The sequence below is a fragment of the Qipengyuania sp. NPDC077410 genome (genome assembly GCF_044543405.1).
Lineage (GTDB): Bacteria > Pseudomonadota > Alphaproteobacteria > Sphingomonadales > Sphingomonadaceae > Qipengyuania > Qipengyuania pacifica.
The window spans coordinates 676,892-903,443 of the sequence record NZ_JBITWB010000001.1 but is presented as its reverse complement, the minus strand read 5'-3'; the positions used below and the strand labels follow the sequence as shown (position 1 = coordinate 903,443).

217 protein-coding genes, 3 tRNA genes and 1 pseudogene (2 of these 221 cut by a window edge) are annotated in these 226,552 nt (G+C 62.0%); 126 read left to right on the top strand and 95 right to left on the bottom strand.

What is annotated here, in order from left to right:
• On the bottom strand, positions 1 to 823 hold the 5' portion of the coding sequence (locus ACIGGE_RS04430) for a PQQ-dependent sugar dehydrogenase (RefSeq protein WP_397489548.1). Its footprint begins 710 nt before the window's first position; the window shows 823 of its 1,533 coding nt (coding positions 1–823); the start codon lies at positions 821 to 823; its stop codon lies off the left edge, out of view.
• Here ACIGGE_RS04430 and ACIGGE_RS04425 point away from each other — a divergent pair.
• Positions 822 to 1,304: a GAF domain-containing protein gene (locus ACIGGE_RS04425; protein ID WP_397489547.1), complete on the top strand. Its 483-nt coding sequence runs from the start codon at positions 822 to 824 to the stop codon at positions 1,302 to 1,304. The two genes, ACIGGE_RS04430 and ACIGGE_RS04425, sit on opposite strands and share 2 nt — an antisense overlap.
• A gap of 117 nt (positions 1,305 to 1,421) precedes the next feature.
• Positions 1,422 to 2,303 carry a glycine zipper 2TM domain-containing protein gene (locus tag ACIGGE_RS04420; protein ID WP_397489546.1) on the top strand — a complete coding sequence of 294 codons (882 nt, stop codon included), beginning with the start codon at positions 1,422 to 1,424 and terminating at the stop codon, positions 2,301 to 2,303.
• Here ACIGGE_RS04420 and ACIGGE_RS04415 read toward each other — a convergent pair.
• The 10 genes from ACIGGE_RS04415 to ACIGGE_RS04370 all read right to left on the bottom strand — a co-directional run bounded on the left by ACIGGE_RS04415 (position 2,300) and on the right by ACIGGE_RS04370 (position 12,539).
• A complete protein-coding gene (locus ACIGGE_RS04415; RefSeq protein WP_397489545.1) occupies positions 2,300 to 4,642 on the bottom strand; it encodes a fimbria/pilus outer membrane usher protein in 2,343 nt (780 codons plus the stop codon). The genes ACIGGE_RS04420 and ACIGGE_RS04415 overlap by 4 nt on opposite strands.
• Before the next feature lie 40 nt (positions 4,643 to 4,682).
• A complete protein-coding gene (locus tag ACIGGE_RS04410; RefSeq protein ID WP_272020252.1) occupies positions 4,683 to 5,420 on the bottom strand; it encodes a fimbria/pilus periplasmic chaperone in 738 nt (245 codons plus the stop codon).
• 51 nt (positions 5,421 to 5,471) lie between these two features.
• On the bottom strand, positions 5,472 to 5,957 hold the full coding sequence (locus ACIGGE_RS04405) for a spore coat protein U domain-containing protein (protein ID WP_158246662.1): 486 nt from the start codon (positions 5,955 to 5,957) through the stop codon (positions 5,472 to 5,474).
• Between the two features lie 171 nt (positions 5,958 to 6,128).
• Positions 6,129 to 6,626 (bottom strand): spore coat U domain-containing protein, encoded by a 498-nt coding sequence (locus ACIGGE_RS04400; protein ID WP_221596813.1) that lies wholly within the window; start codon positions 6,624 to 6,626, stop codon positions 6,129 to 6,131.
• Positions 6,627 to 6,701: 75 nt separating this feature from the next.
• Positions 6,702 to 7,676, bottom strand: a complete 975-nt coding sequence (locus ACIGGE_RS04395; RefSeq protein WP_397489544.1) for a ParB/RepB/Spo0J family partition protein — start codon at positions 7,674 to 7,676, stop codon at positions 6,702 to 6,704.
• Complete coding sequence (locus ACIGGE_RS04390) at positions 7,673 to 8,464, bottom strand: ParA family protein (RefSeq protein WP_103024727.1); 792 nt, start codon at positions 8,462 to 8,464, stop codon at positions 7,673 to 7,675. Before ACIGGE_RS04390 ends, ACIGGE_RS04395 begins: the two co-directional genes overlap by 4 nt.
• Positions 8,461 to 9,087: a 16S rRNA (guanine(527)-N(7))-methyltransferase RsmG gene (gene rsmG, locus ACIGGE_RS04385; RefSeq protein ID WP_397489543.1), complete on the bottom strand. Its 627-nt coding sequence runs from the start codon at positions 9,085 to 9,087 to the stop codon at positions 8,461 to 8,463. Before rsmG ends, ACIGGE_RS04390 begins: the two co-directional genes overlap by 4 nt.
• A complete protein-coding gene (mnmG, locus tag ACIGGE_RS04380; protein ID WP_397489542.1) occupies positions 9,084 to 10,937 on the bottom strand; it encodes a tRNA uridine-5-carboxymethylaminomethyl(34) synthesis enzyme MnmG in 1,854 nt (617 codons plus the stop codon). The genes rsmG and mnmG overlap by 4 nt, the downstream gene beginning before the upstream one ends.
• Positions 10,938 to 10,995: 58 nt before the next feature.
• On the bottom strand, positions 10,996 to 12,261 hold the full coding sequence (gene mnmE, locus ACIGGE_RS04375) for a tRNA uridine-5-carboxymethylaminomethyl(34) synthesis GTPase MnmE (protein ID WP_397489541.1): 1,266 nt from the start codon (positions 12,259 to 12,261) through the stop codon (positions 10,996 to 10,998).
• A gap of 14 nt (positions 12,262 to 12,275) precedes the next feature.
• Positions 12,276 to 12,539, bottom strand: a complete 264-nt coding sequence (locus tag ACIGGE_RS04370) for a DUF6489 family protein (RefSeq protein WP_196847273.1) — start codon at positions 12,537 to 12,539, stop codon at positions 12,276 to 12,278.
• Between the two features lie 97 nt (positions 12,540 to 12,636).
• On the opposite strand from ACIGGE_RS04370, the gene ACIGGE_RS04365 reads away from it, so the two are divergent.
• Genes ACIGGE_RS04365 through ACIGGE_RS04355 form a run of 3 tightly spaced genes read left to right on the top strand, consistent with a single transcriptional unit; the run spans position 12,637 to position 15,346 of the window.
• Complete coding sequence (locus ACIGGE_RS04365) at positions 12,637 to 13,335, top strand: dienelactone hydrolase family protein (RefSeq protein WP_397489540.1); 699 nt, start codon at positions 12,637 to 12,639, stop codon at positions 13,333 to 13,335.
• Positions 13,335 to 14,951: an FMN-binding glutamate synthase family protein gene (locus tag ACIGGE_RS04360; protein ID WP_397489539.1), complete on the top strand. Its 1,617-nt coding sequence runs from the start codon at positions 13,335 to 13,337 to the stop codon at positions 14,949 to 14,951. The genes ACIGGE_RS04365 and ACIGGE_RS04360 overlap by 1 nt, the downstream gene beginning before the upstream one ends.
• Positions 14,948 to 15,346, top strand: a complete 399-nt coding sequence (locus ACIGGE_RS04355) for a nuclear transport factor 2 family protein (protein ID WP_397489538.1) — start codon at positions 14,948 to 14,950, stop codon at positions 15,344 to 15,346. Before ACIGGE_RS04360 ends, ACIGGE_RS04355 begins: the two co-directional genes overlap by 4 nt.
• Before the next feature lie 12 nt (positions 15,347 to 15,358).
• On the opposite strand, the gene ACIGGE_RS04350 is transcribed toward ACIGGE_RS04355, so the two are convergent.
• The 4 genes from ACIGGE_RS04350 to hemE all read right to left on the bottom strand — a co-directional run bounded on the left by ACIGGE_RS04350 (position 15,359) and on the right by hemE (position 18,753).
• Complete coding sequence (locus ACIGGE_RS04350; protein ID WP_222826896.1) at positions 15,359 to 15,757, bottom strand: BLUF domain-containing protein; 399 nt, start codon at positions 15,755 to 15,757, stop codon at positions 15,359 to 15,361.
• A gap of 67 nt (positions 15,758 to 15,824) precedes the next feature.
• Positions 15,825 to 17,090: a transcription termination factor Rho gene (gene rho, locus ACIGGE_RS04345; RefSeq protein WP_103024735.1), complete on the bottom strand. Its 1,266-nt coding sequence runs from the start codon at positions 17,088 to 17,090 to the stop codon at positions 15,825 to 15,827.
• Between the two features lie 160 nt (positions 17,091 to 17,250).
• Entirely contained in the window at positions 17,251 to 17,694 is a 444-nt protein-coding gene (locus tag ACIGGE_RS04340; protein ID WP_222826897.1) for a CopD family protein, read from the bottom strand.
• Between the two features lie 33 nt (positions 17,695 to 17,727).
• Positions 17,728 to 18,753 (bottom strand): uroporphyrinogen decarboxylase, encoded by a 1,026-nt coding sequence (gene hemE / locus ACIGGE_RS04335; RefSeq protein ID WP_375245664.1) that lies wholly within the window; start codon positions 18,751 to 18,753, stop codon positions 17,728 to 17,730.
• A 379-nt stretch (positions 18,754 to 19,132) separates the two neighbouring features.
• Between hemE and ACIGGE_RS04330 the strand changes: the two genes are divergently transcribed.
• The 9 genes from ACIGGE_RS04330 (at position 19,133) to ACIGGE_RS04290 (ending at position 25,059) form a co-directional block, all read left to right on the top strand.
• Positions 19,133 to 19,918 carry a pyruvate, water dikinase regulatory protein gene (locus tag ACIGGE_RS04330; RefSeq protein ID WP_234003251.1) on the top strand — a complete coding sequence of 262 codons (786 nt, stop codon included), beginning with the start codon at positions 19,133 to 19,135 and terminating at the stop codon, positions 19,916 to 19,918.
• Positions 19,915 to 20,520, top strand: coding sequence for a Maf family protein (locus tag ACIGGE_RS04325; protein ID WP_397489537.1), 606 nt, complete (start codon positions 19,915 to 19,917; stop codon positions 20,518 to 20,520). Before ACIGGE_RS04330 ends, ACIGGE_RS04325 begins: the two co-directional genes overlap by 4 nt.
• The gene (gene aroE, locus ACIGGE_RS04320) at positions 20,517 to 21,371 is read left to right on the top strand and encodes a shikimate dehydrogenase (RefSeq protein ID WP_397489536.1); all 855 of its coding nucleotides are present in this window, start codon (positions 20,517 to 20,519) and stop codon (positions 21,369 to 21,371) included. The genes ACIGGE_RS04325 and aroE overlap by 4 nt, the downstream gene beginning before the upstream one ends.
• Complete coding sequence (gene coaE, locus ACIGGE_RS04315; protein ID WP_397489535.1) at positions 21,368 to 21,982, top strand: dephospho-CoA kinase; 615 nt, start codon at positions 21,368 to 21,370, stop codon at positions 21,980 to 21,982. The genes aroE and coaE overlap by 4 nt, the downstream gene beginning before the upstream one ends.
• Before the next feature lie 41 nt (positions 21,983 to 22,023).
• On the top strand, positions 22,024 to 22,719 hold the full coding sequence (gene dnaQ / locus ACIGGE_RS04310; RefSeq protein WP_103024741.1) for a DNA polymerase III subunit epsilon: 696 nt from the start codon (positions 22,024 to 22,026) through the stop codon (positions 22,717 to 22,719).
• Between the two features lie 78 nt (positions 22,720 to 22,797).
• Positions 22,798 to 23,367 (top strand): ribosome hibernation-promoting factor, HPF/YfiA family, encoded by a 570-nt coding sequence (hpf, locus tag ACIGGE_RS04305; protein WP_103024742.1) that lies wholly within the window; start codon positions 22,798 to 22,800, stop codon positions 23,365 to 23,367.
• 15 nt (positions 23,368 to 23,382) lie between these two features.
• Positions 23,383 to 23,847, top strand: a complete 465-nt coding sequence (locus ACIGGE_RS04300) for a PaaI family thioesterase (protein WP_103024743.1) — start codon at positions 23,383 to 23,385, stop codon at positions 23,845 to 23,847.
• A gap of 5 nt (positions 23,848 to 23,852) precedes the next feature.
• Complete coding sequence (locus ACIGGE_RS04295) at positions 23,853 to 24,191, top strand: DUF1491 family protein (protein WP_397489534.1); 339 nt, start codon at positions 23,853 to 23,855, stop codon at positions 24,189 to 24,191.
• 202 nt (positions 24,192 to 24,393) lie between these two features.
• Positions 24,394 to 25,059, top strand: coding sequence for a cell wall hydrolase (locus ACIGGE_RS04290; protein ID WP_397489533.1), 666 nt, complete (start codon positions 24,394 to 24,396; stop codon positions 25,057 to 25,059).
• A 56-nt stretch (positions 25,060 to 25,115) separates the two neighbouring features.
• Here the strand turns inward: ACIGGE_RS04290 and xth are convergent, their stop codons facing one another.
• The 3 genes from xth to ACIGGE_RS04275 are packed head-to-tail and all read right to left on the bottom strand — an operon-like array spanning position 25,116 to position 26,732.
• The gene (gene xth, locus ACIGGE_RS04285; protein ID WP_397489532.1) at positions 25,116 to 25,901 is read right to left on the bottom strand and encodes an exodeoxyribonuclease III; all 786 of its coding nucleotides are present in this window, start codon (positions 25,899 to 25,901) and stop codon (positions 25,116 to 25,118) included.
• Positions 25,902 to 25,939: 38 nt separating this feature from the next.
• A complete protein-coding gene (locus ACIGGE_RS04280) occupies positions 25,940 to 26,269 on the bottom strand; it encodes an iron-sulfur cluster assembly accessory protein (protein ID WP_103024747.1) in 330 nt (109 codons plus the stop codon).
• A 31-nt stretch (positions 26,270 to 26,300) separates the two neighbouring features.
• Entirely contained in the window at positions 26,301 to 26,732 is a 432-nt protein-coding gene (locus ACIGGE_RS04275; RefSeq protein WP_103024748.1) for a CBS domain-containing protein, read from the bottom strand.
• Positions 26,733 to 26,844: 112 nt separating this feature from the next.
• On the opposite strand from ACIGGE_RS04275, the gene ACIGGE_RS04270 reads away from it, so the two are divergent.
• Positions 26,845 to 27,135, top strand: coding sequence for a hypothetical protein (locus ACIGGE_RS04270; protein WP_103024749.1), 291 nt, complete (start codon positions 26,845 to 26,847; stop codon positions 27,133 to 27,135).
• Here ACIGGE_RS04270 and ACIGGE_RS04265 read toward each other — a convergent pair.
• From ACIGGE_RS04265 to ACIGGE_RS04250, 4 genes are read right to left on the bottom strand one after another with little or no spacing between them, the layout of a single operon-like run.
• Positions 27,132 to 27,506 carry a (2Fe-2S) ferredoxin domain-containing protein gene (locus ACIGGE_RS04265; RefSeq protein ID WP_397489531.1) on the bottom strand — a complete coding sequence of 125 codons (375 nt, stop codon included), beginning with the start codon at positions 27,504 to 27,506 and terminating at the stop codon, positions 27,132 to 27,134. The two genes, ACIGGE_RS04270 and ACIGGE_RS04265, sit on opposite strands and share 4 nt — an antisense overlap.
• 15 nt (positions 27,507 to 27,521) lie before the next feature.
• Positions 27,522 to 28,010, bottom strand: coding sequence for a DUF2497 domain-containing protein (locus ACIGGE_RS04260; RefSeq protein WP_397489530.1), 489 nt, complete (start codon positions 28,008 to 28,010; stop codon positions 27,522 to 27,524).
• 17 nt (positions 28,011 to 28,027) lie between these two features.
• Entirely contained in the window at positions 28,028 to 29,545 is a 1,518-nt protein-coding gene (locus ACIGGE_RS04255) for a TolC family outer membrane protein (RefSeq protein ID WP_196847259.1), read from the bottom strand.
• A complete protein-coding gene (locus tag ACIGGE_RS04250; protein ID WP_397489529.1) occupies positions 29,545 to 30,141 on the bottom strand; it encodes a protein-L-isoaspartate O-methyltransferase in 597 nt (198 codons plus the stop codon). The genes ACIGGE_RS04255 and ACIGGE_RS04250 overlap by 1 nt, the downstream gene beginning before the upstream one ends.
• Before the next feature lie 161 nt (positions 30,142 to 30,302).
• Here ACIGGE_RS04250 and ACIGGE_RS04245 point away from each other — a divergent pair, with 161 nt between their 5' ends.
• From ACIGGE_RS04245 to ACIGGE_RS04220, 6 genes are read left to right on the top strand one after another with little or no spacing between them, the layout of a single operon-like run.
• A complete protein-coding gene (locus ACIGGE_RS04245; RefSeq protein ID WP_397489926.1) occupies positions 30,303 to 31,820 on the top strand; it encodes a fumarate hydratase in 1,518 nt (505 codons plus the stop codon).
• Positions 31,821 to 31,880: 60 nt separating this feature from the next.
• Positions 31,881 to 33,116, top strand: a complete 1,236-nt coding sequence (locus tag ACIGGE_RS04240) for a sensor histidine kinase (RefSeq protein ID WP_397489528.1) — start codon at positions 31,881 to 31,883, stop codon at positions 33,114 to 33,116.
• Complete coding sequence (locus tag ACIGGE_RS04235; protein WP_103024754.1) at positions 33,109 to 33,858, top strand: LytTR family DNA-binding domain-containing protein; 750 nt, start codon at positions 33,109 to 33,111, stop codon at positions 33,856 to 33,858. Before ACIGGE_RS04240 ends, ACIGGE_RS04235 begins: the two co-directional genes overlap by 8 nt.
• A 57-nt stretch (positions 33,859 to 33,915) precedes the next feature.
• On the top strand, positions 33,916 to 34,182 hold the full coding sequence (locus ACIGGE_RS04230) for a hypothetical protein (protein WP_221596770.1): 267 nt from the start codon (positions 33,916 to 33,918) through the stop codon (positions 34,180 to 34,182).
• Between the two features lie 39 nt (positions 34,183 to 34,221).
• A complete protein-coding gene (locus tag ACIGGE_RS04225; RefSeq protein ID WP_221596768.1) occupies positions 34,222 to 35,076 on the top strand; it encodes a diacylglycerol kinase family protein in 855 nt (284 codons plus the stop codon).
• Positions 35,066 to 35,926, top strand: a complete 861-nt coding sequence (locus ACIGGE_RS04220) for a metallophosphoesterase (protein WP_301642011.1) — start codon at positions 35,066 to 35,068, stop codon at positions 35,924 to 35,926. Before ACIGGE_RS04225 ends, ACIGGE_RS04220 begins: the two co-directional genes overlap by 11 nt.
• 75 nt (positions 35,927 to 36,001) lie before the next feature.
• Here ACIGGE_RS04220 and rpsI read toward each other — a convergent pair whose 3' ends face one another.
• From rpsI to ACIGGE_RS04205, 3 genes are all read right to left on the bottom strand, one after another.
• On the bottom strand, positions 36,002 to 36,526 hold the full coding sequence (gene rpsI, locus ACIGGE_RS04215; RefSeq protein ID WP_247714192.1) for a 30S ribosomal protein S9: 525 nt from the start codon (positions 36,524 to 36,526) through the stop codon (positions 36,002 to 36,004).
• Positions 36,526 to 37,005, bottom strand: a complete 480-nt coding sequence (rplM, locus tag ACIGGE_RS04210; RefSeq protein WP_103024759.1) for a 50S ribosomal protein L13 — start codon at positions 37,003 to 37,005, stop codon at positions 36,526 to 36,528. The genes rpsI and rplM overlap by 1 nt, the downstream gene beginning before the upstream one ends.
• 286 nt (positions 37,006 to 37,291) lie before the next feature.
• On the bottom strand, positions 37,292 to 38,317 hold the full coding sequence (locus ACIGGE_RS04205; RefSeq protein WP_397489527.1) for a COX15/CtaA family protein: 1,026 nt from the start codon (positions 38,315 to 38,317) through the stop codon (positions 37,292 to 37,294).
• A 144-nt stretch (positions 38,318 to 38,461) separates the two neighbouring features.
• On the opposite strand from ACIGGE_RS04205, the gene ACIGGE_RS04200 reads away from it, so the two are divergent.
• The 3 genes from ACIGGE_RS04200 (at position 38,462) to ACIGGE_RS04190 (ending at position 40,560) form a co-directional block, all read left to right on the top strand.
• Positions 38,462 to 38,866: a MerC domain-containing protein gene (locus tag ACIGGE_RS04200; protein WP_103024761.1), complete on the top strand. Its 405-nt coding sequence runs from the start codon at positions 38,462 to 38,464 to the stop codon at positions 38,864 to 38,866.
• A 10-nt stretch (positions 38,867 to 38,876) separates the two neighbouring features.
• On the top strand, positions 38,877 to 39,860 hold the full coding sequence (thiS, locus tag ACIGGE_RS04195) for a sulfur carrier protein ThiS (protein ID WP_375245650.1): 984 nt from the start codon (positions 38,877 to 38,879) through the stop codon (positions 39,858 to 39,860).
• A 175-nt stretch (positions 39,861 to 40,035) separates the two neighbouring features.
• Complete coding sequence (locus tag ACIGGE_RS04190; RefSeq protein ID WP_103024763.1) at positions 40,036 to 40,560, top strand: hypothetical protein; 525 nt, start codon at positions 40,036 to 40,038, stop codon at positions 40,558 to 40,560.
• An 80-nt stretch (positions 40,561 to 40,640) separates the two neighbouring features.
• Here ACIGGE_RS04190 and ACIGGE_RS04185 read toward each other — a convergent pair whose 3' ends face one another.
• The 3 genes from ACIGGE_RS04185 to ACIGGE_RS04175 form a co-directional block, all read right to left on the bottom strand.
• Positions 40,641 to 42,443 (bottom strand): long-chain fatty acid--CoA ligase, encoded by a 1,803-nt coding sequence (locus ACIGGE_RS04185; protein WP_196847251.1) that lies wholly within the window; start codon positions 42,441 to 42,443, stop codon positions 40,641 to 40,643.
• Between the two features lie 87 nt (positions 42,444 to 42,530).
• Positions 42,531 to 44,246, bottom strand: a complete 1,716-nt coding sequence (gene ggt / locus ACIGGE_RS04180; RefSeq protein WP_397489526.1) for a gamma-glutamyltransferase — start codon at positions 44,244 to 44,246, stop codon at positions 42,531 to 42,533.
• Positions 44,247 to 44,256: 10 nt separating this feature from the next.
• Positions 44,257 to 45,285, bottom strand: a complete 1,029-nt coding sequence (locus tag ACIGGE_RS04175; RefSeq protein ID WP_397489525.1) for a quinone-dependent dihydroorotate dehydrogenase — start codon at positions 45,283 to 45,285, stop codon at positions 44,257 to 44,259.
• Positions 45,286 to 45,626: 341 nt separating this feature from the next.
• Here ACIGGE_RS04175 and ACIGGE_RS04170 point away from each other — a divergent pair, with 341 nt between their 5' ends.
• The 10 genes from ACIGGE_RS04170 to ACIGGE_RS04125 are packed head-to-tail and all read left to right on the top strand — an operon-like array spanning position 45,627 to position 53,028.
• Positions 45,627 to 46,580: a helix-turn-helix domain-containing protein gene (locus ACIGGE_RS04170; protein ID WP_397489524.1), complete on the top strand. Its 954-nt coding sequence runs from the start codon at positions 45,627 to 45,629 to the stop codon at positions 46,578 to 46,580.
• A gap of 55 nt (positions 46,581 to 46,635) precedes the next feature.
• Positions 46,636 to 47,046, top strand: a complete 411-nt coding sequence (locus ACIGGE_RS04165; protein ID WP_196847973.1) for an SUF system Fe-S cluster assembly regulator — start codon at positions 46,636 to 46,638, stop codon at positions 47,044 to 47,046.
• Positions 47,043 to 48,524, top strand: a complete 1,482-nt coding sequence (gene sufB, locus ACIGGE_RS04160; protein ID WP_103024768.1) for a Fe-S cluster assembly protein SufB — start codon at positions 47,043 to 47,045, stop codon at positions 48,522 to 48,524. Before ACIGGE_RS04165 ends, sufB begins: the two co-directional genes overlap by 4 nt.
• Positions 48,521 to 49,051, top strand: a complete 531-nt coding sequence (locus ACIGGE_RS04155; protein ID WP_397489523.1) for a DUF559 domain-containing protein — start codon at positions 48,521 to 48,523, stop codon at positions 49,049 to 49,051. Before sufB ends, ACIGGE_RS04155 begins: the two co-directional genes overlap by 4 nt.
• A gap of 1 nt (position 49,052) precedes the next feature.
• Positions 49,053 to 49,796, top strand: coding sequence for a Fe-S cluster assembly ATPase SufC (gene sufC / locus ACIGGE_RS04150; protein ID WP_397489522.1), 744 nt, complete (start codon positions 49,053 to 49,055; stop codon positions 49,794 to 49,796).
• Complete coding sequence (locus tag ACIGGE_RS04145; protein WP_397489521.1) at positions 49,793 to 50,185, top strand: hypothetical protein; 393 nt, start codon at positions 49,793 to 49,795, stop codon at positions 50,183 to 50,185. The genes sufC and ACIGGE_RS04145 overlap by 4 nt, the downstream gene beginning before the upstream one ends.
• Positions 50,182 to 50,934, top strand: a complete 753-nt coding sequence (locus ACIGGE_RS04140; protein WP_397489520.1) for a SufD family Fe-S cluster assembly protein — start codon at positions 50,182 to 50,184, stop codon at positions 50,932 to 50,934. Before ACIGGE_RS04145 ends, ACIGGE_RS04140 begins: the two co-directional genes overlap by 4 nt.
• Positions 50,931 to 52,148 (top strand): cysteine desulfurase, encoded by a 1,218-nt coding sequence (locus ACIGGE_RS04135; protein WP_397489519.1) that lies wholly within the window; start codon positions 50,931 to 50,933, stop codon positions 52,146 to 52,148. Before ACIGGE_RS04140 ends, ACIGGE_RS04135 begins: the two co-directional genes overlap by 4 nt.
• Entirely contained in the window at positions 52,145 to 52,666 is a 522-nt protein-coding gene (locus ACIGGE_RS04130; RefSeq protein ID WP_196847243.1) for an SUF system Fe-S cluster assembly protein, read from the top strand. Before ACIGGE_RS04135 ends, ACIGGE_RS04130 begins: the two co-directional genes overlap by 4 nt.
• Positions 52,663 to 53,028 carry a HesB/IscA family protein gene (locus tag ACIGGE_RS04125; RefSeq protein WP_397489518.1) on the top strand — a complete coding sequence of 122 codons (366 nt, stop codon included), beginning with the start codon at positions 52,663 to 52,665 and terminating at the stop codon, positions 53,026 to 53,028. The genes ACIGGE_RS04130 and ACIGGE_RS04125 overlap by 4 nt, the downstream gene beginning before the upstream one ends.
• 68 nt (positions 53,029 to 53,096) lie before the next feature.
• On the opposite strand, the gene ACIGGE_RS04120 is transcribed toward ACIGGE_RS04125, so the two are convergent.
• Entirely contained in the window at positions 53,097 to 53,510 is a 414-nt protein-coding gene (locus ACIGGE_RS04120) for a hypothetical protein (RefSeq protein WP_397489517.1), read from the bottom strand.
• Complete coding sequence (locus tag ACIGGE_RS04115; protein ID WP_397489516.1) at positions 53,503 to 54,228, bottom strand: EI24 domain-containing protein; 726 nt, start codon at positions 54,226 to 54,228, stop codon at positions 53,503 to 53,505. The genes ACIGGE_RS04120 and ACIGGE_RS04115 overlap by 8 nt, the downstream gene beginning before the upstream one ends.
• Before the next feature lie 76 nt (positions 54,229 to 54,304).
• Here ACIGGE_RS04115 and ACIGGE_RS04110 point away from each other — a divergent pair, with 76 nt between their 5' ends.
• Positions 54,305 to 55,300, top strand: a complete 996-nt coding sequence (locus tag ACIGGE_RS04110; RefSeq protein WP_222826921.1) for an adenosine kinase — start codon at positions 54,305 to 54,307, stop codon at positions 55,298 to 55,300.
• 93 nt (positions 55,301 to 55,393) lie between these two features.
• Here the strand turns inward: ACIGGE_RS04110 and ACIGGE_RS04105 are convergent, their stop codons facing one another.
• Together ACIGGE_RS04105 and purD are read right to left on the bottom strand one after the other, a co-directional pair.
• Positions 55,394 to 55,678, bottom strand: coding sequence for a GIY-YIG nuclease family protein (locus ACIGGE_RS04105; protein WP_375245640.1), 285 nt, complete (start codon positions 55,676 to 55,678; stop codon positions 55,394 to 55,396).
• Positions 55,679 to 55,786: 108 nt separating this feature from the next.
• Positions 55,787 to 57,061, bottom strand: coding sequence for a phosphoribosylamine--glycine ligase (purD, locus tag ACIGGE_RS04100; protein ID WP_397489515.1), 1,275 nt, complete (start codon positions 57,059 to 57,061; stop codon positions 55,787 to 55,789).
• On the opposite strand from purD, the gene xseA reads away from it, so the two are divergent.
• Genes xseA through ACIGGE_RS04080 form a run of 4 tightly spaced genes read left to right on the top strand, consistent with a single transcriptional unit; the run spans position 57,060 to position 60,696 of the window.
• Positions 57,060 to 58,517, top strand: a complete 1,458-nt coding sequence (gene xseA, locus ACIGGE_RS04095; RefSeq protein WP_397489514.1) for an exodeoxyribonuclease VII large subunit — start codon at positions 57,060 to 57,062, stop codon at positions 58,515 to 58,517. The genes purD and xseA overlap by 2 nt on opposite strands.
• Positions 58,518 to 58,541: 24 nt before the next feature.
• Positions 58,542 to 58,751 carry a DUF2093 domain-containing protein gene (locus ACIGGE_RS04090; protein WP_196847237.1) on the top strand — a complete coding sequence of 70 codons (210 nt, stop codon included), beginning with the start codon at positions 58,542 to 58,544 and terminating at the stop codon, positions 58,749 to 58,751.
• Positions 58,748 to 59,671: a M23 family metallopeptidase gene (locus ACIGGE_RS04085; protein WP_397489513.1), complete on the top strand. Its 924-nt coding sequence runs from the start codon at positions 58,748 to 58,750 to the stop codon at positions 59,669 to 59,671. Before ACIGGE_RS04090 ends, ACIGGE_RS04085 begins: the two co-directional genes overlap by 4 nt.
• A 44-nt stretch (positions 59,672 to 59,715) precedes the next feature.
• Positions 59,716 to 60,696, top strand: a complete 981-nt coding sequence (locus ACIGGE_RS04080) for an esterase-like activity of phytase family protein (RefSeq protein ID WP_397489512.1) — start codon at positions 59,716 to 59,718, stop codon at positions 60,694 to 60,696.
• A 54-nt stretch (positions 60,697 to 60,750) separates the two neighbouring features.
• On the opposite strand, the gene rpmB is transcribed toward ACIGGE_RS04080, so the two are convergent.
• Positions 60,751 to 61,038 (bottom strand): 50S ribosomal protein L28, encoded by a 288-nt coding sequence (gene rpmB / locus ACIGGE_RS04075; protein ID WP_103025201.1) that lies wholly within the window; start codon positions 61,036 to 61,038, stop codon positions 60,751 to 60,753.
• A gap of 157 nt (positions 61,039 to 61,195) precedes the next feature.
• Here rpmB and ACIGGE_RS04070 point away from each other — a divergent pair, with 157 nt between their 5' ends.
• Positions 61,196 to 61,651, top strand: coding sequence for a nucleoside deaminase (locus ACIGGE_RS04070; RefSeq protein WP_397489511.1), 456 nt, complete (start codon positions 61,196 to 61,198; stop codon positions 61,649 to 61,651).
• 59 nt (positions 61,652 to 61,710) lie between these two features.
• On the opposite strand, the gene ACIGGE_RS04065 is transcribed toward ACIGGE_RS04070, so the two are convergent.
• From ACIGGE_RS04065 to ACIGGE_RS04045, 5 genes are all read right to left on the bottom strand, one after another.
• Positions 61,711 to 62,409: a ribonuclease T gene (locus ACIGGE_RS04065; protein ID WP_397489510.1), complete on the bottom strand. Its 699-nt coding sequence runs from the start codon at positions 62,407 to 62,409 to the stop codon at positions 61,711 to 61,713.
• Positions 62,410 to 62,472: 63 nt separating this feature from the next.
• On the bottom strand, positions 62,473 to 62,898 hold the full coding sequence (locus tag ACIGGE_RS04060) for a hypothetical protein (protein ID WP_103025198.1): 426 nt from the start codon (positions 62,896 to 62,898) through the stop codon (positions 62,473 to 62,475).
• A gap of 42 nt (positions 62,899 to 62,940) precedes the next feature.
• Positions 62,941 to 63,801, bottom strand: coding sequence for a carboxylating nicotinate-nucleotide diphosphorylase (gene nadC / locus ACIGGE_RS04055; protein WP_397489509.1), 861 nt, complete (start codon positions 63,799 to 63,801; stop codon positions 62,941 to 62,943).
• Entirely contained in the window at positions 63,801 to 64,598 is a 798-nt protein-coding gene (locus ACIGGE_RS04050; RefSeq protein WP_103025196.1) for a LytTR family DNA-binding domain-containing protein, read from the bottom strand. The genes nadC and ACIGGE_RS04050 overlap by 1 nt, the downstream gene beginning before the upstream one ends.
• Positions 64,595 to 65,830 (bottom strand): sensor histidine kinase, encoded by a 1,236-nt coding sequence (locus tag ACIGGE_RS04045; protein WP_221596706.1) that lies wholly within the window; start codon positions 65,828 to 65,830, stop codon positions 64,595 to 64,597. Before ACIGGE_RS04045 ends, ACIGGE_RS04050 begins: the two co-directional genes overlap by 4 nt.
• Positions 65,831 to 65,912: 82 nt before the next feature.
• Between ACIGGE_RS04045 and ACIGGE_RS04040 the strand changes: the two genes are divergently transcribed.
• Positions 65,913 to 66,527: an HD domain-containing protein gene (locus ACIGGE_RS04040; RefSeq protein WP_222826928.1), complete on the top strand. Its 615-nt coding sequence runs from the start codon at positions 65,913 to 65,915 to the stop codon at positions 66,525 to 66,527.
• Between the two features lie 4 nt (positions 66,528 to 66,531).
• On the opposite strand, the gene ACIGGE_RS04035 is transcribed toward ACIGGE_RS04040, so the two are convergent.
• The 8 genes from ACIGGE_RS04035 to ACIGGE_RS04000 form a co-directional block, all read right to left on the bottom strand.
• On the bottom strand, positions 66,532 to 67,221 hold the full coding sequence (locus ACIGGE_RS04035) for a DsbA family protein (RefSeq protein WP_103025193.1): 690 nt from the start codon (positions 67,219 to 67,221) through the stop codon (positions 66,532 to 66,534).
• Between the two features lie 17 nt (positions 67,222 to 67,238).
• On the bottom strand, positions 67,239 to 68,618 hold the full coding sequence (locus ACIGGE_RS04030) for a M48 family metalloprotease (protein WP_397489508.1): 1,380 nt from the start codon (positions 68,616 to 68,618) through the stop codon (positions 67,239 to 67,241).
• Positions 68,619 to 68,629: 11 nt separating this feature from the next.
• Entirely contained in the window at positions 68,630 to 69,550 is a 921-nt protein-coding gene (locus ACIGGE_RS04025; RefSeq protein WP_397489507.1) for an alpha/beta hydrolase, read from the bottom strand.
• Entirely contained in the window at positions 69,547 to 70,650 is a 1,104-nt protein-coding gene (locus ACIGGE_RS04020) for an App1 family protein (RefSeq protein ID WP_397489506.1), read from the bottom strand. Before ACIGGE_RS04020 ends, ACIGGE_RS04025 begins: the two co-directional genes overlap by 4 nt.
• Before the next feature lie 58 nt (positions 70,651 to 70,708).
• A complete protein-coding gene (locus ACIGGE_RS04015) occupies positions 70,709 to 72,559 on the bottom strand; it encodes a hypothetical protein (protein WP_397489925.1) in 1,851 nt (616 codons plus the stop codon).
• A gap of 107 nt (positions 72,560 to 72,666) precedes the next feature.
• Positions 72,667 to 73,119 (bottom strand): DUF2141 domain-containing protein, encoded by a 453-nt coding sequence (locus tag ACIGGE_RS04010; protein WP_397489505.1) that lies wholly within the window; start codon positions 73,117 to 73,119, stop codon positions 72,667 to 72,669.
• Entirely contained in the window at positions 73,116 to 73,832 is a 717-nt protein-coding gene (locus ACIGGE_RS04005; protein WP_397489504.1) for a sterol desaturase family protein, read from the bottom strand. Before ACIGGE_RS04005 ends, ACIGGE_RS04010 begins: the two co-directional genes overlap by 4 nt.
• A 48-nt stretch (positions 73,833 to 73,880) precedes the next feature.
• Positions 73,881 to 74,345 (bottom strand): MmcB family DNA repair protein, encoded by a 465-nt coding sequence (locus ACIGGE_RS04000; protein ID WP_234003291.1) that lies wholly within the window; start codon positions 74,343 to 74,345, stop codon positions 73,881 to 73,883.
• A 185-nt stretch (positions 74,346 to 74,530) separates the two neighbouring features.
• On the opposite strand from ACIGGE_RS04000, the gene ACIGGE_RS03995 reads away from it, so the two are divergent.
• Entirely contained in the window at positions 74,531 to 75,013 is a 483-nt protein-coding gene (locus ACIGGE_RS03995; RefSeq protein ID WP_397489503.1) for a spore coat U domain-containing protein, read from the top strand.
• Positions 75,014 to 75,016: 3 nt separating this feature from the next.
• Here the strand turns inward: ACIGGE_RS03995 and ACIGGE_RS03990 are convergent, their stop codons facing one another.
• Positions 75,017 to 75,415, bottom strand: a complete 399-nt coding sequence (locus tag ACIGGE_RS03990; protein WP_397489502.1) for a hypothetical protein — start codon at positions 75,413 to 75,415, stop codon at positions 75,017 to 75,019.
• 133 nt (positions 75,416 to 75,548) lie between these two features.
• On the opposite strand from ACIGGE_RS03990, the gene ACIGGE_RS03985 reads away from it, so the two are divergent.
• From ACIGGE_RS03985 to ACIGGE_RS03970, 4 genes are all read left to right on the top strand, one after another.
• Positions 75,549 to 75,692, top strand: a tRNA-Arg gene (locus tag ACIGGE_RS03985).
• A gap of 227 nt (positions 75,693 to 75,919) precedes the next feature.
• A tRNA-Arg gene (locus ACIGGE_RS03980) sits at positions 75,920 to 75,996 on the top strand.
• Positions 75,997 to 76,394: 398 nt separating this feature from the next.
• Positions 76,395 to 77,378, top strand: a complete 984-nt coding sequence (locus ACIGGE_RS03975) for an AAA family ATPase (protein ID WP_017500486.1) — start codon at positions 76,395 to 76,397, stop codon at positions 77,376 to 77,378.
• A 13-nt stretch (positions 77,379 to 77,391) separates the two neighbouring features.
• Positions 77,392 to 79,854 (top strand): S8 family peptidase, encoded by a 2,463-nt coding sequence (locus ACIGGE_RS03970; protein WP_026109029.1) that lies wholly within the window; start codon positions 77,392 to 77,394, stop codon positions 79,852 to 79,854.
• 3 nt (positions 79,855 to 79,857) lie between these two features.
• Here the strand turns inward: ACIGGE_RS03970 and ACIGGE_RS03965 are convergent, their stop codons facing one another.
• A complete protein-coding gene (locus ACIGGE_RS03965; RefSeq protein WP_017500488.1) occupies positions 79,858 to 80,577 on the bottom strand; it encodes a DUF6602 domain-containing protein in 720 nt (239 codons plus the stop codon).
• Positions 80,574 to 81,329: a nucleotidyltransferase domain-containing protein gene (locus ACIGGE_RS03960; RefSeq protein WP_026109030.1), complete on the bottom strand. Its 756-nt coding sequence runs from the start codon at positions 81,327 to 81,329 to the stop codon at positions 80,574 to 80,576. The genes ACIGGE_RS03965 and ACIGGE_RS03960 overlap by 4 nt, the downstream gene beginning before the upstream one ends.
• Positions 81,330 to 82,080: 751 nt before the next feature.
• On the opposite strand from ACIGGE_RS03960, the gene ACIGGE_RS03955 reads away from it, so the two are divergent.
• From ACIGGE_RS03955 to ACIGGE_RS03885, 15 genes are all read left to right on the top strand, one after another.
• Positions 82,081 to 84,210: a ParB/RepB/Spo0J family partition protein gene (locus tag ACIGGE_RS03955; RefSeq protein ID WP_043090875.1), complete on the top strand. Its 2,130-nt coding sequence runs from the start codon at positions 82,081 to 82,083 to the stop codon at positions 84,208 to 84,210.
• A gap of 179 nt (positions 84,211 to 84,389) precedes the next feature.
• The gene (locus ACIGGE_RS03950; RefSeq protein ID WP_017502723.1) at positions 84,390 to 84,869 is read left to right on the top strand and encodes an SRPBCC family protein; all 480 of its coding nucleotides are present in this window, start codon (positions 84,390 to 84,392) and stop codon (positions 84,867 to 84,869) included.
• A gap of 38 nt (positions 84,870 to 84,907) precedes the next feature.
• Positions 84,908 to 85,039 (top strand): magnesium transporter, encoded by a 132-nt coding sequence (locus tag ACIGGE_RS03945; RefSeq protein WP_017502722.1) that lies wholly within the window; start codon positions 84,908 to 84,910, stop codon positions 85,037 to 85,039.
• 321 nt (positions 85,040 to 85,360) lie between these two features.
• Entirely contained in the window at positions 85,361 to 85,660 is a 300-nt protein-coding gene (locus tag ACIGGE_RS03940; RefSeq protein WP_017502721.1) for a DUF736 domain-containing protein, read from the top strand.
• Between the two features lie 411 nt (positions 85,661 to 86,071).
• On the top strand, positions 86,072 to 86,917 hold the full coding sequence (locus ACIGGE_RS03935; RefSeq protein WP_017502719.1) for a DUF932 domain-containing protein: 846 nt from the start codon (positions 86,072 to 86,074) through the stop codon (positions 86,915 to 86,917).
• Between the two features lie 245 nt (positions 86,918 to 87,162).
• The gene (locus tag ACIGGE_RS03930; RefSeq protein ID WP_017502718.1) at positions 87,163 to 87,414 is read left to right on the top strand and encodes a hypothetical protein; all 252 of its coding nucleotides are present in this window, start codon (positions 87,163 to 87,165) and stop codon (positions 87,412 to 87,414) included.
• A 139-nt stretch (positions 87,415 to 87,553) separates the two neighbouring features.
• Positions 87,554 to 87,817: a hypothetical protein gene (locus tag ACIGGE_RS03925; protein ID WP_017502717.1), complete on the top strand. Its 264-nt coding sequence runs from the start codon at positions 87,554 to 87,556 to the stop codon at positions 87,815 to 87,817.
• Between the two features lie 158 nt (positions 87,818 to 87,975).
• On the top strand, positions 87,976 to 88,752 hold the full coding sequence (locus tag ACIGGE_RS03920; protein ID WP_017502716.1) for a DUF2285 domain-containing protein: 777 nt from the start codon (positions 87,976 to 87,978) through the stop codon (positions 88,750 to 88,752).
• A gap of 120 nt (positions 88,753 to 88,872) precedes the next feature.
• A complete protein-coding gene (locus ACIGGE_RS03915; RefSeq protein WP_017502715.1) occupies positions 88,873 to 89,139 on the top strand; it encodes an AlpA family transcriptional regulator in 267 nt (88 codons plus the stop codon).
• A 6-nt stretch (positions 89,140 to 89,145) separates the two neighbouring features.
• Positions 89,146 to 90,039: a replication initiator protein A gene (locus tag ACIGGE_RS03910; RefSeq protein WP_017502714.1), complete on the top strand. Its 894-nt coding sequence runs from the start codon at positions 89,146 to 89,148 to the stop codon at positions 90,037 to 90,039.
• Positions 90,040 to 90,310: 271 nt separating this feature from the next.
• On the top strand, positions 90,311 to 90,832 hold the full coding sequence (locus ACIGGE_RS03905) for a DUF2840 domain-containing protein (RefSeq protein WP_017502713.1): 522 nt from the start codon (positions 90,311 to 90,313) through the stop codon (positions 90,830 to 90,832).
• Complete coding sequence (locus ACIGGE_RS03900) at positions 90,829 to 91,407, top strand: S26 family signal peptidase (protein WP_017502712.1); 579 nt, start codon at positions 90,829 to 90,831, stop codon at positions 91,405 to 91,407. The genes ACIGGE_RS03905 and ACIGGE_RS03900 overlap by 4 nt, the downstream gene beginning before the upstream one ends.
• Positions 91,388 to 91,720: a DUF736 domain-containing protein gene (locus ACIGGE_RS03895; protein WP_017502711.1), complete on the top strand. Its 333-nt coding sequence runs from the start codon at positions 91,388 to 91,390 to the stop codon at positions 91,718 to 91,720. Before ACIGGE_RS03900 ends, ACIGGE_RS03895 begins: the two co-directional genes overlap by 20 nt.
• A 3-nt stretch (positions 91,721 to 91,723) precedes the next feature.
• Positions 91,724 to 92,626: a lytic transglycosylase domain-containing protein gene (locus tag ACIGGE_RS03890; RefSeq protein ID WP_026109513.1), complete on the top strand. Its 903-nt coding sequence runs from the start codon at positions 91,724 to 91,726 to the stop codon at positions 92,624 to 92,626.
• Positions 92,627 to 92,885: 259 nt separating this feature from the next.
• Entirely contained in the window at positions 92,886 to 94,616 is a 1,731-nt protein-coding gene (locus ACIGGE_RS03885) for a VirD2 family relaxase/mobilization nuclease (RefSeq protein WP_026109512.1), read from the top strand.
• A gap of 48 nt (positions 94,617 to 94,664) precedes the next feature.
• Here the strand turns inward: ACIGGE_RS03885 and ACIGGE_RS03880 are convergent, their stop codons facing one another.
• From ACIGGE_RS03880 to ACIGGE_RS03870, 3 genes are read right to left on the bottom strand one after another with little or no spacing between them, the layout of a single operon-like run.
• On the bottom strand, positions 94,665 to 95,162 hold the full coding sequence (locus ACIGGE_RS03880) for a PIN domain-containing protein (RefSeq protein WP_017502708.1): 498 nt from the start codon (positions 95,160 to 95,162) through the stop codon (positions 94,665 to 94,667).
• Between the two features lie 3 nt (positions 95,163 to 95,165).
• A complete protein-coding gene (locus ACIGGE_RS03875) occupies positions 95,166 to 97,673 on the bottom strand; it encodes an N-6 DNA methylase (RefSeq protein WP_282499693.1) in 2,508 nt (835 codons plus the stop codon).
• Positions 97,670 to 98,194, bottom strand: coding sequence for a hypothetical protein (locus tag ACIGGE_RS03870; protein ID WP_017502706.1), 525 nt, complete (start codon positions 98,192 to 98,194; stop codon positions 97,670 to 97,672). Before ACIGGE_RS03870 ends, ACIGGE_RS03875 begins: the two co-directional genes overlap by 4 nt.
• A gap of 241 nt (positions 98,195 to 98,435) precedes the next feature.
• Between ACIGGE_RS03870 and ACIGGE_RS03865 the strand changes: the two genes are divergently transcribed.
• The 13 genes from ACIGGE_RS03865 (at position 98,436) to ACIGGE_RS03805 (ending at position 110,640) form a co-directional block, all read left to right on the top strand.
• Positions 98,436 to 100,466, top strand: coding sequence for a conjugal transfer protein TraG (locus ACIGGE_RS03865; RefSeq protein ID WP_017502705.1), 2,031 nt, complete (start codon positions 98,436 to 98,438; stop codon positions 100,464 to 100,466).
• Positions 100,463 to 100,882, top strand: coding sequence for a CopG family ribbon-helix-helix protein (locus ACIGGE_RS03860; protein ID WP_017502704.1), 420 nt, complete (start codon positions 100,463 to 100,465; stop codon positions 100,880 to 100,882). Before ACIGGE_RS03865 ends, ACIGGE_RS03860 begins: the two co-directional genes overlap by 4 nt.
• Positions 100,883 to 101,022: 140 nt before the next feature.
• Positions 101,023 to 102,009 carry a P-type conjugative transfer ATPase TrbB gene (trbB, locus tag ACIGGE_RS03855; protein ID WP_048938180.1) on the top strand — a complete coding sequence of 329 codons (987 nt, stop codon included), beginning with the start codon at positions 101,023 to 101,025 and terminating at the stop codon, positions 102,007 to 102,009.
• Positions 102,006 to 102,341, top strand: coding sequence for a TrbC/VirB2 family protein (locus tag ACIGGE_RS03850; protein WP_007406001.1), 336 nt, complete (start codon positions 102,006 to 102,008; stop codon positions 102,339 to 102,341). Before trbB ends, ACIGGE_RS03850 begins: the two co-directional genes overlap by 4 nt.
• Positions 102,338 to 102,619 carry a VirB3 family type IV secretion system protein gene (locus ACIGGE_RS03845; RefSeq protein WP_017503596.1) on the top strand — a complete coding sequence of 94 codons (282 nt, stop codon included), beginning with the start codon at positions 102,338 to 102,340 and terminating at the stop codon, positions 102,617 to 102,619. Before ACIGGE_RS03850 ends, ACIGGE_RS03845 begins: the two co-directional genes overlap by 4 nt.
• Complete coding sequence (gene trbE / locus ACIGGE_RS03840; RefSeq protein WP_282499692.1) at positions 102,616 to 105,105, top strand: conjugal transfer protein TrbE; 2,490 nt, start codon at positions 102,616 to 102,618, stop codon at positions 105,103 to 105,105. Before ACIGGE_RS03845 ends, trbE begins: the two co-directional genes overlap by 4 nt.
• Complete coding sequence (trbJ, locus tag ACIGGE_RS03835) at positions 105,102 to 105,818, top strand: P-type conjugative transfer protein TrbJ (protein ID WP_017503598.1); 717 nt, start codon at positions 105,102 to 105,104, stop codon at positions 105,816 to 105,818. The genes trbE and trbJ overlap by 4 nt, the downstream gene beginning before the upstream one ends.
• 8 nt (positions 105,819 to 105,826) lie before the next feature.
• The gene (trbK-alt, locus tag ACIGGE_RS03830) at positions 105,827 to 106,129 is read left to right on the top strand and encodes a putative entry exclusion protein TrbK-alt (protein WP_017503599.1); all 303 of its coding nucleotides are present in this window, start codon (positions 105,827 to 105,829) and stop codon (positions 106,127 to 106,129) included.
• Complete coding sequence (trbL, locus tag ACIGGE_RS03825; protein WP_048938181.1) at positions 106,126 to 107,511, top strand: P-type conjugative transfer protein TrbL; 1,386 nt, start codon at positions 106,126 to 106,128, stop codon at positions 107,509 to 107,511. Before trbK-alt ends, trbL begins: the two co-directional genes overlap by 4 nt.
• Before the next feature lie 6 nt (positions 107,512 to 107,517).
• Positions 107,518 to 108,201, top strand: a complete 684-nt coding sequence (gene trbF, locus ACIGGE_RS03820) for a conjugal transfer protein TrbF (RefSeq protein ID WP_012049883.1) — start codon at positions 107,518 to 107,520, stop codon at positions 108,199 to 108,201.
• Entirely contained in the window at positions 108,198 to 109,205 is a 1,008-nt protein-coding gene (gene trbG, locus ACIGGE_RS03815; protein WP_017502077.1) for a P-type conjugative transfer protein TrbG, read from the top strand. Before trbF ends, trbG begins: the two co-directional genes overlap by 4 nt.
• Complete coding sequence (locus ACIGGE_RS03810) at positions 109,202 to 110,422, top strand: TrbI/VirB10 family protein (protein WP_017502076.1); 1,221 nt, start codon at positions 109,202 to 109,204, stop codon at positions 110,420 to 110,422. The genes trbG and ACIGGE_RS03810 overlap by 4 nt, the downstream gene beginning before the upstream one ends.
• A complete protein-coding gene (locus ACIGGE_RS03805; protein ID WP_017502075.1) occupies positions 110,419 to 110,640 on the top strand; it encodes a DUF2274 domain-containing protein in 222 nt (73 codons plus the stop codon). The genes ACIGGE_RS03810 and ACIGGE_RS03805 overlap by 4 nt, the downstream gene beginning before the upstream one ends.
• Positions 110,641 to 110,657: 17 nt before the next feature.
• Here ACIGGE_RS03805 and ACIGGE_RS03800 read toward each other — a convergent pair whose 3' ends face one another.
• The 4 genes and pseudogenes from ACIGGE_RS03800 to ACIGGE_RS03785 all read right to left on the bottom strand — a co-directional run.
• Positions 110,658 to 110,966, bottom strand: a complete 309-nt coding sequence (locus ACIGGE_RS03800) for a hypothetical protein (protein WP_017502074.1) — start codon at positions 110,964 to 110,966, stop codon at positions 110,658 to 110,660.
• Between the two features lie 2 nt (positions 110,967 to 110,968).
• Positions 110,969 to 111,910, bottom strand: a complete 942-nt coding sequence (locus ACIGGE_RS03795; protein WP_282499690.1) for a LysR family transcriptional regulator — start codon at positions 111,908 to 111,910, stop codon at positions 110,969 to 110,971.
• The gene (locus ACIGGE_RS03790) at positions 111,907 to 113,070 is read right to left on the bottom strand and encodes an efflux RND transporter periplasmic adaptor subunit (protein WP_282499694.1); all 1,164 of its coding nucleotides are present in this window, start codon (positions 113,068 to 113,070) and stop codon (positions 111,907 to 111,909) included. The genes ACIGGE_RS03795 and ACIGGE_RS03790 overlap by 4 nt, the downstream gene beginning before the upstream one ends.
• A 185-nt stretch (positions 113,071 to 113,255) precedes the next feature.
• Positions 113,256 to 113,450: pseudogene (locus ACIGGE_RS03785) on the bottom strand (P-type conjugative transfer ATPase TrbB); the annotation flags it as partial.
• A 402-nt stretch (positions 113,451 to 113,852) separates the two neighbouring features.
• Between ACIGGE_RS03785 and ACIGGE_RS03780 the strand changes: the two are divergent.
• Genes ACIGGE_RS03780 through ACIGGE_RS03770 form a run of 3 tightly spaced genes read left to right on the top strand, consistent with a single transcriptional unit; the run spans position 113,853 to position 119,581 of the window.
• Positions 113,853 to 117,035, top strand: a complete 3,183-nt coding sequence (locus ACIGGE_RS03780; protein WP_397489501.1) for an efflux RND transporter permease subunit — start codon at positions 113,853 to 113,855, stop codon at positions 117,033 to 117,035.
• The gene (locus ACIGGE_RS03775) at positions 117,028 to 118,191 is read left to right on the top strand and encodes an efflux RND transporter periplasmic adaptor subunit (protein WP_397489500.1); all 1,164 of its coding nucleotides are present in this window, start codon (positions 117,028 to 117,030) and stop codon (positions 118,189 to 118,191) included. The genes ACIGGE_RS03780 and ACIGGE_RS03775 overlap by 8 nt, the downstream gene beginning before the upstream one ends.
• Entirely contained in the window at positions 118,178 to 119,581 is a 1,404-nt protein-coding gene (locus ACIGGE_RS03770; RefSeq protein WP_017502068.1) for an efflux transporter outer membrane subunit, read from the top strand. Before ACIGGE_RS03775 ends, ACIGGE_RS03770 begins: the two co-directional genes overlap by 14 nt.
• Positions 119,582 to 119,775: 194 nt before the next feature.
• Here the strand turns inward: ACIGGE_RS03770 and cueR are convergent, their stop codons facing one another.
• Complete coding sequence (gene cueR / locus ACIGGE_RS03765; protein ID WP_017502067.1) at positions 119,776 to 120,219, bottom strand: Cu(I)-responsive transcriptional regulator; 444 nt, start codon at positions 120,217 to 120,219, stop codon at positions 119,776 to 119,778.
• A complete protein-coding gene (locus ACIGGE_RS03760; RefSeq protein WP_282499687.1) occupies positions 120,216 to 122,717 on the bottom strand; it encodes a heavy metal translocating P-type ATPase in 2,502 nt (833 codons plus the stop codon). Before ACIGGE_RS03760 ends, cueR begins: the two co-directional genes overlap by 4 nt.
• Before the next feature lie 238 nt (positions 122,718 to 122,955).
• Here ACIGGE_RS03760 and ACIGGE_RS03755 point away from each other — a divergent pair, with 238 nt between their 5' ends.
• The 3 genes from ACIGGE_RS03755 to ACIGGE_RS03745 all read left to right on the top strand — a co-directional run bounded on the left by ACIGGE_RS03755 (position 122,956) and on the right by ACIGGE_RS03745 (position 126,125).
• Positions 122,956 to 123,159: a heavy-metal-associated domain-containing protein gene (locus ACIGGE_RS03755; protein ID WP_017502065.1), complete on the top strand. Its 204-nt coding sequence runs from the start codon at positions 122,956 to 122,958 to the stop codon at positions 123,157 to 123,159.
• Between the two features lie 114 nt (positions 123,160 to 123,273).
• A complete protein-coding gene (locus tag ACIGGE_RS03750) occupies positions 123,274 to 125,103 on the top strand; it encodes a copper resistance system multicopper oxidase (RefSeq protein ID WP_026109362.1) in 1,830 nt (609 codons plus the stop codon).
• Entirely contained in the window at positions 125,100 to 126,125 is a 1,026-nt protein-coding gene (locus ACIGGE_RS03745; protein ID WP_151885000.1) for a copper resistance protein B, read from the top strand. The genes ACIGGE_RS03750 and ACIGGE_RS03745 overlap by 4 nt, the downstream gene beginning before the upstream one ends.
• Before the next feature lie 83 nt (positions 126,126 to 126,208).
• On the opposite strand, the gene ACIGGE_RS03740 is transcribed toward ACIGGE_RS03745, so the two are convergent.
• From ACIGGE_RS03740 to ACIGGE_RS03695, 10 genes are all read right to left on the bottom strand, one after another.
• Positions 126,209 to 126,559 carry a metalloregulator ArsR/SmtB family transcription factor gene (locus ACIGGE_RS03740; protein WP_017502062.1) on the bottom strand — a complete coding sequence of 117 codons (351 nt, stop codon included), beginning with the start codon at positions 126,557 to 126,559 and terminating at the stop codon, positions 126,209 to 126,211.
• Between the two features lie 74 nt (positions 126,560 to 126,633).
• Positions 126,634 to 126,996 carry a hypothetical protein gene (locus tag ACIGGE_RS03735; protein ID WP_228220262.1) on the bottom strand — a complete coding sequence of 121 codons (363 nt, stop codon included), beginning with the start codon at positions 126,994 to 126,996 and terminating at the stop codon, positions 126,634 to 126,636.
• A 62-nt stretch (positions 126,997 to 127,058) separates the two neighbouring features.
• A complete protein-coding gene (locus ACIGGE_RS03730) occupies positions 127,059 to 128,084 on the bottom strand; it encodes a cation diffusion facilitator family transporter (protein WP_017502060.1) in 1,026 nt (341 codons plus the stop codon).
• Positions 128,085 to 128,264: 180 nt separating this feature from the next.
• Positions 128,265 to 129,629, bottom strand: coding sequence for a site-specific integrase (locus ACIGGE_RS03725; protein ID WP_017502059.1), 1,365 nt, complete (start codon positions 129,627 to 129,629; stop codon positions 128,265 to 128,267).
• Between the two features lie 316 nt (positions 129,630 to 129,945).
• Complete coding sequence (locus ACIGGE_RS03720; RefSeq protein WP_397489499.1) at positions 129,946 to 131,586, bottom strand: hypothetical protein; 1,641 nt, start codon at positions 131,584 to 131,586, stop codon at positions 129,946 to 129,948.
• 178 nt (positions 131,587 to 131,764) lie between these two features.
• Entirely contained in the window at positions 131,765 to 131,971 is a 207-nt protein-coding gene (locus tag ACIGGE_RS03715; RefSeq protein WP_397489498.1) for a hypothetical protein, read from the bottom strand.
• Positions 131,972 to 132,148: 177 nt separating this feature from the next.
• Positions 132,149 to 136,141, bottom strand: a complete 3,993-nt coding sequence (locus ACIGGE_RS03710) for an NACHT domain-containing protein (protein ID WP_397489497.1) — start codon at positions 136,139 to 136,141, stop codon at positions 132,149 to 132,151.
• Complete coding sequence (locus ACIGGE_RS03705; protein WP_397489496.1) at positions 136,123 to 137,181, bottom strand: Fic family protein; 1,059 nt, start codon at positions 137,179 to 137,181, stop codon at positions 136,123 to 136,125. The genes ACIGGE_RS03710 and ACIGGE_RS03705 overlap by 19 nt, the downstream gene beginning before the upstream one ends.
• A gap of 300 nt (positions 137,182 to 137,481) precedes the next feature.
• A complete protein-coding gene (locus ACIGGE_RS03700; RefSeq protein WP_397489495.1) occupies positions 137,482 to 137,736 on the bottom strand; it encodes a helix-turn-helix domain-containing protein in 255 nt (84 codons plus the stop codon).
• A 473-nt stretch (positions 137,737 to 138,209) separates the two neighbouring features.
• Positions 138,210 to 139,088 (bottom strand): hypothetical protein, encoded by an 879-nt coding sequence (locus ACIGGE_RS03695; protein WP_397489494.1) that lies wholly within the window; start codon positions 139,086 to 139,088, stop codon positions 138,210 to 138,212.
• A gap of 106 nt (positions 139,089 to 139,194) precedes the next feature.
• Here ACIGGE_RS03695 and ACIGGE_RS03690 point away from each other — a divergent pair, with 106 nt between their 5' ends.
• A complete protein-coding gene (locus ACIGGE_RS03690; RefSeq protein WP_397489492.1) occupies positions 139,195 to 140,097 on the top strand; it encodes a hypothetical protein in 903 nt (300 codons plus the stop codon).
• A 51-nt stretch (positions 140,098 to 140,148) separates the two neighbouring features.
• Here ACIGGE_RS03690 and ACIGGE_RS03685 read toward each other — a convergent pair whose 3' ends face one another.
• The 4 genes from ACIGGE_RS03685 to ACIGGE_RS03670 form a co-directional block, all read right to left on the bottom strand.
• A complete protein-coding gene (locus ACIGGE_RS03685) occupies positions 140,149 to 140,631 on the bottom strand; it encodes a hypothetical protein (protein ID WP_397489491.1) in 483 nt (160 codons plus the stop codon).
• A 69-nt stretch (positions 140,632 to 140,700) separates the two neighbouring features.
• Positions 140,701 to 141,219, bottom strand: a complete 519-nt coding sequence (locus tag ACIGGE_RS03680) for a hypothetical protein (protein ID WP_397489490.1) — start codon at positions 141,217 to 141,219, stop codon at positions 140,701 to 140,703.
• A 214-nt stretch (positions 141,220 to 141,433) separates the two neighbouring features.
• A complete protein-coding gene (locus tag ACIGGE_RS03675; protein WP_397489489.1) occupies positions 141,434 to 142,363 on the bottom strand; it encodes a HEPN domain-containing protein in 930 nt (309 codons plus the stop codon).
• 362 nt (positions 142,364 to 142,725) lie between these two features.
• Positions 142,726 to 144,141, bottom strand: a complete 1,416-nt coding sequence (locus tag ACIGGE_RS03670) for a tyrosine-type recombinase/integrase (RefSeq protein ID WP_397489488.1) — start codon at positions 144,139 to 144,141, stop codon at positions 142,726 to 142,728.
• An 881-nt stretch (positions 144,142 to 145,022) separates the two neighbouring features.
• Between ACIGGE_RS03670 and ACIGGE_RS03665 the strand changes: the two genes are divergently transcribed.
• From ACIGGE_RS03665 to ACIGGE_RS03630, 8 genes are all read left to right on the top strand, one after another.
• On the top strand, positions 145,023 to 146,417 hold the full coding sequence (locus ACIGGE_RS03665; protein ID WP_397489487.1) for a sulfatase-like hydrolase/transferase: 1,395 nt from the start codon (positions 145,023 to 145,025) through the stop codon (positions 146,415 to 146,417).
• 64 nt (positions 146,418 to 146,481) lie between these two features.
• Entirely contained in the window at positions 146,482 to 148,194 is a 1,713-nt protein-coding gene (locus ACIGGE_RS03660) for a sulfatase (RefSeq protein ID WP_397489486.1), read from the top strand.
• Between the two features lie 326 nt (positions 148,195 to 148,520).
• Positions 148,521 to 150,929: a TonB-dependent receptor gene (locus ACIGGE_RS03655; protein ID WP_397489485.1), complete on the top strand. Its 2,409-nt coding sequence runs from the start codon at positions 148,521 to 148,523 to the stop codon at positions 150,927 to 150,929.
• A gap of 87 nt (positions 150,930 to 151,016) precedes the next feature.
• Positions 151,017 to 152,387 (top strand): spinster family MFS transporter, encoded by a 1,371-nt coding sequence (locus tag ACIGGE_RS03650; protein WP_397489484.1) that lies wholly within the window; start codon positions 151,017 to 151,019, stop codon positions 152,385 to 152,387.
• Entirely contained in the window at positions 152,371 to 153,420 is a 1,050-nt protein-coding gene (gene gtdA, locus ACIGGE_RS03645; protein ID WP_397489483.1) for a gentisate 1,2-dioxygenase, read from the top strand. The genes ACIGGE_RS03650 and gtdA overlap by 17 nt, the downstream gene beginning before the upstream one ends.
• Positions 153,417 to 154,112 carry a fumarylacetoacetate hydrolase family protein gene (locus ACIGGE_RS03640; protein WP_397489482.1) on the top strand — a complete coding sequence of 232 codons (696 nt, stop codon included), beginning with the start codon at positions 153,417 to 153,419 and terminating at the stop codon, positions 154,110 to 154,112. Before gtdA ends, ACIGGE_RS03640 begins: the two co-directional genes overlap by 4 nt.
• Positions 154,113 to 154,120: 8 nt before the next feature.
• Positions 154,121 to 154,750, top strand: a complete 630-nt coding sequence (gene maiA / locus ACIGGE_RS03635) for a maleylacetoacetate isomerase (protein WP_397489481.1) — start codon at positions 154,121 to 154,123, stop codon at positions 154,748 to 154,750.
• A 29-nt stretch (positions 154,751 to 154,779) separates the two neighbouring features.
• Positions 154,780 to 156,942, top strand: a complete 2,163-nt coding sequence (locus ACIGGE_RS03630) for a beta-glucosidase (protein WP_397489480.1) — start codon at positions 154,780 to 154,782, stop codon at positions 156,940 to 156,942.
• A 1-nt stretch (position 156,943) separates the two neighbouring features.
• On the opposite strand, the gene ACIGGE_RS03625 is transcribed toward ACIGGE_RS03630, so the two are convergent.
• Positions 156,944 to 158,011 (bottom strand): LacI family DNA-binding transcriptional regulator, encoded by a 1,068-nt coding sequence (locus ACIGGE_RS03625; RefSeq protein ID WP_397489479.1) that lies wholly within the window; start codon positions 158,009 to 158,011, stop codon positions 156,944 to 156,946.
• Positions 158,012 to 158,443: 432 nt separating this feature from the next.
• On the opposite strand from ACIGGE_RS03625, the gene ACIGGE_RS03620 reads away from it, so the two are divergent.
• From ACIGGE_RS03620 to ACIGGE_RS03605, 4 genes are read left to right on the top strand one after another with little or no spacing between them, the layout of a single operon-like run.
• Positions 158,444 to 160,246, top strand: coding sequence for a sulfatase-like hydrolase/transferase (locus ACIGGE_RS03620; protein ID WP_397489478.1), 1,803 nt, complete (start codon positions 158,444 to 158,446; stop codon positions 160,244 to 160,246).
• 2 nt (positions 160,247 to 160,248) lie between these two features.
• Positions 160,249 to 161,829 (top strand): sulfatase, encoded by a 1,581-nt coding sequence (locus ACIGGE_RS03615; protein ID WP_397489477.1) that lies wholly within the window; start codon positions 160,249 to 160,251, stop codon positions 161,827 to 161,829.
• Entirely contained in the window at positions 161,829 to 163,613 is a 1,785-nt protein-coding gene (locus ACIGGE_RS03610; RefSeq protein WP_397489476.1) for an arylsulfatase, read from the top strand. Before ACIGGE_RS03615 ends, ACIGGE_RS03610 begins: the two co-directional genes overlap by 1 nt.
• Positions 163,613 to 164,569, top strand: a complete 957-nt coding sequence (locus tag ACIGGE_RS03605) for a formylglycine-generating enzyme family protein (RefSeq protein WP_397489475.1) — start codon at positions 163,613 to 163,615, stop codon at positions 164,567 to 164,569. Before ACIGGE_RS03610 ends, ACIGGE_RS03605 begins: the two co-directional genes overlap by 1 nt.
• A 711-nt stretch (positions 164,570 to 165,280) precedes the next feature.
• On the opposite strand, the gene ACIGGE_RS03600 is transcribed toward ACIGGE_RS03605, so the two are convergent.
• Genes ACIGGE_RS03600 through ACIGGE_RS03575 form a run of 6 tightly spaced genes read right to left on the bottom strand, consistent with a single transcriptional unit; the run spans position 165,281 to position 169,522 of the window.
• The gene (locus ACIGGE_RS03600) at positions 165,281 to 166,057 is read right to left on the bottom strand and encodes a sulfite exporter TauE/SafE family protein (RefSeq protein ID WP_397489474.1); all 777 of its coding nucleotides are present in this window, start codon (positions 166,055 to 166,057) and stop codon (positions 165,281 to 165,283) included.
• A gap of 6 nt (positions 166,058 to 166,063) precedes the next feature.
• Positions 166,064 to 167,296: an FAD-dependent oxidoreductase gene (locus ACIGGE_RS03595; protein WP_397489473.1), complete on the bottom strand. Its 1,233-nt coding sequence runs from the start codon at positions 167,294 to 167,296 to the stop codon at positions 166,064 to 166,066.
• A gap of 24 nt (positions 167,297 to 167,320) precedes the next feature.
• Positions 167,321 to 167,734, bottom strand: coding sequence for a TIGR01244 family sulfur transferase (locus ACIGGE_RS03590; protein WP_196847205.1), 414 nt, complete (start codon positions 167,732 to 167,734; stop codon positions 167,321 to 167,323).
• Positions 167,731 to 168,150 (bottom strand): DUF6691 family protein, encoded by a 420-nt coding sequence (locus ACIGGE_RS03585; protein ID WP_397489472.1) that lies wholly within the window; start codon positions 168,148 to 168,150, stop codon positions 167,731 to 167,733. Before ACIGGE_RS03585 ends, ACIGGE_RS03590 begins: the two co-directional genes overlap by 4 nt.
• Positions 168,150 to 168,596 carry a YeeE/YedE family protein gene (locus ACIGGE_RS03580; RefSeq protein WP_397489471.1) on the bottom strand — a complete coding sequence of 149 codons (447 nt, stop codon included), beginning with the start codon at positions 168,594 to 168,596 and terminating at the stop codon, positions 168,150 to 168,152. The genes ACIGGE_RS03585 and ACIGGE_RS03580 overlap by 1 nt, the downstream gene beginning before the upstream one ends.
• Positions 168,593 to 169,522, bottom strand: a complete 930-nt coding sequence (locus ACIGGE_RS03575) for an MBL fold metallo-hydrolase (RefSeq protein ID WP_397489469.1) — start codon at positions 169,520 to 169,522, stop codon at positions 168,593 to 168,595. The genes ACIGGE_RS03580 and ACIGGE_RS03575 overlap by 4 nt, the downstream gene beginning before the upstream one ends.
• 74 nt (positions 169,523 to 169,596) lie before the next feature.
• Between ACIGGE_RS03575 and ACIGGE_RS03570 the strand changes: the two genes are divergently transcribed.
• Together ACIGGE_RS03570 and ACIGGE_RS03565 are read left to right on the top strand one after the other, a co-directional pair.
• On the top strand, positions 169,597 to 170,265 hold the full coding sequence (locus ACIGGE_RS03570; RefSeq protein ID WP_397489467.1) for a peroxiredoxin: 669 nt from the start codon (positions 169,597 to 169,599) through the stop codon (positions 170,263 to 170,265).
• Positions 170,262 to 170,600 (top strand): ArsR/SmtB family transcription factor, encoded by a 339-nt coding sequence (locus ACIGGE_RS03565; protein WP_397489466.1) that lies wholly within the window; start codon positions 170,262 to 170,264, stop codon positions 170,598 to 170,600. Before ACIGGE_RS03570 ends, ACIGGE_RS03565 begins: the two co-directional genes overlap by 4 nt.
• A gap of 324 nt (positions 170,601 to 170,924) precedes the next feature.
• On the opposite strand, the gene ACIGGE_RS03560 is transcribed toward ACIGGE_RS03565, so the two are convergent.
• From ACIGGE_RS03560 to ACIGGE_RS03550, 3 genes are all read right to left on the bottom strand, one after another.
• Positions 170,925 to 172,316, bottom strand: a complete 1,392-nt coding sequence (locus ACIGGE_RS03560) for an alpha-amylase family glycosyl hydrolase (RefSeq protein WP_397489465.1) — start codon at positions 172,314 to 172,316, stop codon at positions 170,925 to 170,927.
• Entirely contained in the window at positions 172,309 to 173,841 is a 1,533-nt protein-coding gene (locus ACIGGE_RS03555; RefSeq protein WP_397489924.1) for an MFS transporter, read from the bottom strand. The genes ACIGGE_RS03560 and ACIGGE_RS03555 overlap by 8 nt, the downstream gene beginning before the upstream one ends.
• Positions 173,842 to 173,957: 116 nt before the next feature.
• Positions 173,958 to 174,995, bottom strand: a complete 1,038-nt coding sequence (locus tag ACIGGE_RS03550) for a LacI family DNA-binding transcriptional regulator (RefSeq protein ID WP_103023861.1) — start codon at positions 174,993 to 174,995, stop codon at positions 173,958 to 173,960.
• Between the two features lie 304 nt (positions 174,996 to 175,299).
• On the opposite strand from ACIGGE_RS03550, the gene ACIGGE_RS03545 reads away from it, so the two are divergent.
• From ACIGGE_RS03545 to ACIGGE_RS03475, 15 genes are all read left to right on the top strand, one after another.
• Positions 175,300 to 178,056, top strand: a complete 2,757-nt coding sequence (locus ACIGGE_RS03545) for a TonB-dependent receptor (protein WP_397489464.1) — start codon at positions 175,300 to 175,302, stop codon at positions 178,054 to 178,056.
• Positions 178,057 to 178,172: 116 nt separating this feature from the next.
• Positions 178,173 to 179,678: a tryptophan halogenase family protein gene (locus ACIGGE_RS03540; protein WP_397489463.1), complete on the top strand. Its 1,506-nt coding sequence runs from the start codon at positions 178,173 to 178,175 to the stop codon at positions 179,676 to 179,678.
• Positions 179,675 to 181,504, top strand: coding sequence for an alpha-amylase family glycosyl hydrolase (locus tag ACIGGE_RS03535; RefSeq protein ID WP_196846416.1), 1,830 nt, complete (start codon positions 179,675 to 179,677; stop codon positions 181,502 to 181,504). Before ACIGGE_RS03540 ends, ACIGGE_RS03535 begins: the two co-directional genes overlap by 4 nt.
• Positions 181,501 to 183,126: an alpha-amylase family glycosyl hydrolase gene (locus ACIGGE_RS03530; RefSeq protein WP_397489462.1), complete on the top strand. Its 1,626-nt coding sequence runs from the start codon at positions 181,501 to 181,503 to the stop codon at positions 183,124 to 183,126. The genes ACIGGE_RS03535 and ACIGGE_RS03530 overlap by 4 nt, the downstream gene beginning before the upstream one ends.
• The gene (locus tag ACIGGE_RS03525) at positions 183,123 to 185,150 is read left to right on the top strand and encodes a glycoside hydrolase family 97 protein (RefSeq protein WP_397489461.1); all 2,028 of its coding nucleotides are present in this window, start codon (positions 183,123 to 183,125) and stop codon (positions 185,148 to 185,150) included. The genes ACIGGE_RS03530 and ACIGGE_RS03525 overlap by 4 nt, the downstream gene beginning before the upstream one ends.
• Entirely contained in the window at positions 185,147 to 186,646 is a 1,500-nt protein-coding gene (locus ACIGGE_RS03520; protein ID WP_397489460.1) for a tryptophan halogenase family protein, read from the top strand. Before ACIGGE_RS03525 ends, ACIGGE_RS03520 begins: the two co-directional genes overlap by 4 nt.
• 370 nt (positions 186,647 to 187,016) lie before the next feature.
• Positions 187,017 to 188,642, top strand: coding sequence for an FMN-binding glutamate synthase family protein (locus ACIGGE_RS03515; RefSeq protein WP_397489459.1), 1,626 nt, complete (start codon positions 187,017 to 187,019; stop codon positions 188,640 to 188,642).
• Positions 188,639 to 189,613 carry a mechanosensitive ion channel family protein gene (locus ACIGGE_RS03510; protein ID WP_397489458.1) on the top strand — a complete coding sequence of 325 codons (975 nt, stop codon included), beginning with the start codon at positions 188,639 to 188,641 and terminating at the stop codon, positions 189,611 to 189,613. The genes ACIGGE_RS03515 and ACIGGE_RS03510 overlap by 4 nt, the downstream gene beginning before the upstream one ends.
• A gap of 63 nt (positions 189,614 to 189,676) precedes the next feature.
• Positions 189,677 to 190,483 carry a class II glutamine amidotransferase gene (locus tag ACIGGE_RS03505; protein ID WP_397489457.1) on the top strand — a complete coding sequence of 269 codons (807 nt, stop codon included), beginning with the start codon at positions 189,677 to 189,679 and terminating at the stop codon, positions 190,481 to 190,483.
• Between the two features lie 50 nt (positions 190,484 to 190,533).
• Positions 190,534 to 192,249 (top strand): thiamine pyrophosphate-dependent enzyme, encoded by a 1,716-nt coding sequence (locus tag ACIGGE_RS03500; RefSeq protein WP_397489456.1) that lies wholly within the window; start codon positions 190,534 to 190,536, stop codon positions 192,247 to 192,249.
• A gap of 67 nt (positions 192,250 to 192,316) precedes the next feature.
• Positions 192,317 to 192,718, top strand: a complete 402-nt coding sequence (locus tag ACIGGE_RS03495; RefSeq protein ID WP_397489455.1) for a hypothetical protein — start codon at positions 192,317 to 192,319, stop codon at positions 192,716 to 192,718.
• A gap of 175 nt (positions 192,719 to 192,893) precedes the next feature.
• Positions 192,894 to 193,784, top strand: coding sequence for a cytochrome ubiquinol oxidase subunit II (locus ACIGGE_RS03490; protein ID WP_397489454.1), 891 nt, complete (start codon positions 192,894 to 192,896; stop codon positions 193,782 to 193,784).
• Complete coding sequence (locus tag ACIGGE_RS03485; protein ID WP_397489453.1) at positions 193,781 to 195,886, top strand: cbb3-type cytochrome c oxidase subunit I; 2,106 nt, start codon at positions 193,781 to 193,783, stop codon at positions 195,884 to 195,886. Before ACIGGE_RS03490 ends, ACIGGE_RS03485 begins: the two co-directional genes overlap by 4 nt.
• Positions 195,883 to 196,509, top strand: a complete 627-nt coding sequence (locus tag ACIGGE_RS03480; RefSeq protein ID WP_397489452.1) for a cytochrome c oxidase subunit 3 — start codon at positions 195,883 to 195,885, stop codon at positions 196,507 to 196,509. Before ACIGGE_RS03485 ends, ACIGGE_RS03480 begins: the two co-directional genes overlap by 4 nt.
• Positions 196,506 to 196,877: a cytochrome o ubiquinol/quinol oxidase subunit IV gene (locus tag ACIGGE_RS03475; RefSeq protein ID WP_397489451.1), complete on the top strand. Its 372-nt coding sequence runs from the start codon at positions 196,506 to 196,508 to the stop codon at positions 196,875 to 196,877. The genes ACIGGE_RS03480 and ACIGGE_RS03475 overlap by 4 nt, the downstream gene beginning before the upstream one ends.
• A 55-nt stretch (positions 196,878 to 196,932) precedes the next feature.
• On the opposite strand, the gene ACIGGE_RS03470 is transcribed toward ACIGGE_RS03475, so the two are convergent.
• Both ACIGGE_RS03470 and ACIGGE_RS03465 read right to left on the bottom strand, forming a co-directional pair.
• Positions 196,933 to 197,616: a DUF4396 domain-containing protein gene (locus ACIGGE_RS03470; RefSeq protein ID WP_397489450.1), complete on the bottom strand. Its 684-nt coding sequence runs from the start codon at positions 197,614 to 197,616 to the stop codon at positions 196,933 to 196,935.
• A 41-nt stretch (positions 197,617 to 197,657) separates the two neighbouring features.
• On the bottom strand, positions 197,658 to 199,961 hold the full coding sequence (locus ACIGGE_RS03465) for an FdhF/YdeP family oxidoreductase (RefSeq protein ID WP_397489449.1): 2,304 nt from the start codon (positions 199,959 to 199,961) through the stop codon (positions 197,658 to 197,660).
• Positions 199,962 to 200,164: 203 nt separating this feature from the next.
• Here ACIGGE_RS03465 and fdhD point away from each other — a divergent pair, with 203 nt between their 5' ends.
• Positions 200,165 to 201,520: a formate dehydrogenase accessory sulfurtransferase FdhD gene (fdhD, locus tag ACIGGE_RS03460; RefSeq protein WP_397489448.1), complete on the top strand. Its 1,356-nt coding sequence runs from the start codon at positions 200,165 to 200,167 to the stop codon at positions 201,518 to 201,520.
• Between the two features lie 32 nt (positions 201,521 to 201,552).
• Here the strand turns inward: fdhD and ACIGGE_RS03455 are convergent, their stop codons facing one another.
• Complete coding sequence (locus ACIGGE_RS03455) at positions 201,553 to 202,776, bottom strand: molybdopterin molybdotransferase MoeA (RefSeq protein ID WP_397489447.1); 1,224 nt, start codon at positions 202,774 to 202,776, stop codon at positions 201,553 to 201,555.
• 242 nt (positions 202,777 to 203,018) lie between these two features.
• On the opposite strand from ACIGGE_RS03455, the gene ACIGGE_RS03450 reads away from it, so the two are divergent.
• Positions 203,019 to 204,005: a diacylglycerol/lipid kinase family protein gene (locus ACIGGE_RS03450; RefSeq protein ID WP_397489446.1), complete on the top strand. Its 987-nt coding sequence runs from the start codon at positions 203,019 to 203,021 to the stop codon at positions 204,003 to 204,005.
• Complete coding sequence (locus tag ACIGGE_RS03445; protein ID WP_397489445.1) at positions 204,002 to 204,892, top strand: hypothetical protein; 891 nt, start codon at positions 204,002 to 204,004, stop codon at positions 204,890 to 204,892. The genes ACIGGE_RS03450 and ACIGGE_RS03445 overlap by 4 nt, the downstream gene beginning before the upstream one ends.
• Here ACIGGE_RS03445 and ACIGGE_RS03440 read toward each other — a convergent pair.
• On the bottom strand, positions 204,889 to 205,386 hold the full coding sequence (locus ACIGGE_RS03440; RefSeq protein WP_103023905.1) for a DUF2141 domain-containing protein: 498 nt from the start codon (positions 205,384 to 205,386) through the stop codon (positions 204,889 to 204,891). The genes ACIGGE_RS03445 and ACIGGE_RS03440 overlap by 4 nt on opposite strands.
• Before the next feature lie 279 nt (positions 205,387 to 205,665).
• Here ACIGGE_RS03440 and rpe point away from each other — a divergent pair, with 279 nt between their 5' ends.
• The 9 genes from rpe (at position 205,666) to ACIGGE_RS03395 (ending at position 214,397) form a co-directional block, all read left to right on the top strand.
• Positions 205,666 to 206,328 (top strand): ribulose-phosphate 3-epimerase, encoded by a 663-nt coding sequence (gene rpe, locus ACIGGE_RS03435; RefSeq protein ID WP_397489444.1) that lies wholly within the window; start codon positions 205,666 to 205,668, stop codon positions 206,326 to 206,328.
• Positions 206,325 to 208,187 (top strand): heparinase II/III family protein, encoded by a 1,863-nt coding sequence (locus ACIGGE_RS03430; protein ID WP_103023907.1) that lies wholly within the window; start codon positions 206,325 to 206,327, stop codon positions 208,185 to 208,187. Before rpe ends, ACIGGE_RS03430 begins: the two co-directional genes overlap by 4 nt.
• A gap of 6 nt (positions 208,188 to 208,193) precedes the next feature.
• Positions 208,194 to 209,780, top strand: a complete 1,587-nt coding sequence (gene purH / locus ACIGGE_RS03425) for a bifunctional phosphoribosylaminoimidazolecarboxamide formyltransferase/IMP cyclohydrolase (protein ID WP_397489443.1) — start codon at positions 208,194 to 208,196, stop codon at positions 209,778 to 209,780.
• 108 nt (positions 209,781 to 209,888) lie between these two features.
• Positions 209,889 to 210,020: a hypothetical protein gene (locus ACIGGE_RS03420; protein WP_255407940.1), complete on the top strand. Its 132-nt coding sequence runs from the start codon at positions 209,889 to 209,891 to the stop codon at positions 210,018 to 210,020.
• Complete coding sequence (gene msrA, locus ACIGGE_RS03415) at positions 210,020 to 210,697, top strand: peptide-methionine (S)-S-oxide reductase MsrA (protein WP_103023909.1); 678 nt, start codon at positions 210,020 to 210,022, stop codon at positions 210,695 to 210,697. Before ACIGGE_RS03420 ends, msrA begins: the two co-directional genes overlap by 1 nt.
• A 37-nt stretch (positions 210,698 to 210,734) precedes the next feature.
• On the top strand, positions 210,735 to 211,202 hold the full coding sequence (locus tag ACIGGE_RS03410; protein WP_103023910.1) for a Fur family transcriptional regulator: 468 nt from the start codon (positions 210,735 to 210,737) through the stop codon (positions 211,200 to 211,202).
• 79 nt (positions 211,203 to 211,281) lie between these two features.
• Positions 211,282 to 213,204, top strand: a complete 1,923-nt coding sequence (gene dxs / locus ACIGGE_RS03405) for a 1-deoxy-D-xylulose-5-phosphate synthase (RefSeq protein ID WP_397489442.1) — start codon at positions 211,282 to 211,284, stop codon at positions 213,202 to 213,204.
• 79 nt (positions 213,205 to 213,283) lie between these two features.
• Positions 213,284 to 213,514: a hypothetical protein gene (locus ACIGGE_RS03400; RefSeq protein WP_397489441.1), complete on the top strand. Its 231-nt coding sequence runs from the start codon at positions 213,284 to 213,286 to the stop codon at positions 213,512 to 213,514.
• Between the two features lie 85 nt (positions 213,515 to 213,599).
• On the top strand, positions 213,600 to 214,397 hold the full coding sequence (locus tag ACIGGE_RS03395) for a crotonase/enoyl-CoA hydratase family protein (protein ID WP_397489440.1): 798 nt from the start codon (positions 213,600 to 213,602) through the stop codon (positions 214,395 to 214,397).
• On the opposite strand, the gene ACIGGE_RS03390 is transcribed toward ACIGGE_RS03395, so the two are convergent.
• From ACIGGE_RS03390 to ACIGGE_RS03370, 5 genes are all read right to left on the bottom strand, one after another.
• Complete coding sequence (locus ACIGGE_RS03390) at positions 214,398 to 215,084, bottom strand: NnrU family protein (RefSeq protein WP_397489439.1); 687 nt, start codon at positions 215,082 to 215,084, stop codon at positions 214,398 to 214,400.
• 78 nt (positions 215,085 to 215,162) lie between these two features.
• On the bottom strand, positions 215,163 to 215,660 hold the full coding sequence (locus tag ACIGGE_RS03385; RefSeq protein ID WP_301643187.1) for an FKBP-type peptidyl-prolyl cis-trans isomerase: 498 nt from the start codon (positions 215,658 to 215,660) through the stop codon (positions 215,163 to 215,165).
• Between the two features lie 13 nt (positions 215,661 to 215,673).
• Entirely contained in the window at positions 215,674 to 217,083 is a 1,410-nt protein-coding gene (locus tag ACIGGE_RS03380) for an amidohydrolase family protein (protein WP_397489438.1), read from the bottom strand.
• On the bottom strand, positions 217,080 to 218,459 hold the full coding sequence (locus ACIGGE_RS03375) for an amidohydrolase (RefSeq protein ID WP_222826993.1): 1,380 nt from the start codon (positions 218,457 to 218,459) through the stop codon (positions 217,080 to 217,082). The genes ACIGGE_RS03380 and ACIGGE_RS03375 overlap by 4 nt, the downstream gene beginning before the upstream one ends.
• A gap of 104 nt (positions 218,460 to 218,563) precedes the next feature.
• Positions 218,564 to 220,411, bottom strand: coding sequence for a peptide MFS transporter (locus ACIGGE_RS03370; RefSeq protein ID WP_397489437.1), 1,848 nt, complete (start codon positions 220,409 to 220,411; stop codon positions 218,564 to 218,566).
• 208 nt (positions 220,412 to 220,619) lie between these two features.
• Here ACIGGE_RS03370 and ACIGGE_RS03365 point away from each other — a divergent pair, with 208 nt between their 5' ends.
• The 4 genes from ACIGGE_RS03365 to ACIGGE_RS03350 all read left to right on the top strand — a co-directional run bounded on the left by ACIGGE_RS03365 (position 220,620) and on the right by ACIGGE_RS03350 (position 222,322).
• Complete coding sequence (locus ACIGGE_RS03365) at positions 220,620 to 220,961, top strand: GntR family transcriptional regulator (RefSeq protein WP_196847175.1); 342 nt, start codon at positions 220,620 to 220,622, stop codon at positions 220,959 to 220,961.
• 147 nt (positions 220,962 to 221,108) lie between these two features.
• The gene (locus ACIGGE_RS03360) at positions 221,109 to 221,390 is read left to right on the top strand and encodes an integration host factor subunit beta (protein ID WP_103023920.1); all 282 of its coding nucleotides are present in this window, start codon (positions 221,109 to 221,111) and stop codon (positions 221,388 to 221,390) included.
• A gap of 67 nt (positions 221,391 to 221,457) precedes the next feature.
• Positions 221,458 to 221,542 (top strand) — tRNA-Leu (locus ACIGGE_RS03355).
• Between the two features lie 147 nt (positions 221,543 to 221,689).
• Complete coding sequence (locus tag ACIGGE_RS03350; RefSeq protein ID WP_103023921.1) at positions 221,690 to 222,322, top strand: PilZ domain-containing protein; 633 nt, start codon at positions 221,690 to 221,692, stop codon at positions 222,320 to 222,322.
• A 21-nt stretch (positions 222,323 to 222,343) separates the two neighbouring features.
• On the opposite strand, the gene msrB is transcribed toward ACIGGE_RS03350, so the two are convergent.
• From msrB to ACIGGE_RS03330, 4 genes are all read right to left on the bottom strand, one after another.
• Positions 222,344 to 222,841 (bottom strand): peptide-methionine (R)-S-oxide reductase MsrB, encoded by a 498-nt coding sequence (gene msrB / locus ACIGGE_RS03345; RefSeq protein WP_103024104.1) that lies wholly within the window; start codon positions 222,839 to 222,841, stop codon positions 222,344 to 222,346.
• 78 nt (positions 222,842 to 222,919) lie between these two features.
• Positions 222,920 to 224,260, bottom strand: coding sequence for a cytochrome P450 (locus tag ACIGGE_RS03340; RefSeq protein ID WP_103023922.1), 1,341 nt, complete (start codon positions 224,258 to 224,260; stop codon positions 222,920 to 222,922).
• A 153-nt stretch (positions 224,261 to 224,413) separates the two neighbouring features.
• Complete coding sequence (locus tag ACIGGE_RS03335) at positions 224,414 to 225,625, bottom strand: ABC transporter permease (RefSeq protein WP_397489436.1); 1,212 nt, start codon at positions 225,623 to 225,625, stop codon at positions 224,414 to 224,416.
• Positions 225,622 to 226,552, bottom strand: the 3' portion of a protein-coding gene (locus ACIGGE_RS03330) for an ABC transporter ATP-binding protein (protein WP_397489435.1). 71 nt of this gene lie beyond the right edge of the window; only the last 931 of its 1,002 coding nucleotides appear in the window; its start codon lies off the right edge, out of view — the gene reads right to left on this strand; it ends in the stop codon at positions 225,622 to 225,624. The genes ACIGGE_RS03335 and ACIGGE_RS03330 overlap by 4 nt, the downstream gene beginning before the upstream one ends.

Genomic DNA, 226,552 nt, shown 5'->3' with positions numbered 1-226,552 from the left:
TTTCCCAGATCAACGCACGGCCTTCTTCGGCTTCGAGACCCTTGTCGGCAATGTTCGTATCCGACCCGACAGCCGCGTAGAGGCGGTTGCCGTCGGGATGCAGCGCCAGGTTGCGCATCCAGTGTCCGCCCCCGGGCGCAAGACCGGCAATCTTTCGTGGTTGGCCCGATACACGAGTGGCCCCCAGCTCGTAAGGATAGGCAAGCACAGCGTCGTTGTTCGCGACGTAGAGCGTGCCATCACCCCAGGCCAGACCGGATGGAGAGTTGAGGCCATCCAGCAGTACCTGGCGAATCTCGGCTTTGCCATCGCCGTCTGCATCGCGAAGCAGAACGACCTGGTTCGGCGATTCTCCGGTGGCACCTGCGCGCGACATCAGCAGATTGGCAATCCATCCGGTGATACCGCCACTCTCTTCGCTCTTCGGGGCGCGCGTCAGCGAAACGAGGATGTCGCCATTTGGCAGTGCCTGCAGGGTACGCGGATGATCCAGCCCTTCCGCAAACCGGTTGACTGCAAGCCCTTCTGCAGCGGCGGGAACTTCGTTGGCAGCCCATCCCACCGGCTTGGCGACCGCGACAGTGGGAATGCTTTCCGCATTCGCTTCCTGCAATGTCGGGTCGGTCCCGACGACATCATCGAACGGAACATCGGCCGTATCACCGCGTGTGAGGAAATAACCCGCGACGGCAACGACCAGCAGGATGACAACGAGCGCGATGCCCAGTTTCTTGAGAATACTCATGCGCACCGGATAAGCGACCGCGCGCCGCGGAGCAATGGGGCTTGCGAGCCGCCAGTTCGCCGCTACATCGCCCGGCATGTACGATTTTCGCCCTGCTCCCGATACGCCCAAGCCCGAAACCTACCGCCAGCTGCTCGATGCAGCCGATGCGCTGACCGCGGGCGAACCGGACGCGGTGGCCAATATGGCGAATATCGCGGCCTTGTTGTGGGATTTCCTGCCGGATCTGAACTGGTCGGGCTTTTACAGGGTCGTGGACGGGCAATTGGTGCTTGGCCCCTTCATGGGTCGCCCGGCCTGTATCCGCATTCCGCTCGGTCAGGGTGTCTGCGGCATAGCTGCGAGCGAAGGCAAGACTCAGCTCGTAGAAGATGTGCACGCCTTCCCCGGCCACATCGCCTGCGATGCGGTAACCAATTCCGAGCTCGTTGTGCCCGTTGCGCGCGATGGCCATGTCATTGCGGTGATCGATCTCGACAGTCCGAAACCGGCCCGCTTCGACTCTGAAGACGCCGCGGGCATCGAGGCCGTCGCAGCCATGTTATCTACGCGGATCTGACAACCCCTGCCCCATCACGGCACACCCGCGAGCGCGCTTTTGCGCGCGGGTTGGCGGCTGCTAACGAATGGCGATCACGAACGGGCTCGAGTCGAGTCGCCCGAAGGAGCACGCATCATGAACGCCCGCGCCGCCATTGTTCTTACTGTCTCCAGTCTGGCGTTGATTCCGTTCGGCGCCTTGGCACAGAGCACCATACCCTATGAGGTCGGGCATTATGAATTCGCACAGCCCTTGCCGGAACTCGATGATGATGTCGTCACGGAAACGGTGACAGAGGACGCAGCGGAAGCCGAACAAGCTGTGCAGAGCAACGCAGCCCCCGTCTTCGTGAGCAATCCGACGATCCAGACGATCGATCCGTCGGATTTAGCATATGCTGGCAATGAAACCGTGCCGGCGGCTCGCTCCATCCCTGCCCGCGCAGGTGCCGATTTCGTTACCACGTCAACACCGGAAGCAGGGCCCGCTCCCGTGATCTATCGCGATGCGTCCCGTAGCGCGCCGACGCTTGGTACCAGTCGGACGGAAAATGTCCCGGGGACGACCACTTACAATGCCGCGACCTATCTGCCGGCGGGTGGTCAGGTTGTTGCCTTCGATCGGTTAGCCTGGCTGGATGAATGCCGCGCTCGCCTGGACACGTATGACAATGAAAGCGAGCGCGGAAAGGTTATGGGTGCCTTGATCGGGGGTGTCGCCGGAGGCGTTCTGGGCAACCGCATCGCCGGCGCGGGCAATCGCACCCCAGGTACTCTCATCGGTGCAGGCGCAGGCGTTGCCGCAGGCATGGCCGTTGGCGATGCCATCGACGATCGCAACCGATCGCGCAGCGACAGCTACGGGCAATGTGAAGCCTATCTCGACGATTACATGCGCAGTGTAACCGCCGAAGCGGGAAGCGTTCAGTACGTTCAGCCCGGGCAGTACATGCTGGTGCCGGTTACCGTTTCGGTGCCTCAACGAGTAATTTACCGCGAGCGTACATCGGGCAACTAATCCTTGAGCGCGATGGCGCGTGATGTGCAATGCGCCACAAGTTCGGGCATTTCGAAGCTGTCGGGATCGAATTTCGGCAAGCCAGTCCGGCAGTTGTCGCGCACATCTGCCCCAGGGGCGATCCAGTCATCGGTGGACAGGCCGTTAAAATCCACCAGGCCATCAAACGCGACCATGTATTCACGGCCCGATGGCAAGGCCACGATGGTGCTGCCGACCGGTAAAGGTTCGCCGCGTTCATCGATTACTCGCAGCAGCACGGACCGATACGCCTCTATATCCATATCGACCAGAACCACGCCACCGCGCGATGCCTGCATCCTGCGGAATGTGGACCTTGCTACGGCGGCCGAAGGAAGCTTGTCGGGGGCGATATCGAACTGCATCGGTACGAGAGGGGTGATGCGCGTAACCAGCAGCCGCCCGCTGTCGTCCGAACGGCCGACTTCCCGATGCTCATGGGTCACCGTAACGCCCCCCACGTTGCCGGTGCGCACCAGCGCATAGGCATCCGATGCCCTGTCCCTGGCAAAGATCCGCTTGTCGGCGATGACCAGCGATCCTTCCGCGCGCACGCGCGCCGCAACATTCCCCGCCGCATATTCGGCATCCGCTGCCACGCGCGCAAACGGCGCGCGATAAGCAACCGTCCCCGCATACCGCGAACGCTCGCCGACCCTCGCATGTGCGGCATAGCCGAACTCGCCAATTTCGGTATCTGGCCGGAAATAGCTGAGCTGCGCGGCCACAGTCTCCGCCGCCGTGTGCTGCAACGATGCGCTGGCGCTCGTGCGCGGCCCGAACCTCATGTTGAGATTGAGCCCCGCCACAAGTTCACTACGACCCGCGGACTTGCGAAAGCTGACATCGGCTGCGAGCGTCACCCGGTCGGTCAGTTCATGACGCGCCGCCGCGCGCAGAACGGTTGTTTTCTCCGCCGAAATCAGTTGCGACGGATCGAAAGGCCTCGACAGGCGAGCTAGAGAGAACTGAAATCGTGTTGAATCGGCAAGGTCAAAATCCAAAGACCCTATGAATTGTCTGGGGACCGGGCCGTCGCCGGACTGGGCCGCAATGTCGCGATATCCTTTGGTCGGCAGCACTGCCTCTACACGGCCGGAGACACCCCTCCCGACCGATTCGGCACCGAGCTTCAACAGAGCTCCCATTTCACGAGAAGTGCGGCTGTACCGCGCCTCGCCGTAAAGCATGGCCACCGCGCCAATTGTGCCTTGCGCCTGAGCGCCCACATTCCACAGTCCGACGCCCGCTTCGCCGGACATGCCGATGGTGAGTGACCTTGTCAGTCCTCTTCGGACGTAGAACGTTCCGACAAGGTCTCGATAGTCATTGCTACGTGTACCGAATCTTCGTCGGATCCAGCCGGTGGCCGCCCCCCACTGGCTGAGGCCTTTGTCCAGCATTTCCGGGGCGGTATAAATTCGCGCTGTCTGGACCGTCTCCTGCCCAAGTTCATCGCGCAAGACGACGGACACTTCGCCACGCCCCGCGGCCATCGGGATGTTGTGGACGCGAAACTCGCCCGCCTCGATCTCCGAAGACTGGAAGCGGCGGTCGTTGACGATTAGATCGACGGATGTCGGTACTGCCACCTGCCCTCGAAATTGTGGCAGCGGATTGGTGATGAGATCTAGCCTGAGCGCGAAATCTGAGCCGATTTGTATGCCGCCAACCCGGAGCGGGCGCTGCACTTCGCTACCTAGGGTGATCACGTCGCCAGCACTGATCAGAAGAGCCTTTTCGGGCAGGGCAAGTGTCGCCGTTGTGTTGAGGCGAACCAATTTGTCCTCCGAAGCGTCTACGTTCGTGCGATAGGTGAAGGCACTGCCAAGGATGAGATTTCCGTAAGTCACCCGTGGCGCGACATATGCGCCCAAATCGCTTTTGCCACCGGATCGGGTGGCGGTCAGGCTGTAATCGACGATCCCGGCGAGGAGAGGCGACATCTCTCCGGGGTCATAGTTGCGCCGCGCAACATTTACGTCGTTGGGCCCATCGCCTTTTCGATATCTCTTTACCGTGAGCTGCTGGGTGATCCGGTCGAATTCGAACCGGGCTATCTGCATTGTCTTGAGTTTGAGATATCCGCTACTTTCCTCTTCTATAGGTAGGCCAGCAGCCACCGCGGATTCGGCCAGAATGGCAAGCTCACCATCGATCCACTTGAGGTCGACCATGCGTTTTTGCTCAACGCCGTCGACGAAGATCGCACTCAGCCCGGGCCCATCTTTTTCGGCCTCCACGGCACTCTTTAGAGTGAGATCCCTTTCGATCGCAAACGGATCGTTCGCTTGGGCGAACAGGCTGACGGGCGCCATGAAGACGCCCGTCGCAACCAGCCAAGCCGCAGCGAATGATTTAGCTGCAGATAACAGGGACCTGGACACGCTGCGTGTCACCCTCGATACGCGCCTGAAGGGTTAGCGGTCCTGTGGGACACCCTGCTGGCAGCTTCCATTCGAGCCATGAGCCGCCGTGGACATAATGGAGCGATGCACCATCGATTTCGACCGGTGAATTAACCGTGTTGGTAAGGGCCAAACTAACCATACGAGCGGATTGTTGACCGCGATTTGCGACGCGCAACGTGTCGCCATTAACGGTCCATGCTAGATCGGCGGGGCTTGCCGCCGCTCGGTCCACGAACATCGGAATAGTAAAGCGGATGCGCGTCATCGCGGTACCGCTTTGCGCCTGCTCGGGATCAGGTAGCTGATCAATCGCCACTCGATAACGGCGTTCACCCTCAGGCGGGAGCGCGCGGCGTTGTACGCGAAAGAATTGCGTATCGCCGGGCTGAATGACCACGATCGCCGGTGAAACGAGTACATCCGTCGTAGGGGCATAGACATCTTCGCCATCGGATTGTGTCCAGTCGAATGCCCTGACCTGGATACCGATCGGTCGATCCGAAGGATTGATAACCCGGAGCGTCTCCTGCATTTTCTCACCATCCATCTCGAGGCGGAGCGGCGCTACCGTTACGCGCGCCGACGGAGCCGATGAGGTAGCGTTGGCCGGCGCCTCCTGGGCAAGCACTCCGCTAGACGGTATGAGGGAAGCAGTAGCCAGTATGGCTGCGAGACATGTTTTCATGATTGGCTATCCGGAGTGGCGACCGGCGGGCCGAAGCCCGCCGGACGAGGATCAGAAGGTAACCGTGACGGCAACCGAGTCCGAATAAGTGTCGGCCGCTACGTTGCCTGCAGTCGAAGGAATGCGACCGCCGATAGTGAGCGTCTGCGCACTGCCAGTCCCGGTCCCAGCCGCGATGGCATTGTTGACCGCGAGAAGCGTCCCCGAAGCAGGAACACCGAGATAGAGGCTGTACGGAATCTTGTCCGTGCCCGAGCCGGCCATGTAGCGCTGGCCCGAAACGGCGTTCCCGCCTGCACCCATAGTTACGTTGAAGTCGGAACCGTCAGTGCAGGTGAGCGACATCGAGGTGCTGGTATCGTGGTTGGCGCCGTTGAGCACGCCAAGTCCAGTCCAAGCCAGTGTAGCGTCGCTTACCTCGCATGATTCGAGGACTTCGGCGGTGACGGTCAGAGTGGCCGAGTTGGTACCAGCAACGGCGGGCGTTGCAGCGACCACACCGGCAGCACTGGCGGCGACCAGAATAATCTTACGCATTTGTTGATCTCCTAAACCCTGTTCCAAGCGGGTGATTCGGAAAATACTTACCGGCGGTATAGATTCCGTTAAGCAGCCCGCGGGGGTTCGGATTGACAGCGCGTCCGAGCGGATCTCACCACTAAAGTATTGATTCTACGAGTGGCAAAAAGGTGTGGTGGGAGAGATGCGCTAGAATTCGACGGTTACTGTGACGCTGTCTTCATAGCGTCCGGTCACAGCAGACCCGTCGAAGGTCAGTTCGCCATAGACGGGAAAAGCGATCGATCCGGTCGAGCCTGAATTGCCGCGAACCTGCCCTGCACGTTGATCGGTCCAGCGGCGGGAATAGGCTGGATCGGAGTAGAGATTGTATCGCATATACGCACCGCTCGTCGCATTGCGCATTCGGCGGTTGATGCCTTGGCTGTGCTGGCCACGGTCCATGGAGATCGCAAAATCGAGATTGGCGGTACACTGAACATCGACCGCACCTGTGGAGCGCAGGGTTCCTCTCGTTCCGATGATCAAGCCAAATGCGACGTCTGTAGTCGTGACGGTGCACCCGTCGACGATTGCCACATTGACCTGGAGATCGGCCGCATTTTCCCGCGCCTCAGCGGGAGTGTGAGCAGCGCCAAGAGCTGCCGCGCCGATCAATATCGGACAAAGGCGAATGGGAAGTGCCATAGCAGGTCAGTAGTGACCCGTATTGCACCATTAGGGTAAACAAAGGGTTTGAGGGCACGTTGGCGCGCAGGCCTGCTAAATGTCTCCGCCCGTAAGTCTCTGACAGATAAGATCTAATTGATCTAGCGTGCGATACCGGATTGTCACGCTTCCGGTGTTTGGTGTGGCATCCGTGGTAATCTTTACCGGCATGCCGAGGAATTCTTCGAGATGCCCCTGCACGGCCGAGATATCCGCATTTCCCTCCGTTGTCTGCTCCGGTCGCGCCTTTTCGCCACTGCCATTCTTACGCGGTTTTCGCGTCAGGGCTTCCATCTGACGGACGGACAGGCCTTCCGAAACGGCCTTTTGAGCCATCTCCGGCGCATCGTCACGTCCGATAAGTGCGCGCGCGTGGCCCATGGAGAGTGAACCTTCTGCCAGAAAGGCGAGCACAGTATCCGGGAGAGCCAGAAGACGTTGAAAGTTTGCGACGTGGCTGCGCGACTTGTCGACCAGCTTGGCAATTTCAGCCTGGGTCATGTCCTCGTCTTCCGCGAGCTTCTGATAGGCTCGCGCTTCTTCGACAGGGTTGAGGTCCTCGCGCTGAAGGTTCTCGATGAGGGCGAGAGCCATGACCTCGCGTTGGTCGAGTTCACGGACGAGTGCCGGGATCTGATGCAACCGCGCTCTTTGCGCAGCGCGCCAGCGGCGTTCGCCGGCGACGATACGATAACGCCCCCTGCCCAGCGGCGATACGATGATCGGCTGGATGACACCGCGCTCGGCGATGGACGACGCGAGCGAATCTAGCGCTTCTTCATCGAAGCGGGTTCTGGGCTGTCCGGGTAGCGGTTCGATGTCGGCCACCGGGATCGATGCCAAGCCTTCCGACATGGTTGCGCGCCCGGAATTTTGCGGCGTTGACGACTGATTACTGCCGTTACTTGATTCCCGCGCCACCAGCGGTTCCTCGCGACGAGTTTCCCCGAGCAGGGCGCCAAGACCTTTGCCGAGCTTCTTCTTGCGGTCGATGGGATGCGCTCCTCGTTCAGCGTGTGTCTGGCTCATGCGGCTTTCCGGTTTTCAGGCAACCGCCCGATAAGCTCACGAGCGAGGCCGATATAAGCACGGCTGCCCGGGCAGTTGTGGTCGTAGACGAGAGCCGGCATGCCGTGGCTCGGCGCCTCCGACAGGCGGACATTGCGCGGGATCACGCTCTCGAACACGAGGTTACCAAGGCAATCGCGCACATCGTCGGCAACTTGGTCAGTCAGGCGATTACGTCGATCGAACATCGTCAGGACGACACCGACGATGCCCAGCGAGGAGTTGAAACCCTGTTGAACCCGCTCGACCGTCTGAAGGAGCTGGCTGAGCCCCTCCAAGGCGAAGAATTCGCACTGCAGGGGTACGAGCAGGGTGTCGGCAGCACACAGGGCGTTGAGTGTCAAAAGCCCCAGCGACGGCGGGCAATCGATAAAACAAACGTCGTAACCGGTGAAACCACCGGGAGTTTGTTGATGAAGTGCATGCGTAAGGCGAGCGGTTCGATCGTCGACGGAAACCAGTTCGACTTCGGCGCCGGAAAGGTCCTGGGTGGCCGGGACGATGTCGAGACCGGGAATTTCGGTGGGTTGGGCGCATTCGGACAATGTCGCCTGCTGAAGGAGAAGATCGTAGCTGGTGTTTTCACGTGCGGAACTGGCAACCCCGAGGCCCGTCGAAGCATTGCCCTGAGGATCGAGATCGATCAGCAGCGTTTTCCACCCGGTTGCCGCCATCGCCGTGGCGATATTGATCGCGGTGGTTGTCTTGCCCACCCCGCCCTTCTGGTTGGCTATGGCGATGGTGATCATTGATTCTTGCTCCATTGTCCGCGGCCGACGACAATTCCCGCGTCCTGATCGGTGAGAGATTGTTCCACGTGAAACATCTTACCGTGATTCTTCGGCAGGTCCTTTACTTCTTGCGATGCAGACCGCCCCTTCGGCAACACCCAAAAGGTATCCTTTGTGGAGAAGCGTGCGGATAACGCGAGCAACCGATCCAAAGGCGCAAAAGCGCGCGCAGAGATTGTGCCGGCAGGAAAGGTCTCAATACTCTCGAGACGCGCACCTTCTACACGACAGTTCTGCAGGTCGAGCTCGGAGATCATGCGCTCAAGCCATTCCACCCTTCGCTTCCGCGATTCGACGAGTACAACCGAAAGATGAGGGCGCATGACGGCGATAACGAGACCGGGGAAGCCGGCCCCACTGCCAAGGTCGAGCCATGCTGGGCCCTCCCAGCCCCATTTCAGGAGTTGGGCCGAGTCCGCAATATGCCGCTGCCACACTGTCTGTAGTGTTGCACGTGCAACAAGGTTCTGTCGCTCGTTCTCATGAACCAGCTCGGCCGTTAGCCTTTCGAGCTTATCCATAGCAGCGGCGTCACACAGATCGGACACGTAGTGCTTTGCCTGATCTTCGTCGGTGATCATGCCGCTCTGCTTTCCAGCTTGCGCGCATGAACGAGCAAAGCCGCCATGGCTGCGGGCGTTACGCCGCGAATCCTACCGGCTGCTGCGAGGGATTCCGGCTTCGCCCGTGAGAGCCGCTCTATCATTTCATTCGACAGGCCAGGAACCTGGTGGAAGGGAAAGTCGCTGGCCAGAAATTGCGCTTCATTCGCGCGCAAATCGGCCAACTCTGCATCCTGCCGCGAAAGGTACGGAGCATAGAAAGCGTCTTCCGCCATCTCGACGGCGAGCGGATCCGACGCATCAACCTCGCCGATCCATGGGCGCAGTTGATCCAGAGTAGCGTGACCGCCGCTGATCCATTCCGAAACCGGACGGGGGCCAGCATCACGTTTCACGTGAAACCCCGCATCTGCCAGTGTTTTCGAATGAAGCGGAGCCTCGAACTGGCGGGAATAGCGCGCCCTGCGCTCTTCGCGTCGTTCATACCACTCCGCCCGCTCTGCGCCAACGATGCCACTGGCAATACCCAAGGGGGTCAGCCGCGTATCCGCGTTGCTCGCACGGAGCCGCAAGCGATATTCCGCCCTCGACGTCAGCATACGATATGGCTCGGTAATGCCCTGCAGTGTCAAATCATCCAGCATAACCGCGATGTAAGAATTGGACCGATCCATCTGGACGGCTTCGCCGCCAGTGACACGCGCGGCGGCGTGCATTCCGGCGACTAGCCCCTGCGCGGCAGCCTCTTCATAACCGGTCGTCCCGTTAATCTGGCCCGCACAATACAAACCGGGGATCGCGTGTAACTCAAGCGATGACGAGAGCGCGCGCGGATCGATGTGATCGTATTCAACGGCGTAGCCTGGAACCGCCATCTTAACACTTCCCAGACCATCCATCTCCCTCAACATAGCCAACTGCACGTCCGCAGGCAGCGAGGTAGAGATACCGTTGGGGTAAACGAGACTGGTATTGAGCCCCTCCGGTTCGAGGAAAACCTGGTGACCATCCCGATCGGCAAAGCGGTGAATCTTGTCTTCGATCGATGGACAATAACGGGGGCCCGCAGCGCCGATAGCCCCAGAGAAAAGGGGCGACCGATCGAGATTGGCGCGAATAATATCATGGGCGCGTTCGTTGGTGCGCGTGATAGCGCAGAAAATCTGCGGATTGACGCGCCGGGTAGAAAGCGCACTCATCGTCCAGACTTCCTCGTCCGAAGCTTGCTCTTCCAGACGCGCCCAGTCGATGGTCCGACCATCCAGCCGGGGCGGTGTGCCGGTCTTTAGCCGGCCCATCGGAAGCGCTGCATCGCGCATCTGGGAAGCGAGCCGGTGCGCTGCGCCCTCCCCGATACGGCCGCCTTCGAACCGCTCTTCCCCTCGATAAAGAACGCCGCCGAGGAACGTGCCCGTGCACAATATTACCGCGGAAGCCTCGAGACTGTCGCCATTCGCCAGCTCAATCCCGGCAACACGATCTCCCTCCAACCGGAGTGCGGCTACCTCCCCCTCTACCAGTTCGAGCAACGAGTCCTTGCGAACCACCTGCTGGACAGCCTGGTGAAACAGATGCCGATCCGCCTGTACACGGGGGCCCCATACCGCACTGCCCTTGGATCGATTGAGCATGCGATAATGAATCGCCGCAGCATCCGCGGCCCGTCCAATGACTCCGTCAAGAGCATCCACCTCCCGAACCAGATGACCTTTGCCCAAGCCGCCGATAGCCGGGTTACAACTCATCGATCCGACCTTGCCGATATCAAGCGAGACAAGCGCAACGCGCGCACCCATGCGCGTAGCAGCGCAGGCTGCTTCGACGCCGGCGTGACCGCCACCGACTACAACTACATCGAACTGGTGCATGCAGGCGCTTTACTGAAGGCACGCTTGCGCGTCAAAGGCCCATGTTTCACGTGAAACACTATTTACCGATGCAAAACCGACCAAACAACGCGTCGAGCATCTCTTCCGTAGAATCCCGACCAACCAGACGATCAAGCGCCCTACGCGCGGCCCTAAGATTCTCGGCAGCGATCAACAAATCCGAATGTGTATCTACAGCCTCCAGGCTCTGCGCCGCGGTTTGGGCCCATTCCCGCTGCCTGCGATTGAAGGCGATCTGATCGACCGGAGGTAAAATTTCCCGCGCCTTCTCAACCAGCATGTCCGTCAATTCAGACAAGCCAAATCCAGTTACAGCCGAAACTTCCAAGCCTTCCGATTGCCCTGCCCCAAGGTCGGATTTCGCGCTGATCTGGATCGCGCCAACGGGCAGCTCATCCGGAGCGCCGAGCCACAGAACAATGTGCCCATTCGCAACCTCTTTGCGCGCGCGTTCGATGCCCATCTCTTCGATCGCACCTGCGCCGCTATCGCGCATACCGGCTGTATCGACCAGAACGAGGGGTACGCCGCCGATGGAAACCGGGCGTTCAAGGACATCCCTCGTGGTCCCGGCCTCACTCGTCACGATGGCCGCATCGTCGGACAGCAATGCGTTGAATAGCGACGATTTTCCGGCGTTTGGCGGGCCAGCAAGCACGACGCGAATGCCGTCCCTCAACCTCTCGGTCGCCGGTCGCTGCGATGTCGCCCGGATTTCGCCAATCAGTTCGTCGAGTTCACGTGAAAAGGATGCAGGAAGCGATACATCATCCTCATCCGCGAAATCGATCACCGCTTCGATTGACGCGGCGAGGCCAAGTACACGGTCGCGCCATCCCTCAATCCGGCGGGACAAATCTCCCCCAGCTGCGAGCAGCGCACCGCGGCGCTGCAATTCGGTTTCAGCTGAAAGTAAATCGGCCAGACCCTCGGCTTCAGCCAGATCGATACGGCCATTGCTGAAGGCGCGGCGGGTGAATTCACCCGGTTCCGCTTCCCGTAACCCGTCCATACTGGACAATGCCGCAAGAAGGGCCGCAACCACCGCCCGCCCCCCGTGGCAATGAATTTCCGCAAGATCCTCACCCGTGGCCGTGTTCGGTCCCTCGAACCACATCACCAGCGCCTGATCCAGCGCTGCACCTTCGCCATTCCGCACTATCCGCAACCGGGGCGAGCGGGCTGGCGGAAGACCATTTGCCATTCGCGACAGAGCTTCCCCTGCCCGAGGACCGCTGATCCGTATTACGCCGATGCCTGCAGGTGGCGCGCCGCTGGACAGCGCGTAAATGGTGTCAGCCATCGGGCGAGTTTACCTCAGTCGCTATCTGAAGGCTTGCTCTGCGACGAAGATCGACCGGCGTTGGCCCCTTCCATGAAACTCTGGAACAGTTTGAAGCCGGCCTGCCCCATCGGGGCGAGCTGCTTGGCATATTCCTGCAGCTGATCGGTGCTGCTCACGCCCTTCATCGCTTTCGACATCATGTCGACATAAACGGCGTTCGCCTTGCCCACATCGGGAAGACCCATGAAAGTCCGCGCCTCTTCAGGCGTGCAATCGATTTCGACATGGACCTTCATCGCGTTTCCTCCGTTATGGTATGCGAGATCCTATTTGGGTCCGCACACCGCGTCACGCAAGCACAGACACCAATCAAATCGAGGGAGCCCTCCGCCCATGAGCGAAACCGTCATCGTAACGAGCCTGACCGACAATGAAGAATTCGACGCCTATGTCGCGCGTCCTGCGGACACGCCGAAGGCGGCCATCGTCGTGATCCAGGAGATCTTCGGGGTGAACGCCGGCATCCGGCGCAAGTGCGACAAACTGGCGGAAGACGGCTATCTTGCCGTTGCGCCGGATCTGTTCTGGAGGCTCGAGCCGGGCATCGAACTCGACCCCGATGTCGAACCGGAATTCCAGCGCGCGCTCGACCTGATGGGCAAGTTCAACCAGGATCAGGGCATTCGCGATATAGAGGCAACCATTCATCACATCCGCGAACGCGAAGGTGTGAAGAAGGTCGGTGCCGTCGGCTACTGCCTTGGCGGCCGCCTGGCCTATATGACCGCAGCGCGAACCGATGCGGACGCCACAGTCGGCTATTACGGGGTTGGTATCGACGAATTGCTGCGCGAGAAGAATGCCATCGCCAATCCGCTGATGCTGCATATTCCGACCGAAGACGGCTTTGTCGACAAGGACACGCAAAAAGCGATGCATGACGGTCTGGACGATCATCCCAAGGTGACGCTCTACGACTATGAAGGGCTGGACCACGGCTTTGCTACCGAATTCGGCAAGCGGCGTAGCGAAGATGCTGCCCAGCTGGCCGACAAGCGTACGGCAGAGTTCTTCGCCGAACACCTCGGCTGATGCGCAATCTCGCGCATATGCGCGAATCGTCCGAACTGTTCATGCGGTTTGGCCCGACGTTGGTCGTCGTGCTGCTGACCGCCCTGTTCGGTATGGTCGGATCGCTGCGCTGGGGCCTGGTCTTCACGATCCCGTTACTGGTCGTGGCCGTGTATGACTTCTGTCAGCGCCGCCATACCTTGTGGCGGAATTATCCGCTGCTCGCCCATGTGCGCTGGATGATGGAAGACCTGCGCCCCTATGCGCGGGCCTATCTGGTAGAGGGTGACCTCGAAGGGCGGCCCTTTAACCATCAGCAGCGTGCGCTGGTCTATGCGCGATCGAAGGGTCAGCTCGACAGCCACCCGTTCGGCACGGAACTGGACGTATATTCGGACGAATATGAGTGGCTTGCCCATTCGATGACACCGAATGCCGATGTACCCGCGGAATGGCGGGTCGATGTGGGCAGCAGCCAGTGTGCCAAGCCCTACTCCACAGCGCTGCTCAACATCTCTGCGATGAGTTTCGGATCGCTGTCGGCCAACGCGATCATGGCGCTGAACAAAGGCGCAGCGGCGGGCAATTTCTACCACGACACGGGCGAAGGCGGCATTTCGCGCTATCACCGTTCGCATGGCGGGGACCTCGTCTGGGAAATCGGCAGCGGCTATTTCGGATGCCGCAAGGACGACGGATCGTTCGACCCGGACCGGTTTGCCGACAATGCGCGCGACGACCAGGTCAAGATGATCGAAATCAAGATCAGCCAAGGCGCGAAGCCGGGTCACGGCGGTGTATTGCCCGGCACCAAGGTAACGGAAGAAATCGCCGAAGCACGCGGCGTAACCGTGGGTACGGATTGCATCTCGCCCGCGGCGCATTCGACCTTTTCGACACCGATCGGCATGCTGGAATGGGCCGCAAAACTGCGTGACCTTTCCGGAGGCAAGCCGATCGGCATGAAACTGTGTGTCGGCAAGCCGCACGAAGTCTTTGCCGTGATCAAGGCGATGCGGGAAACCGGCATCGTGCTCGATTACATCGTCGTCGATGGCGCAGAAGGCGGCACGGGTGCGGCGCCGGTCGAATTTTCGAACCGGGTGGGCATGCCTTTGCGCGAAGGGTTGATCCTGGTTCGCAACGCTCTGGTCGGGTCTGGGCTAAAGCCCGAGATAAAGCTGGCAGCGGCGGGAAAGGTCCATTCCGGCGCGGGCATGGCGATGAATTTCGGGCTCGGCGCGGATTTCTGCAATGCCGGCCGCGCCTTCATGTTCGCGCTCGGCTGCGTCCAGTCGCTCAAATGCCATACCGATGCCTGCCCTACCGGTGTCGCCACGCAGGACTCGACCCGGCAGCGCGGGCTCGTGCCGATGGAAAAGGCCGAACGCGTAACGCGCTTCCAGCGGCATACGCTGCATTCCTTCCGCGAAATGGTGATCGCCATGGGGCTCGATAATCCCTGGCAGATCGCGCCTCACCTGATGTCGGAGCGGATCAACGGGGTGCAGTCGGACAGTTTCGAGCATCTCTATCGCTTCCTCGAACCCGGCCAGTTGCTCGACTCTCCCGAATCCACCCCCTATGCCAAAGCCTGGGCGGCCGCGCGTGCGGACACGTTCAGGGAGGTAGCATGAGCGCAGAACTTGGCTTGCAAAAGTGGCACAAGGTCATCGAAGAAGGCAGCGCGCCGGACGCGCTGGCAGCGATCATCTGCGACGACGCGGTATTCCATTCGCCGGTCGTGCATACGCCGCAGGAGGGTCGCCAGATCGTGGTCGCCTATCTAGCGGCGGCCGGGCAGACGCTCGGCAACGACAGTTTCCAATATGTGCGCGAGCTCGTCGATGGCGATAACGCGATGCTCGAGTTCACGACCGAGATGGATGGCATCCATGTGAACGGCATCGACCTCATCCGCTTCGACAAGGATGGCATGATCGCCGACTTCAAGGTGATGGTGCGGCCCCTGAAGGCCGTCAACAAGGTCTGGGAACAGATGGCGGCGATGCTGGAGCGTCAGAAAGCCTGAGGGTTCAAGCTCTTACGCAGCCATGCGCGGCGTCATGATGGTTTCGACCAGACGCGCTATCGTCGCCTGCGAAATTTCGGTCTGCCGCAGTTTCTGCTCGAGTATCCGGGCGTCACCGCCAGATACGGCCAGCCGCTCCATCCGCCAGTTCGGGAAACAGCGCCCGCGCCCTTCCCGGCGTTCCAGAACCTCGAGGCGCTCGTGCCTGCTGTCGGCCTTGAGATCGTTAAGCAAAGCGTCGAGCGACGCGGCGGGACCTTCGACGAACTGAACGAATGTGTCGTGGGCGTAGACCAGGAAACCGGTCACATCCCGCGTGGGATTGTTCCGCGCGGACGTCTCGATAATCTTGAAAACATCGCCCGACTGGAAATCGTCGCTCGCGTATGAAACGTAAATCAGTTGCTGCATAAATCTTCCTTGCAGCAACTGATACGTCCGACGTGTCTAACAGGTCGTTAACCGCAAATGGTTGTATTTACTGGTTCATATTGGCGAAGAAATCTTCGTTGGTCTTAGAATCCTTCATCTTGTCGAGAAGGAATTCCATCGCGTCGATCGTGCCCATCTGCATGAGGATACGGCGCAGGACCCACATCTTGGAGAGCTTGTCCTTCTCGACCAGCAGTTCTTCCTTGCGCGTGCCGGACTTGCCGACGTCGAGAGCGGGGAAGATGCGCTTGTCGGCGACCTTGCGATCGAGCACGATTTCGGAGTTACCCGTGCCCTTGAATTCTTCGAAGATGACCTCGTCCATGCGGCTGCCGGTATCGATCAGCGCCGTGGCGATGATGGAAAGCGAGCCGCCCTCCTCGATATTACGCGCCGCACCGAAGAAACGCTTGGGCCGCTGCAGGGCGTTCGCATCGACACCGCCGGTCAGCACCTTGCCCGAGCTGGGAACCACGGTGTTGTAGGCACGGCCGAGACGGGTGATCGAATCGAGCAGGATGACGACATCCTTCTTGTGTTCGACCAGGCGCTTGGCCTTTTCGATGACCATTTCCGCGACCTGGACGTGGCGATTGGCCGGTTCGTCGAAGGTCGAGGAGATGACCTCGCCGTTCACGCTGCGCTGCATGTCGGTGACTTCTTCCGGGCGCTCGTCGACGAGCAGCACCAGCAGGAAGACTTCCGGATGGTTGTCGGTAATCGCCTTGGCGATGTTCTGCAGCAGCACGGTTTTACCGGTACGCGGCGGCGCAACGATCAGCGCGCGCTGGCCCTTGCCCTGCGGCGAGATGATGTCGATCACCCGCGCGCTTTTGTCCTTCACCGTCGGATCGAGCGTATCGAGCGTCAGCTTTTCTTCGGGATAGAGCGGCGTGAGATTGTCGAAGTTGGTGCGTGTGCGCACATTGGCCGGATCTTCGTAATTGACCGAGGTCAGGCCGGTCAGGGCGAAATAGCGCTCGCCTTCCTGAGGTGCGCGGATCTGGCCTTCGACCGTATCGCCGGTGCGCAGGCCCCATTTGCGGATCTGGTTGGGCGAAACGTAGATATCGTCCGGGCCGGCAAGGTAATTCGCTTCGGGCGAACGCAGGAAGCCGAAGCCGTCCTGCAGCACTTCGATCGTGCCGATGCCCATGATTTCTTCATTGTATTCTTCATCGTCCGCCAGTTCGCGCAGAATGCAGAACATGAGATCCTGGCGGCGCATTGTGCCCGCCGCTTCGACGCCCAGTTCTTCGGCCATCGCGACCAGATCTGCCGGAGCTTTTGCTTTGAGGTCTTTAAGATGCATGTGGTTATACTCGGTATTCGGTTGGGATGGCCGGCGGGTCGGTAGGGGCTTGGAGAAAGCAGACCCGGCCTCGTCAGGATGCGAAGCCCGTAGCCGGTTGATGATGCGCAGTTACGCCCGCGTCAGGGGGGCGTCAATTCACAAAGCGACGTACCGAAGCTCAGAACGGTTTGACGACAACCAGCACGACGATGATGGCGAGCGCGATCCCGGGAAATTCACCCCAGATCCGCAATTGTTTTTCCGTCATCGGGCGCTCGCCCGCTGCCATCTTCTTGGATCGTGCGACCATTATGCCGTGGAACGCCGTCAGAAGCACCACAAAGAACAATTTGGCGTGAAACCATCCTTGGTCCCATGCACCGATCGACATCGCCAGAAGCAGGCCCAGAACCCAGACAACGATCAGGCTGGGTGTGAGGATCACCTTGCGCAGCAGACCCATCCTTTTCGCCCACAGAGCCGATTCTTCGGATCCGGGCGCCGCTGCATGCAGATAGATCATCTGGCGGGGCAGCATGAACAGACCTGCCATCCAGAACACCATGAAAATGATGTGGCCGGCCTTCAGCCAGTAGTAGGTCATGGCGAGGACATCCTGCATTGCCTGAACATGTAATGACCGCTCACGCCCTCGTCACCCCTTGAAACTACGAACCGTCGCAATCAGCCGATCGACATGTTCGATCGGGGTGCGCCGGTCTATCCCGTGACCGAGATTGAAGACATGCGGGCGATCTGCAAAGGCTTCGAGGATCAACCGGACGCGTGGCTCCAGCCGATCGCTGCCGGCGAGCAGCAGCAGCGGATCGAAATTGCCCTGCACGGGCATGCCGGCGGGTAATTCGCGGGCCGCCCAGTTCGGGTCGATCGTTTCATCCACTCCCACCGCCTGCACCCCGGTTTCGCGGGCGTAGGCCGGCAATTTCTCCCCTGCCCCCTTCGGGAAACCGATCACCGGTGTATCGGGATGACGTGCACGCAGCGCAGCGACGATCCGCGCATTCGGCGCAATCACCAGCCGCTCGAATTCGTCGGGTGCAAGACTGCCTGCCCAGCTGTCAAATAGCTGGACCGCTTCGGCGCCAGCATCGATCTGTCCCGAAAGATATTCGATCGTTTCGCCCACGATCGCATCCAGGATCGCGTCGAGCTTGGCTGGATCGCGATAAGCCATGGCCCGGGCATCGTGCTGGTCGCGGCTGCCCTCGCCCGCCACCATGTAGGTCGCAACCGTCCAGGGGCTGCCTGCAAAACCAAGCATCGTCACACCATCGGGAAGTCGCTGGCGACAGCGCCGCACGGTTTCGTAGATCGGATCGTAGCGCGAACGGTCGCAGGTCAGGGCATCGAGTGCTGCATCGACCAGCGGCGGCGACAGCTTGGGACCCTCGCCCGCCAGAAATTCCAGATGTTGCCCCAGAGCGTGCGGCACGATCAGGATATCGGAAAACAGGATCGCCCCGTCGAAGCCAAACCGGTCGATCGGCTGCAAGGTGATTTCGCAAGCCGCTTCGCTGTCGTAGGCCATGGCGAGAAAGCCGCCCTTTTCCGCCCGCAGCGCGCGATATTCGGGCAGGTAACGACCAGCCTGGCGCATGAGCCAGAGAGGCACCTGCGCACCGCGTTTGCCGTTTAGCGTATCGAGAAGAAGACCGGGCATCGATGAGTCCAATCCAATAAATAATATTATTTATATAGAGGTTGAAGGAGTCTGTTGGCCCTGTGGATTTCAGGGATAACTGGCCCCTGCCCGATTTCTCCCGCGCTGCAAAGGGCAACCTCTGCAATGCGACTCGCCCGCCGTGTTGAGTCGAGTCAAACTTATCCTCGCTGTCCCCACCCCTGCGCATAAATCGGATTTGCTGTGTGGGAATCGGCCCGTGAAAGACTCGTTTCGTGGAGGGTTTTTCGTCCCGAACTTGTCGCCAGCTTTCTCCCGTGGTTTATGCCACCCGTTCTCCACAGGCTGCAGGACCGCCAAAATCTCCAATCGCGTGCATCTCCATCTGCTGTCAGATTCGACCGGCGAAACGCTCGAAATGCTCGCCAAAGCGGCCCTCGCGCAGTTCGAGGATGCCGATGTCGTACGCCACTTCTGGCCGATGGTCCGCAGCCGGCAGCATCTTGAACGGATCCTGCCCGAGCTCAAGGGCAATCCGGGGCTCGTATTGTTCACGCTCGTCAATCTGGACACTCGCACGCGGCTCGAAGAAGCATGCGGCCAGCTGGGTCTGCCCGCCGTTCCGATCCTCGACCGGGTGACGGAGGCGCTGGAGAAGGCGCTCGGCCAGGAAGCGCATGGACGGCCGGGCCGGCAGCACGCCATGGACCAGGCATATTTCAATCGGGTCGAGGCAATCCAGTTCACCATCGCCCATGATGACGGGATCGGCTGGGAGAACTGGGAGGAAGCGGACATTGTTCTGGCGGGCGTCTCGCGCAGTTCGAAGACTCCGACCAGCATCTACCTCGCCAATCGCGGGTACAAGGTCGCCAACATTCCGCTCGTGGTGGAAAGCCCGCCGCCGCCCAAGCTCTACGAATTGCAGAACCCGATGGTGGTGGGGCTCACGACCGCGCCCGAGCGGCTCATCCAGATCCGCCGCAACCGGCTGCTTACTTTGAACGAGGAACGGGAAACCGACTATGTCGATAACGAGCGCGTGAAGGACGAATTGAAGTTCGCCCGCCGCATGTTTGCCGATAATGGCTGGGCGGTGATCGATGTAACGCGCCGTTCGATCGAGGAAACTGCCGCCGCGATTATTCGGCTCCACAACGAACGAAAGGCGCGGGGAACGCGCCAGGGAGCAAAGCCCATATGACGAAACTCGGCGGAACCGGCATCGTGCTCGCCTCGAACAGCGCGTCGCGCAAGGCGATGCTCGAAGCGGCGGGCGTCTCGTTTACCGCGCAAGCGGCAGATGTGGACGAGCGCGCGCTCGAAGCGGAGATGGACGATGCCGACCCTGCCGAGATTGCACAGGCGCTGGCCGCGGCGAAGGCAGCCTCGGTTTCCGCAAGCCGGCCGGGCGATCTGGTGCTGGGATCGGATTCGCTGGTCGAGTTTGATGGCAAGCGGTTCGACAAACCCACCAGCCGCGAGAACGCGGCAGACCATCTGCGGTCTTTTTCCGGTGGGGTAATGACATTGCACAGCGCTGCAGCGCTGGCGCGTGATGGCCAGATCCTTTGGGTCGGGTCCGACTTTGCAAGGTTGCATGTACGTGAATTGAGCGACGCGTTCATCGAAACCTATCTCGATGCGGAATGGCCCGCAGTAAGCCAGTGCGTTGGCGTATTCCGTATAGAAGGCCCGGGCGCGCAGCTCTTCGACGGTATCATGGGAGACCAGTTCACCGTGCTGGGGATGCCCCTGCTGCAGGTGCTCGATGCCTTGCGGGAAGAAGGCGCCTTGCTGTCGTGACGCGCCATGCCGAGGTGATCGGCGATCCGATCGCGCAATCCAAATCGCCCGCGATTCACGGTTTCTGGATAGAACGGCTGGGGCTGGACGCCGATTATCGCGCGACACAAGTCGATGCGGGTGGACTTGCGGACTATGTTGCAGACAGGCGCAGGGCCTCGGATTGGTGTGGATGCAATGTCACCATGCCGCACAAGCAGACAATCATGCCACTGCTCGACCGCCTCGAACCACTGGCAAAGCAGGTTGGCGCGGTGAACACCGTCGTAAAAGCGGCTGATGGAAAGCTGGTTGGGCGTAATACCGATGTGGCAGGATTTCTCGAACCCTTGACCGATCGACTTCGCCAGCAGCATTATTTCCGCATGGCGCGAGTAATCGGAACCGGCGGCGCTGCACGGGCGATCGTTTCGGGTCTCGCGAGAGAGGGCTTCACTCTCGTCGTCGCGGGACGGGACCGGGCCAAGGCCGACGCCCTGCTGGAGGAACTGGACCCAAGCGGGGAACACCATGCAGCACAGATCGACCACTTTGCTGCGGCCACGGACTTCGACTTCGACGACCGCAAGGGCTGCTGCGATCTGGTCGTCAACGCTTCGCCCCTGGGGATGAATGGCAAGCCACCCCTGCCCTTCGACTGGAGTCATGCTCCGCCGGGTTCGATTGCTTACGATATCGTCACGGACCCCGTGGATACACCATTTTTGAAAGCCGCTCGCGAAGCCGGGTTCGAGACCATCGATGGACTGGCGATGCTGATCGGGCAGGCGGCCGCAGCATTTACGCACTTCTTCGGAATAGAGCCGCCGCGTGAATTCGATGGGGAATTGCGGGAAAGACTTATGGCGTGACCCGCCCCCTCATCATCGGCCTTACCGGCTCAATCGGTATGGGAAAATCGACCGTAGCGGCCATGTTCGAGGCTTCAGGGGTGCCCGTATTCGATGCCGATGCCGAAGTGAGGGCCATGCAGGGACCCGGCGGCGAACTGGTTGCTGCCATTGAGCATGCGTTCCCCAGCACTACGGACGAAAGCGGCGTTTCGCGCGAAACGCTGGGTGCGCTGGTCTTCGGCAATGCCGCAGAATTGGCGCGGCTGGAATCCATCGTCCACCCCGCCGTCGCACAGAAGCGTCAGGCCTTCATGATCGAACATTCGGGAGCGCCGGTCGTCGTCTTCGACATTCCGCTCCTGTTCGAGAAAGGTGGCGCCGCTGCAGTGGACCGGGTGGTGGTCGTTTCGGCATCGGCTGAAAAACAGCGCCAGCGGGTACTCGCCCGGCCCGGCATGACCGAGGAAAAATTTACCCAGATCCTCGCCATCCAGACTCCCGACAGCGAAAAGCGGGAACGGGCGGACCATGTGATCGATACCGGCACCAGCCTTGCCGAGACGGAGGATGCAGTCCGCGTGCTGATCGAGGAATTGAAGTCTGCGCCACGGCAGCAAGGCTCGCTGTAACCCCCTTGTAATCTGCGGCCACGGGGCCGATAGAAGTGTGGATGCGTGAGATCGTATTCGATACCGAGACAACCGGCCTGGATCCCAAGACGGGGGACCGAATGGTGGAGATCGGCTGCATCGAGATGGTCAATCTCGTGCCGACGGGCGCAACATATCACGCCTATTTCAATCCCGAACGCGACATGCCGGCTGGCGCCGAAGCCGTTCATGGTCTTTCGGCGGCATTTCTGTCGGACAAACCCCTGTTTCGCGAAGTGGCGCAGGAATTGCTCGACTTCATCGGGGATTCGCCGCTTGTCGCGCATAATGCCGGCTTCGATTTCGGCTTTCTCAATGCGGAGCTGGCACTGATCGCCATGGAACCGGTGTGTACGACGCGCATGGTCGACACGGTGGCCATTGCACGCAAGCGTCACCCGGGTGCCAAGCTTTCGCTCGATGCGCTGTGCAGCCGCTACGGGATCGATCGCAGCCACCGGGTCAAACACGGCGCGCTGCTGGATGCCGAGCTGCTGGCGCAGGTCTATGTAGAACTGAAGGGCGGCCGTCAGATCGGATTGGAACTGGCAGCAGAGGCGGCGATGGCCGAGATCGCTGGCGAACAAACTATCGTTGCGGTGCGAAAGGCTCCCACGGGGCCGCGGCGCGAACCGCGTCCGCATTTCGCCAGCCAGGCGGAACTTGCACGGCATCGGGAATTCATGGCGGGAATCGAAAACCCTCTCTGGGGCTAGATTTCCGGCAGGTGGAAACCGGCAGACGGGCCGGAGAGTTGGGGTCGCACGGGGGACGATAAAGGAGAAAACGACAAGATGGACATTCGCGTTTCCGGCCACCAGATCGACACTGGCTCCGCCCTGCAGGAACATGTCGACGATCGACTGAACTCCATCGTCGATAAATATTTCAACCGCGCAATTTCATCGCACGTCACCTTCGGCAAGGGGCCGGGTGGCGCCTTCACCTCCGATATCGTGACGCATGTGATGCAGGGCCTCATCCTGAAGGGTCATGCCGAAGCGCATGATGTGCATCAGGCTTTCGATGCCGCCGCAAGCAAGATCGAAAAGCAGTTGCGCCGGTACAAGCGCCGGATAAAGGACCGTCACGAACAGGCCGCTCACGCGGTGCGGGAAACGGAAGCCGCCTATACGATCCTGGCAGCGCCCGAACCGGACAATGACGAGGAAGTCACATCGGACAGCCCACCGATCGTCGCCGAAACCAAGGCCATGATACCCGAATGCAGCGTTGCCGATGCGGTCATGCTGCTGGATCTGCAGAACGCCAATGGCCTGTTGTTCAAAAATGCCGGTAGCGGGGCCCACAATATGGTCTATCGCCGGCACGACGGGTCGATCGGCTGGGTCGAGCCGCGCTAGGGGAGAGAGGGAGCAATGACCGGGGCCGCATCCAGCGGGGCACAGCGCCATCACCGGGCGCTGGAAAGCCTCTACGCTTCGGCGCCGGTCAATGCGCTCTTCGCATCCCGCCTCGAAATCACGGGCGAAGGGGCTGCGCGCATCACCTTCAACGTGACCGAAGACGTCTATCACGCCGCTGGAGCAGCCCACGGCACGATCTATTTCAAGATGCTCGACGATGCCGGCTTCTATGCAGCGAACACCTTCGTTTCCGACCGTTTCCTGCTGACGACATCGTTCAATCTCCATTTCACCAAGCCGGTGCGGATCGGCGAAGTGGTGGCGGAAGGGCGCTGGGTAAGCGGGCGCAAGCGGGTATTCGTCGCGGAATCGCGGCTGGTCGACGCCGAAGGCGACGAGATCGGCCGGGGAACCGGGACATTCATGCGCTCGCACATCCCTTTGTCCAGCCTGCCCGGTTATCTGGCCGAAGGTTGACGGCGATGTCCGATGCCCGCCTGCCCGCGCATCTTGAAGTGTCCGGCCTCGTACGCACCGTGGAATCGGCGGGCGGCTTTGGAATGGTTATCCAGAAGGGGGAAAAAGACGCGGGCGTCATCCTCGTGTTAACCACACATAATGGCGCGAATACAATGCTCTGGGAGCGTATGCCGCAGCATGACGGCTCCCGCGCCTTCATGTGCACCCGTGAGCAAGATGCTGAAAACAAATCAGATTTTGAAGAGTATATTGCCCGCAGACGCGCTTCAGACCCGGATTGCTGGGTGATCGAGCTGGACGTCGAAAACGCAGAACGCTTCATCGCACAGGGCGCGCATTAACTTGACTTGATTGCAATTGAGACTATTTGGCCGCTCAACTTCGATGCGCAGGCGGCGTAGGACGGCAATGGGGTCGGTACGCATGCACGCAGACGGGGGGTGGTCGGCAGGCCAGTAAACGGATCCGCATTTCAGGACGCAACCAACGCGCCAAGGACCCCGACCTGCGACAGACTGCCAACCGCTTAGTTGTCAGTGACAAATGATTCGCAAGACTACCGGTTTCACCGCGATTATCGCGGCAATTACCCTTACTATTCTTGCCGGAGCCGAAGGTTCCGGGGCCAATGCCCAGGTTGCGGCACATGCAACCGATCAGAATGCTACCGAGGCACAGCTTACCGAAGAAGTGGTGCCCGTCTTCGTAGAGAAGGCCGTAGTGCAGGAGCTTCCCGGCGACGCGGAACTCCCAGCTGAAAATTCAACCGATTCCAGCTCCAGCTCCAGCGCCAGCAGTCTGCGCGAACTGGTTTCGACCATACCCACCGCGGGCCAGCTTTCCGACGAGCTGCATTGCCTTGCCGGTGCCGTCTATTTCGAGGCACGCGGCGAACCGCTCGAAGGTCAGCTTGCCGTCGCTCAGGTCATCGTCAACCGCGCCGAAGATCGCCGATTCCCTTCCAGCTATTGCGGCGTGGTCTACCAGCGTTCGCAATTCTCCTTCGTGAAGGGCGGCCGCATGCCCAAGGTCCGCACCGGCTCGGCCGCGTGGAAACGGGCAGAAGCGATCGCTCGCATTGCCCATCGCGGTTTGTGGGACAGCAAGGCGGGCGACGCGCTGTTCTTCCACGCAAATTACGTGCGACCGCGCTGGAGCCACCGCAAGGTCGCCCTCGCCACCATCGACACGCACGTCTTCTATCGCTGAGTGGCTGTAACGTCTGTTGTGCAGGGGCAGCCCATACAGGGCCCCCTCGCGCAGCGTCAGTCTCGCAGGTCCACCCAGACCGGGGTATGGTCGCTCGACTTTTCCCTGCCGCGATAGGCCTTGTCGACACCTGCGGCCGTCATGCGGTCGGCCAGTTCGGGCGACAGCAAGAGATGATCGATGCGGAAGCCGTGGTCACGCTGCCAGGCGCCTGCCTGGTAATCCCAGAAGGTCCACACGCCGCCCCGGGGGTTGAGCGTGTCGATCGCATCGGTCCAGCCATCGGAAAGAAAGCGCGCATAGTGATCGCGTGATTCGGGTTGCATCAGCGCATCGTCCGCCATGGCCCTGACGGACCAGACATCCTTGTCTTCGGGGATGACATTGAAATCGCCGAGGACGACCGCCGGGACTTCCTCGTCCCAGATTTGGCGTGTCCGCTCGCGCAGCTTTTCCATCCAGGCCAGCTTGTAATCGAACTTGGGCCCCGGATGCGGATTGCCATTGGGCAGGTAGAGGTTGCAGATCCGTACGCCGCTCACTTCGGCTTCCAGATAGCGGGCCTGTTCACCCTCCCCTTCTTTCGGGCCGTCGATGCCGAGGCCGCGCTGTATTTCCTTGGGCTCTACACCGTCGGCCAGAATGGCCACGCCGTTGAAGCCCTTCTGGCCATGCCAGATCGCTTTGTAACCGATCGCCTCGAATTCGTCCGCGGGGAAGCCTTCGTCCATCGTCTTGATTTCCTGCAGGCAGGCGACGGTAGGACGGGTTTCCTCAAGCCATTCCTTGAGACGAGGCAGGCGGGCCTTGATACCGTTGATGTTGAAGCTGGCGATACGCATGGCGGACCTGATGCCCGAAACGCCAGCGCGGGTCTAATCTAAATGCCGAAGCTGGAACCGCACCCACAGCCGGCAGCCGCCTGCGGGTTTTCGACCCGGAACGCAGCTCCGCCCAGCGATTCGACGAAATCGACGGTGCTACCCGCCACCAGGTCGAGACTGACGGCATCGACCACCAGTTTCACGCCGGCATTCTCGCTGATCGAATCCTCATCGTCCATGTCTTCGGCGAGCCCGAACCTGTACTGGAAGCCCGAACAGCCGCCCCCTTCGACGGACAGACGCAGAATAGCAGGCTTGGCCTGCTTTTCGGCGATTGCCGCAATACGGGCAGCGGCAGCGTCGGTCAGGGTGGGTGCTGTTGTCATGGCCAGGATGTAGGTTGTCCCGAGCCCGGTCTCAAGCGGTACGGATATATTCGCGCATGGCTTCCGCCTCGTGCTGAATCTCGTCCAGACGCGCCTTGACCAGATCGCCGATCGAAATGAACCCGCACATCGTCTCCCCGTCGACAACAGGCAGATGGCGGATCCGGCGCTTCGTCATGAGCGCCAGCGCATCGAGAACGGTCGCCGATCTTTCGACCGTGATGGCCGGGGCGGTCATTACCTCGCCGATCGGACGCTCCAGGCACGCATCACCTTCGTCGGCCAGACGATAGATCACGTCGCGCTCGGAAAAGATGCCGACGATCCGGCCGCCTTCCATGATGGGGACCGCGCCGATGCGTTTCGATGCAAGGAGCGCGATCGCTTCGCGGACCGGCGCGTCCACAGTCGAGGATATGACGTTCGAACTTGCCCGTCCCTCGATCAGTCGGCTGATTTCCATGCGAGATCTCCTCCGTTGCTGTTCACCTAGAATGCCAGTTTCACAGGCAAAAAGCGAATCGGAAGCAGGCAGGCGTTGAATCGCGGTGCGATGACGGCCATGTGCGGTGGCGATGGTTCAGAAATCTCCCCTCGACGATCCTGAACAGGCTGCGTTTGCCTGGGCGCGTTATCGGCGGATCATGCGGTTCATGTTCCTGCTGACTGTCGGGGTCGTCGCCATCGCCCTGGCCCTGCTGTACAAATATGGACACGAGGAAATCTCGATCCATTATTACATCGCATCTGCCCTGGGGATCGGGTTCACCATGCTGCTGACCAGCGCATTGATGGGCCTGGTTTTCCTGTCGTCCGGGACGGGTCACGACGAATCCATCGAAGACCGTCTTCGCGACGACGATTAATCGGCCGGGCGCAGCCGATATTCTTCGACCGGGACGCCAGCGATCAGATGGCGCTGGATGATCGCCTCGAGCACGTCCGGTCCGCAGGAATGGTACCAGACGTTATCGGGCCAGACGACTGCAATAGGCCCGGCTTCGCAGATCTGCAGGCAATCGGCCTTGGTCCGCTGGACTGTCCCTTCGCGCCCGACAAGGCCAAGATCCTTCAGGCGCTTCTTGAGGTAGTTCCAGGCTTCCTTGCCTTCTTCGCGGCGGCAGCATTTCTGCTTTTCCGAGATGGCGCACAGGAAAATCTGACGCTCTGCTGATGCGCCACCGGTTTTCGCCAGCGCCTTTTCGGCCTTGCGCGTGGATTTGGAACTGGAGGTCAAAGGAGCCTGATGGCCTTAACTGCGCTTGCCGGCGATCCGCGCGATTTCCGCCTTCACCAGGTCTTCGACCATGCCAGGCAAATTGTCGTCCAGCCACTGGGCAAGCATCGGTCGCAGCATTTCCCGCACCAGACCTTCCAGCGACGTTTCGCCGGACCGTACGATCTGCGGCTGCTTGCCGGGCTTGGCCAGCATCGCCAGAGCAGCGAAGTTCTGCCGCATCGCGTCGCGTGTATCGCCGCGAGTCAGCGCGTCCGTATCGGAATCGGCGCTTTCGCCATCATCGCCGGAGGTTGCAGATGCATCGTCGAGAGCGATCTCTTCGGCCAACTCGAGCACTTCGTCCGTTTCGCGTTCGTCAGACGGGGATGCGCTTTCTTCGGTGCTTCCGGGCGAGGAACGCCGACGGCGCTCGAGGATCATGCCTTCGCGATTGTCGCGTGCGATGACCTTCTTGATCGAGTCCAGAATTTCTTCGACCGACGGTTCACCCTGTTGCTGCATTGTCTGTCAGGCCCCTGTTAACGAATCGGTTCTTCCCGATTCGGTACACGAACGCGATAGCCTGATTCCAGAGTGTTTTCACCATCGGTCGGATAGCTTGCGTCCGGCGCAGGCACGTCGACTGTGCGGGTCGCTTCGGCTTCAGGGTCCGGATCGCGGTCCCAATCCCAGATCTTGCCGCGGACGCGTTCGTAGTTGAGCGCAGGATTATACAGCATTCCTTCGCCCATCAGGTTGAGGTCGCGTGCTTCTGCCCGGCCCATGGCGGCAAGCAGTGAAAAGCCCGCAACATAGGCGTTTCGGCGGGCCGTCACGAGCTGCACGCGCGCGTTCAGCAATTCCTGTTCGGCATTCAGCACGTCGAGAATCTGGCGCGTACCGATCGAATTTTCCGCCTGCACGCCTTCCAGGCTGAGCGATGCGGCATCGACGGCCACCTGGCTGCTATCGATCACCGCCAGCGATGCCTGCCAGCTTGCCCACGCGGCGCGGACCTGCGCGATTACGTCGCGCTCGGTAGCGATGACCTGTTCCAGCGCCGCCGACTCGCGAGCCTGCGCCTGCCTTTGGCGCGCCGCGGGCAAACCGCCCTGGAAGATCGGGATGCTGAGGCGTACGCCGGCATTGGATGTTGTTTCGGATTGCGACACGCCAGCCAGATTGCCGCCCAGCGTGCCCAGATAATCGGTGTAATTGCCGCCGGCAAAAACCGACACACGCGGGGTTCGTCCCGATCCCGCCACCTCGCTGTCGAAACCCGCGGCTACGGCGCGTTCCTTGTCGCCGATCAGGTCGGGATTGTTGGCCAGCGCCACATCGACCGCTGTTTCCACGTCAGCGGGGATGCCCGGAAGGTCGGGGGGTGCCTGCAAATCCTGCGGCGCCTCGCCCACCAACCTGATGTATGTTTCGCGGGCGCTGATCAGGTTCGACCGCGCGCTTTCCAGATCGCTCTGCGCCAGCGCGAGCCGGGATTGCGACTGCGCCACGTCGGTGCGCGTGAGATCGCCTATTTCGAACCGGTCGCTCGTGGCCCGAAGATTGACGCCCAAGACTTCGACCTGATTGGCCGACAGCGACACGATCGCTTCGTTGCGCAAGACGTCCATGTAAGCGGCGACGACCTGGCTGAAGACCGAACTTTCGGTTGCACGCAGATCGGCTTGTCCGGCCGAAACGCGCTCCTTCGCTGCCTTCAGGGAGTTCTTGACGGCGCCACCCGAATAGATCGGTACTTCTAACGTGGGGCCAATCTGGACCACTCGATCAGGTGCGGCGAACTGGACGGCGCTCTGCTTGAGAAATTCGGTGTAGGCGCCCGCCACGCTGACGGTGGGCAAGCCTTGGGCGCGCTGGATCGGTACTTCTTCGTCGGTCGCGCGCTGACCTGCTCTTGCTGCCAGCAGGATCGGGTTGTTTTCGTAAGCGCTGGTCAGCGCTTCCTGCAGTGTGTCTGCCTGCGCAGGGTTGGATGCCGCGAGCGCGAAGGCACTCGCCCCGATGCTCAGAACACTGACAAACCCGGCGCGGCGCATCAAAAGCTCCAGCTTTGTGGCCGGTCGAACGCGCCGAGCCGCGGAATTCCCATTTCGGCGAGTGGAAGCAGTGCCAGCGCCTTGCCGGACTTGCGCCCGGTGGCGAGCCGCGTGACGCCCCGTTCGACCATGCCGGTAACGACACGGCCGCCTTCATCGATCATTTTGGCCAGCGCCGCGGGCACATGCTCGATCGCGCCATCGACCAGGATAAGCGTATACTTTCCACGCTTGTCGCCGTTGGCGGCTTCTTCCGGAGTGATCACATCGACTTTGCCGGCGAGAGGTGTGACCAGCGCCGGCAGATATCCGCTGCCGGCGTCCACGATCAGAACCCGGTCGTCCAATGCCGGCCGCGCTTCTGCCAGCATTGCACCATGAAACAGGGGAGCGGGCAGGAAGCCGCCACCTTCAAGGCGGATGGCTCTATCCATATAGGCCGTAGCCTTCGCGCTTTCGGGTACGAAATCTTCGCGCGGAACGGCCTTCATGCGATCGAGCACGAAAGTCTCGTTCACGCCGCTCGTGCGCAGCTGGCTATCGATCATCGCCTTCCGGGCGGCGGCATAATCGGGGCGGGTAGAGGTCAATGTCATGGTCATTCCGCGAACTGTATTACATCAATAATACGCTTGTGCAAGCATCAGATGCCTTTAGGCGCATGGCCGGTTTGGGCCAAGCGCTTTGACCGATGGCCGGTAACGCGCCTATCGGGGAGCGCAAATCTGCAACATGGGAATTTGCGGCGATGAGCGACATGACTGTCATCAGCGAAAACGACCTTATCGAGAGCGTCGCCGACGCCCTCCAGTATATTTCTTACTACCACCCGATGGATTACATCCGCGCCCTGGGCGATGCCTACGAGGCCGAAAAAGGCCCCGCGGCAAAGGATGCAATCGCCCAGATCCTGACGAACAGCCGCATGTGCGCCGAAGGGCACCGGCCGATCTGTCAGGACACCGGTATCGTCAACGTCTTCGTCAAATGGGGCATGAACTGCCGCCTCGACAGCGAACGCTCCCTGCAGGAAGTCGTCGATGAAGGCGTTCGCCGTGCCTACAATCATCCGGACAACAAGCTGCGCGCGTCGATCCTTGCCGATCCGGCGTTCACGCGTCGCAATACACGCGACAATACGCCGTGCGTGCTCTCGGTGGAGATGGTCCCCGGCAATTCGATCGGTATCGACGTGGCTGCCAAGGGCGGCGGCAGCGAGAACAAGTCGAAGTTCAAGATGATGAACCCGTCGGACAATATCGTCGACTGGGTGCTGGAACAGATCCCCTCCATGGGCGCGGGCTGGTGTCCTCCGGGGATGCTGGGCATCGGCATCGGCGGCACCGCGGAACATTGCATGAAGCTTGCCAAGCAGAGCCTGATGGATCCCATCGACATGAGCCAGCTCAAGCAGCGCGGCGCGCAAAGCGATATCGAACAGCTGCGCATCGACATATTCGATGCGGTCAATGCCATGGGTGTGGGCGCGCAGGGGCTCGGCGGTCTCTCGACCGTGCTCGACGTGAAGATCCTGGACGCGCCGTGCCATGCCGCCGGCAAGCCGGTAGCGATGATACCGAACTGTGCCGCCACGCGGCATGCACACTTCACGCTGGATGGTTCGGGGCCGGCCTATCTCGAGCCGCCCAGGCTGGACGAATACCCGCAGGTGACATGGAAGCCTGACGCCGCGGCGAAGCGCGTCGATCTCGACGCCCTGAGCCCGGAAGAAGTCGCCAGCTGGGAGCATGGCGACCGCCTTCTCCTGTCGGGCAAGATGCTCACCGGGCGCGATGCGGCGCACAAGCGGATCAAGGACATGCTCGATGCCGGCGAGCCGCTGCCGGTCGATTTCAAGGGCCGCGCCATCTATTACGTCGGTCCGGTCGACCCCGTCATGGGCGAAGTCGTCGGCCCCGCCGGCCCCACCACCGCCACGCGTATGGACAAATTTACTGAAACGATGCTCGACCTCGGCCTCCTCGCCATGATCGGCAAGGCGGAGCGTGGCCACAACGCAGTCGAGGTGATCAGCAGGTTCAAGGTGGCTTATCTGATGGCAACCGGCGGCGCGGCCTACCTCGTCAGCCGCGCCATCAAGGGCGCCAAGGTCGTCGCCTTCGAAGATCTCGGCATGGAAGCGATCTACGAATTCGAGGTCGAGGACATGCCTGTCACCGTAGCGGTCGATGCTGCGGGCAATAATGTTCACACGCTTGCCCCGGCAGAATGGCGTCGCCGGATCGCCGAAGGGGAATTCGAGCCTGCCGAATAGCAGGCCAGTCGACCAACCACACAGGGCTGTCGACCGCGGCTCTGGCAATTGCGGGAGCGAATGGGCACACGTTCAATCGTGTCGACCAATGAACCCCAGATAAGTCCCGATGACGAGCCGGTACCGGTAAAGGTCGTGTTCGCGTCCATGGTCGGCGTGTGGCTGTGCTATTTCCTGCTCATCACCCTGCGCGGCGCGATCGTCGGCCTCGAATTCCAGGATGAGCTCCTGTGGCGCCGTGCCCTCGTCTGTCTGATCGGGGTAGGCGTCACCGCTTTGCTCTGGCTATGCCTGCGCGTCGTCGAGCAGCGATCACTCGGCATCAAGATCGCGGTGGCGCTAATCGCCTCGATGCCGGGCGCGATCATGATCGCGCAGGCCAACCGCTGGGTCTTCGATTCGATCGAGGAGAAGGTCGAGCAGCAGATGGGCAAGGATCGGGGGATCGCTCTCAGGCGCGACGATGCCGGTAATCTCCTGATCGACCTTCCGCGCACGCAAATGAACGAGGATGTCGAGGACGTGCTGCCCCAGAGCGTGCTGATTGCGCCTGCGCCGACGGCGCTCGACCAATGGAAAATGACCTTCGATCTCGCGATCGGGCGCTACTTCCTGCTGCTGGCATGGGCCGCGCTGTTTCTCGCCTTGCTCGCAGGGGCGCAGGCACGCGCTGCCGAACGCCGGGGCGAGCGCTTCCGCAGCGCGGCAAAGGCGGCCGAACTGCGCTCGTTACGATATCAGGTGAATCCGCATTTTCTCTTCAACACCTTCAATTCGCTGTCCGCACTGGTGATGACCGGCAAGGCCGAACGGGCGGAACAGATGATCCAGACAATCTCCCGTTTCTATCGCCACAGTCTGGCCGACGATTCGACCGGCGATGTGACCCTCGAAGACGAGATCGATCTGCAGGAGCATTACCTCGAAATCGAATCGGTTCGTTTCCCCGAAAGGCTTCGGGTCAGGGTCGATCTTCCCACCGAACTTGCAGGCTACAAGGTGCCAGGCATGATCCTGCAGCCCCTTGTTGAAAATTCGGTCAAATACGGCGTTTCGGTTTCCAGCAAGCCCGTGACGATATCGATTACGGCATGCGAAGAATACGGGCGCCTCGTACTGACGGTGAGCGACGACGGTCCGGGAAGCGCGGGCGATAAACATGGATTCGGTATCGGCCTGGCGAATGTGCGGGATCGGATAGAGGCGCGCTTCGGCAACGCCGCTACGATCGTGTCCGGTGCAACGCTGACCGGCTATGAAACCGAACTGAGACTACCGATGGTGAAGCATGGCTGAAAATCCGGTCGAAACGCTGAAGACGCTAATCGTCGATGACGAACCTCTGGCTGTGGAACGGATGCAGGTCATTTGCGCCAAGATCCCCGCCATTCAGGTCGTCGGCACAGCGAGCGACGGGGCGCAGGCGCTGCGGCTGGTCGATGCCCTCAAGCCCGATCTCATCCTGCTCGACATGACGATGCCTGAAGTGGATGGTATCTCGGTCGCGAAATCATTGGCCAAACAGACGGAGCGTCCGGCCGTGGTTTTCGTGACGGCACATGACAATTACGCAGTCGAAGCCTTCGATCTCGATGCGGTCGATTATGTGCTGAAGCCGGTGAAGCCTGAAAGGCTGGAGCGGGCGGTGTCGCGGGCCGCAGGGCGACGCGGTGAAGGAAGCAGGTCGGAAAGCGCCTGGCTGGATGAGCTATGGATTCCGCATCGTTCCGAACTCATTCGCATCGCGACGTCGGAAGTCGATCGGATCGATGCCGAGCGCGACTACGTCCGCCTGCATGTCGGTAGTGACGACGCTGCCAGGACCTATCTTCTGCTGCAAACCATCGCGGGCCTGGAAAAACGGCTCGATCCTGCAAAGTTCATTCGTATCCATCGGTCCACCATCCTTCGCAAAGATCGCATAACGGGCCTGCGCCACGACGGTCTTGGCGTGTGGTCGGTCGAACTGGACGATGGCGAAACCCTGCGTATCGGGCGGACCTACCTGCCAAAGGTCAAGGCAATGGCCGGGCGCTAAGGCTCGCGAAGAGAAGGGATTTGGCAGCACGGTCCGGAATGGCCTAGAACGTCCGTTATGCTGCTTGGCATCCTATTTGTTCTCGGCACCGTGAACTTCGCGGTTCACAAGGCGGTTCTGGAATCGAACCACCCGATGCTCGATACTCTGCCGCAATCTTTCACTGCGAACGGCGGAAAGCTGTCCCTAGTGATAGAGTTCTGCGTGCTGATTGTCGCAATGGCCCTGAGCGATAACGGCTGGCCCGCTGCAGCATGGGTCTATGGCTGTTATAGCGCGCTCAACGCGGTAACGGCATGGCTGCTACTCAACGGTAGAGTCTGAGCGTCGGGAACTGCGACGTCGGTTCCGCGCTTTCTCGGCATGTCGTCCCATAAAACCTGGCTGGTGGTCAATTCACGCAGTGGCAGCAATGACGATGCTGGCCTGAGGGCTCTCGATCAATCTCTCGCCGCTCACGGTCTTGGCGAAGAAAGAAGGATTGAATTTCCAGCCGATGATCTTCCGACCGCCCGTGAACTCGAAGACGGAAACGTATCGCGTCTGATCGTTTTTACCGGCGATGGCAGTCTCAATGCGGTGATCGAGGCCGCTTCCGGCTGGGATGGGGAAATCCTCGTGTTGCCCGGCGGCACGATGAATCTGCTGAGTGTCAGGCTCCACGGCGAAGAAGCCACCTGCGAAGATGTCCTCGATCGCATTGCGCGGGGTGCTTACCGGGCGATCCGCCCGCTGATGGCATGCTGCGACGCCGGGCGGGCGCATGCCGGGCTGCTTGTCGGGCCGGGCACGGCCTGGGCCGGCGTGCGCGAAGCCATGCGGGATTTCGACGTCGCCAGCCTTGCACAAGGTGCCAGTGATGCCTTGGCCGAAACGACGGGCGGTGCGCGCGTCCGTATGGTCGATCCCGCCATCGGCGATCAGGAAGGCTACCCGCTGATCGAGCTGACCCCCAGCCACCGCGGCATGCAGACCGATGGCTATCCGCTCGAGAACGCAGGCGAATTCCTGCAGCAGAGCTGGGCAGTGTTGCGCCGCCGGTTTCGCGAAGGTCCGCACGAACGCCTTGGCCTGCTCGACCGGCTCGTGATCGAAAATTGTGCCGGCGAACCTTTGAACATCCTTATCGACGGGGAGCCGGCACAGCTGGAATCCCGTGCCGAATTCACGGTGGCTGAATGCCCGGTCGATCTGCTAGCGACTGCGCATGGCTACTGAATTTCGCCGCATATTCCACCTTTCCGATATCCATTTCGGACTTGAGAACAACCGCGCACTCGACTGGGTGAAGCAGGAAATCTCCGATAAATGCCCCGATGCGGTGGCAATAACAGGGGACCTGACGATGCGCGCGCGTCATCGGGAATTTGCTGCGGCAACGCAGTGGATCAATTCATTGGATGCGCCCGTTACCGTCGGCGTGGGCAATCACGACCTGCCTTACTTCAATCTGTTCGAGCGGTTTGCCACACCGTACAAGCGGTTTCGCGGCATGCAGGAAAAGGTCGAGCGAGAGCTGGATCTCGGCTCGCTTGCCATCGTGCCGCTGAAGACTGCGGTTCGCATGCAGCCGCGTCTCAATTGGTCGAAGGGCTGGGTCAGCCCGCGCGCGCTGGAACGGTGCCTGGCAAAGATCGATTCCCTGCCGAAGGGTACGCGGGTTCTGGTTGCCGTCCATCACCCCCTTCGCGAAGTCGGCACGGAGGGGACGGCTCTTACAAAGCATGGTGACCACGCTTTGCGGGAACTGGCGAAGCGTAACGTCGAGGCAGTCCTGTCGGGCCATGTGCATGACGCGTTCGATATTCTGGAAAACACGCAGGAAGGTGCGGTGCGCATGGTCGGGGCAGGTACCCTGTCCAAGCGGACCCGTTCGACACCGCCCAGTTTCAACGAAATCGAATGGGATGGCAGCACGCTGAAAGTCTGCGTGCGCAATCTCGAGCATATCGAAACCCGCGACATGCAAATCGACGACGTCCCCGAAAATGCCATGCCGCCGCGTCACGAGGGCGAGCCGGTGGCACCCGTGCGGCAGGTCCCGCGCGTCGATCCGCCAGTGCACTGACGCGCATTGCGGACAAAGAAGAAGGGCGGCTCCTTGCGGAACCGCCCCCCTGGTGATCCAAAGATCGAATAAAGCTTAGCGCTTCGAGAACTGGAAGCTGCGGCGTGCCTTGGCACGGCCGTACTTCTTACGCTCGACCACACGGCTGTCGCGGGTGAGGAAGCCAGCAGCCTTGACGGTGCTGCGCAGGGCCGGTTCGTACTTGGTCAGAGCCTGGCTGATGCCATGCTTCACGGCGCCTGCCTGTCCCGAAAGTCCGCCGCCCTTGACGGTGGCGACGACATCGTACTGGCCCTGGCGATCGGTGATCGTGAAAGGCTGGTCGATGATCAGGCGCAGCGTCGGACGTGCAAAGTACACTTCCTGGTCCTTGCCATTGACGATGACCTTGCCGCTGCCGGGCTTGAGCCACACGCGGGCAGTCGCATCCTTACGGCGGCCGGTTGCATACGCACGGCCTTCCTTGTCCAGTTCCTGCTCACGCAGCGGAACGTCGGCAGCTGCCGCGATATCGGAAGCGTCGCCTTCAGGCGCGTCACCGGCGATGTCCTTCAGATCGGCGAGATCCGAAACGGTTTCGTTCTTGGTTTCGTCGGCCATTATGCGACAACCTTGTTCTTGCGGTTCATCGAGGCAACGTCGAGCGTTTCGGGCTTCTGGCCGTCATACGGATGCTCGGTGCCGGCGAATACATGCAGCGCACGCATCTGCGCACGGCCAAGCGGGCCGCGCGGAATCATGCGTTCGACAGCCTTTTCAAGCACGCGCTCGGGGAACTTGCCTTCCAGCACCTTGGCCGGAGTAGTTTCCTTGATGCCGCCCGGGTGACCGGTGTGCTTGTAGTAAACCTTGTCGTTCATTTTCTTGCCGGTGAACTTCACCTTGCCAGCGTTGATGACGACAACATGGTCACCGCAATCGACGTGCGGAGTGTAGCTCGGCTTGTGCTTGCCGCGCAGGTGGTTGGCGATGATCGCCGCGACACGACCGACGACGAGACCTTCGGCGTCGATGATGTGCCACTTCTTTTCGACCTCGGCCGGCTTGATCGACCGGGTGGCCTTCGTAAGAGCCTTCATGGCTGGTTTCCGTTCCTAGTGTTCGTGCCCCACCCCAAAAAGGCGGTGGCGCCAATCGGCGAATCCCCAGTTGTGGACCCGCGAAGCGCGCGCCAAATGGCTGGAGATCGCTCGTTAGTCAAGCAATTCCGCGGTTCTCGAGTGAGGTAAAATAAAACCACAAGTGGAATTAAGGGCTCGCGAGTCCGGAATTCAACCTTGGAACTATGCCGCCCCGAGCCACATCCGCGTTGTCCTGGCTACAGCAGAGCAGCGCCCAGCCATTATTGGCGGGCATAATTCGCCGTCAGGTGCGTCTGCCCAACGCATGAACGCCCCATGCGAAGCTCGCCACTAGCAAGGCGCCCACTACCTGATGTGCCACCGCAACCCAGAGGGCGACGCCAGTGATAACCGTGATGATCCCGAGAATGATCTGCGTTCCCACGACCGCCTGTATCGCGACGGAAGCCTTCCGCTCCACCGGCTTCACTTTTCTCGCCAGGACGATCAGTGCGACAAGCGCGATCCAGGCCCACCAGCGGTGGAGAAAGTGGAGCAGGAAGGGGTCATGCGTGACTGCCCAGAGCGCTCCGTGAGAACTGTCGAATTCTGGAACGAGGCGACCTTGCATCAGCGGCCAGGTGTCCGATGCCAGTCCGGCATTGAGACCGGCGACCCAGGCGCCGAGAAGTAACTGGACGAACAGGATGGCGCCGACGACGCTGGCCATGCCAGTCCACCGGGATGGTTTCCTCTGGCTGTGAGCGAGTCGTTTGAGGTCGAGCGCAGTCCAGACCAGACCGCCAAGCGTGAAGAATGCAGTCAGCAAATGGATCGAAAGCCAGAAGTGGCTCACATCGGTCATCGTGCCGGCAAGGCCGCTGCGCACCATGAACCAGCCGAACACACCCTGCAGACCGCCCAGGGCCAGCAAAGCAACGAGGCGCCACTTATATCCCGAGGGAATCGCTTGCTTGACCCAGAACCAAGCAAGCGGGACCGCGAACGCGAGACCGATCAGGCGGCCCAGAAGACGATGGAACCATTCCCAGAAGAATATGAACTTGAATGCCTCCAGATCCATTCCCGCTGGCCCGGTCACGTTCTTGTATTCGCCCGTCGCCTTGTAGAGGTCGAATTCCGTCTGCCACGCGGTTTCCGAAAGCGGCGGGATCGCACCGGTGATCGGCTTCCACTGCGTGATCGACAGCCCGCTTTCGGTCAGGCGCGTAATGCCGCCCACCGCAACCATCAAAACCACCATGGCTGCGACGATGAAGAGCCAGGTGGCCAACGCATTCGGGCGCGCATGCTTGCTAATCTTGGACATGGCTAGCGTCTCTGGTTCCGCCATTCGCGCAGTGCAAGCGCAAATAGGGAAAGTGTTCGCTCGGTTCGCGCAAACGACAGGAAAGATGCCGGGCCGGGACGGTTTCCCTTGAAATAGGATACACCATAACATAACTGCAATGTCATGTTGCAACGCGCAATCTCGCCGATTCGTCGGAGGCTTGACCGTGCCGGGATCTTTCTCTCCGCGGCATGTGCGGTGCATTGCGTGCTTTCGATCCTGCTTGTGTCGGCCTTCGGTATCGGGGGCGAGTTATTCTTTGCGCCCGATGTCCATCGGATCGGCCTCGTCGCTGCGACCCTCATTGCCGGTGTTGCCATTGGCTGGGGCGCGGTGCGGCATCGTGTCGCCGCACCCTTTGTGGTCGCGATGACGGGCCTGACCTTCATGGGCGGTGCGCTGGCCGTACCGCATGGCATCAAGGAAGCCGTTTTGACGATCATCGGCGTGGCGCTCGTGTCGCTTGGTCACATACTCAATCTGCGTCATGTTCATTCCGCCGCTTGCAAGGATCGCTGCGGGGACTAAGTCGGGCGGCATGATTGCCCTGACCGTAAATGGCGAAACCCGCCGAACTGCCGCTACTACCATCGCCGAACTCGTGCGTGAGCTCGATCTCGATCCCGCAAAGGTCGCGGTCGAACATAATGGGACGATTGCGCCGCGCAGCGAACTGGGCGGGCACACCATTACCTCAGGCGATAATCTGGAAATCGTGCATTTCGTCGGCGGCGGCCAAGGCGTCGAAGCGCAAAGCGACAGCTGGACCGTCGCGGGGCGAACCTTTACCAGCCGTCTGATCGTCGGAACCGGGAAATACCGCGATTTCGAACAGAACGCCGCCGCGCTTGAAGCCTCGGGCGCCGAAATCGTTACCGTCGCCGTTCGTCGGGTCAATGTCAGCGATCCGAAGGCGCCGATGCTCACGGATTATATCGATCCTAAGAAGGTCACTTATCTCCCCAATACGGCCGGTTGTTTCAACGCCGATGACGCAATCCGTACTCTGCGCCTGGCGCGGGAAGCGGGCGGTTGGGATCTGGTGAAGCTGGAAGTGCTTGGCGAAGCGCGCACCCTTTATCCGAATATGCGCGAAACTCTCACTGCGACCGAAACGCTCGCCAAGGACGGTTTTCTGCCCATGGTCTACTGCGTCGACGATCCTATCGCGGCCAAACAGCTGGAAGATGCCGGTGCAGTTGCGGTCATGCCGCTGGGTGCACCAATCGGATCCGGGCTGGGCATTCAGAACCGCGTGACCATCCGCCTGATCAAGGAAGGCGCAAACGTTCCGGTGCTGGTGGATGCTGGTGTCGGCACTGCCTCTGATGCCGCAGTGGCGATGGAACTTGGCTGTGACGGCGTCCTCATGAACACGGCGATTGCCGAAGCCAAGGATCCCATCCGCATGGCCCGTGCCATGAAACTGGCGGTCGAAGCGGGCCGCGATGCCTATCTTGCCGGGCGCATGGGCACCCGCAAATATGCCGATCCGTCGAGCCCGCTCGCGGGCCTTATCTAACACGAGAAGGGCTGCCCTGCGGAACTGACCTTTTCAAAGGTGTAACCCTGCGCCTTCTTCAAAGCGCAGGCCATGCGTCACAACCGTGGGCACGATGCGGTGAAATTTCGACTGCGCAAACCGCTTGTTAACCATCTTGGGTGAAACTCCTCCTTGTAACAGGGGGAACGCCATCATGGCTGTCACGGGAACCGCATCGCTGACCATTGCCGAAATGCGCGAGTTTGCCGGCTTTACCGCCGCCGAACAGCGTTACATCCGCCGCAGCCTCGATATCGGACTGGGTCGCTGCGACGCGTTCCGCATATGGGGTCGCAACGCAGGTGAAAACGCGGCCATTCGCAGCCAGTATGTCGCCTACCAGGAACTCAAAGCCTTACGGCAATCGATTCCGGAACAGTCGGGTTTCGACAGCATCGAAGGGTTTGTCGGCAAACTGACGCGCGTCGCGGCGTTCGATTTAGCGCAGGAGCGCATAGACAGTTTTTCGGCGTTTCGCTTTCTTTACGAACGGCTGATTTCGGCCGATGCGCGGCCGTGGCTGCCAAGTGCGTTTTGTGCCGCTGCCGCGCTGCCGCAAATCCGGCCGGACCGGCGCAAGATGCTGTTGCAAAGTATCAGCGAAGCCGCGGCGACTGCTCCTGGATGGAGCGACCGCGAACCAAGCTTCTACCCGGAGTTTATCGAAGAAGCCGCTTGAGATCCTCAGAAATCAGGGGCGACCGACAGCGTAGATCACTACGCACCGACCGCCTCTTGCTGCCGAACTGGTTTCGCACCTCACGCGCGATACAGGCGATCCATCCGTTCGCCATAACGTTCCTTGATCTTATGGCGACGGATTTTCATCGAGGGTGTCATTTCTTCGTTCTCGATGGTGAAAGGCTCGTCGGCAAAAGCGAATTGGCGCACCTTCTCCACGACCGATAAATCCTTGTTAACACGGTCCACAGCAGCGCGCACAGCATTACGATATTCAGGCAGTTCTTGAAGTTGCTTGCAATCGAACTGCTTGCCTTGGGCCTGGCACCATTCAAGCGTCCACTCCGCGTCGGGCACAATCAGGCCGACAATGTATGGCTTTCTGTCGCCGGCCACCATTGCCTGACCGATTTCGGGCTGCAACGTCAGCATGCCCTCGACCTTTTGCGGCGCGATATTGTCACCCTTGTCGTTGACGATCATGTCTTTCTTGCGGTCGGTAATGACAATCCGGCCTTTGTCGTCGAGGTGTCCGATATCGCCGGTGTGCAGCCAGCCATCCTGGATCGTCCGCGCAGTTTCGCCTTCGTTCTGCCAGTATCCATGCATGACGAGTTCGCCGCGGCAAAGGATTTCTCCATCCTCTGCGATCTTGATCTCTACTCCGCGCAGAGCCGGGCCGACGGAATGCATGGCAATGCCGGCGGCGGGCCGGTTGCAGCTTATGACAGGCCCTGCTTCGGTTTGCCCATAGCCCTGAAGCATGGTCAGCCCCATCGATTCGAAGAATATCCCGACGTCGGGGTTGAGCGGCGCGCCACCGGACACCATCGCTTTCATGCGACCCCCGAAACGCTTGCGGATTTTGGGTTTCAACAAACGGGCGACCGCGAAATCCTTCAATTGGTCGCCGAATTTCGGATTACCCGCAGCGCGGCGTTCGCCGACCTCGAGAGCTGTATTCATGAGCTTTTCGGCAAGGCCACCCTGCTTCTGAACCTGCTTGAGTATTCGGGTGCGCAAGACCTCGAACAGGCGCGGAACGACAACCATGATGGTCGGGCGCGTTTCCTCGATATTGCTGGCGAGCTTTTCCAGTCCTTCGGAATAATAAATCTGGGCGCCGACCGCGATGGGCAAGAACTGGCCGCCAGAATGTTCATAGGCGTGGCTCAGTGGCAGGAAGGATAAGAAGCGCTCGTCTTGCTCGATTCCGAAATCCTCCATGAGAATTTCGGCGGCGCCGGCGACATTGCACAGGATTGCGCCATGGTGCTGCATGACGCCACGCGGCGCTCCGCCCGTGCCGCTCGTATAGATGATACATGCGGTATCACCGCGCCCAATCCGTGAGATCCTCTCATCTACCGCCCGGCGCGCCGCGATTGCATCGCCCTCGAGCATGCGATCCCATTTGTGATAGGCGAAGCTCCCGGACTGCTGACGGTGCAGATCATCTATGCCGATGACGTGTTCAGCGACGCCCGTCGCCTGCAAGGCACCGTGGAGCGGCCTCAGCAGTTTTTCGGTCGAGACGATCACCGCCTTGGCACCTGAATTGTCGAGAATATGAACGTGATCGCGTTCTGTGTTGGTGATGTATGTCGGGACGGTGATGCACCCCGCCGCCATGATGGCCAAGTCTGCGATGCACCATTCGGGCCGGTTCTCGGCGACGAGACAGATGCGGTCGCCATTCTTCAGGCCCAGTTCCCGCAAGCTTTCCGCCAACAGACAAACTTGCTCGGCTGCTGCGCTCCAGCTTGTCGTTTGCCACACCCCGCCCAATTTTGCGCCGAGAAAAGGCAGATCGCCCTTTTCGTCAGCACGTTTCAGGAAAAGTTCGACAAGATTGTTGGCGGAATCGATATCCGACAGCACGGCAGGCTCCTCAACGCACGTTATTATTTAACAATGTGCCGGGCTTAGGCCCCTGCCATGACATCGGCAAGTTGGTCTGCACCAGTGTCAGGGTGCCTCGATCTGCCCGGCAAGACGCGGGTCACGCGCGGACTGCCACCCGGACGCTCCATATAAGACGGCGCCGCCTTTGACTGGCGCTTCTTGAAGAAACACATCCTTGTGGCCCAGTGATCGGAACGCAGCCTGTGCGCCTTCCAGCCAAGTACCCTTTTCGAGCATAACGCGGTCGCCATAGGCCATGATGAACGGCAGGCCGAGCATCTCCTCTGCCGATAAGCCAAAATCGATCGCGCCGATGATGCTACGTGCCGTCTGGACGGGGATGGTACTGCCGCCCGCAGCGCCGATCGCGAGGAATGGCCTGCCTTGCGGATCCCAAACCACTGTCGGCGACATGGAGCTGCGCGGGCGTTTGCCGCCTTCCACGCGATTGGCGACCAACTTGCCGTCAATATCGGGCGAACGGCTGAAATCGGTGAGCTCGTTGTTCAGAAAGAATCCGCCCACCATCAGGCCCGATCCGAATGGCCCTTCCACAGTCGATGTATAGCTGACCATGGTATTGTCGGCATCGACCACAGCGAAATGCGTGGTCCCGTGTTCTTCGGGTTCGTCGCCATCCGCCAATGCGGTCGATGCGCCGGCGGGCACGCCCGCGACGGCTTCGGCAAGCGTGCCGCGCTCGTCGATCAGCGCACTGCGCTTGGCGATGTAATCGGGCGCGAGCAGGCCGGACACGGGTACCGACACGTAATCGGTATCGGCAAGATAAAGTTCGCGGTCCGCATAGGCGAGCCGCTGGGATTCCACGAAGAGGTGCCACGTGATAGGATTGCGCGGCCCGAGCGCGGAAAGATCGAAACGCTCAAGCTGACCGAGCATCTGCAGCACGGCCACCCCGCCCGAGGTCGGCGGCCCCATGGTGCAGACGCGGTACTCGCGATAGCTTCCGCACACGGCGTCGCGCGCTTTCGCGTCATAAGAGGTGACATCGCCATAGGTCATCGCATCAGTATGCGGCGTATCGCTGGCGACGGTCGTTGCGATCGCGCGGGCCGTGTCTCCCGAATAAAAGGCTGCACGGCCACCCCTGGCGATCGTCTCAAGCGTCTGCGCAAGCTGTTCGTTTTTCACAACGGTGCCCACCGGCAGCGGCTGGCCTTCGGCATCGAAGAAAATACTGCGCGCCTGTGCCGAGTGTGCGGAGCGGTTCCTCGCTGACTCGAGCATTCCGTTCAGACGCGGATTCATTTCGAAACCCTGGCTCGCGAGCTTGATCGCGGGCTCGAACAGGCTGGCCCAGGGCAGCTTTCCGTAGGCGGCATGTGCTTTGGCGGCCAAAGCGATATTGCCTGGTACCCCGACGGATAATCCGCTGCGTACCGATTCGATGAAGGGCGGCAATTGACCGTTTTCATCCAGAAACCAATCGGGCGTGGCGCTGGCAGGCGCAGTTTCACGGCCATCGAACGTGCCGACCGACCCGTCTGCCGTACCGCGGACCATGAACCCGCCGCCGCCGATGCCCGAACTCTGCGGCTCGACTACGCCCAATGCCAGCATGACCGCGATTGCCGCGTCGGTTGCGCTGCCGCCACGGGCGAGCATCTCTTCACCCGCTGCCTGAGCGCGTGGGTCGGCGGCCGATACGGCGCCAGCCAGACTGCGAGGCGCGTCTGTAGACGTCGAAGAAAGCGGAGTATTCGTCGTGCAGGCGGCAAGCGCCAGCGCGAGTAGCGATGCGGATAGGGTTCTGGACATGCGCATGGTGCTATTCGCTTCCGACCGCTTCGGCAATTGAAGCGAAGCCGTCGCGCTGCATCAATTGCTCCATACCCTTCAGAATTCTGCGCGGTAGCCCCGGCCCCTCGAAGACCATCGCGCTGTAGAGCTGGACGAGACTGGCGCCGGCGCGAATGCGGGCCCAGGCGTCGGCCGCTTCGGCAATGCCGCCGACACCGATGAGCGGCACGGCCCCACCGGTGGCCCGGCGGAAATCGCGCAACCGCTGCTGGGCAAGGTCGCGCAAGGGGGCACCGGACAACCCGCCGGTTTCACCAGCCTGGCGCGACTTGAGGATGGGACGCGAAATGGTTGTGTTGGACACGATCAGAGCGCCCAGCCCCTTGTCGATCGCGATCCGCGAAATAGCGTCGATATCGGCTGGCTCCAGATCCGGCGCCACCTTGAGGAAAATGGGCACGGTGTTCGCGCCGCGCGCATCGATCACGGCGTCCAGCAGGCCGGACAAGGCATTTTCGTCCTGCAGTGCCCTCAGGCCCGGCGTATTTGGGCTCGATATGTTGACCGCGAGATAGGAAGCGTACGGCGCCATTGTTCGCGCCATGACTTCGTAATCGGCGATCCGGTCCTCGCTGTCCTTGTTGGCGCCGATATTCACGCCTACGATGCCAAGGCGTCCCGATCGTCTGGCGAGCCGGGTTTCGGCAGCATCGGCTCCGCGATTGTTGAAGCCCATCCGGTTGATCACTGCCCGATCTTCCACCAGCCGGAACAGCCGCGGCTTGGGGTTGCCCGCTTGCGGACGCGGCGTGATAGAGCCGACTTCGGCAAATCCGAAGCCCAGACCCAAAAGCTGGTCGGGTACCTCCGCATCCTTGTCGAATCCCGCGGCCATTCCGAGCGGATTGGGAAACTGCAGCCCTGCCACCTCGACTGCGAGGGGCCCTGTTTTTGGCGGACCGGCCTGGGGCGAAACGGCAAGCGCCCTCACAGTAAGGCGGTGGGCAAGCTCGGGATCAATCTTGAAGAGCAGTGAGCGGGCCAGATCGAATATCATGCCCTGCGCCATGGCGCGGCGCAGATATCATGTCGAGACGCTTCATGCCCCTTGGCGGGCGCTGAATCCGAGAAAAAGTGGGCCGCTTCGGGCAGGTCTGTCGCTTGCATACAATCAACGCGCGGAGATTCGATCTAACACATCCTTGCGACCCGAAGGGCTCGGAGCATTTCTGCAACGAGTTCTCGACTTCAAAGGGGTAGCCTTAACGGGCTACCCCCTTTTTTTGTCGCCCGCTTCCATATTTGGTGGCGCTTCGCACAGTGGTGTGATTACGAATTGCGGCCCGTCTGCGTAATAATACGAGGGGGCCGCAAAGTTGGGACTTCGGGGGGAAGGTATTGTCGCGACTGCAAAAAGACGACCCTTCGCACTCGCTCGAATATCTCGATCTGCCGACTGATCTCGCGCCTTATCTGAACGGGATATATGTCTGGCGTACCGCGGAAACCGTGATCGACGATCACATACCGGCCTATTCAGGTCAGATGGTTGTGATCGCACAAGGACGCGGACGGATGCAGTTCGGCTCAACGGATCTGGAAGATGCCGGCGTGGCCAGTTTCCTTGCCCCGATGGGCGAGTCGCGGCGAATCGTGGTTGATGGCCCGGCGTTCGTATGCGGGCTTTCGCTGAACCATCTGGGCTGGGCTACGCTGACAGGCCTGGCGGTAGACGAACATCAGGATCGCTTTCTCGAACCCGACTATGTTCTCGGCGAACGACTGGGCGACGAACTGACGGCGCTGATACCGCGTTGGCACGCCGGGACGCTGGACGACGCGGGATTGGCGGGCGCCATGTGCGATGTTGCCAGAAAGGCGCTGACACCCTTGCCGAACAGGCAGATGGCCGTAATTCAAAGAACAGTCGAATGGCTGGCAAGCTCGATCCGTCCGGACATCAATGACCTTTATGCGACGCTGCCCTATTCGAAACGCCAGGCACAACGGCTGGTGGCGCGGTTTTTCGGGCAGTCGCCGGTCCGGCTCGCCCGCCGGTTCCGCGCCATTCGCGCGGCGGCCCATATGCTTCGGCCCGACATTCCCGAACCGATCGAAACGGGTATCCAGGCCGCGTTTTACGATCAGGGTCATATGATCAAGGAAATCCGCTACTTCACCGGGCTCACTCCCAAGGGTCTTCAGCAGAATGCAGGATCGTTTGCCGATTATCTGCTGGGCCCTGATGGTCGGACGCCGCTCGATCCGTTCGCCGCGACCGCGCGCATGGGGAATGCGCCACCTCGCGATGGGAACGTTGATAACGACTCGCAGCAAGGCGTTTTCCGTTGAAATGGCCAGCCAAGCCTCTTAGCTGACCAATCGGAACGATTTGGTCCGATTTGATATGCGCCTTTCTAACCTTGCTGATTATGCCGTGGTCACGATGAGTGCCGCTGCCCGCCATTGCGGCGGTGCACGCACCAGTGCGGCAGAGCTGGCCGCCGAGACCGGATTGCCGGTTCCGACGGTGCAAAAGCTGGTAAGCAAGCTGTCTGCTGCAGGGCTACTGCGATCCACGCGCGGTGCCGGCGGCGGGCTGCAACTGGCACGACCTGCCGCGGCGATTACCGTTGCCGACATCGTCGAGGCGGTCGAAGGACCAATCGCACTGACCGCCTGCGTCGAAGGCACGGACTGTTCTGTCGAACATGACTGCACCGTCAAACCTCACTGGCCGGTCGTCAACGAAGCGTTGCGAGGCGCGCTGGCGGCGATTCCGCTGACCCAGCTGGCCCGCACAAGAGAGATTGCATGAGCGAAAATATCGACATTCAGGATCGAGAAGCGAAGGAAGCTGCCGAAAAGGCCGCCGAATACGAACACGGCTGGTCGGCTGAAATCGACACCGAATTCGCCGAGAAGGGCCTTAGTGAAGACACCGTCCGGTTCATCAGCGCCAAGAAGGGCGAGCCGGAATGGATGCTCGACTGGCGGCTGAAAGCGTTTCGTCTGTGGCAGGAAATGGAAGAGCCGGACTGGGCCAAGCTCGGCTATCCGGCCATCGATTACCAGGACGCCTATTACTACGCGGCACCGAAAAAGAAGGAAAAGCTCGCCTCGCTCGACGAGCTCGATCCGGACATCAAGGCGGTTTACGACAAGCTCGGCATACCTGTGGCAGAGCAGGAAGTGCTTGCCGGTGTCGAGGGCGCGCGCAAGGTCGCGGTCGATGCAGTATTCGACAGCGTGTCTGTCGCCACCACCTTCCGCGAAGAGCTGAAGAAGGCTGGCGTCATCTTCCTGTCGATCAGCGAAGCCATCAAGGAATATCCCGAACTGGTGAAGAAATGGCTGGGCAAGGTCGTGCCTCAGCATGACAATTTCTTCGCGACGCTCAACTGTGCGGTCTTTTCCGACGGCACCTTCGTCTATGTGCCTGAAGGCGTGCGCTGCCCGATGGAACTCAGCACCTATTTCCGGATCAATGCCGAAAATACCGGCCAGTTCGAACGCACGCTGATAATCGCCGAAAAGGGCAGCTACGTGAGCTATCTCGAAGGCTGCACCGCACCGATGCGCGACGAGAACCAGCTGCATGCTGCCGTGGTCGAACTGGTCGCGCTGGAAGATGCCGAGATCAAGTATTCGACCGTCCAGAACTGGTATCCCGGCAATGCCGAGGGCAAGGGCGGGATCTACAATTTCGTCACCAAGCGCGGCCTCTGCCAAGGCGCGCGGTCAAAGATCAGCTGGACACAGGTCGAAACCGGCAGCGCAGTTACGTGGAAATATCCCAGCTGCGTTCTCAACGGGGAAGACAGCGTGGGCGAATTCTACTCGGTCGCGGTGACGAACAATTACCAGCAGGCCGACACCGGCACCAAGATGATCCACAACGGCAAGGGCAGCCGTTCGACGATCATCTCCAAGGGCATTTCGGCGGGCAAGTCGAACAACACATATCGCGGGTTGGTGCGCGTAGCGGCCAATGCCGATGGCGTGCGCAACCGCACCGAATGCGACAGCTTGCTGATCGGCGACCAGTGCGGCGCGCATACCGTTCCCTACATCGAGGTGAAGAACCCCGGCGCGCAGATCGAGCACGAGGCGACCACCAGCAAGATCAGCGACGACCAGCTGTTTTATGCAATGCAGCGCGGCCTGGATGACGAGGAAGCCATGGCGCTGATCGTCAACGGTTTCGCCAAGGACGTGCTGAAAGAACTTCCGATGGAATTTGCAGTCGAAGCGCAAAAGCTGCTGGCGATTTCTCTCGAAGGGAGCGTGGGGTGACCGAACGCAAAACTCTCCAGCTTCGCGATCCCTCAGAGGTCAGCGACGAAGCGCCTGCGATCAAGAAGAAGGGTCGCGGCTGGGAAATCTCCGAAAAGCGGCTCGATGCGCTGCACGACCGCGCCCGCGAAATGCGCCGGCACTCCTCGCCGGCGCACAAGGCGCTGGCGGCCCGTTTCGCAAAGGAAGATTTCGGGAAATACAAGTTTTCGCGCCACACGGTGGTCGGCTCGGCGATCCTCGATTTCGTATCGCATCCACTTGGCCTCGCCATAGCGATCGACGAGGAGGACCAGAACGATGCACTGGCCAAGCGCCGCGACAAGAGCCTTGCCAGCGTCGGCATCGAAGTGCTGCGGATACCAGCAGCAACTATCCTCGGGGACGTGGAAGCTGCGATGCAGCCGATCTTCGGTGCCATGAATGCTCGCTACCGCGACAAGGAAGCCGCGCGCCGCGCCCATCAATCCAAATACGGACCGACGCCCCGGCGCCCCCGCGCCCCGCGTCGAGACGACAGGAAGTAACATGCTGAAAATAGATAATCTTCACGCCGAAATCGACGGCAAGACCATTCTCAACGGCCTTTCGCTGGAAGTGCCCGCGGGCGAAGTCCACGCGATCATGGGCCCTAATGGCGCGGGCAAATCGACGCTGGCGTATGTGCTAGGCGGACGCCCGGGTCACGAGGTTACGCAGGGATCGGTCGAGTTCAACGGTATCGACCTGCTCGATATGGAGCCGCACGAACGCGCCGCAGCCGGCCTGTTTCTGGGCTTTCAGTACCCGGTCGAGATACCCGGCGTCTCCAACCTGCAATTCCTGCGCGAGGCGCTCAATTCGCAGCGCAAGGCGCGGGGCGAAGAGCCGCTTACGGGTGGTGAATTCCTCAAGCTGGCCAAGGACAAGGCCGCGCTGCTCAAGCTCGATCCGGAAATGCTCAAGCGCCATGTGAATGTCGGCTTCTCGGGCGGCGAAAAGAAGCGCGCAGAGATGGTGCAGATGGGCATTCTCGATCCCAGGTTCGCAGTGCTGGACGAAACAGACAGCGGACTGGATATCGATGCGCTGCGCGTTGTCGGGGACGGCATCAACGCGATCATGCGTTCGCCGGAGAAAGCGGTGCTGCTGATCACCCACTATCAGCGCCTGCTCGATTACGTCACACCGGCCAAGGTGCATATTCTCGCAGGCGGCCGGATCGTCACGACTGGCGGACCCGAGCTCGCGCAGAAGCTCGAGGCCGAGGGGTATGAGGCGGTCGCGGCGTGAAAAATATTGCAATCATACTGATGCTGATGGCCGGCGCCGCACATGCCCAGGACGCAGCGCCATCGGCCGACCCTGTCGATGACCAGATCGTTGTCATCGGCGAGAAGCTGAAGACGTGGAAGGGCGGCGTCACGAAAGAGAATGGGCGGCTCATGTGCCGCACGAAGGAAAGCACGGGCGACAAGCAGCTCGATGCAATCCGGTGCGGGGGCATGCTGACCTGCATCGAGCCGCTGGAGCCGCGGATCGACAAGCTGATGTCTTCCGACGTTTCCCGCCTGGAAAAGCGCGATAAGTTCAACGCGATGCTGGCCGGGACCAAGCCTTGTCTCGACGAATACGAAGACGCGGCCATCGCCCGACTGGCCGCGGAAAGGACCAAATCGTGACGACTGCAACCCTTCCTACCCGCAAGGACGAAGCCTGGCGCTATTCCGCGGTCGAGAGGCTGCAGGGCGAGGCACTGGACGACTGGCGCGAGATCAAAATCGAGGCTGGCGATAGCTTTCGCGAGATACTGATGATTGCGGACGGCGCCAGCAACCCGACGGAATTGCATCGTTGGCGCGTGACCGTCGGCGAAGGCGCGACGTGTGAACTGTTCGCCGTGCTTGCCTCGGCCGAATACGCCCGCCTCGAAATCGAAGTGACCTTGAACAAGGGCGCACATTTCGAATTCGGCGGGATTACCGTTGGCGGGCGCGACACGGTGCGCGAATTCGTCACGCGTACCATCCATGCCCAGCCCGAAGCGACCAGCAACCAGACCGTGCGCAGTGTGCACTGGGGGCACGGCACCGGGAATTTCCTTGGCAATATCGATGTGGTTCGCGATGCGCAGAAGACCGATGCGGCGCAGGATTTCAAAGGCTTGCTGCTGGAAAAAGGCGCCAGCGTGAACGCCGTGCCGCAGCTAGAAATCTTTGCCGACGATGTGAAGTGCGCGCATGGCGCCAGTGTCGGCCAGCTCGATGAAACGGCCCGCTTTTATATGGAGGCGCGGGGGCTTTCGCCCGATGTGGCTCGCCGTCTGCTGGTGCAGGCCTTTCTTGGCGATGCGCTGGTGTCGCTGGAGGATGAGGCGAAGCGCGAGGAGTTGATGAAAGTCGCGCTCGACAAGGTGGACAAGTACCTGTGAGCGATACAGCCGTCCTTTCCCGCAAGGCCGATTTCCCAGGACTCGTCACGGCCGATGGCGAGCCTTGGCACTATCTCGATACGGCGGCGTCTGCGCAAAAGCCGCAGGTGGTGGTTGATGCGATGAGCCGCGCGCTCGGCGTAGACTATGCCACGGTGCATCGCGGCGTGTACGGGCGCAGCGCGCAGATGACGCTCGGCTACGAATTCGCCCGGCGGCGGGTTGCGGAGTTCATCGGCGCGAAAAGCGAGAACGAAGTGGTCTTCGTGCGCGGCGCGACAGAAGCGATCAACCTTGTCGCTGCAAGCTGGGGCATGGTGAATATCGGCGAGGGTGACCGGATCGTGTTGTCCACGCTCGAGCATCATTCCAACATCGTACCCTGGCAGATGGTGGCGGAGCGTACGGGGGCGCAGATCGATGTCTGTCCGCTGACGGAAGACGGGCAGATCGACCTCGGTGCGCTCGAGGCGATCCTCACGCCGCGAACCAAGCTGGTTTCGCTGGCGCATGTTTCCAACGTCCTTGGCAGCGTGCTCGATGCGCGGGCGGCTGCGGATCTGGCGCATTCGGTCGGTGCGAAGCTGATGCTGGACGGATGTCAGGCGGCGCCGCGCATGACGCTCGACATGGCCGCAATCGATTGTGATTTCTACGCTTTTTCCGGACACAAAATCTACGGACCCACCGGAATCGGCGTGCTGTGGGCGCGCGAAGAGATCCTGGATGGCATGCCCCCGTGGCAGGGCGGCGGGGCGATGATCGACCGCGTGACCTTCGAAAAGACCACTTACGCCCCGCCTCCGCAGCGGTTCGAGGCCGGCACGCCGATGATCACGGAAGCGATCGCCCTGCATGCGGCGATCGAATACATCGATGATATGGGTGTCGATCAAGCGTATGATCACGAGCGTCAGCTCGCCCGAACACTGCGTGAAGCACTGTCTGCACACAATTCGATCCGTCTGTTCGGGCCGGAAGAGAGCGCCGGCATCGTCAGCTTTGCGATGGAGGGGGTTCACCCGCACGATCTGGGCACCATATTGGACGAAGAACATGTCGCGATCCGGGCCGGACATCACTGTGCGCAGCCGCTGATGGACCATCTCGGCGTCCCCGCCACCGCCCGCGCCAGCTTCGGGCTGTATTCCGACGAAAGCGACATTGCTGCCCTGCTGCGCGGCATCGAACGTACCCAGAGGATCTTCGGATGAGCGAAGAAACGAATACCGATACTGATTTCATCGCAGCCCCCCTGCCGGGTGATGTGGCGCCTGCCGACAATGCAGGTGGCAAGCCCCCGCGTGCGCGGGTGGAGGATGCCGTCGATACGGAAGAATCCCCGCGCGAGACGATGGAGCGCAAGCGCGATTATCTGGAAGGATTCCTCCAGAAAAAGCCGGAGAACGTGCCCGCAGGTGCGCCCGGCGGCGATCTGTACGAGGCCGTGATCTCCGCGCTCAAGGAAATCTACGATCCGGAAATCCCGGTGAACATCTACGATCTGGGGCTGATCTACGGCGTCGAGGTCGATGACGAAAGCGACGTGACCGTCACCATGACGCTGACCACGCCGCACTGCCCGGTGGCCGAAACCATGCCGGGCGAAGTCGAACTGCGCGCTGCCAGCGTGCCGGGCGTCCGCGATGCCGAAGTCAATCTGGTCTGGGATCCGCCCTGGGGTCCGGACAAGATGACCGACGAGGCGCGGCTGGAGTTGGGAATGCTATGAGCGATACCGAAACAAAAACCCGCCCCGCACCGAAGGCCGCCGTGATCCTGACCGCCGCCGCCGAGCAGCGCGTTGCCGATCTGATGGCCAAGGCTCCCGAAGATGCGATCGGCGTAAAGCTGTCGACCCCGCGCCGCGGCTGTTCGGGTCTGGCCTATTCGGTCGACTATGTCAGCGAGGAAACCAAATTCGACGAGAAGATCGAGACCCCAGGCGGTGTGTTCTACATCGACGGCGCCAGCGTCCTCTATCTGATCGGGAGCACGATGGACTGGATGGAAGACGATTTCACCGCCGGCTTCGTGTTCGAAAATCCCAATGCCAAGGGCGCTTGCGGCTGCGGTGAGAGCTTCATGGTCTGATGACCGGGTAAATCGCTACCAGCGTCAGCCGCTGGAGCGCGGCGTCCCGGCCTTGCGCAGTTCGGTCCCTACCGCCTGAGTGCCCGCACACAGGCGGCGCGGTCCACATCGATGCCGTCGCTTGCCCGCCGGGCATCGACATAGGTGGCGCTGGGTTCTCCGCGCGGTTGAAGCGGGTAGAGATAGACGTCGAGCACGCAGGCATCGCCGGCGAACTGCAGTTTCCTCGCGTCGCCTTCCTTCACATTGAGCCGCGGTGCGCCGAACAGATTGGCGAGCGCGGTTTCATTCTTCCCGATGACATTTTCCAGCCCTGGCATGTTCATGATGCGCGGGGCGCGGAAGGCCTGCGTCGTCGGCGCGGGGCGTACCTGCTGCGGCGGTGTGCCGGCGGATGGGCGCGACGGGCTGGGGCCAGAGGGTGAGGGCGTGCTGACGCAGGCACCGAGAAGGGGGAGCAGGAGGAGGGCAGATTTACGCATTCGGAACTCTCTGTCGGGCGCGGTGGACCATGTGGGTCGCGGCGGCAGCGCCTATTATCGGGGCGAGCAGGTTGATGAAAGGGACAGCGAGAAGCGCGACCACGACACCGCCGAGCAGGAAGCGGTTCACGCCGCCCATCGGGGCGCTTTCGGCTGGATCGCTGCGATGCCTGATCCATACCATGTCGCGCAATTCGCGCCCGATCAGGAAGGCGTTCACCGCCCAGAACACGGCGGCGGCGCCGATCCCGGTGAAAAGCAGCAGCGCGGCGACCGGCAAAGCCGCAGCATTGGCCAGCACGGTGCGCACCAGCGAGCGCAGCGCATTGCCGATTTCTTCGGTGAAAGGGATGTCGCGTACGCCATGCGCGGCGTGCGGATAATGTTTCGCCTCTACCGCGCGCACGACGTCTTCGGCGAAAAACTGCAGGACGAACAGAGCGACCACGCGAAACAGGAACCAGCCCGCGATGATCATGCCGGCCGCAGCGACAAGGGCACCGAATGCGGATGTATCGGCCTGGGTGAAACTGTCGATCGCCCGTTCCACACCGACATAAAGCGCCGCGCCGCCGGCAAGAAAAATGCCGAGCGTTATCAAGGCGGTCTTGAACAGGACGCCGAGGATCGCCCGGTCGCCGAGCTGGCGTAGCGACAGGGCGAGGGCGGCAGGCAGCGAATTCATGCGAGGCGGGGGATGCGCGCGCCGCCGTTCCAAGTCAACGCCGCCCTTGGCGCGCGGGCGACGAACCGCTAACGGCGCCCGACATACCGAAATCCCTCCCGGAGTATCCATGACCGAACCCCGCTACGACGTGATCGCCATCGGCAATGCCATCGTCGACGTAATGTCCCCCTGCACCGAAGAACTGATCGACGAGCTCGATCTGAACAAGGGCGGGATGACGCTGGTGGACGAAGACGGCGCGCAGCGGCTTTACGAAGCGATGGGCCCGGCGCGGGAAATTTCGGGCGGTTCGGCAGCGAACACGCTGGCCGGCATGAGCGCTCTGGGTGCGCAGTGCGCCTTCGTGGGCCAGGTAGCCAAGGACCAGCTGGGCGATGTGTTCACGCACGACATCCGTGCCGTCGGTATCGATTTCGACACGCCATCGCGCGACGGCCAGCCCTCGACCGCGCGGTGCCTCATCTTCGTGACGCCCGATGGCGAGCGCACGATGAACACCTTCCTCGGCGCCAGCCAGTTCCTGCCGCCAGCCGCGCTCGACGACGAGCTCATCGCCAGCGCGGGCATTCTCTATCTCGAAGGCTATCTGTGGGATCCGGAAGAGCCGCGCAGCGCCATGCGCCGCGCGATCGAGGTTGCGCGCAAGGCCGGCCGCAAGGTCGCCTTCACCGCTTCGGAAAGCTTCGTGATCGATCGCCATGGCGATGATTTCCGCAAGATGATCGAGGAAGGCCTGATCGACATCATGTTCGTCAACGAAACTGAACTGGCGACGCTGACGGGCGAAAGCGAGTTCGAAGCAGGCCTCGCCGCGCTCGACGGCAAGATCCCGGTGCTGGTCGCGACCCGCAGCGCCAAGGGCGCCGTCGGTATCGCCAATGGCCAGCGCGCCGAAGTGAACGCCGAGCCGGTCGAAAAGGTGATCGACACCACCGGTGCAGGCGACCTTTTTGCGGCAGGCTTCCTGACCGGCCATGCCCGCGGCGAAAACCTAGAGACCTGCCTGCGCATGGGCTCGATCTGCGCCGCCGAAATCATCTCGCATTACGGCGCGCGGCCGGAAGTGGATCTGAAAGCGCTGATGGCCGATAAGCTGGGCTGATGTTTCACGGCGGTTGGACAAGACAAAGCCAATCGCCACCCCGCTCAGCCTGAGCTTGTCGAAGGCCACGCACCACCGCCGCTCTTGGCACCATCAGCACTGCCGGTTACGCGAGAGTGCCGAGATTCTCTGCCAATCTCCGGCGATGAGCGCCTCTTTCTTCGCTCGGCTCCACCCCTTGATCTGTCGCTCGGCATCGAAAGCCTCGTCGCGAGTGGGGAAGTCCTGAGACCATTCGAGCGATACGGGGCGTCGTTTTGCCGTGTAACCGCCCAGCGCGCCGGAGTGATGCTGCGCCATCCGGACTTCAAGGTCTTCGGTGTGCCCCGCGTAATAGCTGCCGTCATTGCAGCGCAGGAGATAGGTGAAGAAGGCCATCCTGTCGCTAACCTCGGTGTATGGCCTTCGACAAGCTCAGGCTGAGCGAAGTTTGGTGCGGGCGGTAAACTGGAAGCGATCTCCACATACCCGGCCCGTCGGCGATAATCACCCTTGCTCCCGCCGCACCTCGCGCTGGCCGATGTCGCGGCGGCAGAAGCCGTCGGCAAAGTCGATGGCGTCTACCGCGGCATAGGCTCTGGCCTGCGCTTCGGTGGCACTGGAGCCGCGGGCGGTTACGTTGAGGACGCGGCCGCCGCTGCTGGTCAGCGTATCGCCATCCAGCTTCGTGCCTGCATGGAAGACCCTGGCGCCATTGGCCTCGGCCTCGCCAAGATCGATCCGGCCGCCCTTCTTCGGCGTATCGGGATAGCCCTCCGCAGCCATGACCACCGTCAGGGCGAAATCATCGGACAGTTTGGGCGCGTCGACCTGGGCCAGCCGCCCTTGCGCACAGGCCTGCATGAGTTCGACGAGATCGCTTTCCAGCCGCATCATCAGCACCTGGCATTCCGGATCGCCGAAGCGGGCGTTGTATTCGATCAGTTGGGGGCCGTCCTTCGTCAGCATCAGGCCGGCGTAGAGCACGCCGGAATAGGGCGTGCCTTCGGCTGCCATGGTGCGCACGGTCGGCTCCACGATCTCGCGCATGACCTGCGCCTGCAGGGCATCGGTCAGGACGGGGGCGGGTGAATAGGCGCCCATGCCGCCGGTATTGGGGCCGGTGTCGCCTTCGCCCACGCGCTTGTGATCCTGCGCAGTGCCGATGGGGACGATGGCCGTGCCGTCGGTCAGCGCGAAGAAGCTGGCTTCCTCGCCGGTAAGAAACTGTTCGATCACGACTTCGCTGCCGGCGCTGCCGAACCTGCCATCGAACATTTCGCCCAGCGCTTCCTGCGCCTGTTCGTATGTTTCGGCGATGACCACGCCCTTGCCTGCGGCGAGACCATCGGCCTTGAGCACGAAGGGCGGCTTGAACCGCTTGAGCGCGCCCCATGCCGCCTCCAGCGAGGTGCAGCGTTCGTACCGCGCGGTGGGTATGCCGGCGCGCTGGCACAATTCCTTAGTGAAGCCCTTGCTGCCTTCGAGCTGGGCGGCCTGTTTCGAGGGGCCGAAGGTATCGATCCCGGCCGCGCGCAGCGAATCGGCCAGCCCGTCGACCAGTGGCGCTTCGGGGCCGATCACGACGAGGCCGATGGCATTGTCCTTCGCGAAGGCGATAACGGCATCGTGATCGGTCGCATCGAGGGATGTGCATTCGGCAAGCTGTGCTATGCCCGGGTTGCCGGGCGCCGCCCACAGCTTGTCGCACAGCGGCGATTGCGCCAGTTTCCAGCCAAGAGCATGTTCGCGCCCGCCACTGCCGAGCAAAAGGATATTCATGACCGCCGATTTCCCGTCAGATTCAGATGATGCGAGCTTGGTAGCGAAGCCCTACGCAGGCGACAACGCCGAGCCGCTGACGGTGAGCGAAATATCGCAGGCGCTCAAGCGAACGGTGGAAGACCGGTTCGGCTTCGTGCGGCTGCGCGGCGAATTGTCGGGCGTGAAGCGGGCCGCGAGCGGTCATATGTACTGCGCGCTCAAGGACGAGAACGCCGTGCTCGACGGGGTGATGTGGCGCGGCAATGCGGGGCGCCTGCCGTTCCGCCCGGAAGACGGGCTGGAAGTCGTGGCAACGGGCAAGATCACGACCTATCCGGGGCGCTCGAAATACCAGATCGTGATCGAACGGATGGAGCTGGCTGGCGAAGGGGCGCTGCTGGCGCTGCTGGAAAAGACCAAGGCAAGGCTCGAAGCGGAAGGGCTGTTCGATCCCGCACGCAAACGGCCGCTGCCCTATCTGCCAAGAACCATCGGGGTGGTTACCTCGCCCACCGGGGCGGTGATCCGCGATATCCTCCACCGGCTGGCAGACCGTTTCCCGAGCCGCGTGATCGTGTGGCCGGTGCTGGTGCAGGGCCAGGGCGCGGCGGAGCAGGTGGCAGGCGCGGTGCGGGGGTTTTCCGCCCTGCCACAGGGTCATGCCGATCGGGCAGACCTCGTCATCGTGGCGCGGGGAGGCGGTTCGATCGAGGATCTGTGGAGCTTCAACGAGGAAGTGGTGGTGCGCGCCATCGCCGATTGCCCGATCCCCACGATAAGCGCGGTGGGGCATGAAACCGACACGACTCTGGCAGACTATGCCGCGGACCGCCGCGCGCCGACGCCCACCGCGGCAGCCGAAATGGCAGTGCCGGTGCGGGCGGAACTGGCTGCGGCGCTGGCGGATTTCGAGGCACGCAAGAAGCGGGCGATCCTGCGCCCGGTGCAGCTTGGCCGGGAGCGGCTGCAAGCACGGGCCGACCGCCTGCCGAAGCGGGAGGCGCTGCTCGAACCGCATGCGCAAAGGCTCGACGATCTGGCCGAGAGGCTGCGGCGGGGCCTGCGCGACCGTGCGGCCCAGGGGCGGGAGAGGCTGTCCAACCTTCGCCTTGCGCCTGCGGTGCTGGAACGCAACCTGCGCGAGGCGCAGCGTGCGCTGGCGGGACAGAAGCTGGCGCCTGCCCTGGTCGAACGTCCGCTGGCCGAACGGCGCGAGCGGCTGGCGGCGCTGGGGCGGCTGGCGGAGCAACTGCATCCCGACCGCCCGCTGGCGCGCGGCTATGTCCGGGTCACCGATGCGGAGGGCCGGACGATCACCGACAGGGCGGGCGCGGCAGGGGAAGCGGCGCTGACGCTGAAGTTCCGCGATGGCGATCTCGACGTGTCGACCGGTGGAGCCGCAGCGCCGACAACGCCGCGCCGCAAGCCGGCGAGGTCCGGAACTGCTCCCAAGCAGGAAGATTTGTTCGGTTAAGGTGGACCTGCTAGGATTCGCGCCATGTTGATGAACAAGAATTCTTCGCCCTCGAATGGCGAGGCCAAGCTGCAGTACGGGCCTTCGGGCTTTCGGGTGCTGCGCCCGGGAAGCCACGTCATCTGCGCGATGAGCGGGGTGCCGATCGCGCTCGACGAATTGCGCTATTGGTCGGTCGAGTATCAGGAGCCCTATGCCAGCGCCCAGCTCGCCACGGAGCGGCTGGCGCCGTGAGTTACACGAGGGTCGCGCCGCTTCTTCTGCTTGCGACCGCCTGTGTGCCATCGGCAGGGCCGGAGCGGGCGGCAGGGCCGGAGCGGGCGGCATCGCCTGAAGTGGTGCAGCCGGTGCGCGCCGCGCCCGCGCCTGCGCCTACCCCGACGCCCACGCCCTCGCGGCCCGCCGTGTTTACCTTCGATGGCGAACTGGAACAGGGCGGCTGGATGCGCGGGACCGTGCCCGGTGGGACCAGGGAAGCCATGCTGGGCGAGGAAAAGCTGACCTTCGACGACGAGGGGCGGTTCTTCGCCGCCTTCGATCGCGATGCGCCGGCAGCGATGACGCTGACAGCGCGGCTGGCCGATGGGCGCATGATCGAAAGCCCCCTTACGATTGCGCCGCGGGCATGGAATATCGAGCACATAAATGCAGCGCGCACGCCCGGCGGCGCGTCGGCCGCGTTCATGAAGATCCGCCAGCCTGAACTGGACGCGATCTGGGATGCGCGACTTAAGGACACGGGCAGCACCGGCTGGACGCAGGATTTCATCTGGCCGGTGACGGGGCGTATTTCGGGCCGGTTCGGCTCGCAGCGCGTGTATCGCGGCGAACCGGGCAGCTATCATTCCGGGATCGATATCGCGCCCGGCAATGGCGTACCTTACGTCGCCCCGGCAGACGGTGTCGTGGTGCTGGCAGTGGAAGGGTACAGCCTGGAAGGCAATCTGCTGATTATCGATCACGGACAGGGGCTCAACAGCGCGTTCCTGCACTCCTCGCGCCTCTATGTGAAGGAAGGCGATCGCGTCAGGCAGGGGCAACATATCGGAGATGTCGGTTCGTCGGGCCGCGCCACCGGGCCGCATCTGCACTGGAGCCTGAAATGGCGCAATGCCCGGCTGGATCCGCTGCTGTTCACCGGACCGATGCGCTGAGCGCGTGACGCGCACAACGGCGCGATCAGGAGAGCACCTTTCCCATGCGCCCGACGCGTCTTGTCCTGGCTGCCCTGCTGACTGCGGCCATCGTGCCCGGAACCTGGCTTCGTACAGCAGAACCCCCACAGGATTTCCAACGGCTCGCCACCATTGAGCCGATCGAAGTTGCGCAATCGCAGCGCGGTCCATTCACTTTGATGGCCGGCTGGGAAATGACGGGCGACAGGGCTCAGTTCGGCGGATTTTCGGCGCTGGTCGTACTGGACAAGGAGCGCTTTCTGGCCGGGAGCGACACCGGCCAGAAGTTGATATTTGGCCGTCCCGACCGCAGCAATCTGCCAGCAGTTCTGAGTTCGTTCGACGATGCGAATGACGGCCCGAAAGAAAGCCGCGATCTGGAATCGCTGGCCATCGATCCGAGCTCTGGCATCCTGTGGGGGGGATACGAGTTCCGCGAAGCCATCGTCCGTTTCGATGCCGACCATCGCCGAGATGCCGAAGTCCGGCCCCCGCAGATGCGCAACTGGGAAAGCAATGGCGGCGCCGAATCGCTTGCGCGCTTGAGCGATGGCCGCTTTCTGGTGATCGAGGAAAGTGCCCAGCGCTGGATGGGGCGTCAGCACGAAGCGCTGATATTTGCGACGGACCCGATCGAGGACAAGCGCCCGCAAAGCGTATTGATCGACATTCCACAAAGTTACAGCCCGGTCGATGCCACCCCGATCGGCGGCGGCCGGGCACTGATTCTGCTGCGCCGTCTTGCCTGGTCCATTCCACCCGGTTTCGAGACGGCGATCGTCGAGATCGATATCGACCGGCGCAACGCCGATGGATCCATCCCCACACGCCTGCTCGCCGAATTCGGGGATGCGATTCCGCGAGACAATTATGAGAGCATTGCCGTCACCACGGACGACGACGGCCAATTCGTCTGGCTGATTTCCGACGACAATTTCATGGCGATCCAGCGCACACTGCTGCTCAAGCTACGCTGGGACAGACGCGAAAAAGCGCGCGAGTAGTCCCGCGCGCCTTTCGTTCTTTCAAGCTGCTACGCCGAGGCGCAACGCCATGCCTTAGGAGGCGGCGGCAGCTTTCTTCAGCTCGCGCTTCACCTTGAGCGCGTTGGCCGAAAGCTTGTCGTCATTGGTCTTGAGCAGCCAATTGTCGAGACCGCCATTATGTTCAACCGAACGCAGGCCCTGTGTCGACACGCGGAACTTGAAACTGCGATCGAGCTTTTCGCTCATCAGCGTCACGTTCTGAAGGTTGGGCAGGAAGACCCGCTTGGTCTTGTTGTTGGCGTGGCTCACATTGTGACCGACCTGGCGGCCCTTGCCGGTGAGTTCGCAAATGCGCGACATGATAAGTCTCTTCGTTCGAATGGACGGGCGAGTTCCCTTGGCCGCTCGGCGCGGTTGCGGGGCTCATTAATCCCGGAAAGCGGCGCGCATAGCTGCGAGGGTGCGAATCGTCAAGCACGTTGCGCCTCAAGTGCACGCGAGCTAGCGCAGTTCCGCTATGGCTTCCTGGACCCTTCCGCAACCCATGCACCGTGCGCTGGCCCTCGCCGAAGAAGCCGCCCGGGTCGGCGAAGTGCCTGTGGGCGCGGTGATCGTGCGCGGCGGGACGATCGTGGCAGAAGCCCATAACGCCCCGCGCGAACACCATGATCCGACAGCCCATGCCGAGATTCAGGCGATTCGCCTCGCGGCCAGGAAGCTTGGGGAAGAGCGTCTCACAGATTGCGAATTGTGGGTCACGCTCGAGCCTTGCGCGATGTGCGCCGGTGCGATTGTCCATGCGCGGATCGGCAAGCTCTATTATGCCGCGAGCGATCCCAAGGGCGGGGCGGTCGAACATGGCGCGCGGGTGTTCGACCAGCCACAATGCCTCCACAAGCCCGAGATATATTCGGGCATGGGGGAGGCAAGGGCGGCACAAATCCTGCGGGAGTTTTTCAGACAGCGACGGTGAGCATCAGTAAATGTTCGCTCGGCCGGTAATTCAGAACGCGCTCTCGATTGTAGTGCGCGTCAAAGCCCTCGCCAGATTTTGGCCGGAGTCTCGTCTCGCGCGCCGAACCTTCGGCGGTCGCAGGCGGTGGGCATGAAGCGTTTGTCATAGCACAGCCGCAATTCTTCCAGCCATCCGCGGCTGTTCAGCAGCACGCCAACTGCGTCTGGTTTCCAGCCATGATTTGCATCGACGAACCGTGTGCGGATTATACCGGCGGTCAGATCATCCTCCCGGCTCACGCGATCGAAGTCGGGAAAGCGCAAGCCCTGCCACAAGATGCGAGTGACCTTGAAATAGGTTGCCGGTCGCTGCGCCATGCAGGAGCCGTGCTTGGCCCATTGACGCGCTATCAACGCGGCTGAGGGCGAAAGGCACATATTGGCGGCTATCTCGCGCGCAAGCGGCTGACGCGGTGCCGTGCACCACTGTGGCCAGCTGCGTCCGCTGTTCGGCCACAATCCATGGACCACGAGGCCGAACAGGCCGTCCCGCCCGTTGCATTGACGCGCTTGTTGCGGGCGCCCCTTACGCAGCTTGCAGAATTCGGGGCTCCAGCTCAGTGCCAGCGTGTATCCCGTTATCGGCAAAGGGCGTGGGCGTGCTTCACGTTCGATACGGGGAACCGCCACTGTGCGTGGCGGGCTGCACTGGTAATGCTGGGCCGCAAGGGGGGCCGCCTGATACGCCAGGCCAGCCATTGCGAAGGCGGCCAGCATCCTTGGACGGGTTGACGAGAGCATGAGTTCGGCGGGGCTCCGCTCGAAGCGTCAGCGGCCAGCTTATGGCTGCCCGTCGCCGCCCTTCTTTTCAGCAAACCATGCTTTGGCGTCCGGCTGAAACAGGAACCAAAGAGCGACGATCGTCATGATCGTGCTGATCAGACCCCAAGCCACGCTGGAATCGAAAACGGATGCGGCCGCAGTGGCGGTTGTCAGGACGGACCAGGCCGTCAGCAGAAGGAGTAGCCATTTGGCCAGTTCGATGCGCAAGATCGAGATCATGAACCATAGCGCCAGACTGATCGCCGTTCCGAACAATAGCCCGCCGATCAGCACTCCGGTGCTCAGGCCCTCGACACCCTGGGCGGCGAGCTCTGCATTGGTCTGGGCGGCGATGGTGTCGTAATTGAAGACAAAACCCAGTAGGCTGACGGCGATCGACCCGAGATAGAGCCAGTCGAATTTTCTGATGGAGCCCGGTTTCATGAATTCCCCTCTAGCGAATGTCGGAGACAGGAATATCCGAAATTACAGCGGCGTAAAGTCGAGGCCGATATCCGCAGCGGGCGCGCTTTGCGTGAGGCGACCGACGGAAACGTAATCGACCCCTGTCGCAGCCTTGGCGTGAATGGTGTCGAGATCGATCCCGCCGCTCGCTTCGGTCGGGACCCGACCGGCCACAAGCGCGACAGCTTCACGCAGTACCGCAGGCCCCATGTTGTCCAGCAGCAGCCGCGTGGCGCCCGCCTGCAGCGCCGGTTCGATCTGGTCGATCCGGTCGACTTCGCAAATGATTTCCTGCACCCCTGCCGCGACCGCACGCTGCACCGCTTCGGCGACCGATCCTGCGACAAGGACGTGGTTGTCCTTGATCATCGCGGCGTCCCACAGACCCATCCGGTGGTTCGACCCGCCGCCCATGCGCACGGCGTATTTCTCGAGCTGGCGCAGACCGGGAATGGTCTTGCGCGTATCCAGCAATGTGCAGCCCGGATTGTCCATCGCGCGAACATATTGGGCAACCATCGTGGCGATGCCGGAAAGGTGCTGAACGGTGTTGAGCGCGCTGCGTTCGGCGGTCAGCATCGCGCGAGCATTGCCTTCGAACCGCATGAGATCGGTGTTCGCAGGTACGCTCGCGCCCTCTTCGACGAGAATCTCGACCGTCATGTCAGGATCGAGAGCGCGAAAAAATGCTTCGGCGATGGGCAGACCGGCCACATGGATGGCATCCCGCGTATCCATCACGCCTGCAAAGCCTGCATCGGCAGGGATTACGCTTTCGCTGGTCACATCGCGCCCACCGCGCGGCAGGCCCGTACCGAGATCCTCGGCAAGGGTGTCGTTCACGAACCTGGTGAGGTCGAAGCCCTCTAGCTCGAATGCCATCAGTGGACGAAACGCGCCACGACGTCGCGGTAGCTACGGCTCACCTTCACCTCCGCCCCGGAGTCCAGGACGAGGAAGCATTCGCCATTGGTGTGCGGCTTTACCTGGCGCACCTGATCGAGATTGACGATGGTCGAACGGTGTACGCGCTGGAACTTGCGCGGGTCGAGCCGGCGTTCGAGATCCTTCATCGTTTCACGCAGGATCAGCGAATTGTCGCCCGTGTAGATGCACATGTAATCGCCGGCGGCTTCGATATGCTCGATCGTGCCGACTTCCACGCGGAATATCTGGCCGCGGTCCTTCACATTGATGAGCTTTTCGAACCGGCTTGCCGCTTCGGTATCCTCGCCAGCGAGATTTTCGGCTGCTTCGGGTGCCACTTCGGACAGAACGTTCTTGAGCTTCTCAGCTTCTTCGGTTGATTTCTTTTCCGCCAGACGCTGGCGCACACGCTCGACCGTATCGGCCAGCTTGTCCTCGTCCACCGGCTTCATCAGGTAGTTGACCGCATTCGCCTCGAAGGCGCGAATGGCATGTTCCTGGAAAGCGGTAACGAACACGAACAGCGGCGGATCGATTTCCATGACGCCCTGCACCACGGAGAATCCGTCGAAACCGGGCATCTGGATATCGAGGAAGACCAGATCGGGCTTCTGCGTCTTGATCGCGCGGATCGCCTCGCGGCCGTTCTGGCAGGTGTCGATGATTTCGACATCTTCAAATGGTTCGAGGCGAAGCTGGAGACCCTGGATGGCGAGCTTCTCGTCGTCGACGAGTATGGTGCGGATGGTCATGTCGTCTGGGGTGCTTTCGGGGGTAGGTGTGGGGGTATAACGGCTGTGGGGGGCGTGGGTTTCTGTGAAAACGCGGCCTGCTGGGCGGCTGCTGATTGCCCTTGGCTTAACGCATCTTCCGAATCGGGCTCGAACGGCAGCTCGACGAGCACGGAAAAGCCGCCGCTTTCCGGTGAGCGGATTTCGAACCTGTGCTCCTCACCGTATGCTTGCGCCAGCCGGTCGCGAATATTGGCAAGTCCCACCCCGGTCGAATCGCGGCGGGCATGGGTGGGCCGGACAGCAGGCAGGCCCTCTTCCGTGCCGTTCATGGTCATGCCGGGACCGGTGTCCGAGACGGTCACACGCAGGCGCGGGCCGACGATCTGCGCAACGATGGCGATCTCTGCGCCTTCTTCTTGTGGGCTGACGCCGTATTTGATCGCATTCTCCACCAGAGGCTGGAGCAGCATGGCGGGCAATTGCGCCCCTGCTGCCTCGGGTTCGATCCGGAAGGTAGAGCGCAGGCGTTCTTCGAACCGCATCTGCTCGATGCCGAGATAAAGCTTCAGCGTTTCCACTTCCTGCGCCACCGAAACCTTGCCGCCGGGCTGAGTGACCAGCGTATGCCGCAGGAAGCTGGAGAGCCGGGTGAGCATGGCGTTGGCGGTCTCGCTCTGCTTGAGAAGCACCAGCGTACTGATCGAATTGAGCGTGTTGAAAAGGAAGTGCGGATTGAGCTGATAGCGCAGCATCGCAAGCTGCGCGCTGGTTGCCTGCGCTTCCAGCCGTTCGAGCCGGTCGGCCTGTTCTTCGATCTGAAGGAAGAAATTGATCGCGAAATACAATGCGGACCAGGCGCCGAGCAGGGTGAGGTCGATGAAGTAGATGCCGACGAACAGGCTGACGAAATTGCCGCTGCCCGTGGCACCGCCCGCCACATTGAGTACCCAGCTGTCGATGAAAGCGTGCAAGGCGACGGCGAAGGCCAGAACGACTGCCGTCGCGCTCCAGGTGATGACCGGCCGCTGTTTTATCAGCTTGCTGTAGATGACCGCCAGGATCAGGCTGATCGAGAACCCGGTAATGCTGGATATCAGGATGATGACCAGACGGTCGGGCGACTGGCCGTTCGCCAGGGTAGACATTGCGCGCAGCATGGCTGCACCGCCCCAGCCGGCCAGCTGGAGGTTCCAGAACGCCTGGTTCTTGTTGGCGAAGAACGGCGTGGGGCGAATGGGCAAGACTGCCATTGGAACGCCCCTCTAGCGCAATTGCGACGAATTGCACCAGCCGCTACACTCACCGTAACAGGCAAAACGAGAGAGAGGCGCGATGGGCATTCAGGAAAACATCGAACATTCGGCCGCCGAACGGGCAAAATTCCGCGAGATGAAGGAAGGTACGGCCGAAGACTGGGCGATCATCGGCGGCGAATACCGCGCTTTTGCCAAGGGACTGCCGGACCGTGTGCTGGACCATCTCAAGCTTCTCGATGGCGATTTCGGCGGCTTTCCCGTCTGCCGGCTCGAGCATTCGCTGCAGACCGCAACGCGCGCGCACCGCGACGGGCGCGACGAACAATATGTAGTGATGGCCCTGCTGCACGACATCGGCGATACGCTCGGCAGCTACAATCATCCCGAAGTCGCTGCTTCCATCATCAAGCCGTTCGTTACTGACGAAATCCACTGGATATGCCAGAACCACGGCGCGTTTCAGGGATATTACTACTTCCATTTCCTCGGGATGGATCAGAACGCGCGGGACAAGTTTGCCGAGCATCCGCATTTCGAAGCGTGCCGTGAATTCTGCGAGAAATACGATCAGGCCGCCTTCGATCCCGATTATGAAAGCGAACCGCTCGAGTTCTTCGAACCTATGGTGCGCCGCGTGATGGAACGCCCCTTGGCTTCCATGTACGCCAAGGCAATGGAGGAAGAGGGCTAAGCCGCTATCCGGCGGCCGATTTCAGCGCTTCCGCCAGCCGTTCGGGCGGCACCAGACCTTCGATCACTTCATCGCCCGCGATCCAGCTGGGCGTGCCGCTGAACTGCATGGACCGGGCAAACGCCATGTTCCGGTCCAGCTCTGCCGTGGCTTCATCGGACTGGGCGAACGCCTTTGCCGCGGCTTGATCCAGTCCGGCAATCTGCGCTGCGCGCGCAATCGTCGCGTCGCTGGGCGGTCCCTGCTCGAACATGGCGTGATAGAATGCGGCGTATTTACCCTGCTTCGCGGCGGCCAGTGCCATGCGCGCAGCCGCTTCACTGCCTTCGAAGATGGGCCATTCGCGCACGACGACCTTCAGTTCCGGATCCGCAGCGATCAGCTCGTCCGTTCCCGCGATCGACTGACGGCAATAGGTGCAGCCGTAATCGGTGAACTTGACCAGGACGTGGGAGCCTTCGGGATTGCCGAGCACCGCGCCAGGGAAGGGCTGCTTGACCCCGTCAGGCGCCTGAGCAAGACGATCTTTCGCCTGTTCGCGCTGGTACGCCTCGGCCATGTCCGGCAGGATCTGAGGGTTAGACAGCAGATAGTTGCGTGTCTGAATGTGACCCAGACCCGATAGCGACCAGAGGCCTGCGCCGGCGAAACCGCACACCAGCGCTATCAGCGCGGTCAGCAGATGATTTTTCATGACGTTCCTTCGTTTCGTCAGCCGGGCGCACAGTTGCGCTTGCGTTGCATTTCGCACTGCCGTTCGAGCAGGGCGCGTGCCTGCATCCCGATATCCTGTGACCGGATCCAGTCCGGGCTGCCGTGGTCCAGTCCGCTTTCCGCTGCCTGCGCGCTGCGTATGGCCAGCCCGTATTCGCCGTTCATCACCTGTTGTTCCGCGGAAGCGAGGCGGGCCCGTGCGGTATCGCCGCGCGCTGCATAGACGACGCCGAGCTGATACCAGGCGAAGGGATTGCGACGATCCCGCCCAACGGCGGCTCGCAACACACGCTCGGCCTCTTCGTAATTGCTCTTGTCTTCGGTAGCGATCAGCGCATGACCGAACAGGCTGGCGATCAGCGGTTCGGAATTGGTCAAATCGGTCGCCCGGCGCAGCGGTTCGAGCGATTCGCGAGGGCGGCCCGATTCAAGCAAGACCTGCCCCTTGAGTTCGAGGAAATATGGGTCGTCGGGATCCTTCGCCAGCAGCTTGTCCGCCGTTTCGAGCGCGAGATCGACGCGGGCATTCTGGTGGTAGGCATAGGCGCGGGCGTAGAGCGCGGGTATCGTCTGGTCGGTTTCGGGATAATCGCGCAGTGTCGCAGACGGCTTCGATATGTAACCGATGAGCTTGGCCTTCACCCGTTCGAAATTCGCCTGGTTGCGGGCGTTGGCGGGGCGCTGCCACGCGGGGTCTTTTTCGTACACGCCGCGCAATGCCGAAATACGGTCACCCGAAAGCGGGTGCGTGCGATAGAAACCTGCCTCATCGCTCTGGCTGTAGCCATAACGGTATTCCTGATTGAGCAGCTTGCCGAAGAAATCGAGCGAACCCTGTCCGGAAATACCCGCCTTTGACAGATATTCAGCTCCGGCAAAATCGGCAGACGATTCCTGGGTCCGGCTGAATGAAAGGAACTTGCCCATCGCCGCCTGCTGCCCGGCCATCATGATGCCCATGGCCGCATCGCCAGCACCTACCAGCGCAGCGCCAAGACCGGCCAGCAGCGAAAGCACCGTGATCTTGGTAGCCGACGCCATACCTTCGCCATAACGGAGGATATGCCCGCCGGTGATATGGCCCAGTTCGTGCGCAATCACGCCCTGAACCTCTTCGGCCGTATCGGCGGCGTCGATCAGACCAGAATGGATATAGACCGCCTGACCACCCGCCACAAAGGCGTTTATCGACGGATCGTTGATTAGAATTATATCGACGTTGTCGGGCTGCAGTCCGGCCGCTTCGATTAGCGGAGCCGATATTTCATCAAGAAATGCTTCGGTTTCTGCATCGCGCAGAATGGACTGGGCAGCAACCGGCTGCGCCGCGAGCACGGCGGCAGCAAGCATGGCGAGCAGGCGGGCAAATAGGCGCATTGGCGGCGAGCCTAAGGGCTTTCGGCCTGAACCGGAACTGAAACCTTGCTTACCCGGCGGGCGAATTCGACCACGGCATCATCCACATCGCGCGAATTGCGCCACGGACCGGCGAGGGAAATGAGCGGGGCATTGTGGTCGAAGCTGTCGTAAAACCGAGTTTCCACAGGCGCTCCCACATCTCTCAGGGCTTTTGCCAGAGCGCGGGTATTGCGCGGTTTTACCAGCGTGTCGCGCTCTCCATGTATAAGCAGCATAGGCGGCGCGTCGGCGCGCGCGTGATTGACCGGCTGGCTCTCGGGTCCGGCGCCTACCGAACCAAATGCGTCCTGACTCGAATCCTTGTCGAATGGGTAAAAATCATAGGGCCCGGCCAGGCCGACCACGCCGCGCGGCATCACTCCGATGCGGGAGAGCCACTTTTCCTCCAAAGCCGCCTGAACCACATTGTACGCGCCTGCCGAATGTCCGGCCAGGATCACGCGGCCCGGATCACCGCCGAATTGCGGCGCGATCCGAACCGTTTGGCCAATGGCGGTTACGGTATCTTCCAGCATGGCGGGATAGCGTCCGTCCTTGCCCAACCGGTAACCGGCCAGCGCAACAACGAAGCCTTCCGGAGCCAGAGCGCGCGCGATGAATGTGTAATCATCCGGATCGCCCCAGCTCCAGCTGCCACCATGAACAAAAATGATGATCGGTAAGGGTTGGTCACGATCGGATTTCGCAGGAGCGTAAATTCGCAACTTCTGGTCTCGGTGCGGGCCATATTGGGTGTTCGAAACAAGCGTGACGCCCCGGCCGCCACCTGTAAGCCCGTCGATGCCATTCAACACTGCGGGACCGTTCGTGCGTATGGCCAACAACAGCAGGCCGCCGGCCAGCAACAGGAACAGAACGATGCCGAGACCGATCTTCATCGCGCGCTTCATGCCTTCCGCTTTTTCGTTGCTTCTACCGTGTCGACGATCGCCTTTGCCTCTCCGTCGCCAAGGAGGCCGATGGAGGCGAGGAATTCGTGACCAGTATCATAGCCATCGCCCAGCCATAACGGTATCCGGGCCGCATCGAGATTTGCCGTAGCCGTCAGTTCCTCCGAGCTCATCGCATCGCCAACCTTTCGGATGAAGATTGCGCGAACCCGCCCGGGATGGTCGACCGCAATCTGGGCAAATGCGGTCAGATCGCCCTGGCTGTCATCCCCGATCAACGCGAATTTTATCTCGGGATAGGTTTTAATAATGGCTTCGATGGCGGCGCGCTTGTGTGCACCGTGGCTGGCAGATCCGAAGGTAGCACGGTTGAGGCCCCAGTCGCGCAGTGCAATAGGGCCCAATGGCAGGCCCCGGCCCCGAATATAGGTCACCAGATAGCTGAACAGGTTCCACGGGCTCGAGGAAACATAGAAGAACGGCCGATGAGTCGCAGGCTGCGTCTCGCCGGCATGACCTTCTCCGCTGGTAAGCGCTTCTCCACCGCCCAGCGCGTTGTAGAATACGTCGGCGCCGGGAACGAGGATGCGTTCTTCCGGCATTTGGATCAGGATCCTGCGCCAGTTGCGCAATACCGCGCGAAAATCGCCGGTGATGCCGGTTTCGACGATCGTGTCGTCTATGTCCGAAATAACTGCCAGACCGGTATCGGCCCCTGGCGCAAGCACATGCGCATCGACGCATTGCTCTTCCTCGCCCGCTCGCCAGTGAAAAACGACCGTTTCCCACACAGGGTGCGTACCGTAATCCCAGCAGGTTTCGAGCGGGATATCGAAATTGACGAAGCCTTCGCTGTCCGTTCGCCCCAGATGGCGTTGGGCCTTTCCGCCGGGAAGGGCGATTTCCAGTTCGACAGGTAGATCGGGGACTTCATGGCTGACGAACTGGCTCAGCATGGTTTTCGCTGCACGCCACTTGCTGCGCTGCTCGAACTTGCCGACGCGCGAACGCAAGGCCCTGGCCGAAATGCGCAGCCGTTCACGGTTTCTATAGCCGAAATAGGGCTGAATGCGGACGGGTGCAGTGGGGAAAAACGGCATCGCCCCCGCGCTAGCCAATCGAGCGCGGGGGCGACAAGCGAATTGTAGCAGCGTTGTCCTAGGCGAGCAGCTTGCGCGCGGCGCGTTCCACCAGCGGCACGTCGTCAGGTATTTCGCCGACGATTTCCAACGTACCGGCAGCGGTGCGCCGGATCATGACCAATGCGAATTCCGCGCCGTCCTCGTCTAGATCGGCGAGGGAAAGCGGTTCCAGGGCGCGAAGCTTCTTCGCAAGGGCAGGGCGAACGGTTTTCTTGTCCGCGACCACTTTGCCCTGCTCTTCCTTACGCGCATCGCGTTCGGCATTGACGATCCCTTTGAGGCCGCCCTCCGCTTCGCGCAGGAACATTGCGAGCTTGCCGCGTTCCACGCCGATACGGTGGGCATGCATCAGCACGGCGGCGTACTCGGTCAGGCGGGTCTTGTCGTAATCGGCACCGAAAACCAGCTTGACGATCGGCGTCATCGGCGCGCGATCCTGGACGGTCAGGCCGTTGTCGATAAGCAGTTCGTTGAAATCTCCGGGAGCGCTCTGCGCTTCAAGGCTGAAGTCGTAAGCCCGTGCGACCGCCGAATAAAGTGTCTTGCGGCTGCGATCCTCGGTGTTCTGCGCAGCCCGTGCCATTTCGCGCGCCGCAGCGAGACAATCGTAGAGGCCCTCAGGCGCAGCGTCCTCCGAGATGGCCTCTGGCGCAGCCGCCACTTCTTCGACGTCCTCTGGTGGAACATCGGTGAGTTGCAGTTCTTCGGCAGGTGCCTTGTAGGGCTCGGGAATGCGTGGCGGAGGGGCGAAGCCTTCACCTTCATAAGCCTGCGGTATGGCCGGCGCGGGTTCCTGATGTGAAAGGTCGACGCTCTTCTTTGTCCGGCCGCCGCGGCTGACCAACGAGATCAGACTGCTCGACGTCTCATCGTCGGCCAGCGGATCGACCACGGCGTCAACGTCCTCGTCGCCCTCTTCCTCGTCGTCCCAGTCCGGCAAGCCATAATCAGCGGCAGTCTTGATAGAATGATCGAATTCGTCTTCGTATTCCGGCTCGCCCATGTCGTCCGGAACGTAGTTGCCGATCGGGTTGCCCAATGCGTCGACACGCGTTGCGGGCTGATCAGCGACGCTCGGTTCTGCGAACCGGTCTTCATCATCATCTGCCGCCCCGAAAGAAGGTTGTGGCAAGGCATTGTGCGCAGGGCTGTCGGTCATGGTGTCGTGTCCGAGTTCAAGTATGCTGTCGGAGTGTTCCGCGTCCATGCCCGCCGTGAGCATTTCGGCCGTCTCGACCATGGTATCAAGATCGCTTTCGCCATCATCTACCGGGCCGAGAGCCTGGTCTATCGCCAGAAGCAGCTCGTCGGCGGTCTGCTGGTCGGCCATTTCCTTCCAGTTAATCACGCCATAGATGAAATCGATCGTCTCGTTATCGCTCGAATAGGGGAGCAAAATACCGCGATAGAGGACGTTCGCGCCCCGTTCGTTGGAGAATTCCGCTTCGAATCCGATCGGTGCCTGATTGGCGATGATCTGCATGTAATGATCGGTAATGCGGCTCAGCACCGATCGACTGGGCACGGCAGACAGACGGGAAAGCGTGCTGTCCTGACCGGACTCGACCGTCAGTTCGGAGCCGACGAACGCAACCTTCGGATCGTCGATATCGTCCGACAGGTCGAGCAGAACCGAATAGGGTCCGAAGTCGTCCAGCGTGTCAGGTTCGAGGTCGGAAATGTGTGGGAAGTTGAGATCGCCGAGAAGCGTCGCCCAGTGATTATAGGCGCGAACCTGCATGCGGCGTTCGTCCTGGCCGACCGGCGATGGCGGCGGATCGAGATCGGTGTCGTCCTCCTCGACGTAGTCGTCGTCGAAGTCCTCCTCTCGATCACGGAAGCCGAAAAAGCCGCCCAGCCTGTCCATCACTGCATTAGCCCCCGAAGAGTTCTGCCCAATCGAAGGCGGTATGAAGCGTGTGCGGTAAAGATCGGGTTAAAGAAATTAACCATGAGGCTGCGCCAAAAGCGGCGTCAGAGCATGTAGCGCATCCGGATGGACAGCTTTCGGTCCTGCGCACCGATATCGATTGCGGCATCGGAAAAGCGCGGCGGACCCATCCGGACCTTGGCATCGCGCGAAAAGCCGAAGCCTTCCTTCGGCATCATCCCCAGGGCGCGATCGGCCTTGCCGTTCGAATTTTCGTCATGGAGCAGGGCTATGGCATACTGCCCTGGTTTCACGCCGGAGAACGTGAAGGTGACGCTGCCCTCTCTTGCTTGCGCCATCGCACCATATGCGCCCGGCACGCCCCGGCAGCGCGGAAACGTCGTTTCATCCGCGGTCATGCAGGCACGGACGACACCTTTGGAATTGCGCAGATCGGTAACCATGACCGTCACGGTGGCCCCTTCCTGCGCTGGCGCGGTTGAAGCGATGAGCAACGGTGCGAAGACCAGTGAAATCAACGCAGGGACAGGATTCACGCGTTCGGACTTAGCCCGCGATCCGTGCCGCAAAGCCGATCCCAGATGCGAAAATAGAGGCCGTAATTGCATTTGTACTCTTCGTGATGACGCTGATGGTGGCTCGCCGTTATCAACCAGCCTCCCAACCTGGAATGAACCAGCCACTTCGGGAACATCTCCCATCCCATGTGATTGGTGACGCCCATTACCGTCATCACGAGCAAAACCACGCCAAGCATGGCCACGTGGATGGGGATCAGGAAGACAAGCGCCGGGATCACCACCGCGCCGGTCAGCGCTTCCCACGGATGGAAGCTCATCGCTGCCCAGGCCGTAGGCGGGCGGCTGGCATGGTGTACGGCGTGCATGGTGCGAAACCACACTGGCCGATGCATCAGGCGATGGGTCCAGTAAAACCAGCTGTCATGAGCCAGTAGGTACAGCATCGGTGCGGCGGGCAAATACCACAGCGGGTAAGCGCCCCAGTCTGTATAGATCCGCGTCCATCCGAGCGCCTGCCAGCCCCAGGCAACCACACCTGCCGGTATCCCGTAGATCGCGGCGGAGGCGAGCGACCAGCCGATCTCCTTGCGAATCTGCGTCCCCAATTTGGCGTGATAGCCGGGCCGGACGCGGTTGGTTACAAAAGCGAATAATCCGCTCGCGGCGAAGTAGCGGACGGCAACGATAGCGGTCATCGCGAGTACCGAAAGGATTATGGCGCCGAGCATCTTACCTTGATGGTAGGCGGCAATGCACCTTCCGGAAACAACGAAAAGCTATTCCGGGGTGCCCCAGGGTGCACATTGTGGGTCGAGTGCAACGGTCGCGCGGCGCAGCGCGGCACGGGCAAGCCGTTCGACCTCGACCTTTCGGCGCGCCGCAGCAAGCGGGTGTAGCGGAGCAGGCCGCAGGATTTCGCCATCGTAACCGTCTGCCACGATGATCCCGCAGCAATCCGGACGGTAGCCTTCGCCCTCCAGAGGACTGCGATCCAAGCCCGGCGGTACCCCCCAATAGAAGCGATCGCAGAAATCGAGATAATCGGGCCATTTCCCGTCGCCCAGCAGATCTGCGCGCTGGACCTTGATCTCGACGATTATGACGCGGCCCTTGGAATCCACGCCCATCAGATCCGCTCTCCGCCCATTTCTGAGCGGCATTTCCGACAGGCACCAGATGTCATTACGCGCAAAGAGCCGCGCAATGCCCCTTGCGACCACTCCCGCCTTTTGCGCTTCCATTATCGAGTCCATCATGCGCCGTGATTGGAACAGATCGCGAACGCGCGCAAGATCGAATTGTTGCGCAAATATCTGGCCGCTTTTCGCACAGCCAGCAGCCCAACGTGGTAAACAAGCTGTTAAACAGACCGGCAGCGTTCTAACCAATGGATGACCAAAGCACGTTTGGGCACAACTGGAATGAGATGAAGCCGATTTTCGCCTTTTCTACCGCCATCACGGCGATCACGCTTTGCACTCCAGCCGAGGCGCGCCAAACCGAAGCCGTGTTGCACGTCAGCGCGGTGGTAGAGGAAAGCTGCAGCGCGAGCGCCGATCCATTGGACTTCGTTCTCGATACCACCGCTGGCGCAAGGGCACATGGGCAAGCATCAATCGACCTGTCGTGTTCGGGACCAACCGCATTCGAAATAGCCTTGGATACGGGGCAAAACGGCGCGCGGCGCATGTTGGATTCAGCGAGCGGGCAGACGCTCGCTTACGAAATCTATTCCGATGCAGCACGCAATGTAAGGTGGGGCAACGCCTCCGGCGTCGATACAGTTGCGGGGGCGGCAGACGCGAATGGCAAAGCCACGCTAACCGCGTATGGCGCAACATTCGCGAATGTGGAACGCGTAGCGTCCGGAACCTATTCCGACGCGGTTGTTGTAAGCGTCAATTTTTGAAAATCAGCGATCGTAGGCCAGATCGACGATCGCTGAACGCGAAGCATGAAATTCGCGCCACAGCGTGAGCGCCGCTGCGGTCGTGTCCTGGCCACGCGCGGTTAATGACAGCAAGGCACGCAGCCCTGGCTGCATGATCGCTGCAAGATCATCGATACCGCGGGCAATCGTCTCGAAGCGCCAGCCGCTCAGTTCGGCAGCGCGAAGCGGCAGCTTGGCGACATGCTCTGATTCGGCTTCGCGACCTAGCTGAGCCAGATTGGCCACTGCCGCGGCGGCCTCGTGCACCGCTTCCCACTGCTCACCAAGCCTGCCCAGTTCCGGCAGTTCATGCGGGCCGCAACTCGCCGGAGGGAGCATCATGGCATGTGCCAGGTCGAATTCGTGGGACAATGCGTTCATGGCTTTGAAGAGTACAAACCCCGTCTTGCCAAATCGCTAACGACGCCGCTGCGAATCCACCTGTCTTTTTAAGACTGGCGAGCCGCCCCGCGCTTTGCTAAGCGCCCCGCTCGCCATAAGGTGAACAAGCACCCGTAGCTCAGCTGGATAGAGCGCTGCCCTCCGAAGGCAGAGGTCAAGGCTTAAAGTATGGCGTCTTTTGAAAGGAATATGTTATTATTCAATAACTTACAGCAGATCAACGGATGGGGTTCACATTGCAATTCTTTCCGCGTAAGCATCGCGTAAGCACAATGCACCCGTAGCTCAGCTGGATAGAGTGTCGCCCTCCGAAGGCTCGCGTCCAACGCGAGAGCAGCGATTTTATACAGTATTTACGAGGGTTTAGGAAGACGGAAGAAAGGACGGACGAAAAAACTCACCAAATTCTCACCGCGCTCGGACTGTCGGATTCGATCGCGGATTGACCTACCCCGGCGCAAATCTTACGGCTCCAAGCCATACGCACCCATAGCTCAGCTGGATAGAGCGTCGCCCTCCGAAGGCGAAGGCCAGAGGTTCGAATCCTCTTGGGTGCGCCAAAACTCCCAATGAAATCAGTGAGTTAAGACTGTCGCAGCAGCCTTGGTGCGCCGCCTCTCGAAGTCCAAAACTCACCACGCTGGCGGCGGCGCGACGCGAAGCCCCTGCATTTCCGCGGAAAACTTGTCGAACCGAACTCACCACGCCCTTTCGCGGCTGTGATGATCCGATGGGGGCGTCCTAATTCCGGGCTGGATGAAACGCATGGTCATCGGCAATCGAGACCCCGCGGATTGCGGCCGGCCAAGCGGACCATCGACGCCGGCTAAATGCTGTGTTGGCGAAGGGCAGAGAGGGCAGTAACGACCCCTTGTACGAATTCGCGTTACACAGCGAATCACCGACGCTAGATTCCCGAAAAGTTCTCCAACCCGAGGCCGGAACATTGAACTGACCTATGACAACCGCGCGCCACATCGTTGCACTGCTGCAAAGCCATATAGACGGGGATGAGGACCGCTTCCTCTCCGTGGCGACGCAACTAGCCGCGCACGAGGCGAGGCAGGGTCATGGGAAGCTCGCGCAGGAACTGCGCGAGTTGGTCGATGCCGCCAAGGGCAAAAGCGCGACGGTGGCGCGGCGCGGAGCCGGCCCCGTGCCGTTGGCGCAGCCGAAGGGCGAACTCGCAGGGCTTCTGGAAGCCCGCTATTCCGATGTCCGGCTGTCCAGCATGGTGCTCAAGCCCGAACTTGATGAGCGGCTTGCGCGCGTCCTTCGGGAACAGCGCCAGCAGGAGCGGCTCCGCGCGCGGGGGCTCGCCCCGCGCCGCAAGCTCTTGCTTGTCGGCCCTCCTGGCGCAGGCAAGACAATGACCGCCGCCGCCTTGGCCGGTGAGTTGAAGCTGCCCCTTTTCACGGTTCTTTACGATGGATTGATCGGCAAGCTCATGGGCGAGACCGCCACACGGCTTCGGCTTGTCTTCGACGCCGTTGCCATGCAGCGCGGTGTATACTTCTTCGACGAGTTCGACGCGATCGGCGCGCAACGGGCCGGGCCGAACGACGTTGGGGAAATTCGCCGGGTGCTCAATTCCTTCCTCCAGTTTCTCGAAAATGACGATGGCCCGAGCCTCATCGTTGCCGCGACCAATCACCCCGAATTGCTCGACAAGGCGCTCTATCGACGGTTCGACGATGTCATCAGCTACGATCTTCCTGATCCCTCGGTTGTGCAGGGCATCCTCGAAGCCCGGCTCGCGACCTTCGATCTCAAGCCGATCGAATGGGCGCCTGTTCTCGAATCCGCCGCCCATCTCTCCCAAGCCGAAGTCGCCAGAGCTGCCGACGAGGCGGCAAAAGTCGCGGTGCTGGATGGCCACGATGGCGTGACGACCGCGACGCTGCTGACCGCTCTGACGGAGCGGCGCGCGGCCATCCTCTAAGCAACGAGGCCCGATGGCTGTACCTCCCCGCGACCGCCCCCATTTCCACGTCGAAGGCGGCGGCCAAAGCGAGGCGTACACGTCACCCCGCCTGGTCATCAGCGGCCTCCCTCCGGCGCGGGCGCGTGCCGCGCACGCTGCACGGTTGGAACAGGCAATCGGAACGGCGCTCGCCGCCGGCCGCCAACGGCTCGCAGAGCGGGAAGACGGCGTCGCCGAGGGCAAGCCAGGCTTCTATCTGGAGTTCGATATCCCCGTAGCCGAGCGCGCCGCAGTCGAAGCCTTGGAGAATAAGCCCAAGGCTATCGAGCTGGTAGCGGTTCGACCTACGGCGGAGGGCGACGAGATGGTCTCGGCCACTGTATTCGTTCCGGAAGCTGCTGCCGATTTCTTCGTCAAGAAGATCGAAGCCTATCGCGATGAGGAGACGCGCACCGGCAAGCCCAAGAACGAGGCCCTGATCGCTCGGATCGACGACATCAGGGTCGCGGTCGCACGCTCGCTATTTACCGATGAAGCGCAGCACTTTCCCGCCGACGGCCGTCAGGTGTGGTGGGAAGTCTGGCTTCGGGATGGCGGTCTCGCGATCTTCCAGTCTGTCGCCGCCAAGCTCGATGTCGCGATCAAGGAGCACGTCATCAGCTTTCCCGAGCGCGATGTCGCGTTGGCGCTCGCCGATGAAGCGACGATGGATCGGCTGATACGCAATTCCGACGCCGTGGCTGAACTGCGTCTCGCCAAGGACACTCCATCCCTCTTTCTCGAAATGCGCACGGTCGATCAGGCCGCTTGGGCGAACGACTTGGCTGATCGGATCGCACCGCCGCCCCCCTTGGCACCGGCAGTCTGCATACTGGACAGCGGAGCGACCCAGGCCCACCCCCTGCTCGCGCCGGGCCTCGATCCTGCCGATCAGCATAGCTACGACGGTGACTGGGGCGTCGGCGACAGCGCCTTCTGGAATGGTCACGGCACGTCGATGGCTGGCGTCGCGCTTTATGGCGATCTCGAAGCGGCGCTTTCCCACGGCGAGCCGGTCGCACTTGGTCATCGCCTCGAAACGGTGAAGATCCTGCCGCCAACCGGGCAGAACGAGCCGCGACTTTACGGAGCGATCACGGCCACCGGTATCGCTCGTGCCGAAGACCATGCTCCCCGTCGCCGGCGCGTGTTCTGCATGGCCGTGACCAGCGACGTCGGCTTGCGCCGGGGCCGGCCGTCCTCCTGGTCCTCGTCAATGGATCAGCTCTGCTATGGCGGCGGTGACAGGCGACGCCTGATGGTCCTAGCGGCGGGCAATCTTCGCGGCGACATCAATCCGGCCGACTATCCTGACCGCAACGACCTCGAAGAGGTCGAAAGCCCGGCGCAGGCTTGGAATCCGCTCGTCGTCGGGGCCAGCACCGACAAGATCACGATCACCCATCCCGACTATGACGGATGGACGCCCGTCGCCCCGGCCGGCGACCTCTCGCCGGCAAGCCGAACGTCGGCCATCTGGGATCGGCAATGGCCGATCCGTCCGGATGTCGTGTTCGAGGGCGGCAACTTCGCGCATGACGGTGCCAACCCGGCCTCGGCGATCGACGACCTCCAACTCCTCACGACCCACTATCGTCCCAACATGCGCCTGTTCGAAGCGTTCGGCGACACTAGCGGCGCTGCCGCGCTCGGCGCGAACCTCGCCGCCGGCGTTATCGCAGCCCGTCCGACACTCTGGCCGGAAACGGTGCGCGCGCTCATTGTCCATTCCGCCGAATGGACGCCGGCGATGCGCCAGCGCTTCGACGCGGCCGGCTCGCAAGCTCAGAAGCTGGCCATGCTACGCCGCTACGGCTGGGGCGTGCCTGACCTTGGCCGGGCGCTGATGAGCGCGTCCAACGACGCGACTTTGATGGTCGAGGACGCCCTGTTGCCATTCCGCAAGGACGGCTCGACGATCAAAACACGCGATATGAATCTGCATCGACTGCCCTGGCCGCGCGCCGAACTGGCTGCGCTTGGCGATCTCGATGTGGAGCTGCGGATCACCCTGTCCTATTTCGTTGAGCCCAATCCCGGTGAACGGGGCTGGACGCGGCGCCACCGCTACGCTTCGCACAATCTCCGCTTTGCGGTGAAGCGGTCGCTCGAAGGCTTGGAAGCGTTCCGGCAGCGGATCAACAAGGCGGCTCAGGACGAAGAGGCTGGCGCTGTCGGCGCTGCCGCGGGCGGTGACTCCTGGGTTCTGGGTACGATCCGTGACCGCGGTTCGATCCATAGCGACATTTGGCGTGGCAGCGCGGCCGCCCTCGCCGAGCGCGACGCGATCGGAGTCTTCCCCGTCAGCGGATGGTGGAAGGAGAAGCCTTCGCTCCAGCGCTGGGATCGTTCCGCCCGCTACGCATTGTGTGTGTCGATCCGCGCGCCCGAGGCCGACATCGACCTCTATACCGCCATCGCCAATCAGATCGCGGTCCCGATCCCGGCGGCTTAGCGGTCAGTCGAGCCAAGCGGCATAAGCGCCCACGTCGATCATCGGGACGGTCGCGCTCGCCTGAAGGCGGGAGATGAGGTCGAGCAGGAACCGCGTCGCCGCTCGCACGCCGACCTGCGCCTGCGAGCAACCGTCTGTGTCGCAGCCGAACACTCCGTGCGCTGCGACGCATCCGATATCGAGGCGGTGCTGCCCATCGAGCGCTGCGAGCGCATCGGTCAGCGGCTGGCCGAGCGGTGGATTCCATTCGCTCTCGAACGTGAGCAGTCCGCCGATAATGGCCGGCAATGGTCGCGGATCGTAGATGCCGCCCGCGTGCGGTATCGGCAGGCTCGTCCGATGGAGTGCGCGAACGCTGGCCACCTTGTCCGCCGCATAGGCGACATGCTGCGCATTGATCGCCTGCTTGGTCTCGAACACAGCATAGACGCTCTCTGCCGGTACGATGAACTGATCTTTGAAATTGAAGATAAAGGGCGAATATTGGCGATCGAAGATGACGATATCGATCTGGTGGCTGAAGGCGCCCTTGCTGTCGACCACATGTGCGCCGGCAGCGCGATACCGTTCGGGCAAATAGCCCTGCAATAGCTCCAGCCACACAGCTTCGCTGGCGTCACCCTTCGTTCCGCCGTGACCGAAGCTGCCGCGCGCGATGCCCAGCTTCGCTTCGATCTCGTCGTGCAGGCTTTGCAGCAAAGTTTTGAGGGACCATTCGGTCATTGCACGAAGCCGCTCCAATTGCCGCCCAGCGCAGCTTCCGCCAACCGCCGCACCGCTTGCTTCTCCGTGCCGGTGAGATCATCCGATATGACATTGTTTCCATTGGCGGGATCGATCACCCGTGCTGCAGTGAACTTGTCCCTGAGATACTCCAGCACCGTCACGACATTCTCCGCCAAGTCAGGCGATGTCCTCCCGCTCAAGGCTGCGATCACGGTCAGCTCAAGATAGAAAGATGGGAATTCGAGCCGCTTCTGGTTGCGCCACAGTTTCAGGAGCCGCGACTCGCGCTGATGGCCCGCCATGACGACGGTGTTGATATGTGTCGTCACATTTGTCTTCGTCCAGGTATCGGCCGTGCGCCGGTAGAGGCTGTGATCCGTCGTCCAGGCGGACTGCCGCTTGCCGGGGACGAGATCGACATCGAAGCCGCCGATCGTCGCGTTGATCGACGCATTCTGCCGCTTTGGCACATAGCCGGCGCCTGCAATGGCGTTGAAGAGCGAGCCGTAAATATCCTTCAAAGTCTCGGGCGTGTCTTCGTGCAGCGAAATGAAAAGGTCGATGTCAGTGCCGCTTCGGTTGGCCGTGCCTTTGGCAAACGAGCCGCTCGGAGAAATCGACAGTAAGAAACGGTTTGCCCATTGCTGAAGCACAGGCGCGATTATTGTCTGGACCTGCCGAACAGGTGAGAACGCGCTGGTATCAACGGCCTCCCTAGCCAGAATCGCGTTTAAGTAGGCGCTGCTCATCACATATGCCTAGCGCTGCAATCTTTCTCCCGGAAGCACCGATGCAACGGCAAGAATAGGTATGGCGTCGCTTGACGGGGTCCGTCGCGGCCAATCGGCTGCAATCCCATGACGCGGGCCGCGTGCTCCTCGATTTTTCCGCCAGGATCGACTACATGGAGCCCGTATCCCCCGGTGGTCCCTGCTTTGCATACCGCCGGGGCACTTTATTTCTAGCCACAGCCTGAAGCCTTCGCAACGCGCTTCCAGCGTGCGGATCGTGCTGTTTCCGTCTTCATCCCAAACGGTTTGAGGGGGAAAGCCTTCCCCTGCCGTCGAGTCCCTGACAGGTCTCGCCGGACCCCTTCGAGCGGGGACACCCCGCAACGCCCCAGATAGCACGCGGGGATCTAGGGAGCGCACACTGGCGGCTGAAGCCGCGCAGGGGTCGCGCGTTTTTATCTGCCCGCGTTTGCACACTTGCTCTGGCCGGAGGGCGCGGCGACGGCTGGCCCCCAGGCCCGCGCGCACGCCGCCGCGCCGGCCGTCCGCCGCAAGGGTGCGTCGTTTGTGGCGCCGCGAGCGGCGCGGAGCTTGGGACTCCGCCCCTGGCGCACTTCGGAACGTCTTCCGCCCAGCTTCCTCCGCTTCGCTCCGTGCAGCCGGTTCCCCGCGAAGCCGTCCCTCCGTTTGCACCCCCGGTCTCGCCGACGGGCAGGGTTTCAGCGCGGCGCTTCCGCTGCGCGGAAACCTAAGCCCAAGGAGTAAGGAAATGACCAATACCATCGAAACCGTGGCGACCGAGCAGAGCGCGCAAGACGGTCAGACCGTGTTCGTCCCCCTGAACAAGCTCAAGAAGTCCCCGAAGAACGTCCGCAAGGTGCCGCATACCGACGAGTTCATTGCAGCGCTCGCCGCGTCCGTCGCGGCCAAGGGGCTTTATCAGAACCTCGTCGTCGAGCCGGAGGTGAAGAACGGCAAGCCGACCGGCTGCTATCTCGTCACCGCTGGCGAAGGGCGCAGGCTCGCCTATCTGCTGCGCGCCAAGCGCAAGGAGATCAGGAAGAACCACCTTGTCCGCTGCTGGCTCGACACCGAGAACGATCCGGCCGAGGTGAGCTTGGATGAGAACTACAATCGGGAGCAGCTTCATCCGGCCGATCAGTTCGAGCGCTTCCACGAGCTTTCCCGCGACAAGGGATGGGGCGCGGAGGAAATCGGCGCGCGGTTCGGCGTGTCGCCCGAGATCGTCAAGCGGCGGCTGCGGCTCGGCGCGGTCAGCCCGAAGCTGATGGACGTCTATCGGCAGGACGGGTTGACGCTCGACCAGTTGGCGGCGTTCGTCATCACCGACGACCATGCCCGTCAGGAGCAGGTTTTCGATAACCTGTCGTGGAACAAGGAGCCGTGGATCATCCGGCGCGACCTCACCGCGAGCAACGTGCCCGCGAGCGACCGGCGGGCCGTGTTCATCGGCGCCGATGCCTACGCCGAGGCCGGGGGCAATGTCATTCGCGACCTGTTCACCGAGGATGACGGCGGTTTCTTCGAGGATGCGGGCTTGCTCGACACGCTTGCCGTGGAGCGGTTGCGCGAGATCGCCGGGGAGATATTGGCCGAGGGCTGGAAATGGGCCGAGGCGAGTATCGACTATCCGCACGGTCATGGGATGCGGCGCTACTATCCGCAACCTGTTGGCCTGTCCGACGAGGACGAGGCGCGGCTGTCCGAGGCGGCGGCGGCACACGACGCCCTGATCGAAGGCTATGACTCCTACGAGGACATGCCCGAGGACGTGGCGGTGAAGGCGCAGGCGTTGAGCAACGAGATCGACGCGATCAGCGCCAAGCGCTCGGCCTACGATCCCGCCATCATCGAGCGTGGCGGCGTGTTCGTCTCCCTCGGCTCCAATGGCGAGGTGAAGATCGAGCGCGGCTATGTCCGCGCCGAGGACGAGCCGCAGCCCGAGGTTGCCACCGAGGACGAGGGCGATGACATCGCGGAGGACGGCGAAGCCGTGGAGGACGACGAGGACGCCGACGAGGAAGAAGAGGTGGACGAGGCCGACGCGGGCAAGCCCATTTCGGACAGCCTCGTTCGTGACCTCACGGCCCACCGGACGCTCGGCCTCCGTCTCGCGTTGGGCGCGCAGCCCGACATGGCGATGGTGGCCCTCACCCACGCGCTGGTGCTGGACCTGTTCTATCATGGGTTCGGCAAGTCCTGCCTCGCCATCACCGCCAAGAGCGAAGACATCGCCAGCCATGCCGAGGGCATCGCGGACAGCGGCGCGGGCGAAGCGCTCGCGGCGCGGCACGATCAATGGGGCGCGCAGCTTCCCGACGATACGGCGGACCTGTGGCCGTTTCTCGCGGCGCTGGACGGCGACAGCCGCACCGAGCTTCTGGCGCATTGCGTGTCGCTCACCGTCAATGCGGTGAAGGTGCCTTGGGAGCGTTCCACCGCCCGCATCGAGGCGGCGGACGGACTGGCCAAGGCCGTTGACCTCGACATGACCGCGACGTGGACCGCGACCGCCCGCAGCTATTTCGGGCGCGTCACCAAGGCCCATATCGGGCAGGCCGTCAGCGAGGCCGTTTCGGTCGAGGCAGCCGAGCGCATCCTGCCGATGAAGAAGGCGGACATGGCCGACGCGGCGGAGCAGCTTGTCGCCGGGACGGGCTGGCTTCCCGTCCTGTTGCGCGCGCCGGAGGGTGAACCCGAGGCGGTGGAGGCGGAGGATTTCGCAGCGGACGCGCAGCCGTCCGAAGCGGAGGCCCCCGACACCGAAGCGCAGGACGGCGCGGACGCCGTGGCGCAGCCGACCGGGATCGAGGCGGACGCCATCGCGCCGGAACCGGAGGACGAGGGTCAGCCGCATTATGCGGTTGCGGCCGAATAGGTGACGGGCCGGGACCGCGCGAGCGGTTCCGGCCTTTCCCTTCGTGAAGGCCGGATAATTCGCGGCCGCGCTCTTGTCCGGGCGCGGCCGCTCTGGCGTTCAGGAAAAATGCGCTCGCCGGGCGTGGCCCGGCTCGCGATGCGTTGGCGGCTGGCCCCGCTTCCCGCTAATCATCCGGCATGGCGATAGCATCGGACAGCGCGCGAATCGACACGGCCTCACGCACGATCCTGGCTCCGCCGCGCGACATCTTCCGGGCCATGACCGACGCCGAATCGGTGGCGTCCTGGCGGCCGCCAAAGGGGATGCACGCGCGCATCGAGTCGTTCGACGCACGCGCTGGCGGCGGCTATCGCATGGCCTTCATCTATGACGATCCCGCGCCCGGCGTGGTCGGAAAGTCCTCCGAACGGGAGGACCGCTTCGCCGGCCAGTTCGTCGAGCTGCTCCCCTACGAGCGCATCGTGGAAGATGTGGTGTTCGCTTCCGACGATCCTGCCTTCGCCGGAACGATGCGGGTGACGACGACGCTGACGCCCGTTGCCGATGGCACCCGCGTCACCATCCTCTGCGCGAACGTGCCGCCGGGTATCAGCGCCGACGACCACCAGGCCGGAATGGCATCGACGCTGCGCAACCTCGCCGCCTTCATCGAATAGCGCTGGCCGAATGGGCCAGTCCGACGGTGGCTGATCGGATGCTCCAGACGCGCTTGGGCTTCGATCCGGCGAGCGCGACCGCGCCGTTCGTCGCCACGCTGGTCGATGTCACCGGGATCGTCATTTATTACTGCGTCGTCCTGCTCATTCTCCAAAGCACGCTTCTCTGATGTGATCGGTTCGCCTTGGCGCGACATGAGGTGGCGTCAGGGATGCCGCAACGTCGTCTTCCCCGCATCTGCTCTCGGCACGCCGCCACACGGCCTCTGAAAAGGCTTGTCTGGCCGAGGTCCGCCTGCCTCCCCGCAACGGCGTCGCACGGCTTTTTTCCGCCGCCGGCCCTGCCGGCTTTGCATCGCGAAGCAAAAAAGCCGTCCGCCACCGCCAGCCACTTCGTTCCGCCCTTCGGGTGCAGGTCAGTCGTCCCCCGTCCGGTCGACAGCCATCGAGGCCGCAATGGCGTGGTCCCGAGGCAAGAAAGGACTGACGATATGATCCGCGGCATCTTCACCACCACCAATCGCGGCTACACCGGCGAAATCCGCTTCTTCGGCACGCGCGAGCAGGTCGAGCTTCGCCCGATCGACGGCAAGGACAATGACAAGGCTCCCGACTTCCGCATCGTGGCGGCCGACGACGAGCGCATCGAGTTCGGCGCCGCCTGGAAGAAGACCAGCAAGGAGCAGCGCGATTACGTCTCGTTCAAGCTGACCCTTCCCGGCGGCACGCCGGTCTATCTCCGGCTGTTCGAGAACGAGACCACTGGCGACTACGAGCTGGTGTCCGACTGATCCCACCGGCGCCCCGCCACACGGCGGGGCGCACCTTCTCCAGCCTCCGAAAAAGCGACCGGGGGCCATGCGTGATCGTATAGCCCGGCCGGCTTCCGGCGGATGGCGCTGAGAACCTCGCAGTCGACGGCTGCCGCCGTTCATTCCTCGGCGCGACGTTGCGCGCTCGCGCCCCCGAACGCCGCGAGCCGCAGGCCCGTCATGCGTCGCCGGGGCGGCGCGGTTGCTTGGGGCTCTGCCCCCAGCGCCCTTCGGAGCGGCTTCCGCCCAGCTTCCTCCACGCTTCGCGTTCCGTGCAGCCGGTTCCCCGCGAAGCCGCCCACTCCGGTTGCACCCCCGGTCTCGCCGACGGGCAGGGTTTCAGCGCGGCGCTCCGCTGCGCGGAAACCCAAGCCCACGGAAGGAAAGACCATGAGCATCCACCACCTCGCCACCCGGTTCGGCCGCAACGCCCATCAGATCAGCGGGCGCGAGCCGCTCGACAACGAGGCGCTCTATCGCCACGTCCCATCCATCTTCGCCAACGAGGCGCACGACAGCCGTTCGGAGCGCTATGTCTATGTCCCGACCATCGACATCGTGGAGGGGCTGCGCCGAGAGGGATGGTTCCCGTTCTTCGCCGTCCAGTCGGTCCCGCGTGACGGCAGCCGCCACGGCCACGCCAAGCATATGCTGCGGCTGCGCCGGGACGGAGGCATCGGCAAGCCCGAGGCCGCCGAGGTCATCATCGTCAACAGCCATGACGGGACTAGCGCCTATCAGATGTTCGCCGGGATGCTGCGGTTTGTCTGCACCAACAGCATGATCGCGGGCGAGCGGTTCGAGGAAGTCCGCGTGCCGCATAAGGGCAATATCCAGCACGACATCATCGAAGGCGTTTACACCGTGGCGGAGGACTTCCCCCGGCTGATCGACGCCAGCGAGACGATGAAGGAGGTTCGGCTTTCCGAAGATGAGCAGCGCTTGCTTGGCGAGGTCAGCCTTGTCGCCCGCTATGGCGATGATGAAAGCCCGCTTACCCCCGAGCAGATCATCGAGCCGCGCCGTCACGAGGATCGGGACAGCAGCCTGTGGACCACCTTCAACGTGATACAGGAGAACATCATTCGGGGCGGGCTGCATGGCAGCAAGCGCAATGCCGAAGGCCATATCCGTCGCAGCCGTTCGCGACCGATCAACGGCATCGACCAGAATGTGACGCTCAACCGCGCGCTCTGGACGCTGGCCGAAGGGATGCAACGCCTCAAGACAGGTTGACGCCCATTGCCGCAGGGCTGGACCGTCCGGCCCTGCGGCTTCGCTTCCTGTCGCCGGCATAACGCCGCCGACTCGGATGCCCGTATCGGCAGCGGCCGCGCGGCCCGATGGTCCGCGCGGCCGCTGGAAAAGGCGCGCTCGCCGGACGTGCGCTCGGCTCGCGTTTGTCGGTTCCCCTTATACCAAGGCGACTATAATAGTCGTTTTCATGGCGCATAGGCCCGGCCTCGTGAACGTGATCGCGTATGATCACTTCCCGCCAGGTGCGGGCCGCTCGCGCGCTTCTCAATTGGACCCAGGAGATGCTTGCCGACGAGGCCCTTGTTGCGTTGACTGCGCTCAAACGTCTCGAATCCGAGAATAACCTGCCCGTGCGCGAAGATACCCGCCATCAGGTGGTCAAGGCGCTGGAGGACGCAGGCATCGTCTTCCTTGATTCGGAACGCGGCGAAGGCGTCATGCTGGTGCGCGGCGCGGCAGAGAAATCGAGGAAGTAATGGGCGTCGATGTTCGCTTTACTATGCTCTCAGCATCGTGCCGCCATAGCGAAGACAGTGTAATTGCTTCGGTCCATTATGGTGTATAGCCTGCCAATCTGCGGGCGCAGGGAGCAATTGCTGAAAGCGAAGCGAGGCAATGGCCATAACTGCTTTCGAGGACAGCGCGCCTGATGCGCCGCACGTCACCGAGTATGACGAACGCCATCACCGCACCTACTGGCGACTGTTAGACGCGGCAGCGGAAAAAGCCGATTGGCGCGAGGCCGTGCGGATCATTTTCGGGATTGACCCGGAGAGGGAACCCGAACGCGCCCAGTTGGTCTACGACTCCCATCTTGCGCGCGCGAGATGGATGTCTGAGACCGGATATCGCCATTATCTACGTCCATCTGGCTCATAACGACCATTCTGTCAGCATCGCAAAAGCGCAGAAATCAGGCCAAATCGCTGACTTGAATCGGCTATGCGCCCACCCATTCGGCAGGGCTTCTCCATGCCCCCGCGACTGAGAAAATCTTCCAACGCGCTCCGCAGAGGGCCATGCTTGGGAGGGTCTCGATGCCGCCTGAGAAGGACTGGCGCGCGCCCCCGGACGAGGCCGGGGACGACGCGCTGCAATATTCGGATATCGCCATCGGCTATCTCAGCCGCAACGTGCGCTATCGCTCCGACTACCGCCGTGCGCTCGGCCGCGTGAAACGCGGCACGATCTCCGCCGACAATGCGACCGCCAACCTCGTGCAGCGCTGGGGCATCAGCTACCACGCCGCCCCCGGCTCGGCCTTCGACCGCAAGCTGGCGGTCGCGCGCCCAGACCTGTCGCCGGCCAGCATCGTCCTCGCGCCCGCGCTTGCCGGAATCGGCGCGCAACCTCTCGACATGCGAGCGCTCGGCGACGTTCGCGCGCGGATCAGGATGGGCGACTTCCTTCATATCATCCTCGCCGATCCCGATGGCGACGAGCATCTTTGCATGTGCGGTCCGTGTCACGGACCGATGGCCGTGATGCTGCCGATCGGACCTAACCCCTTCGCACGCCTCGCGTCGGTCGAGCGCCTGTGCCGCCGCCTCAACGGCATGGCGGCCGGCCCGCCAGCGTGGCGCCCGCCGCCCTTCCGGCGCCTGCACCTCGTCACCTTGCTGCAAGTGCTCGACGGCCACCAGGCAGGCGCCACTCAACGCGAGCTGGCCGCCTCGCTGATCCATCGCAGGGTCCGCCGCTACAGCGCCGCCGAATGGGTTGAAAGCAAGGAGCGCAAGCGCGTCCGCCGCTGGCTGGCCGAAGCCGTCGAGCTGCGGGACGGCGGCTATCTCCGCCTGCTGCGCGGCGGCTGACAGGGGACATTGCCGCTCCCCTCGGCGCTGTCCCTTCTCCGCGCCGGGGTCATTTCGCCAGGATCACCTCCTGTCCGCCGGACCCCTTTTTCGGGGCCGGCCATCATCAGGAGGATCATCATGGCCGAGCCTGTCGCCGCCACAACGCCACGCTATCTCAAGACGCCCGACGCGGCGATCCATCTCGGTCTCTCGGCCCGCACGCTGGAGAAGCACCGCTGCTACGGCACCGGCCCGGTGTTCCGCAGGCTCGGCGGCCGGATCGTCTATGCGATCGACGACCTCGACTCCTGGGCCGCGCTCGGCACCCGCCGCTCGACCTCCGATCCGGGCAACGGCGTCGTCTATCCCGCCAAGCGCCTCCCCACCGATTGCGTGCGCCGCTGAGCGCCGATGCCCACTGCACGCTCCCTCTCCGGCCGGTCCAGCGCCGAGCGCACGCAGCTTGAGCTGTTCCGCTCGGTCCCCGGCGACCTTGCGGCCCGCGACGCGCAGGACTTGATGGCCTGGCCGTTCTTCAGCCTCGCCAAATCCCGCCGCACCGCGCCCATCGACTTCCGCATGGGCGCGACGTGGATCTCGGTCGAGGCCGTGCCCGAGCATGGCATGGCGACTATTTGGGACGCCGACGTGCTGATATGGGCGGCGAGCCAGCTCATCGAGGCGCGCGACGCCGGACGGCCGACCTCGCGCCTTATGGTGACGACGCCGCACGAGATACTGGCGTTCACCCGGCGCGGCACCGGCAAGGCGAGCTACGAGCGGCTGAAGGCCGCGCTCGACCGCCTGCAATCCACCACCGTCGCCACCTCGATCCGGCAGCAGCACCAGCGCCGCCGCCATCGTTTCTCGTGGATCAACGAATGGCGCGAGCTGGCGGACGGCAACGGCCGTGCGCTCGGGATCGAGCTGATCCTGCCCGATTGGTTCTATGCCGGCGTGCTCGACCGCGCGCTCGTGCTGACCATCGACCGCGCCTATTTCGACCTGACGGGCGGCCTCGAACGCTGGCTCTACCGCATCGTGCGCAAGCATGGCGGACGGCAGAGCGGCGGCTGGAGCTTCGACGTTCCGCACCTTTACCTCAAATCCGGCGTGCTCTCGCCGCTGCGCCGGTTCGCGTTCGAGCTGCGCGCCATCGTCGCGCGCCAGCCGCTCCCCGGCTACGTCCTCACGCTCGAACATGCGCTCGGCCGCGACCGGCTGAACTTCGCTCCCGTCCCCGTCGATCCGTTCGACGCCGCCATGCGCCGCGTCGGCCTCAAGCCTGTGGAGAACTGGCCATGAGGTTCGGACTATCGGGAACAGCCGGATTCGGACGATCAAGAACGCCGGACACGGACTTTCGAGAACGCGCGGGCCTCGCAAACCCGCAGAAATCCTCGCGGAATCGCACCACTTCTAACGGTGCTAATAGAAAAGAATCCTTCGGATTCTTGCTAACGGCGCGCGCGGCTGTGGACAGCGCGGCCTTGCTCGCCGGCTCGACGCTCGCGCAGCGGCCAGGTCGCCGCCCTCGCACCGCCCCCGTCGCGAGCCTCATCCCCGGAGACCTCCCATGATCGACGATCAGCCCCCCGCCGTGCGCGGCGGCGGCGCGTTCAGCGCGCTCGCCCGCGACGGCCTCACCCATGTCGAGCTGACCTGGATCGAGAAGAAGCTGGAGCACTGGATACGCTTCGGCCGCGTCGCCCAGGACCGCATCCTGACCCGCCGAACCCGCGTGGTCGGCTTCCGACCGGGCGCCGTCTTCGCCTTCGTCCGCTGGGCGTCGAACGACTTCGGCACGATCGTCTCGCGCATCGACGTGGTGCGCGCGGTCGCGGCCAACGAAGCCTACACGACGTTGCCGTTCGTGCGGCCGGGCGGGGACATCCTGCTCAAGATCGAAGGCTGGCCCAAGGTCCAACAAGTGCTCGCGGCGATCGACGCGGTGGAGGCGGCCGGCGTCGATCCCTGCGACGCGGCGGCCGACCATTGGCGCCACGTCCACAACCGCATCGCCGTCGGCCAGCCGTCGCGCCTCTACACGATCGAGCGCCATCACGCCTGGCTCAAGCGCCGGGAGATCGAGGGATGACACGCCGCCGCTACGTCATGGCGACGGCCATCGCCGCATCCGCCTTCGCCGCGGCGTTCGTCGCTATCGCCGTCGCCAATCCGCTCCCGCGCGCCATCTGGAACGCCAGCGCCAGCGCGCCCATCGGCCTCTACCGCATCCATCCCGACCGCGATCCCGCCATCGGCGCGCTGGTCGCCGTCGCGCCGCCCGAACGGCTGGCGCATTGGCTTTCGACGCGCGGCTATCTGCCCGAGGGTGTGCCGCTCTTGAAGCATGTCGCGGCTAAAGCCGGGCAGCGGACATGCCGGATCGGCGATGCGGTGAGCGTCGATGGCCGGCGCGTCGCCATCGCCCGCGCGCGTGATGGCCAGGGCCGTCCGCTTCCGGTCTGGCAGGGGTGCCGCACGCTGCGATCGGGCGAGCTGCTGCTGCTCAATCCCGCCCATCCCGACAGTCTGGACGGCCGCTACTTCGGCCCGCTGCCGGCTTCCGCCGTCATCGGACGCGCGACGCCGCTCTATCTGCGCGCGCCGTCCCCATCGCCTTCCACCCCCGAAGCCAAGGAGATCGGCCATGCAAACCAATATCTTTGAATCCACCGCCGACGGCTATGCCGGCCGCGTCCGACTATTCGGTATCAACGAGGCGATCGTGCTTGTCGCGCTCGATCCGAGCGACGCCGAAAATGCGCCCGACTACCGCGTCCACCTCGACGACGAGGATGGCCCCGAGGTCGGCGGCGCGTGGAAACGGGTCGGCGAACGTGCCGGCGACTATATCGCGTTGGAGATCGACAGCCCGCTGTTCCCGGCGGCGTTCCGGCCGGTGCTGTTCCGTGCCGATGATGATGGACGGACGTTCAGGCTGTCGTGGAAACGCCCCCGGCCCCGCGACGATCGGAGCTGATCAGTGCCTTCCCCGATCATCCCTCTGTTCGCGGAAAGACCGCCTCATCCCTCCGTCCCGCTCGGTCGCAGGCCGGCCGGCGCGCGCAGCGAAGGTCAAGGGCGGCCCTCGGCCGGCGCTTCGCGCGCACCCTTTACCGGAGCGAGCACGCTGGCAGGCTGGCGGCGGAGCCGGGGCGTGTCGGCCGCCTTGCTCGCGGTCCTGCTGCTGCTCGCACCGAGCGCTGCGCCCGTCGCCGCGCGGGCGCAGGACGCGCCCGCCGAGAGAGCGGCCGCGCGCCATCCCTATGCCGCCCATGTCGCCGACGCAGCCGGGCGCTTCGGAATCCCCGAACGCTGGATATGGGCGGTCATGCGCGTCGAGAGCAACGGCGATGTCCGCGCCGTTTCGTCGGCCGGAGCGATGGGCCTGATGCAGATCATGCCCGCGACATGGGCCAGCCTGCGCGCACGCTATGGGCTTGGGGCTGACCCCTACGACGTGCGCGACAACATCATGGCGGGCGCGGCCTATCTGCGCGCGATGCACGACCGCTACGGCAACGCGACGGCGATGCTGGCAGCCTATAACGCGGGGCCGGGCCGCTACGACGAATATCTGTCGCGCGGTCGTCCGCTGCCCGTCGAGACCCGCGCCTATCTCGCAAAGCTGGCGTCGATCACCGGTGGTTCGGACGACACTCGGCTTGCCGCCGCGCCGCTGCCCGATCCCTTCGCTTGGCGCCGCGCTGCGCTGTTCGCGGTGCGGCCGGGCGCGGTTTCGCCTGCGCCGCGATCCGCCGATCGCACGGTATCCCAGGTGCCGCCGGAAGGGCCGGCCGACGACCGCGCCGGGCTTGTCATGGCCGATGCCGCGTCTCCCTCCAACGGCCTGTTCGTCCCGCTTTCCGGGCGGCCTCCGCCGTGAGCGGCTTTCGCGCGCTCTGGCGGGTTTCGGCGCAGGCTTTCGCAGCGCCGGAAGGGAGCAGGGCTGTCTTTCTGAAGGGGGAAGGTCGAGGGCAAGATAAAGGGCGGCAATGTGCGGAGCACCTGCGCCTCGGTTGTGGCCTTGATTCTCAAGGCTTTCGGGCATTGCTGCGCAATGTGTGCGGAAATCCCGCACTGTGCGGCGCTGGCTGGAAACCAGCAGCGCGCAGGGTTTGCCGCACATTGCGGCCTGTCCCGGCATGAGCCGCGACGACGATTTCCGCCTCCGGCCAGGCCGTATCCGCTCGCGCGGTAGCCAGCGGGCGCTGCCGATCATCGTCCAAGCGCTCGCCGCCGCGCAGCGGGCCGGCGGCCATGTCTCGCGCCGCGGCCAGATCGTCGCGCCGGGCCGCTCGACCTTCGGTCGGGGCCGCGTGGCGAGCGTCCGCGCGACCCATCGGCTCGGCCACCGATCGCGCCAGGTCATCGTCAAGGCGCGCGTGGTCCGGCATGGCGGCCGCGCCTCGCTCGCGGCTCATCTCAACTACCTGCAACGCGATGGCGTCACCCGCGACGGCGAGCGGGGCGTGCTGTTCGGCGCCGACGCAGACGGCCTCGACCGCAACGAGTTCGCCGCCCGCTGCGAGGACGACCGGCATCATTTCCGGTTCATCGTCTCGCCCGAGGATGCCGAGCAGATGCGCGACCTCAAGGGTTTCACCCGCGAGCTGATGACCCGCATGGAAAAGGATCTCGGCACCCGCCTGGACTGGCGGGCCGTCGAGCACTGGAACACCGACAATCCCCACATCCACATCATAGTGCGGGGCGTCGGCGAGGACGGGCAGAACCTCATCATCTCGCGCGACTATATCCGCGAAGGGATGCGGGCGCAGGCGCGCGAGATCGTCACCCAAGAACTCGGCCCGCGCACCGACCTTGAAATCCGGCAATCGCTGGAGCGGCAGATCGAAGCCGAGCGCTGGACCGAGATCGACCGCGACCTGTCGCGGACCATGCAGCGCAACGGCCTGATCGACATGGCGCCCGAGCCCAGCGTCCGGCCGGACGGCGACCATGTGCTGAGGATGGGACGGCTGCGCAAGCTGGAGCGGCTCGGCCTCGCCAGCGAGATCGCGCCCGGCCAGTGGACGTTGGCCGGCGATGCCCAGGCGGCGCTGCGCGAACTCGGCGAGCGCGACGACATCATCAAGCGAATGCACAAGGCGATGAGCGACCGCGGCATCGACCGGGGCGCCGGCAGCTATGTCCTCGACGCCGATCCCGCTCAGCCCGTTATCGGCCGGCTGGTCGATCGCGGCCTGCATGACGAGCTGACCGGCAAAGCCTATGCGATCGTGGACGGGATCGACGGCCGCACCCACCATGTCCAGCTTCCCGACATCGAGGCGACCGGCGATTGCCGGCCCGGCGCGATCGTCGAGCTGCGCCGCTTCGAGGACCGGAAAGGCCGGCAGCGGGTGGCGCTGGCCGTGCGCTCCGACATGGACCTTGAGGCGCAGGTCCGCGCGCCGGGTGCGACCTGGCTCGACCGGCGCAACCTGTCAGGCGACGGCCATGATCTCGGCGGCGGGTTCGGGACCGAAGTGCGCGCCGCGATGGAGGCCCGCGCCGAGCATCTCGCCGACGAGGGGCTCGCGCGGCGGCAGGGACAGCGGATCATCTTCGCGCGCAACCTGCTCGACACGCTCCGCCGCCGCGAGCTGGACGCGGCCGCCAAGGACTTGTCGGCCGAGATCGGCCAGCCGCACGCGCCGTCCAAGGCCGGGGAGTATGTCGCGGGCACGGTGCGCCAGCGGATCACGCTCGCCTCGGGGCGCTTCGCCATGATCGACAATGGCCTGAGCTTCCAGCTCGTGCCCTGGTCGCCCTCGCTCGACCGCCAGATCGGCAAGCACATCTCCGGCGTCATGCGTACGGGCGGCGGGGTAGATTGGTCGTTCGGGCGCGGCCGAGGGCTAGGCCTTTAGCGGAAGGGTTTGGGGCCGAGAGCGAGCTGAAGCAAAAGAAGGAGTCGCTCAGACGAGAAGAACGCGAAGGTCCGGAACCACCGGCGCAATCACTTGAGTGAAATCCCGGTCGGAGGTGACGACGACATAGTTTCGTTCAAGCGCTTGTGCCGCAATCCAGAGATCATTCTCATCGATCTGCAGAAGCTGGCCGCTCACACGATCGGTCCAGGCCTCGACCCAGCGTGGAATACGGCGCCTGATGTCGATCCGCGCCAGCGCGACGCTCGATTTAACGGTCGCGAAGGCATCTGCCGTGTGCCGTGTGACTTCGGCCAACGGGTGTGCCTCGGTGCTGACGAGGCACGCTTCAATGTGCGTGAGCGGCTGGCTTGCGGCGCGCGCGAGCGCTAACCCGAACCTGAGCTCGCCGACCGTTACTACCGATACGAGCTGCGCGGCTTGCGCCGGTAAGTCGGCGACTGCCTGGCGGACGGCGATATGATTGGGCCTCCGCGCGTCATAGAGCACGGACACAAGGTTCGTATCGAGCAGATAGGTGTCCATCCGCTACTGGACGTAGCGCCTGAGCCGCTCAACCTCGTGCTCCGGTGCCGGCGTGAAGACGTCGAGCGCCCAGGCGCCAGTGTTTTCGCGTAGCAGCGGGCCGACATATTCGTGCAGCGGGAGGTAGGCGGTAAAGTCCTCTGGGAACCAGCCCTTGAAGGTATGTGCGACACGCCGTTCAGCTTCATGTCCACGAAACGCTTCGAGCAATCGTCGCTCCAGACGAGGAGGCAGATCGAAGGCCTTCAAGAGCTGCGCGTCGATATCGATCAGCAACCCTTCCAACCGCTCGTCGATCTCGGGCGTGCGTAGCGCATGGGCTGCGGCGGCGCCAAGCGCGTCGCGGTAGCGCCACACTGCGGCGACCACGTCACCAAGCGCGCCCCGCTTTGGCAACGGCAGCTGCTTCATAACAACATTGGTGAGATGCTGGTTCGAGGCCCGCTCGAGGACGAAGGCGCTCGCCAGCGGGCTGTTGATCAGCGCTTCGATCGCTTCCACTGGCAGGTCTGATGTGGTCGGCCAGATGCCAAAGAACGCCTGCGACGGCACGAGCCCGCTCGCGTCTAGCGCGCCATCCAGCCGCCAGGGGCCACGCGACCGGCGCGCCACGTTGACCAGTATTTTGGGTTTGTCCCAGGCGCGCGTGAGTGGACCGAACCGATATGCGGATTCCTCGCGCATATCGACGAAGCCGGTCGTGGTGATACTAAATTGAAGAAGCGAGTCCGCGGGCTTGAAAATTCCTCTGGCAAAGCCCTCCCGAGGAACTGCGCTCCAGCCGGCAGACTGGCTGATCCACTGAAGGCCGCGATGAACTTCGGCTTGACCACCAAGCACGGGATAGTCCGCCAGATATTCCCAGACCTCGTCGAGCGCACCAATCCAAAGGTCCCCCGAACATACCAGCTTGGTGCGGCGGCGCTCGGTGGTGACCTTACCCGTCATGAGAAAATCCGGACGGCCTCGGTCGGTGACTTCGACGGAGCGCAACTGGCTCGGAAGATTCTTCGCATCAGCGTCGCGCTGGCCGGTGGCGATGATCACGGCCGCCTCCAGCCCGGCACGCTGAAAGATGCGGTCAGGAAGCGATGTCAGCTCGATCCGGTCATATGTGTCAGCGAGCAGCTGGCGCAGTTCGCCATATTGCTTCTGGCGGAGAAAGCCTTGCGGCAAAACGAAACCCAGCGCTTGGGGCTTGGCTTCGATGAGCGTCCGCAGCACCGCCATCGGCTTCGAGAACGACTTTGCCGCCATCTCGGGATAGCGCTGGCGCTCTTCGCTGTCGAAGTCCTCCCAGGGTGGGTTGCACAGGACGATGCGCTTGCCAGCGGCATCTGCTCGAAGCGCGTCTTTCTCGAACAAGTCCTTGGATGCGATTTTCCAGCCATTTGCGTTGGGGTAATCAGCAAGGATCAGCGATAGCGTCGCGACTTCACAGGCGAAGCTGTCGAGTTCCGCACCGCTGATCCGCTTGACGAGAAAAGCGTGCCGCTCCTCGCCGGTGAGCGTATCGGGAAGCTGATCGCGCAGGTGCCGCAGTGCCGCGACGAGGAACATACCCGCGCCAGCGAACGGCTCGTAGATCGTTATGTCCTCAAGATCGAAGCGGCCGAGATCGAGTTGGCCAACGACATATTCAGCCACTTGTCTGGGGGTAGAGTGCGTGCCGAAGCGTTTGCGCGTGTCAGCCGTCACCAGCGTGTTTTCGTAAACGAATGCCAAACTGTCCGACGAAATGTTCCGGAAGGTGATGGCGCCGCGAAGCGTCGTCCATGCAGTCTCCACGGCCGACGACGGAAGGGCATCGACCGCGGGCCGCAGCATATGATCGAGATGATAATAGGTCTCGATGCCGGCGAGCACATCGCGCACCGGCGCATGGGTCCATGATGTCGCGTCAGGATGCTGGCGATCGATCAGGATTTTGGCGGCAAGGAGCCTGAAGGTGGTGCGGAAAACCGCTTCTTCGCGTTGCGGATCGTCGATCCCGGACAGCAGTTGGGCAATGACTTCGCCGAGCAGCCGATCGAGCTTCACTTCGATCTCATGTTCGATCGCCGGCATCAGTCCCAGATCGACGAAGTCGAGCTGATAGGCCGTCTGGGTCTGGGCCAGCGACTTGGCGCGGTGAACCGCGTGTGGGTTCCAATTGTCGGCATTGCGCTCGAACAGCGCGTCCAGCTGGTCGAGCGGAACCCGTTCGCTCAGACGTGGCTTGCCTTCCGCGCCGACCCGCCAGACCCCGACATCTTCAGGGCTGATCGAGAACAAGATCGGCGCACCGAGCGCCCGGCGGCGTAGCACGGCGTCCGCATCGTGCGTGCCGGTAATCACGCCAAAGGCGGCCGAGCGATAGGATTCGGGAACTTGTGTGAACGCGGCAAGTGCGACGCACTGTTCCTCGCCCGCCTCCGACAGCACATCGGCGAAGCTATAGTCGTGGATGAGCGATTCCGGTCGATAGCCGATCGCACGCAGTCCCGCTTCGATTCTGGCGAGCGCGGTCACGCCGCGTCACCTTCGGCAGTGCGCAGCATGATGCCGCCCTCTGCGTCAGCCGGCGCTTCGCTTCGGCGCAATCCCACCGCCGGAAAGAGAGGGAGTTGCGCGATCGGCTCGGAGACGCCGAAGCCCTGCGACAGCGCCTCAAGATGGGCGTTGAGCCGAAGCAGGATTGCATCCTGGTCGGCCGGCAACGGATCGCTACCACCGAGCAGCGCACAGCTATCGAGTCCAAAGATAACGAGCCGGTGGTTCCACAGGCCCGGAAAGGACCGGCCGTTCAATAGCTCGCGTGCGCGAAGCAGCAGGTCGCGATGGACTTGGAGTTCGACATGGAACCGGCTGCGCATAACGACGGCGAGCCGGAGCAACAGCACTGTCTGCCAGCCGAATTGAGCCTGCTGACCCTGGCGTGATGCCGGGACGTCCGGATGAATGAGCCTGCGCCGCACGGTCCATTCGCGCAGCTGATCAGCCGAAAGCCCGGTCAGCTTCAGGACATCCCGCGATCCGATTAGACGCACCATTTTTCTCCGGTTCGGGTATGATGCCCGAACTTGGATCGGGTATCATACCCATTCTGGTTGGTAAAGCACCTTGTTCTCGATCTGTCCGCTCTGATAGCGCGCGACATACGGGACCGTTCAATCGATCACCGTCGAAAACATAGCAGACTAAACTACGCTACTCCCTGTATTTCTACGCTAGACTTCCCTCAACAATAACAGTGACTTGATTTGATGTCCGGTACGCATCGACCTCGGTGCCATGTCGGCAACCAAAATCCTTTGGGGTCAGGTCTTCACGGTCTTCCTGATCGTGCTCGCAGCCATTTGGGCCGCGACGCAATGGACGGCCGCAGCGCTCGCCTATCAGCCCCAGCTTGGGGCGCCCTGGTTCATGCTCGGCGACTGGCCGATCTATCCGCCGCCGGCCTTCTTCTGGTGGTGGTTTTCGTTTGACGCCTACGCGCCGGAGATATTCCAGACCGGCGCGTTCATCGCTGTGTCGGGCGGGTTCGCCGCGATCGTCGTCGCCATCGGCATGTCGGTCTGGCGTGCGCGCGAGCTGAAGAACGCCGAGACCTATGGCTCGGCGCGCTGGGCGACGCGCGGGGAGATCGCCGCCGCTGGGCTGCTGGGCGACAGCGGCGTCATGCTCGGTCGGCTCGGGCGCGACTACCTGCGCCACGACGGCCCCGAGCATGTGCTGTGCTTCGCGCCGACCCGGAGCGGCAAGGGCGTCGGCCTGGTCGTGCCGACGCTGCTCACCTGGCCGGGCTCGGCGATCGTGCATGACATCAAGGGCGAGAATTGGCAGCTCACCGCCGGCTTTCGCGCCCGGCACGCGCGGGTGCTGCTGTTCGATCCGACCAACGGCGCGTCGGCCGCCTACAACCCCCTGCTCGAAATCCGCAAGGGCGCCTGGGAAGTGCGCGACGTGCAGAACGTCGCCGACGTGCTGGTGGACCCGGAAGGTTCGCTGGAGAAGCGCAACCACTGGGAGAAGACCTCCCATGCCCTACTGGTCGGCACGATCCTCCATGTCCTCTACGCCGAGGCCGACAAGACGCTGGCGGGCGTCGCCGCCTTCCTGTCCGATCCCCGCCGCCCGATCGAGAGCACGCTATGGGCGATGATGACGACGCCGCATTTGGGGGAGGCCGGCGTCCATCCCGTCGTCGCCTCGGCCGCGCGCGAGCTGCTCAACAAATCGGCCAACGAGCGATCGGGCGTGCTCTCGACCGCCATGTCGTTCCTCGGCCTCTATCGCGATCCCGTCGTCGCGCAGGTCACGCGCACCTGCGAATGGCGCATCAAGGATCTGGTCGAGGGCGAGCTGCCGGTCACGCTCTACCTCGTCGTGCCGCCCAGCGACATCTCACGCACCAAGCCGCTCATTCGCCTCATCCTCAACCAGATCGGGCGCCGGCTCACTGAGGACCTGAAGGCGCGGCAATCGCGCCACCGGCTGCTGTTGATGCTCGACGAGTTTCCGGCGCTCGGCCGACTCGACTTCTTCGAGAGCGCGCTGGCGTTCATGGCCGGCTACGGCATCCAGAGCTTCCTCATCGCCCAGAGCCTCAACCAGATCGAGAAGGCTTACGGGCCGAACAACGCGATCCTCGACAATTGCCATGTGCGCGTGAGCTTCGCCACCAACGACGAGCGCACCGCCAAGCGCATCTCGGACGCGCTCGGCACCGCGACCGAGATGCGGGCGATGAAGAACTACGCCGGCCACCGGCTTTCGCCCTGGCTCGGGCATTTGATGGTGTCGCGCTCTGAGACCGCCCGCCAACTCCTCACCCCCGGCGAGATCATGCAGCTACCGCCCGACGACGAGATCGTCATGGTCGCGGGCATCCCGCCGATCCGGGCAAAGAAGGCCCGCTACTTCAAGGACCGGCGGTTCACGCAGCGGGTGATGTCGCCGCCTGACATGAATGTCGGAGGCGGCCCGCCGCGCCCCGACGACTGGAGCGGCCTGGCGCCGATCGAGGCGCCGCCGATGCCCGAGCCGATCGAGCATGAATCGCCCAAGAAGCCGATGAAGAAAAAGGCCGCCAAGAAGGCGGGTGCTGAGGACGATGCCGCGAACGGGGACCTGCGCCGCGAGCCGGCGCTGGAGCCCCACATCGACATCGCGCCGACGCCCCGGCCCGCGCCCGCCAACGAGTTCGAGCTGGACGAGCCGGACCCCGATAGCGATGCGGCGCGGCAGGCGACGGTGCGCCGCCAGATGCAGCGCGTGGCCCGGCAGGCGTCGCTCGATCCCGAGGACGGCATCGAGCTATGAGCACCAAGACGCCGCTGTCGGTCTATCTTGACCCCGAGCTGATGCGCGCGCTCGCCGCCTATGCCGACCGCAGGGACAAGTCCCGGTCGCTGATCGCCGAGGCGGCCATCGCATCCTTCCTGTCGCCCGACGCCGACGAGCAGCGCGAGGCCGCCATCGCCAAGCGTCTCGACAAGCTGGACCGCCGCATCACCCGGCTGGAGCGCGACACGGGGATCGGTGTCGAGATGATCGCGCTGTTCGTGCGCTTCTGGCTGTCGAACACTCCGCCGCCGCCCGAGAGCGAGCGGGCCGCGATGCGTCGCCAGGGCGGCGACCGCTACGACGCCTTCATGGATGCGCTCGGCCGCCGACTCGCGAAGGGTTCGAAGGTCAGGCAAGAAATTGGCGAGGACTTTCCGCTCCAAGAAGAATGAGCTGACTACGCCAGTTCTTGTATCTCTACGCCAGACTACGACGACCACATTTACTTATTGAAGCACGGTCTTTTCTGCCTCTCTTGATGTGCCCCTGACGCCGGGCGGCGGCTCGCCCGGCCCTCATCAGGGGCTTTTTTTTGACCGTCCATCCGATCCGTTCCGAGGCGAAGACACGCGGCGCGCGGATGCTGCGCACGGCGCTCGGCCCGTCGATCGCGGCCTGGCTCGACGATGCCGCCGTCATCGAGGTGATGCTGAACCCGGACGGCCGGCTGTGGGTCGATCGGCTCGGCGAAGGCATCAGCGACACCGGCATGAAGCTGGCCGCCGCGGACGGCGAGCGCATCGTTCGCTTGGTCGCGCACCATGTCGGCGTCGAGGTTCATGCCCGGTCCCCGCGCGTCTCGGCCGAGCTGCCCGAAGGAGGGGAGCGGTTCGAGGGGTTGCTGCCCCCCGTCGTCGTCGCGCCCGCCTTCGCGATCCGCAAGCCCGCCGTCGCCGTCTTCACGCTCGATGAATACGCGGCGGCCGGGATCATGTCGCCGGCCGAGGCCGCGGCGCTGCGTGATGGCGTCGCCGCCCGCGCCAACATCCTCGTGGCAGGCGGGACCGGCAGCGGCAAGACCACGCTGGTCAATGCGCTCCTGGCCGAAGTCGCCAAGACCACCGACCGCATCGTCCTGATCGAAGACACGCGCGAGCTTCAGTGCGCCGCGCCGAACCTCGTCGCCATGCGGACCAAGGATGGCGTCGTCACGCTGTCCGATCTCGTGCGGTCCAGCCTGCGGCTGCGCCCCGACCGCATCCCCATCGGCGAGGTGCGCGGCGCCGAGGCGCTCGACCTCCTCAAAGCCTGGGGCACCGGCCACCCCGGCGGCATCGGCACCATCCACGCCGGGACCGCGCTCGGGGCGCTGCGCCGCATGGAGCAGCTCATTCAGGAGGCCGTCGTCACGGTTCCCCGCGCGCTGCTCGCCGAGACCATCGACCTGATCGCCGTGCTGGTTCGCGACGGGCACGGTCGCCGCCTCGCCGAGCTGGCTCGCGTCGAGGGGATCGACGCCGAGACCGGCGATTACCGCCTGACCCCCCTCGCACCCCCCAACCTCGGAGACGCACCATGATCCATGCCCTTCGGCATGGCGCACGCCGCGCCATGCTCGCCGCCACCGCCAGCGTCATCGCGCTCACCATCTCGGCGCCCGCCCACGCGGGCGGGTCGTCGATGCCGTGGGAAGCCCCGCTGCAATCCATCCTCGAAAGCATCGAGGGGCCGGTCGCGAAGATCATCGCGGTCATCATCATCATCGTGACCGGCCTCACCTTGGCCTTCGGCGACACCTCGGGCGGCTTTCGCCGGCTGATCCAGATCGTCTTCGGCCTGTCGATCGCCTTCGCCGCGTCGAGCTTCTTTTTGTCGTTCTTCTCGTTCGGCGGCGGGGCGCTGATCGCATGACGGGCGCGGCCGATCCCGTCGAGCCGATCGCCGGCTTCTATGCGCCGGTCCATCGGGCGCTGACCGAGCCGATCCTGCTCGGCGGCGCCCCGCGCTCGCTCGCCATCGTCAACGGCACGCTCGCCGGCGCGATCGGCCTCGGCCTTCGCCTCTGGATCGCCGGGCTGGCGATTTGGGCAATCGGTCATGCGTTGTCGGTTTGGGCCGCGCGCCGTGATCCGCAGTTCGTGGACGTGGCCCGGCGGCACCTCCGCTATCCGGCGTGGATGCGGCCATGATGGGCCTGCGCGAATACAGGAATCGCGCCGCCCACCTGGCCGACTTCCTGCCCTGGGCCGCGCTGGTCGGCGAGGGCGTCGTTCTCAACAAGGACGGCAGCTTTCAGCGCACGGCGCGTTTCCGTGGCCCCGATCTCGACAGCGCCACACCCGCCGAGCTGGTCGCCACCACCGCGCGGCTCAACAACGCGCTCCGGCGTCTCGGCTCGGGCTGGGCGATCTTTGTCGAGGCGCAGCGCAGTCCCGCGCTCGACTACCCCGATTCCGATTTTCCCGATTCGGTCTCGGCGCTCGTGGACATGGAGCGCCGCGAACAGTTCCGCGAGGAAGGCGCGCATTTCGAGAGCGCCTATTATCTCACCCTGCTGTGGATGCCGCCGGCCGAGGAAGCGGCGCGCGCGGAAGGGTGGCTCTACGAGGGCCGGTCCACCAGCGGCGTCGATCCGTGGGAACTGCTCAAGGGCTTCGCCGACCGCAGCGACCGCGTTCTCAATCTGGTCGAGGGCTTCGTGCCCGAGGTCCGCTGGCTCGATGACGGCGAGACGCTGACCTACCTGCACAGCACCATCTCAACCCGCCGCCAGCGCGTGCGCGTGCCGGAAACTCCGATGCACCTCGACGCGCTACTCGCCGACGAGCCGCTGACCGGCGGGCTCGAACCGAAGCTCGGCGAGCACCATCTGCGCACGCTCACCATCGTCGGCTTCCCGAGCGTGACCTTCCCCGGCCTGCTCGACGAGCTGAACCGGCTCGCCTTCGAGTATCGCTGGTCCACCCGCGCGCTGATGCTCGACAAGACCGACGCGACCAAGCTGCTGACCAGGATCAGGCGGCAATGGTTCGCCAAGCGCAAATCGGTCGCGGCCATCCTCAAGGAAGTCATGACCAACGAGGCGTCCACGCTGCTCGACAGCGACGCCTCGAACAAGGCCGCCGACGCCGACACCGCCTTGCAAGAGCTGGGCTCCGACTATGCCGGCATGGCCTATGTCACCGCGACGGTGACGGTGTGGGACGGCGATCCCGCCATTGCGGCCGAGAAGCTGCGGCTGGTCGAGAAGGTCATCCAGGGCCGCGACTTCACCGTGATCCCCGAGGGGATGAACGCGATCGAGGCATGGCTGGGGAGCCTGCCCGGCCACACCTACGCCAACGTCCGGCAACCGCCGATCTCCACCATCAATCTCGCCCATCTGATCCCCCTGTCAGCAGTATGGGCGGGGCCGGAACGGGACGAGCACTTCGGACAACCCCCCTTGCTCTATGGCAGGACCGAAGGCTCGACCCCGTTCCGGTTTTCCCTTCACCCCGATGGCAGCGATGTCGGCCACACGCTGATCGTCGGCCCGACCGGCGCGGGCAAGTCGGTGCTGCTCGCGCTAATGGCGATGCAGTTCCGCCGCTACGAGAACGCCCAGGTCTTCGCGTTCGACTTCGGTGGCTCGATCCGCGCCGCCACGCTGGCGGCGGGCGGAGACTGGCAGGATCTCGGGCTGTCCGACGACGGCGACGGCAGCGTCCAGCTACAGCCGCTCGCCCGTATCGACGATCCGGCCGAGCGCGCATGGGCGGCCGAATGGCTGGCGGCGATCCTCGCCAGCGAAGGCGTCCCCGTCGATCCGCAGGCCAAGGAGCATCTGTGGTCGGCGCTCGGCTCCCTTGCCAGTGCGCCCGTGCCGGAACGCACGCTGACCGGGCTCGCGGTTCTGCTCCAGAGCCAGCAGCTCAAGCAGGCGCTCGCCCCCTATTGCCTTGGTGGACCGTGGGGCCGGCTGCTCGATGCCGAGGTCGAACGGCTCGGCGAAGCGTCGGTGCAGGCGTTCGAGACGGAGGGCCTGGTTGGCGGCGGATCAGCCGCCTCCGTCCTGTCCTACCTGTTCCACCGGATCGAAGGCCGGCTGGACGGCTCGCCGACGCTCATCATCATCGACGAGGGCTGGCTGGTTCTCGACACCCCCGACTTCGCAGCCCAGCTCCGCGAATGGCTTAAGACCTTGCGGAAGAAGAACGCCAGCGTCGTTTTCGCCACGCAGAGCCTGGCCGACATCGAAACCTCTAACATCGCGCCGGCCATCATCGAGAGCTGCCCGACGCGCATCTTCCTGCCGAACGAGCGCGCCGCCGAGCCGCAGATCGCCGCCATCTACGAACGGTTCGGCCTCAACGCTCGCCAGATCGAAATCCTCAGCCGGGCCACGCCCAAGCGCGACTATTACTGCCAGTCGCGGCGCGGCAACCGGCTGTTCGAGCTGGGGCTAGGCGAGGTCGCGTTGGCCTTCGCCGCCGCGTCTTCCAAGACCGATCAGCTCCGCATCGCCGAACTGGTCGAGACCCACGGCCGCGAGCGCTTCGCCGCCGAATGGCTGCGCCATCGCGGCCTGGCCTGGGCGGTCGATCTTCTTCCCGAACCCCAACTCGATCCGCTGGCCGGTCGCCGGGAAGATGCCGGCCAGCTCCCCCTTGCCTTGAAGGACACGACCCCATGAAACCCAATATCCTGCGCCGCGCCATGCTGGCCGGCGCCATCGCCACATCGAGCATGATCGGCATCACCGCCGCCACGCCGGCGCACGCTCAGTTCGGCGGGATCGTCTATGACCCGACCAATTATGCGCAGAACGTGCTGACGGCCGCGCGGTCGCTCCAGCAGGTCAACAACCAGATTCAGCAAATCCAGCAGCAGGCGACCAGTCTCGTCAACGAGGCGCGCAACCTGGCTTCGCTGCCGTTCAGCTCGCTCCAGCAGTTGCAGCAGCAGGTGCAGCGCACCCAGCAGCTTCTCGGCGAGGCGCAGCGCATCGCTTATGACGTGCAGAACGTCCAGCAGGTGTTCAACGGCCGCTACAAGGGCGCGGCGCTCACCGGCACCCACGCGCAGATGGTCGCCAACGCCAATGCCCGCTGGGAGGATAGCGTCGGCGCCTTTCAGGATGCCTTGCAGGTGCAGGCCGGCGTCGTCGGCAACATCGAAGGCGCCCGCACGACGATGTACAGCCTGGTCTCGGCCAGCCAGTCGGCGACCGGCGCGCTCCAGGCGACGCAGGCGGGCAACGAGCTCCTCGCGCTGCAATCGCAGCAGCTCGCCGACCTCACCGCCGCGGTCGCGGCGCAGGGCCGGGCGCAGGCGCTGCAATCCGCCCGCCAGGCGGCCGAGGAGGCCGAAGGGCGCGAGCGGTTCCGCCGCTTCATGGGCAACTGAGACGCCCGATGTCGCGCACGGCGAAGATCGCAGGGGTGGCGGCGCTGGCCGGGCTGATGATGACGGTGGCGATCGTCGCCGCCGTCCAGCCCGATGAGCCTGCGCCCGCGCCCCCGCTCTTCCTGCCGGCGGACGAAGGCCAGGCCAGGCTCGCCCGCGAGCTGGATCGCTGCGCCTCGCTCACCAAGCCGGATAGTGGCTGCGAGGCGGCCTGGGCCGTCAACCGCCGCCGCTTCTTCCGCCAGGACGAGCCCCCGCCCGAGATCGAGCGCGGCAGCGACACGGCGCCGGATGAAGGCACCCGGCCATGAACGACACCGGCGTTATCGACAATTTCCTCAACATCTTCACCGGCTACATCGACTCAGGCTTCGGCCTGCTCGGCGGCGAGGTCGCGTTCCTCTCGACCACGCTGATCGCCATCGACGTAACGCTCGCCGGCCTGTTCTGGGCCTGGGGCGCGGACGAGGACGTGCTTCAGCGCCTCGTCAAGAAGACGCTCTACATCGGCACCTTCGCTTTCATCATCGGCAATTTCTCGCTGCTCGCGACCATCGTGTTCGAGAGCTTCGCCGGGCTCGGCCTCCAGGCCAGCGGCGGGGCGATGACGATCGACGAGTTCATGAAGCCCGGCACGATCGCGGCGAAGGGGCTCGAAGCCGCCAAGCCGCTGCTCGATGCGGCGGGCCAGTTCTCCAGCCTTTGGGCCGTGTTCTCCAACCTCGCGCTGATCCTCGTGCTGCTGCTCGCCTGGGTGATCGTGGTGCTCGCCTTCTTCATCATCGCCGTGCAGGTCTTCATCACGCTGATCGAGTTCAAGCTGGTGACGCTGGCCGGCTTCGTCCTGCTGCCCTTCGCCTTCTTCAACAAGACCGCCTTCATGGCCGAGAAGGTGCTGGGCCATGTCGTCTCGACCGGCATCAAGGTGCTGGTGCTCGCCGTCATCACCGGCATCGGCACCACCTTGTTCAGCCAGTTCACCGGCGCTGCCCTCGGCCCCGCGCCCGACATCAATCAGGTCATGGCCATCGCGCTTGCCGCGCTGTCGCTGCTGGGCCTGTCGATCTTCGGCCCCAGCATTGCGAACGGCATCGTCTCGGGCGGCCCGCAGCTCGGCGCGGGTACGGCGGCCGGGACCGCGCTGGCGGCAGGCGGCGCGCTGATCGGAGGCGCCGCCGCCGCACGCCTTGGCGTGGGCGCGGCCGGGTCCGCAGTCGGTGCGGCCGGCCGGATGACCGGCGCCGCCGCGCGTGGTGGCGCTCAGATGGCAGGCGGTGCCACCAGCGCCTACAGCCTCGGCTCGTTCGGCAAGAGCGGTGCAGGCGCTGTTGCGGGCGGCATGGCCGCTGTCGGCCAAGCGGCGGCGGGAAGCGCGGCGAACGCCGTCCTTTCGCCCTTGCGCAAGGCGGCCGCCAAGGGCGGCGAGGCGATCAAGTCCAATTTCCGCTCCGGCGCCCGTGCCGGATTCACCGCAACCGGCGGCACGATCACCGGCGGGCCGGCATCCGCCGCCCCGGCGGCTGCAACCGCTGGCGGTTCCGCGTCGGCCGGCGCATCCGCCCAGCCTGAATGGGCCGCCGCGATGAAACGCCGCCAGGCCGTCAGCCACGGCGCGACCGTCCTCGCCCACACCATGAAGGCTGGCGACAGCCACGGCGGCGGCGCCGGTCCCGACATCAAAGAGAAGGACTGACCTCCCATGTTCCGACGCCCCACCATCCGCTACGGCCAGACGCCCGAACCCACGACACCCTATCAGCGCGCAGCCCAGCAATGGGACGACCGCATCGGCTCCGCGCGCGTGCAGGCGAAGAACTGGCGCCTCGCCTTCTTCGGCGCGCTGGCGCTCTCGGGCGGCCTTTCCGCCGGTCTCGTCTGGCAATCGGCGCGTGGGCATATCGTGCCCTGGGTGGTGCAGGTCGATCGGCTCGGCGAGGCCCAGGCCGTCGCCCCCGCCGAGGCGGGCTATCGCCCGACCGATCCGCAAATTGCGTTCCATCTCGCCCGCTTCATCGAGCAGGTCAGGGCGATCCCGGCCGATCCGGTGATCGTCCGCCAGAACTGGCTGCGCGCCTACGACTTCACGACCGATCGGGGCGCGGTGGCGCTCAACGACTACGCCCGCGCCAACGACCCCTTCGCCAATGTCGGCCGGGTGCAGGTCGCGGTGGACGTGTCGAGCGTGATCCGGGCATCGCCCGACAGCTTCCGCGTCGCCTGGACCGAGCGCCGCTATCAGGACGGCAGCCTTGCCGCCACCGAACGCTGGTCGGCGATCCTCACCATCGTCGTGCAGCCGCCGCGCACCCCCGACGCCCTGCGCAAGAATCCGCTCGGCGTCTTCGTCAACGCTTTGAATTGGTCAAGGGAGCTGTCGCAATGACGCACACGCCATTTCGCCGTTCCGCCTCGGCGGTCCTGCTTGTCTCCGCCACCGCGCTCGCCGGCTGCGCCACCACATCGGCGAAGCCGCCCGCGATTCGCTATGATGATCCGCCGCGCGAGATCGCGGCGACGCCGGCCGCGGAACCGCTCCGCGCCGTCGAGGTGGTGACGATCCCCGAACCCCTGCCGCTCCCCGGCCAATTGAAGCCGGTCGCGGCCGGGGCAGCGACTTCCGAGCCCGCCGATCCGCGCCGCCGTGTCGGGGCCGCCAACGCGGCCGCCCGCGTGCAGCCGGTGCGCGACGGTTTCCTCAACGCCATCCAGCAATATCCCTGGACGGACGGCGCGCTCTATCAGGTCTATGCCGCGCCCGGCCAGGTGACGGACATCGCGCTTCAGGAAGGCGAGCAGCTCGTGGGGCCCGGGCCGGTCGCGGCCGGCGACACCGTGCGCTGGATCATCGGCGACACGGTGAGCGGCAGCGGCGCGACGGCGCGCGTGCATATCCTGGCGAAGCCAACACGCCCCGACATTTCCACGAACCTCGTCATCAATACCGACCGGCGCACCTATCACATCGAATTGCGCGCGACCGCATCGACATACATGGCCTCGGTCTCATGGACCTATCCGCAGGACCAGCTCATCGCGCTGCGCGGCGCCAATGCCGCCGCTGCCCCCGTCGCGACCGGCCTCGACCTCGCGGCGCTCAACTTCCGCTACCGGATCGAGGGCGACCGCGTGCCGTGGAAGCCGGTTCGCGCCTTCGATGATGCAGCCCAAGTGTTCATCGAGTTTCCGGCCGGGATCTCGCAGGGCGAGATGCCGCCGCTGTTCGTGACCGGCGCGGCCGGCGATGCCGAGTTAGTTAATTACCGCGTGCAGGGCCGCTACATGGTGGTGGACCGGCTGTTCGCCGCCGCCGAGCTGCGCCTGGGCGACCGGCGCGGCGAGCAGCGCGTCCGCATCGTGCGCGACAATGGGCGCAGGGGGCGGCCGTGACCGATCCCGCCGACAATTCCCCGCCCGAGGCGGCCGCACCGCAAGCGCCGCGCCCCGATCCGCAAGCCTTCCAGCTTCGCGGCAACCCGCCGCGCGTCATGCGCCTGTCGCGCAAGGCGCTGGCCGCCCTCGGCGTCGTCGCCGGCCTCGGGATCGGCGGCTCACTGATCTATGCGCTCAAGCCGGCCGGCGAGAAGGAGGCCAAGGAGCTTTACAACACCGACAGCCGCGCCACGTCCGAGACCATCACGTCGGGACCGCGCGACTATAGCCAAGCGCCGAAACTCGGCCCGCCGCTTCCCGGCGACCTCGGCGGCCCGATCGTCTCGGCCCAGCAGCGCGGGGAGAATGTCCAGGTCCCGCCGGTCGGCGCCCAGCCCGATCCGCGCGCGCAGGCTGAGGAAGCCGCCCGCCAGCGCGCGCAGCAGGAGCGCGACGCCGCCCGCATGAGCGGCGTGTTCTTGGGTGGCAGCAGCGCCGGGGCCGCTGCGATGCCGTCTTTGCCGAACCTCGCGACGGCAGCGCCTGGTGCTCCTGCCTCACCGCAACCTGCCGAGACGGCGCAGGGCGACCAGGCCGCCAAGCGAGCCTTCTTGGCGCAGGCGTCTAATCAGCGGACGGTCAGCGTCGAACGCCTCGTGGCGCCGGCCTCGCCCAACATCGTGCAGGCCGGCAGCATCATCCCTGCCGCGCTCATCACCGGCATCCGTTCGGACCTTCCCGGCCAGATCACCGCCCAGGTAACGGCAAACGTCTATGACAGCCCTACGGGCCGCATCCTGCTCATCCCGCAGGGCACGCGGCTGATCGGCGAATATGACAGCGAGATCGCCGCCGGGCAGGCGCGCGTGCTGCTGGCATGGGATCGGCTGATATTGCCGGACGGCCGCTCGATCGTTCTCGAGCGCCAGCCCGGCGCTGATGCGGCCGGATATGCTGGCCTACAGGATCGCGTAAACCAGCATTGGGGCAATCTGCTGAAAGCCGCCGCCGTTTCGACACTGCTCGGCGTCGGTGCCGAATTGGGCGCGGATAGCGAGGACGAACTTACTCGCGCACTGCGTCGCGGCTCGCAGGACACCATCAACCAGACCGGCCAGCAGATCGTGCGTCGGCAGCTCAATGTGCAGCCGACGCTCACCATCCGGCCGGGGCATCCGTTGCGCGTGGTCATCACGCGCGACCTGGTGCTTGAACCGATCGGAGCGACACGATGACGAAATTGAAGTTGGGGCCGCTGGCCGACGATCGGCCGGTCAAGCTCTCCGTGGAGCTGCCCGCCGCCGTGCATCGCGATCTCGTCGCCTATGCCGCCGCGCTCGCAGCCGAGACCGGGGGAGCGCCGGTCCCGCCCGACAAGCTGGTCGCGCCGATGCTCGCCCGGTTCATGGAAACCGACCGCGCCTTTCGCCGGCACCGCGCGCAGGGGAAGTGAGAGCGCGCCGCCTGCCGTCAGTTGCCCATGAACTTCTTGAAGCGGTCGCGGCCTTCCGCCTCGATCACGGCCTGCTCGGCATTGGCGCACTCGCTGCCCCGCACCGAGCCTTCCGCGCATTGCCCCACGATCTCCCGTGCTTCATCGAGATGCGCCGCGAAATACTGCGTCCCGCGCGGTTCGGCCGGCTCCGGTGCGGCGGGGGCCGGACTCGCGAGGGCCGGCGCACGCTCGACGGGCATGATCACCGGGCGCAGCACGAAGCCCACGCCGAATCCGATGACCAGCGCGACCAGCACGATGAAGAGTGTCTTGCTTCGTGTCATGGCTATTCCTTTTCCGGTTGGTGATGTGATGGCTGCGGCATCAGAATGGGCGGCAGCGAATAGCGACCGGCCACGAGATCAAGGAAGCGCAGCAAGACGGGGTTGTCATTGTCTTCACGCCAATAGCCCGAGAAGCCGATCCGCATATGTCCATGACTGTCGTGGATTTCGCTGAACGTTACGCCTGGCACTTGGATACCCAAGGCGGATTCGGCGACAATCGAGAGACGCCCACCGAGCGCAATGGCGCTCAACATTGTCTCGCGTCCGATATCCTGCATGTCGATCTCTGGCATGCAACCGGGGACCCCAAGTTTGCCCATGAGGATGTTTCGGGTCTCTGGGCCGGGATCTCGTTCGGTCAGCAAAAAGTGTTCGCCGGTCAGGTCGGGCCAATGGATGCGTTCGCATTGGGTGAGTGGATGGCCTGCCGGCATTGCTACAAATATGCGCTCACTCCAGAAAGAACGGCTCATCAGACCCCGATAGGAGGCCTCCCCAATCATGATCGCGATATCGAGCAGGCCATTCTCGATCCCGGCCAACAGCATATCCCGATCGCGTTCAAAGCCGGATACTTTGACCTCGGGGTGGCGTTCGCCGAACTCGCTGAGCGTTGCCCGCAAGTTGCCGGCGGAGAAGGACGTATAGAAGCCTACGGCCAGCTTGCCGACGTGGCCGTTGTTCGTGGCGCGGACCCAGTTGTTCAGTTCCTCGAACTCCTTCACGATGCGCTGTGCCGTTCGCAGATAGGTTCTGCCATTCGGAGTCAGAGTGGCACCGCGGGTCTTGCGGTCGAACAGCGCCATGCCTAGCCGCTTCTCGATTTCGAGGACGTGTCGGCTGAGCGTTGCTTGCTTGATATTTATGCTGCGCGCCGCGCGACTGAAGCTACCGGCCTCGGCCGCCGCAATCAGGTAGCGGAGCTGGCGCAGCTCAATCACCGGGCTAACGGATCATCAGGCGGTGTCGTGAACTCCGTCCAGCCGCCACCCAGCGCCTTGTAGAGATTGATGAGATTACTGAGCCGCACCAGCTTGGAGCGGACCAAGGCTTGCTGTGACCCGTAAAGCGTGCGCTGCGCGTCGAGCAGGGCGAGGTTGTCATCCTCGCCTGAGTTGAGCCGCTGTTCCGCGAGCCTGTAGGCATTGCGGCTGGCATCGACCCGCTGCGTTTCCGATCGGATTTGGGCGTCCAAGGTTCCTTTGCCGGCGAGCCCGTCAGCCACGTCGCGGAAGGCGGATTGGATCGCCTTCTCATAGTTGGCGATTTCGATCCGTTTCTGCACGTCCGCGCGATCGAGGTTGGCTCTCAGCGCGCTGCCGCCGAAGATTGGAAGCGGCAGGGTGATGCGCGGCATGAAGCTCCATGCGCCCGACCCCGATGAGAACAGATCGTCGAGGCTCGCGCTCGCCGTTCCCGCCGAGCCGGTCAGACTGATCGTCGGGAAGAACGCTGAGCGGGCAGCGCCGATATTCGCGTTGGCGGCGCGCAGCGTATGTTCGACCGCGCGGATGTCGGGTCGGCGCGCCAGAAGGTCCGAGGGCACGCGATCGACCCGGCCGCCGACCGGCGCCGTGACCTGCGTAAAGGAAAGGTCGAGCCGTGCGGCGGCTACGGCCGCGCTACCGGCCTGCACCTGTGCGCGTGCGGCGTTCCGCTGCGCCAGCGCGTCGTCATAAGTCTTGCGCGAGATTGCGCCGGTCGCGACGAGTTGTTCCGAGCGGGTGAAATTGCTTTCGGCGAGCGTTGCGGAGGCTTGCGCCTGACGAAGCTGCGCCTGCGCCTGATCGAGCGCGACCTGGAATGGTCGCGGATCAATGCGGAACAGAAGCTGCCCCTTCCTGACGAGTACGCCTTCGGGGACATGGACGGAGACGATTGCGCCGCTGACGCGGGGCCGCAACTCGACGCTCTGGGGCGCCGATAGCGAACCGTTGAACTCGGCCGAGGGGGCAAGCTCGCGCACGACAACTTGCGCTACTGGCACTTGCGGCGCTGCCGCCGCTTGTGCGCCCTGATCGCCGCCCGATTTGCTACAAGCTGACGTAAGGCCGCCAATAGCCAAGGCTATGGAAGCCAGGAGTGCGCTTTTTGTCGGCATGATATTGCCTTTCAACTGTGCCGCGCCTTGTTCATCCGTTCCGCGGCGTCTGATCGATTCCTGTTCGCTTTGCGGCTTCCAGCGTTGGCAAGGTCAAGGATTATTTTCAACAATCATTCATATGAATATAGATAAATATGAAAGGATAGGCGATAGGTCGAAGGGGCACGCCGGCATGGCGCGTCGAGCGTCGCAATGCCATCCTTGGTGCGCATCGCGACGAGATTAGGCGCGGCGCATTGAAGCTCGCGCGTGTCCTCAATGATGACGACGCGGTCGGGACCCTTGGCGACTTCGGCTAGAAGCGCCGCTTGGTCGGCGGCCATGGTGCCCGACTGCACATAGTCATCGAGCAACGTACCGGCGGCGTAGGTCCGACGTGAGCCCGAAGTGATTCATCCCTTGACCTTCCAAACGTTGGAAGAAGCATCGGTCTGCGGCAACAAACGAATCAATGCGGAAAGTCAGGAATTCCCGGATTCCTGAAGCCGTCCCTCAACCGCCGACGCCGTCATCGGCTTCTCCGAGCGCAAAAATGACGCTGCCATTTGCTCGTCATCGCCACGGCCAGCTCATGGTGGTGCTTGACTGCATCGAGTTGACATCAAACAGATGAACACATATTCATGTGCACATCTTATGGCTCCGTTTGAGATCGACATGCCCCATTCCCACAGCCACCACGATCACGATCACGCAAGACGGGAGCATGCCCATTTTCGCGATCTCGCGGGAGGACGTGCGATGCCTAGCAAGTCACCTATGTTTCGGAACCAGCCACGATGATGGCGCTCGTGCGGGTCGCGCTAACGCGACCGCTGACCTTCATCGTGATGGCCGTGCTGATCTTTGGCCTCGGCATCCTGTCCGTTCTGAGGATGCCGGTCGACATCTTCCCGCGCATCGGCGTGCCGGTGATCGCGACCGCCTGGACCTATAATGGGCTGTCGCCCGAGGACATGGCCGGACGGATCATCAATCCGTTCGAACGCGTGCTGACCACGACCGTCAACGACATCGACCGGATCGAGAGCCAGTCGATGAACGGCGTTGGCGTCGTGCGGATTTACTTCCAGCCAGGCGCGGACATTCGCACCGCGACCGCGCAGGTCACGTCGATCTCGCAGGCCATTTTGCGTCAGCTTCCGCCGGGCATCTCTCCGCCGTTCATCGTCAACTATGACGCCTCGACCGTGCCGATCGTCCAGCTCGCCCTCTCCGGCGAAGGGCTGAGCGAACAGCAGCTCTACGATCTCGGCGTCAATCAAATCCGCCCGCAGCTCATCACCGTGCCGGGCGTCGCCATGCCCTTCCCATTCGGCGGCAAGCAGCGTCAGATACAGATCGACATCGACTCTGAGGCGCTGCGCGCTCGCGGCCTGTCCGCCGGCGACGTCGCGGCGGCGATTGCCGCGCAAACCCAGATCATCCCGGCGGGCTTCGCCAAGGTCGGCGGCCTGCAATACACCGTCAGGCTCAACAATGCGCCGGGCTCGGTCGAGCAGTTGAACAATCTGCCAGTTCGCGTGGTCGACGGCGCGACGATCACCATGCGCGACATCGCCCAAGTCCGCGACGGCGCGCCGCCGCAAATGAACATCGTCCAAGTCGAAGGCCAGCGGTCAGTCCTGATGACCGTGCTCAAGAGCGGTGCGGCCTCAACCATCGATATCGTCAATACGGTTCGCGAGCGTATCCCACAGATCACCGAGGGCCTCCCGGAAACGCTGCGCGTCCAGCTTATCGGCGACCAGTCGGTGCTGGTGAAGGCGGCCGTCTCCACCGTGGCCTATGAGGGTGTGTTGGCCGCCGTGCTGACCTCGCTGATGATCCTGCTGTTTCTGGGATCGTGGCGATCGACGATCATCATCGTGACCACGATACCCTTGGCGATCCTCGCCGCGTTGTTGGCGCTGAGCGCGACCGGCCAGACGATCAACATCATGACGCTGAGCGGCTTGGCTCTGGCCATCGGCATATTGGTCGACGACGCGATGGTCACGATCGAGAACATCAACTGGCACCTTGAGAAAGGGAAGCCGGTTCTACGCTCGATCATGGACGGCGCGGCGCAGATCGTGACGCCCGCCTTCGTGATCGTGACGTGCATCTGCATCGTCTTCGTGCCGATGTTCTTCCTGCCGGGCGTCGCAGGCTATCTGTTCGTGCCGCTGGCACTGGCGGTGATCTTCTCGATGATCGCCTCGTTCATCCTGTCGCGCACGCTCATCCCGACGATGGCGATGTATCTGCTACGCCCGCATCGGGAGGGCGAAGAGGCCGAGCGCGCCCGCTCGCGCAATCCACTCGTCCGGTTCCAGCATCGCTTTTCGACCGGGTTCGACAGGCAGAAGGACCGCTTCGGGCGGGTGCTTTCCCGCGTGATGTCCGCACGGCGCATCTTCATCCCGGCGTTCCTCGGCGCGATGGTGGCGTCGCTGCTGCTCATTCCCACACTTGGCCGCGACTTCTTTCCCACTGTGGATGCTGGGCAAATCACCCTGCATGTGCGCGCGCCGGCAGGCACGCGCATCGAGGACAGCACGGCGCTGATCTCGCGGGTGCAGACGCGGGTGCGCGAATTGATCCCCGCCGAGCAGGTTGAATCGGTCGTCGCCAATGTCGGAATGTCCTCCGCGCTGCTCAACGTCATCTACAACAATACGGGGACGGTGGGACTGAACGAGGGCGATATCCTCATCTCGCTCGGGCGGAACCGAACCGCGACGGACACGCATGTCGCCACTTTGCGGCGCGAGCTGCCCGTGAGCTTTCCGGGCGTTGATTTCTCCTTCCTGCCTGCCGACATCACCAGCCAAATCCTGAACTTCGGCTCGCCAGCGCCGATCGATATCCAGGTGCGCGGCCGGAATCTCGCGGCGAACGAAGCTTATGCGCAAGCGATCCTCAAACGCGTTCGGACCGTGCCCGGCCTCGCCGACGCCCGACTCCAGCAATCCTCGCGCGCGCCGCAGCTCAACATCGACATCGATCGCTCGCGGATCGCGCAATACGGGCTCAACCAGCGTGACGTAACCACCAGCGTCGCGACCGCCCTAGCCGGCACGCAGCAGTCTGCGCCGGTTTACTGGCTCAATCCCGAAAACGGGGTGTCCTATCCTGTCGTGGCGCAAGTCCCCGAACTGGAGGTCGACACGATCGCTGCGCTGGAAGCGCTGCCGGTTTCGGCGACGGGCGCCGGGGAGGCCCAGACGCTGGGCGGTCTTGGCGCCGTGACTCGCAATACGACCATCAACGTAGCGAGCCGAGCAGACATCCAGCCGGTCATCAACATCTATGCCACGCCGCAGGCTCGCGACCTGGGCGCCGTGGCCGGCGACATTCATCGCATCATTGCCGAGATGGATGCCGAGCGCCCGGCCGGCGTAACCGTCACGCTGGCGGGACAATATGAGACGATGAACCACGCCTTCTCCGGTCTCGCTTTCGGGCTGATCGGCGCGATTATCCTCATCTACCTCGTGATCGTCGTGACCTTCCAGAGCTGGATCGACCCGCTGGTCATCATCGGCGCGCTGCCGGCCGCCTTCGCCGGCATCGTCTGGATGCTGTTCGTGACCGGCACGACCATCTCCGTGCCCGCGCTCACCGGCGCGATCATGTGCATGGGCGTCGCCACCGCCAACTCCATCCTGGTGGTCAGCTTCGCACGCGAACGCCTAGCCGAGACCGGCGACGCCACCCGCGCCGCGATCGAGGCGGCGGTGGTCCGTTTCCGCCCCGTGCTGATGACCGCGCTCGCGATCATCATCGGCATGACCCCCATCGCGCTCGGTATCGGCGAGGGCGCCGAGCAGAACGCTCCGCTCGGCCGCGCGGTGATCGGCGGCTTGATCTTCGCAACCGTGGCGACACTGCTGCTCGTGCCGGCGCTGTTCAGCATCGCCCATCGCAAGGGCGCGCCTTCCTCACCCGCAAGGGAGCTTGAACTCCAGCATGTCTGATCCAACCCCAAAGAAGCGCGCCGGCCTTTATCTCGGCGCGGCCGGTCTCGTGATTGCCGCACTGGTCGGAGGCGGCCTCGTTTCGCGCGGCATGGCCGAAAGCGAACAGGCAGCCATCGCGGCCGAGAACGCGCTGCCCACCGTCAGCCTGGTTCAGCCCCGCGTGTCCGAGGGAGGCGAGATCGTGCTGCCGGGCAGTCTCGATCCCTATAATCGCGCCGCGATCAACGCGCGGGTGAGCGGCTATGTGCGCGAATGGCGCGCGGACATCGGGGACCGGGTGCGGCGCGGGCAAACGCTCGCCATCCTCGATGCGCCCGAGATCGACCAGCAGCTCGCGCAGGCCCAGGCGACCTATCAGACCGCGGCCGCTGATCGCGGGCTGGCCGAAACCACGGCGGCGCGCTGGAACAATCTGCTCGAAAAGGACGCCGTGTCCCGGCAGGAAGCCGATGAGCGGCAGGGGCAGTTTGCCGCTGCCGATGCGCGCGCACGGGCCGCTCAGGCGGACGTCGGCCGGCTGAGGGCGCTGACCGGATTTACGCGGCTGACGGCGCCGTTCGATGGCGTCGTCACCAGCCGCTCGGCCCAGCTCGGCGCCTTGGTCCAGACGGGCGCGCCGGGGGTGGAACCCTTGTTCACCGTTGCCGACGTCAGCCGCCTGCGCCTCTATGTGCGCGTACCGCAAGCTTTTTCGGGAAGGCTGGTGCGCGGCACGCAAGCGATGTTCACCGTGCCTGACAGACCGGGCGAGGTGTTCGAGGCCACACTGTCCCGTCTCTCCGAGGCGGTGGACCGCCAATCCGGCGCAATGCTGGTGGAATTTCTGGTCGATAACGGCGCTCGACGCCTGAGACCCGGCAGCTACGCGGAGGTGCGGGTGTCCGTGCCTGGCGGCGCCGAAACGGTCCAGGTGCCGGCGAGCGCCCTGATCCTCGGTTCCGACGGCGCGCGGGTCGCCGTGGTCGATGGCCAGGGTCAGGTCGCGCTTCGGGAGGTTGCGGTGGGTCGCGACCAGGGCGCGACCATCGAGATTATCTCGGGGCTACGTCCAACCGACCGCATCGTTCAGACCCCTCCCGACGCGCTGGCCACCGGCGACAAGGTCCGGGTAGTTCCCGCACGGCAACCGGCGGCTCCGAATGCGCAGCGCTAGGATAGCATTCGTCGCCGCGATCGGCCTCGGCGGCTGCGCCACCCTGCCGCCGATGCAAACGCCGGCAATCGAGACCCCGGCAAGCTTCCGCCATGTGGAAGGATGGACGACGGCCGCGCCCGGCGATCATCTAGACCGTGGCGAGTGGTGGCGCGGATTCGCGGACCCGGTGCTCGACGAGCTGATGGCGCGGCTGGACGAGCGGACCCCGACGCTCGCGGCCGCGCTTGCCCGTTACGACCGGGCGTTGGCGGCGGCACGGCTCGACCGCTCCAACCAGTTGCCGAATGTCGATCTGACCGGCGGGGCTTCGCGCGAGCGGCTTTCAGCCGGACGATCGATCGGAGCTGGCGAGCCCGTAATCGCGAACCAGATCCTCTTCGGTGTTGGTCTCGATTATGAGTTGGACCTTTGGGGCCGGGTCCGCAACAGCGTGCGCGCCGCTACGGCGGATGCCGAAGCGCAGGAGGCCGCCTTGCGCTCGGCGCGGCTCAGCCTTCAGGCTTCGGTCGCCGATCTCTATGTCCAACTTCGCGCCGTCGATGCCGAGCAGGTCCTGCTGACCAGGACCGTGGCCGCCTATGCGCGCGCCGATGATTTGATCCGCACCCGCCACGAAGGCGGCATTGCCTCTGGCGTGGACCGTAGCCGATCGACGGCCCAGCTCGCCGATGCCCGCGCCCGTCTGGAGGCGCTACGGGCGCAGCGCGCGGGGATCGAGAACCGGATCGCGGCGCTGGTTGGCGAGAGCGCCTCTGTTTTCGCCATCGATCCCGCGCAACGAAGCCTTGCGCTGCCTGACCTGCCGCCGTCCCTGCCCTCCGAACTTCTTCAGCGCCGTCCCGACATCGCCGAGGCGCAGCGCCGCCTGGTCGCCGCCAATGCGCGGATCGGCGTCGCGCGGGCCGCCTTCTATCCGCGCATCAGCCTCGGGCTCGGCGCGGGGTATCAGGCGGTCGAGGCGCCGATCGTCAGCGCGGATACTGGTTTCTGGGCGCTCGGGCCGATCACCACGATCTTCAATCTGTTCGACGGTGGCGGACGGCGAGCGCGGCTGGCCATCAGCCGGACGGACTATGAAGAACTCGCCGCGGGCTACCGCCAGACCGTGCTGGATGCGTTCCGGGAGGTGGAGGATGCCCTGTCTCGCATGGATGCCTTGACGGGTCAGGATCGCGAGCAGCGCATAGCCGCCCAAGCGGCGGCGCGGGCTGAGAGCCTGGCGCTTGATCGCTATCGCGACGGCGCGGCCGACTATCTGGAGGTGACGACGGCCCAAACCGCCGCGCTCGCCGCGCAACGCGCCAGCATCACGGTCGAATATGATCGCGCCCGAACGGCAATCGCCTTGATCCGGGCGCTGGGAGGCGCGACCCCGGACGACACATGACGGAGAAGCGCCGCCCTTCACGACGAGACCTACTGCAAATCGGCGGGGTGGTCGCCATAGGTTATGGCGTCAGCGTTTTTCTGAAGGCGACCGCACCACTCGGGATCAACGCGTCCGCTTGTTGTCGGACTTGTTGACCACGGCTTAGCGGGAGCGGCGCCGCATCGTGGAGCGGTGTCGAATATCTGATTCGTTTACGGTCGGTGCCGAAGGCGGCCCGTTGCCGCCGGCACGGATGCTGGCGCGGCGCCGGGTTCCTCCAGATCGGCAAGGATCGGGCAGTCAGGCCGATCATCGCCCGCGCAGCAATCCACCAGCGTTCCGAGCGTCGCGGCCATCTGGTTCAGATTTTCGATCCGCTCCTGAAGCTGGGCGATATGGGCCTGCGCGATCCGCTTCACATCGGCGCTCTGGCGGGCCTTGTCCCGCCAGAGGCTCAGAAGATCGTTGATCTCCGCGACCGAGAAACCGAGATCACGCGCCCGCCGGATGAACCGCAGCATATGAACATCCGATGGCGAGTAATCGCGATAGCCGGAGTCCTTGCGATCGGCTTTCGGAATGAGGCCGGTCTGCTCGTAATAGCGGATCATCTTGGCGGAGACGCCCGACGCCTTGGAGGCTTGTCCGATGTTCATGCCGTTCCTCCTGTCTCGCGTGGCTGAAAACCGCGCAGGCGCAACGAATTACCCAAGACGAAGATGCTCGACATCGCCATAGCACCCGCCGCGAACACCGGCGAGAACAGGATGCCCAGGCTCGGATAGAGCACGCCTGCCGCGACCGGGATCAGCGCCGTGTTGTAGGCGAACGCCCAGAACAGGTTCTGGCGGATATTGCCAATCGTCGCGCGCGACAGGGCGATGGCCGTCGCCACACCGTTCAGATGGCCCGACATCAGCACGACATCGGCCGCCTCGATCGCGATATCCGTGCCGGTGCCGACCGCTAGGCCGACATCGGCAGCCGCCAGCGCGGGCGCATCGTTGATGCCATCCCCGACGAAGGCGACGCGGCCATGCTCGGCCTTGAGCCGGGCTATCGCCTCCACCTTCCCTTCGGGCAGGACTTCGGCGACCACTTCGTCGATACCGAGCTGGCGGGCGATAGCCTCGGCCGTCATGCGGTTGTCGCCGGTCAGCATCGCAACCTTGAGGCCGAGCGCGTGCAGCGCCGCGATGGCTGCCGGCGTGGTCGCCTTGATCGGATCGGCCACCGCGATGATCGCGGCAAGCCGCCCGCCAATGGCGGCATAGAGCGGCGACTTGCCTTCCTGCCCCAACCGCTGTGCTGTCTCCGCAAAGGCGGCCACGTCCAGCCCAAGCTCGCGCATGTAGCGATCGGCACCGATCTGGACCAGCTCGCCACCCGCCACCGCCTTGACACCGAAGCCGGTGATAGAGTCGAAGTCGGTAATCGCGGGCAGCGCAATACCTTCCGCCTTGGCCGCGTCGACGATTGCGCGGGCGATCGGATGCTCCGACTTGTCCTCGACAGCGGCGACCAGACCCAGCACCGCCGCCCGGTCGAAGCCGTCCGTCACTTGCAGGTCGGTGAGCGCGGGACGACCTTCGGTCAGCGTGCCGGTCTTGTCGACCGCGACAACCCTGGCGTCCTTCAGCAGTTGCAGCGCCTCGCCCTTGCGGAACAAGATACCCAGTTCCGCTCCGCGCCCGGTGCCGACCATGATGGCGGTCGGCGTCGCCAGCCCCATAGCGCAGGGGCAGGCGATGATGAGCACGGCGACCGCATTCACCAGTGCAAAGGTCAGTGCGGGCGACGGGCCGAACCACAGCCAGGCTGCGAAAGTCAGCGCCGCCACACCGAACACGGCGGGGACGAACCACATCGTCACCTTGTCGACCAGCGCCTGAATCGGCAGCTTCGATCCCTGCGCCTGCTCGACCATGCGGATGATCTGCGCCAGCATCGTCGCGCCGCCAACGGCGGTGGCGCGGAACGCCAGCGCGCCCTGCTGATTGACGGTGCCGCCGACCAGCGTGGCGCCCTCAGCCTTGGCGACCGGGATGGGTTCGCCGGTGATCATCGACTCGTCGACATAGCTCTCGCCCTCGGTCACTTCGCCATCGACGGGGATGCGCTCGCCGGGACGCACTTCGATAATGTCGCCGGTGATGACCTCGCTAATGGAAACCTCGAACACCGCGCTGTCGCGGCGCACGCGGGCGGTCTTGGCCTGCAATCCCACCAGCCGCTTGATCGCTTCGGAGGTGCGGCCCTTGGCACGGGCTTCGAGGTAACGGCCCAACAGGATCAGCGCAACGATGACCGCCGCCGCTTCATAATAGACGTTGACCGTCCCGGCGGGCAGCAGACCGGGCGCGAAAGTCGCGACCAGCGAATAGCCGTAGGCGGCCAGCGTGCCGACGGCAACCAGCGAGTTCATGTCCGGCGCCAGCCGCGCCAGCGCGGGCAGGCCCGCCTTGTAGAAACGGATGCCGGGGAAGGCGAGCACCAGCGTCGTCAGGACGAACTGGAGATACCAGCTTGCCTGCATGCCGATCGTGCGGTCGATCAAGCCATGGACGCCGGGAATGACGTGGCTGCCCATTTCGAGCAGGAACACCGGCAGCGCCAGTACGGTCGCAAGGGTGAGATCGCGCTTCAGCGCCCGGCGCTCGGCGTCCTTCCGCTCGGCCGCTTCCTCGTCGCCAGAAACGCTGGCCTCAATTGGGCGCGCTGTATAGCCCGCGCCCGCGATCGCTGCGATGAGCGCCTCAACATCGGCCGCGCCGCGCACGCTCGCGCGTTCGGTCGCTAGGTTGACTATCGCCTCGGTGACGCCGGGGACAGCTTTGAGCGCCCGCTCCACGCGACCGACGCAGGATGCGCAGGTCATTCCCTCCACCGCCAGTTCGATGCCGGCGACAGATGGCACGCTGTAGCCGGCGGCCTCGACGGCCCGCACCAGCGCCTTTCGGTCGACGGCGGCGTTTGCTCGAATGTCGGCGCGTTCGGTCGCCAGATTGACGCTGACGGACTGTACGCCCTCGACCTTGCTCAGCGACCGTTCGATGCGGGCCACACAGGACGCGCAGGTCATGCCCTCAATCGGCAAGCTGATCGCCGAATCGATGGATTCGTCCGAATCTCTCAGGGTTTCTGCGGCTATCATGGCTCGATACTCCACACTTCACGATTGGAATTTGTCGCAAGATGCAGGTTCCATTGATGGGAAGGTCAAGGGCAAAATATATCCTGACCTGATGAGAGCAAGCCGCCCTCGCAAGCACATGGCTCAACGGTAGGGCCGTGATCTCCTTTCCGATAGCGACCGCGAAAAACGGCCTTGACCCTCCAACGATGGGAAAGATTAGCTTGTGATCCGTTGTCAGGAACAATGGAGATTTCCCATGCAATTCCACGTCGAAAACATGAGCTGCGGTTCATGCATCAAGCACATCGCGCAAGCGATCACCGCGATCGACGCCAATGCGAAGGTCGAGGTGAGTATCGCGGACAAGAAGGTCACGGTCGATACCGTGGCTAGCGCGCAAGCTATCGAAGTCGCGCTCGCCGAGGACGGCTATCCCGCGCGCGCTATTGAAGTGGCATAGGGAGGCGTAGCCATACCACCAGGTCCGACCGGGCGGATGACGGCTGTCGTCCGTCCGGCATTTCCGGCCCTTGTTCCCGTTTCCGAAAATCGGGCACCTGCAGGACATAGAGACATGACACCATTCATTGAGCGCAGGTCGTTTTTACGAGCGGGAGCCATCGGCATAGCCGGACTCGGCATCACGGGGCTTGTTCCCGCCTGGGCCAGAACCGGCTCGACCGGGCTTGTACCGACCCTGCCCACACTCTCGGGCGAGGATATTCACCTCAGGATTGCCAATACGCCTTTCACCGTAGGCGGGCGGACCGGTCACGCCGTGACTATGAATGGTGTATTGCCCGCGCCGCTGATCCGGCTGCGCGAGGGGCAGAATGTGCGGTTGCACGTCGAGAACACGCTCGACGAGGACAGCTCGATCCACTGGCACGGGCTGCTCGTGCCATTCCAGATGGACGGCGTGCCCGGCCTCAGCTTTCCGGGGATCAAGCCGCGTTCGACCTTCGTCTATGACTTTCCGTTGCTGCAAAGCGGCACCTATTGGTATCACAGCCATAGCGGCCTTCAGGAACAACAGGGCCATTATGGTCCGATCGTGATCGATCCCGCCGAGCCCGATCCGATCGCTTATGATCGCGAGCATGTGATCGTGCTGAGCGACTGGACGTTCCTGCATCCGCACGCTCTCATCACCAAGCTCAAGGCGGAAGGCGGCTACTTCAATCGCCAGAAACAGACATTGTTCGGCATGATGAAGGGCGGCCCCGAGGAGGAAATGTCGGCATCGGACCGCGCCATGTGGGCGCAGATGCGGATGGACCCCACCGACATTTCCGACGTGACGGCCGTCACCTACACCTATCTCATCAACGGTCATGGCCCGCAGGAGAACTGGACCGGCCTGTTCCGTCCCGGCGAGCGGGTGCGGCTGCGCTTCATCAATGCCGCCACCATGACGATCTTCAATATCCGTATCCCCGGCCTGCCGATGACGGTGGTCAGCGCCGATGGCCAGAATGTCCGACCCGTAACGGTCGACGAGTTCCAGATCGGCAATGCCGAAACTTATGACGCCATCATCGAACCCGCCGAGGACAAGGCGTTCACGCTGGTGGCGGAATCGATCGATCGTTCCGGCATGGCGAGCGCCACGCTCGCATCCCGTATGGGGATGACGGCGCCGATTCCGCCGCTGCGCCCGCGTCCCACGCTCACCATGAAGGACATGGGCATGGGCGGCATGGACCACGGATCAATGGCGGGAATGGACCATAGTGCCATGGGCCATGGCGCGATGGCGGCCGGGGCAGACGCGGTGACAGCAGACCATGGCGGGATGGATCACAGCGGCATGGATCATGGCGGTTCCCATTCGATGGGCGGCATGAACATGCGTGACAAGTCTTTGGTTCCCGACAGCGTCAAGGTCGGTGTGGGCGTGGACGCCATCGCCATGGCGCCGGTCGATCGCACCGGCGATCCGGGGCTGGGCCTCGAAGATGTCGGCCATAAGGTGCTGACCTATCGCGATCTGATGTCCTTGACGCCCAATCCCGACACGCGCCCGCCGCAGCGCACGGTCGAGGTCCACCTCACCGGCAACATGGAACGGTTCATGTGGTCGTTCGATGGCGAGAAGTTCAGCGAGGGCGTGGAACCGATCCGCTTCGAGCGCAATGAACGCGCCCGCGTTACCCTCATCAACGACACGATGATGACCCATCCCATCCACCTGCACGGCCATTTCTTCGAACTGGTGAACGGTCATACCGGCAGCTATCCGCGCAAGCACACCGTCAATGTGCTGCCGGGCGGCAAGGTCAGCTTCGACCTGACCGCCGATGCGCCCGGCGACTGGGCGTTTCACTGCCATCTGCTGCTCCACATGCACGCCGGGATGTTTCGCGTCGTCACCGTCCGTCCGCTCGACGGAGACGCGGCATGATGCGGCTCGTGGGCATCGCTCTCCTCGCCGTCGCGACTCCCGCTTGGGCGCAACACGATCACCGGAGTCATGCTGGCGCCTCACAGCAGGACCCGGCCGATTCCCATGCGGGGCATCGTATGGACGGTGCCGAAGGCAATCCCCATGCGGGGCACGACATGCCGCCGGAACCCTCCGCAGCGCCCGATCCTCATGCCGGCCACGCCATGCCTTCAGCCGCGCCGATGGAAGCGCACCAGGCCCATGCAGGCCATGAACCGGGCATTCCCGACCCGCCGGTGCGCGGGCCATCGGCGGCGGCCATGGGCGGCCCCGATCACGCCGCCGATGCCATATTCGGCGCGGCGGCCATGGCTCCGGCGCGCGAAATCGTGCGCCGCGAACATGGCGATATCAAAAGCCACAATATCCTGATCGATCAGCTCGAAGCCGTGATCGGCAAGGGCAAGGACGGCTATGCCTGGGACGTGCAGGGCTGGTATGGCGGCGATATCGACAAGCTCTGGCTCAAGACCGAAGGCGAAAGCCACTTCGACGACAGCCCGGAAAGTGTCGAGGCGCAGGCGCTCTGGAGCCACGCGCTCGATCCGTGGTGGAACCTCCAGGCCGGCATACGCCACGATTTTCGGTCCGGACCGGACCGCACCTACGCTGTCATCGGCGTTCAGGGCCTTGCCCCTTACTGGTTCGAGATCGACAGTGCGCTGTTCCTGTCCGACAAGGGTGACGTCACCGCGCGAATCGAAGCGGAATATGACCAGCGCCTGACCCAGAAGCTGATCCTCCAGCCAACCGCCGAACTGAACTTCTCCGCGCAGGACGTTCCCGAGCTGGGCATCGGTTCCGGGCTGTCCACCGCCGAGTTGGGGTTGCGTCTGCGCTACCAGTTCGTGCCGGAGTTCGCGCCCTATATCGGCGTGAAATATGAACGCGCCTTTGGCGACACGGCGGATTTTCGCCGCGCCCGCGCTGAAAGCAGAGGTGGGTGGAATTTCCTGATCGGAATCCGGTCCTGGTTCTGAGGGATATGGTTATCGGACCGGCGGGCCTGATCGAGGTGCGCCGGTCCTCCTGTCTTTCTGTGAACAAATATTACTGGGCGCGATCATTCGTCGTCGTGATCCTCATCCATATGGCTGGCCATGTCGATGAGCATGGTGCTCACATGGGCATCCGCCACTTCATAGAATATCTGCTTGCCGTGTCGCTCGCTACGGACGAGGCGCGCGCCGCGCAGGAGGCGCAGATGGTGGCTGACCAGCGTTTGCGACAGATCGAGGCTTTCGGCGATGTCGCCCACCGATCGCGGCGTTTGCAGGCAATAGAGCAGAATACGCAGGCGGGAGGGATCGCCCAGCAAGCGGAAAGTTTCGGCCAGGATCGTTACGTCGTGGCTCGACAGTCCCTGAGAATGCTTAGGATTGCCATGATCGTCAGAGTTGGTGGTGTCGGACATCAGGAGCCTCTTATACGTGAATATATGACGATGTGTAGATTTATGATCCTTCTAGGGCCAGCCTTGACCACCCGCTAGCCAACCAATTGCCGGTTTTCCTCGATCATCCCCTTGCACTTGTGGAACCGGCTTGCCGGAGCAGCAGCGGAATGAGGCTCGTCGCGATTACCGGGAAAATCAGCCAATTGATCGCCATCCAACCCGAGCTGTGCAAGATCGTGCCGGCAAGAAAGGAAACAGCCGCTGTGGTCGCGAAGGCCGAGTCCGAACAGGCTGACGGGGAAGGTAACCCAGGCGGGATCGGGCGAGAGTTGCTGACCGACCAGCCCGCCGAGCGACATCACGATCGGCGGGCTGGCGCCGCCCAAGGCTTGCGCGGCAGTGAGAACAGCGATGTTCCTGCGGGCGTTTGGTTCCCGTTCATTGCCAAGAGCCACCTTCAGGCACCGGGAGGCAGTCTGACAGAGCATTTCAGATAGGCTGCACCAACGTCCGCCTATCAGTGGGAGCAAGCGTGTTTCACGCCGCCGTGGCTGTGGCTGGGATGGTCGTGCCCAGGTCCGCGTCCCTCATCCCGCTTGCTGCCGGGAGCGAGGCTGCACGTCTCGCCTTCCTCGTTCCAATCCACCGCTACAGTGGCGTGCTCGATCTCGAAATGGCTCTCCAACTCGCGTTCCACTGCACGCACCACTACGCGGGCCTCGGTGTCGTTCGCCGGTCGGACGTGCATCGTCGCCAGCGTGCGGCCCGACGTGATCGACCAGACATGGATATGGCCGACCGCAGCCACGCCCGGCACATGCTCCAGAATATGGCGCTCGATCTTCTCCGGCGCCGCGCCGTCGGGCGCGCCTTCGAGCAGGATGTGCAGCGACTTGCCCGCCAGTTTCCATGCGCTACGCAGTACCAGCAGGGAGACGACCACCGACAGGATGGGGTCGATCGGCGTCCAGCCCGTCAGGTAGATCACGATCGCCGCGCCCACGGCGCCGACCGAGCCGAGCAGGTCGCCCATGACGTGGAGCGCCGCGCCCTTGATGTTGACATGCTCGCTGTCGCCGCGCGTCAGAATCCAGAAGACGAGGATATTGACCAGCAGCCCCGCGATCGCGACCCCGAACATCGGGCCGGCAAGGATCGGCTGCGGCTCCTGAAAGCGCTGCCAGGCTTCATAGACGATCCAGCCGACGATCGCGAACAGGGTGACGGCGTTGACGAAGCCGGCGATCACCTCGAAACGCAGATAGCCGAAGGTGCGTTTGGAATCAGCCGCGCGCTGGCCGAAACGGAAGGCGGCATAGGCGAGCGCCAGCGCCGCCGCGTCGGTCATCATATGGCCGGCGTCCGCCAGCAGCGCCAGCGACCCTGAAAGCAGACCGCCCACGACCTCGACCGCCATGAAGGTGAAGATCAGGCCGAACGACAGCAGCACCTTGCGCTCATTGTCGCTGGTGATGGTCGGCGTGTGCGAATGATCGTGGTCGTGATCGTGGCCATGACCATGGTCGGCGTGCGAGTGGGCCATTATCGAGCTTTCATGACATATACATTAAACACATCAATATGTGTTCATATAATGTATGTCAATATGCCTATGTGCCGATGGATAATGACCCGGCCGACCTCTTGTTCTTTAGACAGTTTTGGGGATGAAAGCCGCATCGGTCTAGGAGCGGCCTGCATCCCATACCATCGTGTGCAATTGTCAGGCGGCCAGCCGTTGTGACGTTTCAGCTTGTGCTGTTGAGTCTTGATGGGGCGTCAGAAACCGAACCAACGCAGCCTTACGCGAGCCCCGATCAAGCGCATAATGTGTATGTGTCAGCTCAGCACCATTGAGCAGCGCATGGATGTAGCCGGACACCGTATCGGCCGCCATGACGAGGGCTGCATCGAGCGTATGCACATAACGGCTGGTGATAGAGCCGGTGGCATGGCCGAGAAGCGCCGCGATGGTGATCTCGGTGAAACCAAGGTCGTTCGCCAGGCTGGCGAAGCTGTGGCGCAGTACATGAGCGGTGATGTCCGCCAGCTCCGTCCCGGCGAAGATCTTTTCCCAATGCCGAGGGAAGCTGCCGAACGGCTTGGCCAGGTTCCGCTCGCCGGGAAACACATAGGGGCTGTCGCCGCTCATGTCCCGCTCGTCGAAATACTCCAGCACCGGCAAGCCCATCGGCCGCACGGACTGACCTTCCTTCGTATCCTCGAACCGGAAGCAACTCCCCACGGTGTCGAGTTCCGTTTTGCGCAGCTTGATGACCTCACTGCGCCGGCAACCCGACATGGCGATCTGACGGATCATCTCCACGGTGCGCGTGTAGCGTTCATCCTCGGCGGCATTGGCAAGGATGCGCCCGAGGGCGCGATACTCGTCCTCGTTCAGACGGCGCTGGCGCACGGCGTCCTTGGGCTTGCGGATGCCATGCGCCGGATTGACCTCGATGATGCCCAGGTCATCCCGTGCATAGGTGAAGATGCCACCCAGGAGACCGACGGTGCGGCTAGCGACGCCGATGCCGCCCCGTACGATCGACTTACCGCGCAGTTTCTCCGTCTTCTCGATCCCGCGCGTCTTGCCCGCCATGATGTCCTTCATCATGGTCGTCACGTCGGCCTTGGTGACGTGGGTGACGCGCTTCTTGCCCAGGAGTGGGATGATGTGGCGGTTGATCCGGCCGAGGTCGGTGATCTTGGTGCTGGCCTTCTTCGGCCGCCCGCCCTTGCCGAGGATGCGGCCGGCTTCGAGTTCCGCGATATACAGCTCGCAAAGCTCCTTTACCGAGATCGCCTTGCGCGCGCTGTTCCGGTTTTCGAGGGGATCGTTCCCCTTGGAGACTTCGGCCAGGGCTTGAATGGCCAGCGTGCGCGCTTGCTCGGCGGTGATCTGTCCGTGCCGGCCCAGCTTCATCCGCCGCCGCACATTGTTGGCGTTTCGATAATCGACGAAGTAGGTCCGGGTGCCGGAGGGCAGGACGAAGACGCCAAAGCCCTTCAGCTCGCCGCACCAAACGGTGTATTGACGGTCGCGTGGTTCGGACTTGTCCACGACGGTTTTCGTAAGTTTCGACATAAGTACCTCGCTAGTGCGGGCTCAAAAACTCACCAAAATCTCACCACCGTATCGAAAACTGTGGGTGTCGTTGGCGTAGCACAGAGAACCCTTACGATCAATAAAATGCTGTATAAACAGCGTGTTATCGTACTCTAGCGTTGGATTGGTAAGCCTGTCGTAGCGTTGTGGTTCTAGCTCCGAAGGCGAAGGCCACTGGTTCGAATCCAGTCGGGTGCACCAACTTTCTTTGAAATGACCCTTTTGGGCTGTTTGCAGACTGGCGGCCCTCAACTCTGTGTTATGATGAAGCGGCATTCGGCATGCCTTGCGCCAATTAGGCCCCGAGCAAGTCGACATCGCGCAGGCTCACGCCATACGCGGATCGGAAAGTTCGTTCACAGTAGGCTTGAACAGCCTCCGGACTGCCCCCCTGCGTTAGCCAGCCAAAATCGAGGTCGAAAGGACCGGGTCGCGTGATCCACTGCCTTGTGAGGTTGAAGACCACATTGTTGGCAAAGAAACTATCGAACGTTTCTTGTACTCGCGCCTCGTTCTGACCAGATATCAAACGCGGGAAAATACCGTCGTCATCTTCCTTATCGACGAATAATGCCCCGTGCCGATCAAACAGCGCCATTGCATCTGTCGCTAGCCGTTCGCCTGCCATTAGCGCGCCAGGCCAACAGAAAAATTCTGGATGAGCGTACTTGTCTCGCATGAATGCAAGAAAGTGCGCAAAGAGCACGCGCGGGACCGTGTTTCCCTCACCGAACGAGAACGTTTCATATTCCCGCATGATAGGCTGAAATTCGGGTGTAGAGATCCAGCGACAAAATTCGGCCGCGATCTCCAGTGGTGGCATTTCGACGATCGTCGAAGCGAATTTCTGACTCGTCTCTGCGTATTCCTCACGGGAATAATCTTGAACGAGTGAAAAGACCTCGGGGCATTTTTCTCGCGCTAGCTTACACATTGTCATGAAGCGCCTGCCTGGATCGATATCGTCGATGAAAGAAGGGAAGTGGACAACCGGGAAGGGAAAGCCCGCGCCCGGATTGATCGCCACATCGCACGCCACGAGAAAAGATGCGACGGTCGGATGATCTAGAGAATCTGGCCAGTCGAGCCCCGTCATGGTCAAGAAGCCGGAAAACGCTTTTCCATATACACCTTTGAACATGCCGCTTGAGACGGCATCAGCCATGTCAAATTTGCCGCCAGTCCCGAAGTGAAGATAATGAAGCTGCGACATGCGAGCTTGGCCCTCAAACAGCTCATATGCGCCGAGCTCAGGGAGTCCTATGGGGGAGCCGTAGTAGTATCCCTCTTCCCGCGCCTCTCGAAGTTTTCGGAACTCTGCGCTCCATCCTTTCGGATGCGGGATTACGTTGAAATGCCGATCCGTGACAGAGGAGAGCAGTGATATATTGTTGCCCCATAGAACGGTGAAGGCATGACCAAGGTTTTCAAACTGAGGATTCTGGATCATCAGTTTCGCAGCATGCGGGCTTACGGTCAGTCCTCGAAAAACCTCCATGTCGAAGTGATTGTTGATGACAATGTTTGCTGTCCCGGCGGGCGTGCCTAATCCGCCCCTCGGAAGGGCCTCCGCGAGATTGAGGATCGATTTTTTGAACCCGACTTGCTCGATTAACTTTTTGAGGTGACCGTGGTTCGAGTGAGATTGGGTTGGGTAAGTCATGCTAAGCATGAACCCGTAGGTCGAGCCAATGTGCTGCCACCAATGGATGGTCTCGTGCAGATAGGTGGAGAAGGCTTGCATGCCCTCAAAATCAACCTCAGACGTAATCCCGCTCGGTAGGGAAGCGATCTTTCGATGCACGACCGGCGAGAGTCGCAACACAAATTGGAATGAGTTGTAGAGCCCGCGTGCTTCAAGCGTCGCTCGGAAGTCACCGTCTGCCGGGAAAAGAGGGCTTTGATCCCTAAGTAGCTCGAGGTTCGGCAACGTCATCCAGATGGTATGTCATCGTGCGCCACGTCTTCAAAGCTGAAGTTAACGCGGACCTGCTGACACGTTGCCACTCTTGTCGATTGGCAGTGACCTGAACGTGGGATTGTTTTAGGGACGGGAGCAGATCATCTCAAACGGGTGAGGCGGACGCGGGCAAAGTGCCTAGCGATAACTTCCACTACTTGTCGTCGAGAAGGTGAAGGTATTGTTGCGGTCGGATAACGACGCCGTCATCTTCGGCGACCCAATTTCCAGCCATCTCGCCACTATCTTGCCAAAAGGCATCGAGTTCGCGCTGATTTTCCAATCGAGACAGTCGCATCCGAATGGTGCGGCCATCCTTCCAACGTAACGGGAGATTGTCGATGGTGCGCCAGTCAGTCATGCCATTAATGTGGCCTCCTTAAACAGGAAGTCAATTATTGGGCCAGATTACACAAGAGCGCCATCTCGATCTCTCAATGTTGTCTCTAACCCCCTGATGGGAATCCATTTACACGTCGAGTAGTTTCCCAGTGGGATAACACCGTCGACCCGGTCAACTCTGAGCGGTGGTCAATAATTAAGTTGTCTGCACTTCTCTAAGCAGCCGGCGAGCGAAGCTCTGCACTTGCTCGACCGGATCATCGATCAAAGTCTCTACATGGTCCATGATTTTGGTGTCTTTGAGGTAGTGTTTCGCTAGAATTGACATGGCATTGTAGCGCAGGCGTTCATTTCCAGAGGCTAGAAGTGCCTCCACGAGGGCGATGTCGGCATCAGACAATGAGATTTCTTCTTTTAGAAGCCATCCCAAGGTTTGCGGGCTGATTTCTCCATCCAAAATGCTTTCCATGAACTTAGCAAATCGATCTGTTCTTCCCTCGACCCAGCTCTTGAGCGCATGTTTGGCTTTCCCCTGAACGTCGGAGCGATCATCATTCAACAGTGATTTGATCTGAGCGAAATTAGGGGGCTCGATCTTGATCCATGCCGAAACCAAGCTCTCACGCGGGCTGTCAGGAATGACACCGCCCTTTTTTGGGTAGGGCTCTTCATGCTCCTCCCAATAGGCAAAGGCCTCTTTGATGAGCGGAAGAAGCTCGGCGGTGTTTTCGGTCGCTAGACTCTCGACCAGCTTCGCCGCTGCCTTAGCGGTTTCGGCAAGTGTTGCTGAGAGGCCGTTTCGTATCGCTGAAAGAAGCTCAGGAGTGATTGTGGGACGAAGCTCGCATAGTGTGGAGAAAAGATGGCGAGTACCCCAAACCAGTTTCTGATTGGCTCGCTTGATGGTCATTGAGACAGCCAAGTCTGCGGGCAAGGATTTGGCCATCGCACTGGCGGCCCAGAGTGTGTAGCCGCGCCCATGCTGATACATCTTAAGTACGCATTCCTGGATCTGGTCGGGTTCCAGACGGCTCTCAATGATATTGCCTGCCATCCAAACTGCCCATCGAGACGGGTGATAGAGCGTCTGTTCTATCAGCGCTTCGTCCAAGCTTAGGTCTTTCGATTGCGCCCAGTCGATGTCGTCGCAATCAACCATCTCTACTGTCTGGAAAATCCGCCGTCGCCAAAGTGGATCGAAGCCTTCGTCCTCCTTTGCTCCCAGAATGTATTTCTTCGCGGCAATGGCATCATTGCGCAATGCATCACGGTCAGCACCGCTCAATTCTGCGACGGCGCGGATAACCTCAGCGGGGCCAGTGGGATCGAAGTCTTTTGTCCAAGCCCAGCAGTCACTGATCGGAATCTCCCACCAGTTCGATGCTTTCACAAACTGGCTGAGATGAAGCAGCGGCTTAGGTGGCTCATCTGCTGGCTCTGAGATGCTTTCCGCTCCCAGCGCATCCAAAACAAAGAGGTCCAGTGTCGTTTGTGCTTCCTCGAATCCTTTTGGGACCTCAAAAAGGCTACGGCCCGTCATCTTTGTTTCGATCTTGTATGGCCAGTTATGCCTTGCGATTAGCTTCTCCACCTTGATGAGGAAGCCGACATTGCCAAGATTATCGTGATTGATGACTTTTGGAATGAGATTGGCAGCCACTTTTGTTGGGGCGTTTTCATGGATCACAACACATGCATCGAGCGCAAATTTCTGACCGAGCTCGTGTCTTTCGCTGCGATCTAGAATCACACCGCCGCCAAGGCTCGGGGTGAGACCAGCTCCGAAATCGTTGACGCTGCCCTCCAAAACGGAAATCAAATCGTCTAGGGCATAGTGTTCTGGGCCAGCCGAAATAAGGCAGTTCCATGCCACCAACCGCGTCCAGATTTGATTGGATTGCCGTAAGGCAGCGGCGTGACTTGCTACTTCATCCGGGTAGCGCTCTGCGCATGCTGCCAGCGGAAATCCGAGGGGGTATGCCTCCTGACGAGCTCTGTCAGAAACGACTTTAAAGGCACTCGCTAGAATCTTTTTGCGAACTTCCTTGCTGACCTCTGGCTCGGCTTCCGCAATGATCTCAGCCATATCGACGAGCCGCAAATGCCAGTTTTCATCTTTGTCGGCTTGTTCGATGAAGAGAGAGCAGAGAAATTCACCCAGTCCCAGTCCGCCTGCAAATCGCAAGACGTTTTCCCATTGCGGCTGGCGGAGAGTTTCTTTGATGTCATCCAATCGATCATCTTCTGCCAATCGACACAGATGGCGGGCTGCGAGATACTCCCCAAAGGCTTTATGGACGAAGCAATAGACCTGCGTTGTATCTTGCCCGACCTTTTCAATCAGTCCGGCATCTTCCCAATAAGCGACATACTTCTCGGCTTTCTCAGTTGCTGGCATCGAAGGTTCGCCGAATATGGCCGCTAATTCCGATCCGCACGCTTCCAGCATCTTTGTGACGGGAGCAAGTGGGGTTTTTGTAGCCTGCCAACCAAAGAGATCAAGAAATCGCGAGAGCACGGCACCGCTTGCAGGTTTTTGCTGCGATCGGGCGGGTACTTGGTCGATCAGACCAAAAATCTGCTCAAACAAAGCTTCTCGCGTCCCGCCCAGTGACCGACCGCGAGCCAAGATAGCCGCTGCCATTCCAATCATCATGGGCGTTCGTCCCACAGTCTCGGAAACAGATTTATTCTCTAGCTCACTTTCGCAAACTGAGCGACGTCGGTTGTCCGAGTCATCAGGGCCAGCAATCGCATCCCAAAGGCGGGAAACATGCGTCGCTACATAAGATGGGTCCAGTGGCAACAAATCATAGTGCCTCCAGTTCGTAAAGTGGTTTGCTGCGTAGCCAACAGGGCGCGTGGTTATCAGCACCCTGCTGTCAGGATAGCCCGTCGCAAAGCGGCTTATTCCCTCGGCAACACGCTCTTGCATCTCGCCGCATTCATCCAATCCATCCCCGAGCAATAACAAGTTCGAGAAACCTGCTTCTTGAACTTTGTCGTGAGGAAGCCCGCTGCCATCCAATCCATGCCGAAATACCGACTCTTCAAACGAGGAGCCGCTTTTCATATCGGCAGCTACCGCTGAAAGCCGGACGGAAAGGACGGGAATGTTGTCTTCGCTATAACGTCTGGTGATACGTTTGAGCAGGGTCGTCTTACCCATCCCCGGCCCCGCAACAGCGATCCCTCTCTTGATGAAGCGACCAAGCGTTTCCGGATTTACCCCAACGCTACGATCATTCTTGTCCTTCGTAATTCGATCCCAGCTATGGTAGGACTCAATGGCCTTTTCCAAATCGACACTTTGATTTTCCTTGATAGACTGAACCGAGCGCGGGTTGGCTGATAGCTCAATCCAGTCAGCATCAATTTCCAGTCGCCTTGCGACACCGAAGATTGAGAATGTCTTGCTCGTTTCGTGGTTCCACGAGGTAAGCTTGTTCAGCAGTGCGAGTGAGCCAGCATTATTTTGCTCAGAGGTTGCGATGCCTGCACGCGCCAATACGCCGGATATGGCTGAGAGTTGTCTGCGAGATCGATGCTCAATTACATCGGATGCATCGCGGTAAATTGCATCCCAAGCAGCTTCGATCTGAGAATCTTTTCTGCAGATGTGACCAAGCTCTGCCTTGGCGGCCTGCACAGAGGCTTGGTCAAATGTTAGCGCCGCAACAGTCTGGATCGAAATCTTCTGGCAGACCTGCTGCGCTGGCAGATCGAGCTTTTGCATTCTGCCGAGCCATTTTTTGCCGATGTCCGAAATGTTATCAGCGCGCCCCGAACCTATGCGCTCGATGTCACGAGCAAGCTTATCTCGGACGGTAGCGCTGCTGCTTGGACATACGACCAAAATTCCATAGTCGCACGAATCATTGGAAACGCCTTTGGCAAGAGCGCTTAGGGCTGACCAAAGCCGCTCAGTCGCGGTAAGGCCCTTTTTGACCTGTATTTCGACAACACTGCCACCAGACAATGTGCAGGCAATGTCATCGCCTGATCCGCCTGTCTCACCATCAACAGCGATGGGAACATCGGCGAGCGATTGGAGCCAACCTAGCTGGCGACCACGGGCCATTTGGACATTGATGATCGCGGTAACCGCAATCTGAAAATTGATCCCTCCTGTCGTTGCAGCTCCGCCCACCGTATTCCTTTTTCCCTTAGTCACGGTAAAGAATACCAAGTTGCGCGCGCCTTTCCGTGCTGACGAATGCGCTGTGCATCAACTAGCTCACGCAAACGCTTTTTGAGCGTGTTACGGTTCGCGCCTGTTTCTTCGACGATTTGCGCGATTGTCAGTCGCTGATTAGCTTGCAGCAGCTTGAGCACCTGCGCTGCGAGTTCCGGCAGAGCAGCGTCACCATCTTGCTCGGCGTGTTCTCGCTCCAGTTTGGAAGCTAGGCTATCCTTTTGCTTCTTGAGGCAGCGCAGGAAGAAGCCAACCCAAGGTTGCCAGTCGGGCTTGTCGCCTTTGAGTGATGTCTGTGTTCGGCGAAGAGCCTTGTAGTAGAGTTCTTTGTTGTCCTCGATCACGCGCTCCAGCGAAGCATAAGGCACATACCCATAATCTGCGCGCAGGAGCAGCAAGGTGGTTAGGACACGCGAGAGTCTTCCATTGCCATCCTGGAACGGATGGATGGCTAGAAAAGTCACAATAAAGATGGCTGTGATGAGGAGCGGATGGTGAGCTTCCTCATCAATCGCCTTGCGCGTCCAGGCGACGAGCTCTTCCATCTCGCGCGGCGTATCGAAGGGTAATGTGGTCTCGAAAATGATCCCGATTTCATTTCCATTGGCATCAAAGGCAGCCACGTTGTTCGAAAGCGTTTTGTATGAGCCGCGATGGCGCTCATCCTTCGCGCTGTGACGCAAAAGGGTCTGGTGGAGCTGGCGGATGTGGTTTTCGGTAAGAGGCATTTCGGCAAAGGCTTCGAACACTAAATCCATTGCCTCTGCATAGCCTGCAACCTCTTGCTCATCGCGCGATTTGAAGGGCGTGGATGAGAGGGCCTGCGAGAGCAGATCCTCCACCTCGGCATCACTGAGTTTGGCTCCCTCGATGCGTGTGGACGAACCAACGCTCTCGATGGTTGCTACCTTGCGCATTGCGCTCAGACGATCAGGCGACAGGGTTTTGAGTGCTTCCCAACGACCCTTGAACTCATCGATTTCCGCAATGAGTTTTACAAGATCGGAGCCGATTGTGAGGATTGGCTCCTTCATTGCCACATTGTCCTGATATCCAATTCCATACCCAATAATACCCGATTAGACCCGCTTGAACACCAGTTTTTTCACGACCGCAAAATCCTCCAATTGGGTCTACTTGGGTCTGGAATTGGATATGGTCTGCTCTCTTCGAGATTTTGGAAATCTACGAAGTTCAAGAAGAATCCGACAATCCTGGCGAAGTGTTTGCGGCTAGTGCCTAGCGCAGCAATCATTTCAGCAATGCGCTGCGTGTGATCGGCGCAGGGTTGGTGCCGCAGGAGACCACGCGATGCCTAGGGTCCGAATCCATGTTCATGCAAGCGAGCTTTCGGTCTGATTACTTGAGCGCCGTCTGCGCGCGACCAGGTTCCTGAGACTCTCGGTCAGCACTAGGGTTGAACTGCCCAGCTTGATGAACTCGATCTCACCTTCGCTGATGAGCACGTAGAGTGTGCTGCGTCCGATCCCGAGATAGCGGCAAGCTTCGGGCACGCGCATCGCAATTGGTTCGATAGCTGGCGGGCGCTTCTGATCGCCTCGCTGGTCGTTTCTGCCTGTTGTCGACACGCTGGTCGGTCCTTTAATCGTTCGGGTGATGACGGACCGACCTGGGGGACATGGAGGGGAGCAGGTCAGCCCGCCATCGACATCAATTATCAGTCGATTCAGGCCAATTGCGCCACATGACGTTCCAACTCTGGGGCCGCCGTTTCTACGCTGTTGTCCCGAAGTTCAGCCAAGCTTCTTCCAATTGAATGCGACTGTGTCTGCGCGGACAGATGTGGACCGATAAACCGATGCGCCGCTATTTCAAAATGAGCTTGATTGAGGGAAGCGCCATCGCACTTTTCATTGAGAACAAAGGGCTTTCCAGCAGAACCGCCGCAGCGCAGTCTCGAGCGCCATCGCAATTTGCCTAGCAATACCAACCACATGCACCCCGACCGACGGCGGTGCTTTTATCTTGCCATCGTAAAAGCCATCATAAATCGGACGCCTGCGGACATTCAATTCTGATGGTAGCGCGCGGTGTTTGCCGCTCAGTAGCCGCCGACCTCGTTCCAGAAGGCGGCGTCGCGTTCAGCCTCAAGTTGCTCCAAGGGCACATGGATCAAGTCGAAGTCCATGTTGTACATCGGAAGCTGCCAGTGATTGTATAATAGCCGAGCATGCTGCTCGGTGGCGCACTCTGAGACCAAGCCTTCTGAGTCCAGTCGAGCGGCAAGTTGTTTTGTCAGCTCAAGCGCCTCCACTGGTCCCTCATCGTTCACAAAATCGACACTGCTCCAGACATCGCTGGTAGCCTGAAGGCCTGAGCGAGTTAGTAACCCCAGAGCCTCAAGTGCTTCGACGAGGTCCAATGCCATGGGTCGCATCATCATTGTAGAGTCGGACCAGCGATTGGGATCATTCCACTGCGGAATGCCCTCTTCATGGACCTCGATGTCGGCATACATGGTGCTCTCACGCTGATAGAGCGACCAGTTGGGAACGATGTATTCGCTCATGCCACCTTCGAGATAGTGCCCTTGCCTTTCGTGATCGATATACTCTTGTAGCTGCGCGACATTGGCAGGCAACCACGACTGAGCTTTCGCATATATCATACGCGAAAGATGATCGTAGAGCGTCTTCTTCACGATCCTCCCAATGCGCTTACCCACCTTGGGCTTCGGGCATCGGACTAGATCGATGAGGATAAGGGCCTTCGCTGACTCTTCCTCCGCGAAGCCCGCGAGCACTGCCGCCTCGCGCGGTCGCTCCTTAAGCGTTTCCGCCGCTCGCCAAAAGCCCCGCGCACTTTGAAGTACAATCGGCAGACCCTCGGCGATAAAGTCGAGACGTGCCGAATGGCTCATGTTGCAGAGGGCGCGCGCTTGACGCCCACCAAAGGTGATCTTGGTTCCTTTTTCGCTCATGCGAGCTTTCTAGCACTGTTCGTTTGGGGCACGCGAGCAAACAGCTGGCTTCGGCGGATGGGCACAACAATTGCCATACCGGTGGTGCGTTGCCATTTCCCTGTGAATGACCTTCAATCTTTCCGTCCTGACGCAAGAATTCGCGATCTGCGCGGTCGACCGACGGCTAACAACGCCGATGGGAAAGATTGTCACGGAACGGTCGAACAAACTCACTTTGCTTGAGTTCACCGATGGGCACGGTTTCATTACCTACACCGGTATAGGAAGGGACTTTTGCGGACGAACGCCTAGCGACTGGATCGCCGAAGTTTCAGACCTTGGCCGCCTTTCTGTCGATGACGCGGCTGCGGCCATCAAGGCCGATGCGGAACCACGACTTGCCGAGATAGCGCGCCGGGGAGTTAACGCGCGGCACAGCTTTGTGCTCGGCGGGTTCAAGCGTGGCAATCCCTTCGCGCTTTTGATTTCAAACTACGACTCATTGGAAGGCCTTGAGCGTTCGGATGCCGATCCCGTTCTATCGATTACCGGCCAAGTGATGAGTCAGTCGGGAGTTGCCTCACATCCTTATCTCGTGCTCGCGACCGGTGCTAAGCCGCGTCACCCTGCTCGGATCAAATCGCGTTTGATCCCTGCGATCAAGAGGGATGCGTCGGCAAAGGCTTTGCGCAAGCTTATGGTCAAAACGGTCAAAGACATCGCCTATCAAGATGACCGCAAAGCATCCGTAGGATCGAGCGTACAGAGTGTAGTGATCGATCGAGCTGGAAACAGTGAAATCCTCGGTCATGTCCCCGGTGGAACCACGCTCATGGAGGGACCAAATGTCATTGGCAGCGGAATGAAGTTTGCGGATTTCTACGTTGACGTCTCCAGCAAGCCTCGTTGGCGATATGATCGCGAGCTTGGAAAAGCGAAAATCGAAGAGACGTTATGCAAAGCGTGCAGCACGCCAGTTCCGGAAGGATATTTGCGTTGCGGTGTATGCGATGCCGCTGCTCAGTAACGCATTGGCCTACCTCAGAGTAACAGCGACACTCAGAGAGACATTTACTGCCTAGATCAGCTGATGCTCAAACTCCGTTTTGAGTTGCTCATCAACGGACAGGCATGCCTCGATGACTGCCAAAGACGCCTCAATCAGGCGCGTATCGTGCTCGGGCGGAGAGTGCGGGGTGTGCTTTCCGCCATGGAAAAGATTGTTTCGCACTCGTTTGGCTGCCTCGATGGCCTTGGTACCTGAGTTTTCACCGTCCAGGTCGAGCTCCATAAATTCCGGGCGGCCATTAACATACTTTTGCACCTGCGGCGGCTCATCCAGCAGATAGGCGATTGCGTCGACGATGCGATGCTCCTGCATCTCTGAAATCGGTTCGCCCATCTCAGCCTTCAGTCTTCGCCAATCCGGGATCGCATTCCCATGGCGATCTGTACCGCAATACTTAGTGGCTTTCATCGCGTATTCGAAGCGCGCGAAAAGTCCAAAAAACTCGCAAACCAGCGCTGCATCGATTTGCAGATCTTCGAAAGGAGACTTCATTGGAGCTGTCCTCCGCTGTTAGAACCGGGCCAATTTAGCGAGCGCGCCGCCTAATGGGCGGGACGGAGCCTAAGGTCGATCCACCCTTTCGCCAATGGCTGTGTCCTCCTCGAAGTCATCCCAGTCGAGGCGGAGTTTGCTGCCCTTTTTATTGGGTAGTGCCTTGCGGTCGATAAGCTTTCCGGACACCTCGAAGTCTTCGTCAATCTTTACAATCAGTACCTTGCTAAAATTCCGTTCGAGATTGAGCGACACGGTATTGTTGGTCTTAAACGGCGTAATCGTTTTGACCTCAACTAAGTGGTTACCGAGTTTGCCGTCGGACCCTTGTGCGTAGTTTCGATGCAATTTGATGCCGTAGGTGATGGCTCCATAGAGTTCGCCAAGGTCACCGTAGACCTGTAAGTGCCGCCCGGTGAGGCCATGATAATCCTGAGCCAAGGTTAGCAGCTCTTGGAACATCGGAACGAGTTCGACTTCGAGATTCGGGAAACGGGCTTTGAACTCCAGACGATCGAGATGAGAATTAATCTCTGTCCAAGTGATCCATTCGCCGTCATCGTAGATAGCGTTGTCGTCGTTCCACATCTTCGCCTCAGTATTTCATGTTGTTTTAGAGGTAGGGCAAACTCCTGAAGAATCTTTGCCGCGTTCTTTCCTATCCCTTCTGTGGACGAGAGCGATGAATGAATTCTCGGGCAGCAGCGAGGCTTTAACAGTTTGAGAGACCGCCTCTGGATCGAAAATCGGCGAGCAGACTTGGCGCCAAGATCAAAGTAAATTGCTGCGCAAGAGAGAGCAACTAGGTGCCTTGGCTGACTTCCGCCTTGAGCTTTTCTAGCCGCTCCGAACACACCTCGTGAACGACGCTGCCTAGCTCCTCGACCTGCTCACCAAGCCATTCGAGCTCCTCCAGCGTGATGCGGTAGTGCTTCGAGTATCGTGCCTTCGTGTATGCTTCTTTAAGCTTCTCGAAGCGCGCTCGGTCGCGTCTTGTTTCGCGTGGCCAGACGTAAGTGAGGCGTGCATCGACACGCTCCGCCTGGGTACGAAGGAAGCCAAGGTTGTGCACGTGGGGTGTGTAGAAAGTGCAGGCTAAGAGCACGCAATGGTACAAGCCTTCGGTTGCTTGGTGGTATTCGAACGCCGCGTGCTTGTTCATGCCTTGGTCGACCGCGTACTTTGCAAGTTTCACCCGGCCCTGAGCTGATGTCAGCCACTCGGTGAAGTACTCCTGCGCCATGCAAAGAGCCTGATCGGGCGTCTTGGGCTTGGGCGTGTGCAGCTCGGTGTCGTCGGACTGGTAAAGCGCGATACCGTCCTTCGCCACATCCATGAAAAAATAGCGGCCATGCGCCAGCCCGTCATTCACTTCCTGCAGTGTGTGAACGATGAAGTTGACCGGCGTTTTGAGCGTCTTGGTGACCCCGTACTCTCGCATGAGCCGGTCATCGAGCTTGGACCAGTATTTCACTCGGTCGGTCAGTCTGCTGTCATTGACGATCACCAAAAGGTCGTAATCGGACTGGTAGCCTTTCGCCGTATGCGGCTCGTCGACCCAGGTTCCGCGCGCATAGCTGCCATACAAAATGACCTTCAATATTCTTCCGGCTTTCTTCCATTCATGCTTGGCCAGCGCAAAGGCGTCGTCGAACTCCTCGAAGATCAGCTGCATTACGCGTTCAAGCTCGCGTTGTTTTTGCGGGGGCAGATGATCGAGGTCGGTCTTCATCGCTCAATCCCTAGCAAGCGCTTGAGATTCTTGCACCTGCCAAGTGGTGAGGCGCGCGGCGACGGCGCACCCTAAAGCGCTGAGGAGCCGCGCGCTGGTGGTTCGCGTTAGCAACAATCCGACAGGATTGTTTGTTAGCATAGTTAAGGGGCTCGCTATCCCAGCGTTTCTGCGGGTTTGAGGGCTGTTTCGGTTCCCGATAGTCCGAATTTTCGGTTCCTGATCGTCCGAGTCCAGCGGTTCCTGATAGTCCGAAGGGCCCACAGCTTTATCCACAGGGTTAGCCATTCCCATTTCTGGGGAGGGGGCTTGAATCGCGTTTGCAGTAGGAGTGTGCTGGAAGTTTTGCATCGGAACCTGCTTCATGATCCGGCTGCGCGCTCGGCAATGAATTCGCTCATGGCGCTCTTTCGTGCAGTGCGGTCCAGTGCAAAGCTGCCTCGCTGGAAGTTCGTGCCATTGAGCAAAGCGCTGACGTACCCCGCAATCATGTCGGCGGCAGTGACCAACGTCGCGTCCAGCACGTGGATATATCTACTGGTGATCGAACCTTTGGCGTGCCCTAACAGCGCGGCGATTGTGATTTCGGTAAATCCAAGATCATTGCCGATGCTGGCAAAGCTGTGACGCAGAACGTGGGCCGTGACCCCGTCCAATGGAGAGCCCTTAAACAGTGCGTCCCAGTGGTTTGGGAATCCGCCGAAAGCATTGTCTTCGCCATACCCTGGGAACACATAGCTACCTGTGGCTGTCAGACTCTGTGCCTCGAGAAACTCGACAACAGGCAGGCCTATGGGGCGGATCGATCTACCTTCCTTGCTTTCGGAAAGCCGCAGGCAACTTCCATCCAGGTCTACGTCGCACCATTTGAGATTGATAATCTCGCCGCGCCTGCATCCGGTCAAAGCGATCTGGCGAATGATGTCCGTTGTCGGCCAGAATTTTTCTTGCGCCTGCGCGTCTCGCAACATGTTCCCCAAAATGCCGTACTCAGCTTCGGTCAACCGCCGCTCGCGCACTTTGTATTTCGGCTTCTTGATGCCGTGAGCGGGATTGTGTTCGATGATCCCCAGATCAATGGCGTATGAGAGTATCCCACCAATGAGGCCAAGGGTCCGGGTAGCAGTGCCAGGACCGCCCCTCACGATGGACTTTCCCCGCAGTTTCTTGGTTTTGACAATGATCCGCGACCGACCCGCCATGATGTCGCGCATAATCTTGACCATATCAGCTCTGGTAAGGTCTTTGACGCGCCGGGTTCCGATCAGCGGAATGATGTGTCTCTTGATCCGACCAATATCGGTATCGATGGTCGATTGCTTCTTCGGTCGCCCTCCCTTGCCGAGAATCAGGCCATCATCGAGATCCTGGATGTACCGCTTGCAGAGTTCCTTCATCGTGATCGCGCGATAATCTTCAAGCCGCTCCTCCGCCGGATCGTCGCCTCCCGCGACACGTCCCAACAGAGCCTTCGCTTCTCGGCGGGCCAGTTCCGCTGTCCACACGCCGTGCAATCCAAGCGTAAGCCGCCTCGCGCGTCCCCTCTGTCGATACTGGATTACATAGCTGCGCTTGCCCGACCGGTATACCCGGAGCCCAAAACCGGGTAGCTCTTCATCCCAAATGATGTAGTCTTTCACCTGAGACTTGGCTGCCTCGACGGTGCGCTTCGTTAATTTGACCACGGCGATCTCCGTTTCCAGAGCCCCGTTTTTAAGTAACTGTGGTGTCATCACTCGGAGGAAAACCGGGGCGTAGATTTGGGTACGCCAGCGCAATCCGAGTTCAACCTAAATCCACATAAAACAGTAGCTTAGAGTAGTATTTCGTAGTCTGGCGTACCCGTTCTGTACCGGCTCCGAAGGCAGAGGCCACAGGTTCGAATCCTGTCGGGTGCGCCAATTGCGAAAATCCGCAGAGTTCTGGGCTTTTTCGATACAGCTGTTCGAATCGTGATTCCGAGCAAACGCCACGAGCTTGGAGCTATTTGCTGGCAGCCAATTGCGATCACTGCCCCATCGCCGCTAGTCGTTACCGGATTACCGAATGAAAAGCCCCGTCCTGTCTGACAGCGCAAAACCAGCAGGCGTAGTGTTTGTTTGTAGGGTCCGGTTCCCTCCGACAGTTACGTCGAAGCCCGAGAGAAATCACTGCAGAACAATCGCTGGCCTTGGCTCGCAGAAAACACGTTCAGTTGAACCTTACGTGATTCACAGCGAATTTCGAAATCGCAACGTATGTGAAATCCGAGCTGGCGCGAACGATGAACTCGAGCGCCACCAACAGCTGGTTTCCATCGATCCTAAAACCACTGATGCTCCTTACTTTGATGTGAACGTCAGGGGCCAGTTTGATGCAGGCTGCGAGCGCGCTGTTGCAGACGCGGCTATTAAATTGAAAAGTGGGATTAGACCATAATGCGAGTGATGACATACGAGACATATGGAACGGCACAACAATTCGCACAGACTGATTGGACCGATACCGCGACAATGACATTGATCTCACCAGTTAGATTGGTATAGCGGTAAACCATAATGGTGAGCGGGTTTGGAGAGGGCCGCTAATGCAGAGAATTAATTTCGGGCGCCTACCCAAAGCAGTGTGTGCGCTCACAGCCTGCGCCGCTGTTGCGCTGGGGGCGGGGGCGGGTCTTGCGATGGCAACGCCGTTTGGTGATGGTGAGATTCCTCAGCGCTCCCCTCGCGCGAATGAACTGGCCCGCACCGAAGGCCCGCCGAACGTCATCGTTATCCTTGCGGACGATATCGGAGTCGAGCCGCTGGCGCTATTTGGTGGCTCGATCGAAACCCCCAATCTGGCGCGTCTGGCGAAGGAGGGGGTACTTTTTGAACGCGCGTTCTCCACTCCGCTGTGCTCGCCCAGCCGTACACGGATCATGACCGGGCGGGAGAACGCAAGCAATTACGAAGCGTTCGGATATCTGGCGCCTGATGCGCAGACGTTCGGCAACATGTTTCGAAACGCAGGGTTCGAGACGGCCATCGTCGGAAAGTGGCAACTGAGCGGGAACGGGTTCGACGGGCGCGAGGGTATCTCGCCCCAGGGCGCGGGTTTCTCGCATTCGCTGCTTTGGCAGTTGCAACCGCGCAACGCGAAAGGCTCTCGTTATTGGGGACCGACTCTGTGGACCGATGGCAAGCCATTGTTCCCCGAAGAAGGTTTTGGTCCGGACTATCTGAGTGATTATGCTCTCGATTTCATCGACCAGAACAAACGCAAACCCTTCTTCCTCTATTACCCGATGGTACTGGTTCACGACCCGTTCGTCGTCGTGCCGGGGAAAATGGATTTGGAAGGCGATCAGGCCAAGTTCCGAGGAATGGTCCAGCACATGGACATGTTGGTGGGGCGTTTGCTCGACAAGGTCGACAGTCTCGGCCTGCGGGAGAACACGCTGATCATCTTCACTTCAGACAACGGGACAAACCGGGCGATCTATTCGATCCGCAATGGCGAGCAGGTTCGTGGCGGTAAGGGCCAGCCGACGCTGACTGGCACGCATGTTCCGATGATCATGAGCTGGCCGGGGGAACTGCCCGCGGGCGAGAGCCGGCAGGGACTGGTCGACTTTACTGACATTGTGCCGACGATCGCGCAGGCGGCGGAAATCGAGCCGGATTGGAAGATCGACGGGGTAAGCCAGCTAGCCGTCGCCCGCGGTTCGGTAAACGAAGCGCGGTCCGCCATCTACCAGCACTATGCGCCCAGCTGGGTGTTCAAGCCCGTGAAGTTCGCCTTTGATAGTGATCGTAAGCTCTATTCCGATGGGCGCTATGTTTCGCTCGATCTCGCCACCGGGATCGAAAGGATGATCGACGCCGATAGCCTGAGCGGCGCACGCAGGGAGCAGTACCTTCAGCTAAGGGCCATGATCGAAGCCGACTCGGTGCCGCTCGATCCGGTACGGTTTCCCTGGTGCGTAGGGCAGGCGGCGGAAACTGCCGGGGCGGATCCCCAAATCGTCGGTTGTGGCTTTACGCCAAACGATATTCCGGACGGTCCACCCGGCGGCGCTGGGAGCAACCAGTAACCGGGCTTGGTTCGATAAAAAATCCGTGCTGAACAACACAATCAAATAAACCAGAGGACTCAGGATGAAAAAGGGCTTCATGAAGGGGCTGATGGCAACAGTGGGAGCCGTGGCGACAGCGTGTTCTTCGATGGCCGTCGGACACTCCCCTGCTCAGCATCAGGATCCTCATCCAGATAGGGCCGCACAGCGGGTTGAGCGCAAGAACATCGTCTTCATAATCGTCGACGATCTGCGGTTCGATGGGATGGGTTTCCTTCAGCCCGATATCCGGACCCCCGCGATAGACCGTTTGGCGCGAGGAGGCACCTACCTACCCAATACCTACGTCACCTCGTCGCTTTGCAGTCCAAGTCGGGCTACAATCCTGACCGGCATGACGGCGCGCAATCACGGCATCGTCGACAACAACGATTCCAGCGAAGAAGGGCTCACCTTCTTTCCATCCTATCTCCAGCAGGTCGGTTATCAGACCGCGTTTATTGGCAAATGGCACATGGGTGCCGAAACTGATGCGCCGCGGCCAGGATTCAACAAGTGGATCAGCTTTAAGGGGCAGGGCAGCTACTATCCCGATCCTGAGGCGCGACCCGGGCGCGAGACCAATTTCAACATTGACGGCGAGGTTGTGCCGCAGCGCGGCTACATCACCGATGAGATGACCGACTATGCCATGAACTGGCTGGAGAACGAGCGTGATCCAAACCAGCCCTTTATGCTCTATTTGAGCCATAAGGCGGTCCATTCCGACCCGTTGCCGCCGCCGCGCTACAAGGACCAGTACAAGGACACGACCTTCAAAATCCCGGCAAGCGCCGCGAACACGCCCGAAAATTACGAGGGCAAGCCCATGTGGGTCTACAACCAGCGCAACACCTGGCACGGGCTGGATTTCCTCTATAATTCGAACATGACGATGCAGGAATACCTGCGTTACTACTATTCGACGCTCTCCGCAGTAGATGACAGTGTGGCGCGCATCATGGCCTATCTCGAAGCGAACAATCTCGAGAAGGACACGCTCGTCGTGTTTACATCAGACAATGGCTTTCTGATTGGCGACCATGGCCTGATCGACAAACGCAACGCCTATCAGCCATCCGTTAGGGTGCCGATGCTCGTGTACGAACCGGGGACGATCCCTGCAGGCGCCGTCAATCGCGGTCGGATCAGGAACCTCGATTTCGCCCCGACCTTCTTGTCGGTTGCGGGTGCCGATATTCCGGCTCAATTCGAGGGGCGCGACGCCTGGCCATTGCTGTCGGGAAAAATCGACGAGGCCGAATGGAAGCCCGACGATTTCATTTACGAATATTATTGGGAATGGTCGTTCCCGATGACGCCGGGAACATTTTCCATCCTTCGGGGCGATTACAAATACATCCAATACTACGGCGTGTACGATATCGAGGAGCTTTACGATCTGGCTCAAGATCCCTTGGAGATGAACAATCTCATCGACGACCCGGTCCATTTGCATAAGGTGATCGAACTACGGCAGGCGCTGTTCGATCAACTCGAGGATAACCACGGCCGACACGTCATTCCTTACACGAAGCGCCATTCACGGGGCAGCGTACGTCGGATGAAGGGCGGAACGGGGGCGGCTCCGTTCCCGGCCGATTGGTACGTTGAACCTAACCGGATCGACAGGCTGGACGACATTCTTCCTGATAGTCGGGCCAAGCAGGATGCGCAGAAGCGCGGGGAGCCACTGGTCGAATATCCCGTGCTCGGCACAGGCCGCAATCGCGTCCCGGAGGCTGTAGAGAATTAGGCGGTCAAAGCCTTCGCGGCGCGTGTAGGATAGGAGTCGCGCGCCGCGAACGTTGTTGGCACTCGATCCCTAGGGGGAATCTTCGCGTTCATGCCGAGGCACCGACTTGGCAGCTGAGCCTAAGCTCGCAACTGGCAGATGTGCGCAGATCCAGGCCGCCTTCGACAACAGTAATCGACGCCTGATTTCAGGAATCGAGAATCTTACGATTGACAAGATCGCCCTGCATGGTGCAGATGGTTTAACGGTAAACCAGACGGCTCACGTATTGGGGGGGTTAGATCTGGGGCTGCTTGAAAAAGCAGTTTTAGTATGGAGAGGAAATCATGAGACGACTTGTTACCGCCGCTTGGCGCGCCCGGACATCGTGCAGCACAGTCGCCATTGCGTTGGCCGCAATGCCATTTGGCGTGCTTGCACAGGATGCAGACCTGCCTGCGTCTCAGCCAGAAGAGACGGCGTTGGACGCGGATGTCATTGTTGTGACCGCGCAAAAGCGATCAGAGCGACTGATTGAAGTGCCAATCGCGGTCACGGCGGTCAGCGGTGAAACGCTTGCGGACGCACAGATCAATGACACCGAATCTCTTGTCCGCGCAGTACCTTCGCTCTCTTATCAGCAGGGTAACAATCCGAACAATAGCGCCTTCCGCATACGCGGCGTAGGTTCTCAGCTTTTCGGGCAGGCTGTCGAATCAGCAGTTTCGATTGTGGTGGACGGCGTTGTCGTAGCTCGTTCTAGTCAGGGGTTTACTGATCTTGCTGACATCGAAAGGGTTGAAGTGTTGCGTGGGCCGCAGGGTACGTTGTTCGGAAAGAACGCGACCGGCGGTGTGATCAATATCGTTACCGCCGCGCCCGAGGATTATTTCACAGGAAGCATCGACGCAACCATCGCGGAAGGCAATGAGTATCGGCTTAAGGGGTCAGTTACCGGCCCGATTGCCGACGGCCTCAACGCCCGGATCAGCGGCTTCTATAACGACGTTGGTGGCCATCTGCGCAACATTGCAACAGATGAGGACGTGAACGGTTTTGAAAGCTGGGGGCTTCGCGGCAAACTGCAATGGGACAACGGATCTCCGTTGACCGCAATGTTCATCGCGGAATACCGTGAAACCGACGCCAACTGCTGCTCGCGTGTTCCGGTCCGCATCGAGACTCCCGCCATCCAAACATTGTTGGGCGACATTGTTGCATCGCCCACGAACCGGGAAGTGTCGAACGATAATGCGAGTTATTCCAACAGCAAGGTAAAGAGCGCGTCGCTTCAGTTGGACTACGATGTCGGGCCGGCGACGATCACTTCCATCACTGCGTGGCAAAACTACGAGATCGCGACACAATTCGAACCCGATCAGATATTCTCCGACCCAGTCCGCTACGTCGGCCCTTTTCCCTACTCGCAGTGGAATAGCAACGTAGCGGATACATACTACGACAGCTACACGCAGGAAGTCCGGATTGCCTCAAACGGCGGCACGCCGCTCAACTATGTTCTGGGTGCTTTCTTCGCAAAACTGGATATGGATCGCAGTCTACGCCGGAGACTCATCCAATGTCCGACCGGCACCACCATCGGTGCTTTGTGCGATGTTCCTGTGCGCTATCGTTCGTCTGGCTTCGACGCGAATTTTCAGTCCGACAGCGCGGCCGCGTTTGGCGAACTGGACTACAATATATTCGGCGGCCTTCACTTGATTGGCGGGCTACGCCTCACTTACGAAAAGCAAACAGTAGAGGGCGAGGCCATTGCCCCGCTGGTTCCTGGCGATCTCATATTCGCGGCAGATCCAAACAGTGGCCGAGATTCTCGTAGCGACACTGCGCTGACAGGCAAGGCTGGCTTCCGTTATGAGCTTAGTGGCGACGCAAATGTTTATGGCACTTATACTCGAGGCTATAAATCCTTCGCCCTCGACGCCACGCCCAACACGGACTTCTCGGACAACCCCGGGTTGGAGCCAGAGCATGTCAACAGTTATGAAGTGGGCGTGAAGTACCGGACCTTCGATGGTGCGCTCAACCTTGCATTTGCGGCTTTTCGAACCGACTTTACCAACCTTCAGGTTCAGGCTCTCGACACAGGTGGCGGCAATCTGCAGGTGCGCCAGCTGAACGCCGGCAAGTCACGGTCGCAGGGTTTCGAACTTGAAGCAACGCTACGTCCGACGACATGGTTCACCCTGCCGATTGCCTTCACCTATGTTGATGCGAAGGTGAATGTCGCGGGTCAAACTTGTGCCCGTCAAGACCAGGCTTCCGCACCGATCTTCACGGATAATTTCCCGTCGAATGTATGTTATCGCGCAAGCAGGGTGATCGATGGCAATACGGTCGTTTCAGACCCGATAATCGATGTCGTAGATGGTAACCTGCCTTCTACTCCCAGCTATCGCGTCAATCTCAGCCCGCGCGTGCAGTTCCCGCTGTCGAATGCGTGGGACGGGTTTATTCTGGGCAATGTCAACTTCCAATCCGAGCAGACTTTTGCTCTCGAACAAGACCCATTGCTTGTTCAAAGTAGCTACACGATCGTCGATCTTTCGATTGGTGTCGAAAGTGAGAACTTGAAGATCGCCGGGTTCGTAAAGAACCTCTTCGATACCAATTACTATTCGCAGTTGAGCCACGGTACCATCCTTTCGAATGCGAACAATCCATTCGATCTGTGGGCTAATATTCCAAAGGATGCAGATCGCTACTTCGGGCTCTCAGTTGGCTATCGTTACTGACGATAGCGGAGTGCGGCTGCCGAACCTCGATGAGATTGCACCATCGGTTCGGCGGCCAATTCCGACTTTTCGGGATCGGATAGTAAAATGAACGAGCAACAACCGACAGATGGGAATGCCTGGCCCTCGCCGGCTAGCGCCTGGTACGCCGCTATTATCTTGATGATGGCCAATACTTTGGCTTTCGTTGATAGACAGGCGCTGGCCCTGCTTGTGCAGCCGATCAAGGAAGATTTGCAGGTGTCTGACACGGCCATGAGCTTGCTCTACGGCCTTAGTTTTACTTTGTTCTATGTCGCGGTTGGTTTGCCCGTTGCTTGGCTCGCGGACCGCTCGAACCGCCGCAACATCGTGGTCGCTTCGATAACGGTGTGGAGCGCGATGACCGCCATCTGTGGCGTTGCCCGCACGTTCCCCACCCTGTTCCTTGCACGCATTGGTGTTGGTGCTGGCGAAGGTGGGTTTAGCCCCGCCGCATATTCGATGCTGTCCGATTACTTCCCCAAAGACCGACTTCCCGCTGCGATGGGAGTTTACCAGATGGGCATTTACCTCGGTGGGGCGGGGGCGTTGCTACTAGGTGGCCTTGTGTCCTCGGTTATACCGCCCGGGGAAATCATTGAGCTACCGGTGCTGGGAGCCACCAAGGGTTGGCACCTGGTGTTTCTGGCGCTCGGCTTACCCGGTCTCCTGTTAGCAGCTTTGATGATGACCGTACCGGAACCCAAGCGTATCGGCGTTCGCGTTGGTGAAGGCAGCGCCAGCGTAGGCGAGCTCCTCATGCATGTGCGCCAGCACCTTTCCGCCTATGTCGGCATCGGCCTCGGTTTTGCGCTGATGATCCTCGTCGGGAACGGGACCGGAGCGTGGATCCCCGCTTTCCTTGAACGAAGCTACGGCTGGGATACGGCGCAGATCGGGCGATCTTATGGACTGGTTGTAATCAGCTGCGGAACCGGCGGAGCACTCTTGGGTGGGTTCGTCGCCAGTGCCCTACGTCGTCGCGGCCATGATCGGGCCAATTTGGTTACCGCGATGTTCGGCTTCTGCGCACTTATCCCGACGACGGTCCTTTTCCCATTAATGCCCACGCCTGAACTATCGCTGGTGTTGATTGGCTTGATGAATTTTTTTGCCGGTTTCAACTTCGGTGGCGGTCTAGCTGCCTTGCAGGAATTAACGCCTAACAGAATGCGCGCACTGGTATCAGCCGGATATCTCTTGACCATCAATCTGATCGGGGCGGCCCTCGGCCCGACCGCCGTGGCGCTTGTCACGGACTACTGGTTTGCGAATCCAAATCGACTTGCCGAAGCTATTTCCCTTACCTGCGCCGTCGCATCACCTCTTTCCGTCGTGATGCTTGTGATCGGAATGCGTGGTTATTCGCGGGCCATCACCCCTGTCTTGCAAGACGTCAGGCATGCGCAGGAGGCTGGCGATGACGCAATTGCCTAACGACCAGCGCCAGCAGCTAGAGGCGCTTTACGACCAGATGGACCCGAAGGCGCTGACCCCCTTGTGGGAAGTGCTCCATGCGCTGGTGAAGCCCGAGCCAAAGCCGGAGGCAATCGCCCATGGCTGGTCCTACGACGAGGCCCGCGATTACCTGATGCGGGCGGGCGACCTGATCAGCGCCGAACAGGCCGAGCGGCGCGTCCTGATCCTGGAAAATCCGGGCATCCGCGGACAGTCGGCGATCACCGGCAGCCTCTATGCCGGGCTCCAGCTGATCCTGCCGGGCGAGATCGCGCCGTGCCACCGCCATTCCCAATGTGCGCTGCGCTTCGTTATGGAAGGAAGTGGTGCCTACACCGCTCTCGACGGCGAGAAAGCGGTGATGAACCCGTTCGATCTGGTGCTGACCCCCAACTGGCAGTGGCACGATCACGGAAATCCGACCGACGAACCGATGATCTGGCTGGACGGTCTCGACATCCCCACTGTGCGGCTGTTCGATGCGACTTTCGCGGACCAGCTCGAGGACAAGGTTCACCCCGAAACCGCTCCTCCGGGCGCGACGCTGGCGACCTACGGTAGCAACTTGCGCCCCCTCGACGGTTCTGCGGCAGGCCGTCGACCGGCCCAGCGACCGCTGTTCCATTATCCCTACGCGCAATGGCGCAAGGCGCTCGGCGAGATGGCCGCGAGTGCGACGCTCGACCCCCATCTGGGCCATGCGCTCGAATTCACCAACCCGGCCGATGGCGGCCCGATCCTGGCGACGATTTCGGCGCATGTGCGCCTGATTCCCGCAGGGATCACCACGCTGCCACGACGTGCCACCGACGGGACCGTGTTTGTTGTCTGCGAAGGCAACGGCCGGGCGCGCATCGGCGAAACCAGCATCGAACTCGCACCGCGATCGATCTTCGTCGTCCCGTGCTGGCAAATTCTCGAACTCGAGGCGGACGAGGACCTCGTCCTGTTCGGATATTCCGACAAGGCCTCGCAGCAGAAACTCGAACTTTATCAGGAAGAACGCTTATGACCGCCCTCTTCGAAGTGCCCGTCACGACGATCGAAACGACCACTGGCGAGGCTTATCCTGTGCGACGCGTGTTCTGCATCGGGCGCAACTACGCCGCCCATGCGCGCGAGATGGGCCGGGACCCCGATCGCGAGCCGCCGTTCTTCTTCACCAAATGGGCGGAAACCGTCGTCCCGACCGGCACCACGATCGCCTACCCGAGCGAGACCGAAAACTTCCACTACGAAGCGGAACTGGTCGTCGCGATCGGCACCGCCGGACGAAACATCGCCACGTCCGATGCGGCCAGGTACATCTTCGGATTTGCGACCGGCCTCGACATGACCCGGCGCGATCTGCAGCTTGAGGCCCGCGAGAAGGGGCGCCCCTGGGATACCGGCAAGAACGTCGAACAGTCTTCTCCCATCGGGCTGCTGCACCCGATTGCGGAGACCGGCGATATGACGTCGGGCGCCATCCGGCTGACCGTCAATGACGAGGTGAAGCAGGATGCCGATCTGACCGAGCTGATCTGGCCGGTGAACGATGTCGTCGCCTATGTCTCTCGCTTCTATCGGCTCGAGCCGGGCGACCTGATCTACACCGGCACCCCCGCCGGGGTCGGCGCCGTCGTGCCCGGCGATGTCGTGACCGTCAGTGTCGAAGGCATCAGCGACTGCACCATTACCATTGGCGAACCGGCCAGGGATTGACGTCAGACATGCGATTGCACGGATTCTTCCGCTCGGGTGCCTCGCACCGCGTCCGCATTGCGCTGGAACTGAAGGGGATCGAATACACCAATTCCTCCTACGTCCTGCGCGAGGGCGAACAGCGTTCCGAGGCATTCCTGCGGCTCAACCCGCAGGGCCTCGTTCCCGCGCTGGAACTCGATGACGGGAGGGTGCTCACGCAGTCGCTGGCCATCTGCGATTACCTGGAAGAGGTTCACCCCGAGCCGCCCCTGCTGCCGCAGGACCCGGTGCGCCGGGCGAAGGTCCGCGCGTTCGCGCAAGTCATCGCCTGCGACACCCATCCGGTCCAGAACCTCAAGATCCTGAAGAGGATCGAGGCGCTCACGGGCAGCGAGGAGGCGGCGACCCAGTGGGCCCGCCAGACCATCGAAGATGGCCTCGACGCCTGCGAGCGCCTGATCGAGGCGGAGGACGGCCCTTTTTGCTTCGGCGATAGCGTGACGCTCGCCGACATCTGCCTCGTCTCGCAAATGGGCAATGCCCGCCGTTTCGGCGCGGACCTTCGCTGGCCGCGCCTGCTCGCCGCCGAAGCGGCCTGCAACGAGCTGACGGCGTTCCAGCGCGCCGCCCCGGCCAACCAGCCCGACGCCAGCTGAATCCCCCTCTTTCCCGACGGAAGCCAACAATGCCGCCATCGACTGCCGAGACCCAGACACATCCTGCCATGCCCACCATCGCACAGCGGCAGGGCTGGGACCTGCCGAGTGACTTGGGCGAGGACGAGATCGCGCGCGGGCTGATCGCGCAGATGACGCTCGAAGAGAAGGTCGCGATGATGTCCGGCCACGGCTTCTTCGAGCAACTGGCCGAAGATGACCGCGAATGGGGTGCGCGGCCCTACCGTGCGGGCAGCGGCAACGAACGCCTCGGGATTCCGCCGCTTTACTTCACCGATGGCCCGCGCGGCGTCACGCGCAAGGGGTCGACCTGCTTCCCCTGCTCGATGGCGCGCGGCGCGACCTTCGACGAAGATCTGGAGTTCCGGATCGGCCAGGCGATCGGCGTGGAGGCCCGCGCGCGCGGGTGCACCTTCAGCGGCGCGGTCTGCATCAATCTGCTGCGCCATCCGGCATGGGGCAGGGCGCAGGAAACGTATGGCGAGGACCAGTGGCATCTGGGCGTCATGGGGGCCGCGCTGGGCACGGGCATCCAGTCGCACAATGTCGTGGGAACGGTGAAGCACTTCGCGCTCAACTCGATGGAGAACGCGCGCTTCAAGGTCGACGTTCGGGCGAACGAACGCGCCATGCACGAAGTATATCTGCCGCACTTCAAGCATTGCCTCGACGCGGGCGTCGCCACCGTCATGGGGGCCTATAACAAGGTCAATGGCGAGTATTGCGGCCACAGCAAGGAGCTTCTGACCGATATCCTGCGGGGGGAATGGGGCTTCGACGGCTTCGTCCATTCCGACTGGGTGCGCGGTGTGCGCGAAGTGCGTGGCGCGGCGGCCGGTCTCGACGTCGAGAATCCCGAACCGCTGGTTTACGGCGAAGCGCTTGTCGCTGCGGTCGAGAATGGCGAGATTGCGGAAAGCGTGATCGACGAAGCCTGCACCAGAATCTTGCGGGTACAGATCCGCTTCGCCCGGCGTCCCGATCCGGTCCTCGAATACCACGCGGGCCTGGTCGCAAGTCCCGAACATATCGCTCTGGCCCGAGAAGCCGCGCTTAAGGCGGCGGTCCTCGTTGAGAACGATGAAACGCTGCCGCTCAACCTTGGCGATACGGGAACGGTCGCGGTACTCGGGCGGCTCGCCGACATGCCCAACACTGGCGACAACGGATCAAGCAAGGTTGTGCCAGATTACGTGGTGACGCCGCTCGATGGTTTTCAGCGAGCGCTGGGCGTGGACCGAGTGGTTCATGCCGATGAGTTCGATTTGGAGGCTGCTCGACGTGCGGCGGCTTTGGCGGATTCGGTCGTCGTAGTGGTTGGTTATACGGCCGAGGAAGAAGGCGAATACATCATAGGGGATATTGCGCTCGGGGCCGACCAGGACCCGGCTGCCCCTACGGGCAACCCCACTCCGCCCCCGCGTCCCAGTATTTCCGACCGGCCGATCGGGGGCGATCGTTCATCGCTCAGTCTGCCGGAAGAACAGATTGCACTCATCCTGGCCGCTGCCGGAAGCGGCAGGCCGGTGACGGTGGTGATTGTCGCGGGATCGGCGGTGACAGTCGAGGAATGGCGCGACGCGGCCGACGCGATCGTTTTCGGTTTCTACGCCGGCATGGAAGGCGGCCACGCGCTAGCGGAACTCCTGTTGGGCAAGGCCAACTTTTCCGGCCGTCTTCCCTTTACCGTTGCCAAGGATGAAGCCCATTATCCGTTCTTCGACCCCGACGCCGATGCCATCGAATATGGCTACTGGCATGGCTACGCGAAGTTCGACCGGGAAGTGATCGAGCCGCGCTATGCCTTCGGCTTTGGCCTATCCTACACCCAATACGCGCAAAGCGATCTGGTTTGCGAATTTGCGGAGGATACCATCGTCTGCCGCCTGACCGTGGAAAACGTCGGCAGTATGGAAGGCGAGCAGGTCATTCAAGCTTACGTCGGCATGCCATCCAGCGCTGTCGAACGCCCGCTGCGCAGCCTGCGTGGGTTCACGCGGGTCGCGCTTGCGCCCGGTGAGAAAAAGAGAGTCGAGATTCGGATTCCGATATCGACGCTGCGCATCCGCAACCCGGAAACGCACACGTGGGAGTTGGAGCCGGGCACCTATCGCATCGGCCTCGGCGCCTCGTCGCGGTCCCTTATCGAAAGCACCGTCGAAATCGCCTAGGTCAGGCCGATTCACGCACGACGAGCAGGTGCGGCGTCTGTTCGGATAGCGGTGTCCTGATTGCGTCCGAAAAAGAGGATTTTGCTCCCTGTTTGCTCCGGTAACGTTCGACCAGCATTTCAACGCCTCGCCCGGCGAGGGCTTCGACGTCCTGCCGTACGGTCGTGAGCGGTGGCCAGATCTTTACAGCAATCGGGCCGTCGTCGAAGCCAGCGATGGCGACGTCTTCAGGCACATCCAGGCCCAGCCGGTGTGCCATCAGGCTTACGGCAGCGGCCATATCGTCGTTGCTCGCGAAGATTGCCGAGGGTCGATCTGCGCGTGAGAGAAGCGTCTCCCCGGCGGCTAGTCCGGAATCGAAAGAGAAATCGCCGGTAACGATGTGCTCCGGATTGACGTCGATCCCGTGCTTCCGACAAGCAGAGAGATAGCCATTCAAACGACCTTCGGCTGCGGGAAGGTCGGGCCGTCCGGTGACGAACCCGATGCTACGATGTCCCTTGCCGATGAGATATTCGGTCATTTCGGTTGCCGCCGCGGCCTCATCGATCCCTACGCAATCGACGCCGGGCAGCGGCGATCCTTGCGCGATTGCGGAAATGGGAATGCCAAACTCCTTGGCCACGCCGCTTTCAGAGAGTTCCTGCGCATAGGGGGGATTGAGTAGAAGCGCGTTGGCACCGCCGCCAATCAACCATTTAGCGGCCTCAATCGCATCCGCGCGCTCGAATGTATCGCACTTGCGCAGCAGCACCTGCACGCCGAGCCGCGCCGCGGCATTTAGCGACCCGACCAGCATTGCGCTGAGGAAGGCGTTTTGTGCGCCGCGATAGATGATGCCGATGCGGATCGCGTTGGCCGAAGCCAGTTGGCGGGCTGCCAGATTAGGAACATACCCAAGATCCTCCACCGCGGCGAGGACCGCGTCGCGCGTTTCGTCCCGCACCCGCTTCGTGCCGTTAAGCACATGCGAGACCGTCATCGCGGATACATTTGCCTGCGTCGCAACGGCTTGAATGGTCACGGCTTGACCGACCTTGCGTCGCGACCGCGCTGTCTTTTCGTTCATGTTGAAATTGCTACCTGCGATCTATGCCTTCTACAATCAGGAATGCCGGAAAAGTCGACCATACCAGATATCCCCGCTATCCAGTGTTCCCCCTATGTTTTCCGCGGTCATTCCGGCAGTCGGCCCGGCCGGCGGGGTTCAATTCACTTGACGCCGACAATAGCGATGGTTTAGCGTTAACCCAATGAGAAAAGGGGAGGGTTCTATGAGCGTGGTACCCGTAAGAATAGGCGAGGGGCCGCTCACGTATTGCGCAGCGGATGTCCTGTTATATGCAGGCCTGCGAGACATGGCGGATCGGCCATGCGAACGGACATTCCATAAGTGAGAGTCGCAGGCATCAGTCGCCGTACAATGATAGCGAGCGCCATGAGTGCAGGGCTGGGGGCGTGCATTCGTCCAGATGGCCAAACTCGTGGGACCGAATTCCGGATGCGGCCCAATATTCTCTGGCTGGTAAGCGAGGACAATAATTCCTGGCTCGGTTGTTATGGTGATCCGCTGGCGCGTACTCCCAATCTCGATGCGCTGGGACGCAAGGGTGTCATTTATCGCAATGCTACCTCCACCGCATCGGTCTGCGCGCCATCGCGATACGCTTTCCTCACCGGCATGCATGCCGAGAGCAATGCGCCCGCGCAGCACATGCGCGCGACCGCCCATCTGCCCGCCGCGATCCCGACCTATCCGCAGCTAATGCGCAGCGCGGGTTATTATTGCACCAATAACGAGAAGACCGACTATAATTGCGACGTCGATGTCGATGCGATCTGGGATGAAAGCTCCCAAAGTGCTCACTGGCGCGGTCGCGCGAAGGGCCAGCCGTTCATGGCAGTCTTCAATTCGCTGACAACCCACGAACGCTTCACTTTCAAACCGACGCCGGGCGCAGTGGAGCCCGATCAGATCAATCTGCCTGGCTATCTGCCCGATCGGCCGGGCATCCGCGAGAACTTCGCCAGCTACCATAACCTGATGGAGAAGATGGACGCCGAGTTCGGCGCGCGCCTTGCCGAGCTGGAGGCTGACGGACTGGCCGAAGATACCATCGTCTTCTACTACGGCGACAACGGCGGGACGATGCCGCGCAGCAAGCATTATCCCTGGCGGGAGGGCTTCGAGGTCCCGCTGATCGTCTATGTCCCGCCCAAGTGGCGCCACCTGTCTCCCGTCGGCATGGGCACCGAGGTCGCAACCCCCGTCAGCCTGCTCGACCTTGCGCCCACGGTGCTTTCGTTGGCCGGTCTTGACGTGCCCAAGACGATGCAGGGGCAGGCATTCCTCGGAGCACGGACAGAGGACCCTCGCGAGTTTACCTTCGGCGCGCGCGACCGGGTGGACGAGCGCGACGGGCTGGTGCGGGTCGCGATGACCGAGCGCTGGCATTATATGCGCACCTATACCCCGCATCGCCCCTACTGGCCCGAGATGGCTTATGCGTGGCGCATGGCGGGTTATCAGGACTGGGATGCCGCCTGGCGTGCGGGAGAGCTGGATTCTGTGCAATCGGCCTTTTTCGAAGAGCAGCCCTACGAAGCGCTCTACGATATGTCGGCAGACCCCGATCAGCTCGTCAATCTGGCGGATGACCCGGCTTATGCCCAGGAGCTCGCGAGGTGCCGCGATGCGCTCGACCGGCAGATGCTGGCGATCCGCGACAACGGGTTCATCCCCGAAGGCTCGCCGCTGGAGGGCTGGCAGAATACGCGCAGCAACGCGAAATATCCGCTCGGCGATATCATGGCTCTCGCCAGACGCGCGGCCAGCCGTGACCCGGATGCGGCGGGGTATTTCCTTGCTGCGATGGACCATGCGAACGAGGTGGTCCGCTACTGGGCCGCCATCGGCCTGCTGCTGGCCGAGCACCGCTCACCCGCCGCCGACACCAGGTTGGCGTCAGCCATGCGCAGCGACAGTTCTGTCCACGTTCGCCTGGTCGCTGCCGAGGCTTTGACGCCGACCGATTTGCGGGGCGAGGCCATCGGCGTGCTTTCACAGCTCACGGGCCCCGACCAGATACAAGCGGTCCGACTGGGTGCGCTGAATGCACTGACCTTCGTGGCCGGTGCTAAAGATCCGGGAGTCGCCGACACCGCCGCAGCAGCGGAACAGGCGGACGATCTCCAGATCCGCAATGCCGGACGCTTTCTGCGCCAGAGCATCGCCGGCACCTACAATCCCCACCAGCCGGTCTTCGATTTGCAGTACTTCTTGAAGAACCTTCCAAAGGAATGAGCATGAAACGGCCCGACACCCTTCGCGGACGCCGAAAGGGCAGGGGGCTGCTCGCGGGAGCGGCCGCCGCTGCGCTGCTTGGCTTGCAGGCTTGTGCACCTGCGCACGACATCGGTGTTGCGCAGGTTCCCTCCGCCCCCGCCGCCAGCCAGGCAGCGCGAACCGCCGAAGCCCCCAGCACCCGGCCCAACGTGCTGCTGATCATCTCCGACGATCTCAACACCCGGCTCGATACCTTCGGCGGTCCGATCGCCGCGCCCAACCTCAACAATCTCGCTGCCGACGGCGTCGCCTTCAACGAGGCCTATAGCCAGTTCCCCTGGTGCGGGCCGAGCCGTGCATCGTTCCTCAGCGGGCTCAGGCCTTCGACAGTGGGTGTGACCGACCTGCGAACGCCGCTTCGTGAGCGTATCCCCAACCTCGTCACGCTGCCCCAGTATTTCCGCGAAAACGGCTATTTCACGGCGCGATCGGGCAAGGTATTTCACCAGGGCGTGCCCGAAGGCATCGGCAAGCCCGGCGCCGATGATCCGGCATCATGGGACATCGCGCTCAATCCCGCAGGCCGCGACCTCGAACTGGAGCCGCAGTTGAACGACGCGACACCGGGCCTTGGGCGCGGATCGCGCATCGGGTGGCTTGCCGGAGACGGCCCGGTCAATTCCTATACGGACGGCTTGGTTGCCGACGATGTCATAGGCCTGATCGACCGCAGTCAGGACGAGGGCAAACCCTTCTTCATCGCGGCAGGCTTCTACCGCCCGCACACGCCCGAAATCACGCCGGAAGAGTTCTTCCGGCGTTACCCGCTGGCCGACGTTGAGACCACGAGTGTTGACGATGTGACCGAACCCTTCGATGTCACCGCCGCCTGGGGTGGCCCCGATCTGGGGATGACGCCGGAAGAACAGCGCGGCTTCATCCGGGCCTATTACGCATCGGCGAGCTACGTCGACATGCAGGTGGGCCGGATCCTCGCCAGCCTGAAACAGCAGGGGCTCGATTCCAACACCATCGTGGTCTTCATCAGCGATCACGGCTTCCTGCTCGGCGAGCATCATCAATGGATGAAGAACGCCCTGTGGGAACAGGCGACGAAGGTACCACTGATCATTCGTGCGCCGGGCATGGCGGGCAACGGGCGCAAGAGCGACAACCTGGTCGAGCTGGTCGATCTCTACCCAACGCTCGTCGACCTTGCGGGCCTGCCGAAGATGGCGAGCAACGAGGGCGAGAGCCTGAAGGTGCTGCTCGAAGACCCGGATACAACGCAGTGGGATAGCCCCGCGTTCACGCAGATCGCCGGTGCGCGCAGCGTGCGCTTCGCCAATTGGCGCTACACCGAATGGAAGGACGGTCGCAAAGAACTGTACGACGTACAGGCCGATCGTCAGGAAACCACCAACCTTGCGCTCGACCCCGCTCATGCGGATGTCCTCGACCAATTGAGCGCAATGTTGCCGGACGATATCGAGCCGATCCGCCCGACCCTGGAATACGACGCCATTAGGGACTGCCTGCAGCTGCCGCCCGATTTGCCTGAATCGGTGGGCAAGGCATGCGACGCTGCGAGCGATCCGTGATGAATCAGCCGCGTAGCAACGCAGAGAGCGCGATCCCGCAATTCCGGCTACCTCGCCGCCGCTTGCTGGCTGCTTTCCTCGCCAGCACCATGCTCGGCGCCTGCGCTGCGCCGATGGCTCGCGGTCCTGTTCAGGGCGGGGGACGGGAGCGGCCCGATGTCGTGCTGATCGTCTTCGACGACCTAGGATTTTCGGACCTCGGCTGCTTCGGATCGCAGATTGCGACGCCGAATATCGACGCGCTTGCCGCTGCCGGGCTGCGCTACACCGGGGTCGATTCCAAGGCGATCTGTTCGCCCTCGCGCGCATCGCTGCTGACGGGGCGCAACACGCACACGGTCAACATGCCCGATCTGGCGGCCGAGGAGATCACCCGCAAGCAGACCGCGCCCGGGGACGTGGTGCAGGGCGTCATGCCCGAAGGGGCGCGCACGCTCGCCGAAGGGTTGCGCGATGTCGGCTATGCCACCTTCGCGATGGGAAAATGGCACCTGGAGCCCGAGTGGGAAGACGGGACCGAGGGCAATAATGCCCATTTCCCGCTCCAGATGGGCTTTGATCGCTTCTACGGTTTTCGTGCGGGCTGGGCGGACCAGTACCGGCCCGATCTCTATCGCCAGAACGCACCGATCGGTCAGCCGCAGGACCCGGACTATCACCTCTCCGCAGCGCTGGTCGATGAATCGATCTCGGCGATCGACAATGTCGAGCAGGCAGACCCGTATTTCCTCTATCTGGCGTTCGGCGCAACGCATGCGCCGTTGCAGGTGCCGCGCGAATATGCGGATCGCTACGCTGGCCGGTTCGACCGTGGCTGGGACGTGTTGCGCGAGGAACGGCTGGCGCGGATGAAGTCGCTCGGCATCATGCCCGCCGACGCCGCGATGACCGACGGCAACAGCGGCGACCGTCGCTGGGCCGATCTGAGCGACGACGAGCGCAAGGTCTATGCCCGCTACATGGAAATCTATGCCGGTTTCCTGACCCATGCGGACGAGCAGATCGGAAGGCTGGTCGATCACCTGAAGCGCACCGGCCGCTATGACAACACGATTTTCATGCTCGTGTCGGATAATGGCGGGGCAGCGGAAGCGGGGCAGACCGGAAGCTTCGGGCACCTTTATCCGCCGCGTCCGGCGGATGCAGCGGCGCTGGCCGACGATCTCGACGCGCTGCTGGAAACCCACATCGAATACCAGCGCCCTTGGGCAATGCTGAGCGACACGCCCTTCCGCCGGTACAAGAGCTGGCCCTATCTGGGCGGGGTCCGGGTGCCGATGGTCGTCGCCTGGCCCGCCGGTATCGCCCAGCGCGGCGAGATCAGGCGGCAGAGCATCGATTTCGTCGATCTGGCCCCGACGATTGCAGACATCGCTGGGGCGGATCTGGCGCACGATCCTGCCGGAAGCCCCGTTCTGCCCGTTGCGGGGCAGTCTATTGCCCCGACCTTCGGATCGAACTTCGCCCCGGACCCGCGCCCGGTCCAGTATTTCGAACTGCGCGGGAATCGTGCGATCCGGGTCGGCAAGTGGCGCGCCGTTGGCATGCATCGCCCCGGCACCCGGTTCGAGGATGATCGCTGGGAGCTGTTCGACCTGTCTGCCGATCCCGCCGAGACCAACAATCTCGCGCAGCGGTTCCCCGAACGTCTGCGGATGATGCAGGACGCCTGGCAGGAAGAGGCCAAGCGGTACGGTGCGCTTCCCCTTTCCGAAGGCCCCGCCTACCTGCGGTCGCGCTATCGCTATGACGACAGCTACACCGGCGACCGGAAGGAAGGATAATGAGCAGCGATCGAACGGGCATGGTCCTGGTGGAAGGCGGCACCTTCACCATGGGATCGGAGAAATTCTATCCCGAGGAAGCGCCGCTTCGCAAAGTGCGCGTGAGCGACTTCTGGATGGATACGACGCCGGTGACGAACCGCCAGTATGCCGACTTCGTCGAGCAGACGGGGTATGTCACGCTGGCGGAAAAGGCGCCCGACCCGAAGCTTTATCCAGGCATGCTGCCCGAAATGGCGCAGGCCGGCGCGCTGGTGTTCCGCAAGGCACCCGGCCCCGTCGACCTGCGCAATCCGGCGAACTGGTGGCAGTTCGTGTTCGGGGCCGACTGGCGCCATCCCTACGGCCCGGGCGAAGATATCGATACGCTGGGCCTGTGGGACCATCCGGTGGTCCAGGTCGCCTACGAGGATGCGCTCGCCTACGCGAAATGGGCGGGCAAGTCGCTGCCCACCGAGGCCGAGCATGAATATGCCGCCCGTGGCGGTCTCGACGGTACCGAGTTCGCGTGGGGCGATACGCTGGCACCCGACGGCAAGATGCTCGCCAACTTCTGGCAGGGCAATTTCCCCTACGAGAACACGCTGGATGACGGGTACGAGCGCACCTCCCCTGTCGGCGCTTTTCCGGCCAATGATTATGGCCTGCACGACCTTATCGGCAATGTCTGGGAATGGACGAAGGACTGGTGGAGCGAGCGCCCGATCACGGCGAACAAGAAGGTGCGCGGGCAGAATTGCTGCACGCTCGAAAATCCGCGCGGCGGCCGACTGTCGCACAGTTTTGATCCCGGGATGCCGGACGTCCGGATCGGTCGTAAAGTCCTGAAGGGCGGTTCCCACCTGTGTGCGGCGAACTACTGCCAACGCTATCGACCGGCGGCCCGGCACCCTGAAATGATCGATACAGCCACGTCGCACATCGGTTTTCGATGCGTCGTTAGAAAAACACAATAAAGGGAAACGTGTCCTTTTAAGCTTGTGCGAATGGCCGGTCGAAATTGCCACAAATTGGCGCGGACAGTACGCCGGTATCACTCATGAAAGTGCAGAAGCCACCTGCACTGAGCTTTCTGGCGCTAGTGAGATCACTCGCAGTCCGCCCCTTAGAGCTGGTGGACCGCGATCGGCTTAGGGGGGGCGAATATAAGCTCGACGTTGGACATGTTGCCTTCGTCAGGGATGTCCAGTGTTCAGAAATTTGCCGGGCATATCCATCGTCCGGAAGGAAAGCTGAAGATCGGCCTTCATTTGTCGCGCCTAATGTAAATTTCCCAATGATCTGAGTGCCCATCATATTGATGTCGGGTGCGCCATCTTCGAAAATTGGCAGAATTCTGGGATTTGCGGATTCACTCGGCAGGAATGTGGTGGAAACTTTATTACAGTTTCTGGGGCTCTTGGAGACTGTCCGCTTCTGACGAAGGCACACTAAGCGGACTTTCAGAAATCCCACAAATGCTGCGTCTCCACTTTATCGGGAGCTACTTGCGGGCGACACGTAGGCGCACAATCTCGTTCCGTCTGCTCGAACTTCTGGAGCGTGTAACTTCAGCGGTAAGAGGTCTTTTCGGATATCCTGATCTCGCGGCAACTCTCGCAATCGCCATCCCCTACGCGATCAGAGCTTCGATCTCATTCAGCGGGCATCTTTACGAGAGATCGCGGTCATAACGCGTTCCAACTCTTCCAGAGCATATAGATCGCCACCACGAAGATGAGACCAGCGAAGACTGTTTTGAGTTGGCCGCCGCCCGACAATCTTTTCGCCAGCCGCGTTCCAAAATATCCTCCACCGATACCGCCGAGGATGAAGACAGCTGCCAACGCCCAATCGACTAGCCCGGACAGCGCATAGTTCGCCGCCGTAGTGAGCCCAAAGGCCGTGACGGCGATCAGACTTGTTCCGACCGCGTTGATCATGACCATATCGGTCGAGGCAATCAGGCCCGGAACGATCAGGAAGCCACCGCCAATGCCGAAAAATCCACTGAAAGCACCTGTGCCCAGCCCATATCCAAGAACCTTGGGCGCGTTGCGGCGATTGCACGCAGCCCCCGGCGTGCCTTCCGCCTTGCGGCTGCGGAGCATGAGCGCGCCGACCACGATCATCAGGAGAGCGAACAGGAACAGCAGCTTCTGGCCGTCGAAGTTCTTCCCCAGTGTCGATCCTGCCAAAGCGCCAACGATGCCGGCGCCCGCATACATGAAGCCGCAGCGCCAGCGCACATTCAGGTCGCGGGCGTGCTGCAGCAACCCGGTAGCAGCATTGACAGCGACAGCCAGCGCGCTCGTGCCGATGGCGATGTGAGGGCTCTTTACGCCAACGAGATAGACCATCAATGGAACGGCAAGGATTGAGCCCCCACCGCCTACCAGGCCAAGGGTAAATCCAACAAGTGCGCCAGATAGTGCGCCAAGTCCCAAATGCAGAGCGTCGATCATGTCCTGTTACGCTGCCTTCTTGGCATGCGGCTTGGCCAACCATTCGTGGCCCCTGAGCATGCCGTTCCAGTAAATCCACGGCAGCGCCTCAGACTTCAGAAGCCAGCTCAGCTTGCGCGGTCGCGTGCCGTTGATCAGCCATTTCGGGAAACTCGGCAGAAGCTTTCCGTCATATCCGAATTCGGCGAGCACGATTTTGCCACGCTCGACCGTCAGTGGGCAGGAGCCATAGCCATCGTAGTCGGCCACGGGCTGCTTTGCATCGAGCTGTGTGAGTGCATTGACCGCCACGATCGGTGCCTGCTTGCGCGCGGCGGCCATCGTCTTGGCATTCGGTGTCGATCCTGCGTCTCCGAGGCCGAAAACGTTAGGATAGCGAACGTGCTGGAGCGTAAGTTTGTTGACATCGACAAAGCCGCTCTCGGCATTGGCGAGGGGACTGTCGGCGACAAACTGCGGAGCAACCTGCGGCGGAACCGCATGAAGCATGTCGAAGTCGACTGTTTCCTCACCGGCTTCGGTCTTGAAGACTGCTTTCTTAGCGGGGCCGTCGACCGCGGCGAGCGTCTGGTTGAGTTTGAGGTCGATGCCGTATTTCTCGATGTATTCCATCAGCGCCGGGACGTATTCCTTCACGCCGAACAGAACACCACCGGCATTGCGAAACTCGACATCGATATCGCCGAGGACGCCGCGTTCCAACCATGCATCACACGACAGATACATGGCCTTTTGCGGCGCGCCTGCACACTTGATGGGCATAGGCGGTTGGCTGAAGATCGCGCGGCCCGATTTGAGGTTGCGCACCAGCTCCCAGGTGTAAGGTGCAAGGTCATAGCGATAATTGGACGTGACGCCGTTTTTGCCGAGCGCCTCCTCCAGACCGTCGATCTTTTCCCAGGCAAGCCGGATTCCCGGAGCGACGATCAGAACCCGGTAGGTGATCGTAGTGCCGTCCGCGAGAGTGACTTGGTTGCTTTCGGGCTGGAAGGAAGCGGCGGCTTGCTTGAGCCATTTTGCCTGCTTCGGCATCACGCTCGCCGTGGTGCGGCGCGTGGCAGGTGCGTCGAAAACGCCCCCGCCGACCATCGTCCAGCCGGGCTGGTAGTAATGATCCTCGCTCGGCTCGACGATGGCGATGTCGAGCGATGGACGCCGCTTGAGCATCGATGATGCAGTTGCGATCCCTGCCGAACCGCCTCCGATGATAACGACTTCGTGGTTTAGGCTTCGGGCCATGACAAACTCTCCAATATGTTTTCGTTATTCGCCGAGCCGATCGCGCAAGCCGGAAAGATCGTAGCCGGCGCGCTGTGCGCGCTCGATGCGCTCGTCAGCACTTTCATTCTCGATGTTGGCGAGTGCATCGAGCGTGATGGAGCGCGAGCCGGTCCGGCAGAAGGCAAGCACCTTGCCGTCCGCTTCTCCGCGGATCTTGGCGAAAGCCTTGATCGCAACCAGCGGAAACTCGCCCCCCGAGACCGGGATATGATGGAAGTCCAACCCGGTGGCTTCGGCGGCGTCTTGCAATGATGCGACCGTGGGCTGGTTCGGCTCTTCGCCGTCCGGCCTGTTGCAGATCACACCCTTAAATCCAGCATCGGCAAGCCCGCGCATGTCGCTGGGTTTAAGTTGAGGAGAGACGGCGAACGTCTCGCTTACATGTGCGAGCTTCATGACGATGCTCCTTCAAAAAGCCGGACAACAGCCATGCCTGCAAGCATCGCAACAACGAATATCGCGGCCGCCGCAGGTTCGATCACAAGAGCAGCAATTCCAGGGCCCGGACACAGTCCGGCAATTCCCCAGCCAATACCGAACAGGGCTGCCCCGCCGATAAGGCGGGGGGTGAGATCAGACTTGGTCGGCAAATGAAATTCGCCTGTGAACAGCGGCCCGGCCATGCGAGGCGCGATCCGCCACGCGATCGCCATCACGATGACAGCACCGCCCATCACGAAGGCCAACGTGGGGTCCCAGTCACCGAAGATGTCGAGAAAGCCGCGCACCCGGGCAGGATCGGTCATGCCGCCAAGGGCGAGGCCCGCACCAAACAGAATGCCCGAGATAAGAGAGGTTATGGCGGTCCGCATCACAGCCCCTCCAGTCCGAGTGCGTTCATGATCGCGACGGTCGCAATGCCGGTGGCCATGAAGGTCAGCGTGGCGACTATCGATCGCGCCGAAAGGCGGCTAACACCACAGACGCCGTGTCCGCTGGTGCACCCGCTACCAAGGCGCGTGCCAATGCCAACGACGAGACCGGCAATTGCAAGAGTGGCCGGGCTCGCAAAGGTGGCGTTAATTCCGCCCGATGCCAGCACCACGATCAGCGCCCCCAGCGGCAGGCCGATGACGAACATCCATGCGCCGCCGCTTGCAATGCCGCTGCCGCCGAGCCCGACTGCCTTGGCAGCAAGGCCGGAAACGCCAGCGATCCTGCCAAGGCCCAGCAGCATGACCGCCGCAGCAAGGCCGATCAGAACTCCGCCCGCCAGTCCGGCAAGGGGTGCGGCTTCGGGAAAACCGGGCAACGTCATACCGCGTTGACCGGAATCTTGATGTAGCTGACGCCGTTCTCTTCCGGGTCAGGCAGCCGCCCACCGCGGATGTTGACCTGCACCGAAGGCATGATCAGCTTGGGCATGGAGAGCGTCTTGTCGCGGTCGGTCCGCATGGCGACGAAGTCCTCTTCGGTGACGCCATCCTTCACATGCACATTCTCCTCGCGCTGCTGCTTGACGGTCGTCTCCCAGGCATATTCGTCGCGTCCCGGCGCCTTGTAGTCGTGGCACAGGAACAGTCGTGTCTCGTCCGGAAGGGAAAGCAGCCGACGGATCGAACGGAACAGTTGTCCCGCGTCACCGCCGGGGAAATCGGCGCGTGCGGTCCCGAAGTCCGGCATGAAGATGGTATCGCCTACGAACGCGGCATCACCGATAATGAATGCCATATCGGCAGGGGTGTGACCGGGCACGTGCAGAGCAATGCCTTCGAGCTGGCCGATTTTGAAAGTCTCACCATCCTCGAAGAGCTTGTCGAACTGCGATCCATCACGTTCGAAATCGGTACCCGCATTGAAGAGCTTGCCGAACACCTCCTGCACACGGATGATGTCGCGTCCGATAGCCAGCTTACCGCCCAGCCGTTCCTGCAGATAGGGCGCAGCCGAAATATGATCGGCATGCGCGTGCGTTTCGATCAGCCATGTCACTTTAAGATTATTAGAAGTGACATACTCGATAATCCGGTCTGCCGAGCCGTTCGAGGTGCGTCCTGACGCCGCCTCGAAGTCCAGAACCGAATCGATGATCGCCGCTTCATCCGTCTTAGGGTCGTGAACGACATACGACACGGTATTCGTCGCTTCGTCGAAAAATCCTGCAATCGAGGGGCGCAGGCATTTGTCGGCTTGCGCGCGTTCGATCTGTGCAGTGGCGCGATTGAGGCTTTGATCTCCGGCCATAGCGGCATCTCCATTCAATTACATAAACTGTTTATATGTGTTGCTATTGGTCTGTCAAGTGGTATGAGGGTCCGATGACAGACACGATCAAAGCCGATGGTGAGCGCGCAGCGCCATGCGCGGGACTGCGTATCGGAGATGGGGCGCCAGACTTCTCTGCGCGAAGCACGACAGGAGATGTTCGCCTTTCCGATTACCGGGGGCGGTGGTTGATCCTGTTCTCGCACCCGGCCGATTTCACGCCGGTATGCACGACCGAGTTCGTCGCTTTGGCTGAGGCAGCGGGCGAGTTCGAAGCGCGCGACTGCGCTCTGATGGCGCTTTCCGTCGACAGCCTTTTTTCGCACTTCGCATGGCTGCGGCTGATCCGCGATCGTTATGACGTCGAGGTGCGTTTTCCGATCGTTGAGGACCCGACGCTCGTGATTGGGCGAGCCTATGGCATGGTCGCGCCGAACGATAATGACAGCGCGACGGTGCGCACGACGTTCTTCATCGACCCGAGCGGGGTGATCCGTGCAATGACCTGCTATCCTGCCAATGTGGGCCGTTCGACCCCGGAGATGTTGCGAACGCTCGATGCTCTTCAGGCAGTAGACAACGGGCCAGTCCTGGCCCCTGCAAACTGGGCGCCCGGAGAAGCCCTATTGGCTCAGCCCGACGCATCGCTGGATACGGTATTCTCCGCCAAGGGCCAGACCGACTGGTTCATGAAGGAAACCAAGCGAGGGGCTCGCAAATGACCGAAGATGAGTTAGTCGATGTCTTGAAGGCCCTCGCGCACCCAGTGCGCTTGCGTATCATGCAGGCGCTGACCGGGACCGAGCGCAATGTCGGAGAGATCGACGACGCAGCCGAGATTGGGCAGCCGACGCTATCACAGCAACTGGCGGTCCTTCGCAACGCGGGCCTGGTGAAGACCCGCAAGGATGCCAAGCTTGTCTATTACCGGATCGATGAGGACAGGCTTTCGAAGGTTGTCGATGCGGCAGGGGGGCTTGGCGGGCCGTCTCCCGCCCCGATACGCCACTCGCGACAGCCGGCACCGGGGGTGGCCAACTTTGCCAAACTGGGGTGAATTCGTTCATCATTGGATGACGTCCAGGGTCTTCTTTATGCGCAATGGATTCGGCCCTATTTTGTGCTCTAGGTTTATAGATTTACAATAGTGGCAGCGTCGGTGGCGTCCAGAAGTGGGCCGTTTGCTGTTGGTCCGCTTTTGACGTCTGTCACAGAGAAAACGGCCATTAAGTAAGCAGCAGCTTTAGACGATACGGTAGTAACTGCCGATCTGACGGCAACTCAGGTGGTATATTCACTATCGGACAGGAAAGCGCGGCCCGTTCTTCTACCGCCGAGTATCACTAGAAGCGGATTCGATGGGGCCCAACCGATCGCGTTTTCAATTGCGGGCCAGGAGCAGATAGCCCCACCCGGGCAGACGAAGCTCCCGCCCTTCTCGCAGGACTATTCGCTCGGAAGTGCCGAACCGCTCATAAGTCCCATCGGCAAGCGCGCTTGTGGGCGTGACCGTCACCGGCTTATCGCCGAAGTTGAAGAAAGCGACGACCCGGTTTTTGCCCGCCGTCCGCACCCATGCGAAGACCTGCTTGGGACGGTCGGTTTCCAACTTGTGCATGCGTGCGCCCCATTGACCGTTGGCGAGCGCCGGATTGGCCTTGCGGAAGGCAATCAGGTTCTTGAGCAGATCGCCATAGGCACAATCTTCGCCACGGCCCCAGTCGATGGGATCGCGTTCGAAGAATTCGAGCCTCTTCGCGTTGCAGGCTTCCATTCCGTTATGGATCAGCGGCAGGCCTTCGCCGGTGAAGGAAAGCACGGTCATCGCATCGAGTGCGGCCCCGTAATTCTCCTGCGTCGTGCCTTCCCACGCGTTGCTGTCGTGGTTCTCGATATAAGTCATGCGCATGGCCTGGCGCGGCCACAGGCTCTCGTTCTCGGCATAATAGCCGTAGAAGCTGGTCGCATCGCCCTTGCCTTTCGCGACGTTCTTCGACGTGTTGTGCCAGTCCCAAGCATAGGTCGCATCGAAGGCGGCGTAGTGAAAGGCGGCCTGCTGCACCTCGCCAAGCATGAAGACCGGCCTGATCGCGTCGAGCCGCGCCCGCGCGGTCTCCCAGAAATCGAGCGGGACGTAACCCGCCACGTCGGCGCGATATCCGTCGACGCCAAACTCGCGGACCCAATATTCCATGGCCCCGCCAACATGCTCGCGCACGCCGGGCTTGGACCAGTCGAGGTCGATGATGTCGGACCAGTCCCACCAGGGGGTCGGGCGGAAGTCGCCCTTCCAGTCTTTCTCGTACCAGTCGGGATGCTGCTTTGCGAGTTCGTTGTCCCAGGCGGTGTGGTTGGCGACGAGGTCGAGGATCACCTTGAAGCCCTGCGTATGTGCGGCATCGACGAAGGCGCGAAAGTCCTCCTCGGTACCCAATTCGGGGTTCACCGCGTAATAGTCCTGCACGGAATAGGGGCTGCCAAGGGTGCCCTTGCGGTGTTCCGCGCCGATCGGGTGGATCGGCATGAGCCAGAGAATATCGACGCCCAGCTCCTTGAGGCGCGGCAGTTCCTGCATGGCAGCGGCGAAGGTTCCTTCGGCTGTGAACTGGCGGGTATTGATCTGGTAGAGCACTGCGTTGCGGGCCCATTCGGGGTGCGCCAGTGTCACCTTGTCCCGGGCTTCCCAACCGGGCGGCGAGGGAGCGTCGGCACGCGCGTCTATCCCGCTTGCGAGAATGGCTAGCGCCGCAGCGGTAGCGACGAGCCTATGCATGGGATTTCTCCGAAGGGATCGCGGCTTGCACGCGCTGCATGGCCAGCGCCGCGATCAGCCAGCTCGCCGCCGCAAACAGCATGGTCCACACCGGCTCGCCCGGAAAGTACGCCTGCATGATACTACCCATGACGGTCGCAACCAGCAGCTGCGGGACAACGACGAACACGTTGAACAGGCCCATGAATATGCCCAGCTTTGCCTGCGGAAGGTTGCTGGCGAGAATGGCGTAGGGCATGGCCAGGATGCTGGCCCACGCGATGCCGATGCCCACCTCCGCCAGCAGCAATGCCCCGGCATCGCGCACGAAGAAGAACATCAGAAAGCCCGCAGCGCCAAGCGTCAGGCAAATTGAATGGGTCGTGACTTGGCCGAGGCGGCGGCTCATCGCGGGTAGAAGCGCAAGGGCGGCGATGGCGGCAACGCCGTTATAGACTGTGAAGAGCACGTTCACCCAGTTTGCGCCCTCGTTGTAGGCGAAGCTCGCGGTATCGGTGCTGCCGAAGACATATTGTGTGACGATCGGCGTGGTGTTGATCCACATGATGAAAAGCGCCGACCAGCTGAAGAATTGCACCAGCGCCAGGCGTTTCATGACTTCGGGCATCCCTGAGAAGTCGCCTACGATGTTGGAGAGCATGTTGGCGGTCCTGCCCCGCTTGGCGAGCGAGATCCCGATTGCGCTCAGAAAGCCGTAGGCAATCAGCAAGGCGCCGAGCAAAAGGACTTCTTTCTCGAGCCCGAGAGCGTCGACGGCGAGGACCGCAAGCAGACCTGCAACCACCCAGAGGGTGCTGCCGACATAACTCTTGCTGGCAAGCGCGCGGACCGGCTGCGTTGGCGGATCGACCTCTCCGCTTGCAAAGGCCGCCTGCTCGTCCGGACTGTATTCCTTCGTCGTGACGATGGTCCACATGACCGCCGAGAAGAGCGCGAGGCTGCCGCCCCAGAAGCTCAACTTAACCGTATCCGGGATACCTCCGTCCGGCGCCACGTTGCTGACGCCGGCCTGTTCGAGAAGCCAGGGGAAGATCGATCCCACCACGGCACCTGCGCCGATGAAGGCTGTCTGCACCGCATAGCCGGCGGCGTGCTGATCGGCATGCAGCATGTCTCCGACAAATGCGCGGAAGGGCTCCATCGAGATGTTGAGAGACGCATCGAGCATCCAGAGCATTGCTGCGGCGAATAACAGTGGAGCGCCGAAAGCGGGACTCAACGGCATCAGGAACAGTGCAATGGCGGACAGGATGGCCCCGGTGAGGAAATAGGGGCGGCGGCGCCCGAGGCGATTCCAGGTGCGGTCCGAAAGGTGGCCGATGATCGGCTGCACGAGCAGGCCGGTAAGCGGTGCCGCCACCCACAGTGCGGGCAGGTCGTCGATGCTCGATCCCAGCGTCTGGAAGACGCGGCTCATGTTTGAATTCTGTAGTGCGAAGCCGATCTGGATGCCGAAAAACCCGAAGCTGATATTCCACAGCCCGGCGAAATTCTGGCGCGGTTTTTCCCGCAACGCCTGCGTCATGCGAAGTCCCTCGTCCCTGGCCACGCCGGTCTTTGTGCCCGCTGCAGCATTGCTCGTGACGAACGCTGGCACGGCGCGCTGTCCGCGCCAAGTGCGTATACGAATACGCTGGCCCGCTAAGTTCTACCGCTGCTGCCGCGCACAACCAGCTTTCCAGGGAGTTTTCGCGGGGGGAGGTCGCGTCCCTCGATCTGTGCCAGCAGCGTCTCGACAAGCGCCTGCCCCGCGCCGCGAATGTCCTGCATCACCGTGGTCAACGGGGGGGTCGTGAGGCTGGCCGCGGGGATATCGTCGAAACCGACCACCGCGACGTCCTGCGGAACGCGGCGGCCGGCCTCGGCCAGAGCCCGCATTGCGCCAATGGCGATCAAGTCGCTGGCCGCGAAAATCGCATCGAATTGTGCGCCGCTGTCGAGCAGGCCTTTCGCGGCAGTCCAGCCCTCTTCTTCGGTTGTCAGCGCATCGAACTGGAGCGCCGCGTCTTTTGCGATTCCCCCGTCCTGCATTGCTTCCAGCAACCCACGGTACCGGCCGGCAAATTCCGGATAGTGGTCGTCGGCATGGCCGAGAAAAGCAATGCGCCGTCGTCCACTCTCAATCAGGTGCCGACCGGCGAGCTTGCCGGCGGTGACGTTATCCGTCCCGACCGTGACGCCGCTCGTGTCGCTCGAAACCGAACCCCAGCGCGCGAAATGCGTGCCCTGTCGGACGAGCTGCTCCATTCTTTCGCGGTATTTGGTGTAATCGCCATAGCCCAGCAGGATCAGCCCGTCGGCACGGTGGCTGTCTTGGTACTGGACGTGCCAGTCATCCTCCATGCGCTGGAACGATATCAACAGGTCTAGACCGCGGTCGGCGCAGGCCCGGGTGATCGAGCCGAGCATCGCGAGGAAGAATGGGTTGATCATGCTCTCGTCGGGAGTCGGGTCTTCGAAAAACAGCAGCGCGATCGTATTCGACCTCTGGCTACGCAATGACGAGGCGTTCTTGTCGACCGTATAATTGAGATCGCGAGCGATGGCTTCGATCCTTGCCCGGGTATTGGCGCTGACCGATTTGTCGCCGCGGAGCGCGCGGCTCACCGTGGGCTGCGATACCCCTGCGGCATAGGCGATATCGAAACTGGTCGGCCGACCCGTCGGCTTTCGACCCATCGCTCTCCTCCTCCGGGGCAGTGCTCCCATACTATTTCGCCCGCGACCATAGGTACACGGAACGGGACAGGCAACTTGAAGCGCTCGGGTCCCGCGGGGATCGGCTATTTTGGCGAGGCTATGGCAAAATTGCACCAAGCCGTGTTGCGGCGCAATCACATACGTATGCTGTCTATCGCGACTTGCCGATCCCGACATATGCCAGCGCCGTACAGGTGGTTTGCACCACGCAGGACCTGTCGAGAATTGGACTGCGGCCCAGGCAACCGAGAACGGTTCCGGGCCTTTTGGGGAGAGCTTTGAAATGGCAAATCGCAACAGATTTACCGCCACCGTCAGCATGTCGGCATTTGCCGTTTCGCTGGCCGCGATGGCGACACCGGCAGTCGCGCAGGACGTCGATCCGAACGTCGATGTCGAGGCGGAAGCGGACGCCGATGCGCAATCCGACGATGTTATCATCGTTTCCGGCTTTCGCGAGTCGCTGGCGACTTCGGTCAGCACCAAGCGCAACAGCGACCTGATCCTGGAATCGGTAACGGCAGAAGACATTGGCAAACTGCCCGACGATTCCATCGGGGAATCGATCGCCCGCCTGCCTGGCGTCACTTCGCAGCGCCTCAACGGCCGCGCAAACGTCATCGCCATTCGCGGGCTCGGCCCCGACTTCTCCCAGACGCTGCTGAACGGGCGCGAACAGACCTCGACCGGCGACAACCGGGCGGTCGAATTTGACCAATACCCTTCCGAAGTCGTCAACCAAGTCAATGTTTACAAGACACCATCGGCCAGCCTTATCGGCCAGGGCCTCGTCGGGACGATCGATGTGCGTACCATCCGTCCGCTCGAGGCAGACGAACGTATCCTAGCTGTCGGTGCGAAGGGGTCCTATGCCGATCTGGGCACGCTCAATGCCGGGTCGAAGGAATTCGGCTACCGTGTAAATGCGACCTTTGTCGACCAGTTCGCCGACGATACGCTGGGCGTGGCGCTGGCAGCCGCCTATACCGACGAGCCCTATCAACTGCAGGAATTCAACGCTTGGGGCTATGCCGGTGACGGAACGACAGGCAATCCCTTCGTGATCGGCGGTAACAAGAGCTTCGTCACCTCCACTCAACTCAAGCGCTTCGGCGTCAACGGCACGGTGCAGTTCGAAGCCAGCCCGACTTTCATGGTTACGGTCGACGGCTTCTATTCCAACTTCGACGACGATCAGTCCAAGCGCGGAATCGAACTGCCTCTGGGCTTCAACGGTGCGCCCACGAATACCACCGTGGTCGATGGCCCATTCGGCGGTTTTGCCGAGGCGGGCACGTTCGAAAACGTCGAGGGCGTGGTTCGCAATGACGTATTCCAGCGCAAGGCCGATCTTTATTCGGGCGGCATCAATCTCGACTACCAAGGCAATGACGGCTGGAATGCCTTCTTCGATTTCGGCTATTCGCGCACCGACCGTGAAGAACTCAGCATCGAAAGCTACTCGGGTACCGGTTACGGCGCCGGAGTGGGTGCGACCGATACGATCGATTTCATCTCTGGGACAGAAGGTACCAGCTTTTCACCTACGCTCGATTACAGAGATCCGAACCTGATCGTGCTGACCGATCCGCTCGGCTGGGGCGGCGACCGGATCCAGGCGGGATATTACAATGACCGTATCGTGGAAGATGAGCTGTTCCAGTATCGTCTAGGCGTGGGCAAGGAGTTGGGTGGCTTCTTCTCCAAGATCAATTTCGGCCTCGCCTATACTGATCGATCCAAGAACCTCACTCCGGACGAATTTTTCGTGTCCCCCGCAAACGGCGCGACCGAAGTGGCCATCCCGAATAGCGCGCTGCTGCGCGAGACCGACCTTGGCTATCTCGGTCTAGGCCCGATCGTCAGCTACGATGTGCGCGACCTGATCGCGGACGGCACGCTTGTGCTCGATCCCAACCCGTCGAACGACGTTCCGGCCAAGGCCTACGGCATCACCGAAAAGCTGATGACCGCATATCTGCAGCTCGATATCGAGCAGGAAATGGGCCTGGGCGTGCTGACCGGGAATGTCGGCGTGCAGGCAATCAATACCGAACAGAATTCGACCGGTGTCGCATTCGCCGATATCGATGGCGACGGCGCGGCAGACCGCGTCGATCTTTCGCTCGGCGATAATTACTGGGACGTCCTGCCCAGTGCCAACCTGTCTCTGCGCACGGATAGTGGATGGGTGTTCCGTGTGGCCGCCAGCCGCCAGATCCAGCGCCCGCAACTCGACGACCTGCGTGTCGCTATCAGCTACGGCATCAATAACAATGCGGGTGAAAGTCCGACGGGCGAAGCGCCCTTCATCAGTGGCGGCGGCGGTAATCCGCTGCTGCGCCCCTATCGTGCCAATGCTGTCGATTTGAATATAGAAAAATATTTCGCCGGGGGCGCCGGGGTGGTCGCGGCGCAGGTCTTCTACAAGGATCTGGTCAGCTATATTGACGGGTCTCGCGTGATCTTCGACTACGCACCGTTCCCGCAGCCGGCCGGGCAGACCCCGGCCACCACGATCGGTTTCCTCGATTCCGAAGTGAACACGGGCGGCGGCAATTTCTACGGCGTCGAACTGGCCGCGACGGTGCCGTTCGATGTCTTCACCGGTGCGCTCAACGGCTTCGGCGTTACCGGCGGGGCGGGCTACACGAAGACCAAGGTCGAGAATGCGAACGGCGATACCGACCAGATCCCGGGATATTCCGAATGGGTCGCCAACGGCACGCTCTATTACGATCTCAACGGCTTCAGCGCGCGCGGCAGCGTGCGGTACCGGTCCGAGTTCCTGGCCGACTTTACCGGTTTCGGAGGATCGCCGACACGCCGCCTGGCGCGAGCGGAAACCATCTTCGATGCGCAGATCGGTTACGAATTCCAGTCGGGTAGCGCGCTCGAAGGCCTTTCGCTCTACATCCAGGGCCAGAATTTGACCAATGCACCTTTCGTTTCGCAGTTTGACGTGCCCGAACCACGCGCGGTAATCGACTATCAGGAATACGGCCGCCGTTTCCTGGCCGGGTTCACGTACAAGTTCTAGTGTTTCTCCCGGAAAGGGCGGCGCGGTTCCGCGCGGCCATGCCGCCCTATCCTTTCCAAGGTTTCGCAGGCAAACGCGCCGCCACACCTTGCCGTCTCGGGAAACAGGGTTGAGCCGTGAATGACAACCGCACCTTTCGCATCCTGATCGCCGGCGGCGGGACCGCCGGCTGGATGGCGGCCGCGCTGCTGGCCCGGTTTTTGCCGCCCGACTACCGGGTCGAACTGGTCGAAAGCGAATCAATCGGCACGGTCGGCGTGGGCGAAGCGACGATCCCGCAGATCCGCCATTTCAATCAGGCGCTGGGCATCGACGAGGCCGAGTTCCTGCGCGAGACCAAAGGCAGCTTCAAGCTCGGCATCGCGTTCGATGGCTGGCGCGGTGAAGGCCATAGCTACATGCACGCGTTTGGCCCGGTCGGGCAATCGTCGGGCCTTATCGCTTTTCGCCATTACTGGCTGCGCGCCAAGGCGCTCGGCCATGCGAAGGACCTGGCGCATTATTCGCCCAACGAGATCGCCGCGCGCAATCTGCGCATGCCGGGGCCGGGCGGTGCGGACTTGCCTTACGCCTATCACTTCGACGCCTCGCTCTATGCCGCATTCCTGCGCCATTATGCCGAAACGCGGGGTGCCTTGCGCACCGAAGGTACCATCGAGCGGGTGGAACGCGACGGCGAAACCGGAGATATTGCGGCACTCGTGCTCGATGGCGACCGCCGGCTGGAAGCCGATTTCTTCATCGACTGCACCGGCTTTCGCGCGCTGCTGATCGAGGGGGCGATGGGGGCAGGGTTCGATGACTGGTCGAATCTGCTGCCCTGCGACCGCGCTCTGGCGGTGCCTTGCGCCAGCGGCGGTGATTTCACCCCCTACACCCGCGCGATAGCGCGCAAGGCCGGCTGGCAGTGGCGCATTCCGCTGCAGCACCGGATCGGAAACGGCTACGTCTTCAGTTCGCAATTCTGCAGCGAGGCCGATGCGGCCGATACGCTACTCGCCAATCTGGACGGGAGCCCCGACGGCGACCCGCGTCTGCTGAGCTTCACCACCGGTAAGCGGAGGCGGCAATGGGTAGGCAATTGCCTGGGACTGGGTCTGGCGGCGGGATTCATGGAGCCGCTCGAATCTACCAGTATCCACTTGGTGCAAAGCGCGCTTGCCCGGTTCCTGCAACTTCTGCCCGCCGGCAGGGCCACGCCGTCGACGATTGACCATTTCAATGCACAGGCCGATTTCGAATGGAGCCGCGTGCGGGATTTTCTCGTCCTCCATTACTGGGCTAACGGGCGCGAAGGCGAGCCCTTCTGGGATGCCATGCGCGCGCTTGGGCTGCCTGCCACCTTACAGTGCAAGATCGACCAGTGGCGCGATACGGGCCACATCCATCGCGAGCATGAAGAACTGTTTACCGAGGTCGCCTGGTTCCAGGTTTTCGCCGGACAGGGCGTCTCGGCCAATCACTACAATCCGCTGGCCGATGCCATGGCCGAACATGACCTCCGCGATTTTCTCGCATCGCAGGAACGCCAGCTCGAGCAGGCCGCTGCCGCGATGCCGCACCACGCAGATACGCTGGGAAGGTTGATGGCCCGTCCCGCCAAAAGGAACACTGCCGCATGATCCGTTTCGTCCTCCCGCTGCTGACGCTCGGTCTTGCGTCCATCTCGCCTGCGAAGGCTCAGGACAGTGTCGGCGTAACGAACTTTCGGGATCGCCCGCCGTCCGAAGAGATCGTCTATTTCGTGCTTCCCGACCGGTTCGAGAATGGCGATCCCTCCAACGATCGGGGTGATTTCGTGGGGGACCGTCTGAAGACGGGTTACGACCCCGAGCATAAGGGGTTCTTCCATGGGGGTGACCTGAAAGGCCTGACGCAGCGGCTCGATTATCTCGATCGACTTGGCGTAACCGCCATCTGGTTTGCGCCGATTTTCCAGAACAAGCCGGTACAGGGCCCCGAAGGCAACGAGAGTGCCGGGTATCACGGCTATTGGGTAACCGATTTCACACGGCCCGACGGCCATTTCGGCTCGCGTGCCGAGTTCAAGTCCTTCGTCGATGCCGCGCATGCGCGCGGGATGAAAGTCTACATGGACATCATCACCAACCACACCGCCGACGTGATCCGCTACGCCGAGGGTGATGCGACGGATTACGTCTATCGCAGCAAGGGCGACTTTCCCTATTCGCGGCGGGGCGGCGTGGATGGCGCGACGGTAAATCCGGGTTTCATGGGCGACGAAGACCGTAGCGCAGGCAATTTCGCCAAGCTGACGGACCCGTCCTATGCCTACACGCCGGTGGTCCCGGCGGATGAAGCGGAGAGCAAGGTTCCCGACTGGCTGAACGATCCGATCTACTACCACAACCGCGGCGACACGACCTTTGCCGGCGAGAGCAGCCGGTTCGGCGATTTCGCAGGTCTCGACGATCTGTTCACCGAGCACCCGCGCGTCGTCGAAGGGATGATCGAAATCTATGGTGACTGGATTCGCGATTTCGGGATCGACGGGTTCCGCGTCGACACCGCGCGGCATGTGAACCCGGAATTCTGGCAGGCCTTCGTTCCGGCCATGCTGAAAACCGCCGACGAAGCAGGTATTCCCAACTTCCATATCTTCGGCGAGGTCTACCGTGACACACCCGACAATGGGTATATCGCGCAATATACGCGGCGCGATGGCTTCCCGGCCGTGCTCGATTTCGCCTTCGCACAGGCGCTGCGCGAAACCGTGGGCCAGGGCAAAGGCACGCATGTTCTGACAGAAATGTTCGATGGCGACGTGCTGTATGAAGGCGGCGAAGAGGCCGCGCTCGCATTACCGACCTTCCTCGGCAATCATGACATGGGCCGTTTCTCGACCCTCGTGAAGGCGGATCGGCCCGAAATCGGGCAAGAGGAACTGCTCGCGCGGGTAAAGCTTGCGCATGCGATGCTGCTGACCCTGCGGGGCAGCCCGGTAATCTATTACGGAGACGAACAAGGCTTCGTCGGCGATGGTAACGATCAAGCCGCGCGCGAAGACATGTTCCCCTCCCGCACGACCAGCTACAACGACAATGACCTGATCGGCACCGATGCAACCACGGCGCAAAGCAATTTCGACGAAAGCCACCCCCTGTTCGGACTGATTGCGCAGTTTTCCGCCATCCGCCGCGCGAACCCGGCGCTTTCGCGCGGGAGGCAGGTTGTGCGGCATTACGATCAGGAACCGGGCATCTTCGCCGTCAGCCGCTTCGACCCGGACACGGGCGAGGAATATCTGGCAGCCTTCAACACGTCCGATGCAGAACGCAGCGCCAACATCGTCGTAGGCTACGATGCCCGCAGCTTCGACGAACTGGCCGGCACATGCCCGGCGAAGGTTTCCGCCCCGGGGAGCGTCGCGCTGACGCTGCCCGCCTTCGGCTGGGCCGTATGCCGCGTCTCGGAGGTGGCAGAATGAGCCGCGCCGACGCAGTCGAGGCCGGTGTTGCCCAGGCAACCGATCGGCCCTGGTGGAAGGGTGCGGCAATCTACCAGATCTATCCGCGCAGCTTTCAGGATTCCAACGGTGACGGGATCGGCGATCTGCCCGGTATCACACAGCGCTTGGGGCATGTCGCCTCGCTCGGCGTCGATGCCATCTGGATTTCGCCCTTCTTCACTTCCCCGATGAAGGACTTCGGCTACGATGTTGCAGACTATTGCGACGTCGATCCGATCTTCGGCACGCTGGCGGATTTCGACACGCTTATCGCTCGCGCGCATGAGCTTGGGCTCAGGGTGCTGATCGATCAGGTCTATTCGCATACATCGGACGAGCATCGGTGGTTCGTTGAAAGCCGGTCGAGCCGGACCAATCCGAAAGCGGACTGGTTCGTGTGGGCCGATGCCAAGCCCGATGGATCGCCGCCGTCCAACTGGCAGTCGGTCTTCGGTGGCCCCGCCTGGACCTGGGATGCACGGCGCGGTCAGTACTACCTGCACAATTTCCTGAATTCGCAGCCGCAGGTGAACATGCACAATCGCGAGGTGCAGGATGCCATGCTTGCCGCGATGCGGTTCTGGCTCGATCGCGGGGTCGACGGCTTCCGCATCGATGCACTGAACTTCGCGATGCACGACCCGGAATTGCGCGACAATCCGCCCGCTCCGGCAACCGACAGGCCGCGCTCGCGACCGTTCGATTTCCAGCTCAAGAAGTACAACATGTCGCATCCCGACATCCCGGCTTTCATCGCGCGGATCCGCGCGCTGACCGACGCATACGACGAAATTTTCACCGTCGCCGAAGTCGGCGGGGACGAGGCCGAGGCGGAAATGAAGGCGTTCACCCGGGGCGAGGAGCATCTCAACTCGGCCTACGGCTTCAACTTCCTCTATGCCGAAGAACTGACGCCCGGCTCGATCTGCGCCGCGCTGGCCGAATGGCCGGACGAGGAGGGTGTAGGCTGGCCGAGCTGGGCATTCGAAAACCATGATGCGCCCCGTGCCGTCAGCCGCTGGTGGAAGCCGGCCCAGCGCGCCGATGCGGCGCGGATGAAGATGATGCTCCTCGCCTGCCTGCGCGGGAACATCATCCTCTATTACGGCGAGGAACTGGGCCTGACACAGGTCGATATTCCGTTCGAACAGCTCCACGACCCAGAAGCCATTGCCAACTGGCCACTTACGCTCAGCCGTGATGGCGCACGAACACCGATGCCCTGGGATGCATCATCCGCACATTCGGGATTTACCGAGGGCGAACCCTGGCTGCCCGTCGGTAACGACAATGCTGCGCGTTCGGTCGAGATGCAGGAGGGGGACGATGCCTCGCTCCTCCACCATACCCGCGCAATGCTGAGCCTGCGGCGCGCGACCCCTGCACTGCATCACGGCGCCGTCGTGCGCTGTGAAACTGTTGGCGGCCTGTTCGTTATCGAACGCCGCGCACAAAATCAGACGGTTCGCTGCCTGTTCAATCTGGGGCCCGGGACGGCTGCGGCGCCCGGCGACCTTGCGACCGGATCTGTGCTGGCCGCCATCAACGGGGCGACTTCGGCCAACCTGCCCCCCCTCAGCGCCATGGTGATCGAATTATGAAATTCCTGCCCCTCCTCGCCTCCCTTGCCATGATGTTTGGCGCACCTGCGCTGGCCGAAGAAGTCGTGGCTTCGCCCGATGGCACCATCACCGTCACGGTCGATGTCAACGGCGAGGGCCGGCCTTTCTACCGCATCGACAAGGGAGGCAACGCCGTCTTCACGGAAAGCCGGCTCGGTTTCCTGCTGACCGATCAGGACAAGCTCGAACGGCGCCTCGCCATTACCGGCGCGACGCGGGCAAGCCATGACGAAACATGGGAGCAGCCGTGGGGCGAGCAACGCTTCGTTCGCGATCATCACAACGAACTGACCGTCCGGTTCGAGGAGGAGAGCGACGAAAAGCGGCGTTTCGGCGTGACCTTCCGCGTGTTCGACGATGCAGTCGCCTTTCGCTATGTCTTCGACGACCGGAGCATGGGTGACACACTGCGGGTCGCCGATGAGCTGACCGAATTCAATCTCGCGCAGGACGGCACTGCCTGGTGGATTCCCGGTGGCGAGTGGAACCGCTACGAATATCTCTACGAAGAAACGCCGATCGACGCAGTGTCGATGGCGCACACGCCGATCACCTTCCGCATGGACGATGGCACGCATGTTGCCATTCACGAGGCTGCGCTGGTCGATTTCGCAGGGATGTGGATCAAGCGCACCACCGGGACCAATTTCCGTGCAACATTGGCGCCCACGGGCTCAGGCGCGGCACGTGCCGAGCGCGACCTGCCGTTTGCAACGCCATGGCGTACGATCCGCGTCACCGACGATGCCGCGGGCCTTGCCGAGAGCCTCGTGGAGCTCAACCTCAACGAGCCGAACAGGCTCGGTGATGTCAGCTGGTTCAAACCGCACAAATATGTCGGCGTATGGTGGTCGCTCCACCTCGAGGAGGAAACCTGGGGTTCGGGCCCGAAGCACGGTGCCACCACCGAGAACGTGAAGCGCTACATCGACTTCGCTGCGGAAAACGGGTTCAAGGGCGTGCTGGTCGAAGGCTGGAATATCGGATGGGACGGAAACTGGTTCTTCAACGGCAGCGAATTCAGTTTCACCGAAAGCTATCCCGATTACGACTTTGAGGAACTTGCCCGCTATGCTGCCGAGAAGGGCGTGCCAATCGTGGGCCATCACGAGACCAGCGGCGATGTCGGCAATTACGAAAGCCAGCTCGAAGCCGGGCTCGACCTGATGGCCGCACGCGGGGTGAAGACCATCAAGTCCGGCTACGTCACCGACGCCTGCAACCTGCGCTACGTGCATCCCGATGGGCGCGAGACGCGCGAATGCACCGAAAGCCAGGTGATGCAGCGCCACCACCTGAAGGTCGTGACCGAAGCGGCGAAGCGCAAAATTGCGATGAATCCGCACGAGCCGGTCAAGGATACCGGGCTGCGGCGCACCTATCCCAACTGGGTCAGCCGCGAGGGCGCGCGGGGCATGGAATTCAATGCTTGGAGCGTTCCTGCGAACGGTCCGGACCATATTCCGACCATGGTTTTCACGCGCTTGCTGTCAGGCCCGATGGATTACACGCCGGGAATCCTCAGCCTGGAGGGCCGCGGCCAACCCCTGCAGATGACCATGGCGCGCGCCCTGGCCGAATATGTTCTGGTCTACTCCCCGATCCAGATGGTCGCCGATCTGCCCGAGCACTATGCCGAGCACAAGGATGCCTTCCAGTTCATCAAGGACGTCCCGGCCGACTGGGCCCAAAGCTGCATCCTCGAAGGCGAGGTGGGCGACTACGTCGTTACCGCACGCAAGGACCGCAACAGCGCGGAGTGGTATATCGGTGGCGGCACCGATGCGAGCGAGCGCTCGGTTTCGCTGGCGCTCGATTTCCTCGATCCGGGCAAGTCCTATCGCGCCGAGATCTATCGTGATGCGGCAACGGCGCATTTCGAAGGACCCACCCGCTTCGATATCGTCATCGAGCAACGCGACCTGACCGCGACCGATCGCCTCGACCTGCGCATGGCTCCCGGTGGCGGTTTTGCCGTGCGGCTGGTACCGATCGAGGGGTGACAGAGAGCAAACCTCCACGCGTGGTAGTGCTGGGTGGGGGCAGCGCGGGCTGGATGACCGCCTGCCTGCTGCACCACCGCTGGCATTCGCGCGGCGGACAAGTCACCGTCGTCGAAAGTCCCGAAATCGGGATAATCGGTGTCGGAGAGGGATCGACCCCGCAGCTGAAAGCTTTCTTCGACCATCTAAGCATCGACGAAGCCGACTGGATGGCCGCGTGCGATGCCACCTACAAGCTGGGCATCCGCTTTACCGGCTGGAGCGAGCGGGCGGGTTTCGAGAGCTATTTTCACCCCTTTCCGGGGCGCGTCGACCTGCATACCGAACCGGGTTTCGTAGATAATTGCGCGCTTCGCCGGCGGGGTTTCGATGTGCCTGCCCATCCCGACGACTGGTTTCTCGCCGAGGTCCTGGCGGAAGAACACAGGGGCCCGCACCCGCGGGGCAATTTCCCCTTCACGCCAAGTTACGGTTACCACTTCGATGCGCACAAGCTGGGGCAGTTCCTGCGCGACTGGGCGACCGAACGCGGCGTATTGCACCGGCCCCTCAAGGTGACCGATGTGGAACAGGGCGCCCAGACCGAGATCGCCGCGCTCCTCTGCGAGGACGGGACACGGATCGAGGGCGACATCTTCGTCGATTGCTCCGGCTTCCGCTCGGTCCTCGCGCAACAGACGCTGGGTGCGCAGTTCATTCGGTTCGGCGAGAACCTGTTCAACGATCGCGCGGTGGTTCTGCCCTCTAGGCATAGTGCCCGCCTCAAGCCGCAAACCGACAGTATCGCCATGCGCGCCGGATGGCGATGGTCGATCCCGCTGACGACGCGGGTCGGCAATGGCTACGTCTATTCATCGAAATACGTATCCGACGAAGACGCCGAAGCGGAATTGCGCGAAGCGATCGGGATGCAGGACGAAGGCGAAGCGCGTATTCTGGAGATGCGGGTTGGTCGGATCGCCGAGACCTGGACCGGCAATTGTCTCGCTGCCGGCCTGTCGCAAGGCTTCATCGAGCCACTCGAGGCGACCGCGTTGCACATCGTCATCGCCACTGCGCTCGATTTTGCCGATGCCTACGAGAAAGGCGGCTACGGGTCAGCGCATCGCGATATGTTCAACCAGCGCATCGCTGCCAAGTACGAAGGGATCCGCGACTACATCGTCGCGCACTACCGGCTCAACCAGCGCAACGACACGCAATACTGGCGCGACAACGCGGCCAACGACGCGCTGTCGGAGAATCTGAAAGGCATGATTACCGCCTGGTTCACTCACGAGGACCTGCGCGAGGTCAACCTGCGCCAACACGATGGTAACCCGCACTATGCCAGCATGAGCTGGCACGCGCTGTTCGCCGGTTACGGCACCTTCCCGCCCGAAGCGAAGATGGTGCCAACTCCCCCCGGGCTGGTGACGGCAGAGATAGATCATACGCGTAGAACGCTCTCCGCGTGTGCAACCAATTTTTTGAGGTATGCTCCCCTGTCAGACTAACCAGCCGACCAAGGCTGAAGCCGCTTTTTGGTCCGCTAGATATGCGAAACGCCAATTCTGTATAACTGCTTGCGGGACTCTTGGATAGTTCCTGATACGGTCGAAATGAGGGCGCAAAGCTGCCGTTATGAGGGTAGGGACACCAGGATTTCCCAATAATTACAGTGCCCATCATATTCATGTCGGGTGCGCCACGTGCCAAGCCGTGCATGCTGATTACCATTTTGGTGAATGTGGTACCGGCAGGCTCAACGCATTCGACACCACCCTTGCCTCACCGGATTAGGAACCGTAGCGCGTCCTCCGCCTTTACAGGTGGCGGTTGTGAACTCTACCGCTTGGCGGAAGAGCGAAAAAAGGGGCGTTTGGCATGCTGGTGCGCGGATTGTTTGCAGACAAGGGCCTGGAGAGAAATCTAGGCTTCTGGATACCGCTCGCTCTTACAGTTGCTCTCGCTCTTCTGGGTGCGTTGATTTCCAAGGGGTTTTACTGGGGCTTTGTCGTTGTTGTCCCCCTGTTGCTCATAGCGCTGTGGGATATGGTCCAGACCAGCCATTCGCTGAGGCGAAACTATCCGCTGAGCGCCCGTTTCCGCTGGCTATTCGAAGATCTCCGCCCCTTTCTGCGTAGTTACATCGTCGAAGGCCCGCTGGATGGCCGCCCGTTCGACCGCGTCGCCCGGTCGCTCGTTTATGCACGTGCGAAGCATCAGGAGGATGCCCATCCCTTCGGGACCGAACTGGACGTGTACTCGGAAGAATACGAGGCGCTGTGCCATTCGATCAATCCGAACCCCAAAGCGCCAAAGCGGACGCGGGTTACGGTAGGGACCGAACAGTGCAGCAAGCCGTATGATGCGGCCCGTCTCAACATCAGCGCGATGAGCTTCGGCGCGCTTGGCAACCACGCGATCGAGGCGCTCAACATGGGCGCGAAGATTGGCGACTTCTATCACGATACCGGCGAAGGCGGGTTGTCACCCTATCACCTCAAACATGGCGGCGACATCGTTTGGGAATTGGGTTCCGGCTATTTCGGTGCCCGCAGCGACGACGGTAATTTCGATCCGGAAAGCTTCCGCGACAAGGCACAGCACGATCAGGTGAAGATGACCGAGATCAAGTTGAGCCAGGGAGCCAAGCCTGGCCATGGCGGATTGCTGCCAGCTGCCAAGGTTACGGAGGAGATCGCCAAGACACGCCAGGTGCCGGCCAATGAGGATTGCCTGTCACCTCCTGGTCATTCGGCATTTTCGACACCGAGGGAAATGCTCGAATTCGCAGCAAAAATGCGCGAGCTTTCCGGCGGCAAGCCAGTCGGCATCAAGCTTTGTGTCGGCATGCCCCACGAGGTCTTCGCCATTTGCAAGGCGATGCTCGACAGCGGTATTTATATCGACTTCATCGTCGTGGATGGCGGGGGTGGCGGGACCGGGGCGGCGCCCCTCGAGCTGTCCGACCACGTGGGGCTGCCACTGCGTATCGGGCTCCATTACGTCAACAATGCGCTGATCGGCACTGGCCTCAAAGACAAGATCAAGCTGGCTGCATCGGAAAAAGTGTTTTCCGGTTCCGCCATTGCCATGAACGCAGCGCTGGGCGCCAACTGGTGCAATGCGGCGCGGGCTTTCATGTTTTCGCTCGGCTGCGTCCAGTCGCTGCGGTGCCATACCGGGACCTGCCCAACTGGCGTTGCAACAAGTTCGCCGGCACGCCAGCGGGGCCTCGTCATTCCGGAAAAGGCGCAGCGCGTAGCCAACTTCCAGTCGAAGACGCTCGACAGCCTGCACGATATCGTTGTTGCCTGCGGCCTGGAATCGCCGGACGAATTCACGCCGCAGCACTTGCGTCAATGGAAGAACAATGCCGAGATGATCCCGTGGTCGCAGATCGTGCATGAGGTTGAGCCAGGCAAGCTGTTACATGAGCCGGAAGATACCGCTTTCGCTGAATATTGGCGGATGGCCGATCCCGATACGTTCAAACCGGTCGCATGATATTTCCCTTGTCGTCGAACTCTCCCTCGCCGACCCCGACCGCATCGCCGTCGCCCAATGACGGCGAGGCGTCGTGGCACTGGCTGACCGATCTGACGCACTATCTTGATCCGACCCACCTGTGGGGCGCGGTTGGGCTCGGTATCGTGTTCATTGCCATCGGCATGATGTTAAGCTGGATCGTGCGCCGAACGCTCAAGACGGTCATCGATCATGATCCGAACGAGCGGATCGACCGGATGACAGTCAGCTTCATCCAGCACCTCGGAACCTTCATCATGTGGATCGTTCTCGCGCTGATCTTTTCGCATGTCGTTCCGTCTCTCAACAAGGTGACGACTTCGCTACTGGCAGGCGTCAGTATCGTTTCGGTTGTCGTCGGGTTTGCTGCGCAATCGACGCTGGGCAACCTCGTGTCCGGAATCAGTCTCGTTATCTACAAGCCCTTCAGACGGGGCGACCGCCTGCAGCTGACCACGCCTACCGGGGTAGAGACTGGTATAGTGGAGGACCTGTCGCTCGGTTACACCGTGCTGCGAACCTTCGACAATCGGCGGATCGTATTGTCGAACGGAACGATCGCCAACCAGATCATGATCAACCTGTCTTCCGTCGATCCTCGGGTGATGCTCTCACCGACGATTTCCATCGGTTACGATTCCGATATCGAGAGGGCGCGGGCGATCGTGCTGGAACTGGCGCAGGGGCATGACGATGTCGTCGAGGTTGTGGGATGCCCCGTGGTCAATCTCGGCGGATCCAGCGTGGACCTGTCCCTGCGGGCCTGGTGTGCCGATTCCTCTACAGCCAAAGCGGTTGAATATGACCTGCTGGAACAGATCAAGAAGCGCTTTGACGAGGTGGGTATAGAAATTCCCTATGCTTATCAGAATGTCATTGTGAGCGGCGCGATCTCACCACGAGCAGAGGGCGAAAGCGCGTCGCCTTCCGGTGGCCCGATAAAACGATAAGCCTGTTTGGAATAAGCGTCACTTGGCGCGAATGTCCACGATCGACGAATTGGAGAGGTATCGATGTGTGAACTGTTTGCGATGAGTGCATCTGTACCGCACACGGTCTGCTACGAACTTGATCTCTTCGCGGCCGAAGGTGGCGAGAAGCATCGCAATCGCGATGGATGGGGTATCCTCTTTGCCCAGGACCGCGATGCCTACCTGTTCCGCGAGCCCAACCCTGCCGCCACCAGCGAATTGTCGCGGATGGTCGTTCGCCAGGAGAGGCCTTCCAAGCATTTGATGGCACACGTGCGCAGAGCGTCGTCGGGAAAGCCCGCATTGGCCAATACGCATCCGTTCGATCGAGTTGTGGAGGGCAAGCGGCATGCCTTTGCGCATAATGGAGATTTGCCGGGCATCGAGGAGCTTGAAGAAGCTCGCGGATGGGTCCCTCACCGCATTGGCGACACGGATTCCGAATTGGCGTTCCTCATGCTTCTCGAGCGGTTGCGCACGGCAGGCTCGATCACAGCGGAGGCGCGGTTTGACGTATTTGCGCGCTTTGCGTCGGAAATGCGCGAACTGGGAAGCTCCAACTTCCTATTTTTCGATGGCGAACATCTGTTCGTTCATGCGGACCGACGCCGCTTCGAAACAGAGCACGGATTGACCGACCCGCGCGAGCCTGGCCTGAACGTTCGCTTTTTCGACGATAAAAACCTTGGTGACAGCTGGAATGCCACGGGGGCGAAGATCGACGAAATATCGGGCCCCCTCTACCTTTTCGCATCGGTGCCCCTGGATTCCCAAGGTTGGGAACCTCTGCAACGTGGAACAGCTATTATTCTGAAGGACGGGAAGATCGTTTCGCAGCGTGTGAGCTGAAGTCGCGCGCGTAAAGCGACCCGGACAGCCAATCTTCCGAGGGAATGAATATGTCGAAAAATGTGGCGCAGATCGTGGTGGACGCTCTGGAGAAAGCAGGTGCGAAGCGGGTTTACGGCATTCCTGGCGATACGATCAATCATTTCACCACCGCGGTGGCCAAGAGCGATCTACGCTGGATCGGTGTCCGTCATGAGGAAGCCGGCGCTTTTGCCGCTGGCGGGGAATCCTACATGACAGGAGAGCTGTCGGTTTGCGCCGGCACATGCGGTCCTGGCTCGCTACATTTCGTCAACGGCATTTATGAAAGCCATCGCAACGGGGCGCCGGTCGTGCTGATCGCATCGGACGTTGCGCGTACCGAAAGCGGCTTTAACTTCCCGCAGGAAGTCGACCAGAAGAAGATCTACGAGCAGCATTCGCATTTTTGCGAATATATCTCTCATCCTTCGCAGGCGCGCCGCATCGTCACCAAGGCGGCGCAGGCTGCGCTCACGAAAAAGGGTGTGGCTGTCGTAATCGTCAATGGCGACATGTTTACCGAAACCGATGATGATGCAATGGATTGGCAGGTCCACCGCCCGCATCCCGTTTGCCGCCCGAATGATTCCGAAATGGCCGAACTGGCTGCGCTGGTGGATGGCGCGGCCAAGGTATCCGTCTATGCCGGGATCGGCGCGCGCGATGCACGCAAGGAAATCATCGCCTTCTGTAAAAAGGTGAAAGCGCCCATGGTGCACACGACGCGGGCGAAAGAATTCCTCGAACCCGACAACCCGTACAATGTCGGCGTAAACGGCATTCTCGGTAACAAGGCGGGCGTGGAAGCGTTGGAAGATGCGGATCTTGTGATCACGCTCGGCTGCGACTTTGCCTATACTCAGTACTATCCAGACCCCAAAAAGATCGCCCAGATCGATATCGATCCCACGCATCTTGGGCGAAGATCCGCCATCCATCTCGGCCTTGTCGGAGACGCGAAGACGACTATGGCGGCACTAGTGCCGCTGGTTGCGGAAAAATCTGATGCGAGCCATCTGGAAGCGCATCTCACACAGTGGCACGAAGACCTGCAAGGTTACGAAAAGGAAGGCGAGGAAAGCGATCCTTCTCTGATCCATCCACAATTCGTGGCCAACATGCTCGACGAGAAGGCGGCAGACGACGCGATCATCGTTTCGGATGCAGGCACGTCGATGGTCTGGATGCTGCGGCATGTGAGGGCCAACGGCAAGAGACGCTTTCTCAACACGCTGCTCCACGGCACGATGGCAAGCGGCATGCCGCAGGCGATGGGCGCCAAACTCGCCTATCCCGACCGTCAGGTCATCGCGATGTGCGGTGACGGCAGCTTGACCATGCTGATGGGCGATCTGCTAACCCTTGTGCAGGAAGACGTCGCCCTGAAGCTTCTGGTGTTTCACAACAATTCCTTCGGCTTCGTCGAAATGGAACAGCGTGTCGAAGGATTGGTCGATCATTTTACCGGCCTACACAATCCCGACTTCGCCAAATTGGCCGAAGCCTGCGGATTTGCTGGGTGGCACGTCGAGACGGCGGACGCCCTAGCGCCAGCGATGGACGCATGGCTGCGCCACGATGGGCCAGCCCTGCTGGATGTGAAGGTCAACCAGATGGAACTGGTCATGCCGCCAAAAATCGAAGCCTCGCAGGTCGCCGGAACGGCCCTGTTCGGGGTTAAGGCTGTACTTGACGGCAGGGCGCGGGAAGTGGTCGATCTGCTCAGGAACAATTTCTTGCGATGAACGCCCCAGCCGCTAACTTGGCGGCGACATTTAACGCGAGCATGCCTCGCACAGGACGGGAAAAACAATGATCCGCAACGTGAAATACTCGATACTTGCCCTGCCGCTGGTTTTTGCTCTCTCAGCTTGTGGCAGCCCACAGGCACAGCAGGAAGAGCAGACCGAAGCGTCGACGCTGGACCAACCGGGTTTTGAAGATAGGTCGGCAACTTCGTCAGAAGCGCAATCCGAAGCGCTAACGCTTGCTCAACGCCTTGCGTCCGACAATCTGGACAGGGTCCAGGCAGCTGTTGCCCTGGAAGACCTTGATCGTCTGATCAACGACAACATCGTCGAATTTCCTGAAGATATGCGTGCAGGGCTGACCGAAGATGTTCAGTCGGCCCGTTCCGCTCTTGAAAGCGACGACATGGGCGGCGTGCAGGACGCGGCAAGCTCTATACAGAACAGGCTTTCTACAGCGAGCTGAGTACGAACATCGGATGCTAGCGTGGACGTGACGCATCGATAGTCAGCCTGGGTCAGACCTCCCGGCTGCTGAATACAAGGTGGCTTTCCGGGGGCGATGAGTGGGGACGGGTTCCAAGTTCTGGATTAAGCTAGGGGCGATTGGCCTGTTCGCGAGTTTGGGTGCAACGTCGGCCATGGCCTCCAGCACCCTGCAGCAGAGCTTTCTCCAGCCCATGGGCCCGGTTGCCGAGGAGCAGTTTTCGCACCTGTTGCGTGTGGTGGGGATTACGATGATCGTGATCCTTCCGGTGCTGGTCGGCGTGCCCCTCATACTATGGCGCTATCGTTACACGAAGCCACGCGGCGACTACACACCTGAGTGGGAGTTTTCGAAGAAGCTGGAATATGCCCTGTGGGGTGTGCCTGTTCTGGTCGTTATCGTCCTCGCTAGTTGGCTGTGGTATTCCACCGCAAAGCTCGATCCCTATAAAACCCTCGGCCCAGAGCCGCTGCAAGTTCAAGCCGTCGGGCTCGACTGGAAATGGCTCTTTATCTATCCCGAAGAAGGGGTTGCGACAGTCGGTGAACTGGCGGTTCCCGTCGGGCGGCCGGTAGAAATTACGCTGACGACAGACACGGTCATGCAAAGCTTTCTGATCGCTCCGCTTGCCGGACAGATCTACGCCATGCCGGGGATGACGACGAAGCTGAATTTCTCCGCCACTCGGGCAGGCGCGGCAGAGGGCGAAAACACCCAGTTCAACGGCAGCGGTTTCGGTCGTCAGAAATTCACTGTCCGCGCACTTGCCCCGTCGGATTATGCGGTTTGGGTTGCCGAAGGGGCGAGGGGGCCGACCCTCGACGAACGCAGCTACGCTACCCTGCGCCGACAGTCCGTTCTGGCCGACGCGCGAACGGATCTGGGCCTCGAAAAGAGTGCGGAGCCGATCATGATGACGCTGGGACAGGAGGATGCGTTCCAGCAGATTATTGCCAAATATCACCGTCCCGGCGGAGTGTCTTCCGACGGACGTTGGGGGGGCATCGGCTTACCGCAAGCCGGCATGGCGGGGGCCGACAAGTGAGCCAGCAAACAAGCCCGATCTTCGGCAATCTCGACTGGAGCGTAACGCCCTACACCGATCTTTTGCGAGACGTGAACAGCAGTACAATCGTGGGTGCGGGTGCTGCCAGCGTGCTGGTGCTGGGCGCGCTCGCCGGAGTGCTGCTGCTGACCTGGATGCGCTGGTGGGGCCCGCTTTACCGCAATTGGCTGACGTCGGCCGACGCCAAAAAGATCGGCATCATGTATATCGCACTCGCGCTAATCATGATGGCACGCGGCATCATCGAAGGCTTTGTGATGCGCGCGCACCAGAGCACGGCGCTCGGTACTTTGACCGAACAGGAAGGCGGCCTCGTCGCGCCCGACCATTTCGCGCAGCTGTTCAGCACGCACGGCACGATCATGATTTTCTTCGTCGCCATGCCACTGCTGATCGGCCTTATCAATTTCGTGCTGCCGCAGCAGCTGGGCGCGCGCGACATGGCCTTTCCCGTTCTCAATCAGGTGAGCCTCGGGCTGACCGCTACCGGGGCGGCACTGGTCATGATCTCGCTGCTGGTCGGCAAGTTCGGCACGGGCGGCTGGACGATGTATCCGCCCTATACCGGCATCGATTTCAGCCCCGGTGAGGGCGTCGACTACTGGCTATGGGCGATCCTGATCTCGGGCATGGGATCGACACTGACCGGCATGAATTTCGCCGTAACCATCTTCAAGAGCCGCGCGCCGGGCATGCATTTCATGCGCATGCCGCTGTTCTGCTGGACCAGCCTGTGCGTCGCGATCATGCTGATTTATGCGATGCCCGCACTCACCGTGTCGAGTGTGATGCTGGCGCTTGATCGCTATGCCGACTTCCACTTCTTCACCAATGATGCCGGTGGCAACATGATGAATTACGCCAACATCTTCTGGATGTTCGGCCACCCGGAAGTCTACATCCTGATCCTTCCTGCCTTCGGTGTCTTCTCGGAAATCAGCTCGACCTATTCGGGCAAGCGGCTTTACGGTTACACCTCGCTGGTAATTGCCAGCATGAGTATAGCGGTGATCAGCTTCACAGTCTGGCTCCACCACTTCTTCACCATGGGGCAGAGCGCGGGCGTCAACATCGCCTTCGGCATCGCGACGATGATCATCGGCATTCCGACAGGTGTGAAGATCTATGACTGGATGGCGACCATGTGGCGCGGGCGTATCCGGGTGACGGCGCCGATCGTGTATCTGACCGGCTTCTTCCTGCTGTTCGTCATCGGCGGGCTGTCGGGCATCATCCTTGCCAACCCGTCGATCGACTATCAGGTTCACAACTCGACATTCCTCGTCGCGCACTTCCACAATGTCATCATTCCCGGCGTGCTCTACGGCATGCTGGCAGGCGTCCATTACTGGTTTCCCAAGGCTTTCGGCTTTCGGCTCAGCGAGACCTGGGGGCGGCGCACCGCCTTCCTGTTCGTCGGTGGTTTCGTCTTCACCTTTATGCCGCTCTACGTATTGGGCCTGATGGGCATGCCGCGCCGCTCGCCGACCTTCCAGAACCCGGACTTCATGCCGTGGATGTATATTGCCGCCTTCGGTGGCGTTCTTATGCTTTGTGCTCTCGCCAGCCTCGCCTGGACTTTCTGGACCAGCTATCGCAACCGCGCCGCTCTGGCGGTACCGGGGGGCGATCCGTGGAACGGCTCGACACTCGAATGGTCGACCCCCGCGCCAGTGCCGGAGTGGACATTCCCGCGCATCCCGCATGTCACCGCGCGCGACGACTGGGGCGAATGCAAGCGCGCTGGCGATCCCTGGAGAGCCCCCGACGAGTATCGCGATATCGAGATGCCCGCCAATACGGCGCACGGCCTGCTGATAGCAGGCGCCTCCTTCGGCCTCGGCTTTGCGATGGTGTGGCACATGTGGTGGCTGGCGGTACTGAGCTTCCTGGCGATCCCCGCCATCGTAGCCTTACGGGCCATGCGGGTGATCGAGCCCAGGATCGTCAAGGCAGCACAGGTCGAGGAGGCCGATCGGCGGTTCCGCGAGCAAGTGGCCAGCTTTGCACCCGCAACCCGCGCCGATGAGGAAACCGAACGGAATCGCGGGGTCCCCGACCTTTCGGAGTTTGCCGGATGAGTGAAACCAATCTCTATCCCGGGCTGAACCTGGGCGACGGGCACGGGGAAGCGCACGATCAGGCCGAAACCACGGTGTTCGGTTTCTGGGTATTCCTGATGAGCGACCTCATCATCTTCGGTATCCTGTTCGCCTCATATGCCTCTTACCTCGATCCCATCGGAATGGCCGGGGAACCCGGCCCGCAGGACCTGTTCGATATCAAGAGTGTCGCGATCCAGACCGCTTTCCTCCTCGTAGGCGGTGCCGCCTACGGGGGCGTCTCGCTTGCTGTGAAATACGACCAGGGCCGCGGCAAAGTGGCTGCATGGTTATTGCTGTGCGCTGCGCTCGGCGCTGGCTTCCTGTTTTTCGAGGTGAAGGATTTCATCACGCAGGCCGGGAAGGGCGGCACGCCGCAGGTTAGCGGCTGGCTCAGCTCCTACTGGACGCTGGTGGGCCTGCACGGCGTCCATGTTCTCTCGGGCATCTTGTGGATATTGGCGATGATCGCGCAGATTGCGACACGCGGGCTCGACGACGTGGTGAAGGTGCGCCTGTCGATGCTGGGTGTGTTCTGGCATTTCCTCGACCTCGTCTGGGTCGGAATCTTTTCCCTCGTATTCCTGGTGCCGCTCGCATGACCAAGCCCAACACCGGAGAGCTCGACCCGCAGGACAGTGCGGATAGCGAAATCAAGAGCTACGCCATCGGCTTCATGGCCAGCCTGCTGCTGACGGTGGGCGCGTTCGCTGCCGCAATGTCGGATCTGCCTCTGCGGTGGAAGATCGCCTGTATCTGTGCGGCGGCTATCTTGCAGATCGTCGTACACATGCGAAATTTCCTCCACCTCAGCTTCTCCGGCGGGCAATCGAGAGAAGACCTGCTGCTGGTGCTGTTTTCGGCCACCCTGCTGGTCATCATGGCTGGCGGAACCTGGTACATCATGTCGGACCTCAGCGGCCGAATGCACGACACGGGTGCGGCCATGCATGAAGCGCAGCCGCGTTGACCGCGTCAGGCACTTGAAGCACACAGTGGCTCATCGCCCAGCACCACCGGCGCAGTCACATTTCCTCTTTCAGTCCGGACCGGATCAAGAGCCAGTTCGGGAAATAGGCTGAGGCAAACCCGGCCAGCATGGCCATCTGCATGGCGGCCCAGAAGACCGGACTTCCCGCATCGACTTTGTCACCGACAAATGCGGGAAACAGGATGAAGTGGGCAAGGCCCATCAAGCCGTACATCCCGACCTGCCAGCTTGTGAGCGAAAGCACATCGGCTTTTGCAGCCGCCATTACGCCCTCGCCAACCGACAGGTCGCGCATCGGGGCGATCGCAAAATACTGAAACACGATGCCCGTCAGCAGGGCGAAGACATAGTCCATCGTCCAGACAGCGAAGATTTCCCTAGAGAATACCGTGCCTAACCCGAAATAGGCCAACACGCCCGGGACGTAGTGCGCAAGGTTTTCGCAAATCAGGTCGGCAAGAGTACACCCGGCGCCGCAATGCAGCGTGCCTTTGGCGACTTTCGCGGCAAAGGGTGCATCTTCTGCGTGCGGCCCGGCATAGCGTCGATAAAACCAGATCAGTAAAGGGCCGGAAAAAAGCGCACATAAAGGCCAGACATAGCGCATCACGGCCATCTGCGGCGGATGACGCACCATTTCCCAAACCATGTAGATCGCGCAAGTCACACCCACCAGCAAAAGGCTGCTGGCAATCGCCTCCGCCCATGGGGGGATCACGCGCTCATCCTCACACTGATCGAGACGTGTCCCTCTTTACGTCACGCCGCCTCAATCCGTACCGGGATCGACTTCGAGGCCGGCGTCTTCGAAATCTGGTCATGATGCGTAATCGGAACCAGCACGTTGCATTCGGGGTAATAGCCCGCGATCGTACCGCGTGGCAGCTTGTAGGCGACGAGCTTCAGCCCGCCCAAATGCCTCTCGATGTCATCGCCGTCGTAATCGGTGACAAGGCGGACGCTATCCCCGTCGGAAAGACCGGCTTCGGCGATATCATCGGGGTTCATCAAGACGACATAACGCGTGCCTTCGATGCCACGGAAACGGTCGGAATAGCCGTAGATTGTGGTATTGAATTGGTCGTTCGAGCGCATCGTGAGCAGCCGGTAACGGCCCGGCTTGTCCTTGAAGCCAAGAGAATCGAGTTGTGGCGGCGTAGTGATGACCGCCTTGCCGCTGTCGGTCTTCCAGATCCGCTCGGCGGCTGGATTCCCGCGCCAGAAGCCGCCCGGCTGGAACATCCGCTTGTTGAAGTCGTGAAAGTCGTCGGGGTAGGTCGCTTCGATCAGGTCGCGCACCAGCGAATAATCGGCCGTCCACTCGTCCCATTTTAACTTGGGATTGGGATCGAGCGTGGCCTTGGCGATGCCGGCAACGATTTCCAGCTCGCTTTTCAGATGGGGGGAAGCGGGCGGACGGTGCCCGATCGATCCGTTGATCATTGAGAAACTGTCTTCGCTGGTGACGGCCTGGTTGCCGGTCGCCTGCTCGTCCATCTCGGATCGGCCGAGGCAGGGCAGGATATAGGCGGACTTTCCGGGATAGAGATGGCTGCGGTTGAGCTTGGTCGATACCATCACGGTAATGTCCTGACTGGCCCAGCCTTCCTCCATCCGCTTCTGATCGGGAACGGCGCGAACGAGATTGCCACCGAGCGAAACGAACCCCCGCACACGGCCTTCGATCAGGCCCTGCACGGCATCGACGATATGCATCCCGTCCTTGCTCGGCGGATTGAAATCGAACAGTTCCTCCAGCCTGTCGAGCGGGACCAGATGCGCCTTTTCGGCAATGCCGACGGTGCGCTGGCCTTGCACATTGGAATGGCCCCGCACCGGGCAACACCCCGTACCGGGCCGCCCGATATTGCCCTTCAGCAGAAGCAGATTGACCATCATCGCTATGTTGAGCGCGCCATGCGTGTGCTGGGTGAACCCCATGCCATAGACGCCGATCGTCTTGTCGGCATCGATATATACCTGAGCCGCATCGCGCAGAGCCGCCTCGGTGAGACCGCTCGCCTGTTCGATATCCGCCCACTTCGTGTCGCGACAGCAGGCGATGAATTCGTCGAAGCCGGTCGTGTGCTGCTTGATGAAGTCATGGTCGATGACTTCATGGGTTTCCGCAGCCTGTGCCGCATCGTCGGCCTCGACCACGACTTTGCAAAGGCCGAGGATCGCCGCCACGTCTCCACCGGACTTGAGCTGGTGGTACTGGTCCGAGATGATGGTTTCCTTGCCCGTCATCATGGCCAGAGGGTTCTGCGGGTCGACGAAGGAAACGAGCCCCTGCTCGATCACCGGGTTGAACGTGACGATCTTGCCGCCGCGATCCTTCAGATCCTTCAGATTGTGCAGGAAGCGCGGGCTGTTGGTGCCCGGGTTCTGGCCGAAATAGAAATAGCAGTCGGTTTCGGCCAGATCGTCGAAAGTAACGGTGCCGACCGGGGACCCGATCACCTTGGTGAGTCCGACCGAAGTCGTCTCGTGGCACATGTTCGAGCTTTGCGGCAGATTGTTGTTGCCATACGCGCGCGCCAACAGGGCATAGAGATAGGAAGCCTCCAGCCCCGCATGGCCGGAAGCGTAAAACACCACGTCGTCGCGCGGCAGGTCGCGAAGTGTCGCGCCGATCTGGGCGAAGGCATCGTCCCAGTCGATAGGAACATACCGGTCCGACGCGGCATCGTATTTCATCGGGTGGGTCAGGCGGCCGGATTTCTCCAGTTCGTGATCCGACCATTCGCGCAATTCGGTCACTGTATGGCCGTCGGCAGAAAAGAAGTCGGGCGTGCAGCGATCCTTGGTCAGCTCCCACAAGGTCGCCTTCGCGCCGTTCTCGCAGAACTCGAACGCCGAATAATTGGCCGGCTTGGGCCAGGCGCACGATACGCACATCACGCCCTTGGGCTTGTTCAACCGTCTCAATCCGTCAAGCGCGCCGGGTGACGCCCAGGTTTCGCCATAGATGTTCGCGATACCTTTCATCGAGCCCCAGCCGCCGGCAGGACCGGGCGAATGAGGAAGATCGTCGGTGGATTTTGCGGTATCGTCGGCCATCTGGTTCTCCTTCCCCGCACTTCGCCTGAACTCGGGTCGGACGGGCGAGGCTTCCGGGTTCATGATAAACGCGGTGAGAGGGAAATTTCTCCCGGACATCCATCACTTGCAAACAATGGCTTTGCCAAGGCAAGTTGGCAACCGGGCGCTGATGTGTGAGCGCTGGGGAAGTTTGCTGCACCTACTCTTAAGGAACACCGTTCGTGATATATCAGCAGCGCCGCATTCTCGGAGCCGCTCTGGCGGGAGGACACAGCCAGCGGTTCGGCTCGGACAAGCGAGCTGCGTTCTGGCAAGGACGGAGCCTTCTCAATCACACGATTTCCGCCCTCGCCGCCGTTACTGCAGAAGTGGCGGTATGCGGTAGTGCAAATCAGTTAATTTCAGAGAATACCGACGTGTTGGCGGACTGGCCCGAGCCCGGTCTGGGACCGCTTGGCGGGCTTTGTGCTGCGCTGATCCATGCGCGTGACAACGGCTTTGACGCCGTGTTGAGCGCACCAGTCGATGCGCATCCCATTCCTGACGGTTTACTTGATCTTCTTTCTGGCCAAGGCCCCGCAGTGTTGCTCGATCACTGGCTGTTCGGCCTTTGGCCGAGTGATCTTGCCGGGGCGCTGGACGTTCATCTGCGTTCCGACAAACGCTCGGTCCTTTCATGGACCAAGGCTTGCGGTGCACGCTACGTCGACTATCGCGGCCAGCCTCCGGTAAACATCAACACCCCGCCGATGTTGGCCGCACTGGAAAAGGGAACCGCACTTGGACTTGCAGCCGAGGTTCACGCGCTGCGCGAGCTCGATTTCGAGACGCAGAGCGTGGAGGATGCGGCGCGGATCGTACCGGTGGAAACCCCGATAGCGATAGAATTCAACGGCATCGGCTTTGCCGTAATGATGGCAACCCCGACCGATCTGGAAGATTTTGTGGCAGGTTTCGCGATGGCCGAAGGATTGGCGCGCCCCGGCGAGATTGACGCGGTCGACTTGCACGAAACGGGCGGAGGCTGGGTCGCTCGCGCCAACCTCCCGGCGTCCAGCCTCCCGCGCATCATGGAAAGGGCGCGGACGCGGGTGTCCGAAAGCAGCTGTGGCATATGCGGGATCGATTCCGTCGCTGCCGCGCTTGCTCCGATCGAGCCGGTCCAGGCGATGCCGGTGGTAAACCCCGCAGCGATTCACAAGGCCCTGTCTTCCATGCGGTCCCATCAGCGGTTGGGTGAAGCGACGGGTGCCGCGCATGCCGCGGCCTTCTGCTCTTTCGACGGCCAGATCTTGCTGCTGCGCGAAGATGTCGGTCGGCATAATGCGCTCGACAAGCTGATCGGCGGGCTGGCCCGCAAAGGGCTGAACCAGGAAGAGGGTTTCGTTCTTCTATCGGCGCGGTGCAGCCAGGAACTGGTCGAGAAGACCGTGCGCGCCGGCATCCCCATGCTGGTCACGATAAGCGCCCCTTCCAGCCTCGCGATTGCGCGCGCGCGCGAAGGACGACTGACCCTGCTGGCGCTGGCCCGCAATGACAGTGCGCTGGTCGTCAACGACCCTCACCGCCTGCTTTGATCTTGTCAGCCAGAAAGCAGGGTGGTTGACCGTCAGAATCTGATCGCGCGCACGACCTCCCCCGCAGAGCATGGTCCGTAATTGGCTGGGCGGCGGATCAGCCAGTCGCTCGACGCCAGCGGTGCCTGTGCTCCGCTTTCCTGATTGTCCGCGGGCAGAAGGCCCTCTTCGGTGGCCCGTGCACGCACGAAGGCTTCGCGAGAACCGTTCGGCGGTAGATCCGCGGCAAGGATTTGCGGCATAAAACGCACTTCGTCTGCTCCGTTACCCCCCTGCATCGCGGCTAGCAGCGGGACAAGGAACAGCCGCGCCGTCACCATCGCCGAGGTCGGATTGCCCGGCAAGCCGAGGACGGGTTTTCCGCCGCACATGCCGAACCATACAGGCTTGCCCGGCTTGATTGCGATCCTGGCGAAATGCTCGTGCAGCCCGATCCCTGCAAACATGGGCCGTGCAAGATCGTGATCGCCGACAGAGGCGCCGCCGATGACGACCACGCAATCGGCGATGTCGAGGGCCCGCCGCGCCAGCCCGGACAAGACATCAAGATCGTCACGGCCTCGCATCCGCTCCGCGAGCGTCGCGCCGCAGGACATTGCGAGCGCGGCCACTCCGTAACTGCCGGATTCGGGCAGGCCGTGGGGCGAAAGATGTGCCAAGCCGGGCTGTTCCAGCTCGTCTCCGGTTGCAATGACGGCCACCTTTGGCCGACGGGTGACTTCAATCTCGGCGATGTCGGCCCCGGCCAAGGCAACCATAGCGCGGGGCGTCAATCGCTCTCCGGTCTCTAGCAGGGTCGCGCCCTTGGCAAAATCGCTGGCACGTTTGCGAATGTGGCGCGCCGGTCCGAACCCCTCGCGAAACCGGACTCGATCTCCGTCCCGCTCGGCATATTCCTGCATCACGACGCAGTCGGCACCTGTGGGCACATAGGCTCCGGTAAATATACGCACGGCTTCGCCAGAGGACATGTCCCCCCCGAACGGCGCACCGGCTGCTGCCTCTCCGACGAGGTTCAGCCAGTCACCCGCCTGTGCCTCGGCCATGCGAACGGCATAACCATCCATGGCCGACACATCGGCTCGCGGGGCGTCGATAGCCGCAACGACCCGTTTCGCGAGGGTCCGCCCTTCGGCCGCGTCCAAGCCAATCGCTTCGCCAGGCAATGATTGCACTGCGCCTGTCAGGCGGGCCAAGGCCTCGTCGTAGCTGATCATCGGTAGGGCGACGCGATCGTCGGAGTGGCGCGGGAGCACTGCTCTCGCGTGGAATTGCTGGCTTGAGGGTTCATCTGAAGCGGAGCCTAAGACTGGCGAGCGGGCTTGGCCAGATGATTCTGGCGGGGCAACCGGTCCCGTCCATGACTGCCCGGATTACCACTAGACCATTACAATTTTCGGAAAATACCCTAGGTAGCGCCGAAGGGCGCGATTTAGGTACAAGGCTCATGGACCGGCTAATCTACAATTTTGACAGCCTGCCCCTGCGGCAGACCGCGATGCCGGCTCCCAGGCCGCATGGAAGGTCCGGCGCCTATCGTGTTTCCACGCCGCGTATCGGCGTCATCTACAATCCCCGCAGCCATCGCAACAAAGGCCAGGACCTTGCCTGTTCCGCATCGGGCAATATCACCGTCGTTCAGCCGCGTGCGCGCGAAGATATCGCTCATGCGCTGGCAGACTTCGCGCGCGATGGTATCGATTTCCTCGTGATAAGCGGTGGCGACGGAACTGTCCGCGACGTGCTGACCATGGGGCAGACGGTTTTCGGCGATCGCTGGCCGGCCATTGCCGTCCTGCCCAAAGGCAAGACCAATGCGCTGAATGTGGATCTGGGTGCTCCGGTCGACTGGAGCCTGGAAGGGGCGATAGCAGCCTATTCGTCCGGGCGCCGGATAGTGCGGCGTCCGCTTGCGATCAGCCGCGAGGGTGATGACGGTCCGGCCATGCTTGGCTTTATCATCGGGGCCGGTGCCTTCACCCACGGTGTCGATGCCGGGCAGGATGCGCATTCGCTCGGTTTCTTCAACAGCCTTGCCGTTGGCGCGGCGAGCGTCTGGGGCATTCTTCAGGCCCTGTTCGGTACCGATCGCAACAAATGGCGGCGCGGCACCGAAATGCGACTCCATTATCTGCCTTCTGGCAAACCGGTGCCTCATTCCGGACATGGTGACGTTAACCGTCGCAGCGTTTTCCTGGCGTCTACGCTGACGCACATGCCGATGGGGATCCATCTCTTCGGAAAGCCCCGTCCCGGTCTCAAGCTGGCTTTGCTCGATCATTCCAGGCGGCGTCTGCTCGCCAGCATGCCTGCGATCCTGATGGGCTGGCGGCCCGGTTGGCTGGCGGACGCCGGGCTTCACCAGCTCGATGCCGAGGGTCTGGCGCTGGACGTCGGCGAGCGGGTCATTCTCGATGGCGAGGCCTTCCCTCCCGGCCGTTACCGGATCGAACAGGGGCCCGAACTTACCTTCGTCAGCGTGTGAACGGCGATCTTGCGCAGCGGATCGGCGCATCGCTCGATCGATCGGTACGCGATGAGGTCGCCGCCTATGCGAAGCGCCTTGGCGAAGAGGCCGGGGCGCTCGCGGTCCTTTTTTACGGTTCCAACCTGAGAACCGGATCGCTCGAGGGCGTACTCGATTTCTACATCCTGTTGCCCGGTCCCCAGCGGGAGCGGATCTGGCCGCGCGTGAGCTATCGCGAGTGGGATCATGCGGGCGAGCGTTTGCGGGCCAAGATCGCGACGATGTCGCTCAGGCAGTTCGCCAGTGCGGCAAAGGGCCTCTCGCGCGACACCACGATCTGGGCGCGGTTCGTGCAGCCGTCGGCGCTTGTCTGGCAGGCAAACGAGGAGGCGCGAGCCGAGGTTACGCAGGCATTATGCGCTGCGGCGGTTACCGCAGGCCGGCTTGCCGCCGTGGTTGGTCCGGCGCGCGGAACGGCGGACGATTACTGGCGTGCCCTGTTTCGCGCGACGTACAAGGCCGAGTTCCGGGTAGAGAAGCCGGGGCGCGAAAATTCCATTCTGGAGGTGAACGCGGAGCATTTCGACGGGCTTCTACCGCTCGCATGGAATGCGGGAGGCATGCGATTCAAACGTATGAACGGACTGTTCGAGCCCCTGCCGAACAGTGCCGAACGCCGCCGTGTCTTGAAATGGTGGAGCAGACGCGCCCGGCTGGGCAAGCCGCTCAACCTGTTGCGCCTCGCCAAGGCTACGACGACCTTCGACGGCGCAGCCGATTATGCCGCGTGGAAGCTCCAGCGGCATACCGGCATTGCGCTGGAGGTGACGCCGTTCAGGGCCCGGCACCCCCTGCTCGCCGCGCCCGGGGCGCTGGTCGAGCTGTGGCGCAAGCGCCGCGCCTAGCGGTAACGCATGCGGATCGAGATCGATTCGACGCCCGAGCCGACGTTGAAGGCGGTCTTCTTGTAGCTCGGCTTGCCGAGATTGAAGATGTTGATGCTCGGGTTGTTCGACATGGCACCGCCATCCTTGAAGATGTCGGTGCTGCCATTGCCGTTCACGTCGTGGCGAACGGCGATGCCGTAAACGCCGGGCTTGGGAACCGGCATGCAGAAGGTCATCGTTCCGGCTTTGGCGGGCGCTTCCATGCGGTAGATCCACTTGCCCTTTTCGAGCCAGTCTTCCTTCGTCCCGCGATAGCTCTGCACGCGAATGATGCCGCCGTTTTCCTTGATGTCGGTAATCGTGACGCGCACCGCGGGCCCCTTGCCGCTGGCGCATTTCGCTGGATCATGACTGATCGTCTGGCGGTATTGCGCGTCGGCCGGTGCCGGTGCAGCCAGTGCCGTCAGGGCGAGCGCAGCGATGCCGGTGGTGGCGATGAGGTTGCGATTCATATAAAAGATCCGTCTTCAACTGTGTGCGAGCCGGCGCCTTGGCTACCGGGCATGAGGGATCCTCGACCCCCCGATATATCGCGCGTTCTAACAGATTGCGCTGAATTGCGGCTGAATTTTCGGCGCAAGCAGCGTTCATGCTGCCCCGTTTCGGCAGAAGCGGGATTGCACATTGCGTGCGAGCGGTGTGGAAAAGGCCATCACCCTCGCTTGTTAACGCTCGTTTCGCGCGCGTAGGGCGAGCCAAGGCTCACACGCGACCAAGGCAAAAGCGCCCGCATGACCACCCCGTTGATTTCCCCTTCGATCCTTTCCGCCGATTTTGCCGCGCTGGGCGAGGAAGTGCGCGCCATCGACAAGGCGGGTGCAGACTGGATACACGTCGATGTGATGGACGGGCATTTCGTGCCCAACATCACCATCGGCCCGGCTGTCGTGAAGGCGCTGCGTCCGCATACGGACAAGCCCTTCGACGTCCATCTGATGATTTCGCCGATCGATCCCTATATCGATGCCTTCGCCGAAGCGGGGGCCGATTTCATTACCGTCCATCCCGAAGCGGGCCCGCATATCCATCGCACGCTGCAGGCAATTCGCGCCGCCGGGGCCAAGCCCGGCGTCGTGCTCAATCCGGGCACCCCGGCCAAGATGCTCGACTACCTGATCGACGAGGTCGACCTCGTACTGGTGATGAGCGTCAATCCCGGGTTCGGCGGGCAGAGCTTCATCCATTCGCAGCTCAAGAAGGTCGAAGCGATCAGGAAGATGATCGACCGGACCGGCCGCGCGATCCACCTCGAGGTGGACGGCGGGGTCAACGCCGAAACGGCGCGGCTCTGCGTCGATGCGGGGGCCGATGTTCTTGTCGCAGGTTCGGCCACCTTCAAGGGCGGGCCGGACTGTTACGCTGCCAATATCGCGGCACTGAAGGGACAATCATGACAGACAGCGCGCGCACTCTCCTGCGCGAGGATCGGCGCGCTCTGGACAATGGCGATGCCCCTGCATTGCCCCTATCCGATATGGACGAACCCCTGGTGGAAAAGACGGTGCCGGAACGGCCCGAGACGGTCCCGCTCGAATCCGCGCGGACCCTTGTTCTGGCAGACTTCCAGCCGCCCCGCACCGGCCCGGTGGATGGCATGGTGCGCTGGGCCTATCGCCTGGGCGTGCCCGGTTCCGTTCTGGCCGCACCGCTGCGCAAGCCTGCGGCACCGCGCCTGCTGGCGACGGTCGTCAGCCCGCTTCAGGGCGACCGCGCGGCGGGTGTGGCGCTGAGGGCCGGACAATTCCTGGTTCATGGGCTGAAGGTTCCGGTCGGCAAGGTCGATTTCTCCAGCAATGCCCAGCTTACCCCGCCCGTCCAGCGCGCGGTGCAGGGGTTTACCTGGTTGCGCGACCTCGGCGCCTGCGCTCCGCGGGAAGATTGCGCCGCGATCGGGCAGGACCTGCTCGCCCGCTGGCTGAAGGCCAATCCGGTGCCCGCCAAAGGCCCGGCATGGACGGTCGAGCATGCCGGTCTGAGGCTGATGGCATGGCTGGTCGGGGCGCCGCTGATCCTGTCGGGCGATGCCCGTCTGCGTTCGCGCGCGCTCGAATCGATGGAAGCGACCGCGCGCTTCCTCGACCGCGAAGTGGCCCGTGCGGAAGATCGACTGGGGCAGGTCGCTGGCTGGTGCGCCATCGTTGCCGCCGGGTTGCTGCTGCCCGATGGCCGCCCGCGCCGCCTGTTTGGCGAAGCGGGCCTGCTGCGCGCGCTGGGGGAACTGGTGAGCGAGGACGGCGGCGTGCTGTCGCGCAGCCCACTGGCGCAAATGGAAGCGATCGCGCTGCTGGTTGACCTGCGGGCCTGTTACGAAGCTGTCGACCGCGACGCACCGCCGGCACTCGAAACGATGCTTGGCCTGCTGGTGCCCCCCTTGCTGACGCTGCGGATGAGCGATCGCGCACTGGGTAGCTGGCAGGGCGCAGGTGCAACTTCTGGCCAGCAGGTGGATGCATTGATCCGGGCCAGCGGCGTGCGCACGCGCCCGATCAAGGACAGCCGGTACTGGGGCTATCAGCGCGCCGATGCGGGCAGGGCGGTGCTGGTGTTCGACGCCGCGCCGCCGCCGCGGGCGCGACATGCACGCCACGGCTGCGCTTCCACCCTGGCATTTGAATTTTCGCACGGCGAACAGCGCATCATCGTCAATTGCGGCGGATCCGAACTTGCCGGAGGGCAGGTGCCGGTGCGGATCGAGCAGGGCCTGCGCGGCACGGCCGCCCATTCGACGCTGGTGCTCGACGATGCCAATTCCACCGCCGTGCTGATCAAGGGGCAGATCGGAAAGGGCGTAGAGGAAGTGGATATCGCCCGTAACGTGGTGAAGCAGAAGGGGCGCGATGCCGTGCGCCTCGAGGCTTCGCACAATGGCTATGCCGCGCGATATGGCCTGATCCACCGGCGTACGCTGCTGCTGGGCGCGGACGGTTCCGGCCTGTCGGGTGAAGACGTTCTCGAACCATCGGGCCGCCAGGGAAAGCGCGGCAAGATCGCCTTTGCGATCCGGTTCCATCTGGGTCATGGGATCGATGCCGGGCTGTCGGACGACATGCGCGGCGCAGGGCTGGCCCTGCCCGACGGAAGCTACTGGCAATTCCGGCTCGGAGGCGATAGCGGCGAGGCGCAAATCGCGATCGAGGACAGCCTCTGGGTCGACGGGCAAGGCCGCCCGCGGGCCACGAAGCAGCTTGTCGTCGAAGGACTGACATCGCGCAGCGGGGGTCGCTTCCCCTGGCTGCTCAAACGCATGGGATAGAAATTCATGACCGACGTGGCGATCAAGCGGGCACTGCTTTCGGTGTCCGACAAGACCGGCTTGCTGGATCTGGGCAAGGCGCTCGCGGCGAAAAATGTGGAACTGGTTTCGACCGGCGGTACCGCCAGGGCCCTGCGCGATGCGGGTCTCGAGGTGCGGGACGTTTCCGATCTGACCGGTTTTCCCGAGATGATGGATGGGCGCGTGAAGACGCTGCACCCGATGGTCCATGGCGGATTGCTGGCGGTACGCGACAATTCCGAGCACGCCGCAGCCATGGAAGAGCACGAAATCGGTGCGATCGATCTCGTCGTGGTCAATCTCTATCCTTTCGAAGCCACAGTCGCGAAGGGCGCGGAGCGGGACGAAATCATCGAGAATATCGATATCGGCGGACCGTCCATGGTGCGCAGCGCCGCCAAGAACCACCAGTTCGTCACGATCGTCACCGATCCCGCCGATTACGATACGCTTGTGGGCGAACTCGAGGCGTCCGGGGCGACGTCGCTGGATTTCCGCCGCAAATGCGCGGCCAAGGCCTTTGCCGCGACTGCCGCTTATGATTCGATGATCAGCCAGTGGTTCGCCTTTGCCGATCAGCAGCAGCTCTTCCCCGATTTCCTGGCCGTCAACGGCCGCGCGCCGGTGGAACTGCGGTATGGCGAAAACCCGCATCAGAAAGCAGCGCTTTATACGCCCGCCGGTCCGCATGGCCACGGTATCGCGCAGGCGGAGCAGCTGCAGGGCAAGGAACTCAGCTACAACAATTACAACGATGCCGATGCCGCGCTGGAGCTTTGCGCCGAATTCGCCGGCGGCGAACCTGCCGTGATCATCGTCAAGCACGCCAACCCCTGCGGCGTGGCTCAGGCGTCCAGTCTCCTCAAGGCATGGAACGAAGCGCTCGCCTGCGACAGCGTTTCGGCCTTTGGCGGGATCGTTGCGGTCAATACCGAACTGGATGGGCCGACCGCCGAAGCGATCTGCGAAATCTTCACCGAAGTCGTGATCGCGCCATCGGTAAGCGAAGAAGCGCGGGCTGTCTTTGCCAGGAAAAAGAATCTGCGCCTTCTCGTCACGGGCGATCTGCCCGATCCGCGGCGCGGCGGTCTGCTGGTCAAGCCGATCACCGGCGGCCTCCTGGTGCAGACGCGGGACAATGGCGCGATCAGCGAGGCCGATCTTAAAGTCGTGACAGAGCGGCAGCCGACGCAGCAGGAACTGAAGGACTGCCTGTTCGCCTGGACCGTGGCCCGTCACGTTAAATCCAACGCGATCGTCTATGCCAAGGACGGCGCCACCGCCGGTATCGGCGCAGGCCAGATGAACCGCCGCGATTCCAGCCGAATCGCAGCCATGAAGGCTGCGGAAGCGGCAGAGAAATACGGCTGGGACACGTCACGCACGGTCGGTAGCGCGGTGGCGTCGGATGCGTTCTTCCCTTTCGCGGACGGTCTGCTGGCCGCCGCCGAGGCGGGGGCCACCGCGATCATCCAGCCGGGTGGTTCCATCCGTGACGACGAGGTGGTTGCCGCAGCCGACGAACATGGCCTCGCCATGGTCTTTACCGGGATGCGCCACTTCCGGCACTGAGCCGGCCCGTTCGATAAACGAAGCTGAATATACGACGACGGACGCATTAAGCGCGTTGCAATGGCAGCGTGTGTAACCATGTGGGACACGTTGACGAAAGAACCCCCCATGAGCCTCTTTACCCCCGACCTCTATCGCAATTTCGGCATCGGCTTCGGTGCCGGCGCCGTTGCCATCCTGCTTGTGAACAGCGGAGAGATCCTCTCTGCCGTGCCGCAACTTATCGCAGCGATACTTTGATGCGTATGCGGGCGACATTCGCCGGTCTTGCGCTGGCGCTGGCGGCTTCCGCCTGCCAGCAGCCGGCCATTGCCGCCGAAGCGACGGTCAATGCGCCGCAGGCGGAGCGTGTTGCCAAGGAAAGCGGCTTGAAGACCGCGATCTTCGCAGGTGGCTGCTTCTGGGGCGTGGAGGCAGTGTTCAGCCATGTGAAGGGCGTGAAAAGTGCCGTCTCGGGCTATCATGGCGGTACGGAACGCCAGGCCAGTTACGATCTGGTGTCCAGCGGGATTACCGATCACGCCGAAGCGGTGAAGATCACCTACGATCCCAAGGTGATCCGTTACGATCAGTTGCTGCGGATCTTCTTCTCGGTCGTTGCCGACCCGACGCAGCTCAATCGCCAGGGTCCGGATACCGGTGCCCAGTATCGCAGCGCCATCGTGCCGATGTCGGCCGAACAGAATGCCGTCGCCAAGGCCTATATCGCGCAGCTCAACGGCGCGGGCCTGTGGTCGAAGCCGATCGTCACCAAGATCGAGCGCGCGCAGGCTTTCTACCCGGCAGAAACCTATCATCAGGACTTCATGGTTCGAAATCCGCGCAACGGGTATATCGTGCGCTGGGATGCACCCAAGGTGAAGGCATTGAAAGCCATGTACCCCGGGGTCTATTCCGCGAGCTTCCAGCGCGACTAGCTTGCGCCGCGGCGCGCCGCGCCCTACCTTTTGGCGCATGGCTGGACATGTACATTCCCACAAGGAACACGAAGGCGACGCTCTGATCGACGCCGCCCGCACGACCCTGACAGGCAGCGGGGAACAATGGACCGGCATGCGCCAGTCCGTCTTCGAAGAACTGGCGCAGCACGACAAGCCGGCCAGCGCTTACGACATTGCCGATAATCTATCGCGCTCTCGCGGAAAGCGGGTGGCGCCCAACAGCGTCTACCGCATCCTCGACCTGTTCGTACGGACCAATCTGGCCAACCGGATCGAAAGCGCCAACGCCTATCTCGTCAACACCCATCCCGGCTGCAGGCACGATTGCATCTTCCTGATCTGCGACGATTGCGGAAAAGCCACGCATATCGACGACGACCGGGTGACCGGCGCCCTGCGCGATGCGGGCAAGGATGCAGGGTTTACCGATGTGCGCCCCGTGGTCGAGCTGCGCGGTCTGTGCGACGATTGCGCCGGCTGACATGCGGCGGCGCGCTGGTCGCCATTAGCGACCAGCCGTTTGTCGACAGCCGCGTGATGTGGGTGTAGAGCGACGTGTTATGACAAGTCGCCCGAAGACGCCGTTGCTCGATACGGTCAATACCCCAGACGATCTCCGCAAGCTCGGCAAGGATCAGTTGCGGCAACTCTCCGACGAATTGCGTGCCGAAATGATCGACGCGGTCGGCCAGACCGGTGGCCATCTGGGATCGGGTCTGGGCGTGGTCGAACTGACCACGGCGATCCACTACGTTTTCAATACGCCGGAAGACAAGCTGGTGTGGGATGTCGGGCATCAGTGCTATCCGCACAAGATCCTGACCGGGCGCCGCGACCGTATCCGCACCCTGCGCCAGGGCGGCGGGCTGAGCGGCTTCACCAAGCGCGCGGAAAGCGAATACGATCCGTTCGGTGCTGCGCACAGCTCGACCTCGATTTCGGCTGCGCTGGGCTTTGCCATGGCCAACAAGATGCAGAACCGCCCGGGGCGCGGCATCGCCGTGATCGGTGACGGCGCGATGAGCGCCGGCATGGCTTATGAAGCGATGAACAATGCCGAACAGGCTGGCAACCGGCTGGTCGTGATCCTCAACGACAACGACATGTCGATCGCGCCTCCCGTTGGCGGGCTGTCCGCCTATCTCGCGCGCATGGTGTCCAGCAGCGAATATCTCGGTCTGCGCTCGATGGCGTCGCGCATCGCGCGCAAGATGGGCCGAAGGGTGTGGGGCGGTCTCGAGAAGGCCGAAGAATACGCCCGCGGCATGGTGACCGGCGGGACGATGTTCGAAGAGCTTGGGTTCTACTACGTCGGCCCGATCGACGGGCACAATCTCGATCATCTCATCCCGGTGCTGGAAAACGTGCGGGACAGCGAACAGGGCCCGGTCCTGATCCATGTCGTGACGACGAAGGGCAAGGGCTATGCCCCTGCCGAAAACAGCGCCGACAAGTACCACGGCGTCGCCAAGTTCGACGTCGTCACCGGCGAACAGAAGAAATCGACGGGCGGCCCGCCCGCCTATCAGAACGTCTTCGGCGAAACGCTGGCGAAGCTGGCGAACGACGATCCGCGCATTTGTGCCATCACCGCCGCTATGCCCAGCGGAACGGGCGTCGATAAATTCGCCAAGGCGCATCCGGACAAGGCCTTCGATGTCGGCATTGCCGAACAGCACGGCGTTACCTTCGCCGCAGGCCTTGCTGCAGAAGGCATGCGGCCTTTCGCGGCTATCTATTCCACCTTCCTGCAGCGCGCCTACGATCAGGTCGTGCATGACGTGGCGATCCAGAACCTGCCCGTACGCTTCGCCATCGACCGCGCCGGGCTGGTCGGCGCCGATGGCTGCACCCACGCGGGAAGCTTCGACATTACCTATCTCGCCACGCTGCCCAATTTCGTGGTCATGGCTGCTGCCGACGAGGCGGAGCTGGCGCACATGACCTACACGGCGGCCGAGTATGACGATGGCCCGATCGCCTTCCGTTACCCGCGCGGTAGCGGTACGGGCGTGGCAATTCCGGACCAGCTGGAAAAGCTCCAAATCGGCAAGGGCCGTGTGGTGCGTGAAGGCACCAAGGTCGCCATCCTTTCGCTCGGTGCCCGGCTGGAAGAAGCCAAGAAGGCCGCAGATCAGCTCGAGGCCAAGGGCCTGTCGACCACGGTGGCCGATATGCGCTTTGCCAAGCCACTGGATACCGCGCTGATCGAGAAGCTGATGCGCAGCCACGAGGTCGTGGTGACGGTAGAGGAAGGCGCCATCGGCGGCCTCGGCGCGCATGTGCTGACCTTTGCCAGCGACGAAGGTCTGACCGACGCGGGGCTCAAGGTGCGCACCATGCGTCTGCCTGACATCTTCCAGGATCAGGACGATCCCGACAAGCAGTATGACGAGGCAGGCCTCAACGCGCCGCATATCGTCGATACGGTGCTCAACGCGCTACGTCACAACAGTGCCGGCGTGGAAGAAGCCCGCGCGTAAGTCGCACCGACCCCTGTCCGCTCCTGGGTTGCGGTGCCGCCGTCGCCTCTGGTACCTCTTCCTGGGAAAGGGGGGCGAGATGTCCGACGAGGGAAATCGGCAGCACGCGATCCGGAAGGCGTGGCACAGATGGTTCACGGTCATGATTCCGCTGATGACGGTCGTCGCCATAGCAACAGTGTCGGGCGCGTTCATTACGGCCTTCGGCGGATTGATCGTGCTGCTCGCTTGCGGCCTCATGTATCAAAGGCTGGTCAATAAACGCTCATGGCGCTCGATCCTCCGGGGCGTCTACGCCCGCGAGGAATGATCGGCTTGGACCGTGCTGTCCTCCGCTCATGGGTGACGAAGCGTGCCCACGCTGGCATGGAAGCCTATGAAAGGACCTTCCGCCCATGACCCTGCTCACCACCCACGCCGCCGATCACGTCACCACGCTTACCCTGAACCGTCCCGAGACGATGAATCCTCTCGGCGCGAAGGGCGACGGGGATGCCTTCGCGGCGGCCTGCGATGCGATCAACGCGGACATGGATGTTCGCTGTGTCATCCTCACCGGAGCGGGACGGGCCTTCAGTGCGGGCGGCGACATCAAGGCGATGAAGGAGCGGACCGGAACATTCGGCGGTACTGCGCCGGAGATTTCCGACGGCTATCGCAACAACATCCACAAGGTGCTGCGCGCGCTGTACAGTCTGCGCGTCCCGCTGATCGCGGCGGTGAACGGGCCAGCGATCGGGCTGGGCTGCGATCTCGCCTGTCTTGCGGACATGCGCATCGCTTCCGACAGGGCGAAGTTCGGCGTTACCTTTCTCAAGCTCGGCATCATTCCCGGCGATGGCGGGACCTGGATCCTGCCGCGCATCATCGGCGAGGCGCGCGCGGCGGAGCTGTTCTACACCGGTGACGTGATCGATGCGCCTACAGCGCTCGACTGGGGCCTCGTCAGCCGCGTCGTCGCGGGCGAGACGCTCATGGACGAGGCGCGCGCGCTGGCTGCCAAGGTGGCTGCCATGCCGCCCCACGCACTGCGGCAGGCCAAGAACCTGATGCGGCAGGGCCGATCCATCAGTTACGATACGGCGCTCGAGATGGCGGCCAATACGCAGGCGCTCATGCACCTGACCGACGATCACATGGAAGGTATCGACGCCCTGCTGGAAAAGCGCGCACCCCGTTTCGAAGGGCGTTAGTCAGCCCACCCACCGCCATATTCCGGCGGGCATGCCATTGGCGTGAATATGTCCATAAGTAGCCCCGAGCCAGATGAGCAGGCCCCCGATCCAAGCGATCGCGCCCGCGTGTACCAGCTTTCCGAAGCGCGGCCAGTAGCTGGTCCGGCTTTGCCAGTCGTCCCAGGCATCGCCCATCAGCGCCCGCTTCTTGCGGTCCTGCATGTGGGCGCCCGCGAGAGCCAGAAAGCCGATCGCGCAGGCCATGATCCACTGTCGCGGCGTCGGGCTGACCAGAACATGGGCAGCGGCCCAGAGGGCGAAGCTCCACATCATCGGATGCCGCGTAACGTGGAAAACGCCGTGCACGGGCAATGCGGCATTCCGGGTTGCCCGCGGATCGGGAAGGGCTGGATTGCGCACGAAGCTGCCCGCCAGCAAAACCGACGCGACCAGCATGATTATCGTGACGACGATCCAGATCGCATCGCTCATTCCATCCCACAGCGGCGTTCCACCCGCGCCGACGCTGCGAAACGCCGTGGCTGCCCAGATGAATGTGGCAAGCGCGACCAGCGAATACAGAATGCGAAAGCCGTTCTCTCCCAGCGCGCCTACCAGCGGCGCGCGAAGCGGATGGGAGAGGGCGAAGTGACTGCCAACGAATGCCACCGACGCGGCCAGCAGGGTAACGAGTGCAGGATCCATCGTGACGCACCTCATGTTTACGGCGTCAACATAACTACCATGTCCTCCCGGTTTTGCAAGCGCCGCGTGCTTTTCGGGTCAGTCGGCCTTTTCGATGCCGAGCAATTGCACCTTGAACAGCAGGGTCGCACCCCCGGGTATCGGGCCCTTGCCGGATGCACCATAGGCAAGGTCTGCCGGTGCTGCGATCTCGATCGTGTCGCCCACACCCATCTCGGGGATCGCCATCTGCCACGCCTTGACCAGCCGATTGAGCGGGAAGGTTGCCGGTTCCCCCCGGTCGAACGAACTGTCGAAGGTCGTGCCGTCGATGAATGTGCCAGCATAGTGCACGGTCACCGTGTCCTCGACACTCGGCTTTTCGTCGCTTCCCGCATAGTCGACATAGCGCCAGCGCAGGCCGCCGGGCATCACGCGCCAGCCACCTGCTGCATCCAGCTTGGTAAGATAGGCTTGCTGCGCGTTCATCCAGGCGATGTCCTGCGACCGGTCGACCGGAGGCGCATCCTGCGCATACAGCGCGTGAAAGCTCACGGCCGCCGCAGCAGCGCCCAATGCGAGCAGGGTAGTGCGCATTTCCTTCATGGCCTTACCAGTCGTATCCCTTGGGCAGGTCGTTCGTATCGAGGTCGCGATAACGATCGCGCAGGCGGCTCTGATGGTTTTCGAGCGGTTGCTCGACGCCATCGATGAATACCTTCACCGGTGTCGATCCGACCTCGAGCGGATCGCCATCCCAGACCACCAGATCGCCGGCCGCACCCTGCGCCAGCGTACCGGCACGTCCATCGATGCCGAGGATACGCGCAGGCACCGAGGTGATCGCAGCCAGCGCCTGTCCCCAGGAAAGGCCCGCCGCACCCGGTACGCGGCCAAGCGCAACGAGATTGCCCGCATACTGGTTGAGGTTGCGCGGGTTTTCCATGGCGCTGGCGTTGATCGCCACCGTCACGCCGGCTTGCACCATGCGCCCGATATTGCTCTGGGTCGAAGCCAGTTCCTCGAAATTTTCGGGCAGATCGTCCAGCCCGTCGGCGATGACGGGAACGCCCGCCGCGGCGATGTCCTGCGCGACAAGCCATCCTTCGCTTGCACCCACGAGCGCCATGTCGAGCCGCGGGAACTCCTTCTTGAGCGCGAGCACGCTGCGGATGTCCGAAGCGCGTTCGACCGCAACCAGCAGCAGTTGTTCTCCGCGCACCACCGGCACCAGCGCCGACGCGTCGAACCGGGTCAGCAACACGTCTCCGGCACGCTCGGCATATTCACCCGACAGACGCGGATCGACCGGCACATCGTCGCCGAAATCGGTTTCGGGACGCGCCGACGACCGACCCGGGATGCGTGCGTCCTCTCCCAACTTCATCGCTTCACGCAGCGCATTGCGGAACAGGACGTGCGCAGCGACACGGCTGCCCCCGGCAATCCGGCCCCCCTGCTCACCCAACGCAACCATCTGAAAGGCGCGCGGACGCATTACGGCGTCGGGATCGGCGCCGAGATCGATGATCGCGCCCTGGCCAGCGAAGATGGAGGCCGAGGGCGATGTCGTGGTCGCAGCGCGGGTCACACCGGCAGCACGGTGGACGAGGATGTGCTGCGAGTTGGGATTGACCGCCGGTGCCACATCGAGCGCGGCGCTGAAGGGCGAGTTGCGGGCAGAACTGTCGTTCGATTCTCCGACACCGCCGACATCGAGCAGACCGAGCGTGGTGATCGCCGCAACGATACCCGGGGTAACCCAGGCACCCTGTCCATCGATCGCGGTCGCGCCGCCCGAGGCAGGCATTCCGGACGCGGGCCCGGCATAGACCACGCGGCCGCTGCGAACGAGCACGGCGCCATTTTCAACGGGTTCGCTTCCATCGCCGGTCGCAACCGTGACCCCGGTGATGGCGACATCCTGCGCGCTGGCCGAATGACCGGCGAATGCGCCGACGAGGCCAAGAGCGATGCCCACGGCACCGAGGGGGGAGAGACGCTTGCTGGCCTTGCTCATTTCACGTCTCCTTCGCCCGGCTGGCCGAGTTCGAAATCGCTTACCGGTCGGCGTTTGCGATCCATGGCATCATACATCAGCGCCCCGTCGATCCAGACCTTCTCCGGCCTTGTATAAACCGACAGCGGATTGCCGTTCCACAGCACGACGTCGGCCATCTTCCCGGGCTCGAGACTGCCGGTCATGTCGCCGATCCCCATGGCCTTGGCCGCATTGTAGGTGAACCAGCCCACCACTTCGGCATCGGGAATATCGATGCCGATGCGACGCCCGGCGGCCTGCGCCTTGGCGGCTTCCTGATTGAGACGCTGAATGCCGTTCGCATCGTCGGAGTGGATGACGACGCAGGCGCCTTCGCGCTGGAGGAAAGCGGCATTTTCCAAGATGCCATCATAGGCTTCCATCTTGAAGCCGTACCAGTCGGCCCAGACGGCGCTGCACACGTCGTTTTCGCGCAGGAGATCGCCGATCTTGTAGGCTTCGACTGCGTGGTGGAAGGCGGTGACCTTATAGCCCATTTCCTTGGCCATATCCATGACCAGCGCCATCTCGTCGGCACGGTAGCAGTGATTGTGGACCAGGATCTCGCCGTCGAGAACGCCCTTCAGCGTTTCCTTGCCGAGATCGCGCTTTTCGCCGTCATAGGCCTGCGCATCCAGCCACATCTGCCGGTTGACCGCGAAATTGCCCATCCGCGTCGAAGGCATCCGTCCCTTGCTGCCGTAGACCCGCTTGGGGTTTTCGCCGCAGGCCATCTTCATGCCGTAGGGTGCGCCGGGGAATTTCATGCCCTGCACGGTGCGGGCGGAAACGTTCTTGAGGGTAACCGAACGACCGCCGGTCAGATTGGCCGATCCGGGCAGGATCTGCAGCGCGGTCACGCCCCCGTTGGCGAGCGCGCGGGTAAAGCCAGGGTCCTGCGGCCAGACCGAATGTTCGGCCCAGACTTCGGGCGTCATCGGGGCGGTCGCTTCATTGCCGTCGGAATGGGCCTCGACGCTGGGGGTGGGATAGTCGCCCAGATGGGAATGGATGTCGATCACGCCGGGGGTGACGAACTTGCCGCTGCCGTCGACGACATCGTATCCCGTCGTGGAAAGAGATGCATCGCCCACGGCGGCAACCTTGCCGTCGCGGAACAGGACCGTGCCATTGTCGATCCGGCCCCCGCGACCGTCGTAGATCGTGGCGCCGACCAGTGCGGTCGGGCGTCCGGGATAGGGTTTATACGTGGAAGGGAACGGCGCATTGCCATCCTTGCCGACGGGTGCGGTCCAGTCGCGCGACGAAGCCGATGCGGTGTCGCCGCCGCCGGTCGTTGAACATCCCGCCACAACGAATGCTGCAGCACAGGCAAGCAAGGCAAATCTAGTCATGAAACCCCCAAATCAGTCGGGCCGGAGCATTGCTGCCCCGGCCCGTGCGGTCAATTACATTCGTCGGCGCCAGCCGGCGTTTTGCCGATTGACCCCGTGCCCGGTCAGACACGCGGGCGGGTTTCGGGATGGATCCCGGCACCCTGCGGTTCGCCCGGACCTTCGGCCTGCCCGAGCAGGTCGTCGCCAACATCGTCGTCACGCAGCGTATCAAGATGCAGCAGCTTTTTCACCAGCGGGCTGATGACCATCACGCCGACACCGATTCCCACGGCCCACCAGCCAACGGTGCCGTAAACATCGAGCACAAGCTGTTTGCCTGCTTCCTCGCCAACTCCCTCCGCACCGGTGGCCGCCGCGATGAGCCCGGCTGCGAAATTGCCGGTGGCCGATGCGAAAAACCAGGTGCCCATCACGAGCGAGGCGATATGAGCCGGACTCAACAGGTTCATGGCGGAAAGACCGACGGGGCTGAGGCACAATTCACCGGTCGTGTGCAGCAGGTAGATAAGGAAGATGAAGATCACCGGTGTCGGAACGTTAACCCCGACGCTTTCCGCACCCCAGACCAGGACCAGGAAGCCTAGACCGACCTGCACCACGGCCAGACCGAATTTCATCGGCGTGCTCGGTTCGGCACCCTTGGCCGCAAGGCCCTGCCACAGCATGGCGAAGAGCGGAGCGAGCAGGACGATGTATATCGCGTTGACGGACTGGAAGATCGAAGCGCTGACACCCTGCGTATCGACATGGCGGTCCGTGAAGAGGTTGAGGCTAGAGCCTGCCTGTTCGAACAGAGCCCAGAACACGATTGAAGTGAGGATCAGGAACATCGCCGCAAAGATGCGGTCGCGCTCGTGGAAGGTTTTCACCAACGACTGCTGGATGAGTACGCCGATCAGAATCAAGAGCGATGCGCCGGCGGTGTACTGCGCCGGATCGCTGCCCTGCGATGCCGCGATCAACGATACGATCAGGCCGACTGCGCTGGAGATATAGATAAAGAATGGAACAGTCGGTGCCTGGCGCCAGGAGCCATAGGCCATCTGGAAAGTAACGATGGCGAGCACATAGGCGACCAGCGCTCCGCCGAATCCGCCGAGCAACACGCCCACCAGCTCCTGGAACTGGATCGCGAGCCAGCACAGCGCGACCATCCCGAGGCCCGCACCGTAGATCAGGTATTCCTTGCCGCCTGCGATCCGTTCCGGATTTTGCGGCTCACCCTTGCCGCGCAGCAGGGGTTTTCCGATGATGAAGAAGACCAAGCCGATCAGCATGCCGAAACCGGCAAGGCCGAAGCCGTACTGCCATCCGACCGTCTGACCGAGATAGCCGCAGATGATCGACGCAGTCGCTGCCCCGACGTTAATGCCCATGTAGAAGATGGTGTAGGCGGGGTCGCGGCGAATGTCGGTGCGGGAATACAGCTGACCGACGAGCACCGAAATGTTCGCCTTGAGGAAGCCCGAACCCACGATGATCAGTGCCAGTGCAAGCCAGAACACGTTGATCATGGGGTTGTCCTGCCCCAGCGTGTTATCGCCTTCGAACGCCATGAAGAAGTGGCCGAAAGTCAACAGCACCGCTCCGAACAGGACTGCCTTGCGTTGTCCGACATATCGATCGGCCAAATATCCACCGACGACCGGCGCAATATAGACCAGTGCGGTATAGGCACCGTAGATGACCGAGGCTTCGGCATCGGAAAACAGCCAGTGCTGGACGAGGTAGAAGATCAGCAGGGCACGCATGCCGTAGTAGGAAAACCGCTCCCACATTTCGGCCATGAACAGCAGGAACAGTCCCTTGGGATGCCCGATCACTTCTTCCTGCGGGCGTGTAACGAGGACCATTCCGCCAATCAGGAATGACGCCAGCGCCACGACCGCAATGCGGAAGGCCCACATTTCGTACGTTGAACCGAATGTGAAAAATACGCCTTCGACCATGTCTACCCGGTATCCTTAATTTACGCCGGAGCCGCGTCGTTGCGCAGGCCCTCCCCGAATTGAGGCGCACATTAACGCCTTTGAGTCGCATGTGAAGCATTAGTTACACAAGTGACCGTCTTGCGGCTGTCTGAACGCTGCGCTGTCGGGAACCTTGCGCGACGCGGTGTATTATGGCACTGAAGCAGTCTGTCGCGGGGAAATGACGATGAAGAACCAGTCAAAGCCGGTCTACCTCAAGCTGCGCGACATGATCGCAGCGGCGATTATCGATGGCCGGTATGCGGAAGGCGACATGCTTCCTTCGGTGCGTGCGCTGGCGGCGGAACAGGGCGCCAATCCGCTCACGGTGGCCAAGGCCTACCAGCAATTCCAGAACGATGGCCTCGTCGAGGTGCAGCGCGGCGTCGGCATGTATGTCGTGCCCGGCGCGGCCGGCCGCCTGCGCAAGAGCGAGCGCGAGGCCTTCCTGCGCGAGGAATGGCCCGAAATCAGGGCGCGCATGGACCGGCTGGGCGTATCGGCCCGCGAACTGCTTGCCGAAGCATGAGAAACACACGAAATTCTGCCGGGCCGGCTTGCGGGTTGACCCGGCTTCTGCCACAGTCGTAAGGCTGGAATCGCGCAGTAAACTGCGGGTTTCCAAGGGTCGCGTTGGAACCAGAAATTTGCGGCCGGAGAGGCCGGGAGCACACCTATGATCCGATCCGAACTCCTCACCGCGCTGGCGCAGGACAATCCAGAATTGCGTGCAGAAGAGGTCGAGCAGGTGGTCGATATCTTTTTCGAAGAGATCGCCCAGCGTCTCGCCGAAGGCGGTCGGGTGGAACTGCGCGGCTTCGGCGCCTTTTCCACGCGCGAACGCGAAGCGCGCAAGGGCCGCAACCCCCGCACCGGCGAAACGGTCGACGTTCCTGCCAAGAGCGTGCCTTACTTCAAACCGGGCAAGGACATGCGCAAACGCCTCAACCAGGAATGAACTGTTCGCCCATGTGCGAACCGTGATTGCCCGCCCGCCCGGCAGCGACTAGGGCGATGCGCTGCAAGCGGGTGTGGCGGAATGGTAGACGCCGGGGACTTAAAATCCCCTGAGCTTTGCTCGTGCGGGTTCGAGTCCCGCCACCCGTACCAGCCGCGTGCGGCATCCGTCCCGCTACTGTACCCGTTTTATCTCCGCATTAACCCCTAACCCCTTATTAGCGCGGTTCGAAGGGGTGTTCGTGCAGTGTTGCCGCAGCAGCCAGTACGCGGCTGTGTGCAATCGGGAAGCAAGGGACGATGGATTACACCAACGGACTCGACACGGGCGAACAGGCGCCTTCCGACACCGCCGATCAGCGCGGCGCACCGCGTTTCGTGTCGCTCATCCGCGCCGCGAAGCTCGTTTGCGGCCAGGGCGAATTCGTCTGCGTCATCCGCGACGTGTCCTCGACCGGTGTGTCGATCCGGACCTTCCATGCCCTGCCGACGGACAAGGCGGTCGCGCTCGAACTCCAGAACGGCGAAACCTACGAACTCGAACTGGTCCGCAGCGACGGCTTCGATGCCAGCTATCGGTTCGCCGCGCCGGTTGCCGTAGATCGCCTGATTCGCGAGAACTGGAGCTATCCCAAGCGCGCCCTGCGGCTTAACATCATGCTGCCGCTGACGGTCACCAGCCTCGCCGGACGGACGGAGGCGTTCACCGTCAACCTGTCGCAGCAGGGCTCGCGCATCGAATGCGACCACGTTTTCGCCATCGATCAGCGGCTGACGATCGGCTGTGAACATATGCCCGATGTGCGTTGCAAAGTGCGTTGGCGCAGGGATGCCAATTACGGCCTAGTGTTCGAAGACACTTTCTCCCTGCGCGAATTCGCCATGCTCGCCGTCAGGGTCCAGTGCCCGATCCTGGTGCAGGACACGATGTAATCCGGACCCCGGCCGAACGGCCTAGGCAGGTTTGAAGTCCATCGCTGCGCCATTGATGCAGTGGCGCTTGCCCGTCGGCTTGGGGCCGTCATCGAAAATATGCCCAAGATGGCCGCCGCAGTCGGCGCAGTGGACCTCGGTCCGCGGATAACCGATCTTGTAATCGGTGGTGGTGCCGACCGCGCCCTTGTCCAGCGCCTGCCAGAAACTGGGCCAGCCGGTTTTGGAATCATATTTGGTCTTGGAACTGTAGACCCCGTTGCCGCATCCCGCGCACACGAATGTGCCGGCCCGCTTCTCGTCATTGAGCGGCGAGGAATAGGGCCGTTCGGTCGCCGCCTCGCGCAGCACCGCAAATTCCTGTTTCGTCAGCTTCTTGCGCCATTGCGCCTCGGAAAGTTTGACCGGGAAATTCTTGGCTTCGGCTCGGCCGGAGCCGCAGGCGGCCAGTGTGGCAAAGCTGACGGACGCGCCGACCCACTCGAGCAGGCGGCGACGGTTGAGGGTATGCTGAGTCATGGTGTCTCGGTTCATGGCATGGGGAATAGCACCCCACGCCTGAACCTACGCTTGAAACGGGTGAAAGGTTACACAGCCTCAGAAATCGGTGATTTCGACCTCGAGCTTGCGGAAGCCGTGGACGAAGTTCGCTTTGACCCGCTCGATGTCCCCGGCAAGATGCACCCGCATGCGCCGTTTGTGCAGTTCTTCAAGCAAGATGCGCAGCTGTAGTTCGGCCAGCCGGGCTCCCACGCAGCGGTGAATGCCATAACCGAAAGCGATGTGGCGGCGGGCGTTTTCGCGGGTCAGGTCCAGCTTGTCGGGGTTTTCGAACACTTCCTCGTCGCGATTGGCCGATAGATACCACAGCACGACCTTGTCCCCGGCCTTGATCTGCTGGCCGAATACCTCGGTGTCTTCCACGCAGGTGCGGCGCATATGGGCCAGCGGGGTCTGCATGCGCAGCATTTCCTGCACGGCATTCGGAATGATCGAAGGATCCTGCTCGAACAGCTTGCGCTGCTCGGGATTCTTGTCGAGCTGATAGACGAAACCGCTCATCGAATTGCGCGTGGTGTCGTTGCCGCCAACGATCAGCAGGATCAGATTGCCCATGAATTCCTGCGGGCTCATCTGGTTCATGGCTTCGGAATGGATCATCATGGAAATCAGATCGTCGCCCGGTTCCTTGTCGTGCGTGCGCTCGATCCATAGCGACTGGAAATAGGCCGCCATTTCCTGAAGTATGCCCCAGCGCACCTCGTCCAGCTCGCGTACGGTGGCCAGCTCCGTGTCGCCCGACCAGTCGGACCAGAACGTCAGCAGGCGGCGGTCCTCCCAGGGGAACCCGAACAGGATCGCCAGCATGCCGGTGGTCAGTTCGATGCTGACGGTGTCGACCCAGTCGAACACCTCGCCGCGGGGTAGGGAATCCAGCAGTTCGCCGGTGCGCTGGCGAATCTCCCCTTCCATCTCGGCCATGCCGCTGGGCGTGAACTTGGGCGCAACGGTGCGCCGCTGGCCGGTGTGCTGGGGCCGGTCCATGGCAATGAACATCGGCAGTTCGCGGCGTTCGTCCAGCCCGCGCTCGGCAAGCTGCTCATCGGTCAGTCGCTCGAGGATAGTGATCCCGCCATGCTCCCAGCTTGAAGAGAACGTATCGGGCAGGGCCTCGATATGCTGGATCGCCTTGTGACCAACCACGGCCCAGTACGGGCCGAAGGGGCTGTCATCGATATAGTGCAGGGGCCCGGCTTCGCGCATTTCGCGGAAGATCGGATGCCACGTATTCTCGGCATAAATATCGCTGCGGCTGACATCCCATTTGTGGGGATGATGCAGCTTGTCTTCGGGGTGTTCCGCGAAATGCTGTTTCAGCGCCTGATGGGCACTGGGCGATGTGCGGCACTGGGGGCGTTCGATTGCAGCGGTTGCCATGTCTCTCTCCTCTCGAGAGGGGGCGATTCTTTACGTTCAGCCTCCCTCTTTCCCGCCATCCTGCCCTAACTGACACGTGTGTCAATAGTGCGTTGCAAATCGCCACCGATCTTTCGGTCAGCTTCGCCGGTCAGGGCCCTGCGATTGCCGGCATCACGCCGATCGTGCCTTGCCGAACCGCGGCTTTCGCGCGCGTCCGCCCTTGCCCGATTTCATCACGCGCCGCCGGAAGATCATCGCGCCGAACCTCACGAACAGGATCACGCACAGGGCCTGCCAGGCCAGGGCCAGCATATGCGGCCACAAGGCTTCCGATTGTGCGGCGCGGGCCAGCATCGCGAAAGGTGAGGATAGCGGGAAAATCGCTGCGCCGATCTCCAGGGGCGATCCAGGGCTGGTGATCGCGGAAGCGGCCAGGAAGAACACCAGCAATTGCGCCATGGTGACAGGCATCGACATGGTCTGCACTTCGCGCACGGTCGCCGCCATTCCGCCGATCGTCAGGAACAGCGACCCCAGCAGCAGATAGCCCATTGCGAAATAGACGATCCCGAAGGCGATGAAGAGCGGCCAGCCCAGCGCCGGTTCGGGCAATTGCGGCAGGGCATTACCGGCCAGCAGGGCTATCGCCCCGCCCGCTACGGCCCACACGGCGATCCCCACGAAGCTGACGCCCAGCATGGCGACCAGTTTGCCCAGAAACACGGCGTCCATCGGAATGGCCGCTGCGAGGACCTCGATGACCTTGTTCGCCTTTTCCTCGACCAGATTGGACAGCACCATTCCGGCCAGCAGCATCATCAGCAGGAAAAGCAGCAATTGCCCAGCCTGCGCCGTACGGATGCGGTCGGTGCGTTGCGCAGCGACACTGGTCTCGACCGGGTTCTCCTGGACTGCTGGGAAGGATGCGACGGTTCCCGTCCGCGCCTCCGCAGCGATCAGGGCGATCGGGCCGCGCCAGAAGTCGATGCTATCCTGCGGGCCGGTCAGTTGCGGGGCCCCGGGTGTACCACTGACGACGGCGATGTAGTTCCTGCTCTTTTCGCGCAGGATCGCCTCGGGCCTTTCGGCGCTGCTGGCAATGCCCAGTTCGGGCAGCGCCATACCGATTTGCGGCGCCAGCCGGGCTCTGGCCTCGACCATCGCTTGGGCATCGGGTTCGCTCATGGCAACGGCCACCAGCCTCGTGTTTGCATCGCGCTGCACCTGACCGCCGATCCCGCCTGCCATCGCACCGATGATGATCGGGAACAGAGGGCCGAGCAGGAAAAAGAAGAATGCCCGGCTGAAGAGGATGGCATGGAAGTCGCGCCGGGCAACGACGCGGGCCGCTTCGAACAGCGACAGGCGCGTGGTATCGCTCATTGCCCGGTTCCTTCACCGCTGCCCTCGCGAAGCGCGCGGGCCGCTGCTTCGCCGGCTATCTCGACGAAGGCATCGTGCAGGCCGGCGCGCTCGATCGACAGTGACAGGATTCCGGCTTCTCCCTCGATCAGGGGTTTCAGCAAAGCTTCGATTCCGCTCTCTGGCACGGGGAAATACCAGAAATGGCTGCCGTTGGCCTTCACGTCGTGGCGGGTGTCTGCGGGCAGGGCGCTGCACCAGACGCCTTCGCCGGTGCGCGTCTCCAGCCGGACCTGCGCAGGAATGCGGTCGCGCGCCACATCCACCGATCCGGCATAGGGCACCTTGCCTCCGGCAATGATCGCCACTTCATCGCACAGTCGTTCGGCGTGGTGGATGACGTGAGTGGAAAAGATGACTGTCGTTCCGCCCAGGGCCAGTTCGCGAATCATTGTTTCCAGCTTGCCCTGATTGATCGCGTCGAGCCCGCTGAACGGTTCGTCCAGCACCACCAGCTTCGGGCGATGCACCAGCGTGCCGAGCAATTGTACAGTCTGCGCCATGCCCTTCGACAATTGGCGGATCTGCCGGTCGATCGCATGGCCCATGCCGTGCCCTTCCAGCAATTCACGTCCACGCGCCTTGCCTTCGGCCAGCGGCAGGCCGCGCAGTGCGCCCATGAACGCGATCGCATCGTCGCATTTCATTGCGGGATACAGGCCGCGTTCCTCGGGCAGGTAGCCGATCAGCTTGGCAACTTCGTGCGGACGGTCGTTGCCGAACACGCGGCGCACGCCTTCGTCGGGGTCGATGATGCCCAGCAACATCCGCAGTGTCGTCGTCTTGCCTGCGCCGTTGGGGCCCAGAATGCCGTAGATCGCGCCTTCGGACACGGAAATATCCACCCCGTCGACAGCCAGTGTGTCGTCGAAGCGCTTGACCAGTCCG

Bases quoted from the DNA above. Each gene is read 5' to 3' on its own strand.
- ACIGGE_RS03955 (WP_043090875.1), top strand. From the start codon at position 82,081: ATGACCAATACCATCGAAACCGTGGCGACCGAGCAGAGCGCGCAAGAC.
- ACIGGE_RS03630 (WP_397489480.1), top strand. From the start codon at position 154,780: ATGCCGCCATCGACTGCCGAGACCCAGACACATCCTGCCATGCCCACC.
- ACIGGE_RS03660 (WP_397489486.1), top strand. From the start codon at position 146,482: ATGAAAAAGGGCTTCATGAAGGGGCTGATGGCAACAGTGGGAGCCGTG.
- ACIGGE_RS03510 (WP_397489458.1), top strand. From the start codon at position 188,639: ATGATATTTCCCTTGTCGTCGAACTCTCCCTCGCCGACCCCGACCGCA.
- ACIGGE_RS03920 (WP_017502716.1), top strand. From the start codon at position 87,976: ATGCCGCCTGAGAAGGACTGGCGCGCGCCCCCGGACGAGGCCGGGGAC.
- ACIGGE_RS04410 (WP_272020252.1), bottom strand. From the start codon at position 5,420: ATGAAAACATGTCTCGCAGCCATACTGGCTACTGCTTCCCTCATACCG.
- purH (WP_397489443.1), top strand. From the start codon at position 208,194: ATGACCGACGTGGCGATCAAGCGGGCACTGCTTTCGGTGTCCGACAAG.
- xth (WP_397489532.1), bottom strand. From the start codon at position 25,901: ATGCGTATCGCCAGCTTCAACATCAACGGTATCAAGGCCCGCCTGCCT.
- ACIGGE_RS03655 (WP_397489485.1), top strand. From the start codon at position 148,521: ATGAGACGACTTGTTACCGCCGCTTGGCGCGCCCGGACATCGTGCAGC.
- ACIGGE_RS03860 (WP_017502704.1), top strand. From the start codon at position 100,463: ATGAGCACCAAGACGCCGCTGTCGGTCTATCTTGACCCCGAGCTGATG.
- ACIGGE_RS03605 (WP_397489475.1), top strand. From the start codon at position 163,613: ATGAGCAGCGATCGAACGGGCATGGTCCTGGTGGAAGGCGGCACCTTC.
- ACIGGE_RS03530 (WP_397489462.1), top strand. From the start codon at position 181,501: ATGAGCCGCGCCGACGCAGTCGAGGCCGGTGTTGCCCAGGCAACCGAT.
- ACIGGE_RS03895 (WP_017502711.1), top strand. From the start codon at position 91,388: ATGCAAACCAATATCTTTGAATCCACCGCCGACGGCTATGCCGGCCGC.
- ACIGGE_RS04360 (WP_397489539.1), top strand. From the start codon at position 13,335: ATGCGCAATCTCGCGCATATGCGCGAATCGTCCGAACTGTTCATGCGG.
- ACIGGE_RS03590 (WP_196847205.1), bottom strand. From the start codon at position 167,734: ATGAAGCTCGCACATGTAAGCGAGACGTTCGCCGTCTCTCCTCAACTT.
- ACIGGE_RS04030 (WP_397489508.1), bottom strand. From the start codon at position 68,618: ATGCGCCTATTTGCCCGCCTGCTCGCCATGCTTGCTGCCGCCGTGCTC.
- ACIGGE_RS04275 (WP_103024748.1), bottom strand. From the start codon at position 26,732: ATGGAAATCAGCCGACTGATCGAGGGACGGGCAAGTTCGAACGTCATA.
- mnmE (WP_397489541.1), bottom strand. From the start codon at position 12,261: ATGGCTGACACCATTTACGCGCTGTCCAGCGGCGCGCCACCTGCAGGC.
- ggt (WP_397489526.1), bottom strand. From the start codon at position 44,246: ATGTCCAGAACCCTATCCGCATCGCTACTCGCGCTGGCGCTTGCCGCC.
- ACIGGE_RS03505 (WP_397489457.1), top strand. From the start codon at position 189,677: ATGTGTGAACTGTTTGCGATGAGTGCATCTGTACCGCACACGGTCTGC.
- ACIGGE_RS03430 (WP_103023907.1), top strand. From the start codon at position 206,325: ATGACAGACAGCGCGCGCACTCTCCTGCGCGAGGATCGGCGCGCTCTG.
- ACIGGE_RS03600 (WP_397489474.1), bottom strand. From the start codon at position 166,057: ATGATCGACGCTCTGCATTTGGGACTTGGCGCACTATCTGGCGCACTT.
- ACIGGE_RS04005 (WP_397489504.1), bottom strand. From the start codon at position 73,832: ATGCTCGGCGCCATAATCCTTTCGGTACTCGCGATGACCGCTATCGTT.
- ACIGGE_RS04040 (WP_222826928.1), top strand. From the start codon at position 65,913: ATGGGCATTCAGGAAAACATCGAACATTCGGCCGCCGAACGGGCAAAA.
- ACIGGE_RS04230 (WP_221596770.1), top strand. From the start codon at position 33,916: ATGCTGCTTGGCATCCTATTTGTTCTCGGCACCGTGAACTTCGCGGTT.
- ACIGGE_RS03570 (WP_397489467.1), top strand. From the start codon at position 169,597: ATGACAGACACGATCAAAGCCGATGGTGAGCGCGCAGCGCCATGCGCG.
- ACIGGE_RS04295 (WP_397489534.1), top strand. From the start codon at position 23,853: ATGTCCGATGCCCGCCTGCCCGCGCATCTTGAAGTGTCCGGCCTCGTA.
- ACIGGE_RS03450 (WP_397489446.1), top strand. From the start codon at position 203,019: ATGCCGGCTCCCAGGCCGCATGGAAGGTCCGGCGCCTATCGTGTTTCC.
- gtdA (WP_397489483.1), top strand. From the start codon at position 152,371: ATGACGCAATTGCCTAACGACCAGCGCCAGCAGCTAGAGGCGCTTTAC.
- ACIGGE_RS03905 (WP_017502713.1), top strand. From the start codon at position 90,311: ATGATCGACGATCAGCCCCCCGCCGTGCGCGGCGGCGGCGCGTTCAGC.
- ACIGGE_RS03490 (WP_397489454.1), top strand. From the start codon at position 192,894: ATGGCCTCCAGCACCCTGCAGCAGAGCTTTCTCCAGCCCATGGGCCCG.
- ACIGGE_RS04280 (WP_103024747.1), bottom strand. From the start codon at position 26,269: ATGACAACAGCACCCACCCTGACCGACGCTGCCGCTGCCCGTATTGCG.
- cueR (WP_017502067.1), bottom strand. From the start codon at position 120,219: ATGAACATCGGACAAGCCTCCAAGGCGTCGGGCGTCTCCGCCAAGATG.
- ACIGGE_RS03400 (WP_397489441.1), top strand. From the start codon at position 213,284: ATGTCCGACGAGGGAAATCGGCAGCACGCGATCCGGAAGGCGTGGCAC.
- ACIGGE_RS04330 (WP_234003251.1), top strand. From the start codon at position 19,133: ATGCTCGCCAAAGCGGCCCTCGCGCAGTTCGAGGATGCCGATGTCGTA.
- hpf (WP_103024742.1), top strand. From the start codon at position 22,798: ATGGACATTCGCGTTTCCGGCCACCAGATCGACACTGGCTCCGCCCTG.
- ACIGGE_RS04090 (WP_196847237.1), top strand. From the start codon at position 58,542: ATGTTGATGAACAAGAATTCTTCGCCCTCGAATGGCGAGGCCAAGCTG.
- trbG (WP_017502077.1), top strand. From the start codon at position 108,198: ATGACGCACACGCCATTTCGCCGTTCCGCCTCGGCGGTCCTGCTTGTC.
- dnaQ (WP_103024741.1), top strand. From the start codon at position 22,024: ATGCGTGAGATCGTATTCGATACCGAGACAACCGGCCTGGATCCCAAG.
- ACIGGE_RS04190 (WP_103024763.1), top strand. From the start codon at position 40,036: ATGGCTGTCACGGGAACCGCATCGCTGACCATTGCCGAAATGCGCGAG.
- ACIGGE_RS03360 (WP_103023920.1), top strand. From the start codon at position 221,109: ATGATCCGATCCGAACTCCTCACCGCGCTGGCGCAGGACAATCCAGAA.
- ACIGGE_RS03545 (WP_397489464.1), top strand. From the start codon at position 175,300: ATGGCAAATCGCAACAGATTTACCGCCACCGTCAGCATGTCGGCATTT.
- ACIGGE_RS03640 (WP_397489482.1), top strand. From the start codon at position 153,417: ATGACCGCCCTCTTCGAAGTGCCCGTCACGACGATCGAAACGACCACT.
- ACIGGE_RS04225 (WP_221596768.1), top strand. From the start codon at position 34,222: ATGTCGTCCCATAAAACCTGGCTGGTGGTCAATTCACGCAGTGGCAGC.
- hemE (WP_375245664.1), bottom strand. From the start codon at position 18,753: ATGCCCGGTCTTCTTCTCGATACGCTAAACGGCAAACGCGGTGCGCAG.
- ACIGGE_RS03725 (WP_017502059.1), bottom strand. From the start codon at position 129,629: ATGTCGAAACTTACGAAAACCGTCGTGGACAAGTCCGAACCACGCGAC.
- ACIGGE_RS03550 (WP_103023861.1), bottom strand. From the start codon at position 174,995: ATGGGTCGAAAGCCGACGGGTCGGCCGACCAGTTTCGATATCGCCTAT.
- ACIGGE_RS03350 (WP_103023921.1), top strand. From the start codon at position 221,690: ATGGATTACACCAACGGACTCGACACGGGCGAACAGGCGCCTTCCGAC.
- sufB (WP_103024768.1), top strand. From the start codon at position 47,043: ATGAGCGAAAATATCGACATTCAGGATCGAGAAGCGAAGGAAGCTGCC.
- ACIGGE_RS03970 (WP_026109029.1), top strand. From the start codon at position 77,392: ATGGCTGTACCTCCCCGCGACCGCCCCCATTTCCACGTCGAAGGCGGC.
- ACIGGE_RS03410 (WP_103023910.1), top strand. From the start codon at position 210,735: ATGGCTGGACATGTACATTCCCACAAGGAACACGAAGGCGACGCTCTG.
- maiA (WP_397489481.1), top strand. From the start codon at position 154,121: ATGCGATTGCACGGATTCTTCCGCTCGGGTGCCTCGCACCGCGTCCGC.
- trbF (WP_012049883.1), top strand. From the start codon at position 107,518: ATGTTCCGACGCCCCACCATCCGCTACGGCCAGACGCCCGAACCCACG.
- ACIGGE_RS03680 (WP_397489490.1), bottom strand. From the start codon at position 141,219: ATGTGGAACGACGACAACGCTATCTACGATGACGGCGAATGGATCACT.
- ACIGGE_RS03760 (WP_282499687.1), bottom strand. From the start codon at position 122,717: ATGATAGCCGCAGAAACCCTGAGAGATTCGGACGAATCCATCGATTCG.
- ACIGGE_RS03865 (WP_017502705.1), top strand. From the start codon at position 98,436: ATGTCGGCAACCAAAATCCTTTGGGGTCAGGTCTTCACGGTCTTCCTG.
- ACIGGE_RS04365 (WP_397489540.1), top strand. From the start codon at position 12,637: ATGAGCGAAACCGTCATCGTAACGAGCCTGACCGACAATGAAGAATTC.
- ACIGGE_RS03585 (WP_397489472.1), bottom strand. From the start codon at position 168,150: ATGCGGACCGCCATAACCTCTCTTATCTCGGGCATTCTGTTTGGTGCG.
- ACIGGE_RS03740 (WP_017502062.1), bottom strand. From the start codon at position 126,559: ATGTCCGACACCACCAACTCTGACGATCATGGCAATCCTAAGCATTCT.
- rpmB (WP_103025201.1), bottom strand. From the start codon at position 61,038: ATGTCGCGCATTTGCGAACTCACCGGCAAGGGCCGCCAGGTCGGTCAC.
- ACIGGE_RS03480 (WP_397489452.1), top strand. From the start codon at position 195,883: ATGAGTGAAACCAATCTCTATCCCGGGCTGAACCTGGGCGACGGGCAC.
- nadC (WP_397489509.1), bottom strand. From the start codon at position 63,801: ATGGCATTCGAGCTAGAGGGCTTCGACCTCACCAGGTTCGTGAACGAC.
- rpsI (WP_247714192.1), bottom strand. From the start codon at position 36,526: ATGGCCGACGAAACCAAGAACGAAACCGTTTCGGATCTCGCCGATCTG.
- dxs (WP_397489442.1), top strand. From the start codon at position 211,282: ATGACAAGTCGCCCGAAGACGCCGTTGCTCGATACGGTCAATACCCCA.
- mnmG (WP_397489542.1), bottom strand. From the start codon at position 10,937: ATGCACCAGTTCGATGTAGTTGTAGTCGGTGGCGGTCACGCCGGCGTC.
- ACIGGE_RS03675 (WP_397489489.1), bottom strand. From the start codon at position 142,363: ATGAAGACCGACCTCGATCATCTGCCCCCGCAAAAACAACGCGAGCTT.
- ACIGGE_RS03925 (WP_017502717.1), top strand. From the start codon at position 87,554: ATGGCCATAACTGCTTTCGAGGACAGCGCGCCTGATGCGCCGCACGTC.
- ACIGGE_RS03500 (WP_397489456.1), top strand. From the start codon at position 190,534: ATGTCGAAAAATGTGGCGCAGATCGTGGTGGACGCTCTGGAGAAAGCA.
- ACIGGE_RS03685 (WP_397489491.1), bottom strand. From the start codon at position 140,631: ATGAAGTCTCCTTTCGAAGATCTGCAAATCGATGCAGCGCTGGTTTGC.
- ACIGGE_RS03960 (WP_026109030.1), bottom strand. From the start codon at position 81,329: ATGAGCAGCGCCTACTTAAACGCGATTCTGGCTAGGGAGGCCGTTGAT.
- ACIGGE_RS03910 (WP_017502714.1), top strand. From the start codon at position 89,146: ATGCCCACTGCACGCTCCCTCTCCGGCCGGTCCAGCGCCGAGCGCACG.
- ACIGGE_RS03580 (WP_397489471.1), bottom strand. From the start codon at position 168,596: ATGACGTTGCCCGGTTTTCCCGAAGCCGCACCCCTTGCCGGACTGGCG.
- ACIGGE_RS04200 (WP_103024761.1), top strand. From the start codon at position 38,462: ATGTTGCAACGCGCAATCTCGCCGATTCGTCGGAGGCTTGACCGTGCC.
- ACIGGE_RS03800 (WP_017502074.1), bottom strand. From the start codon at position 110,966: ATGACACGAAGCAAGACACTCTTCATCGTGCTGGTCGCGCTGGTCATC.
- ACIGGE_RS03525 (WP_397489461.1), top strand. From the start codon at position 183,123: ATGAAATTCCTGCCCCTCCTCGCCTCCCTTGCCATGATGTTTGGCGCA.
- ACIGGE_RS04415 (WP_397489545.1), bottom strand. From the start codon at position 4,642: ATGGCGCCCGTCAGCCTGTTCGCCCAAGCGAACGATCCGTTTGCGATC.
- ACIGGE_RS04020 (WP_397489506.1), bottom strand. From the start codon at position 70,650: ATGCCGTTTTTCCCCACTGCACCCGTCCGCATTCAGCCCTATTTCGGC.
- ACIGGE_RS03705 (WP_397489496.1), bottom strand. From the start codon at position 137,181: ATGAAGGAGCCAATCCTCACAATCGGCTCCGATCTTGTAAAACTCATT.
- ACIGGE_RS04350 (WP_222826896.1), bottom strand. From the start codon at position 15,757: ATGCAGCAACTGATTTACGTTTCATACGCGAGCGACGATTTCCAGTCG.
- ACIGGE_RS03365 (WP_196847175.1), top strand. From the start codon at position 220,620: ATGAAGAACCAGTCAAAGCCGGTCTACCTCAAGCTGCGCGACATGATC.
- purD (WP_397489515.1), bottom strand. From the start codon at position 57,061: ATGAATATCCTTTTGCTCGGCAGTGGCGGGCGCGAACATGCTCTTGGC.
- ACIGGE_RS04050 (WP_103025196.1), bottom strand. From the start codon at position 64,598: ATGACCATCCGCACCATACTCGTCGACGACGAGAAGCTCGCCATCCAG.
- ACIGGE_RS04400 (WP_221596813.1), bottom strand. From the start codon at position 6,626: ATGGCACTTCCCATTCGCCTTTGTCCGATATTGATCGGCGCGGCAGCT.
- ACIGGE_RS03420 (WP_255407940.1), top strand. From the start codon at position 209,889: ATGAGCCTCTTTACCCCCGACCTCTATCGCAATTTCGGCATCGGCTTC.
- ACIGGE_RS04110 (WP_222826921.1), top strand. From the start codon at position 54,305: ATGACCGAACCCCGCTACGACGTGATCGCCATCGGCAATGCCATCGTC.
- ACIGGE_RS03340 (WP_103023922.1), bottom strand. From the start codon at position 224,260: ATGGCAACCGCTGCAATCGAACGCCCCCAGTGCCGCACATCGCCCAGT.
- xseA (WP_397489514.1), top strand. From the start codon at position 57,060: ATGACCGCCGATTTCCCGTCAGATTCAGATGATGCGAGCTTGGTAGCG.
- ACIGGE_RS03625 (WP_397489479.1), bottom strand. From the start codon at position 158,011: ATGAACGAAAAGACAGCGCGGTCGCGACGCAAGGTCGGTCAAGCCGTG.
- ACIGGE_RS03595 (WP_397489473.1), bottom strand. From the start codon at position 167,296: ATGGCCCGAAGCCTAAACCACGAAGTCGTTATCATCGGAGGCGGTTCG.
- ACIGGE_RS03755 (WP_017502065.1), top strand. From the start codon at position 122,956: ATGCAATTCCACGTCGAAAACATGAGCTGCGGTTCATGCATCAAGCAC.
- ACIGGE_RS03930 (WP_017502718.1), top strand. From the start codon at position 87,163: ATGATCACTTCCCGCCAGGTGCGGGCCGCTCGCGCGCTTCTCAATTGG.
- ACIGGE_RS04240 (WP_397489528.1), top strand. From the start codon at position 31,881: ATGGGCACACGTTCAATCGTGTCGACCAATGAACCCCAGATAAGTCCC.
- ACIGGE_RS03390 (WP_397489439.1), bottom strand. From the start codon at position 215,084: ATGGATCCTGCACTCGTTACCCTGCTGGCCGCGTCGGTGGCATTCGTT.
- ACIGGE_RS03720 (WP_397489499.1), bottom strand. From the start codon at position 131,586: ATGACGTTGCCGAACCTCGAGCTACTTAGGGATCAAAGCCCTCTTTTC.
- ACIGGE_RS03650 (WP_397489484.1), top strand. From the start codon at position 151,017: ATGAACGAGCAACAACCGACAGATGGGAATGCCTGGCCCTCGCCGGCT.
- ACIGGE_RS03375 (WP_222826993.1), bottom strand. From the start codon at position 218,459: ATGACTAGATTTGCCTTGCTTGCCTGTGCTGCAGCATTCGTTGTGGCG.
- ACIGGE_RS03695 (WP_397489494.1), bottom strand. From the start codon at position 139,088: ATGAGCGAAAAAGGAACCAAGATCACCTTTGGTGGGCGTCAAGCGCGC.
- trbJ (WP_017503598.1), top strand. From the start codon at position 105,102: ATGAAACCCAATATCCTGCGCCGCGCCATGCTGGCCGGCGCCATCGCC.
- ACIGGE_RS03615 (WP_397489477.1), top strand. From the start codon at position 160,249: ATGAAACGGCCCGACACCCTTCGCGGACGCCGAAAGGGCAGGGGGCTG.
- ACIGGE_RS04070 (WP_397489511.1), top strand. From the start codon at position 61,196: ATGGCTTCCTGGACCCTTCCGCAACCCATGCACCGTGCGCTGGCCCTC.
- ACIGGE_RS03870 (WP_017502706.1), bottom strand. From the start codon at position 98,194: ATGGTGCGTCTAATCGGATCGCGGGATGTCCTGAAGCTGACCGGGCTT.
- rplM (WP_103024759.1), bottom strand. From the start codon at position 37,005: ATGAAGGCTCTTACGAAGGCCACCCGGTCGATCAAGCCGGCCGAGGTC.
- ACIGGE_RS04060 (WP_103025198.1), bottom strand. From the start codon at position 62,898: ATGAAACCGGGCTCCATCAGAAAATTCGACTGGCTCTATCTCGGGTCG.
- ACIGGE_RS03380 (WP_397489438.1), bottom strand. From the start codon at position 217,083: ATGAGCAAGGCCAGCAAGCGTCTCTCCCCCCTCGGTGCCGTGGGCATC.
- rsmG (WP_397489543.1), bottom strand. From the start codon at position 9,087: ATGATCACCGACGAAGATCAGGCAAAGCACTACGTGTCCGATCTGTGT.
- ACIGGE_RS04205 (WP_397489527.1), bottom strand. From the start codon at position 38,317: ATGTCCAAGATTAGCAAGCATGCGCGCCCGAATGCGTTGGCCACCTGG.
- ACIGGE_RS03555 (WP_397489924.1), bottom strand. From the start codon at position 173,841: ATGACGCAGGCGTTGCGGGAAAAACCGCGCCAGAATTTCGCCGGGCTG.
- ACIGGE_RS03565 (WP_397489466.1), top strand. From the start codon at position 170,262: ATGACCGAAGATGAGTTAGTCGATGTCTTGAAGGCCCTCGCGCACCCA.
- ACIGGE_RS03465 (WP_397489449.1), bottom strand. From the start codon at position 199,961: ATGGCCGACGATACCGCAAAATCCACCGACGATCTTCCTCATTCGCCC.
- ACIGGE_RS03575 (WP_397489469.1), bottom strand. From the start codon at position 169,522: ATGGCCGGAGATCAAAGCCTCAATCGCGCCACTGCACAGATCGAACGC.
- ACIGGE_RS04120 (WP_397489517.1), bottom strand. From the start codon at position 53,510: ATGCGTAAATCTGCCCTCCTCCTGCTCCCCCTTCTCGGTGCCTGCGTC.
- ACIGGE_RS03665 (WP_397489487.1), top strand. From the start codon at position 145,023: ATGGCAACGCCGTTTGGTGATGGTGAGATTCCTCAGCGCTCCCCTCGC.
- ACIGGE_RS03730 (WP_017502060.1), bottom strand. From the start codon at position 128,084: ATGGCCCACTCGCACGCCGACCATGGTCATGGCCACGATCACGACCAC.
- ACIGGE_RS04395 (WP_397489544.1), bottom strand. From the start codon at position 7,676: ATGAGCCAGACACACGCTGAACGAGGAGCGCATCCCATCGACCGCAAG.
- ACIGGE_RS04025 (WP_397489507.1), bottom strand. From the start codon at position 69,550: ATGAAGCGCGCGATGAAGATCGGTCTCGGCATCGTTCTGTTCCTGTTG.
- ACIGGE_RS04325 (WP_397489537.1), top strand. From the start codon at position 19,915: ATGACGAAACTCGGCGGAACCGGCATCGTGCTCGCCTCGAACAGCGCG.
- ACIGGE_RS03715 (WP_397489498.1), bottom strand. From the start codon at position 131,971: ATGACTGACTGGCGCACCATCGACAATCTCCCGTTACGTTGGAAGGAT.
- ACIGGE_RS03975 (WP_017500486.1), top strand. From the start codon at position 76,395: ATGACAACCGCGCGCCACATCGTTGCACTGCTGCAAAGCCATATAGAC.
- ACIGGE_RS04390 (WP_103024727.1), bottom strand. From the start codon at position 8,464: ATGATCACCATCGCCATAGCCAACCAGAAGGGCGGGGTGGGCAAGACA.
- ACIGGE_RS03965 (WP_017500488.1), bottom strand. From the start codon at position 80,577: ATGACCGAATGGTCCCTCAAAACTTTGCTGCAAAGCCTGCACGACGAG.
- ACIGGE_RS03515 (WP_397489459.1), top strand. From the start codon at position 187,017: ATGCTGGTGCGCGGATTGTTTGCAGACAAGGGCCTGGAGAGAAATCTA.
- ACIGGE_RS04165 (WP_196847973.1), top strand. From the start codon at position 46,636: ATGCGCCTTTCTAACCTTGCTGATTATGCCGTGGTCACGATGAGTGCC.
- ACIGGE_RS04000 (WP_234003291.1), bottom strand. From the start codon at position 74,345: ATGGAAGCGCAAAAGGCGGGAGTGGTCGCAAGGGGCATTGCGCGGCTC.
- rho (WP_103024735.1), bottom strand. From the start codon at position 17,090: ATGCATCTTAAAGACCTCAAAGCAAAAGCTCCGGCAGATCTGGTCGCG.
- ACIGGE_RS04245 (WP_397489926.1), top strand. From the start codon at position 30,303: ATGACTGTCATCAGCGAAAACGACCTTATCGAGAGCGTCGCCGACGCC.
- ACIGGE_RS03745 (WP_151885000.1), top strand. From the start codon at position 125,100: ATGATGCGGCTCGTGGGCATCGCTCTCCTCGCCGTCGCGACTCCCGCT.
- ACIGGE_RS04255 (WP_196847259.1), bottom strand. From the start codon at position 29,545: ATGCGCCGCGCCGGGTTTGTCAGTGTTCTGAGCATCGGGGCGAGTGCC.
- ACIGGE_RS03915 (WP_017502715.1), top strand. From the start codon at position 88,873: ATGGCCGAGCCTGTCGCCGCCACAACGCCACGCTATCTCAAGACGCCC.
- ACIGGE_RS04105 (WP_375245640.1), bottom strand. From the start codon at position 55,678: ATGGCCTTCTTCACCTATCTCCTGCGCTGCAATGACGGCAGCTATTAC.
- ACIGGE_RS03440 (WP_103023905.1), bottom strand. From the start codon at position 205,386: ATGAATCGCAACCTCATCGCCACCACCGGCATCGCTGCGCTCGCCCTG.
- ACIGGE_RS03845 (WP_017503596.1), top strand. From the start codon at position 102,338: ATGACGGGCGCGGCCGATCCCGTCGAGCCGATCGCCGGCTTCTATGCG.
- ACIGGE_RS03620 (WP_397489478.1), top strand. From the start codon at position 158,444: ATGCGGCCCAATATTCTCTGGCTGGTAAGCGAGGACAATAATTCCTGG.
- ACIGGE_RS03770 (WP_017502068.1), top strand. From the start codon at position 118,178: ATGCGCAGCGCTAGGATAGCATTCGTCGCCGCGATCGGCCTCGGCGGC.
- ACIGGE_RS03610 (WP_397489476.1), top strand. From the start codon at position 161,829: ATGAATCAGCCGCGTAGCAACGCAGAGAGCGCGATCCCGCAATTCCGG.
- thiS (WP_375245650.1), top strand. From the start codon at position 38,877: ATGATTGCCCTGACCGTAAATGGCGAAACCCGCCGAACTGCCGCTACT.
- ACIGGE_RS03885 (WP_026109512.1), top strand. From the start codon at position 92,886: ATGAGCCGCGACGACGATTTCCGCCTCCGGCCAGGCCGTATCCGCTCG.
- ACIGGE_RS03780 (WP_397489501.1), top strand. From the start codon at position 113,853: ATGATGGCGCTCGTGCGGGTCGCGCTAACGCGACCGCTGACCTTCATC.
- ACIGGE_RS04035 (WP_103025193.1), bottom strand. From the start codon at position 67,221: ATGAAAAATCATCTGCTGACCGCGCTGATAGCGCTGGTGTGCGGTTTC.
- ACIGGE_RS03850 (WP_007406001.1), top strand. From the start codon at position 102,006: ATGATCCATGCCCTTCGGCATGGCGCACGCCGCGCCATGCTCGCCGCC.
- ACIGGE_RS03370 (WP_397489437.1), bottom strand. From the start codon at position 220,411: ATGGTCGAAGGCGTATTTTTCACATTCGGTTCAACGTACGAAATGTGG.
- ACIGGE_RS03560 (WP_397489465.1), bottom strand. From the start codon at position 172,316: ATGCATAGGCTCGTCGCTACCGCTGCGGCGCTAGCCATTCTCGCAAGC.
- ACIGGE_RS03900 (WP_017502712.1), top strand. From the start codon at position 90,829: ATGACACGCCGCCGCTACGTCATGGCGACGGCCATCGCCGCATCCGCC.
- ACIGGE_RS04340 (WP_222826897.1), bottom strand. From the start codon at position 17,694: ATGCAGGATGTCCTCGCCATGACCTACTACTGGCTGAAGGCCGGCCAC.
- ACIGGE_RS04175 (WP_397489525.1), bottom strand. From the start codon at position 45,285: ATGATATTCGATCTGGCCCGCTCACTGCTCTTCAAGATTGATCCCGAG.
- ACIGGE_RS03950 (WP_017502723.1), top strand. From the start codon at position 84,390: ATGGCGATAGCATCGGACAGCGCGCGAATCGACACGGCCTCACGCACG.
- ACIGGE_RS03750 (WP_026109362.1), top strand. From the start codon at position 123,274: ATGACACCATTCATTGAGCGCAGGTCGTTTTTACGAGCGGGAGCCATC.
- ACIGGE_RS04300 (WP_103024743.1), top strand. From the start codon at position 23,383: ATGACCGGGGCCGCATCCAGCGGGGCACAGCGCCATCACCGGGCGCTG.
- rpe (WP_397489444.1), top strand. From the start codon at position 205,666: ATGACCACCCCGTTGATTTCCCCTTCGATCCTTTCCGCCGATTTTGCC.
- ACIGGE_RS04080 (WP_397489512.1), top strand. From the start codon at position 59,716: ATGCGCCCGACGCGTCTTGTCCTGGCTGCCCTGCTGACTGCGGCCATC.
- ACIGGE_RS03805 (WP_017502075.1), top strand. From the start codon at position 110,419: ATGACGAAATTGAAGTTGGGGCCGCTGGCCGACGATCGGCCGGTCAAG.
- ACIGGE_RS03940 (WP_017502721.1), top strand. From the start codon at position 85,361: ATGATCCGCGGCATCTTCACCACCACCAATCGCGGCTACACCGGCGAA.
- ACIGGE_RS03935 (WP_017502719.1), top strand. From the start codon at position 86,072: ATGAGCATCCACCACCTCGCCACCCGGTTCGGCCGCAACGCCCATCAG.
- ACIGGE_RS03775 (WP_397489500.1), top strand. From the start codon at position 117,028: ATGTCTGATCCAACCCCAAAGAAGCGCGCCGGCCTTTATCTCGGCGCG.
- ACIGGE_RS03995 (WP_397489503.1), top strand. From the start codon at position 74,531: ATGAAGCCGATTTTCGCCTTTTCTACCGCCATCACGGCGATCACGCTT.
- ACIGGE_RS03880 (WP_017502708.1), bottom strand. From the start codon at position 95,162: ATGGACACCTATCTGCTCGATACGAACCTTGTGTCCGTGCTCTATGAC.
- trbK-alt (WP_017503599.1), top strand. From the start codon at position 105,827: ATGTCGCGCACGGCGAAGATCGCAGGGGTGGCGGCGCTGGCCGGGCTG.
- ACIGGE_RS03790 (WP_282499694.1), bottom strand. From the start codon at position 113,070: ATGCCGACAAAAAGCGCACTCCTGGCTTCCATAGCCTTGGCTATTGGC.
- trbL (WP_048938181.1), top strand. From the start codon at position 106,126: ATGAACGACACCGGCGTTATCGACAATTTCCTCAACATCTTCACCGGC.
- ACIGGE_RS03945 (WP_017502722.1), top strand. From the start codon at position 84,908: ATGCTCCAGACGCGCTTGGGCTTCGATCCGGCGAGCGCGACCGCGCCG.
- ACIGGE_RS04130 (WP_196847243.1), top strand. From the start codon at position 52,145: ATGAGCGAAGAAACGAATACCGATACTGATTTCATCGCAGCCCCCCTG.
- ACIGGE_RS04370 (WP_196847273.1), bottom strand. From the start codon at position 12,539: ATGAAGGTCCATGTCGAAATCGATTGCACGCCTGAAGAGGCGCGGACT.
- ACIGGE_RS04220 (WP_301642011.1), top strand. From the start codon at position 35,066: ATGGCTACTGAATTTCGCCGCATATTCCACCTTTCCGATATCCATTTC.
- ACIGGE_RS03495 (WP_397489455.1), top strand. From the start codon at position 192,317: ATGATCCGCAACGTGAAATACTCGATACTTGCCCTGCCGCTGGTTTTT.
- ACIGGE_RS03535 (WP_196846416.1), top strand. From the start codon at position 179,675: ATGATCCGTTTCGTCCTCCCGCTGCTGACGCTCGGTCTTGCGTCCATC.
- ACIGGE_RS04260 (WP_397489530.1), bottom strand. From the start codon at position 28,010: ATGCAGCAACAGGGTGAACCGTCGGTCGAAGAAATTCTGGACTCGATC.
- ACIGGE_RS04425 (WP_397489547.1), top strand. From the start codon at position 822: ATGTACGATTTTCGCCCTGCTCCCGATACGCCCAAGCCCGAAACCTAC.
- ACIGGE_RS03395 (WP_397489440.1), top strand. From the start codon at position 213,600: ATGACCCTGCTCACCACCCACGCCGCCGATCACGTCACCACGCTTACC.
- ACIGGE_RS04015 (WP_397489925.1), bottom strand. From the start codon at position 72,559: ATGGACAGGCTGGGCGGCTTTTTCGGCTTCCGTGATCGAGAGGAGGAC.
- ACIGGE_RS03690 (WP_397489492.1), top strand. From the start codon at position 139,195: ATGACCTTCAATCTTTCCGTCCTGACGCAAGAATTCGCGATCTGCGCG.
- sufC (WP_397489522.1), top strand. From the start codon at position 49,053: ATGCTGAAAATAGATAATCTTCACGCCGAAATCGACGGCAAGACCATT.
- ACIGGE_RS04405 (WP_158246662.1), bottom strand. From the start codon at position 5,957: ATGCGTAAGATTATTCTGGTCGCCGCCAGTGCTGCCGGTGTGGTCGCT.
- ACIGGE_RS04355 (WP_397489538.1), top strand. From the start codon at position 14,948: ATGAGCGCAGAACTTGGCTTGCAAAAGTGGCACAAGGTCATCGAAGAA.
- ACIGGE_RS04270 (WP_103024749.1), top strand. From the start codon at position 26,845: ATGGTTCAGAAATCTCCCCTCGACGATCCTGAACAGGCTGCGTTTGCC.
- ACIGGE_RS04065 (WP_397489510.1), bottom strand. From the start codon at position 62,409: ATGCTGGCCGCCTTCGCAATGGCTGGCCTGGCGTATCAGGCGGCCCCC.
- ACIGGE_RS04125 (WP_397489518.1), top strand. From the start codon at position 52,663: ATGAGCGATACCGAAACAAAAACCCGCCCCGCACCGAAGGCCGCCGTG.
- trbE (WP_282499692.1), top strand. From the start codon at position 102,616: ATGATGGGCCTGCGCGAATACAGGAATCGCGCCGCCCACCTGGCCGAC.
- ACIGGE_RS03335 (WP_397489436.1), bottom strand. From the start codon at position 225,625: ATGAGCGATACCACGCGCCTGTCGCTGTTCGAAGCGGCCCGCGTCGTT.
- ACIGGE_RS03990 (WP_397489502.1), bottom strand. From the start codon at position 75,415: ATGAACGCATTGTCCCACGAATTCGACCTGGCACATGCCATGATGCTC.
- ACIGGE_RS04235 (WP_103024754.1), top strand. From the start codon at position 33,109: ATGGCTGAAAATCCGGTCGAAACGCTGAAGACGCTAATCGTCGATGAC.
- ACIGGE_RS04290 (WP_397489533.1), top strand. From the start codon at position 24,394: ATGATTCGCAAGACTACCGGTTTCACCGCGATTATCGCGGCAATTACC.
- ACIGGE_RS04420 (WP_397489546.1), top strand. From the start codon at position 1,422: ATGAACGCCCGCGCCGCCATTGTTCTTACTGTCTCCAGTCTGGCGTTG.
- ACIGGE_RS03475 (WP_397489451.1), top strand. From the start codon at position 196,506: ATGACCAAGCCCAACACCGGAGAGCTCGACCCGCAGGACAGTGCGGAT.
- ACIGGE_RS03385 (WP_301643187.1), bottom strand. From the start codon at position 215,660: ATGCGCACTACCCTGCTCGCATTGGGCGCTGCTGCGGCGGCCGTGAGC.
- ACIGGE_RS04045 (WP_221596706.1), bottom strand. From the start codon at position 65,830: ATGGCAGTCTTGCCCATTCGCCCCACGCCGTTCTTCGCCAACAAGAAC.
- msrB (WP_103024104.1), bottom strand. From the start codon at position 222,841: ATGACTCAGCATACCCTCAACCGTCGCCGCCTGCTCGAGTGGGTCGGC.
- ACIGGE_RS04250 (WP_397489529.1), bottom strand. From the start codon at position 30,141: ATGACATTGACCTCTACCCGCCCCGATTATGCCGCCGCCCGGAAGGCG.
- msrA (WP_103023909.1), top strand. From the start codon at position 210,020: ATGCGTATGCGGGCGACATTCGCCGGTCTTGCGCTGGCGCTGGCGGCT.